We start from the raw sequence: 229591 nt of genomic DNA on the forward strand, positions 1-229591 counted from the left end.
AAGCAGTCACCGACACCGAACGAGCTTTGGTGGCAGTGCTCGCCGAGGTGTTGGCGGGTCCGGCGGGCTCCCCGAGTGCCGATGTGGCCGCCCTCGGGGTCGAGGCGGACCTGCGTGAGCTGGGTTTGGACAGCATCGTCGCACTGTCGCTGGTGCGCGCGGGGCGCCAGCGCGGACTGCCTTTGCGCCCGCGGGCCGTGTTGAGCTGCAACACGATCCGTGACTTGGCTGCGGTCTTGGACAACGAAATCGCCCAGGCCGCGCAAGTGTCGCAATCCGGCGGGCCGCTCGCGGACGACGGTCCGATCCCGCTGCTTCCCGCCGGACGCTGGCTTTACCAATACGGCAGTCCGCGCCGACTCGGGCAGGTCGAAGCGATCCGGCTGCCCGACGACACCGATCCGCAGCAGCTGCACTCGGCATTGGCCGCGGTCGTCGCCGCCCACCCGCTCCTGCACGCCCGACTCGATCTCGCCGAGCTGACGCTGCATCCGATCGAACCCACCGACATCCTGTGCGAGGTGGCCGTCGCAGTGGCCGATCAGTCGATGGTCACCGAGCACGGCACCCGACTCCTGCAGAGCCTGGATCCCGAGGCCGGAGCCATGCTGCGCGCCGTGTGGCTGCGCCCGCCGAGTGGGGCTGGGGTGCTGATCCTGGGCGCCCACGTGCTGGCGATGGACCCGGTGTCGTGGCAGGTGATCCTCGGTGAGCTGCATGCCGCTCTTGCCGGGACCGAGCCGCTGCCGGAGCACAGCGGCTACCGGCGATGGGCGGCCGCACTGCAGCAGCGCGCGCAGGACTTGGACACGGTGGACTTCTGGGCTGCACAGCTGGCGGGTGAGGACCCTGAGCTCGGTGCGCGCCGGGTGGACCCCCGCCACGATCACGCGGGTGATCTGACCGTGACGGTGACCGTCGCCGACCCCGGGGTGACCGCCGCACTGTTGGCCACCCAGGTTCCCCTGCACGACCTGTTGGTCGCGGCGACAGCAAGGATGGTCAGGGCGTGGCGGGCCCGCCGCGGACAGGTCGACGCGCCGCCATTGTTGGCTGTGGAGACCCATGGGCGTGCCGAGGAAGTGGTGACCGGGGTCGACACCACCGACATCGCCGGTCTGCTCTCGGCGATCTACCCACTTCGGGTGCCCCGGGCCGACCCGGCCGCAGTGGCGGATGCGCTCGCCGGAATTCCCGGCGGGGGAATCGATTACGGTCTTCTGGCCTACCTACGTGCCGATACCGCCGAGCAGCTGGCGGTTTTTCCTGGACCGCAGCTGTTGCTCAACTACCTGGGCAGGGTCGACCGGGTCGGCGCCGGACCGGCGGTGGCCCCCGACCTGATTGCCCGGCTGCCGTCGGTGCCCGAACCAGGCCAGGCGGTGCGCCACGAGCTGAGCATCTTCGCCGCAGTGGCCGACGTCGGGGCGGGGCCGGCGTTGATGGCGCAGTGGCGCACGCTGCCCGATATCCTCGGCGACGCCGAGATCGTGCAGCTGCAAGGGCTGTTCGCCGACAGTCTGAGCGAGCTGGTGGAGGAGCTGCGATGAGCACACTTGCGGTGGTGGGCGCCGGCGCCAAAGCCGTCGCGGTGGCCGCGAAGGCCGCTGTGTTGCGTGCGATGGGGGTCGACGCACCGGACGTGGTCGCGGTCGAACGCACCGAGGTCGCCGCCAACTGGCGTGCCTCGGGTGGCTGGACCGACGGCGCGCACCGGTTGGGTACCAGCCCGGAGAAGGACGTCGGCTTTCCGTACCGCTCGGCACTGGTCGCCGGCCGCAACGCCGAACTCGACGAGCGGATGACCCGCTACAGCTGGCAGTCCTATCTGATCGCCACCGGCCAATTCGCGCAGTGGGTGGATCGCGGCCGCCCGGCGCCGACTCACCTGCGGTGGAGTCAATACCTGCGCTGGGTGGCCGACGCGGTGCAGCTGACCGTGATCCCGGGGGAGGTGGAGCGACTCGGGGTGCAGGGCGACGGCTGGGTGCTGCACACCCGCGAGACGGAGGTCGCCGCCGACGCGGTGATGATCACCGGACCGGGTCAGGCGGAGAAGTCGATCCTGCCCGGCAACCCGCTGGTGCTCTCGATCGCCCAGTTCTGGCACCGGGCCGCCGCCGACCGGATCAGCGCCGAGCGGGTGGCGGTCATCGGCGGCGGCGAGACAGCCGCCTCGATGCTCAATGAGCTTTTCCGCCATCGTGTTTCGACCATTACGGTGATCTCGCCGCAGGTGACGCTGTTCACCCGGGGGGAGGGCTTCTTCGAGAATGCGTTGTTCTCCGATCCCATCGACTGGACCGCGCTGACCTTGGCGGAGCGGCGAGACGCGCTGGCCCGCACCGATCGCGGAGTGTTCTCGGCCCGGGTGCAGGATGCGCTGCTGGCCGACGACCGGATCCGCCACCTCCGGGGCCGGGTGGCCCACGCGGTGGCCCGCGACGGCCGAATCCGACTGACGTTGAGCACCAACCGGGGCGGCGAGAACTTCGAGACCGTTCACGGATTCGACCTGGTCATCGACGGCTCCGGCGCCGATCCGCTGTGGTTTGTGCCGCTTTTCGGCCAAGACACTCTGGACCTGCTGGAGTTGGGTCTGGGTGGGCCGCTGTCCGGGGAGCGGCTGGCCGAGGCGATCGGGCCCGATCTTGCCGTCAGTGAGGTCACCCCGAAGCTCTTCTTACCCAACTTGGCAGGACTCACCCAGGGTCCGGGCTTTCCCAACCTGAGCTGTCTAGGCCTGCTGTCTGACCGGGTGCTGGGCGCCCACCTTGCTCCTGCGCCACCAAAATCCCCCGCGCGTTCGCCGCTGATATCGAGGAGATCCGATGAGCACCAATCCCTTTGACGATGAGAATGGCAGCTTCTACGTGCTGGTCAACGACGAAGAGCAGTACAGCCTGTGGCCGACCTTCGCCAATGTTCCCGCCGGGTGGCGAGTGGTCTATGGAGGTGAACAGGGCGCCGCTCGTGCGGCCTGTTTGGAGTACGTCGAACAGCACTGGAACGACCTGCGGCCCAAGAGCCTTCGGGATGCCATGGCGGCCGAGCGGGGGTAGCCTGGCGCGGTAACCGTCGCTATTCGAGGGGGAACCGTGACTGGAAAACTGCTGCTCATCGGCGCTGCGGCGCTGACCGCAATCGGCGTCGCAACGGGGGGCGTCGCGTCCGCCGAGCCCGCCGCACCCCAGGACTCCGTGCTCGACGCACCGATTCCGCAGGAGCCCGCACCGCCGGCGCCGGCCGGTGCACCGCTGCCTACGACCGGCGAGGTCGCGGGCATGCTGACCAGGCTCAGCGATGCCGGTATCGGCTACAAGGAGAAGGCCGATCTGGTCGAGAACGGCATCACCCAGCACGAAGGACACGGGCTCGACAGTGAACTGCGCCGGGCCTACCGCGACGGGGAGCTGCCCTACAACTTCGACGTGCTCAACGTGGTGCAGACCGGTGAAGGGCATGGGCTGGCCAATGTGACGATCACCGGCCCCAAGATGCCTGCGCCGCAGACCGTGCCGTTACAGCTTGTCGATCAGGGCAGCTGGGTGCTCTCGCATGACTCGGCGACCCAGTTGATGCAGATCCTCGGCGCTCACTAGCGGGGGTCAAGGGGCGTCCGCGCACGCGGGCCGGGTCAGCGGTTGAGCCGCCCGAACATGCCTTTCTGGGTCTTGTAGAGCCCGGGGAACTCGGCGAAGAGCCGGTCGTAGACCTCGCGGTTACCGGCCACGGGTTCGAAGACGCCGTCGAGCGGAGTCAGCTGGCGCAGCTCCTCGGGATGCAGTTCACCCATCCCGATTCCTGCGAACAACGCTGCGCCGCGGAGCTGGGCGTTGAGCGGGTCCGCCACGCGTTCGTAGGTGCGGCCCGTCACGTCGGCCATGATCTGGCACCACAGGTCCGACCGCGCCCCGCCGCCGATGATCCGGATCGGCCCGGAATTGGGTGCGAACCGGTCCAGGTACTTCAGCAGCCAGCGACTGTTGTAAGCCACCCCTTCGAGCACCGCGCGCACCAGATCGGCCCGGGTGGTGGCCAGCGAGAGGTTGTGGAAACCGCCACGCGCCCGGCGGTCGTCGACGGGGGAGCGTTCGCCCTTGAGCCAGGGGGTGAAGATCACCCCGTTCGATCCGACCGGTGCACTGGCCGCCAGCTCCGTCAGTGCGTCGTAGTCGAGGCCGTCGAAGACGTTGTCGCGCAACCACTCCAATGCGCGCCCTGCGGTGTCCTGCATGTCGACCAAGAGGTAGGACGACGGGTCGAGGCCCGGAACCGTGGCAAGTTGATGAAACACGTCGGTTTTCTTCGATGGCATCGGGCAGCTGATCCACGAGGTGGTGGAAATGCTCAGGTGCAGCTCTCCCGACTGCACCGCACCCGAGCCCACGGCAGCGCAGTGCATGTCCGTGCTGCCGGTGACCACCTGCGCCGCAGCCGAAATCCCCAGCTCGGCAGCGACCTGCGGTGTCACCCGACCGATGATCGATCCGGTGGGCAACAGCGGTGGCAACTTCGTTCGGTCGACACCGGCCAGACGCACCAGCACGTCGTCGTAGTCCAGCAGGGCCAGGTTCCGATTGTCGGTGAGCCAGCTGCCCGTCATCGACGCCGGTGATGCTGCCGCCCGCCCGGTGAAGCACATGCTGAGGTAGTCCACCGGCTCCAGCAGCCAGCGGGTCTGTGCGAACACCTCCGGGTCGCCGTGCTGCAGGTGCAGCATGTGCCCGATCGGGTCGTCGCCGTTGGGGGACGGAACCCCGCCGTTGCGGCGCAACCAGTTGAGTACCACGCGTGGCCGGTAGCCGGCCAGCCAGCCGCCGAATGCCTTGCGGCTGTAGGGTTCGCCCCGACTGTCCATCCACATCACGCAGCGCCCCACTGGACGCCCTTGGGCGTCGACGGGCACGATGCTGGCCCACTGCCCGGTGATGGACACCCCGGTGACTCGCTCGCCGTCCACACCGCCTTCGGCCAGCCCGCGCCGGGTGGCGTCGCGGATGATCGTCCACCACAGTGCAGCGTCCTGGGTGGCTTCCCCGCCTGGGCCGTACTCGGTCGCGACCCCGATGTGGTCCGACCACAGCACGGTCCCGTCCAACGAGACGAAGCCGACTTTGGGGCCGCCGGTTCCCAGGTCGACGGCCAGGATGATGTGGTCGGAGCGGTTGCTCATTGCGGCGGCAGGGACTGCTGGGTGTCGAGGATGTGCTCCATGAACCCTTCGATGAAATGGGCTGCCTCTTCGGTCATCCCGCCGGGGACACCGCCGTATACCGCAGCGCTGATCGGCGCATCGCCGGCGGCGGTCTTCTTCTTGGCGTACTCGATCGCGTCGTCGAGGTCGGCGGTGAAGGCTTCGACCACGCCGGGCTGGGTCTGCGGCCGCGTCACGGCCATGTGGATGGCGTTGGGGTACTGCTGACCGTTGAACCGCCAGCCCTTGGGCTTCATGGCGTCGGCGACGTGGTAGATGTCGAACTCGTCGGACCGGAAGCTGAAGCAGAACGTGGGCGAACCGATGATCGTCAGCTCCGGGTGGCTGCGCACCGCGTCCTGCATCGCCGCCGCGGTCTCGAAAATCGCTTTGGCGTAGTTGCGATAGCCTTCTCGGCCCAGCTGGACCATGGAGGCCCACGCGGCGGCGATCAATCCGCCCGAACGTGAACCCTCGATGCCCGGAGACATGTACTTGCCGCCGGTCCAGTCCGGCAGGAAGAAGTACTGCGCGTTGCGGTAGGCCTTGTCGCGGAACAGCAGGGTCGAAGAGCCCTTCAACGCGTAGCCGTACTTGTGGTTGTCCGCCGAGATGCTGGTCACGCCGGGGACCCGGAAGTCGAAAACGGGGATGTCGTAGCCCAGTTCGTTGGCGAAGGGCAGCACGAAACCGCCCAGGCACCCATCGACGTGCAGGCCCACCCCGCGTTCGAGCGCCAACTGCCCCAGCTCAGGGATCGGGTCGACCGTGCCATAGCCGTAATTGCAGGCCGAACCCATGATCGCGATGGTGTTCTCGTCGATGTTCGCGGCGACCCAGTCGACGTCTACCTGCGCGGTCTGCGGGTCCACGGGCGCCTTGCGCAGCTCGATGCCGAACAGGTGACACCCTTTGTCGAAGGCTGGGTGTCCGGTTTCGGGCTTGATGAAATTCGGCCGGGTGATGCCCCGGTTCTTGGCGGCGTGCTCACGGTAGGCCAACAGCGCGTGGATGATGCTGCCGGTGCCCCCGGTGGTGACCATGCCCACCGGCTCGCCGTCGGTGACGGCCTCGGCATGCATGAGATCCAGTGCCATCGCGATGATCTCGCCCTCGAACTTGGTCGCCGACGGACAGATGTCGCGCTGCAGCACGTTCACGTGGGCGAACAGGCCGAAGGCCTCGTCGAGGAATCGGTAGTGCTCGTGGTCCCCGCAGTACATGGTTCCGGACACCTTGCCGGTCTCCCAGGTGGGGTCCTCGGCCTGCGCCATCTCGCGCAACTCGGCCAGTACCTCATCGCGCGGCCGGCCGTGTTCGGGCAGCGTGCGGTTGACGGTGAAGCGGTCCGTGTAGGGGAAGTCGGACATGGTGAAGCAGATCCTCCATCTTGAGAACCTCCCCAGGCCGGGCACCGGAGAGGGAGCATCGTGTTGTTGTTCGCACGCGCAATAGCAGAGCTAACCATGACCGACCCGCGCGCCGTCACATTACGTCGCGCCCACACCTTTGCATCACGCCGGGGCCCGTCGCGGCCGAGTGCGCCGAAAGTGCGAAATCATGATCTCCTGCACGACCACATGACCGCTGGGATTGGTCAGCCGAATTTGCCGTCGCATTTGTCAAATGGCCGCCGGGCAAGAATCTCAGATCGGCGCCGACAATTCCAACAGCGAAAATCGACGCGATTGACAGATTCTGGTTGTGAATCCGGCGGGAGCTGACGAACGCGCTCGTTGCTAGCCCAGTCCGAGGCAGTCCAACACCGCTGCCTGCAGCAGCGAGTTGCTGGCCACCGCACTGCCGCCGTGCGGACCTGCGGTGCCGCTCAGGTCGGTGAAAGTCCCACCCGCCTCGCGGACCAGGACATCGAGTGCCGCCAGGTCCCACAGTGAGACCGTGGGTTCGGCGACGACATCGAGTGCGCCCTCGGCGAGCAGGCAGTAGGCCCAGAAATCGCCGTAGCTGCGGGTTCGCCACACCGAGTCGGTCAGATCCAGGAAACGCTGTCGCAGTCCCAGTTGCGCCCACTGCTTGAGTCCGGCGAACGACATGCTCGCCGCACCCAGCTCGGCCACCGCGGACACCGCCAGGCGACGAGGCGCTGCGTCCCCGACCGCGGCAAATGCGCCCAGACCGTCACCGGCCCACCATCGTCTGCCCAGCGCCGGAGCACTGATCGCACCGATGCGCGGCACACCGTCTTCGAGCAGCGCGATCAAGGTGGCCCACACCGGCACCCCCCGGACGAAGTTCTTGGTTCCGTCGATCGGGTCGATGACCCACTGGCGGCCGGTGAACAGGGCGCTACCGCCGAACTCCTCGCCCAAGACGTCGTCGTCGGGCCGATCACGGGCCAGCGCGTCACGTAGTGCGACCTCGACTGCACGGTCGGCGTCGGTGACCGGAGTGAGATCGGGTTTTGTGTCCACCCGCAGGTCCAGTGCGCCGAACCGGTCCATAGTCATAGCGTCCGCGAGGTCGGCTAAGGCCAGGGCCAACGTCAGATCGTCATTGATGGATGCTGCTGCAATTCCCACAAGCGGGGGACAATACCATCCAATTGATGTTCTGCCCGGTTCGTCGGTCGAATAGTTCGAATTTGGGACCGCGCCGAACACATATGAATCCTGCCGCCCAGGGCGGTATTTCTGGCTCGCAGGGCATATCCACCTGTGCTGCCCGGTTCGAACCCTGCTCGGCCCGCCGCCGTTGACCTAGGATCGGGCTGCATAGACATCAACACGCGCAAGCTGCGCCACTTCGTGGTGGCCGCCGAGGAACTGCACTTCAGCCGGGCGGCGGCGCGGGTGTATCTGGCCCAACAGGCACTGAGCCGCCAGATCAAGGATCTTGAGGACGAACTCGGCGTCCGACTGTTCGAGCGAACCACCCGCAATGTAGCCCTGACGCCCGCCGGCGAGGTGTTTCTCGAGGGTGCCCGGGCAGTCTTGACCGCACTGGACGGCGCGGCCGCGGCTGCACAACAGACCGCCCGCGGGGTGGTGGGCACCCTGCGGTTGGGATATGTCCCCGGCGCTGCCCTCGAACTGACCGCGCCGATCATTGCCGAGTTCCGGGAACGTCATCCCGACGTCACCGTGCAGATGCGGGAATTCCCGGTCAGTGATCCCTCGGCCGGGCTGGCATCGGGCGCGGCCGACGTGGCCTTCCTGCGGTTGCCCCAGAACACGCCCAACCTGTCGGCCGAGATCCTGGCGGTCGATCCAGTCGTGGCGATGGTGTCGGCCTCGCACCGCCACGCTGGGCGAACCTCGGTGTCGGTGCGGGACCTCCTCGAGGACCCGATCACCCAATCCTCCAGTGTCGACGAGGCCCACCATGCGTTCTGGAGCCTGGCCGCGGCACGGACCGACGCCGCCAGGATCGACACCGTGCGTACCGACTCGATCACCGAGGAGGCGCAGGTGGTTGCGGCTGGGGCGGCCATCGCCGTCACCAGCGCGGCGGCCGCCCACTTCATGCCGGCGACCGGAGTCCGGTTCGTGACCATCGAGGACTGGCCCGGCTCGGCGATCGCGGTCGGCTGGACTGATGACGAGCCGTCACCGCTGGTGGCCCGCTTCGTCGATGTCGCCTGTTCGGTGCGTGACGCCGAGCCCGCGATCGTGGACGGTATCGAGCGCCGGCTGCTGGCGGAGTCACCGTAAAATCGAGAGCGGCCGTAACTGTTCGTTGCAGGAGGTGAGCACCCATGGGCGTGGCTGACGATCGCCGCTTGGAGGTATTGCGCGCCATCGTCGCGGACTTCGTTGCCACCAAGGAGCCCATCGGCTCCAAGGCTTTGGTCGAGCGGCACAACCTGGGGGTCTCGCCGGCCACCGTCCGCAATGACATGGCGGTGCTGGAGGCCGAGGGCTATATCGCCCAGCCGCACACCAGTTCCGGGCGGGTGCCCACCGAGAAGGGCTACCGGGAATTCGTCGACCGCATCGACGACGTCAAGCCGCTGTCGGCCGCCGAGCGCCGAGCGATCCTGTCGTTCCTGGACTCCGGTGTAGACCTCGACGACGTGTTGCGCCGCGCGGTGCGCACCCTGGCGCAACTGACCCGCCAGGTCGCCGTGGTGCAGTATCCGACCCTGTCGGTGTCCACGGTGCGCCACCTTGAGGTGATCGCGCTGACCCCGGCACGGCTGCTGCTGGTGGTGATCACCGATTCCGGCCGGGTCGATCAGCGCATCGTCGAGCTTGGCGATCCCATCGACGACCACCAACTCAGTCAGCTGCGGGAGTTGCTGGGCGCCGCGCTGGAGGGCAAGCGGATCTCGGCGGCCTCGACCGCGGTCGCCGAACTCGCCGGCCATCTGGACGGTCGCAGCGGGCTCTCATCCGGCTTGGCCAATGCGGTCGGTCGTTCGGCGACCGTGCTGCTGGAATCGCTGGTCGAACACCGCGAGGAGCGCTTGCTGCTGGGAGGTACCGCCAACCTCACCCGCAACGCCGCCGACTTCGGCAGCTCGCTGCGGTCGGTGCTGGAAGTGCTCGAGGAGCAGGTGGTGGTGCTGCGGCTGCTGGCTGTGCAGCAGGAAGCCGGTAAAGTCACGGTGCGTATCGGTCACGAGACCGAGGCGCAGGAGATGGCCGGGGCCTCGATGGTGTCCACCGCATACGGGTCACAGGGCACCGTGTTCGGGGGCATGGGGGTGTTGGGTCCCACTCGGATGGACTATCCGGGAACGATCGCCAGTGTTGCTGCGGTGGCGATGTACATCGGTGAAGTGCTCGGGGCTCGCTGATCTCCGGTCGGCAGAAGGTGGGAAGGGTCAGGCGTGGCACGCGACTATTACGGCTTGCTGGGCGTCGGTAAGGACGCCAGCGACACCGAGCTCAAGCGCGCCTACCGCAAGCTGGCGCGCACCTACCATCCCGATGTCAACCCCGACGAGGCCGCGCAGGCCAAGTTCAAGGAGATCAGCGCCGCCTACGAGGTGCTCTCCGACCCGGAGAAGCGCCGAATCGTCGACCTCGGCGGCGACCCCCTGGAAAGCGGCGCCGGTAATGGATTCGGTGGCTTCGGTGGTGGCTCGGGATTTGGTGGCCTCGGGGATGTGTTCGAGGCGTTCTTCGGCGGCGGTGCGGCGTCACGTGGCCCCATCGGCCGGGTCCGGCCGGGCTCGGATTCGCTGCTGCGCCTGCGCCTAGACCTCACCGAGTGCGCGACCGGCGTCACCAAGCGCGTGACGGTCGACACCGCGGTGCTGTGCGACCGCTGCCAGGGTCGTGGCACCCACGGGGACTCGCGTCCCATCGCCTGCGACACCTGCCACGGACGCGGCGAGGTGCAGAGCTTGCAGCGTTCGCTCCTAGGCCAGGTCATGACCTCGCGGCCATGCCCGACCTGCCGCGGGGTCGGCGAAGTGATCCCCGATCCCTGTCATCAGTGCGGCGGCGACGGACGGGTGCGTTCCCGCCGTGAGATCAGCGTGAAGATCCCGGCCGGAGTCGGCGACGGAATGCGTGTGCGGCTGGCCGCTCAGGGCGAGGTCGGGCCCGGTGGCGGACCGGCCGGCGACCTCTACGTCGAGGTGCATGAGCAGGCCCACGACATCTTCATCCGCGACGGCGACGACCTGCACTGCACCATCTCGGTGCCGATGGTCGACGCGGCCCTGGGCACCACCGTTGTGGTCGATGCCATCCTCGACGGCGCCACCGACATCACGATCCCGGCCGGTACCCAACCGGGCGCCACCATCGTCCTGCGCGGCCACGGCATGCCGCAGGTCCGCACCGGCGTGCGCGGCGATCTGCACGCCCACATCGAGGTGGTCGTTCCCGAGCGCCTCGACAGCCATGACACCGAGTTGCTGCGCAAGTTCAAAGAGCACCGGGATCGCGAGTCCGCCGAAGTCCGCTCGGCGCACACCCCGCCCAGCGGCGGACTGTTCAGTCGACTGCGCGAAACCTTCACCGGGCGCTGAGCCCGCCGTGGCCGGCCTGTTCTACGTCGATGCGCTGCCCGAGGTGGGTTCGGTGGCCCTCGTCGGTGGCGACGCCGGCTTCCACGCCGCGACGGTGCGCCGGATCCGGCCCGGTGAGCAGCTCACCCTCGGTGACGGTGCTGGTGTGGTGGCGCAGTGCGAAGTCGAGGAGACCGACCGCGCCGGATTGAGGGCGCGGGTTCTGGACCGCCGAATGATCGCGCCGCCGGCGCCGCCGGTGACCGTGGTGCAGGCACTGCCCAAATCCGAACGATCCGAGCTGGCGATCGAACTCGCGACCGAGGCCGGTGCCGACGCGTTCGTGGCCTGGCAGGCCGACCGGTGCGTGGCCCGCTGGGACGGCTCGCGTGCCGACAAGGGAGTACGGCGCTGGCAGGCGGTGGCCCGCGCAGCCGCCGGGCAGTCCCGCCGGGCCCACATTCCGCCCGTTGACGGGGTGCTGGCCGGCTCCGAGTTGGTGTCCTGGGTCCGCGAGCAGGTGGCCGTCGGCACCGGCGTGCTGGTCTTGCACGATGCGGCCGGCGTCGCACTGCCCGATGCGGTCGAGTCAGGCACGCCGGCACTGGCCCTGGTGGTCGGACCCGAAGGCGGGATCACCGAGGCGGAGCTGGCGGCGCTGACCGGGGCCGGGGCGGTCGCGGTTCGGCTGGGGCCGACGGTGTTGCGGACCTCGACTGCGGCGGCGGTCGCGCTGGGCGCGCTCGGGGTGTTGACCCCACGCTGGGGGAGTGAATAGCCAGTCGGCGCCGTCGCTGAGCATCAGCGACGGTTACGCCGTCTACCGCGGACCGGTGGGCGGCGGGCCGATTCACCGCCACGGCGCCTTCCAGATCGTGGTCGCCGGGCGTGACGAGGTGGCCATGGTCGACCCGGCCGGCACGCGGTATCAGGCTGCCGCGCTGGTCGTCTCGCCGATGGCGCCGCATCGCATCCTGGCCATCCGAGACCTGATCACCTACTACATCGAGCCGTACTGTCTGTTCGCCGACCGGCTGCGTCGGCGCTACGCCGGCGGCATCGCCGCGGCTCCCGAACTGGGAGAGCTGCGCGAACACGACGTCGCGGCCGCATGCCGCCGACCGTCGCAGGAGCTGGATCCGAGACTGGTGGCGGCGCTGGCCCTACTGGCCGACAGCGACCTCGCTATGCCGGCGCTGGCCGCGCAGATCGGACTGTCGCCCCAGCGGCTGCGCGCGTTGGCACGCCGCGAACTGGGGATGCCCCTGACCCGCTGGCGGGTCTGGTCGCGGTTGCACCGCGCGGTGGCAGCCCTGCAGGCGGGTCTGCCCTTGGCGGAAGCCGCGACCACCGCGGGCTTCGCCGATCAGGCCCACTTCACCCGGCAGATGCGCGAGATGATGGGCCTGACGCCTTCGGTGGTGCTGCGGGCGCTCGGGTGATCACCGCTTGCGGGCGGTATAGATCGAGATCGTCCCGTTGATGGTGGCCACCACCTCGGCCTCGCGGACATCGGTGAAGCCGGCGGCCGAAATCAACTCCGGGAGAACCCCATCGGCGTTGGGCTGGGTATCGGTCTTGCCGTCGGCGAACTGGACGAACCGAAACGCCAGGCGCATCAGCGGAGTCCGTTGCCAGCCGAAGTCGGCGATCACCAACCGCCCGCCCGACCTCAGCACCGTAAACATCGACGCCAAGATGGCGCGCTTGACGTCCATCGGGCATTGGTGCAGCACCAGGCTGGACATCACACCGTCCATCGACGCCGGCTCCACCGATGCCGCCAGGTCGTCGCCCATCCCGTTCAGCCAGCGGACTCGGCCATCAGCATCTTTCTCACGCGCCACGGCCAAGATCTCGGGATCGGGATCCAGCCCCACGATCGTCGCCCCGGGCTCCACCCGAGCCGCCAGCAGCGCCAGCGATCCGGTGCCGCACCCCACGTCGAGGATCGCGTCGTCGGGCCGCGGCGCCAGATGCATGACGGTCAGGCCTCGCCACAGCCGCTCCCGCGTCAACGCCACCACGTAGTCGAAGAACCGGGCCGGCGCCAAGCGGCCCAGGGCGGGGGTGAAGGCTTCGTCGCTCATATCCGGCAGTTTCGCCGGTGCGGTAGCGCCCCGTCTTGAACGAACCGCTCGCCGGAGATCGCAGGCGGTAGACTCGGGTGTCCGAATCATCGCCGTACCCACGGTGCAAATCCCCAGGAAGCAGGCATCGGAAGCCCCGTGACGCCCCGCGATACCCCCGCTGCCGGGCCGGCCTCGCAGGTTCGCAGTACCGTCGACATTCCACCCGACCTGGTCATGGGCCTGCTGGGCTCCGCAGATGAGAACTTGCGCGCCATCGAAGACCTGCTCACCGCTGACCTGCACGTGCGCGGCAACGCCGTGACCATCTCCGGTGCGCCCGCCGATGTCGCGCTGGCCGAGCGGGTGCTCGCCGAGCTGGTGGCCGTCGCGGCGGCCGGCCAGCCGCTCGCACCCGAAACGGTGCGACACAGCGTCGGCATGTTGGTGGGCACCGGAGCGAGCAGCGCATCACCCGCCGAGGTCCTCACCCTGGACATCTTGTCGCGACGCGGCAAGACCATCCGGCCCAAGACGCTCAACCAGAAGCGTTACGTCGACGCCATCGACGCGCACACCATCGTGTTCGGCATCGGCCCGGCCGGCACCGGCAAGACCTATCTGGCGATGGCCAAGGCGGTCAAGGCGCTGCAGACCAAGCAGGTGAGCCGCATCATCTTGACCCGTCCGGCCGTGGAAGCCGGCGAGCGGCTCGGGTTTCTGCCCGGCACGTTGAGCGAGAAGATCGACCCGTACCTGCGCCCGCTGTACGACGCGCTGCACGACATGATGGATCCCGAGCTGATTCCCAAGCTGATGAGCTCCGGGGTGATCGAGGTGGCTCCGCTGGCCTACATGCGCGGCCGGACTCTCAACGACGCGTTCATCATTCTTGACGAGGCGCAGAACACCACCGCCGAACAGATGAAGATGTTCCTCACCCGGCTGGGCTTCGGCGCCAAGATCGTGGTCACCGGCGACATCACCCAGATCGACCTGCCCGGCGGCGCCCGATCGGGACTGCGGGCCGCCGTCGACATCCTCGACGACGTCGGCGACATCTACGTCGCCGAGCTCACCAGCGTCGACGTCGTCCGGCACCGGCTGGTGTCGGAGATCGTCGACGCCTACGCACGCCACGAATCCGAACAGGTTCAGCCCGGGCTGGCCATGAACCGAGCGTCGCGGCGCGCATCACAAGGCAGGTCGAACCGATGAGTATTGAGGTCTCCAACGAGTCCGGTCTCGACGTCTCCGAAGTCGAGCTGGTCAGCGTCGCCAAGTTCGTGCTGGCCAAGATGGACGTCAATCCCGGTGCCGAGCTGTCGATGGTGCTGCTGGACACCGCCGCGATGGCCGACCTGCACATGCGCTGGATGGACCTACCCGGCCCCACCGACGTCATGAGTTTCCCAATGGACGAGCTGGAGCCCGGTGGCCGGCCGGACGCTCCCGAGCCAGGCCCGTCGATGCTCGGCGACATCGCATTGTGCCCGGAGTTCGCCGCTGAACAGGCCGCGGCGGCCGGGCATTCGCTGGGCCAGGAATTGGCGCTGCTCACCGTGCACGGCGTGCTGCACCTGCTGGGCTACGACCATGCCGAGCCGGACGAGGAAAAAGAGATGTTCGCCCTGCAGCGCCGTCTGCTCGAGGAGTGGGTAGCCGACCAGGTGGAGACCTATCGGACCCAGTCCCAAAGCGAGAAGGACCGACGGCTGCTGGACAAGTCCAGGTATTTCGACGAATCGTGACCGAGACACCGCTGCTTCTCGGCGTGATCGCGCTGATCGGTCTGGGTGGCCTGTTCTCGGCGATCGATGCCGCGGTCAACACGGTGTCGCCGGCGCGGGTCGAGGAACTGGTGCGGGCAAAACGGCCCGGTGCCGGCTGGCTGGTCAAGCTGATGGGCGAGCGTCCCCGCTATATCAACCTGGCCGTGTTGTTGCGCATCACCTGCGAGGTCACCGCCACGGCACTACTGGTGTACCTGCTCAATGCGGTGCTTGGCCTGGACTGGGGACTGTTCGCCGCGGCAGCGATCATGGTGGTGGTCAGCTTCGTGGTGATCGGGGTGGGGCCGCGGACCCTGGGCCGGCAGAACGCCTACTCGATCGCGCTGGCCTCAGCTCTGCCGCTGCACGTGATCTCGGTGTTGCTCGCCCCGATCAGCCGCGTACTGGTAGTGCTGGGCAATGCGCTGACACCGGGGCGCGGCTTCCGCAACGGGCCGTTCGCCTCCGAAGTCGAGTTGCGCGAAATCGTCGACATGGCACAGCAACGTGGGGTGGTGGCCGCTGACGAGCGCCGGATGATCCAGTCGGTGTTCGAACTGGCCGACACTCCGGCGCGTGAAGTCATGGTGCCGCGTACCGAGATGGTGTGGATCGAGCGCGACAAGACCGCTGGGCAAGCCACGTCGTTGGCGGTGCGCAGCGGTCACTCCCGGATCCCGGTGATCGGTGAGAACGTTGACGACATCCTCGGCGTTGTCTACCTCAAAGACCTTGTCCAACAAACGTATTACTCCACCAACGGGGGGCAGGACACCACGGTCGCGCAGGTGATGCGTCCGGCGGTGTTCATGCCCGACTCCAAGGCGCTCAATGCGCTGCTGGAAGACATGCAGCGCAGTCGCTATCACATGGCGCTGCTGGTCGACGAGTACGGCGCTATCGCGGGACTGGTGACCATCGAGGACGTGCTGGAGGAGATCGTCGGTGAGATCGCCGACGAGTACGACCAGGGTGAGGTGGCCCCGGTCCAGGAGTTGGGTGACAACAGGTTTCGGGTCTCGGCACGGCTGCCGATCGAAGACGTCGGCGAACTGTACGGAGTGCACTTCGACTCCGACCTGGATGTCGACACGGTCGGAGGACTGCTCGCACTGGAGCTCGGTCGAGTTCCGCTGCCTGGTGCCGAGGTAGTGTCACACGGTCTGCTCCTGCGGGCCGAGGGCAGCCGCGATGGCCGCGGGCGGGTGCGGGTCAGCACCGTTTTGGTCAGCCCGGCCGAACCCGCCGGCGAGGAGGCCGCAGTTGAACCGTGACGCCGTTGCGGTGTGCACGCCGAACGTGCACTCAATCCGAAAATCCACCCGAAATCTCGTGCTGAGAACACGTTCGGCGAAAGGCGGCTCGTGACTGGATCGGATTCCGGATTTCATTCCGGATTTGTCTGTTTCGTCGGCCGGCCCAACACGGGCAAGTCGACGCTCACCAATGCCCTGGTCGGCGCGAAGGTGGCGATCACCTCCAACCGCCCGCAGACCACGCGGCACACCATCCGGGGCATCGTGCACCGCGACGACTTCCAGATCATCTTGGTCGACACCCCTGGCCTGCATCGCCCCCGAACTCTGCTCGGCAAGCGACTGAACGAGTTGGTCAAGGAAACCTACTCACAGGTCGACATCATCGGCCTGTGCATTCCCGCGGATGAGCCGATCGGCCCGGGGGACCGCTGGATCGTCGAGCAGATCCGTGCGGTGGCGCCCAGGACCACCCTGGTCGTCATCGTCACCAAGATCGACAAGACCAGCCGCGACAAGGTGGCCGCGCAATTGGTGGCGGTGGGTGAGCTGGCACCGGAAGCCGAGATCGTCCCGGTGTCGGCGATCAGCGGCGAACAGGTCGACGTACTGATCGGCGTGCTGGCCGCGGCGCTGCCCGCCGGCCCCGCGTTCTACCCGGACGGCGAACTGACCGACGAGCCCGAAGAGACCCTGATGGCCGAGTTCATTCGGGAGGCCGCTTTGGAGGGGGTGCGTGACGAGCTGCCCCACTCGCTGGCCGTGGTGATCGAGGAGGTGCGCCCGCGCGAGGATCGTGACGACCTGATCGAGGTGTATGCGCTGCTTTACGTCGAACGCGACAGTCAGAAGGGGATCGTGATCGGCCGCGGCGGTGCCCGGCTGCGTGAGGTCGGCACGGTGGCCCGCACTCAGATCGAGAAGTTGTTGGGCACCAAGGTTTTTCTGGATCTACGCGTCAAGGTGGCCAAGAACTGGCAACGTGACCCCAAGCAACTCGGGCGGTTGGGTTTCTAGGCCGAGCGGGATCGCGGTCGGCCGTGAGCGCCACCGCCCGCGCCGGGGGAATCGGCATTGGTAGATTCCAGGGATGTCCGTACGCAAGTCGTTGGTTGTCTCCTCCGTCGGTCTCGTCCTGTGTGCGCAAGCACTGACGGGCTGTGGGGGATCCCAGAAGCCGCTTGACACCACCAAGCTGTTCAACGTCCAGTCGACCTTCGGCTCGGACTACAAGACCCAGACCAAGGGCCCCAGCGAGATCGACCCGAAGATCCTCGGGGAGCAGAAGATGCCGCCTGGCGTGACGTTTGATCCCGCCGACTGCGCCGACTACGCGGCCAACACGGGACGTCCGCCGAAGGGCGTCCAGGGCAAGATGTCGATGGTGTCGATCGTCGGCGGCGGCAACCAATTGGTCGTGATCGCCATGCAGACCGACCAGGAGCTGGCCTACAACGAGGCCGACGCCGAGAAGTGCAAGCACGTCTCGTTCAACGCCGGAAAGCTCACCGGCTACCTCGACGACGTGGAGGCTCCGCAGATCGACCACGCCAGGACGGTCGGTTCGCACTCCGAGATCGAGCTCACCGGTAAAGAAGGACAGACGCAGTCCCGCGAGTCCTACACCTTCACCGCCTACCTGGGGACCGCATTGGTGCAGGTCACCGCGAACCCGCAGGCTGTCAAGGGCCAGGCGCCGGCGATGGTCGACGCCGACCGGGCGCGGCAGCTGCTGGTCGACGCGGTATCCGCGCTGCGCGACTGACCGGTGCCCAGAAAGCCGTCGCTGGGCGGTGCCCGAGTTCTGATCACGGGCGGTGCCCGCGGCATCGGTGCGGCCACGGCCGCGCTGCTGGCGGCCCACGGCGCGCGGGTGTGGATCGGTGACGTCGATGAAGACGCCTGCCGGGACACCGCAGCCCAACTCGGTGTCAGTGGTGGCCGGCTTGACGTGACCAGCGCGGCGTCCTGGCGGGAGATGCTCGCGCGTATCGAAGCCGACACCGACTCTGGTGGCCCCCTCGACGTCTTGGTCAACAACGCCGGTGTGATGCCGCTGGGGGCCTTCGAGGCCGAGACCGAGCCGGTCCGGGATCTGATCCTGGACGTCAACGTCCGCGGCGTGCTCAACGGGATGCACGCGGTGCTGCCCGGCATGGCCCAACGGGGCCACGGACATGTCGTCAACGTCGCCTCGATGGCCGCCATGATCCCGGTACCGGGCATGGTCACCTACAACGCGAGCAAGTTCGCGGCCCTGGGTGCATCGCTGTCGGCGCGGCGCGAGTACGCCGGAACCGGGGTAGCGGTGTCGGCGGTGCTGCCGTCGGCGGTGCGGACCGAGCTGACCTCCGGTGCCCCGCTGGGCGGTGGTATGCCCACCGTCGATCCCGAGGACGTGGCTGCGGCCATCGTGGCGGTGCTGCGGTCACGCGCCGCTCGCCGGTCGGTGCCCCGTTGGGTGGCTCCGGCGTGGTCCGCCACGGCCTTCGTACCCGAGTGGCTGCAGAGCCTGGCCCGCCGGGTGCTGGACGATCGGAGGGCGCTGACCTCGATCGACACCGCGGCGCGCAGGTCCTACCTCGATCGGGTGGACCGGCAGGCGCGGGCTCATCGGGGCGAGTCGCCATCATGACCGAACGTGAGCCGCGGGTCATCATCATCGGTGCCGGCGTCGCCGGAATCACCACCGCGCACGTCCTGCGTGAGCGGGGCTTCACCGACATCACCGTGCTGGAGAAGGGCTCCGACGTAGGCGGGGTCTGGTATTGGAACCACTATCCCGGCCTGCGGTGTGACGTGCCCTCACAGATCTACCAGTTCGGGTTCGCGCCCAAAGCAGACTGGCGGCATGCCTGGGCGTCCGGCCCGGCCATCCAGCGGTATCACCGCGAGGTCGTCGAGCGGCTCGGACTGACCGAGCTCATCCGGCTCGACACCGAGGTCGTCGAGGCCCGCTGGGACGAGCGCAGCCGCTGGACTGTTACCACCGCTGCCGGTGGGGTGCTGGGCGCCGACTTCGTGATCTGTGCGACCGGGGTGCTGCATCATCCGTTCATTCCCGACATCCCGGGCCTCGCAGATTTCACCGGGCCGGTGGTGCACACCGCTCGCTGGGATGACGGCCTCGACACGGACGGACGGCGGATCGCGGTGATCGGCACCGGATCGACCGGAGTCCAGGTGGTGTCGGCACTGCAGCCCCACGCGGCGTCGGTGGACCACTACGTGCGTTCGGCACAGTGGATCCTATGGGCGCCTATGTCGCTGCGGCAGCTGCCCGGGGTCGCCACGGTGCTTGCGCGTTTCCCGAATCTGCATCGGAGGCTCCACCGGGTGATGGCCTTCGGTGGCTCCGCGGTGCTCACCGACGTCACCACTCGACCGTCGTGGCGGCGCCGGGCCGTGCAGGCCTATGCCCGGGCCTGCCTGCGCATCCAGGTGCGCGACAAAGATCTGCGGGCCAAACTCCAGCCCGACTACCAGCCGTTGTGTAAACGCCAGGTGATCTCGGGAAGCTACTACCGCGCTATCGGCGCCGACAATGCCGCGCTGATCACCGACGGTATCGCCGAAGTCACCGCGGACGGCATCCGGACCGCGGACGGCGCCTACCGGGACGCTGACGTGATCGTGCTGGCGACCGGCTTCCACGCGCACAACTACATGCGCCCGTTGCGACTGCACGGCCGAGACGGAATCAGCATCGACGATGCCTGGGCCAAGGGGCCACGTGCCTACCGGATGACCGCGATTCCGGGATTCCCGAATCTGTTCACGGTGTTGGGACCGAACTCGCCCACCGGTTCGATCTCATTGCAGTACACCGCGGAGCTGACCGCGACCTACATCGCGCAGTGGCTGGCGAAGTTCCGGGCCGGAGAGCTGAGCAGCGTCGAGGTCACCGATCAGGCCACCACCCGGTTCAACGACGACGTTGCCACCGCGATGGGGCCGACGGTGTGGAACACCGGATGCAACTCGTGGTACCTCACCGAAGGTGGCGCCGTGGACCTGTGGCCGTTCGATCGCGCGACGATGAAGGCGATGCTGAGCAGCCCCGATCCGGCCGACTTCCACCTCGGCTGAGCGGCACTCAGTCCGTGCCGCGCGCCACCGGACGCGACGCATCCGAACTCCACTGCGACCACGACCCCGGAAACAACGCCGCTGTACGGCCGACGGCGGCCAGCGCCGCGACGATCACCGTGGCGCTGATTCCCGAACCGCAGTAGGCCCCCACCGGGTCCTCGGGCCTGATACCGCGATCGGCCAGCAGCGCAGCGATCGCGTCGTCGGAAAGAAAGGTACCGTCGTCGGCCAACAGCTCGGTGAACTGCAGGTTCTTCGCGCCTGGGATGTGGCCGGCGACCGCGTCGAGTGGCTCCACCTCGCCGCGGAATCGCTCGGGGCCACGGGCGTCGAGCAGGGCCACCGTGCCACTGCTTGCGCTTTCGCCGGCGTCGTCGGCGGTCAGGGTGGGCCGCAGGCCCTCATAGAGGTCCTCGGGCAACAAGGTGACGTTGCCGGGCTCGGGGGAGACCTCGCCGCTGTGCAGCGCGCCCCCGGCGCGGGTCCAGGCCGGCAGGCCACCGTCGAGGATGCGGACATCCTGGACACCGGAGGTCGACAACAACCACCACAGCCGCCCTGAGGCAGCCCGGTTCCAGTCGTCGTAGACCACCACCGGCCGGTTGCGCCGCACCCCCCATCGACGGGCGGCTGCCTCGAGATTGCGTCCGGTCGGCAGCGGGTGCCGGCCCCGGTCGGGCACGGTGTGGTCGGACAACTCGTCTTCGAGTGAGACGTACACCGCTCCGGGAAGGTGGCCCTGGAGGTATGCCGGACGGCCGTCCGGTGCCTCCAGGCTCCAGCGCACGTCGAGAACGGTGACCGGGTCACCCGACCGCAGCAGCTCAGCGAGCTCCGTGGCGCTGATCAGGACCTTGCCGCGAGGACTCACGGCGGGGCCCCGATCAGTAGTTGTTGCAGGAGTTGGCGACCGAGGTGATGGTGCCGACGTACTGCTGGGCCTCAGGCATGCCCTGGACCATGCCGGCCAGCTGCTGGCGCTTGGCGGGCGGTGCGTTGAGGAACATCTGCAGCATGCCGGGGCCGTTCGGGCTGGCGTCGAACTCCGCGGCTGCGGCGGGGTTCTCCGCGACCAACGCCTGGTGCACCTGCGAGTAGGTGCAGGTGGTGTTGATGATGGGGCCGAGGTCGGGGCCGGCGGAGGCGAGCCCGGCTCCAGCGGTGAGCGACAAAGCCAGACTGCCAGCTGCGACGGTAAGCCTGGTCAAGGACAGAGAGGCCATTTTGCGGACGCCTTTCATCAGTGCACGTTTGCGAGGTATGAAGACCTGAAAGTCGAGACTGGCCAAGCTTAGCCGACCTCTGCCGAAGCCGCTGAAGTCGCAGCTAGCGACGTTTTGAGGAGTTCAGGAGCCGTGTCCGGGCTCGGTTCGCCACCACGGTGTGGGTTGCTTGGCCGCCCAGCCGTTGATGCCCTCCAGCTCCGCGGCCAGCGACACCAGCCGACCGTCGCTGTTGGCCGGCCCCATCAGCTGCACGCCGATCGGTAGCCCGTCAGCGGTGAACCCGGCGGGCACATTGATCGACGGCCACCCCAGCAGGTTCCACGGCCAGGTCACCGGACAGGCGGCGATGATCGCCCGGTCGGTGTCGAACGCGTTCAGGTCGTCGAAGGTATGCACCAGCGGCGGTGGTTGTGCGGTGGTCGGTGCCAACACCACGTCGACGATGCGGAAGATCGAGCCCACTCGCTGTTGATCCCTGGCCTCATGGGCGCGCGCTTTGCGCAGCACGGCCTGGGACAACAGTCGGCCGGTACGCATGTTGGCCAGGGTCCGTGGGTCGAAGGTGACATGGTCGAATCCCTGCCCGGCAGCCAGCACTCCCGCGGTGGAGCGGGACAGAAAGTTCCAGGACAACCGCAACCCGTAGTCCGGATTGCCCGGCACCACGATGTGCCCGAGCAGCCGCAGCTGTTCGGCGGTGCGCTCCAGAGCGGCCCTGATCTCCGGATGCAGCCGGGCAGGAAAACCGGTGTAGGGGAAACGCGTCGACAGCGCGATGCGAAGTTGGCCGGGCGCGGTCCGCACCGAGTCGGACACCGACAGGGGAGCGGGTTTGTGCAGGTCGCCCTCGACGTTGCCCGACACCGCGTCCAGCACCAGGGCTGCGTCCTCGACGGTGCGGGCCAGCACGCCATTGACGGTGAGCCCGTTGAACGCCTCGGGCAGCGGCCAGGTGGAGATGCGGCCGCGCTGAGGTTTGATGCCGACCAGATGTGTCCATGCGGCGGGGATACGCACGCTGCCCGCACCGTCGGATCCGATGGCGGCGGCTACCAGACCTGCGGACACTGCGGCGGCGCTGCCCCCGGACGACCCGCCGGGGGTGTGCCGGCGAGACCAGGGATTTCGGGTGTGGCCGAATCCCGGACCGCTGGTGAAGGGCCACTGCCCCAGCTCGCAGCTGTTGGTCTTGCCGACGATCACCGCACCGGCGGCCTTGAGCCTGCGCACCACTTCGGCGTCGCCGCCGGCGGGCTCGACGTATCCGGAGGTACCGAAGGAGGTGGGCACGCCGGCGATATCGGTGTCGTCTTTGACGGCGATCGGGATGCCCAGCAGCGGAGCGCGGTGGCCCGCGGCCCGGCGCCGGTCGGCTTGGGCCGCCTCGACCAGGGCCGATTCGGTGAACACCACCCGGAAGGCGTTCAGGGTGGACTGGCTGGCATCGATGGCGTGCAGTGCCCGACGCACCAGCTCGACCGAGGTCGCCTCACCGCTGGCCAGCTGGTAGAGCTGCTCGGTGACGGTGGGGAAGCGGGTGCCGGACGCCGCGGGTGGGTGGGTCATCGGTGAAGAGAGTATCGGCGTGCCACGCCGGTCCGCGTCCGTGAAACACCCCTAGGCGATGCGAAACTGTTGCGATGCGGCTGTACCGGGACCGGGCGGTGGTGCTGCGCCAGCACAAGCTCGGCGAAGCCGACCGGATCGTCACTTTGCTCACTCGCGACCACGGGCTGGTTCGCGCGGTGGCCAAGGGGGTTCGCCGTACCCGCAGCAAGTTCGGGGCCCGATTGGAGCCGTTCGCCCACATCGACGTCCAGCTGCATCCCGGCCGCAACCTCGACATCGTCACTCAGGTGGTATCGGTGGATGCGTTCGCCACCGACATCGTCAGCGACTACGGCCGATACACCTGCGCCTGCGTGATCTTGGAGACCGCGGAACGCCTGGCAGGCGCGGAGCGGGCTCCGGCCACGGCGCTGCACCGGCTCACCGTGGGCGCGCTGCGTGCGGTGGCTGACGGCCAGCGGCCCCGTGAGTTGGTACTGGACGCCTATCTGTTGCGTGCCATGTCGGTGGCCGGCTGGGCGCCGGCGTTGACCGAATGTGCCCGCTGCGCCACCCCGGGTCCGCATCGGGCATTTCACGTCGCGGCCGGCGGCAGCGTCTGCGGGCACTGCCGCCCGGCGGGGTCCACCACCCCGCCGATGGGTGTGCTGGATCTGATGTCGGCGTTGCACGACGGCGATTGGGAGGCCGCCGCGCTATCTACCCCGGCGCATCGCAGTCATGCCAGCGGATTGGTTGCCGCTCATCTGCAGTGGCACCTGGAGCGGCGGCTGCGGACCTTGCCGTTGGTGGAGCGGGTCCAGCACGGGCCGGCCGGGCGCGACACCGGGGCGTCGGCACAGCTTCAGTCCGGGGCCACCGGCAGCGAAGGCTGATCTGACGGCATTGACCTGGCGATTGTGTCCGTTTCGGTGGACTAATCGGGCGTCGGCGGTAGGCTGATGCGACTTCACGATCCCTAGGTTTAATCAGGAAGGCAGGTCGAATGTTTCACGACACCGGGTGGGGGCGCTGGGCGCACAGGACGACGCCGGTTTACGGAGCCGGTCTCGGTGCGGCGGCCGGAGCGCTACTCGTCGTGGGAATGATCCCTGCCATGACTTCCTGCGCGCGGGCTGCCGAACCCGGCCCGGCTACCGGGATTACGGCGCCGCTGTCTTCGAACGGCCCCGGCGCTGACGGTGCCGATGGCGCTGACGGCGCGGACGGCGCTCCGGGGGCGGACGGCGCCCCGGGTGCCGGTGGCCTCGGCGGCCAGGGTGGCAAGGGCGGCCAGGGTGGCAAGGGCGGTAAAGGCGGCGCGGGCGGTAAGGGCGGCGCGGGTGGCCGAGGCGGCGACGGCGGGCACGGCGGCGCCGGTGGCGCCGGTGGCGGTTCGGGGCCGGGCGGCCAGCCGGGCGAGGGTGGTGCCGGCGGCCTCGGCGGTGCACCTGGACCGGATGGGAAGCCGGGTCAGCCCGGTCAGCCCGGTCAGCCCGGAAGTGCCGGCTGACCCAAGCCGTCCATGATCAACCCGGTGCGTCGGGGGCTCCAGTCGGAGTCGCCCGGCGCATCGGTTAAAACAGGCCCCGCTAAAGTCTGAACCGATCCGGCGGGGGGTTAATTCGACAAGGAGCCACACAGAAGTGACCGACAATCCACGTGCAGACGTCGTCTCCCGGCAGTACGAGCGGTGGACCTACCCGCCGCCCATCAACGACCTGCAGGCATGGTCGGCCACAAACTGGGAGTGGTTCGACCCGAGCCACGCGCACCGGGTGCTGTGGCCGGATCGGGAATACCGCCCCGACCTCGACATTCTGATCGCGGGTTGTGGCACCAACCAGGCGGCGGTCTTCGCCTTCAACAACCCGCAGGCCAAGGTGGTGGCCGTCGACATCAGTGCGGCGTCGTTGGGGCACCAGCAGTACCTCAAGGACAAGCACGGTCTGTGGAACCTGGAGCTGCACCAGCTGCCCATCGAGGAGCTTTCCACGCTCGGCCGGGACTTCGACCTGGCGATCTCGACGGGCGTGCTGCACCACATGGCCGAGCCCGAGGTGGGCATGAAGGCGATCGCGGACCAGCTGCGGCCCGACGGCGTCGCCTGCATCATGCTCTACGCCCGCTACGGCCGGATCGGCATCGAGATCCTGGAGTCGGTCTTCCAGGACCTCGGGTTGGAGCAGAACGACGAGTCGATCCAGACCGTCCGTCAGGCCATCCGGTTGCTCTCACCGGACCACCCCGTCCAGCCGTACATCAAGATCGCCGGCGACCTGTTCGCGGATTCGGGCCTGGTGGACACGTTCTTGCACGGTCGGGCGAAGAGCTACGACGTCGACGGCTGCATCGATCTGGCCAAATCGGCCGGCCTGGACTTCCAGGGCTGGCTGCTCAAGGCGCCGTACTACGCGCACGATGTGGCGGTGCCGCACGGCGGCTTCTACGACAAGGTGAACGCCCTGCCGGAGGAGAAGATCTGGTCGGTGATGGAGCGCATCCACACCCTCAACGCGCGGCACTTCTTCATCGCCACTCGGCCCGAGCGGCCTAAGAGCAGCTACACGATCGATTTCTCCACCCCGGAGAGCCTCGACTACGTGCCGCTGTTCCGCTTCAAGTGTGGCTTGAACAACGACGAAATCTTCCGTTCGGGCTGGCGTATGCCGTTGAACCCGGCGCAGCTGCCGTTCGTTCAGAGCATCGACGGCCGTCGCAGCATCCGCCAGATCGCCGCGGACCTGGCGCAGGCTGCCGGCCCGGCACGTGGCAGCGCCGCAGACCTGGAGAAGTTCGGTCGCAAGCTGTTCCAGTCGCTGTGGCGTCTGGACTTCGTTGCGATCGATCTGAGTGCCCGTTCCTGATCAACGGCCTCAACAGTCGAATCCGATAAGCCGCCCGCGGCGACCGCACGGTCGCCGCGGGCGGTTCCGGACTGATCGGGCAGGATGGGGCGCATGGTGTTGAATCGGGCCGCGCGGAAGGTCGCCTTCCCCCAACTGCCTGCGGCACCTGACGACTATCCGGTGTTCCCGGACAAGTCCACGTGGCCAGTGGTCTTTCCGCAGCTGCCGTCGCCGCCGGGTGGGGGGCCGTGCCGTCCCCCGCAGCACACCTCCAAGGCCGTCGCCCCGCAGATTCCCGCCGAGGCGTTGCCCAATCACGTCGCCGTCGTCATGGACGGCAACGGCCGCTGGGCCACCCAGCGGGGCTTAGGTCGCACCGAGGGACACAAGATGGGCGAGGCGGTGCTCATCGACATCACCTGCGGGGCCATCGAACTCGGTATCAAGTGGCTGACCGTGTATGCGTTCTCCACCGAGAACTGGAAGCGTTCCGCGGAAGAGGTCCGCTTCCTGATGGGATTCAACCGCGAGGTGGTGCGCCGCCGCCGCGAGAACCTCAATGCGATGGGCGTACGGATGCGCTGGGTGGGTTCGCGGCCGAAGATGTGGCGCAGTGTGATCAAGGAATTCGAGATCGCCGAAGACATGACCGTCGGCAACGACGTCATCACCATCAATTACTGCGTCAACTACGGCGGGCGCACCGAGATCGCCGAGGCCGCGCAGGCCATCGCCCGGGAGGCGGTGGCGGGCAAGCTGAATCCGAACCGCATCACCGAGGCCACCATCGCGCGGCACCTGCACAGGCCTGACATGCCCGACGTGGACCTGCTGATCCGCACCTCCGGTGAACAACGCTCGTCCAACTTCATGCTGTGGCAGGCGGCCTACGCCGAGTACATCTTCCAGGAGAAGCTGTGGCCGGACTACGACCGCCGCGACCTGTGGGAGGCCTGCGAACAGTACGCCTCGCGGCAGCGCCGGTTTGGAACGGCATGACGGCGATGCTGGCCGATCGTCTCGCCGCGGCGCTCGCCGGCGTGTTGGCCGTTGACGCCGAGCCCGACGGTGCGCTGACCGTTCGGCATGACGGGACGCTGGCGTCTTTGCGGGTGGTGCCGATCGCCGAGGACCTTGAGCTGGTGTCACTCACTCAGATCCTGGGGTGGGACCTGCCGCTGACCACGACGCTGCGTCAGCGTGCCGCTGAGCAGGCGGGCCTGAGCCAACTCGGTACCGTCACGCTGGTCGAGAGAGACGCTGAGTTCGCAGATGCGATGTTGCGCTACAACTTTCCCGGTACCGGCCTGACCGACGATGCGCTGCGCACGCTGGTCCTGTTGGTGCTGACGAAAGGCGTCGACATTCGCGATGCCCTCACCGGCTAAGCGACGCCAGACCTACTTTCGGCAGTCGGCGCAGGTGCCGAAGATTTCGATGGTGTGGCCCACGTCGGAGTAGTCGTACTCCTTGGCGATGCGCGCCGCCCACTCCTCGACTTCGCGGTCGCCCACCTCTACCGTGGCTCCGCAACCTCTACACACCAGGTGATGGTGATGATGATCCGAACAACGCCGGTACACGGCCTCGCCGGTGTCGGCGCGCAGCGTATCGACCTGTCCGGCGGTGGCCATCGCCTGAAGCGTGCGGTAGACGGTGGTCAGACCGATGTTCTCGCCGCGCTCACGCAGGACGTCATGCAGTTCCTGTGCCGACCGGAAGTCGTCGACGGTGTCCAACAGGGCAGCGATCGCCGCCCGTTGCCGGGTGGAACGCACGCCGGGGGCGCTCAACGCTCTTCACCGGCGTGCGCCACTGCATCGATGGCGATATGGGCCAGGTGATGGTCGGCCAACCGATAGAGAACTTCCCTGCCGGAGCGTTCGCCGGCGACCACCCCGGCTGCTTTGAGGATCTTCAGGTGCTGACTGACCAGCGGTTGTGGCACGCCTAGAGCGTCGACCAGCTCGTGGACGCAGCGCTGCGATTCCTGCAGCTGCAGCACGATTGCGATGCGCACTGGGGCAGCGAGCGCACGCAGCAATTCCCCGGCGGCGTCGAGGATCTCCCTCGGCGGGGGCGCGGGAAACGCGGGACCACTGTGTTGGTGACCATCCACTAGACCTGAGGCTGAGGGGGCCATGCCACCACCTCCGCACACGTTGGAAACCGTTTTCAGCTGACGCCCACTGTTCCATGCGTGATGATGCATGTCAAAGAACGCTGGCGGTGTCGATACGATGACTGATGTTTTGCGTGCCGGCGTAGCCGGCGCGGTCCCGTCAAGACAGGAGAACACCCCCTCGTGGCGTCCATCATCGACACCGTTGCCAATCTGGCCAAGCGACGTGGCCTGGTCTTCCAGTCGGGCGAAATCTACGGCGGCACAAAGTCGGCGTGGGATTACGGTCCACTCGGGGTGGAGCTCAAGGAGAACATCAAGCGGCAGTGGTGGCGTTCGGTCGTGACCTCCCGCGACGACGTCGTCGGACTGGACAGCGCGATCATTCTGCCGCGTCAGGTGTGGGTGGCCTCCGGTCACGTCGCAGTGTTCAACGACCCCCTGGTGGAATGCCTCAACTGCCACAAGCGCCATCGGCAGGACCACATGCAGGAAGCGGTGGCGCTGAAGAAGAGCAGCGGCGGCACCGCCGTGGATCCAGACTCCGTGCCCATGAGCGATATCTCCTGCCCGGACTGCGGGACCAAGGGTGAGTGGACCGAGCCCCGTGACTTCAACATGATGCTCAAGACCTACCTCGGGCCGATCGAGTCCGAAGAGGGGCTGCACTACCTGCGGCCTGAGACCGCGCAGGGCATCTTCGTCAACTTCGCCAATGTGGTGACCACCGCGCGACGCAAGCCACCGTTCGGAATCGGCCAGATCGGCAAGAGCTTCCGCAACGAGATCACCCCCGGCAACTTCATCTTCCGGACTCGTGAGTTCGAGCAGATGGAGATGGAATTCTTCGTCGAGCCGTCCACGGCCAAGGAGTGGCACCAGTACTGGATCGACGCACGCCTGCAGTGGTACATCGACCTGGGCATCAAGGGCGAGAACCTGCGTCTCTACGAGCACCCGCTCGAGAAGCTGTCGCACTACTCCGCCGGCACCACCGACATCGAGTACAAATTCGGTTTCACCGGCAACCCGTGGGGTGAGCTGGAAGGAATCGCCAATCGCACCAACTTCGACCTGACCACCCACTCGGAGCATTCCGGCGTGGACCTGTCGTTCTATGACCAGGCCTCCGACACCCGCTACGTGCCCTACGTGATCGAACCGGCGGCCGGCCTGACCCGCTCACTGATGGCCTTCCTGGTCGACTCGTACCACGAGGACGAGGCCCCCAATGCCAAGGGCGGGGTGGACAAGCGCACCGTGCTGCGGCTGGATCCGCGGCTGGCACCGGTCAAGGCCGCGGTGTTGCCGCTGAGCCGCAACGCAGACCTGTCGCCGAAGGCCCGGGATCTGGCCGCGGAGCTGCGCAAGTCCTGGAACGTGGAATTCGACGACGCCGGAGCGGTCGGGCGGCGGTATCGGCGCCAGGACGAGATCGGCACACCGTTCTGCATCACGGTGGACTTCGACTCGCTCGAAGATCACGCCGTCACCGTGCGCGAGCGCGACTCGATGTCTCAGGAACGGGTCGCCATCGACGCGGTCTCGGACTATCTTGCCGTGCGCCTCAAGGGTTGCTGATCGCCGTCAGTCGCCGGCGATTTCCTCGTCGGCGACTTCGGGGGTTATCTGTCTGACGGGCTTGAACCAGTCGGTTCGAGCGCGCCAGGACAGCACGGATGCGTAGGTGAAGGCGGAGGTGCTGACCCCCGCGCAGATCCAGGTGGGCAGTGTGACCGCACTGTCGAGCAGCACGCTGGTCAACTGCGCGAGAATTGCCGCGGCTTTGAAGCCGACCCACACCAGGTAGTACTCGGCGGACGTTTTCGAGCGCGGATCGCTGCGCAGCGTCAGCAGTACCCGGCTGGTGAACCGGAACAGATACAGGGTCAGGGCGGCGACCAGCGTCCAATACACCCCAAACCCGGGGCCGCGGGGGGCGAAGACGTCCAGGTGCTCGGGTTGTCCCCGATCCGCGATGCAGAACACCATGACCACCAGCGGCAGGCCGATCTGCAGCGGCCTCGTGACATGGCGACGCCACAGTGACCTGGCCTGTTCGTCGTCATTCAGCCGCGTTACCAAGTGCGCGGACATCACCATCGACGCCGAGAACATGCACAGCACAGCGAGCAGGCCGGCGACGTTCCACAGCCCGCAAACGCGGTGGACAAGCGGGTCGAGATAGGTCGGTCCCACCGGCGACACAAGCAGTCCCGCGGCGCCGATGAGTATCAGGATGCGTGACGGGTTGGTGTCCCAGCGCGACCCCCAAGCATGGCGGCGGACCCACAGCGCGTAGCCGCAGGCCGCCAGTGCCGCCATCAAGGCGATGTTGATCAGTCCCAGCATGGATTCGCCTACGGCTAGAACCGGCCGCCGCCGCCGAAGAAACCTCCGCCCGAGGATGAGCCGCCGAACGAGGTCGGACTCCAACCGCCCCCGCTGCCCCCGCCGCCCCCAAAACCGCCGCCGCCCCCACTGAGGATGTTGCCGATGATGATGCCGCCCAACATGGCCCCGGTGTCGTTGCCGCCGGGGCCGCCTCCGTAGCGCCCGTAGTACTCCCGCTGCGCGTCCTGTACATCCGCTTTGGCCAGCGACTGCGCCGCGGCCGCCAGGGTGGCCGCGGAGTTGGCCTGCGTGAGCGCACCGGCGACATCGGTGGTGCGTTTGTCGTTGGCGGCGTCGAGACGTCGCCGTGCTTCGGCCAACCGGGTACGCGCTTCCGGGCCGACACTGCCGCGACGGGTGTCGATGTATTCCGAGACGGCGCGAATCCGCGATGACGCGGTGAACAGCGCCTGTTCCAGGGTGCGAGCCAGACGTTCGGCGGCGGCGCGCTCCTCGGCCACGGTGTCGAGCAGCTGATCCAGGCCGGCGTCGGCCTTGATCAGGGCGGTGAACGCCCCCAGCGGGTCACCGGAGCTTCGGGCCGTGGCGAGGGCCTCGGCTACGGCGTCGCGGGCGGTGGTCAGTTCCGACGCGTGGCTGCCCACCCCTCGCATCAGCTGTGTGGCTGCCGCCATGATGCCGGCCTCGGCGTCGGCGATGGTCTCCGGCAGCGAGGCCACCGCGTGACGGATATCGCTGGCGGCGTTGTCGACCGCGTCGAGCAGGGCTCGGCCCTGACCCAGTGCCGACTCGGCGGCCCGCACCGCGTCCACCAGATCGCTCTGGCCGCCGGTCACCGGGCGGTCGGCCAGGCTACGTGCCCGGGTGATGTTTCGTTCGGCGAACGACGCCCGGTCCTGTGCGGTCTTGACGTTGCCCGTCACCGAGCTGAGCGCGGCGACGTCGAATTCGCTGTGCAGGTCGACCAGGTGCTTCTCGGAGGCTGGGATGCGTCCGGTCAGCTCAACGAGTTGCTGGGTCAGCGCATCGAGACGGTCTCCGGCATTGAGCACGAGGTCGCGCAACTGCTCGAAAGACGCCCGCTGGGTCTCCAACTCGCGGTCGGCCTTCGAGGCCGTCACGATCACTCCGGTCAGCAGGTCGCGCTGCTGCGCTGGCGTCTCGGGGATGTCATCGTCGAGCTGTTGGCGGACCGTGAAGGCATGCTCCATGGCGGCTTTGGCGGAGGCAACGGCGCGGGCGAAGGAGCGGGTGCGTTCGTCGCCGAATTCGTCGACGGCCAGCTCCAGCTCGTTGGCGCTGGTGCGCACCGCATTGTCGACTTCGACGACCTTCTCGCGTGACAGGGCATCCAGCGCGAACACCGGGATGTCCGACAGCGCGTTGGGATCGGTGGGGTCCACCCGCCGGGCTGCCGCCAGTGCGGCCGCATGGCGCCTGCGTCGCAACTGACGGACCACCAGCACGAGCGCCAGACCGGCTGCGGCCACGGCGGCCAGAGCGATCAGGATCGGTGTCCAGCTCACTTCGGTGGGAGCGGCCGCGGCGTTGAGTCCGGTGGCGGCTGCCGTGGCCGCCGCGGCCCAGTCGCCGCGGTGCAGGGCCGGCTCGATCTGGTTGCGTCGCAGCGCGTCGACTTCGCTGCTGCTGATCTCAGAGATGCTGCTGGAAACCAGGAAGGAGTAGCTGCGGTCAGCGGTGGCCACGGCCAGCACGGCGTCGTTGCTGCCGAGGTCGCTGAGTCGTGCGGTGCTGCGGCCCCAATCTTCGGCGGTCTGCCCAGAGAACACATCGACATAGACCACCCACAGTCGAATGTGCTGATCGGCGTACAGCTTGTCGATGGCGTCCTGCACCCCGGCCCGCTCAGATTGCGACAACGCTCCGGCACTGTCGGTGATCGAGGTCGGCAGATGCATCGGAGGTTGTGCCGCGGCGAGTGGCGCTACCAGGAGCAGTGCGATGAGAAACGCCACGGCGGCGCCGGCCAGGCGGGTGATGCGCATGACGGTAAATCTATATGCGATCGGGCGCCGATCGACGGCAATTCTGCGACCGGTCGACCCGCGTTCGCAGCAGCCGCGGATCGAACTTCGGCCCGCCGTGTCGTCGGGTCAGATCAGTTCAAAATAGACTCGCGGCGGTGGCCACCAACTCCCGCGACAGCTACGACGCGCACGACTGCGAGCGCATCGTGGCGGAGTCGCCCAAAACCGCCGGCCTGCCCGGAACCGGCGGCCAGTACCGCACCGATTTTGCCCGTGATCGGGCCAGGGTGCTGCACAGCGCTGCGCTGCGGCGGCTGGCCGACAAGACACAAGTCGTCGGTCCTCGCGACGGCGACACCCCGCGCACCCGGCTGACCCACTCGTTGGAGGTGGCGCAGATAGGGCGGGGGATGGCGATTGGATTGGGCTGTGATCCTGACCTGGTGGACTTGGCCGGACTGGCCCATGACATCGGCCATCCGCCTTATGGCCACAACGGAGAGCAAGCGCTCAACGAAATTGCTTGGAATTATGGGGGATTCGAGGGAAACGCCCAGAACTTCCGGATCTTGACCAGTTTGGAGCCGAAGGTGCTGGGGCCCGATGACGCCAGCGCGGGGTTGAACCTGAGCCGCGCGGCGTTGGACGCCGTCACCAAGTATCCGTGGCGCCGAAACGCGGCCGACGGTTCGATCCGGACCAAATTCGGCTTCTACGACGATGACCTGGCCGCCGCCGAATGGATGCGCCTCGGGGCGCCCGAAGGACGGGTCTGCCTGGAGTCGCAGATCATGGACTGGGCCGACGACGTCGCCTACTCCGTGCACGACGTCGAAGACGGGGTCATCTCCGGCCGGATCGACCTGCGGGTGCTTGCTGACGCCCCGACGGTGGCCGAGTTGACGCGGTTGGGCGATCCCAAGGGAGTGCATGATCTGGCTGGTGCTGCGCGTCGCCTGACCGAATTGCCAGTGGTGGCAGCGGTGGGAGCCCACGGCGCCTTCCCGGGGACCGTGTCTGCGTTGGTGGCCCTCAAACGATTGACCAGCGAACTCGTCGGACGCTTCGCCTCCGCGGCGATCACCGCGACCCATGCCGCGGCGGGTCCGGGGCCGTTGACCCGCTATCAGGCGGATCTCGAAGTTCCCGAACTGGTTCGGGCTGAAGTGGCGGTACTGAAAACCCTTGCGGTGCAGTTCATCATCTCGTCTGACCAACATCGGAGGATTCAGGCGGCGCAGCGCGAACAGGTGCACGAGGTCGCGCACCGGTTGCTCGCGACGGCGCCGGAGAGCCTGGACCCGATCTTCGCCCCGGCTTTCAACGCGGCAGCCGATGACGGCGCTCGGCTGCGGGTGATCATCGATCAGATAGCGTCCTGCACCGAAGGGCGGCTGGAACGCCTCATCGCGGGTTGAGTGCGCTCAGCGCGACCTTGTCCATCATCGCCCGCACCACATCGGTGCTGCTGGTCTGGGGATCCCCGGAGCCACTGGCGTTCTCGGTTCCGGTGAAGGCGATCAGGACTCCGACGATGCAGTTGTCCTGTACGCCGATGGCCCGGGTGTCGGGCGCTTTGGGGCTCTTGTCCAGCACGATCGATGCCGCCAGGACGTCGTCGGTGATCCGTACGTCGGTGATGTGCATTTCGGTTCCGGGCAGGTGCGGCGAACCGTCGGCATCGGGGTTGGTGGCATTGACCGGATGCCCGTCGCAGCGCTTCCACTGCTCGGCGAACTTGGCAAAGAGCTGTTGTGCCTCCGCGGCGCTGGGCAGGGCCACGACCGCCTCTTTGACGAACATCACCCGGGTGTCCAGTGGGGTGAAGTCGCCGCGTTTGGGCTCGGAATCGATCCACGTCTCTCGTGCGTAGCTCTGGACGGGTGCCCCGGCGTACACGCTGCGCTGCGCCACATCCAAGACTCCGACACAGTCGCCGGGAGTCGCCGAGTCGTCCATCGCTTCTACGCCGCCGTAGGACGGCGGTCCAGTAACCGTGGTGAAGGGCTGATCGAGCATGGCGGTCAGCTCGGTGCCATCGAGCAGCACCTCATTGACAGCAGTTCCGGTGACGGCGGTCGCGCCTTGGGATCGGTCGGGCAGCACCACCCAGGTGGCCACCGCACCCGCGGCGAGCACGGCGACGGCGGCAAGACTCACAAACCAGACCCGCTTCGAGTTCATTCACGCCCCTGACGCCGCAGTTGACCCGTCATTAAAGCATGGGGTGCAACCCGCTTCGGGGCCCTCGTTGGATGGCGGCGACCCGCTTCGCCCGGCTCCGCCGCGCTCGCGATCGCCGCGGCGCGTAAGGGCGCACTCTAGACTGACCCGGTGCCAGGCCGTATCTCTGATCGCGACATCGCCGCCATCCGCGAGCGGGTCCGGATCGAGGACGTTGTCGGCGACTACGTGCAGCTCAGACGCGCCGGGGCCGACTCATTGAAGGGCCTATGTCCGTTTCACAATGAGAAGTCTCCGTCATTTCACGTCCGGCCCAACCACGGCCTGTTCCACTGTTTCGGTTGTGGGGAGGGTGGTGACGTCTACGCGTTCGTGCAGAAGATCGAGCACGCCAGCTTTGTCGAGGCGGTGGAGATGCTGGCCGACCGGGTCGGGCACACCATCACCTATACCGGGGCATCGGCCACCAACATTCAGCGTGAGCGTGGCGGCCGTAGCAGGCTGGTTGCCGCCAATGCGGCCGCCGCCGAGTTCTATGCCGCTGCCCTGAGTACCCCCGAGGCCGCGCCGGCGCGAAAGTATCTGACCGAGCGCAACTTCGATGCGGCGGCTGCCGAGCGGTTCGGCTGCGGTTTCGCCCCCTCGGGGTGGGACGGCCTGACCAAGCACCTGCTGCGTAAGGGCTTCGAGTTCAAGGAGTTGGAGGCGGCCGGCCTGTCCCGGGAGGGACGACGTGGCCCGATGGACCGGTTCCATCGCCGGCTGTTGTGGCCCATCCGATCGTCTGCGGGGGAGGTGATCGGGTTCGGCGCTCGTCGGCTGTTCGACGATGACCCGATGGAGGCCAAGTACGTCAACACCCCCGAGACCACGCTCTACAAGAAGTCCAACGTCCTGTTCGGCCTCGACCTGGCCAAGCGCGACATCGCCCGGGGGCATCAGGCGATAGTGGTCGAGGGCTACACCGATGTCATGGCGATGCACCTGGCCGGTGTGACGACGGCGGTCGCGTCCTGCGGGACAGCGTTCGGTGACGAGCACTTGGGCATGCTGCGCCGGCTGATGATGGACGACAAGTTCTTTCGGGGCGAGCTGATCTACGTCTTCGACGGGGATGCGGCGGGGCGCGCCGCAGCGGTCAAGGCGCTTGAGGGTGAACAGCAGCTGGCCGGGCAGTCTTTTGTGGCTGTTGCCGCCGACGGTATGGATCCCTGCGATCTGCGCTTGGCCCACGGCGACGAGGCGTTGCGCGATCTGGTCGCGCGTCGTACGCCGCTGTTCGAGTTCGCGGTGCGCACCGCTCTGACCGAGATGGACCTGGAGACGGCCGAAGGCCGGGTGGCCGCGCTGCGCCGCTGCGTGCCGATGGTCGCGGCGATCAAGGATCCGACGCTGCGTGACGAGTACGCGCGGCAGCTGGCGGGTTGGGTGGGCTGGGATGACGTCGCGCAGGTCATCGGCCGAGTGCGTGCGCAGGCCAAGAATGAGGCGAAGGGGGCAGGCCAGCTCAGGGAGCGTCCGGCGTCGCGGCCCACACCCGAGCCCGCCGAAGCGCCGGCGGTCGCTCGCCCCAATCCGGCTGATCCCACGTTGTGGCCGCAGCGTGAAGCGCTCAAGGCTGCTCTGCAGTTTCCGGCGTTGGCCGGGCCGGTTTTCGACACGCTCACGGTGGAGAGTTTCACCCACCCCGGTTATGCCGCCCTGCGTGCCGCGATCGATGCTGCCGGGGGAACTGCCGGGGTAGCGGGAGCCGGCGGCGCTCAGTGGGTCGAAATGGTCCGCGAGCAGACCTCCTCGACGCTGACGACCGCCCTGATCCACGAACTGAGCGTGGAGGCCATCCGCGTCGACGATGACAAACTGCCCCGTTACATCGGCGGGGTGCTGGCCCGGCTACAGGAGGTGTGGGTGGGCCGCCAGATCGCCGAGGTCAAGTCCAAGCTGCAGCGGATGTCGCCGGTGGAGCACAGCGACGAGTACCACGCGCTCTTCGGTGACCTGGTGGCGATGGAGGCCTACCGGCGCAGCCTGCTGGAGCAGGCCAGCGGCGATGATCTGACCGCCTGACCGCAAGCGCGGCCGGAGGTCGGGCGCGGCGGGTCAGGCGTCAAGGGACCGCCTGACCGCAAGCGCGGCCGGAGGTCGGGCGCGGCGGGTCAGGCGTCAAGGGACCGCCTGACCGCCCTCACCGCTGCGGTGTGTCGTCCGGGTCTTCCGGTCGAACCACCGTGATGCCGTCTTCGAGTTCGGTCAGCGTCACCATGGTCGGATCGGGATGGATCCGATTGGCGATGCTGCGCCGGCCCTTGTCGATCAATGCTTGAGCGACCGGGCTGCTCGTCATCGCGTGATAGGTGCCCACAATCTGCTCGTAGCGACGGCGGCCGGCCTTGGTGCCCATCACGTAGCCGACCCCCATCACCACGACGTACCCGATCAATGCGACCCCTTAAAACAGTCGATGCAGTGCTTCCATCCTGCCTCACTCGGCGACGAGACACCCGGGTGCGACCCCCGTTGCGCGACGCTGAATTCGGTATGCGCTAGAGTCTTGCAAGTCCGCGAGGACAGCAATCCCCTGTAGCTCAATTGGCAGAGCATTCGGCTGTTAACCGGAGGGTTGGTGGTTCGAGTCCACCCGGGGGAGCCACGTTTGAGACCGGCGTCAGTCAAGCCGGGGAATCACTGACGGCCCCGTCTGCGAAGGCGGCTGCTGCGGTGCGAACATCGACGGAGCCTGCTGCCCCTGCGGCCCCTGCTGCTTGGCGGCCCGGGCCTGGGCCAGCGCGTTGACGAGCGGGTTGTTGGCCATCATCTCGCGGCGCTCTTCCTCGCTCAGCTCGTAGATCGCCCACGCACCCCAGGCCGCCGGCCGCACATACACGTTGACGTGCTGGCGCCCGCTGTTGAAGACGGCGGGAACGGCCACGGCGCGGTCGCTGGCCGCGAAGGTGGCCATCTCCTCGATGATCCGCTCGATGTCCGCGGTTTCGTGCAGCTCATAGGTCGGCGCTTGCACACCTTTTGCGGGTGTGGCGTTGAGGGCGAGGAACCACGGCATGTTCAGGTACTCCTTTGTCGAGTCTGGGTCCAGACCAGCCTATAGAGATGGCTGCCCGCGGGGCACGGCGGCGGGCGGTACGGACAAGTGTTCTGGATGCAGCATTTCGGCGTACCGCAACTGCTCGGGAATGCCGAATCCGTCGATCAGGGTCTGGGCGTGCGGGCGCAGCTTGCGGCACCGGTCGTTGATACCGCGGGTGACGGCCTTGGCCCGGTCGGTCGACAGGTATCGGTGTTCGATGAACCAGGCCTTGTCGTCCTCGATGACGCTGAGTGCATAGAGGTCGCACACCAGCTCCAGCAGTTCGCGGGCATCGTCATCGGGGCAGGAGTCGATTCCGGCGACGAATGCCTCCAAAACCACGCGGTCGATGTGTGCGGTGGCCGCGTGCAGCACATGGTCCTGAACCGCGTTGAAGGCATCGAAATCGCTCATCTCCTCGGACTTGGCTCGCAGCCTGCGGGCCACCGAGGTGAGCAGATACTCCTCGCGGTCTTCGAACATGTGCACCTGGGTCCCGCGGTTGAACAGGCTGCCCTCTTCCTCGCTGTCCTGCCTTGCGTCCACGATGGTCTGAATGATCGTTTCCGCGGCAGTGCGTTTCAGAACGCGATCTCCCACCGTCTCGGCCGCGAACCGCACCCACCCCACCGGACTCATGTCGGCGATGTCATCGGCGTAGGCGGTCAGCAGCTGCTTGGCCACCAGTTGCGTCAGCACATGATTGTCGCCCTCGAAGGTGGTGAACACGTCGATGTCGGCACGCAGGGCGATCAGCCGGTTCTCGGCCATGTATCCGGCTCCGCCGCAGGCCTCTCGTGCCTCCTGAATGGCGCGCGAGGCGTGCCAGGTGTTGGCAGCCTTCAAACCAGCCGCCCGCGCCTCCAACTCACGCTGTTCCTCGGCGTCGGGGTCGTCTGCGGTCTGCAGATCATGGCAGCGGCTCACCAGCTCGTTCTGCGCGAACTGCAGCGCGTAGGAACGCGCGATCAGCGGTAACAAGCGACGCTGGTGGACCAGATAGTCCATGATCAGAACTTCGCCCTCGGTCCCGTCATCGCCTGGTGCGCTGAACTGCCTGCGCTGCAGCGCGTAACGCGTTGCGATGTCCAGTGCCACCCGCGCGGCCGCGCCGGCGCTGCCGCCCACCGAGACGCGCCCGCGGATCAGGGTGCCGATCATGGTGAAGAACCGCCGGCCGTCGCTTTCGATGGATGACTGGTAGCTGCCGTCGGGTTCGACGTCCGCGTAGCGGTTGAGCAGGTTCTCTCGGGGCACCCGGACGTTGTCGAACACGATGCGTCCGTTGTCCACGCCGGGCAGGCCGCCCTTGTAGTGACAGTCCGAGGTGGTGACACCGGGCAGATCGTTGCCCTGCGCATCGCGAATAGGTACCAGGAAGCAGTGCACCCCATGACTGGTTTCGCCGGTGATCAGCTGGGCGAAAACCGCGGCGATAGCGGCGGTTTCGGCCGCACCGCCGATGTAGTCCTTACGTGCTGAGCCGGTGGCGGAGTCGATCACGAATTCTTGGGTCACCGGATCATAAGTGGCGATGGTCTCCAGCGACTGCACGTCGCTGCCGTGACCGGTCTCGGTCATGGCAAAGCACCCGAGCAGGTCGAGGTCGATGATCTGCTCGACATAGGCACGGTGGTGGCGTTCGGTCCCCAGGTTCTCCACCGCCCCTCCGAACAGGCCCCATTGGACTCCGGCCTTGACCATCAGCGACAGGTCCGACATCGCCAGCATCTCGATCATGGTGACTGCGGCACCGACGTCGCCGGTACCGCCGTGTTCCTTGCGGAAGCTATCCGCAGCCACGCCGGAGCCCGCCATGATCTTGAGCTGTTCGGACACCTTGGCCCTGGCGATCGCCGTGTTCGGTGTGTAGTGCGGACGGAACTTTTCATCGCACAGGGTGGCCCGAACCTTGTCTTTCACCTCGCGCCAGCGGCCGTCCAACGTTGTGCGCAGAGCATCGGTAGTGGTCACCTCATGCACGGTATCCACCCGGGGCCCGCGCTAAACCGGGTTTACATTACGGATGTGGGTCGCAAGCTGAGCCGATTGCCGGCGCTGTGTGTTGTGCTGCTGGCCGGAGCGGCCACGATGACCGTGCCCGGTGATGCGCCGGCGGCCACGGCTGGGCTGCAATACCTGGGGCAGGCCGTCCTGGCGTCCCACGCCACGTTCGAGGGCACCGTGGTGGGCGGGTTGTCCGGGATCAGCTACGACGCCGGCCGGGACTGCTACTACGTGATCACCGACGACCGGTCGGCTCACGGGCCGGCCCGTTTCTACACGGTGCGCCTCCCGGTGTCCGAGCGCGGTGTCGGCGACCTGGCCATCAGCGCCGTCCACCCGCTGCTAGACGACGGTGGGCGTGCGTTTGAGCCGGCGAACCTTGAGGCCAACCCCACGGTGGTGCCACCCGATCCCGAGGGCATCGCGTTCGATGCCGGCCGGCAGCGGTTGTACTGGTCGTCGGAGGGAGAGCGGCTATCCGGCGGACCTCACGGGCCGGTCCTGGCGGACCCTTGGGTCCGGACCGCTGGGCTCGACGGAAGCTATCTCGGCCGGTTCACCATGCCGCCGCAGTTCACCATGTCCGAACAGGCCACCGGCCCGCGCCGCAACACCGCATTGGAGGGCCTGACGGTCACCGCCGACGGTCGAATGCTGTTCACCGCGATGGAAGGGCCGGGATTCGACGACGGCGCCGTGGCAGACCGGGCCCGCGGTGCGCTGACGCGTGTCACCGCCTACCGCCTCGACGCCGGCCCATTCGGAGCCGTACCGGCGGCCCAGTACGCCTACCCGCTGGAAGCGGCGGCCGGGCCGGCGGAGTCCAACGGCCTTACCGACCTGGTGGCGATCTCGGACGGCGTGTTTCTGGTGATCGAGCGCGCGTTCAGTGCACGGCCGACGGTGCGGCTGTTTCGCGCCGAGATCGCCGACGCGACTGACGTGCTGGGCATGCCCGCTTTGGCCGGCACCGCCGTGACTCCGATGACCAAGACTTTGCTGGCCGACTTGGCCGTGGCTCCCGGCCTGGACCGGGTCGACAACATCGAGGGGATCACCTTGGGTCCGCGTCTGCCCGATGGCCGCCAGACGGTAGTACTGGTCAGCGATGACAACTTCTCCCCGCAGCAGGTGACCCAGTTCCTCGCCTTCGCGATGCCCGCCGAGGGGCTCTAGCAGCCCGTCGTGGGTTCTGCCGAGCGTCCCGAGTAAGGGGCCTGAGCAGACCGAATGCAATCCGCCGCCGCAGAATTGGCATTTTCTGAATGTGATCGGGGGTGAATGGCCATTTCAGGTATAGAAACGAGTCACCTTCGGCATTAGACTGATAGCGTTACCGGGGTGGGGTACGACTGTCGGTTCGCGACGAAGCTGAGATCACGCGTTGGCTGATTCGACCGACCGGCGCGCCGACGCCACGCGCCAGCAGATCATCCGTGCCGCTGCGCATCAGTTCGCTCAGCGGCCGTTTCACGATGTCGGCCTTGACGACATTCTCTCCGAAGCGGAATTGACCAAGGGCGCGATGTATTTCCATTTCCGCTCTAAGCATGCGCTCGCATTGGCCGTCATCGATGAACAAATCGCGAGGTCCGGCACTGCGATCCGGTCTTTGGTGGACCGCAAGCTTTCCGGTCTGGAAACGCTGCTTGACGTGGGCTATCTGATGGCGGTCGAAGACCTCACCACCGACGGTGCCCGGGCCTTGTTGCATCTGCTGCCGGTGGTCGGACGTGCCGAGGGTTTGCAGGCGACGGTGCTCAACAATGCGATTCAGGCGTTGAGCGTGGTGGCCCAGCAGGCCATCGTCGAAGGCGATGTCGTCGACCGGGATCCCCACGATGTGGTGCGGATGATGGTTGCGCTGTACCTGGGATTGCGGCAGGCAGGCAATCTCGATGAACCCGAAGAGTTCCTGCGCGAGCTGGAGCGGATCTGGTCGGTGGTGCTCTCCAGCGTGGTGCCTGCCGATCGGATCGACTATTTCGTGCAGTTCGTTCGGCGCCGGACGGCGCTGGCCATCAAGACCACCTCGGCGCAGGCGCTCCCGGTGGTGCCCGAGGGTGAGGTCGGCTGATGGCCCGTCAGGTTCGGTCCGAGGCGACTCGGCGCAAGCTGCTCGATGCGGCCATCGATGTGTTCGGCGAGGCAGGCTATGTCGCGGCCGGGCGTACCGCGATCATCGAGCGGGCCGGGGTGACCAAGGGTGCGCTCTACCACCATTTCGATTCGATGGACTCCTTGGTGACGGCCATCATCGAGGGCGGCTTCACGACGGTCTTGACGACTTTCCGCAGCATGTGCCAGCCGTCCTCGCCGGCGCTGGAGGGAATGATCCACGGCATGTTCGCCGTCACCGAGGTGTTGTCGGTCGACAAGGAGGCGCGGGCAGCGGGGCACCTAGTCTTCGCGCTGGCCGAATCCAACGAATTAGGTGGCGAGGTCGGCGGTGAATGGGCGGCTGCGGTCACCGCCCAGACCCTGCGGGCGATTGCCGAGGGTGACCTGCGTGAGGAACTCGATGCTCGCCAGGTCTCCGAGTCGATCACCTCGGCGATGCTCGGAACGTGGCTGTTGACGCACTATGCAGGCGACAGCATCGGCCGGGTCACCCGGATGTGGGAGATGCTGCTGCCCGCGATCGTGGTTGAGGACTCGCTGCCGTATTTCCAGCAGTTCCTGGCGCGGGATGCGCAGCGGTTTCAGGGCAACGGACCCAACAGCGACGACGGGTCAGCGCCCGCCGGCTGAGGTGGTCAGCGCTCCTCGCTCCAGAGCTGCTCGGTGAGATCTTGGAACGTCGCCAGCGCAACCCGGTCATCGGCACGCTCAAGTGCAGACTTGCTCATCAGGGCGCGTACCGTCGAGCCGTCCCGATGCTCCAGGGAAACAACCAGATTCGCCAGTGAGTGCATGACCGACAGGGCTGACTCCTCGGCCGGTGGAACCTCGCCGAAGATCTGCCGGAACTCCCGTTCCAGGACCTCTTCCTGGGTGTAGCCCAGCATGGTGGCAAAACCGCTGTTGGCGAACAAGATGGTGCCGTCATCGGCGATCGCGAGCACCGGGACGGGGATCCTCTCCAATGCGACCAGGGCGGGCAGCTGCCGCAGCGTGTCCATCGGGGCCAGGGGGGTCTGCGTGTTCCGCCGTCGCTCCATGGGTCTGATTATGACGGGCACCGCGGACGGCGCGGGCGTTGTTCACCGCTGTCGGAGAGTCCTCTCGGTAGGGGTATCGCCAGCACCACCGGCGTGACCTGACGCACAGTCTCCTGAGGATTGAACATCATCCAAAAAGTATGTACTATTCCGGTTTATGCGAGGGACTGGTTTGCAAGGCGCGGGCGCGCTGCGGCGCGTGCGGTGGCTGGCGCCGGCGAGTTCCTCCCACAGCTTCGCCCGGGGCACCTTGAGGGGTCCGCATCGCCGCCTGCCGCCGTACGCCGAGCCGGGTTGGTGCACCGCACCGACCGCAGCGCTCGCCGGTGGGCAGCCGGGGGTGCGGTTGCGTGCCGCTTTCTACCGGGCGACTTACTTGTCAGATAACCAACGCCTGGCTGTCGGCCAGGAAAGGCATGGCCATCCAGCGCGACGCCAGCATTGATTCCGCTGCGGGACCCGGAACCGGACGCGAGAACAGGAATCCCTGCGCGCGGTGACAGCCGTGCCGCATCAAGGTGAGTGCGGCCGCTGAGGTCTCCACGCCCTCCGCGACGACTTGCAGGCCAAACGCCTCGGCGAGCGCGATGATCGCTCGGACGATCGCGAGGTCGCCGGCATTGACGCCCAGTTCGCGGACGAAGACGGTGTCGATCTTCAGGATGTCGACCGGAAGATCCTTGAGGTGGGACAACACCGCGTAGCCGGTGCCGAAGTCGTCGATGGCGATCTGCACCCCGGCTTCGCGTAGCTCCGCCAGCGTTCGGCGGGTCGTTTCGATGTTCTGCACCACGGCGCGTTCGGTGATCTCCAGGCACACCGAACTGGGGCGCAGGCCGAACTCGTTGATGGTGTCGACCACGTTCTGGACGAATCCGCGGGCGGCCAGCTGGACCGGCGAGACGTTGATGCGCAGGGTGGCGTTGGTTCGTACACCGTTGGCCTGCCACCCGCTGAATTCCGCGCACGCGCTGCGCATCACCCATCGGCCCAGATCGTCGGCCAGGTTGGCCGACTCGGCGATGCCGATGAACGAACCGGGCAGCAGCAGTCCGCGGGTGGGATGGCGCCAGCGGACCAGCGCCTCCACGGCGACGATTGCGCCGCTCCACAGGTCGACCTCGGGCTGGTAGTACAGCAGCAGCGACTCGTCGTCGATCTCGCCCTGCAGATGCAGTTCGATGTCCTTGCGGAACAGGCTCTTCAACGACATGTCGTCGGTCGAGCTGACGGTCTGGTTGCCGCCGCCGCGTTTCGCGGCCAGCACCGCCTCGTCGGCGCGGTGCAGCAGGCCGGCGCTGGTGTCCTCGCCGGGCAGTCCCACCGTCACACCCACACTGACTGTGCTGTTGACCGTGTGGCCCTGGATTTCCACCCGCTCACGCAGGGCGCCCTGCAGTCGGTCGGCGAAGGTCTCAGCGCTGGCCATCGACATGGGCCAGTCCGGGATGACGACGAATTCGTCACCGCCGATACGGGCGGTCATGGTTCGGTTCCCTGCGTAGGCGCGCAGCCGCCGGGCGAAGTCCTGGATGAACCAGTCGCCGGCGGCGTGACCGAGGTAGTCGTTGATCGGCTTGAGTCGGTCGAGGTCGATATAGAAGACGCCGACGGGGCCGGGCTTTCCGGGGATAAGGCGCTCGGAGAGATGGGCCACCAGGGCGCGCCGGTTGTGCAGGCCGGTCAGGTCATCGTGGTCGGCCAGGTAGCGCAGCCGTTCCTCGGCAGCGACACGGGCTTGCAGTTGGGCGAACAGCGAGGCGATCGCCTCGATGGTGTTGAGTTCTTCGGGCCGCCACTTGGGCCGGCGGAACTTGACCAGACCCAACATGCCGATGGTCACCGGCCCGGAGATCAGCGGCGCGGTGGCCACCGACAGCGATTCGATCGGGTGGTCTCGGTTCATCTGGCGCACATACCCGGATTCGTCCGGCTCCGGCCGGATGACCGCGACCCGCTTGCCGTGGGCGCAGGTGGTGAAAACGGGATCGGCGGTGGTGAACGACACCACGGCCAGCGGATCGGGGTTCGGTGGGTCGGTGCGCGGCGGCCATTCGGCCACCAGCTTGGAGGCCCTGATCTCGTGATCGTTGTGGCGCAAGAACCCGGCGTCGACGTTGAGTTGCTCGACCAGCGTCTGCAGCACGCGTTCGCTGACCGCGGCAGCCGTCGATGGTGTGGTGGCCATCAGCTGGGCGGCGATCGAGGTGACCAGCGCCAATCTATCCGCCACGATGTCCTTCCCCCGAAGACCGGCAGCCCGGTCGGCGAGCCGCGGGGCCCGCAGAAGGCCTGGGATCGGTTCGGGCCGATGCCGCTGTCGAGCATATTCGAAAAAGCGGCCAGGCTGGAGACATCTCAGCCGAATCTCGGCTGGCGGTGCGAGCGGCGATCAGCGCTGCTCCGGCCGCTTTAGCGAACCGGTCGGGTGGGGGCGGCCTCGGCCAGGAATCGGTGCAGCACGTCAACGGCCTCGGCCAGCGTGCGGCGGTCTTCGGGAGCCAGCCGGTCCAGTTCGGGATCGAGCGCCGCCGCCCGGTCCTGACGGACCCGAGCCATGGTGTCGACGCCCTTCTCGGTGATGCGGATCAGGACGGCGCGTGCGTCAAGTGGGTCGGTGGCACGGGTGGTCAGGCCGGCGTCTTCGAGTCGGCGTACCTGGGTGGTCATCGTTGGTTGGGAACAATGGTCCACGGCCGCCAGATCGGAGATCCGGGCAACATCCAAGTCCTCGATGGTGGCCAACAGCCGGGCCTGGGCGCCCGGGATCGGAAGCGCAACACGCTGGGTGGCGAGCCGGTTGAGCCGGGAGACAACGCTGAGCAGATCGGCGCCGAGGCTTGCATGGGCGGGGGCTACCATCGGGCAAGTATTTCACAAGCGTGAACGAAAGTGGACGACCTCGGTCCACGCAGCGGGGTCCGGTCGACACGGCTGGCAGAATCGACGGGTGACCAACACCGGCCAGCGCGCCAACCGAGTTCGGGCGCGGTCGATGCGGCCCGTCGAGATCGCGCAGGCTGCCGTGATGGCTGCACTCTGCGCAGCGACGGCCATCATCGCGGTCGTCGTGCCTTTCGCCGGCGGGTTGGCGCTGCTCGGAACGGTGCCCATGGGATTGCTGGCCTACCGGCACCGGATCCGCGTGTTGATCGCCGCGATGGTCGCCGGCGCGGCCATCGCCTTCCTGATTGCCGGCATGGGCGGCTTCATGACCGTGGTGAACAGCGCCTACATCGGCGGGTTGACCGGTGTCATCAAACGTCACCGCCGTGGCCTGCCCACCGTGATCGTGGCCTCTGCGGTAGCCGGTGTCCTGTTCGGCGCTGTGATGGTGCTGGCGCTCAACGTGTTGTCGCGCTTGCGGCACCTGATCTTCGAGGCGATCACCGCCAATGTGCACGGTGTGTCGGCGTTCATGGCACGTATCCCGCTGCCGGAGTTCCAACGGGTTGCCGAGGATCTGAACGGTTTTCTCGGCACGCTGCTGCGTTATTGGCAGTGGCTCATCCTGGCTCAGATGACGATCGGCGTCATGATGGTTTCGCTGCTGGGCTGGTGGGCACTATCTCGGGTGCTTCACCGCCTGCGCGGGGTACCCGACGTGCACAAACTGGACCTGGCAGTCGAGGACGGCCCGGTGGCGCCGGTTCCTGTCCGGATGGACGGGGTCCGTTTCCGCTATCCCCAGTCCGACCATGACGCGCTGGGACCGGTGAGCCTCGAAGTGGATGCCGGCGAGCATGTCGCGATCACCGGCGCCAACGGTTCGGGCAAGACCACGCTGATGCTGCTGCTGGCCGGGCGGGCCCCTACCGCAGGAACGGTCGAGCGCCCCGGCGCCGTAGGACTGGGAGCCCCCGGCGGAACCGCGGTGGTGATGCAGCATCCCGAGAGCCAGGTGCTGGGCACCCGGGTCGCCGACGACGTGGTGTGGGGCCTGCCTCCGGGGACCACCGTCGACGTCGAGCGAGTTCTCGGGGAGGTCGGTCTGGCCGGTTTCGCCGAGCGCGACACCGGCAGCCTGTCCGGCGGCGAACTACAGCGGTTGGCCGTCGCGGCGGCATTGGCCCGCGAACCCGCACTGCTGATCGCCGATGAGGTCACCAGCATGGTCGACCCCCAGGGCCGCGAGGTGCTGTTGGGGGTGCTGTCCAAGCTGGCCGGGTGCAGCGGTCAGCGCTGTACCTCCTTGGTGCACATCACCCATTACAACGACGAGGCGGGCACGGCCGACCGGACCATTGACCTGTCGGGTTCCCGCGACAACACCGCCATGGTGGAGACCGTCGAGGTTCCCACGGCATCGGCCGGCAGCGAACGGAGTGACGGTGCGCCGCCGGTGCTCGAGTTGTCCGGCGTGGGTCACGAATACGCCAGCGGTACGCCGTGGGCCAAGACCGCATTGCGTGACATCAGCTTCCACGTCGATGAGGGCGACGGACTGTTGATTCATGGCGGTAACGGCTCCGGCAAGTCCACCCTGGCCTGGATCATGGCGGGCCTGACGACTCCGACCACCGGCAGTTGTCTGCTCGGCGGCAGGCCCGTCGACCAGCAGGTGGGGGCCGTCGCGCTGTCATTCCAGGCGGCTCGCCTCCAGCTGATGCGCAGCTATGTGGGGCGCGAAGTGGCCTCGGCGGCGGGCTTCTCACCCCGTGACCACGCTCGAGTGAGTGCGGCGCTGGCCGCCGTCGGCCTGGATTCAGCGCTGGCCGGCCGGCGCATCGACCAGCTCAGCGGCGGCCAGATGCGCCGTCTGGTGCTGGCGGGCCTGCTGGCCCGATCTCCACGGGCGTTGATCCTCGACGAGCCGCTTGCCGGCCTTGACGCAGCCAGCCGCGACGGCCTGCTGCGCCTGCTCGAGGATCTGCGGCGGGAGCGAGGGCTGACGGTCGTGGTCATCTCGCACGACTTCGCCGGCCTCGATGCGTTGTGTCCGCGGACCCTGCATCTGCACAACGGTGAGCTGGTGCCGGCGCCGGCAGGTGCCGTGTGACGGGGCAGAGGCGCAGCACACCGCGGCCGGTGGTACTGCTGCGGCCGGTTCCCGGCGACACCGCCGTGCACCGAATGTGGGCTGGGACAAAGCTGATCGTGGTCTTCGGCATCTCGGTGCTGCTCACCTTCTATCCGGGCTGGGCGACCATCGGGGCGGTGGCGCTGTTGGTGTTCAGCGCGGCCGCGATCGCCCGCATCCCCCGCGGCGCACTGCCCACGGTGCCGCACTGGCTGTGGGTGCTCCTGGTGATCGGCGGCGGCACTGCGGCCATGTCGGGCGGTGACCCGGCCGGCTTCGGCGGACTGTTGTACTTCCTGCGGATCACCGCGCTGTCGTTCGTGCTGCTGGGACTGGGTGCGATGGTGTCGTGGACCACCAACGTGGCAGAGATCGCCCCGGCGGTCGCAGTCCTCGGGAAGCCTCTGCGGCTGGTGCGTATTCCGATCGATGACTGGGCGGTGGCGCTAGCTCTGGCGCTGCGGGCATTCCCGATGCTGATCGACGAGTTCCGAGTGCTCTACGCAGCGCGGCGCTTGCGGCCCCGCGCTCGGCCGCGCTCGCGGCGGCATCGCCGGCGTCTGTGGGCGCGCGAGGCCATCGACCTGATTACCGCCGCCATCACCGTCACCCTTCGCCGGGCGGATGAGATGGGGGATGCGATCACCGCTCGCGGCGGCGTCGGCCAGATCTCGGCGTCGCCGGCGCGGCCACGCCTGGCCGACCTGATCACCCTGGTGATCGTGGCGCTGACGTGCGGTGCGGCCGTGGCGCTGGAACTCACGGTGCTCACCACGTCCTGAAGCCGTGAAATCGTGGATTCCTAGGCGAGATTGAAGCCACGCAGGCATTTGCGTGGGTTTGCGTGCATGGTTGCAACCTCGGAGCATTGTCGGTCCTGAGCGGCATGCTCTCCTGCCATGAAGGCATTTCTGGGCCGTGAAGCCGTCGCGGCCGGTGTGGTCTCCAGGTACCGGCTTCAGCGGCGGTGCCCGCGGATATTCCCCGGCGTCTACCTTCCCGCTGACCAGACCGTGGCTTCGCTGCGAGACCGTATTGGCGGAGCTTGGCTGTGGTCAGGACGACGCGGAATCATTGCCGGCGTTGCCGCGTCGGCGCTGCACGGAGCCCGGTGGGTCGATGACGGGGTGATGGTCGAGATGCTGCTGCGCAACGGCCGTCCGCCGAACGGGGTAGTCGCGCGCAATGAGGTGGTGGCCTCCGACGATGAGCTGACTTTCGTCGGCCGCCTCCCAGTGACCACTCCGGCCCGCACCGCATTCGATCTGGGACGCCACCTGCCGCGCGGGCAGGCCCTGGCCCGGCTCGATGCGCTGATGCGCGCGACGCCCTTTGATGTTGAGCGCGTCGCCATGCTCGCGGATCGGTACCCGGGGGCAAGGGGTTTGCGGCAGTTGCGCGAGTTGCTGCCCCTGGTCGACGGTGGCGCGGCGTCCCCCAAGGAGACATGGTTGCGGCTGTTGCTCCTTGACGCCGGATTCCCCACCCCGACAACGCAGATTCCCTTGCACATCAACCTTCACCTGTTTGCCGTGCTCGACATGGGCTGGGAAGACTATCGTGTGGCCGCGGAATACGACGGCGACCAACACCGCACCGATCGTCGCGAATATGTCCGGGGCGAGCGTAGGCAGCGGAAGCTCCCGCAACTGGGCTGGATCAACATCAAGGTGATTGCCGAGGACCGCCCTGACGAGGTGATCGATCGGGTCTATCGGGCGCTCCAGTCGCGTGGATGGCGGGGAACTCTCAACCCGAGATTGCACTCACGCAGGTAATTTCAGCGAATTCTCTGCATGGCTGCAATCTCGCGGAGGTGACCCGGCAGCGCCCCTACCGGCGTGCGGCGATGTTGGCGGCGGCCTGCGCCTGACGCAGGGTGACGCCCACGTCCGAGCGGCCGAGGAACATCTTGTCGAAATACGGCTTGATGGCCTGGCTTCCGGCGGGGAATCCGACGCTGCCGCCCGGCGCCGGGATGCGTGGCCCGTGCAGCACCGCGAAGAAGGGGGTCACGTCGACCCCGCGCTGCGCCCAGTACTGGAAATAGACCTGTTGTGCGCTGAGCGCCGCAGGTATCGCCGCCCCGTGGCGCCCCACGTACTCGTTGCCCGCCCGGCTGCCGAGCCACGTCAGAACGGAGCGGACGGCGTCCGGGTGCCGCGAGGCGGCGTTGCCGGCAGCCGCGATCCCATTGGTGACACTGACGCGCCCGGCCGGCCCGATCGGCAGCATCGCCACCCCCCAGGGGAAGGTGGCCTGCTCGGCGATGGCCGCCAAGTTGTACGTGCCGGACTGCAACAGCGCCATCCTCCCGGCCAGGAACTGGTTGCGGGAGAAATCGCCGTTGGTGTTGGTATCCGAGGCCGGCGGTGCCACGTGATCGGCATTGATCAACCGCACCAAGTAGCGGAAGGCGGCGACCGCGGCGGGGTTGTCGAAGGCGAACTCGTCACCGCGCTGAAACACCCCGCCGGCCGAGCCGATGTAGTTCAGGTAGATGCCCTGCGGGTCGTTGGCGGCGTTGTAACCCCATTGTCGGATCCGGCGTTCGTCGAAGCCCGGGGAATCAGCACGGTGTCCGGCGCTGTCGCGGGTGAGCCGCGCCAGTAGCGGCCGCAGGGTGTCGTCGGTGCCGTGCGGATCCCAACGCAGCCGTTCCAACTGCGTGGCTGTCACGCCGGCGTTGGCCAGCAGATCCGCGTTGTAGTACACCGCTATTCCGGCATCGGTCAGTTGCGGCACCCCCCACAGCGTGCCGTTGCGGGTGAACTGGGTGACCACCGACGGTTCCCAATCCGAGCTCGTGTCATCGATCTTCATCAGCCGGCCGTTGTCGGCGTACCCGGCAAGGTAGGCATCGGAGAGCCAGAAGATGTCATCGGCACCGCCGCCGGCGACATCGGTGCGCAGCGTATCGAAGTAGGTTCCGTAGGCGACGACGTTGACGCGGACCTCGATGTCGGGGTGCTCCCGGTGGAACGCGTCGAACGACTGCCGGTAGGCCCGTGCGACCTGCTCGTCCCACAGCCGTACCGTCACCACCGTCGTGCCGGGGGGCGGTCGGGCGGCGGTGCTGTCGAGCAGCACCGCCGCGGCGGCCAACAGCACGGCCACCGCGACCACCGCCGCGGCGAACAACGTGGAGAACCGCGGCCGGCTCACTTGATCCCCGTGACCACGATCGATTGCACGATCCGCCGCTGGAACACCATGAACAGCACGATCAGCGGAACCATGGCCACCGTGGTCGCCGCCATCACCAGTGTCCACTGCGCGTTGTAGCGAGATTGCAGCGCCGCGGTCGCCACCGTCAAGACCCGCCACTTGTCACCGCTGGTGATCACCAAGGGCCACATGAAGTTGTTCCATTGCGAGACCACGGTGATCAAACCCAGGGTGACCAGGATCGGTCTGCTGGCGGGCAGCATCACGTGCACGATCACGTCCAGGGCGTTCGCGCCGTCGAGGCGCGCGGCATTGATCAAATCGGTGGGCACAGCACGAAAATGCTGTCGCAGCAAAAAGATCGCATACGGAGAGCCGAAGACAAACGGCAACACCAGGGCCCAGAACGTATTGCGCAGCCCCAGCTGCGCCATCATCAGGTAGAGCGGCACCACGGTCACGGTGGCCGGAACCATCAAAGTGGCCACATACACCCAGAACAACGTGTCGCGGCCCGGAAAATCCAGTCGCGCGAAGGCGTAGGCGGCCAGCACGGAGAAGCTGAGCTGCCCAATCAGGATCACCGCGGTCATCAACGTGGTCACCGCCGCGGCACGCCCGAATCCGGCACCGCCGAGATCGCCGTAGTTGTCCAGAGTCGGCGGATGTGGCCAGGACAGCGGGGTGCCGGTGGCGAACTGGCGTGCCGGGGTGAAGGACGTCAACAGTCCGAGCCCGAAGGGCGCCAGGGTGATCAGCGCGCCGACCGTCAGCAGCGCGTAGACGGCGGCGTTACGTGAGGTCATAGCTGACCCGCCGACCCAGCGAAAGCTGTTGTACCACCGTCACGCCGACCAGTACGGCGAACAGCACCAGCGCCATCACCGCGGCCCGGCCGATCGCCGCGGCGCCGAACGCCTCGTCATAGATGCGGTGCGCGATCAGGTCGGTGCGGCCGCTCGGTCCGCCGCCGGTCAGCGCATACACGGTGTCGAACACCTGCGCCGCGCTGACCACCCCGGTCACCAGCACAAAGAACAGGGTGGGCCGCAGCATCGGCAACGTGACCCGCCAGAATCGCTGCCACCCGTTCGCTCCGTCGATACGTGCCGCCGACAACACCTGGGTCGGGATGGCCAGGATGCCGGCCAGGAAGAACAATGCGACATAGCCGACGTTGGTCCACACCACCACGGCCGAGGTCACCGGCAGCGCCAGCCCGGGATCGGTCAGCCATTCGATGCGGTGTTGCAGCACCGTGCTCACCGCGCCGTCGGTGGGGCTCAGAATCCAGCGCCACAGCACGGCAATCGCCAACGGTGCGCAGATCCACGGCAGCACGTAGATGGTGCGGAACGCGCCGCTACCGGGCAACCCGCGGGCCAGCAGCACGGCGACAGCCAGCCCCAACAAGGTCTGTAGCGGCACCACAAGGGCCACGAAAAGCACGGTGACCACAAGAGAGTTCCCGAACACCGGATCGGTCAACACCGATCGCCAGTTCTCGGCGCCCACATAACTGATCGGACCCAGCAGATCCCAGCGGTGCAGACTCAGCCACACCACCACCAGCATCGGCAGCAGCAGGAACGCGACGACCCCGAACAGGCTGGGGGCCAGCAGTGCGTAGCCGAGCGCGCTGGAGCGGGGAGCGCGCGGCGAGTCTGCCATGCAGGTATTAAAGCCGGTCGATAACGTGGACGGGTGACAGTGAACCGGGAGATCGACGCCGAGTTTGTTGCCCTGCCTCGCCACGCGCTGGCCGACGCCGCGTTGTCGGCGGCTAAAGCCGCCGGTGCCGAGCACGCCGACCTGCGTATTCACCGCATCGCGACGGAGATCATCCGGCTGCGCGACGGCGAGTTGGAGACCGCCGTGATCAACCGTGAGCTCGGCTTCGCGGTCCGCGTGGTCGTCGACGGCACCTGGGGCTTCGCCTCGCATGCCGAGTTGGCGCCGGATGTCGCGGCCGACACGGCGCGGCGCGCCGTGCAGGTGGCCAAGACCCTGGCCGTGCTCAATGCCGAGCGGGTTGAGCTTGCCGCCGAACCGGTGTACCGCGATGCCAGCTGGGTATCGGACTATCTGATCGATCCCTTCGAGGTGGCCACCTCCGACAAGATCGACGTGTTGGAGGACTACTCGGGCCGGCTGTTGTCGGCAGACGGGGTGGACCATGTTTCGGCCTCGCTCACCGCTGTCAAGGAGCAGACCTTCTACGCCGACACGTTCGGCTCGGCGATCACCCAGCAGCGGGTGCGGCTGATGCCGGTCCTCGATGCGGTCACCGTAGGGCCGGACGGCTTCGACTCGATGCGCACTCTGGCGCCCCCGACTGCGCGGGGCTGGGAGGCGGTGGCCGACGACACCGTGTGGGACTGGTCGGACGAGTTGGCGCAGCTTCCGGTGCTGCTCGCGGAGAAGATGAAGGCCCACGGCGTGATCGCCGGGCCTACGGATCTGGTGATCGATCCGACGAATCTGTGGCTGACCATCCACGAATCCATCGGCCATGCAACCGAGTACGACCGAGCTATCGGCTATGAGGCGGCCTACGCCGGAACATCGTTCGCCACCCCCGACAAGCTGGGCACGCTGCGCTACGGCTCGCCGGTGATGAACGTGACCGCGGACCGCACGGTGCCCTACGGACTGGCCAGCATCGGCTATGACGACGAGGGTGTGGCCGCTCAGAGCTGGGACCTGGTGCGCGACGGACGATTCGTCGGCTACCAGCTGGACCGGGTGTTCGCGCCACGGTTGGGTCAGTCCCGCTCCAATGGCTGTTCCTATGCCGACTCGCCGCACCATGTTCCGATTCAGCGGATGGCCAACGTGTCGCTGCAGCCGGGCACCGACGACCTGTCCACCGCGGACCTGATCGCCCGGGTAGCCAACGGCATCTACATCGTGGGCGACCGATCATGGTCTATCGACATGCAGCGCTACAACTTCCAGTTCACCGGACAACGGTTCTTCCGGATTCGCGACGGCCGGCTCGATGGCCAACTCCGCGACGTGGCCTATCAGGCGACCACCACCGATTTCTGGAACGCCATGGAAGCGGTCGGTGGTGCCTCGACGTGGCGGTTGGGCGGGGCGTTCAACTGCGGCAAGGCTCAGCCCGGCCAGGTGGCCGCGGTCAGCCACGGCTGTCCGTCAGCGCTGTTCCGGGGGATCAACGTGCTCAACACGCGCAGCGAAGGGGGCCGGGAATGATAGGGCCGCAACAGGTCATCGAGACCGCGCTGACGGCCTCAAAGCGCGCCAACACCGAGACCATCGTGCTGGTCACCGACCGGACCGAGGCATCGCTTCGGTGGGCCGGTAACTCGATGACCACCAACGGGGTGTCCAACAGTCGGACCACCACCGTCGTCTCGATCGTCTTCGACGACGCCGGCGCACGGGTCGGTTCCCTGCGCTCGGCGGAGGTGGATCCGGCGCTGATCCCTGATCTGGTCGCGGCATCTGCAGAAGCGGCGGCAGGCGCGCCGGAGGCCCGTGATGTCGCGGAACTGCTGCGCGGCAACGGTATACCGGATGATTGGGATGAGCCTGTTCCGCAGACCGGCGCGGAGGTGTTCGCCGGGCTGGCCACGTCACTGAGTCGCGGATTTGCTGGGGAAGACCAGCTCTACGGGTTCGCCCGCCATGAGGTGCAGACCACGTTCTTGGCATCATCGACGGGGTTGAGGCGACGTTTCACTCAACCCACCGGGACGGTGGAGATCAACGCCAAGCGCAATGGCGCCAGTGCCTGGGCGGGGATCAGCACGCCAGATTTCGTTGACGTTCCCGGTGATGCACTGCTGGAGCAGCTGTCTACCCGGCTCGGGTGGGCGGCTCGGCGGGTGGATCTGCCCGCGGGTCGCTACGAGACATTGATGCCACCGTCCACGGTGGCCGACATGATGATCTACCTCGGCTGGACGATGAGCGGTCGCGGGGCTCAGGAGGGCCGGACGGCGTTGTCGGCACCCGGCGGCGGCACCCGGGTGGGGGAGCGGCTGTCCGAGCTGCCGTTGACGCTGTATTCCGACCCGCACGCGTACGGGCTCGAGTGTGCGCCGTTCGTGGCGACCGGCACCTCGTCGGAGACCGCATCGGTATTCGACAACGGCCTCGACATCGGTTGCGTGGACTGGATCCGGGGCGGGGTGATCAACGCGCTGGCCTACCCCCGGGCCGCCGCTGCCGAGTTCGGCGTCCCGGTCGCGCTGGCCGCCGACAACCTGTTGATGACGGGTGGTTCGGCCAGCATGGACGAGATGATCGCCTCGACCGAGCGTGGACTGCTGCTGACCACACTGTGGTACATCCGTGAAGTCGACCCCACCTCGCTGCTATTGACCGGTTTGACTCGCGATGGCGTCTACCTGGTCGAAGACGGCAAAGTGACCGCGGCGGTGAACAATTTCCGGTTCAACGAGAGCCCACTGGACCTGCTGCGCCGCGCCACCCAGGCCGGCATTGCCGAACCGACCCTGCCGCGGGAGTGGGGTGATTGGGCTACCCGGGCGGTGATGCCGTCACTGCGCATTCCGGACTTCCACATGTCGTCGGTGAGTCAGGCGCAATGACGTGGTAGGCCGCTGAGCTCGTCGAACCTGGTCCTGAAGAGGTCCCAAAACCCCCAGCTCCACGGCTTGAATGGTAGTCACGTGGTGATCGTTTGTGGGTCGATTCAACGCGCGGTAAAGATCCGGTAAAGGCCTCGATGTTGGGGCGTCACACCAATTCGGTGGCGTCGAATACCCACGACATGTCCTCGGTGCCGAAGCTGTCGAAATAGTTCGGCGGGATGAAAGCCAGCAGGCTGGAGTAGTCCCAGTAGTCTTTCCACGTCGCGATCTTTCCGTCGATCACGCGGTGCACCGTGGCGAACTTGAGGGTGCCCTGTTCGCCGGTGGGGAAGATCCAGGTTTCGGAGTGTTCGTACATGACATCTGCGCCGTTGGACACCAGCTGGCCACCGTGGTGCTGGTAGCCGGCCAACCGGTCGAACAATAACCTGAGCCGCGTGACGATGTCCTCGGGACCGCGTGCCCCCACCGCCGGCATCGGCATGTCGACGTAGAGGCAGTCCGCCGCCAAGAAGGTCTTCAGTGCGTCCCAGTCGTGTCGCGCCAGGGCCTGCCACATGGCCAGGACGACCTCACTTGCGGCGGTGGCTGAATCCGACGCGGCAGCGTCCATCATGATGGTCACTGAACCGGTTGGGCGAGCCGGTGTCAATCGTCGAGGAGGGAAGATCTCAATGAGCGCGAATGTGGAGCAGCTGGAGTTTCAGGCTGAGGCCCGTCAGCTGCTGGATTTGATGATTCATTCGGTCTACTCAAACAAGGACGCGTTCCTGCGGGAGCTGATCTCCAACGCCTCCGATGCACTGGACAAGCTGCGGCTTGAGGCTTTCCGTAACAAGGACCTCGAGGTAGACACCTCCGATCTGCACATCGAGATCGAGGTCGACACGTCGGCCCGCACGTTGACCGTTCGCGACAACGGCATCGGCATGTCGCGCGATGAGGTGGTGGACCTGATCGGCACCCTGGCGCGCTCCGGCACCGCCGAGCTGCGTCAGCAACTGCGTGAGGCCCAGAACGCCGAAGCGTCCGAAGAGCTGATCGGCCAGTTCGGGATCGGATTCTATTCGGTGTTCATGGTGGCCGACCGCGTCGAGATGGTCACCCACAAGGCGGGCCAGAGCGAAGGCATTCGTTGGGCGTCCAGTGGCGATGGCACCTACACCATCGAACCTGTCGACAGTGCCCCGCAGGGCACGTCGATCACCTTGCACCTCAAGCCCGAAGACGCCGAAGATGAGCTGCACGACTACACCGCGGAGTGGACCATTCGCGGCCTGGTCAAGAAGTACTCGGACTTCATCGCCTGGCCGATCCGGATGCAGGTCGAACGCCGAACGCCGCCCGAGCAAGAGGGCGGTGATGAGACGGTCACCGTCGAGACCCAGACGCTGAACTCGATGCAGGCGCTGTGGGCGCGTCCCAAAGAAGAAGTCTCGCAAGAGGAATACAGCGAGTTCTACAAGCACATCGCACACGCCTGGGATGAGCCGCTCGAAGTCATCGCGATGAAGGCCGAAGGTACCTTCGAATATCAGGCGCTGCTGTTCATCCCGTCGCACGCCCCGTTCGACCTGTTCAGCCGCGATGCTCAGGTGGGGGTCCAGCTCTACGTCAAACGGGTTTTCATCATGGGCGACTGTGACCAGCTGATGCCCGAGTACCTGCGCTTCATCAAGGGTGTCGTGGACGCCGCGGACATGTCACTGAACGTCTCGCGGGAGATCTTGCAGCAGGACCGCCAGATCAACGCTATACGCCGACGGCTGACCAAAAAGGTGCTGTCGACCATCAAAGAGCTTCAGTCCCAACGGCCTGAGGACTACCGCACCTTCTGGACGGAGTTCGGTCGCGTCGTCAAGGAAGGCCTGCTGTCCGACTTCGACAATCAGGACGCGTTGCTGGGGATCAGCTCATTCGCCTCGACACACAGCGACTCCGAGCCGACCACCCTGGCTCAGTACGTCGAACGCATGAAAGACGGCCAGGAGCAGATCTTCTACGCCACCGGTGAGTCACGCCAGCAGCTGCTCAGATCGCCGCACCTGGAGGCGTTCAAGGCCAAGGGTTACGAGGTGCTCCTGCTGACCGACCCGGTCGACGAGCTGTGGGTCAACACCGTCGCCGAGTTCGACGGCAAGCCCTTGCAGTCGACAGCCAAGGGTGAGGTGGACCTGGACTCCGAGGAAGACAAGACCGCGCACGAGGCGCAGCGCCAGGAACAGCAGAAGGAATTCGCGGACCTGATCGGCTGGCTCGAGCAGACCTTGACCGACCACGTCAAAGAGGTGCGGCTGTCGACTCGGTTGACGGAGTCACCGGCCTGCTTGATTACCGACACTTTTGAGATGACCCCGGCGTTGGCACGGATCTACCGCGCCAATGGTCAAGACGTGCCGGTGGGCAAGCGGATCCTCGAACTCAATCCAGACCATCCGCTGGTCACCGGTCTGCGTCAAGCCCACAGCGAGCGTGGCGAAGACGCCGACTTGGCCGAGACCGCAGAGCTGCTCTACGGGACTGCCCTGTTGGCCGAGGGCGGCGCGCTCGATGACCCGGCACGCTTCGCCGAACTGCTGGCGCAGCGACTGGCCCGTACCGTCTGAGCAGGTTTGATTCGCGCCCAACTATGACCTGACACCGGTTTCGGGCAGCGGGATTGATCTCGCCGTAGTCGGTGAGATCAGATGTGCGTACAGGTCGCCTCCTGCCGAGATTGGGGGTTAGAGCGCATAGCGATGGACCGGCTCAGCGCGGAAGCTGGTAGTCGGGCGCCAGGAGTTTTCTTCGCTGGATTGGGTGCACGTCGTCACCAGACGGCGAAGGAATGGCGCAACCGCCACCTATCCGGGCCGGCAGAGCAGCGTTGGGCTTTGAGCACTCCAGCCTCCGCCGCGCGGAGTGACCCCGCGCCGCTGCTCGCCGTTGCAACGGCAACGGCCATGAGAGGGGATTTGTGTGATGGTGGATTTCGGAGCGGCCCCGCCCGAGGTGACCTCGACGAAGATCTACTCCGGGCCCGGCTCGGGCCCTCTGCTGGCAGCCGCGGCGGCGTACGACTCGCTCGCTGCGCAACTGCAGGCCTTTGCCACCGGGTATTTTTCGGTGGTCGCCAACCTGCAGAGCGAAAGCTGGACCGGTAGGGCGTCTGCGGCGATGGCCGCTGCGGCAACACTGTACGCCGAGTGGGCGTTGGCAACGGCCGGCCAGGTGGAGCGTGCCGCCGGTCAGGCCCGTGCAGCGGCGGCCACCTACGAGAATGCCCGTACCGCGATTGTCCCGCCGGCACTGGTGACCGCCAACCGCGCCCGCCTGGCGAGCCTGGCCGCAACCAATGTTTTCGGTCAGAACACCCCCGCGATCGCGGCGACCGAATTCGACTATGCCGACATGTGGGCCCAAGACGCGCTGGCGATGTTTGGGTATGCCGCTTCGGCCTCGACGGCCGCCAAGCTGGCGCCGTTTCAACAGCCTCCGCAGACCACCAACCCTCTTGGTGGAGCTGGTCAGGCGGCCGCGGTCGCTGGTGCCGCCGGCTCCAGCACTGCCTCGGACACTCAAAGTCTGCTTTCGCCGCTTCTGGCCGAGCTGCCGCAGCAACTCGGCGGGCTCTCGACCGGGCAGGCTGCTGCGCTGCCCGCACAGGCGGATCCGTGGCTGCCGCTGGATCTGATCGCTGCCCTCAACATCGTGCTGGGACCGACCTCTTTTGCTTTGCAGACTGCCCGGACGATCTCGTCGGTGGGCTCCTTCGCGCTGGCCGGAAATGCTTATCTCGTCGCCCATGCCGAAACCGGCGCGGGCGCGGCGAACGATGAGAAGCCGGTCCAGGTGAGCGACGAGAAGCCGGCGGTGGATTCTGGATCCTCAGGTGGCCGAACGGTGCTGGCCCACATGGGCAGCGACGTCGCGCCGGTGGGACAGTTGTCGGTGCCGCCGGCGTGGGCCGATGCCACGCCGGTGGCATCGGTGTCTAAAGACCCGGTGTGGCTGTCTGAAGACGAGGTCGCGGTTGAAATGGCCGTGCCGGATGGTTCGACGGACATGTCCGGGGCTGCCCCGGCCATGGGAATGGGGCCGATGGCGGCCATGATGGGCGGCGCGGCGGCGACGGGACGTCAGACCGTGTCCAGTGCTTTGCGTGTCGCACCGGGGCGATTCACCATGCCCCGACCGTCCCTCGGCGGCTAACCGATGTTGATGCGCGGCGCGCGCTTCGGCGAGGCCTTGTGGGCACTCTGTTGCCCCAGCGACAGGATCATTGGTGTTTGATTTCGGCGCTCTACCCCCCGAAATCAATTCGGCCAGAATGTACTCCGGTCCGGGTTCGGGGCCGATGATGGCCGCGGCCACGGCCTGGGACGCTGTCGGAATTCACTTGGAGTCACTTGCAGCCGGCTACTCGGAGATGATGGCGAATCTCCAGGGCCAGGTGTGGGCGGGAGCTGCTAGCGACGCGATGGCCGTGGCCGCCGCGCGATACATCGCGTGGGCCTCGGCCACGGCGGTGCAAGCCGAGTCGACTGCAGCCCAGATTCGAGCGGTGGCCAGCGCGTACGAAACGGCCTTTGCGGCGACGGTGCCGCCGACAGCGGTAGCGGCCAACCGCGCCCAGTTGTTGATGCTGGTGGCCACGAACTTCTTTGGGCAGAACGGGCCGGCGATCGCCGCCACCGAGGCCAGCTACGCGCAGATGTGGGCCCAAGACGCCTCGGCCATGTACGGCTATGCCGGAGCCTCGGCGCAGGCATCCGCACTGAGCCCGTTTCAACGGCCGCCCGAGACCACCAACGCCGGCGGGCAATTCGCCCAATACGCCGCGTCGGCGCGCGCTAGCGCCGAGGTCGTCAGCGGGCAGACCCAACTACCGGTATCTGAGCTGTTTGCCCCCGCTGTGGAACAACCGCATGTCCTAGCCCCGGCACAACCGGCACAAGCCGGAGCTGTGGCGGCCTCGTCGCCGCAGACGTGGCCCATTGTCGCCGAGCTTGCCGTCTTGGGTCCCACGTTGGGGGTGTTGGGGATCGCTCAGCAGGTGGTCTTCACCACCGGATCGCAGGGCATCTTCGGTGTGGCACTTCTGAATGCACAGGAAAAGGCGGCCGCGGGAGGCGCAGTACCCAACCCGAGTATCCAGCCTGGGGTGCCTGGTTCGCCGCAGTTCCCCCACGCGGTGCTGGCCAGCGCTGGGCGGTCGGCGCCGGTGGGCAAGTTGACGGTGCCGCCGGGCTGGCTGACGGCAGCTCAGATGACCGACACCGTCGATCCTGGAGGGCGAGCAACCCGGCCAGCTGGTTCGTTCGGGGTCCCTGCTGAGGCACCCCAGGCGCTGCGGCCCGCTGCAAACAGCGCCCCGATGGGGGCGATGGGACCTATGGGGCGCTCGGGGCCCCGCAACGACGGTATTGCGGCATACCGGTTGCGTGACCGACGATTCCGGTTTCCCCGGCCGCCTGCCGGAGGGTAGGCAGGATCGTCCATCTCAGGACGGCTTCGGGGGTGGTTCACCGGCGTCATCCCAGGTGGCGGGCATCATCGGCACGATCGGGCCGTCCTCGAAGACCGCGTCATTCACGGTGGTCAAACCGCTAGCGTGCGAACTGGTATCCCGGCGATGCGTCCCGTCGAACCCCAGGCTTCCGGTGGCCCGCTGCGAGGCAATCGGCGACGTCGAGGATGCCGGCTGGACGCGATCGGTCGGTAGCTCAGAGTTCATGCTGACCCGGATGCCCGGATCCTTGGCGGCGGTTCGGCGCCGTCGCCGTGCCGATGCTGGCTTGCGTGAGGTGACCGCAGCACCAGCAGCCGGGGCCGACGACTTGTCGCCGTCGGTCAACGACGGCCCGACCGGCGTGTGGGGATCGCTTCCCCCGGTCGGCGGCGAGCGAAACGCCACCGCGGCGGAAATCGTCGCCGCTGCCGGGGCGGCCGCTGCGGGGCTGGGTGCGGGTGGGTTGGCGGCCGCCCCCGCGCCCGGCGCGGCCGGGTTTGCTGCCATAGCAGGCCATGCCGAGGCCCCGGCCGCCACCTGCGGTGCTCGTGGTAAGGGAGCCCCGACGGCCGCGCCTGCCGCGGCTGCGGCAGGCGGGCCGACAGCCAGCTCTTCAACCTCTGCCGCACCAAGGCTTCCGATCATCGCCGGGCTTGCCGCGATGCTGTAGATGATCCCCTGAATGATCCATTCGTCGAACAGGTCAGCAAATTGAAGAAGCGCCGGAAGGTAGTCGGCCAAGTTCGATCCGCCACCGTTGCCGGTGTCGGCGCCGTCGTCGCCCTCATCGAACGCCACGATCGCCGGAGCCGGTGCCGCCTGGGGAACTGACGCCAACGCGGCATCGGAGACCGCTTGATAGCCCTCCATGACGCCGGCCGCCTGGACCCACATCCGCGCATAGTCGGCTTCGTTCACGGCAATCGGAACAGTGTTGATACCAAAGAAGTTTGTCGCTACCAATGTGGCGTGTGCCGTGTGGTTGGCGGCCAGCTCGGCGAGGGTCGGCATGGTGGCCAAGGCGGCAGCGTAGGCCGCCGCACCTATTTCGTGCTGCATCGCCGTCGACACGGCTTCGCTACTGGATTTCTCCAACCACGCCAGATACGGCAGGTGCGACTCCGCGTAGCGTTCAGCGCTAGGACCACGCCATGACCCGGCCCGAACTAGATGCAGAGTGCTAATCAATTCGCTTGCTGCCGAGCTATATTCGTAGCTCAGCGAGTGCCAGACCTGCGCGGCGCCCAGTAGCGTGCCAGCACCTGGTCCGCTACTCAACAGGGTCGAATGTACTTCGGGTGGCGAAGCCAGCCACAGCGGCGCGCTCACGTTGCCCGCTCTGCGGGCAGGCTGTCAGTGGGGCTGCAAGGCATCGGATCTCCTCAATTGACCGACCCGAATTCGGCTTCAGATCACCGCGAAGAGCGCACCGGAAAGTGCCCCATGCCAATACATGCAGGGGCTCTAAAGCGTTGCGGTATAGATCGATTCAGAGATCAGAAGCAAAGCCGAGGAAGGTTCGAAACGAAACGGTCGGCGTTTCTCGGATAAGGACCGTCGCTAGGACTCAAATCGTTCTCACCTCCTTGACGCCAGGGCGCGCGGGGCGCCGGCAGAATGCCCGGTGAGGGGATGGGGACGCTGGGAATCGAACCTGGTCGCAGGCTACCCGCTCACTCAAGGTGCGTACCGAATCATCGTGGCATCGGTTTACCGGTGCGTCAAATCGTAGCGATGGTGACGAAAATGGTTGCGGTGCAAGGGAAAGAAACTCTCAGGAGTTTCTGTTCTGTTCGTGAGGAGCTGCGCGGTTCCAGGTGCGGGCCGTCCGATCGGCGAATTGGAGGTCATACCCCATTGCCGCGCAACACAAGCTGTGTCAGAGCGGGCTTGGCCTAGGGCACGAGTACCACTTTGCCGACATTCTCTCGCGCAGCCAGAATGCGGTGGGCTTCCGGGGCGTTCGCGAACGGTATCGCCGCATGCACGATCGGTGCTGCGATCCCACTGGACAGCGCTTCAGCCAGTGGGGTGATCCAGGGTCCGAGGGTGCCGCGGTCGTCCCACAGGCGCAGCATGTTCAACCCGATGACGGTCTTGGACTGCTCCATCTGGGTGATCAGACTGAAGCCGCGCAGCATCGCCAGTGCCTGGGGCGCGGCCCGCAGCAGTGATCGTTTCTCGCCCTGTTGCAGCGACGACAGGCCGTAGGCCGCAAGCCGCCCGCCGGGGCGCAGCAGCGCGAACGAGCGCCACACGGAGGTGCCGCCGAGCCCGTCGAGCACGAGGTCATAGGGCGGCAGGTCCTTCCACCAGTCTTTGCGGCGATAGTCGATGGCACGGTCGATGCCCAGCGCTTCGAGTTGAGCGTGTTTGCCGGGCGACGCGGTGCCGTGCACGACCGCACCTGCGGCTTTGGCCAGTTGGATCGCGGCGATGCCGACGCCGCCAGCCGCGGCGTGCACCAGGACGCGTTCGCCGGGCTGCAGTGAACCGTAGCCGTGCAGCGCAGCCCAGGCCGTCGCATAGTTCACCGGTATCGCGGCGCCCTCCTCGAAGCTCATTGACGGGGGCAGCGCGATGGTGTCGTCGGCGTTGGCGTTGACGATCTCGGCGTAGCCGCCGAACCGGGTGCCGGCCAAGACTCGTTCCCCGATACGCGCCGGATCGACACCGTCACCGACGGCCTCGATAGTCCCGGCCACCTCGTAGCCGACCACCGCCGGCAGCTTCGGCGCATCGGGGTAGAGCCCCACTCGGGCCAAGTGGTCGGCGAAGTTCACCCCCGCCGCACGCACCCCGATCCGCACCTGTCCGCCGGCGGGCGGTGGGGGTTCGGGGCGATCTTGCACCTGCAGTACCGAAGGTGGGCCATGTTTGGTGATGACGACGACGCGCATGGGTTCCAGCCTATTGCTCTGACGGGCCATAATCGGTCAGATGGACGTCCTCAATGAGCTGAACCGGCTGGTGGCCCTGTCGGGCGATGTGCCGGCGGACTCCGATCCCGCGGTGGCCGAGTTCGCCGAGCAGTTCGGCGTCGATGTCTCGGCGATCACCGAGGATCAGCGGGTCCGCCTGCGGGAGGCGCTGGGGGAGAAGACCTTCGGGGTGGTGATCCAGATGTTCGTCGCCGATTTCGCACCCCGGGTGTATGCCGGCCTCGACGCTCTCGGGGTGGCGTTCCCATCGCCCGTGGACGGGCCGGAGCACGCGGGCGAACTGGCCGACGCGCTGTTCAATCAGTTCATGCCAGCCGTGGCCCGACTGCGATCCCTGGACCCGGTGACCTCTGAGGTGGTTCGACTGCGTGGTGCAGCCCAGCACAACTGCCGGTTGTGCAAGTCGCTGCGTGAGACGACGGCCCTGCATGCCGGTGGTTCCGAGTCGATCTACGACGACATCGAGCTCTTCGAGGATTCAGCGCTGCTGACCGAGGCGCAGAAGGCGGCACTGCGTTATGTCGACGCGCTGATCTGGACCCCCGGACAGTTCGACGCCGACGTAATCGCCGGGGTGCGTCGGCACTTCAGTGACGAGCAGGCCGTCGAGTTGACGCTGGACGTGATGCGCAACGCCGGCAACAAGATTGCGGTGGCCCTGGCGGCGGACGCGCCCCGGGTCGCCGAGGGCACGGAGCGCTATCTGTTAGATGACGACGGCCAGACCGTGTTCGGCTGAGCTCAGCAGGAGTGGCGGTCCAAAAAGTCGAGGATGGCGTCGGCGAAGATGTCGTTACGGTCACCGGCGACCATGTGACCGGCCCCGGCGACATCGACGAATTCCACCCGCGGGAACCGGGTGAGAAACTCGTCGGCATTGGCGGCGCTGACCAAGTCGCTGAGCTGGCCGCGGACCAGCAGCATCGGCACTGCGCTGTCCAGGATGGTCTGCACTGCGGTGTTGAGCCGCTCTACATCGTGGATCTCCATCGGACCCTGGTGGTCGGGACCGCTGATGAACTGGGGGTCCCAATGCCAGTACCAGCGGTCGCCGCGCCGGCGCAGGTTGGCAGTCAGCCCGTTGAGGTCGGCCGGGCGGGGCCGGTGCGGGTTGTAGGCGGCGATCGCGTCGGCGACCTCGTCGAGCGAGTCGAAGCCGGACTCCATGTTCTCGGCCATGAACGCCTGCACTCGCTGTGCTCCAGACGGGTCCATGTTGGGCACGATGTCGACCAGCACCACCGCGCTGGCCGCACCGATTGCCAGTTCGCCGGCAAGCAGCATCGCGGTGCAGCCTCCCAATGAGGCTCCCACCAGCACCGGGTTCGGCGGCAGAGTGCGCAGCACCTCGTGGACGTCGGAGGCGAAACTGACCAATCGGTAGTCGCCTTCGGTCGCCCAGTCGGACTCGCCGTGGCCGCGCAGGTCCACGGTGACCGCCTGCCAGCCGCGCTCGGCCACGGCTGCGGCCGCCCGGCCCCAGGACCGGCGGGTCTGGCCACCGCCGTGCAGAAACACCACGGCACGTGCGTCGGGGTCGCCGTGCCGGTCGGCGATGATCCGGACGTCGCCGGGGGCGTGGGTGACGAAGGTTTCCGCGGTCATCCTGGGATAGTAAGCCGAGCTTGATAATGGCCGATCACTTGGCCGTCGAAAGCTATGGTGACCTGCAGGTAAGCGGGTCTACGATGGCGGGGTCGGCATTTTCGGGAGGCCGCTCGGGAGGGTTCGATGGCCCGTCATCTCGCCCTGGCCTACGGGGCACTCAACTATCTTTGCTTCCTCGCGGTGTTCGTGTACCTGGTCGGCTTCCTCGGCAATTTCGTGGTGCCGCGCAGCGTCGATCACGGCCCGCCCGCGCCTGTCGGGCTGGCGGCCGCGATCGATGTCTTGCTGGTGACGCTGTTCGCGGTGCAGCACAGTGTGATGGCGCGTCCGGGTTTCAAGCGATGGCTGGTCCGCGTGATACCCGCGAACATCGAGCGCAGCACCTATGTGCTGGCGTCGAATCTGGTTCTGGTCCTGTTGTATTGGCAGTGGCGCCCGATCCCGGCGATCATGTGGAACGCAACGTTGCCCGCGGAGCGGGCGGTGTTGTGGGGCCTGTTCTGGATCGGCTGGGCCATAGCCCTGGTATCGACGTTCCTGGTCAGTCACGTCGATCTGTTCGGGCTGCGCCAGGTGTATCTCGCGTGGCGAGCGCAGCCCTACACCCATGTCGGCTTTCACGCGCGAGCGCTCTATCGGGTAGTGCGCCACCCGCTGATGCTGGGGTTCGTGATCGCGTTCTGGGCCACACCCACCATGACTGCGGGTCACCTGCTGTTCGCGCTCGCGGCCACCGGCTACATCCTGGTCGCGATGCGACTGGAGGAACGCGACCTGATCGCCGCCCTCGGCGACGAATACCGGCACTACCGTCACCGGGTGCCGATGTTGGTGCCGGTGCGACGGCGCAGCAGGTGACCGGGCTCAGCGTCGGGCGGGGGACTTCGATGCTCGAGCCCCCGGGAGCGTCACCGTTGACGCGTCATCGCCCGGTCCAGGGGTAGGCGCTAGTGTCGTAGCCGCCAGTTAGTGCCAGGGGCGGTAGCTCAGTTGGTTAGAGCCGTGGACTCATAATCCATTGGTCGCGGGTTCGAGCCCCGCCCGCCCTACTCCGTACTTGTGAATGACTTCGGGTCACACCCCGAAGAACGTGTTCACCAGTGCCTGCCACAGCTCGCTGCTGTCGAGCATCGGGATCTCGTTGTAGGTGGTCATGCCGTCGACCACCGATGTGGCCGAGTCGATCTGCTCTGGCGTCAAGCCGAGGTAGACCTGATGAAGTGCCAATCCGTAAAAGATCTCCTGCCAACCCGTGTTGGTGAAAAGGAGTTCCCACCAGTTTCTGCCCAGGGTGTCCGCATAGATGTCACCTTGGATGTTGAACACTTCCGTGGGGTACAGGTCATTAGGGACCACGGCGGGGTTGGCGCCCAGCATCACGAAACGTAAAGCGTCGGTGGGGACGCCGGCCTCGACGAGTTGCTCCTGGGCGTAGGACGCGATGAGGCTGCTTTGCGAATAGGTGAAGATCGTCATTGGGTCACTGCATACGCCGTAGGCGTCGCAGCCCATCTCGCCGGCGTTGAAGTCGGCGACGATCGAGTCGACGAGGATGGCTTGGCCTTGCGGGACGCTCTGAAAGAAGTCCCAGCTGTTGGGCAGAGTCAGCGGCAGTGTCGACGCGGAGTTGCCCTCGTAGCCCAGCGGCCCGAGATACAGATCGATCCCGTTGCTGATATATCCGGCGCCCGGCGTCGAGATGCCCGTTGGACCCAGGACCAACGCATCGGTTGACCCGTAGAGAAAGTCGTACTGCCTGTCGTTGGCGGCGTTGGCCGCTCCGGCGAACGCTAACGCGGCGCCACACAGTGCGGCGCCGAAGATGAGTTGCTTCATCGATCCCCCTAGTTCGCAGCGTTCATAGGTGACGTCGCCAAGCCGATTGCACGACAAGAAATTACGTCGACCGACATGCCCCCTACAGATGTCGGTCGTACGCCGTGCCGTCAGTCAGCAACTCACAGGATTGTGGCAACTGGCGTCAATACCCGTCGTGGGATTGGAAATATTCTCTGAAGAAATCCGTCTGCGCCCGGGCTGTTGATGTGTTATAGGAGTCGCCGGGCCAGGATAAGCAGACTTAGGTCCGTTCTTGAGGACTCAACAAGGGGAAGCTCCGGCCGCTAGGGAGCCGCTCATCGGTAGCCGTCCGGCGGCAAACCGCCCCACTGCGGCGCTCCACCGGCGGCCTGGCTCGCAGGGGACATCCGAAAAACGCCGGTTTTCGCGGCTGGCCGGCGTGCCTAGAGTTACCGTAGTGGCTCCAGTCATGAAATGAGTGTTGTGGGATCAGCCAGTCATACCCGGACCGCCGTCGGCATCGCGGTGCTGGCCGCGGGTGCGCTCCTTGCGACGCCGACAGCGGCGCCGCCGCCCGAGGTCGTCCTGCACGCGGTCGCGCTGTCGGCCAATCCCTTGGATCCGTATGTGGACCTGATCACCAACACCGTCAACAACCTGGGGACCCTTGGTGCCCACTGGCTGGAAGATCCACTGCCCACGGTGGTCCAGCTGGCCACCAATTGGTTCGACTACGCCCAGACGACGGTGGATCTGATCGGCGATACAGCCCGGTCCTTTGTCGACGGGGTGATCAATCTGCCCGGCCAACTCGAAACGTTCTTCGATGCCGTCTCGGCCAGTGATTTCACGGCCATATTGGGGCAGGGCATCATCATTGTGCTGAGTATCTTCCCGGTTGCGGGACTGGTGGATCGCCTGATGTCCATCCCCTTCGAGATCGTCGGCAACGTCGTGAATGCGGGCATGGCGACCTTGCACGCACTGCAGGTGCCGGTCGGCCTTGCCGCTCTGAGCTCGGTGCAGGCTGCCGTCGCCGAGATCGGCACGCTGGCCCGCGATTTCATCGACGACCTGGCGTCCGGGGATATCGGCGGGGCGCTGGCCGGGCTGATTGGAGCACCGGCCCAATTCCTCGACGCCTATTTGAACGGCGACAGCCCGGGTATGGCAGGTCTGCTCACGCCGTTTGAGGATCTGTACCAGACGGGCTTCGTGGATGCCCTGGTGAACTTCCTGCCCCGAGCGGTCGCCGAGTCGATCGGCGCCGCCTATTCGCCGATCGACGGATCGCTGCCGCCGGACCCTGGGTTCTTTGACCTGAGCGGCTCGGTTGATCCGAGCGTTCTCCTGCCTGACTTCTGATCCGCCCGGCGTGTACGCCGCGCCCTGGGGGAATTTCCGGCGTGAGCAGACGCCAAGTTAATCAGAAGAATTCATTGAGCTCGATCTGTGATCGTGTCGTGTTACCGGTGTGATTCTTAATGCCCATTGTTACGGAAGTTGTCTGAGTGATTCGTGAGCGAGTCGGCGTCGTTGCCGAATGAGGAGTTGGTCCGTGGTTTATGGGGCGGCCTTTAAGCGTTCTCGGCGCCACGTCGGGTGGACGGCCACGGTAGGGATCGCGACTCGCCGACTTCGTTGGACCGCGGTGGCCGCCGTCTTGTCGGTACTCGTCGCCTGGGCCGGGGCTGCGGTGGGATTGCCCGGGCTCGCCTCGGCGGCGAGCGCCGAGCCGCAGAACGTGGTGGCCGTGACCACCACCGCCACTCCGGTCAGCGCCGGATTGGTTGCGGTTCCGGCCAACCCGGCCACCCAGTTCGCGATCGTCACCCCACCCGCGAACGGCACGGCCACGGTCACCGGCGCTACCTTCACCTACACCCCGGCCAACGGCTATGTCGGCACCGACGCCTTCAGCTACGCCACGACCGACGGTGTGACGGTCTCGACGCCGGCCACCGTCGGCATCACGGTGATGTCACCGGCTTCCGCGCCACCCTCGCTGGCGACCGCCTGTACCGACTTGGGGCCGGCCTTCGCCCCGGTCTGTACGGCCATCGGTGACGTGACCAACCCAGTGGTGAACGCCTGCAGCACGGTTGGATCCGTCGCGGCGTGCAGCTGGTTCGGTGGCAACAAGCACGGACTGATCAGCGCGTGCTTCAATGTCGCCACCGGTCAGCTGGAATCGGCGTGTAAAACGCTCGACGCGGCGGCACAGTTGGTGGCCAGCCAATGCCGGGTGATCAACGGCCCGATCGACTATTGCGCCCTGCGTAACGGCAGTCCCATCGGCAATCGCTCCGTGCAGACGTACTTGGCCGGCCCGGTGCACCGGGCGCTGGCGCAGCAGTACCGGCTGAACATGACTCTGCCGCTGGGGCAGACCCAGCTCCCTGCCACCCACAACTCGTTCAACTACACCAACGCCAACGTTCCGCCGACCTTGTCGGGCATGGATCCCGACCAGCTGTACTCGTTGGTCGATCAACTCGACTTGGACATGCGCTTCATCGAGCTCGACCTGCACTGGTATCCCAGCCTGGGCGCTCCCGGCGGCTATCAACCGATCTTGTGTCACGGCTTCGACAACCACCTGGGCTGCACCTTCGAAGGACCTGCCAGCAAGGGCCTGCAGGAGATCCGGGGCTGGTTGGACGCCCACCCCGATCAGGTGATCGTCCTCTACATCGAGAACCGGCTCGACGACCCGGTCGATGACGTCACCAAGTCGCTGCCGGCCGGAGCTGCGGTCATCGAGAGCACCTTGGGCAATACCTCCGCACGCGACCTGCTGTTCCGCCCCTCGCAGGTGCAACCCGGCTCCACCTGCGACACCCAGCCGATCCCCCTGGGCGTGACCATGGCCCAGATTCTCGCCAGCGGAAAGCAGGTGCTGATGTATACCAACAGCGGCTGCGGCCAGAACGCGGCGTGGGACGCCCTCGGCTTTAACGACAGCAATGTGGCGGAGAAGGGCAGGCCGGTCACCGTCGCGTACCCCGACTGCTACTTCAGCAGGGCGCAGTACGAGAGCTCCTACACCCGGTTCTTCGACTCCAGCACGCTGGTTGACGTGCTCGCCGGTGGCGGCAATGCCCAGCCGATGACCTCGGCCGACATCCACGAGATGATGAAATGCGGTGCCAACGCACCAGGACCGAACTTCCTGGACCCCCAGGCCGACCAGCTGGCGGGCTTCTCCTGGAGCTGGTCCTACGGTCAGCCGGTGTCCAGCCCCACCCAACAGTGCGCCGTACACAGCGGTGACGGTCGCTTCCAGGCAGAGGCTTGCGGCCAGTTCCTGAACTACGCCTGCCAAGCCCCGGACGGTTGGCATATCAGTTCCGGCGCCGGCCAGTTCGCCGGTGGGTCCCTGGGATGCGCGGGTCAGGGCGCCTTCGCAGTACCTCGCACCGGGTATCAGAACGAACTGCTCAAGACGGCCAAAGCCCAGGCCGGTGTCGACCGGGTCTGGCTGGCCTACACCGCCGGCAATGACGGGAACTGGAGCATGGGATCAACGCCGCCGCCGGCGCCGTCTGCCCAAATGCGACCGGTGACGCCGAGCCTGCCGCCGTACCCGGTAGAGATGCCCGATATGCCCTTCCCGATCACGGTGTCCTGACGCCGGGGGACTGGCCGGCCAAACCTCTACACCGCCTATCGTGCCATTGACAAATGGCAGAATTGCTGGTGTTGTGTGTGCCGTGACCGAACCCCAGGGCTCGCCCCTGCCTGAAGTTCCCACCCGTGCCCCGATGCGTGCAGTGGTTGGGGGTACCGCCGCTCGATGGACGCTGCACGTCCTCAACACGATGATTCCGATGAATCCGCTGGGTATCGCGTTTGCCCGCGGACTGATCGCCACCATCATGGGAACGCTCGGATCGATGCCCGCCGGAACCAGGGTCATCCCGGTACACGAAGCAGGTGTTCGTGGCGAGTGGGTGCTGGCCCCCGGCGTCGAGTTCGGCAGGCGGGCCGGGTATTACGTGCATGGCAGCGGGTACGTCCTGTGCTCGACGCGGACCCACCGCAAGTTGGTCGCGCGGCTGTCGGAGGCCACCGGATTGCCGATGTTCGCCGTCGACTATCGACTGGCTCCCGAGCACCCGTTCCCGACGGCCGCCGATGACGTCGAAGCCGGCTATCGCTGGCTGTTAAGCCAGGGCTATGCCGCCCGTGACGTCGTGATCGGTGCAGACTCCGCCGGCGGCCACCTGACCTGCGACATGTTGCTCGCCTATGCCGATGAGCCGGAGTTTCAGCCGGCCGGCGTGGTGCTGTTCTCGCCGTTGGTCGACCTCACGCTGACCCTGGCCGAACAGCAGGAGAAGTTGCGGCGAGACCCCGCGGCATCGGCAGCCTCGGCGCGGCGCCTGGTTCAGCTCTACGTGCAGGGCCAAGACCCCGACAACGTCCGGCTTCGGCTCGACTTCGGTCGGTCTGCGCAGTTGCCGCCGGTCTTCACCCAGGTGGGGGGCTTCGAGATGCTCAGCGCGGACGCGCGTCACCTGGACGCCGAGCTGCGCCGCAACGGGGGAACCAGCACTCTTGAGGTCTGGCCGGGCATGGTGCATGTTTTCCAGGCACTGCCCCGGCTGGCCCCGGAGGCCAAGCCCGCATTGCGCCGGGTGGCGGCCTTCATCGCCGGTGTCTATGCCGATCAGCGAACCGACGATGTCGAGGCAGCGCGCTGATGTTCGGAATCGACACGGTGCTGTCCCTGCTGCGCACCGACCGGCGGACCGCCAACGCAAAGGCGGTCGTGACCGGCGCCGGCAGCGGCATCGGGCGTTCGTTCGCCCTGGAGCTGGCACGCCGCGGCGGCGACGTCGTCTGCGCCGACATCAACGCGGAGCGGGCGGCTGAAACGGTGGCGCTGATCGAGCAGTTGCGCATCGGTTCAGCGCATGCGGTGCAGTGTGACGTGTCCGATCGCGGTGAGATCGAAGCGCTGGCTACGCGTGCTCAGGAGATCTTTGGTGGCCCACCAACTCTGGTGATCAACAACGCCGGTGTGGGCATCGGCGGAAAGCCGGTCGGCGACATCGGCTTCGAGGACTGGGACTGGGCTCTCGGCATCAATCTGTGGGGCGTGGTCTACGGCTGTGAGGTCTTCACTCCGCTGCTTCGGGAGGCCGGACGCGGCGGAATCATCAATGTGGCGTCGGCGGCGGGATTCGCCGCGGCACCGGCGATGGCGGCCTACAACGTGTCGAAAGCCGGCGTCCTTTCGCTGTCGGAGACGCTGGCCGCCGAACTGGACGGCACCGGAATCGCGGTCACCGTGCTGTGCCCGACCTTCGTCAAGACCAACGTCTTCACCGACGGCCGGATCACGCCTGCGTCGATGAACCTGACTCAGCAGCTGGCCCGCTGGACCGGCCTTTCCGCGGACAACGTCGCGGTGCGCACCTTGGACGCACACGACAGCGGGCGGCTCTATGTAGTGCCGCAACTCGACGCCACCCTCATCTGGCACCTCAAGCGGCACTTTCCAGAAATCTACGTCCGTGGCACCGGGCTGCTCGCCCGTCTGCTTCCCCAGGGCTGAACTGACGAACAGCCTTCTCGCGAAAGGAAAGAACTGACCATGGCGATGAACCTCGACGACATGTTGCAGAAGATCAAGGACAAGCAGTGGGCCTTGGTCGACATCGACTGGGACGCCCCCGGAGCGGAGCTCATCGAGCCGGACCTGTGGGCCAAGCTCAAGCCGTTCATGACTGACCTGATGTGGATCGAGAACGTCGGCGCCCGCGGGTTCGCGGCCCTGGCCAAGAAGGCGCCGACCCCGACGCTGAAGAGCATCTACGAGCACTTCCATGCCGAAGAGCAGAAGCACGCGAACGCCGAGCTCGCGCTGATGCGCCGGTGGGGCATGTTGGACGCCGACGAGATTCCCCCGCCGAGCGTCAACGTGCAGCTGGTCATCACCTGGCTCGACAAGTTCTCCGACAGCATGTCGCTGTCCATCTTGGGCACCGTCATTCCCATGCTGGAAGTGGCCCTGGACGGCGCGCTGATCAAGTTCATCACCGAAGAAGTCAAGGACCCGGTGGCCCAAGAGGTCTTCAAACGGATCAACTCCGACGAGTCGCGACATCTGGCGGTCGACTTCGAGGTGATGGACATCCTGGGTCATGCCGACTTGCGGAAACTGGCGGTCGAACTGGTCGGAAGCTGGATGAACCCCGCACTGCTGATCGGCACGCTGAGCTACTTCCCGCTGCTGAACAAGATGCGGGACAACATCGTGGCGATGGGCGTCAACGAAGAGCGTCTTTACCAGGCCATGCGCCGGTTCCAAAGTGTCGGCGAGCGAAGCTCTTTCGCTCGCCGGGTACCGATGTACCGGTTGATCTCCTGGCATGGCAAGAAGGTGATCGACCGTAGCTCGAAGTACCACTGGCTGGCCGACTCGCTGGTCAAGATCACCGGGGTCATCCCGCCGTCCCTGGTGCACAACACCCCGACCTGGTCACAGGAGCTGACCTACGAGCCGGTCGCGTGAAGGAGCAGCACATGACGATCTCGGTAGCGATCATCGGCGCCGGATTCGCGGGCATCGGTGCCGCCATCCGCCTCAAGGACCAGGGCATCACCGACTTCGTGATCCTGGAGAGGGGCTCACGGGTCGGCGGAACCTGGCGTGACAACACCTATCCCGGCGCCGCGTGCGACATCCCGTCACGGCTGTACTCCTACAGCTTCGCGCCCAACCCGGATTGGTCGCACACCTACTCCGGCAGCGGCGAGATCCTGTCCTACATCGACACCATGGTCTCCTCGTTCGGGATCGCACCGCATATCCGGTTCGACCACAACGTCGCGGGGATCACCTATGACGCCGAAGCCGGAGAGTGGACCATCGAACTCCAGGGCCGGGAAGCGGTGCGCGCCCGGACCGTCGTGGTGGCCTCCGGCCCGCTGGCCAATGCCAGCTTTCCCGACATTCAGGGGATCGACACCTACGAAGGCCGCAAGATCCACAGCGCCCGATGGGATCATGACTACGACTTCGCTGGAAAGAAAGTGGCTGTCGTCGGCACCGGCGCCAGCGGCGTGCAGATCATTCCCGAATTGGTCAAGGTGGCGGAGTCGGTCAAGGTGTTCCAGCGCACCCCGGGGTGGGTGCTGCCGCGGCTCAACACGAGCACAAGCGGTTGGCTGAAGAGGATCTATAAGGATGTGCCGCTGGCCGAGAAGCTGATGCGGACGGCATGGTTCTGGGGCCACGAGTCGGTGGCGGTCGGTGTGGTGTGGGACAGCCCGTTCACCCGGCTGGTCGAGGCCCTGAGTCTGGCGAACCTGCGCGCCCAGGTGAAGGACCCGTGGCTGCGGCGCCAGCTGACACCGGACTTCTCGGCCGGTTGTAAGCGGCTGCTGATGACCAGCGACTACTACCCGGCGCTGCAGAAGGACAACTGCAAGCTGGTGACCTGGCCGATGGCGCGCTTGTCACCCAAGGGAATTCGGACCGTGGAAGGTATCGAGCACCAGGTCGACGCCATCGTGTTCGCCACCGGTTTCGAAGTGTCCAAAGCCGGAACGCCGATTCCGATCACCGGAGTCGATGGCCGTGACCTGGGCTCGGAGTGGAGCAGAGGTGCCTACGCCTACCGCAGTGTTGCGGTGTCGGGCTACCCGAACCTCTTCTTTACCTTCGGGCCTAACTCTGGGCCAGGCCACAGCTCGGCTCTGGTCTACATGGAGGCGCAGATCGATTACATCGTGGATGCCATTGCGAAACTGCTCCAGTACAAATGGAAGTCGATCGACGTACGTCCCGAGATCCAAGATCGGTACAACCAGGACATCCAGCGGCGGCTGCGGGCCACCACATGGAACTCCGGATGCCAGAGCTGGTATCTGACCGAAGATGGCTTCAACGCCACCATGTTTCCCGGGTTCGCCACACAGTTCGTCAATCAACTCAAGACGCTGAACCTGGAAGACTTCAAGATCACCGCGGCGACGACAAGCGGTGAGCCGGTCCTAACTGCCTAGGATGCGAAGGTGACCGAGTACCGGATCGACGATCTTGCCAGACAGGCGGGGACCACCACTCGCAATGTCCGGGTGTATCAGGAGAACGGTCTGCTACCCCGGCCGCAGCGCCGGGGCCGGGTCGCGATCTACACCGATCGGCACCTGCGGCAGTTGCAGGCGATCATTCGGTTGCTCGGCGAGGGATTCACCGTCAAGCACATCCTGAAGTTCCTGACCGGGCTCCAGCGTGGCGACGGTCTGGTCGAGGTCCTAGACCTCGCCGACCTGGGCGAGTTGGTGACGGCACCCTGGTCGCACCCGGTGACGAAAACCATGACCCACGAGCAGTTAGAGGCACGGCTCGGCCGGCTGGATGGGCCGTTGCTGCAGCGCCTGATCACCAGTGCAGTCATCGAGACCACGGACGTCAGCGACGTCTACCGGGTCACCGACACCGATCAGATCGAGGACCTGGCCACATTGTTTTCGCGAGGCATGCCACTGACCGCGATGCTGCAGACCGTTACCGCGGTGGACAAGAAGCTGGACGAAGCGGCCGGACTGCTGACCCGCAGCGGCCACGCCGAGGTGGTGCGCCAGCGTGGACCTGGCTGGTTGCCGGCCAAGGACGACGAGTTCGCCTGGGCCGCCGACCTGGTCGACGCCATGCGCAGGGTGGCCAGGCGTTCGGCGCATGCCAGCCTGGACCGGGCACTTGATGCGGCGGTGCGTGCCGAACTGCGGCAGTATCGACAGCGAAGTGACGAGCACGAGGCCGTCTCCACCCACCCGGAGTAGCGGCCGCGATAGGTCCACAACTTCTCCAGGGGGCAGGCATCAACCTGCGCGATCCGCGTTACTGGCCGAAAGTCGTCCGCGTGCTGCGCGGTCTGTTGCGCATGTCGGGCGCGCCCGACCCCAGCCTCATCCACACCCTGCCGTCGCCGCCCGCCGAGCATTGACGGACCGGACTACAGTGTCGAGTTGATGGCTATTCGGCGCGCGGTACTCGTCATCGCCGACATCGGCGGATACACCGCTTACATGAACTGGAACCGGACACATCTGGTGCATGCCCAGATGGCGGTGGCGGCACTGCTGGAGTCGGTCATCGATGCCGCCAAGGGAATGAAGCTGGCGAAGCTGGAAGGCGACGCCGCGTTCTTCTGGGCTCCCGGCGGCGATGCCCAGGTCTTGGTCAGCGAGCGGTTGGCGCGCATGCACCAGGCATTCCTGGATCGTCGAGCCCGCATCGAGAGCGGCCGCCTCTGCGCCTGCGAGAGCTGCGCGCAGTTGATGAACCTCTCGCTGAAGTTCGTCGCGCACGAGGGCGAAGTTGCCGAGCAGAAGGTTAAGCGGCACACCGAGCTCGCCGGCGTCGACGTCATCCTGGTGCATCGGATGTTGAAGAACCAGGTGCCGTTGCCCGAATACGTGTTGATGACCGATGCTGTCGCGCGGCGGCTGGATGAACCGGTCCGCGCGGTGTGCACACCGCTGGTGCACGACTTCGAGGGCCTGGGCCAGACCTCGACGTACTACCTGGACCTGGCGCACTCGGCGGTGCAACCGTCGGTCAAAGCGATGGGATGGGCAGGCAGGTTGCGGTTCCGCCTGGGGGCACTGCCGTTCCGGTTGGGCACCAAGGAGCCTTGCGAGGGCTTTCGCAGCCTGGGCCGCGACGCCCCCGAAGCCTAGATCCGTCCGGCGACGAAGTCAGCAGCCTGGTTGACCATTCCTGACGAGATGTAAGCGCTGGCCAGGTGTTGCGGCCAGTTCTCCTCCCAGGTGTTGGGGTCGGCGGGGTTGCAGATCGGGTCGGCACCGTGGCACTGCTCGATGGTCCGATCGTTGTAGACCGGGCTGAAGTTCGTGATGGGGCCCACCCATTGACTGCCGTTGCCGAACAGCGCTACCGCGGCGATGTGCTCGTCGGCACCCGGGGGCAGCGGATTGCTGAAGCCGAATGCGGAGAAGGGGACGGCAAGCACCACGTCGGTCACCGCCGCGCCGAGCGAGTAGCCGCCCGGCACGATGCGGGTGTTCGGACATCCGTTGATCGTGTTCTGAATATGGGCGCTCATGTCGTTGGCGCCCTGGTCGATCTGATTGTCTGCGGGGTAGTTCACCGCGTACAGGCTCACGTACTTGGAGGTCTTGGCGCGCAGCGCACTGACGAACGCGTTGCCGATCGCGCCGGCCCCGGGCGATTCGAGGCGTCCGCGGGCGAACACTACCTCCACGTCGGGGCAGGCCGCGCTCGCAGGGGCAACAGCACCCGGGGACCCGGCGGGAATCACGACGGGAGCGGCCACCAAGGCTGCCGCCAGCACCGTGCCCGAGGCGGTGAGTCGCAATCGCCGTACCAAGGAATCGCTCACGATGGGGATAGTAGTGCGCCGTTGTTACCGCGTCGTCACCGACTGGGGGCGCTATTCGGCCTCGGACGGCCCCAACAGGCGCATCTCCTCCAAATCCATCTCGGCCTGCACCTCACGCAAGACGATGTCGTCGATCCGATTTCGGTCGCGCAGTTCGGTGACGGCACCGCGCTGGTATTCCAGGACCCCCAGCTGCACCCGCCGCACCACGTGATCACGCTCGGCTGTGTCGCTGCTCCGATCGGCCACGGCTACCAGTGCAGCCTGATCCTGGTACTCCGTGCGCAACTGGTCCAGGAGTGGTGCGCTGACGCCCAGCTCCTCGGCCACCCGCGGCAACGCTTCCAAGGCGGCTTCGGCGGCCCGGGTCCGTGCCAGATGCAGTTCCTCGGCGTGCGCGGTGTCCTCGGGCATCCGCGCCCAGCGCACCACCGCGGGCAACGTGCTGCCCTGAACCAAAACGGTCACCAGGATCACGACGGACACCACGTAGATGATCAGGTTGCGATCCGGAAAAGGTGTGCCCGCGTGGGTGGTCAACGGCACGGCTAACGCCGCGGCCAGGGAGACCGCGCCACGGAATCCCGCCCAACTCGAGACCGCGCGCTGCCGCCAATCCACCCGGCGCTCGCGCTGCGCCGGGCGCCGATCCAGGACACGCAGCAACAGCGTGGTGATCTCCGACCATGCGATCCGGGTCACGACAACGACAGTGGTGACCGCGAGGGCCAGCACTGTGGCGTGCGCCAAGCCCTCACCGACATTGACGATCCCGTGCACCGCGCCCGGGATCTGTACACCGACGAACACCCACAGTGATCCGTTGATCAGAAAAGTCGTCATGTCCCAGAACGCGAAGGCCTGCAACCGCGAACGAGCGCCGATGACCCGTGGGCCGACGTAACTGAGAACCAGGGCCGACACCAGAACTGCGACGACGCCGCTGCAATGAAATGTCTGAGCCAGCAGGAACGCCGCGAACGGCGTCAAGACGCTCAACGCTGCCTCCTCCAGCGGCGAGTCAATGCGGCGGCGCAGCAGCGTGACCGCCACGCCGACCAGGAGCCCCGCCGCAATGCCGCCGAGGTACGAGCCGACGAAACGGCCCACCAGATCGATGGGGCCGATAGCCGGGCTGCCGACCGCCACCGCGACGGTCACGGCGAACAGCACCAGGGCCGTCCCGTCATTGATGATGCTTTCGGCGCGCAATACCGTCAGCGGCCGACGAGGCAGGTGTTTCGCCAACCCGGCCACCGCAGCGGCGTCGGTGGGAGACAGCACGGCGCCCAGAACCGATGCGGCGTGGGGATCCATCCCCAGCGACCGCGCGGTCCACGACACCGCCAACGCCGTCGCGATCACCAGCCCCACACTGATCAGCACGATCACACGCAGGTTCGCTCGAATCTCGCGAAAGCTGGTGTTCATGCTTTCCCAATAGAGGATGGCCGGCAGGAACAGCAGCAACACGATCTCGCCGTCGAGCTGCGTCTCGCCGAATCGGGGGATCAGGCCCAGCGCACCGCCGAGCAGGATGAGCAGCACGGGCGGCCCGACGCGATACCGCTTGCCCAGGAGCGTGCCCCCGACAACGGTGGCGACGAGCGTGACAACGACGACGAGGCCAAACACCCTCACATCTTTGCGTGGGTGTCCGACTTTCGCAGCCGCTCAGCCGATTCGCGACTGATCCAGATACGCCGCCAGTGCGTTGGTCAGGCCGCGTCGGGCCTCATCGAGATCGGCATAGGAACCCAGTTGGCGTTCGGAGACCAGCCCGCGCATCGCGCCGGGGATGAGGGCGGCCACCTCGCGCACCCGCTGGGGGTCGACACCGAGGCCGGCGAAGGCGGCATGACATGTGGTCAGCCAGCTCTTGCCCCACGAGTACAGCTCTGCCGCGGTGCGCGGATAGAGCCGTTCCAGTTCATGGTGGTCGCGGGGGAGCGCGGCCCGCAGATTCTCTATTGCGCGTGAGTCCGGCGATGCCAGTCCGTCATAGAGCGTGTCGATGATCGCCGCTACTCTTTCCCGCAGTGGCGCTTCGGATTTCACGCTACCGAATGCCGCGATCGCTGCATCGCGACGTTCTGCGGTGCGGTGCAGTACCGCGGCCCAGAAGCCGTCGACGTCGCCGAATTGATACTGCACCGCGCCCCAGGTGGCGCCGCTCTCCTTGGCAATCCTGCTTGCCGACACCGCTCCGGGGTCGCCGGTGGCCAGGGATCGCACCGCGGCGTCCAGCATCGCTTCGCGGGTGGCCTGCCCCCGCTTGTTGGTACGTCGTGTCTCTGCCTGAGCCATCGCGCGAATACTACCAAAATTTACATAGCGACCACTATGATTCTGCTTCTGAGCGAACTATGCTGCGACAGTCGACCCGGTCGGAGACCACAGAGAGGACACGTGGACATGGCCAAACCGCCGTTGTCGATGAACCCGACAGGCTGGTTTCAAGTCGCTTGGTCCGACGAGATCGGCATCGGTGATGTCCACTCCATGAAGTACTTCGGCCGCGAGATGGTCGCCTGGCGTGCCGAGTCCGGTCAGCTCACCGTGATGAACGCCTACTGCGAGCACCTGGGTGCACACCTGGGCTTCGGCGGAACGGTCTGCGGTGAGGTGCTGCAGTGCCCCTTCCACGGCTGGCAGTGGAATTCCCAGGGGCGCAATGTCTGTATTCCCTACCAGGACAAGCCCAACCGCGGGCGGCGCATCACCACCTATCCCGTCATCGAACGCAATGAGTCGGTCTACATCTGGAATGACGCGCAGGGGCGTGAGCCCTATTTCGACGCGCCGGATGTATTCGCCGGCTTCGACGAGCGACGCGCCGCCGACTACTACCCGCAGCAACGCCTGTTTCGTCAGGGGCTGGAGATGCACCCGCAGTACGTGCTGGAGAACGGCGTGGACTTCGCCCACTTCAAGTACGTACACCAGACCCCGATCGTGCCGGTCTTCACCCGCCACGACTTCGACGAACCGGTGTCCTACGTCGACTTCACCATCACCTTCGAAGGCGATGACGGCCAGAGGATCGAGGACGTCAACAGCGGCGTAGAGGCCATCAACGGCGGCTTGGGCATCGCGGTGACCAAGAGCTGGGGGATGATCGACAACCGCACCATCTCGGCGATCACGCCGGTCGACGACTCCACCTCGGACATCCGCTTCATGGTCTACATCGGCCGGACACCGGGCGCCGATCCCGCGCGCGCCGAGGCCAGAGCCGGCGACTTCGGCCGCGAAGTGATCCGGCAGTTCGAGCAGGACATCCACATCTGGTCGCATCAACGCTATTCGGACCCGCCGGCTCTGGCGACCGCCGAATACGAGGGCTTCACCGCAATTCGGCAGTGGGCCAAACAGTTCTATCCCGACGGCATCGGTGGCAGTGCCGCTGAAGTCGCTGAACTCACCGCGCAGAGAGGTTTCACCGCATGAATGCAGCCGCCACACCCATCCGGGTCTTCCAGGTCGCCACCGGAAACGTCGGAACCGAGATGATCCGGCGTTTCGCTGCCCGCGATGACCTCGAATTGGTAGGCGTGCACTGCTATTCGCCGGACAAGATCGGCAAAGACGCCGGCGAACTGGCCGGGATCGCGCCCAACGGGGTGATCGCGACGGGCAGTGTCGAGGAGATCATCGCCGCCACACCCGATGTCCTGACCTTCCACGGGGTGTTCCCCGACGAGGACCTCTATGTCGCGATCCTGGAGGCGGGCATCAACATCGTCACCACCGCCGACTGGATCACCGGCTGGCACCGCGATACCAACCACCCCCATCCATCGGGCAAACCGGTGACTGCGCTGTTGGCCGAAGCCTGCGAAAAGGGTGGTGCGACCTTCTACGGCACCGGGATGAACCCGGGTGTCAATCAGATTCTGGGCGTGGTGTGTTCGGCCGATGTCGCCGAGATCGAGAACATCACCACCATCGAGTCGGTGGACGTGTCCTGTCACCATTCCAAAGACACCTGGATCGAGGTGGGCTACGGCCAACCGGTGGATGACCCCGAGATCCCGGCCAAGTTGGAGAAGTTCACCCGGGTGTTCGCCGACAGTGTGCTGATGATGGCCGACTGCTTCGACCTGACCCTCGATGAAGTCGCGTTCAGCTACGAACTGGGTGCCTGCACGCGGGACGTCGACCTGGGCTGGTACACCCTGCCCAAGGGATCGCTGGGCGGCAACTACATCAAGTATCAGGGCATGGTCGATGGTGTGCCGCGAGTGGAGACGCACCTGGAGTGGCAGATGACCCCGTTCACCGAACCGAACTGGAACATCAAGGGCTGCTACATCACACGGGTCACCGGTGACCCGTGTGTCTACAACAAGCACATGATCTTTCCCAAGCCCGGCGTGGACCTGTCCAACCCGGACAACTTCGCCTCGATCGGCATGACGGTCACCGGACTGCCCGCACTCAACGCGATCAAATCGGTGGTCGCGGCCCCGCCCGGCCTGCTGACCAGTGCCGACCTGCCGTTGCGCGGATTCGCCGGGCGCTTCAAGCCCTAGGCGTCACAGGCGTCCCCCGCGCCCTCTCGGCTAGGGGGTCCCGGCGGGAAGTGGTGTCCCGGAACTACCTTCGGTCAGGGGGGTTCCGGAACTGCTGGGCGGGGGCGCGGCCGGTGCAGGGGTCGCGGGGCGTGCCGGAGCGACACGCGCAGGCGCGGGCGGCGGGGCTCGATGGGTGCCGCCGCTCGCCGGGAGCTGGGAGCCACTCGAGGAAGCCGGGGGCTGCGGCGCCGGCACCACCCATTGGATCAGGTCGTTGCCGCCGGTCTGATAAACCATGCTGTTCGGGGCGTCACCGGTGACGTCGAAGTAGACCTTGCCGCTGGTCTTCTGGCCCTGGGTGAGTCCGGTCGGAACGATGCCCTGGGGGGTGGGCACGGTGAACAGGGCCTGATAGTTCTGGCCGCTGGCCGAACGAGCACTGAAGTTGGAGACGATCGGGAACACAGTGCCCTGGATCGCCTCGTCGGTGGCGGTGGCCTCCCACAAGGCGCCGCGCGGCTGGTAGGGGATCGCGTCGGAACTGGGCCGCAGATCAACCACCGTCCAGCCGTGGACGCCGGGGCCTTCGGTCAAGGTGCCCTGGGTGCCGATCGCCTGGGTGTTCGGCGCCGGGGCCGGGTCGGGGTCGGCGCCAGCGATCCCGGTGCCGAGGGCGCCCGCGGCTGCCAGGGCTCCCACGGCCAGGGCGGTCGAGATGGACTTCATGGGTCTCACTCCTCAAATCGGCTGTATCCCGACGAACGTGATCTTGGAATTATCTCGATCGTAACCGGCGACGGATCAGGCTACCCAGAAACGAGCCCGGACTACGGTCAGGAGTGCGAACTCCACCACGTGTAGAACTGCTCCAGGGTCGGAGTGTTGCGTTCGGTCCGCAACGATCCGATCACCAGGTTGGCGTCGTTGGTCCACACCAGCACCGGTGACCCCTGACGCGTACCGCACAGCAAGGTTCCGGCCGTCTTGTCCGGGGTGGCGGTGCGGTGCCAGGCGCCCGGCGACTGGATTCGGCCCGGACAGGTGACGACGTTGGTGGCGTCGACGGTGTCGCCGAAGCTCTGGCGCAGCGCTGCGGTATCGGGAAAGAGTGTGTAGGTGGCCGTCGGCGGTCCGTCGACGTCGACGTTGCGACCACAGGTCACTTCCGCGATCGCTCCACCCGAAGGCGTGGCCGGGGTGCAGGTGCCCGGCGGATAGCCCGACGGCAGCAGTTTGAGCAGCCTCGCCTGCGCCTCGGCCGGTGAGACCGTGGTGGTGGGTTCGCTGGCGCCGGCGGCAGACCTGGTGGTGTCGGTGCCCGAGTCGTCGGAGCCCGATCGGTTGGTCATCCAGGTGATCAATCCGATGACTAGAAGCAACGCCGCCCCGATCCGCAGCAGCCGCTTGCGTTTGTCGGGGTCATGTTGCAGACCCGCCCGGGGTGGCGGCGTCTCGGTGGCTTCCGGTGTCGGCGCAACAGGTGCCTCGGTCGGCTGGGGTGGTTCCGCGGGCATCGGCTCGGCCGTCGCCGCGGGCGTGCCCGGCTGTACCTGCTCGATCAGCGGCGGGGTGGACTGCTGACTGGCCTCGTAGATCTGCAGGGTCCGGTGCTGATCGGGTGCGCTCAACGCCTGGTAGGCGGCGGTCGCCAGCTCTGCGGCGCTGCTATAGCGTTCCCGCGGATCCTTGGCCATCCCGGTGGCGACCACTTCGTCGAAGGCGGCGGGAATGGTGGTCCCGGCAAGGCTGGGCCGCGGAATCGGCTTGGTCTGGTGCGCGTTGGACAACATCGTGAAGCTGTCGGCGCGGTAGGGCGGTGAACCCGTCAAACACTGGTAAAGCACGCATGCCAGGGCATAGACATCGACGGCCGGGCCGAAGTCGTCGCCGGAGAACAGCTCCGGTGCGGCGTACTTCCAACGGGCACCGGCGTTCTCGGCGTCGGCCGCGTCTGCCCCGGGGGCACCTGCGAGCCCGAAATCCACCAGGTAGACGAAGTCGTCACTGGTCAGCAGAATGTTGCGCGGCTTGACGCCTCGATGGATGACGCCAGCGCTGTGCGCGGCATCCAGGGCTGAGGCCGCCTGCCAGATGACGTTCACCGCGCGTGATGGGGGCAGTACGCCGGTGCGCTTCAATATCGCGGCCAAGTCGCTGCCCGCGACCAGGGGCATGTCCATGAACACCTGGCCGTCGAGTTCGCCGTAGTCACGGATCGGGACCACATGCGGCTCCTGCACCCGCCCGACGACCAGCGCCTCCCGCTGCAGCCAGTCGCGGAACGCGGGATTGCCGCCCAACCCCGGTGCCAGCAGTTTGAGTGCGGCGGTGCGGTCCTTGTGAGTGTCGAACGCCTCGTAGACCTCACCGGTGGTGCCGTGGCCCAGCAGTCGCTTGAGAAGGTAACGGCCCACCCGTGACCCAGCCCGCGAACCCGACGCGGTCTCGTTCATCACCGACTCCTCACGGCTAACCCCAGGAAACCCGGCCACCGAACTGCGTGCCCGACGGCATTGCCGGTAATGATTTCATCATCGAACCCGGTGGCGGGTCAGCGCCCGGTGAGGTTGCTGATCGTCATGATCTCCATATTGCGATACGCGCGACCGGTGGGCTGCACCAGATCGTGGAACCACACCTGCGGCTCTGCGGTGTAGGGATGGTCCCAGGAGTCCCACGGCAGGTAGGTCTGTGTCCGCCCGGCGACGAAGCCCCAGTTGTAGGCCCCCACGTTGTGGCGCTTCATGATGGGCAGAATCCCGTCGATGGTGTTGCCACGGGTGCGGGCCAGGTACTCGGTGCACATCATCGGCCTGCCCAGCGGCGCCAGTTCGGCGATGCGTTCACTGAACGTCGCCGGCTTGTCGTAGGAGTGGAAGGTGATGACGTCGGAGCTGTAGAGCTGGGTGTTGACGATCGTGCTGCCCTGACGTGAGCCCTCCCATATGCCGCTGGTCAAGGGCTGGCGGGCGTCCACGGACCGCGCCCAGGTGAACACCTGGGGCAGCAGATCGCTGATGAGATCCAGTTTGTCCGACCGCTCGACGGCGCTGTACTCGCGTGCCATGTTGTCCGGCTCGTTCCACAGATCCCAGGCCAGGATCCGCTCGTCGTAGCGGAACTGGGACATCACCCCGGTGACGTAGTCATACAACGTGCGGTAGTAGTTGCGATCGCCCAGCCGGTCGGCGCCGGGGCTCTGCACCCAGCGTGAGTTGTGGATCCCCACCCGGGGTGCGGGCTGCGCGCCGGCCTTGGGATGCGGGTCCCAGCAGGAATCGAACAGCACAAACATCGGCTTGATGCGGTGGCGAGCGGCGACGGAGACGAACTGGCCCAGCCGGTACTGGAAGCCCCTCTGATCGGCGGCCCACAGTTGGTCGTGCAGGAAGACCCGGACGGTGTTGAATCCCGCTGACTGGGCCCAGCCGAGCTCGGCGTCGATCCGGCGCAGATCGAAGGTGGCCGGCTGGAACATCTCCAGCTGATTGACCGCCGTGGAGGTGATGTAGTTGGAGCCGACCGGCCAACCCTGCGCCTGATACCAGCGATTCACCCGTTCGATGGACCACCGGCCCGGGTCCGCGCCGGCGCGCGGGAGCCGGCTCAATGTGGGACCCGCCGCCAGCAGAAGGGGGAGCCCCAGTGCCGTTCGACGCTTCACGAAGTAAACATAACGTCCGGATGTGTTACCGGGCGCTCGAACGCGCCGCCTGTCGCCGAGCAAATCGGGCGGCCGTAACAGGTGCGGCGTTGGCCACCTAAACTGGCCGACTATGTCGCAGCACTTGCAGGGCAAGGTCGTCGTCATCACCGGTGCCGGCGGTGGATTCGGCAAACTGATCGCCGAGAAATGCGCCGCCGCCGGGGCCCACGTCGTCGGCGTCGACATCGGCGCCGAAGGCCTGGCTGAGGTCTTCGAGGGGATCCGCGAGGCCGGCCTGTCTGGCACCTATCAGGTGGCCGACGTCACTGACATCGAGCAGATGCAAGCCGCGGTGCAGCACGCGGTGCACACCTTCGGCGCGGTCGACGTGATCGTCAACAATGCGGGCGTGATGCCGCTCGCCTACTTCGCCGATCACGAGAAGGCGTGGCCGCATTGGCACCGGGCGATCGACATCAACATCAAGGGCGTGGTCAACGGGATCTCTGCCGTCTATGACCAGATGATCGCCCAGGGCCGCGGTCACGTCGTCAACATCTCGTCGATCTACGGCAATGCCGGTATCGCCGGGTCGGGGGTGTACAGCGCGACCAAGGCGGCGGTCGCCGTGTTGTCGGATTCGCTGCGCAGCGAGGCCAAGGGAAAGATCAAGGTGACCACGGTCAAGCCGACCGGAGTCCTGGGAACCAATCTGGGCAAGGGTGTGGTCAACGGCTCGGCGATCCTGGGCATCGTCGGTTCCCGCGGCCAGGGTTACATGGAATCGGTGACGGCGTTCGCCAAGGGAACCCTGGCCCCGGAACAGACTGACGTCGACTCGGTGAAGTACTGGCTGATCACCCCCGAAGACCTCGCCGAGGCGGTGGTCCACGTGATCGACCAGCCCTGGGGCATCAGTATCAGCGACATCACCGTCCGGGCCAGCGGCGAAGACTACATCTACTGACCATCGAGTGACCGAAGGCGGTACGCGACGATGTCTCCCGAGATCGACTGGGAATCGCCTGCATACACCGCCGCCGAGGTCGCCCACTACCACGCCGTCGGCTGGTGGTCGCAGCGCACACTGTCAGACGCGGTACGCCACAACGCAAGACACTTCCCCGACCGGGACGCCTACGTCGACTACCCCGGCGCGGGGTTGACCTGGCCGCAATTCGACTCCGCGGCGGACGCGCTCGCGGCACGACTGGCCGCTGCGGGCGTAGGACCCGGCAATCGCATCGCTGTGTGGCACGGTGACTCTGCCGCCATCCACGTGCTGTTCGTGGCGATCGAGCGCTGCGGCGCGGTGGTCGTGGGCATCGGTGCACGGGCTGGAACCCGTGAGGTCGGCGCGATTCTGGCCGCCTCCCAGGCTCAACTGCTCATCACCGACCACCAGCGTCTCGACACCGCGGCCGGGCTGGGGATCGCGACCGTGAGCATCGAGGCACTCAAGGCCGCGACTGACATCGGTGCGCCGGGTCAGCCGCTGGGGGCAGACGACGTCTTCCTGATCAACTCGACCTCGGGGACCACCGGGCTGCCCAAGTGTGTGGTGCACACCCAGAACCGTTGGTACTACTTTCACCAGCTGGCTGTCGCCAACGGCCAACTGAGCTCCGACGATGTCTTCCTGCCCATCATCCCGACCCCGTTCGGCTTCGGAATCTGGACCAGTCACGTGACGCCGATACACCTGGGCGCCACCGCCATCCTGCTGGACCGCTTCAGCGCGGCCGCCACCTGCGCCGCCATAGAGCGGCACCGGGTGACCGTATTGTGCTGCGTCAGCACCCAATTGACCATGATCATGGCCGACGCAGCCAGCCGTGAGTTCGATCTGAGTTCGCTGCGGGTGGTCTACACCGGGGGAGAGGCGTTGCCCTACCGGCCGGCCGCAGAATTCGAGGCGCTGACCGGGGCAAAGATCTTGCAGTTCTACGGCTCCAACGAGACCGGGGTGCTCAGCGCAACCACGCTCAAGGACCCCTTGGAGCGGCGGTTGCGGACCGGCGGGCGGATCGTCGCTGAGATGGCTGTTCGGCTGTTCGGGGGTGAGGACGGCAATACCGACGTGACCGACACCGGTAGCGGCCAGCCCGCGTGCCGGGGACCTGCCACCAGTTTGGGGTATCTGAACGGCGTTGATCACGACAAATTGTTCACCGCCGACGGCTGGATGCGCATGGGAGACATCTGCGAGATCGACGCCGACGGCTACCTGCGCGTCACCGGCCGAACATCGGACTTCATCCTGCGCGGCGGCAAGAACATCAGCGCCGCCCAAGTGGAGGATGCCGTCATGACGCATCCGGCGATTGCGGTGGCGGCGGCCGTGCCGATGCGTGACGAGGTGTTCGGCGAAAAGGTCTGCGTGTATATCGAGCTTGCCGATGCTGAACTCACGGGCGCACGCAGCCTGGAGCTGGCTGAGCTCGTCGAGCATTTGCTGGAGCTCGGGGTGTCCAAAGAGCTTCTGCCCGAACGGCTTGTCGTCATTGATCACTTGCCGCGCTCGTCCGGGGGCAAGATCGCCAAGGGGCAGCTGCGTCAGATTAGTGGCCATTCGTAGCCCCGATAACCCTGCGATGCCCGCGGCTATGGATCTGGGTCGGAATTCAGGAGCTCCTCTGGATGGTGCAGATGGTTGATCTGCGGGGGAGCAGTGCCGTCAGTCCAGGCCAGCCGGCCTTGTTTGGTGACCACGGTCAGTAGGTCGCCACGGGTTGCGCCGCCGTGATCGGGTCCGCAGCCAAAGTAGAGCTCGTCGGCGTTGGTCTTCCCGTCCCGGGCCCAGGCGGTCGAATGATGGACTTCGCAGCGGTATCCGGGTTCCGAACAGTTCGGTCGGGTGCAACCGCGGTCGCGGGCGTGGCAGATGATCCGGTGATCCAATGTCGCGATTCGCTTGCTGCGGCCCAGGTACAGCGGCCGTTCGGAGTGGTTATCGAAGACCGCCAAGTAGTGAATCGAGTTAGCTGCCATGCGGATCAGGTCACGCATCGGCAGGCGGCTTCCGCCGCCGGTGCGGGCAGGGCCTGGCATCGGGACACCCGGGTCGGCCATGGCGCGGGCTGCCTGGTCGAGGTCGGCGAGCTTAGTGGTGACGATGACGGTCACGGGGATACCGCGGTGGGTGCCGATGGCGCCGGACTCGATGCCGTGGCGCAGAGCCAGTGTGAGTGCGTCATGACAGCGTTGCCCCGACGATCGAGTATCGCGGTCGGCGGAGTCGTCGGGTTGGCGGTGGCCGGGGCGAACCGCAGCGATGACGGCTTCGAGGTAGGCGCGGGCTTCGGGGTCGATGCAACCGGTGAGCCGGCTCATCCCGTCGTGGCCCTGGCGGCCCAGGACAAGGTTGCGCCGCCGTGCCCGGTCCTCGTCGGTGAAGTTGCCGTCGGGGTTCAGGACGTCGGCGATGGCGTACCCCAGGGCGGTTACGAAGGCGGCGTCGTGTTTGCCGGCATGACGCACCAGGGTGCGTTCGGCGGCCTGGCGATCGGCGGTTGCGACGCTGGCGGGCAGCTGGTCGAGGGCGGTGATGACGGACTTGATGTGGTCATCACCGATACGGCCGTCCTCGACAGCAGCGGCGACTTCGGGAAGGTCCGGCGGGGCCGGGGGGCCGGTCAGGTTGCGCCGCGGCCGTATTCGGGCCGCGATGCGGAACCGGCGCCGAACCTCCGTCCGAGCGATGCGCAGGCGCGACCACAGTAGGTCGGCGACCTTGGTGTCGGCGGGCAGTCGCGGGTCGTCGGGGCCATCGGCCGGATCGGCGATCTCGCCGAAGATGCGGTAGGACAGGCCACGGTTGACTCGGTGCTGGTCTCAAGATGTTCGGCGATCTCGACGCGAAACGCGTTGCCCACCACGTCTGTGTCGGCGCCCCGCAGCCGGTTCTGGGCGCCGTCGATCAGTGCCAGGTCCGCACGGATCGCTGCACGCGCAGCCGCGGCCGGGGCAAGGACCTGAGCGGGATTCGACACGTCCTCAATCTATCGAACAAATGTTCTACAGCCAGTGGTCGAATGGTGGTTTGTGGATGAACCGGGCAACTGTGGATAGATCCGGTCGGCACGCCTAGACGCCGACGTGGGCGGCATCGTAGACACCCTGCGTACGGTCAAAAGTCACGCCGTGCCGCACACGGGAACTGTCAGCGCCGTTCGGTAGGGTCCGTCGGCGTGAGCGCGAACGTGACCCTCAAACCGGTGAATACCCGTATTGCAGACGAACTGGCGGTGGCCGAGCGGCAGGTGGCGGCAGCCGTCGCGCTTCTCGATGAGGGGGCGACGGTGCCGTTCATCGCCCGCTACCGCAAAGAGGTGACCGGCAGCCTTGACGATGGCCAGTTGCGCACCCTGGAGGAGCGGCTGCGCTACCTGCGCGAACTTGACGACCGTCGAGCTGCGGTCCTGTCGTCGATCGAAGAACAGGGCAAGCTCACCGACGATCTGCGCAACGCGCTGCTGTCAGCCGACACCAAGGCCCGCGTCGAGGACATCTACCTGCCCTACAAGCCCAAACGACGCACCAAGGCGCAGATCGCCCGCGAGGCCGGCTTGGAGCCGCTGGCCGACCGACTGCTCGCCGATCCCACACTGGACCCCCAGCAGCTCGCCGCGGAATACACCGGCGAGGAGGTCGCCGACGCCGCGGCAGCCCTGGAAGGCGCCCGGGCGATCCTGGTCGAGCGGGCCGCCGAGGATGCCGAGCTGGTGGGAGCGGTCCGCGAGAAGTTCTGGTCGGCCGGAACACTGCGGACCATGCCGCGCTCCGAAGATGCTGCCAAGAGTGCTGCAGCACAGAAATTCCGCGACTACTTCGAGTTCAGTGAAGCGCTCGAGACCATGCCGTCGCATCGGGTCTTGGCGGTGTTGCGCGGCGAGAAGGAGGACGCCCTGGCGCTGGCCTTCGACGGCGGCGACAACCTGCCGTACCACGCGATGGTGGCCTCGTCGCTGGGCGTGGACATGACCGCGCCCGGCCAGGCCACGGCCTGGCTGGCCGACACCGTGCGGTGGGCGTGGGACACCCGGTTGGCTTTCTCGGCGGCCGTCGACGCCCGAATGCGCTTGCGGCAACGTGCCGAGCAGGACGCAGTGGCAGTGTTCGCCAAGAACCTCAAGGACCTGCTGTTGGCGGCGCCGGCGGGCAACCGCACCACGCTTGGCCTTGACCCGGGCTTTCGGACCGGAGTGAAGGTCGCCGTCGTCGACGGCACCGGCAAGGTCGTCGATACCTGCGCGATCTTCCCGCACCAACCGCAGCGGCAGTGGGATCAGGCCAAGGCGGCACTGGCCGCCCTGGTGGCCCGCCATGGTGTCGATCTGATCGCCGTCGGCAACGGCACCGCGTCGCGGGAGACCGACGCCCTGGCCGCCGAGCTGATCGCCGACCTTCAGTCGGCCGGTGCCCCTGCACCGGTCAAGGCGATGGTGAGCGAGGCCGGCGCTTCGGTGTATTCGGCGTCGGCATACGCCGCGCACGAGCTTCCCGGCCTCGACGTCACCCTGCGTGGGGCGGTCTCGATCGCTCGACGGCTGCAGGACCCGCTGGCCGAGCTGGTCAAGATCGAGCCCAAGTCGATCGGCGTCGGCCAATATCAGCATGACGTGACACCGGGGACCCTGGCGCGCAGCCTCGATGCGGTGGTCGAAGACGCGGTGAACGCCGTGGGCGTAGACCTCAACACCGCCTCGGCTCCGTTGCTGGCCAAGGTGTCGGGGGTGTCGGAGTCCTTGGCTGAGGCCATCGTGGCCCACCGCGACCAGACCGGCCCATTCCGCAGTAGGGGCGCCTTGCTCGACGTGCCACGGCTGGGGCCCAAGGCATTCGAACAGTGTGCCGGGTTCCTGCGGATCCGCGACGGAGATGACCCGCTGGATTCCTCGGGGGTGCACCCGGAGGCCTATCCGGTGGTCCGGCGCATCCTGGACCGCTCGGGCGTGTCCCTGGCTGAGATCATCGGTGATGAAAGAACATTGCGATCGCTGCAACCCGGCGACTTTGCCGACGAGCGGTTCGGGGTTCCCACCGTCACCGATATCCTGGCCGAGCTCGAGAAGCCCGGACGCGACCCGCGGCCGGCTTTCTCCACGGCGACGTTCGCGGCGGGAGTGGAGAAGGTGGGCGACCTCAAAGTCGGCATGGTGCTGGAGGGGGTGGTGACCAATGTCGCCGCCTTCGGGGCCTTTGTCGACGTCGGGGTGCACCAGGACGGCCTGGTGCATGTCTCGGCCATGGCAGACCGCTTCGTCTCCGATCCGCATGAGGTGGTCCGATCTGGCCAGGTGGTGAAGGTCAAAGTCGTCGACGTCGACGTCGACCGCCAGCGCATCGGGCTGACGCTGAGGCTGGGAGACAAGTCGGCCGACAAGCCTGCCCGCGGCCCGGCGGCCAAACCGGCTGCGCGAGTCGACACCGCCAAGCAGAATCGTGGGCGGCGTCCCGGCAACAGTGCTGGGCGCCGGGACGCGGCACCGGCGGGCGGGTCGATGGCTCAGGCGCTTCGTGACGCCGGATTCGGAAAGTAGGGACGCCATGGGCACGGTAGACGCCGACGCCACGCGCAGGTTCGCCGACATTGTCGGAGCAGCGGGACTTCTGACCGGTGAGCAGATCGGTCCCGATTACGGCCACGACGAGGCGCTCGTCGGGGCCCCGGTGCTGCCGCGCTATGTCGCTCGTCCCCAGACCGCCGAGCAGGTGGCGGCGCTGTTGGCCGCGGCGACCGAGGCCAAGGTGCCGGTGACCGCCCGCGGTTCGGGCACCGGCATGTCGGCCGGGGCGCGACCGTGCCCCGAGGGCCTGCTGATCTCCTTCGAGCGGATGAACGCGATCCTGGAGATCGACACCGACAATCAGGTCGCCGTGGTGCAGCCCGGGGTCACGCTGGCAGACCTCGATATCGCGACGGCCCAGGCGGGGCTGATGTACACCGTCTTCCCCGGCGAGCTGTCGGCCAGCATCGGCGGAAACGTCGGTACCAACGCCGGCGGCATGCGCGCGGTCAAGTACGGGGTGACCCGCAACAATGTGCTTGGGCTGCAGGCAGCGCTGCCGACCGGCGAGCTGATCCGTACCGGCGGGCGAATCACCAAGTTGTCCACCGGTTATGACCTGACTCAGCTGATCATCGGTTCGGAGGGTACGTGTGCCCTGGCCACTGAGGTCACCGTGCGGCTCTATCCCCGCCTCGGGCACTCTGCCACGCTGCTGGCGCCGTTCAGCGATCTGCCGGCGGTGATGCGAGCGGTTCCGGAAGTCGTGCGCAGCGGAGTGGATCCGGTGATCCTCGAATACGTCGACAAACTCACCCTGGCGGCGATCAGTTACTCGCAGAGTCTGAACCTGGGTATCCCAGACACGGTGCGTGAGACCGCGGAGGCGTACCTCGTTGTGGGAGTGGAGAACCGCGATCGCGAACGTCTCGATGACGATGTCGCCATGCTGGGTGAACTTCTGGCCTCGCTCGGTGCCGTTGATGTCTATGTGCTTGAGGGCAATTCGGCGCATGCGCTGATCGAGGCCCGGGAGAAGGCGTTCTGGACGGCAAAGGCGGCCGGCGCCCACGACGTCATCGACGTGGTGGTCCCGCGGGCGATGATGCACCAGTTCCTCACCAAGGCACAGGGATTCGCGCAAGCCGCAGGGGCCGGTGTGGTCGGCTGTGGACATGCCGGCGACGGTAACGTCCATCTGGCGGTGTTCTGCGCCGATGACGAGATCCGGCACGGACTGCTGCACGACATCTTCGCGGCCGCCATGGCCCTCGGCGGAGCCATCTCCGGAGAGCACGGTTTGGGCAGGGTCAAGACGCAGCATTTCCTGGAGCTGGAGGACCCGGTGAAGATCGCCCTCATGCGCCGGATCAAGGACGCCTTCGACCCCGCCGGGATCTTGAACCCCGGCGTGCTTCTATAGGCAGCAGATCGCGAGCGTTCCTCTTACCCCGGTGCCCGGCAAGAAAGGCAGCCACATGACAAACGGAGCCCAGGCCCTGATCGCCACTCTGGTCGACAGCGGGGTGCAGGTCTGCTTCGCCAATCCCGGAACCTCGGAGATGCACTTCGTGGCCGCCTTGGACTCGGTGCCGCAGATGCGCGGGGTGTTGTGCCTCTTCGAAGGTGTGGTGACCGGGGCCGCGGACGGGTATGCCCGGGTGGCGGAGAAACCGGCTGCCACCCTGTTGCACCTGGGACCAGGGTTGGGCAATGGCCTGGCCAACCTGCACAACGCGCGACGTGCGCACGTGCCGATGGTCAACGTGATCGGTGATCACGCCACCTATCACAAGAAGTACGACGCGCCGCTGGAGTCCGACATCGAGCCGCTGACCGACTGGACTCACGGCTGGTCGCGGCGCACCGGTGCCGGTGGTGACGTGGGGCGCGATGCCGCAGAGGCGGTCGCGGCGTCGATGGCCAGTCCGGCGCTGGTGGCCAACCTGATCCTGCCTGCCGACATCTCCTGGGAAGACGGGGCGCAGGCGGCCGGACCGGTGGAACCGGTACCCGCAGCTGCCCCCGACCCACAGGCCGTCGCCGAAGTCGCCGCTGTCCTGGGCAGCGGCGAGCCCGTGGCCATCCTGATCGGCGGGCCCGCCGTCTCCGACATCCGAGCCCTGGAAGCCGCCGACCGGATCGCCGCCGCGACCGGGGTGCGCGCACTGATCGAGACCTTCCCGGCGCGGCTCGTCCGCGGCGCGGGGGTGCCGGCGATCGACCGGCTCGGCTATCTGGCCGAGCAGGCGGCCTTCCAGCTGGACGGCGTCAAACATCTGGTGGTGGCCGGCACTCGCTCGCCGGTGTCGTTCTTCGCCTACCCGGGCAAGCCGAGTGACCTGGTTCCCGAGGGCTGCGTCGTGCACAATCTGGCTGGCCTGGAGACCGACGTGGTAGCCGCCCTGGAGCAGTTGGCCGAAGCGGTGGCACCCGGGGTGCAGCCGCGGCCCGCGCCCGCCGCCGTCCCCGAACTGCCGGCCGGGCCGCTCACCCCGCAGAACTGGGTGCAGGTGATCGGGGCGCTGCTGCCCGACAACGCGATCATCTCCGACGAATCCAACACCTCGGGCCTGATGCTGCCTGCCGCCACCGCAGGTGCACCGCGTCACGACGTCCTCACTCTCACCGGCGGGGCTATCGGTCAGGGTCTGCCGGTCGCGCTGGGTGCGGCTGTGGCTGCCCCGGACCGGCCGGTGATCGCGCTGCAGGCCGACGGCAGCGCGGCCTACACCATCTCCGCACTGTGGACCATGGCGCGCGAGAACCTGAATATCACCACGGTGCTGATCAACAACAGCGCCTACGCGATCCTGCGCTTGGAACTGGCCCGGGTCGGCGCCGAAGGTGGCGGGCCCAAAGCAAACGACCTGCTTGACCTGTCGCGGCCCAACATGGACTTCGCCAAGATCGCCGAGGGATTCGGTGTACCGGCGACGGTCGCCACCACCTGTGAGGAACTCGCCGAGCAGTTCAGCCGGGCCGTCGCCGAGCCGGGGCCGCATCTGATCGATGCGCGGATTCCGACCCTGTTCTGACCGGAGCGCTGTCCAAACAACCGTGGCTGGGGCGGTTCCCGACCGACAGCTCTAGCTGCCGGTCTGCGCCGCGGTGACGCGATTCGCCACGAAAGTCGCCGCCTCGATGGCCTTACCGTCCTGCACGTACATCAGGTGGGGGACGACACTGCCACTGTCTTCGCAGTAGATATCGCCTGCCAGGCAGAAGTCGATGCTCTTCGGTTGGTAGGACGAGGCCAGGACGGGCAGCGGGCCGCCCCACAGTGAGGTGGAGTACGGGCTGGACGGCGGGCCGAAAAGTGCCACCGCGACCACGTGGTTGGCCACCGGAGTCGGAAGCGCATTGCTCGACATCGCGATGACACTTGCGCCCTGCGAGTAACCGCCGAGCACCAGTTTGGTGTTGGGGCAGTTGGCGACGGTGCCCTGGATGTGGGCAGTGGCGTCGCTCTCGCCGAGCACGGCGCTGTTGTGATAGTCGGTGCTCGCCGGGTATTCGACTGCGTAAACGCTGACGTTGCGTTCCGGCAGCTGCTCCTTGAGGGAGGTGACGAACGCGTCGCCGACGTCCCCGAGGCCGACCGGCTGCCCGGAGCCTCGGGCGAAAACCACCTCGGCGTCCGGGCAGGGCTCTGCGGCAGCTGACGGGACGCCCAGCGGTGCTGCCACCAGGGTTCCCGTCAGCATCACCGAAGCAGCGAAGATGCGAACCGAGTTAGGCAGATTCATCCTTGAATGCTGACATGTCCGGGTCGCTGTGGTGGCCCGCGGGTGGGGGATGAGCAAATCGCGATGACGGTCGAGTGGGTCGAACACCGTGGTTAGAGCCTGTTTGCTGCATAGGACGCGCCTTCGTCGGCGATCCCGTTGTAGGCACCGGGTGCGTGCGCGGAAAAATTCAGCCCCTCGGAGCAGACCGGGTCTTCAGGCATGCACAGCTGGATGGTCTTGGGGGCGTAGGCCGGGCCGATCACCAGCGGCGGCTGACCGAGGAAGTTCATCGCCCGCTCATTCGGAGTTCCGAAGAGCACGACGGCGGCGACGTGGTCTGCCACCTCTGGGGGCATTGGCCGCGGTATATCGACGCCTTCCACCCCGTCCGGTATGGCGTTGGCGGTGGAGAAGCCCATGACCGCCGCACCCTGCGAGAAACCACTCAGCACCATCTTGGTTTCCGGGCAGTTCGCCGCGGTGGCCTCGATGTGGCTGGTGGCGTCGCGGATGCCCTGAATGCCTGTCGGCCAGTCGTTGGTGGCGGGGTAATCGATCGCGTAGACGTCCAACGGCCGCTCGGGCAAGCGGGTCCGTAGCGAGTCGACGAATGCTTGCCCGGTCGCACCGAGGCCGGGTTCCTCGGTGGTACCTCTAGCAAACAAAACCTGGACATCAGGACACGGGTCCGCATAGGCGGCGGGAGGGGTGACGGCGGTGCTGTGCAGCAGCCAGGTCAGGGCCAGAACAACACCGAGGGAACGAAGTATCCGACGTGGGTTCACCGCTCTATGGTGGCATATGCAGCGCCTCGTACGCAGCAGACACCCCTGGCAGTGAACATATTCGGCGATTTCTGACCACTCCCGGACACGACACTGAGTAGCCCCTGGCGAAGATCTGAGGCGCAACTGAGCCTAGCGTCGAATCAGCTTCCGGTTACCGGGGGGTGTCTGCGGTGTATCGGTCAGATGACCGCCGCCGAGAGGCTTCCCGAGCAAACTTCCCGCGGGTCCGTGGACGCTGTCGTGACACCCGGTTCGGTCGGGTTTTCCAGGGGGATGACGTGGGCCGCTGTCGGCGGCGGCGCCCACCCCGCAATGGCGTCCGGCGCGAGTTCTCCGGCGCACCAACGGTGCTGCAATGCGGGGTTTATCGGAGATTCACCGATAAAATTGCGCCGATCGGCGCTCTTTGACCGCCGGAGGACACCGTGGATGGGACGGCATGGCGCAAGAGACTGGCCCCGCGTTGGGTATGTCCGTCGGGGCGACCACACTGGCGGCCGTCACCGCCGATCGTGCGATCACCCGTCGGCCAGTACTGACGCTGTTTCGGGATCGGCCGTCGCAGATCGGCATGCCCTCGGAGAACTCCGCGGTCAATTCCGACCTGCATGACCGGGGACTCGCGGTGAGCGACTTCGTGGACCGCGTTGGTGGCGGTGGTCCGGTGGTGGCGAGCGACGGGTCCACTCACCGCGCCGAGCAGCTGCTTGCTGATGGGTTGCATGCGCTGGCTTATGCGGTCACCGAGGGCCGTCCGATACCGCCGGCGGTGGCGGTCAGCTATCCCGCGCACTGGTCGCGCGAGGCCGTCGGCGCGCTTCGCACCGCGCTGGGCCGCGTGTCGGAGTGGGCGCAACACCCGGTGTCGCTGATCTCCGATACCCAGGCGGTGCTGACCGCATTGCAGGCCAATCCTGGTCTGCCGGGTGACGGGGTCATCGCGGTGTGCGACTTCGGGGGCAGCGGAACCAACGTCACCTTCGTCGATGCCGGCCGTGGTTTCGAACCGCTCGGTGCCACCCGACGCAGCACCGTCTTTTCCGGGGACGTGATCGATCAGGCATTGCTCGATCACGTGGTGGCCGATCTGGGTGGAAACACCGACGGGCCTGCCACGGTGGGTTCGCTGACCAGACTGCGCAGTCAGTGCCGCGACGCCAAGGAACAGCTTTCCTCGGAGACGGTGGCCGAACTCGCCGGCTTCCACGGTGGGGCATGGCTCACCCGGGTCGAACTCGACGAGGCCCTGCGGCAGCCTCTCGAAGGTTTTTTCGCGGTCCTGCACCAAGACTTGGAGCAGAGCCGCCTCCTTCCCAACGGACTGTCGGCGATCGTCTCGGTAGGCGGTGGGGCGAACATGCCCACGGTTACGACGGGCCTGTCGCAGCGTTTTGGAGTCCCTGTCATCAGCTCGCCGCGGCCCCAGTTGACCGCGGCGATCGGTGCGGCGCTGAGCGTGGCAGGCAACGTGGCAGCCGTCCCGAAGAAAGCACCACCGCCCGAGGAGCCCACACCGTTCCCCGAGCCGGTGGCGCCGCCGGAGCAGGCGTCGCCCGATGCAGCCGAGTTCGGTCCGGACGCGGGGTTGCAGCCCTTGGTGACACCACCACCGTGGCCGGCGCCCGTCCCGCTGACTCAGCCGGCGCCGCCGGACCCGGAGATGCTCGGCGAGCGGGGCGGCGCGGCATGGTATCGACGACCGGTGCCCGTGGTGCTGTTGGCCGCGCTGCTTGCGCTGTTGCTGGGCACGGTTGCAGTGCTGGTGTTGCGTCGCGCCGCAGACACCGGAACGGACTCCAGCGTTCGTACCACGGTGTCGATCACCACCACGTTCTCCCCGTCGCCGACCTTCGAACCGCCGCCCGCGTTCACGCCCAGCCCCGAGCCTGTGGTGCCGCCCCCCGCAGAGTTCCCGGAGAATCCGGCCCCAGAGTCCACCGAAGCCCCGGCAGGCGAGATCCCGGTCGGCTAGCGCTGCTTGGTCAAGACGACCAGCGCCAGTGGAATCTGTACCTGACGCGGATTACTTGTTAGCCGGGCGGCTACGCCGGCCTCCAGGTGACGTTGGAAATCGGTCGCGCGCGGGTCATCTGCCCCGCCCGCCAGGGCGCCCGCCAGCGTCGGAAGCACGGCGGTGCTGATGAAGGATGCCCAGTGCGCACCCAGCGCGCCCGCATTGCCGTCGAGCAGGTAGCGATCCCAGAACCGATCTTCGGCATCGAATACCTCGAGGCGCTCGATCGTCAGAGACTCGAACCGTCCTGCCGGGGCGAACGGAGCACGAAGCTCCTTCTCGGTGCGGCCCAGTGCCGGAATGGTCATGCGCGCAACTTCATCGCGGGTGAGCCGACCCTCGCGCACCTGCTCGTCGAGCACCGAGACGATGGCGTCGAGCAACGGCTGGTAGCCCGATCGGCCGGCGGCGTCGACGGCCGCGGTCAACACCAGAAGTTTCCCGCCGGGGCTCAGTTCCCGACCGCGGAACGCCACGAAGTCATGCCAGTCCTGGGCGGCTCGACGGGCGTAGGCGCGCCGCGCGGCGTCATCGCCACTGTGGTCGACATGGACGTGCCCGGAGAAGTCCGGCAGCCCGTCAGCGGGCCTGCGCAGCCACATCGTCGCCCAGGAGGTCCAGCCGAGGGTGACGCTCTGCGACGGCAGAATCTGCTGGTAGAAGGAGCGGCCTATCGCCGACGGGAAGGCGGCCGGGTCCTTGCGGGTATAGCTGTCGGGATCCTCAGCCAGCGTGGTGAACAGCGCGGTGAAGTCGTTGTCCGGCAGGTCGGTGTGGGCGACCAACACCGGATGGTCGGCCCGGGTCCGACGACGAAACGCCGCTATGGCGGCGCCGATCGGAAGCATGGAGTTGTAGCCGGTGGCGGCGCCGTAGTCGGCGACGACGATCGGCTGCGGCGCGGCGGGCAGCGGAACGGTTGCCGCGAGCTGCTCGAAGACTCCGGTGGCGTGGGCCAGCCCGGCCGCCTGCAATCTCTTCGAGGGAGTGCCGCCGGGCTCGGGGCGGACGACGATGCTCGACTCGGGCATGGGCACCTCCGACCGTGACGAACCTTCATCGATATCACCACAGACGTTAGCGCCACGGGCAATCCATGGCACACTTCCGTAAGTGAGCGCGCGGCAGGCGATCCGACGCATTCCGGTTGCCATGGCGGCCGTCTTGATGGCCATCGGGGTGATCGGCTTCGTGGTTGCCCTGATACTCAACGTCTTTGTGCTTGACCGGTACGACGCCTATGGCGAGGTGCCGATTCCGGGAGTGGGCACCGTGCACCTGCCGGCGGGTGAGGTCACGGTCAATTTGCACACCAGGGTCATTTCAAGTCCCTCCGGGGGCGGGCTGCCGGTGCCACCGATCAGCGTGGCAGTGACGCCACCGACCGGGGTGCCCGAACCGGAGTTCCAGGAGAGCATCGGGATGACCACCACCGTCAACAACGACTCTCGGCGGCGGTTGTGGCGGGTGCGGGTGGCCGAAGCCGGTGACTACCAGATCACCACCGACGGGGAAGTGGGCGCCTACATCGCTCCCCGACTGGCGTTCGGAAAGCCCTCCGGTCACTGGGCTTTCGTCTGGGTGTTTCCGGCGGTCTTCGTCCTCGGCCTGCTGGATCTGTTTGCAGCGAGGTTGTTTCGCGCGCGCCGAGGCAGCCCGATGGGCGCGGCGATCGGCCCGGAGACGGATCTCAACGAGGACCGATTCATTCCCCAGGGGGAAGGAATCCGCATTGAGCAGCTCAAGACGATTACGGCCCTGCGTGATTCCGGGGCATTGACCGAGAAGGAGTTCGCGGAGGAGAAACGGCGAATCCTGCGCGGGCACTGAGGTTCAGGGGCCGGGCCCCTCGCGCCGCGTCGTCAGTGGCCGGCCTGGAGGGCCGCTTCCTTCACGTCGCTCGTTCCTCGCGCCGTGTCGTCAGTGGCCGCGGGCCACCCACTCGTCGTAATGAACCAGCTCGTCGCCGATACGGGTGCTGTCGCCGTGCCCGGTGTACACCACGGTGTCGGCCGGCAGTTGGCCGAGTCGCTCCGATATCGACGCCAAAATGGTCGGGAAGTCCGAGAACGACCGGCCTGTCGCACCTGGACCGCCGCAGAACAGCGTGTCGCCGCTGAACACCGCCCCCAGATCGGGCGCATGCCAGCAGACCGACCCCGGTGAGTGTCCGGGGGTGTGCAGCGCCCGCAGTTCCAGGCCGCCGACGGTGAGGGTGTCCCCGTCGGCGATCGCACGAAAGTCACTGTCCGGGTGCGTCATCTGCCACAGCATGTCGTCGCCAGGGTGCAGCAGTACCGGTGCGTCGAGCCGGCGACCCAGCTCCGGCGCCACGGTGATGTGGTCATTGTGGCCGTGGGTACACACCACCGCCACCACATTGCGTCCGCCGACGGCTTCCACGATCGCCTCCGCATCGTGTGCGGCATCGAAGACCACTACGTCAGATTCGTCACCGACGACCCAGATGTTGTTGTCGACTTCCCAACTGCCGCCATCGAGTTCGAAGGCGCCGTGGGTGACGACGCGCTGGATCGGTTGGGCGGTCACAGCACCACGACCGACCGCAGCACTTCGCCGTCGTGCATCCGGCCGAACGCCTTCTCGACGTCGTTCAGTCCGATGCGCTCGGAGACGAAACGCTCCAGCGGTAGCCGGCCCTGAAGGTAGAGGCTGATCAGGGTGGGGAAGTCGCGCTCGGGAAGGCAGTCGCCGTACCACGACGACTTCAATGACCCACCGCGGGAGAAGAAGTCGATCAGCGGCATCTCCAGACGCATATCGGGAGTCGGAACACCCACCAGCACAACGGTTCCAGCCAGATCGCGGGCGTAGAACGCCTGCTTCCAGGTCTCCGGACGGCCGACCGCGTCGATCACCACATCCGCACCGAAGCCGTCGGTGAGCTCCTGGATGGTCTCGACCGGGTCCTGGTTGCGGGCGTTGATCGTGTCGGTCGCACCGAAGTCGCGGGCCCAGCTCAGCTTGGTGTCATCGGTGTCGACGGCGATGATCCGCCGGGCGCCCACCAGGGCAGCGCCGGCGATCGCCGCGTCGCCCACGCCACCGCAGCCGATCACCGCGACGGTGTCGTCGCGGGTGACGCCGCCGGTGTTGATCGCGGCACCCAGGCCGGCCATCACACCGCATCCCAGCAGGCCCGCCACCGCGGGGTCGGCGCTGGGATCGACCTTGGTGCACTGGCCTTCGTGGACCAGTGTCTTGTCGGCGAACGCTCCGATGCCCAGTGCGGGGGTGAGCTCGGTCCCGTCGGTCAGCGTCATTGGAACCGAGGCGTTAAACGTGTCGAAGCACAGGTGCGGACGGCCACGCTTGCACGCTCGGCATTGCCCGCACACCGCCCGCCAGTTCAGGATCACGAAGTCACCGGGCGCAACCGCGGTGACCGCCGATCCCACCGACTCGACGGTGCCGGAGGCCTCGTGTCCCAACAGGAACGGGTAGCTGTCGTTGATTCCACCGTCGCGGTAGGTCAGGTCGGTGTGGCACACCCCGCAGGCGGTGATGGCGACGACGACGTCGTTGGCACCGGGGTCGGGAATCACGATGTCGGTCACCTCGACCGGCTTGCCCTTCTCACGGGAGATCACTCCGCGCACTGTCTGACTCATGGGGTCAACCTTATGTTGCCGCTGTGGCGCCAGGTGCCGTGGCTTGTGCTGCTTGCGCCGCGACCGCCGACGTGCGGGTGTCGGCGCGCAGAAAACTTCCGGTGCGCTGCGAACCGAGCAGACCGGTCGGTTGACCGTCGAGGACCACCGCCCGCCCGGATATGAACACCGCGGGCACCGCTTGGTCATTGCGGTTGACCATGCGCGACAGTCCGCCATACGCGGCGAAGGCCTCTTCGGCGTAGCTGTCCAAGGTGTCGTCGAGGTGGGCGGGGTCGACCACCACGATGTCGGCGCGGTCGCCGACGCGAAGGTGGCCGGCATCGACTCGGTACCAGTCCGCCAGCTCACCGGTCAGCCGGTGTACCGCCTGCTCGACCGACATGAAGCCCCGGCCGGCCTGCTCGGCATCCATCACGTGGCGTAGCAATCGCAGGCCCATGTTGTAGAACGCCATGTTGCGGAGATGCGCGCCCGCGTCCGAGAAGCCCATCTGGATGCCGGGTTCGGCGGCAAGCTTCTTCAGCACCTCGGGGCGGTGATTGGAGATCGTGGTGTGCCAGCGCAGCGCTGTTCCGTGCTCGACCACGAGATCGAGAAAGGCGTCCACGGGGTGAACCCCGCCTCGGTCAATCCCTACCTGCCCGAAGGACTTTCCGATGACTGAGGCGTCGGGGCAGTCGACAATCTCGGCGTCGAAGAAGTCGCGATGCCATACCCGCGGGCCGTACTTGTTCTCGTAGTCCTTGCGGAAGCGGCGCCGGTAGCCCTGGTCGCGCATCAATTCGTTGCGTTCGACGGACTCCCGCAGGTGCAGTGCCTCGGCGCCCGAGCCGAATTCCTCGAAGATCACCAGGTCGATTCCGTCGGCGTACACCTCGAACGGCACCGGGAGATGCTGCCAGCGGAAATTAGCGCCGAGCCGGCTCAGCATGCGCGACGACTTGATGATGGTCGGAATCGCCAGTCGGTTGCTCTTGACGTCGGCGGCGGCCAGCAGCGTGGACTTGAGCGGTCGCCGGATGATGCCCAGGGCCTGCGCCAGTTGCGAAACCACGTCAAGCGGATTCTTGATATCCGGACCGGCCTGCAGAATCCGTCCGCTGCGGCGCAGCTTCGACTTGAGCCGGCGCAGTTCCTTGGGCTTGGCGTACGTTGAGGGCAGCGTGCGGGAGCGGCAGACTTCACCGTCCATCTTGTCGAAAAGTAGCTGCTGGGAAGACATTCCGACGAAGCCGGCCGCCAATGCCTCGTCGAGCATCTGCTCCATCCGGGCCTGCTCGGCTGCGGTGGGTCGATCATCGGAGCGAGTCGCCCGGTCCAGGCCCATGATCGCGGCCCGCATATCGGAGTGTCCGATGAACGCCGTCACATTGGGGCCCAGCGGCAGCTTTTCCAGGCTCGCTATGTATTCCTCGCACGTTGACCAGGTCTTCTTCGCGTCGATCGTGTCGACCACGTACTGGCGTGGGATGGCTTCCACCCGACCGAACAGGTCGCCGGCATCCTGGCCGTCGACATGGATGGTGGACAGCGAGCATGAGCCCACCAACACCGTGGTGACGCCGTGGCGCACCGACTCCGAGAGTCCGGGGGCGACAAGGATCTCGACGTCGTAGTGGGTGTGGATGTCGAGCAGGCCGGGCATCACCCATTTGCCGGCGGCCTCGATCACCTGGTCGCAGCCCGTCACGTCGAGCGGTTCGGCGGAGATCGCGGCGACGTGACCGTCGCGGATACCGATGTCGCGGATCAGGGACGGTGCGCCGGTGCCGTCGAACCACCGGCCACCACGAATCACGGTGTCAAAACTCACGGATGTTCCTTTCCGCCGGATGCCGTTCCCAGCATGTCCCGCAATGCCGATGAAGTCTTGACATCTGCGGACATTTCTTTGATATTTGCGGACATGTCGGTCGTGCGTGGGACTGCACTGTCCGGTTACCCCGACCTGGTCACCGAGCTCGGCGGAGACCCGGCGGCCCTACTGCGCGCAGCGGGCGTGCCCGAGCGGGCCGTGGGCACCCACGACGTGTTCGTGCCGTACCTCGCCGTCATCCTGGCCGTCGAGAGTGCGGCCGCGGCAACTGCCTGCTCGGATTTCGGGCGCCGACTGGCGTTGCGTCAAGACATCGGGAACTTTGGGCCGCTAGGGGTGGCGGCACGGACCGCGGCCACTGTCGGTGGCGGGTTTTCGATCGTGGAGCGATTCCTGTCCGCCTACAGCCCAGCGATCTCGGCGCGGATCATCCCCGGGGCCGAGGCGGGCGAATCGTTCTATGCCTTCGAGGTGCTCATTGAGCGATCGCCGCCGCACCCGCAGACCACCGAACTGTCCCTCGGGGTCTCGCTCGGCATCATGCGCATGATGTTCGACGCTCCCTATGCGCCGCTGTCGGTGCATCTTCCGCACGAAGCGCTGACCCCGGTGCGCGACTACGTTGCCTACTTCGGCTGTCGCCCATACTTCGCGCAACCCATCGCCGGCTTTACCTTCCGCAGCGTCGACCTGGACCGGCCGCTGCACCGCGACGACCAAGCGCACCAGGCCATGGTGCGCTACCTGCAGGGCGTCACCGCTGAGACGCCGGGCATCTCTGGCTCGGTGCGCGCGATCGCCCGCCAGCTTCTTCCTACCGGCACCGTCAGTCTGGAGCTGGTGGCCGGCCAGTTGGGTCTACATCCCAAGGCGCTGCATCGGCGGCTGGCTGTCGAGGAGACCACCTTCGCCGCTCTGGTCGACGGGGTTCGCCGCGACGCCGCGCACCGCTACCTCCGCGACACCGACATCAGCCTGGCGCACCTGACCCGTGAATTGGGCTACGCAGAGCAGAGTGTGCTCAGCCGGTCCTGCCAGCGCTGGTTTGGTTGCAGCGCGAGCAGTCACCGCAAGGCGATCCGTGATGCGCTGCGCGCGCAGCCGCCGGCCTGAGGGCAGTCTCGCCGCCGGTGAGCCGCCTCGCCGTTAGGCTGGCTGCCGATGTGCGCCGCTGAAGCCCTGGCCCCCCTTGCCGTCCTCGACGATTGGCCGGTCGATCATGCGGCCGCCGCCGTCATAGGCCCGCGGGGAGCGCTGGCCACCCACGGTGACGTCGCGCGGCCGTACTACCTGGCGTCGGTGACCAAACCCTTGGTGGCGCGGGCCGTGCAGGTAGCGGTGGAGGAGGGGGCCATCGAATTGGACACCCCAGCCGGGCCGCCGGGCGCCACGGTGCGCCATCTGCTCGCCCACGCCTCCGGGCTCTCGCCCGACTCCGACCGCATCCTGGCCAAGCCGGGTACCCGCCGGGTGTACTCCAACCACGGTTTCGCAGTGCTCGCCGAGGCAGTGCAACGGGCAGCCGAAATCGAGTTCGGGCGCTATCTGACCGAGGCGGTGTTCGAGCCGCTGGGCATGACAGCGAGCCGGCTCGACGGGGGAGCCGCCGCGGCCGGTTTCGGGGGCATCTCGACCCTCGCCGACCTGGTCGCCTTCGCCGGCGACCTGCTCGCACCCGCCACCGTGTCTGCGCAGCTGCATGCCGAGGCGACCAGTGTGCAGTTCCCAGGTCTGGACGGCGTGCTGCCCGGGTATGGGCCGCAGCGCCCGAATGACTGGGGCCTGGGGTTTGAGATACGGGATGGCAAATCGCCGCATTGGACAGGTGCGACGAACTCGGTGCGCACCTTCGGTCATTTTGGCCAGTCAGGCACTCTGATCTGGGCTGATCCGGCTATTGGGCGGGCGTTGGTGGTGCTCACCGACCGCGACTTCGGGGACTGGGCCCTCGACCTGTGGCCGGCCCTGTCGGACGCCGTGGTGGCAGCCTACGGCCGGGACTAGCCAACAGGCGTCACACAAGGCACAATAAACACATACAACACTAAATACTCAGCTGCATCACCGTTCAGTTCGGTACCGCCAGGTCGTTGGGGAAGACGTCCCTCGTGGAGCCGAAGGAGCAACTGATGCGCGCGACGAATCAATTCGCCGACGTGACCAGCGGCGTGGTGTACATCCACGCTTCGCCGGCGGCGGTGTGCCCGCATGTCGAGTGGGCTCTGACCTCGGCTCTGGGTGCCCGCAACGGCCAGGCGAAGCTCAACTGGACCCCGCAACCGGCCATGCCGGGGCAGCTGCGGGCCGTGGTCAATTGGGTCGGTCCAGTGGGCACCGGCGCCCAATTGGCCAGTGCGCTGCGCTCGTGGTCGGTGCTGCGGTTCGAGGTCACCGAAGACCCCAGCGCCGGGGTGGACGGCCAGCGATTCAGTCACACACCGCAGTTGGGCCTGTGGAGCGGGACGATGAGTGCCAACGGTGACGTGATGGTCGGCGAGAACCGCCTGCGTACTTTGATGGCGGCCGGCGCCGATGCGTTGGCGGCCGAGCTGGAGACCGTGCTGGGCACCGCGTGGGACGACGCGCTGGAGGCCTACCGCGACGGCGGTGAAGGCGCGGAAGTGTCCTGGCTCAGCCGGGGCGTGGGATAACTCACAGACGCGCAGAGCTGCTGGTACCTGATTCTTAGGGTAGGTTAACCCGAGCGCTTCCCCCGGCGTTCGTTCCGTTCGAATTGTCTTGCGCTGTAATCATTGTCGCGTGTCTTGACGCGCGCTGTCCTCAGCGTCAAGGAGTGGATCATGCATGCCCTGAGGTGGCCGGCTGCTGTCGTCGCTGTGATGTCGACGGCTGCTGGTCTGGCCGCCGTCAGTCCAGCCCTACCCGAGGTCGCCCCCGCCCGGGTCGCTGTTCAGCTGACTGCCGATGGTGACCTGGCCAATGTTCCGCTGAATCTGCTGTACACCCTGATCAACATCCCGGCCAACGCGCTGCGGGCCGTCGATGCGTTCTCCTACTCGCAGTTCTTCAGCGGGCCATGGTTCGTCCCGAGCGAGACGAACATCTGGGGTATCGATCTCGGGGACCCGCCGCGAATCCAGGCACTGGTCGACATGTTGATTCCGATTCCGGCGTTCTCGAAGCCGCTCGGTGAGCAAGTGATTGGTTTTCTGCAGGCGCAACTGCCCACCAACACCGCGTGTGACTCCATGTTCTGCAGTTTCGACGGCTGGGTTGCGCTGCTGCAGGGCTACGGTCAGGTACCGATCTCGGAGCTGCGCAGCGGCTACACCTTCCCGACGGAGGGCCCCACCATCACCGACCCGCACGGCGCGGTCGAGGGTGCGTTCGGGTTCCCCGGTACCAGCATCGGTTCGGACGGCTCAGACGTCTACCCCTGGGCCGGCACCACGTTCACCTTGGATTTCGGCAAGCCGTGGGCGGATTTGTGGGCCAGCTTGACGGCCGACCCCTCCGCGGACCCGCTGGTACCGCTGCCGCACGTCGTCCAGGTGCTGATCGACTTCGCGGCATCGTGGTACGTGATGCTGAATCCGTTTCTGCCCGGCGGTACCTACATCCCGATATTCCCCTGGCTGGACACGGAGGGACCGGCACCGGCCGACTTCAGCGGCGCGTTCGACGCGTTGGTCGATCAGCTCGGCGACTTGTGGACCTCGCTGATCTCGTAAGACCGATCAGGGTGTGCGCAGGATCTGCAATGCGCCCGGAACCGCCGACACCGTCACCGGCAGCGGACCCACGTAGTCGCCGTCGGCGTAGGCATTGATACCGGGACACTCGACCCGAATTGACCTGGCCCGACGGGTGGTCACCTCGTCCAGCAAGACGTGGGTGCCCTTGAACACGGTGGGGAACAACCGGATCAGCTTCGTCCGTGAGCCCGAGTGCACCATGGTGACATCCAACAGACCGTCAGCGTGGTCGGCGCCCGGGCAGATCAACATGCCACCGCCGTAACTGCGGGTGTTTCCGAACGCCGCCAGGGTCAGTTCGATGTCCACCGGCTCGTCGTCGTCGAAGGTCAGCCGGAAGGGAAGCAGGCGCAGCTTCGACATCTCTGCCACCATCGCCACGTTGTAGCGCATCCGGCCATGCGGCCACCGCATCCGGTTGACCCGGTCGCTCACCAGCGAGTCGAATCCTGCCGCCATCACGGTGCCGAACCAGGAGACGGTGCCGCCGTCCTCGGCGATGCGGCCCAGATCGATGGTCTCGGTCCAGCCCTCGGCGACCACGTCGGCGGCGGCCGCCGGATCACCGACGGGCAGCCGATATTCGCGAGCGTGGTCGTTGCCGGTGCCGGCCGGAATGATCCCGAGTGGAACGTCCCCGAGGGCCAGCGATTGCAGCGCCAGGGAGATGACGCCGTCGCCGCCGGCGATCACCACGGCATCGGTGCCGGCCCCGAGTGCTTCATCGAGCAATTGCCGCGCGTGGCGCGCGTCAGAGCCCACGATGTGGTTGACGTTGATGCCGCGTTGTTGGAAACGCGCCAGGGCGCGTTCGGCGGCATGCCGGGCGTTGCCATGGCCGGCCGCCGGATTGGTCAGCAGCGTGATCCTGCTGATCTCTCGCTTCGTCATGGAATCAGTTTGCCGGGGTTGAGGATTCCGGCGGGGTCCAGCGTGGCCTTGACCGCGCGCAGAACCTGCACCCCGAGGTCACCCACCTCGGTGGCCATCCAGGGCCGATGATCGGCGCCTACGGCGTGGTGATGGGTGATGGTGCCGCCGGCACGCATGATCGCTTCGCTGGCCGCTGCTTTCGCGGCGTGCCATTGTTCAACGGGATTGCCGCGCTGGCCGGCGACCACGGTGAAGTAGAGCGACGCGCCGGTCGGGTAGACGTGCGAGATGTGGCACAGCACCAGGGCAGGAGTGCCACTGTCGGCCAGCGCGGTGGTCAACGCATCGGTGACCGCCGCCTTGAGCGCCGGGACGCCCGCCCAGTCGGTGGCGGTCTCCAGGGTCTCGCACAGTGCCCCGGCCGCCAGCAGGGAATCACGCAGATAGGGCGCCGAGAATCGGCCGTGCTCCCAGGCGCGAGCCGGCTCCTCGCCCAGGGGGGTACCTCCGTTCGCGGCCATGACCGCACGGGTTTCGGCGTGTCGGCTCTCGGTGTGCTCCGCGGTGCCCTCGAACACGGTGATCGCCAGGCAGCCACCGGTGATCTGCTGCTCGCCGATCTGTTCGGTGGTGGCCAGGTTCACGCCCGTCTCGGCTTCGTCGGACAGTCGGATGACGGTCGGGCCGGCGCCGGTCTGGGTGACCGCGCGCAGCGCCGCGGCTCCGGTGGCGAAGTCGGGGAAGGACCACGCCTCATAGCGGGTGGTCGCCGGGACCGCATGGACTCGCACCCGGACCCGGGTGATGATTCCGAAGACGCCCTCGGAGCCCAGCACCAGTTGGCGCAGATCGGGGCCGGCTGCCGAGGCCGGAGCGCGGCCCAGATCCAGCACGCCGGCCGGGGTGATCATTCGCAGGCCGCGGACCATGTCGTCGAAACGGCCGTAGCCGGCCGAATCCTGACCCGATGACCGGGTGGCGGCGAATCCGCCCAAGGTGGCGAACTGAAAGCTCTGCGGGAAGTGGCCCAGCGAGAAGCCCCGTTCACCGAGCAGCCGTTCGGCCTCGGGGCCGGTGACCCCGGCGCCGAACTCGGCCTCGCCGGAGATCTCGTCGAGGTTCAGCAGTTGATCGAACCGGCGCAGGTCCAGTGACACGACGGCGTTCAAGGCTGCGCCGCGGATCGGGTCGAGCCCGCCCACAACGCTGGTTCCGCCGCCGAAGGGAACCACCGCGATCGCGTGCCGGCTGCAGTAGTCGAGGATGGCGGCGATCTCGTTCTCGCCATTGGGGCCGCCGGGAAGCAGCACCGCGTCGGGTGCATCCTGGGTTTCGGAACCATTGCGCCGCAGCAGATCCAGGGTCGACTTGCCGCCCGAGCGGAGCAGCCGCGCGGTGTGATCGGTTCGGCAGAAGCCTTCTCCGACGATTCCCGTCAAGGCGGAGAGGTCGGCGGCGGACAATGCCGACGTGGTCAGAGACACCTGGTCGGGATCGGGTTCCGGGCTGCTCAGGCCGTCCACGCCCAACGCTGCCTTGAGCAGTTGGCGGATGCCGTCGCTCAAGGGTTTGGCCGCTGAGGGATCGCCCCAGGCGTTCCACTTCATCGGAGGGTTCAGGGCGTCCTGTGCATCAGCCTGCGTCATGCGTTACAGTATTACATATGCTGTCAACTGGTAATGATGAGCAGGTCGAGGTGGGGGAGCGGATCCTCGATGCCGCCGCCAGCTGCCTAGTGGCCATGGGGATGGAGCGGGTGACCTTGGCGGCGATCGCGCGTCGCGCCGGGGTCAGTCGACCGACGGTGTATCGCCGCTGGCCGGACAGTCGCTCCGTGATCGCCGCGCTGCTGACCGAGCGGATCACCGCAGCCTGGATGGCGCTGTCCCAACCCGGAACCGGACGCGAAGCATTGGTCGAGCGGATCGTCGCGGTCGCCGCGCGGATACGCCACGACGAGGTGGTGATGCAGGTGCTGCACCATGCTCCCGACCTGGCGATGGTCTATATCTCCCAGCGGATGGGTGCCAGCCAACGACGGCTGGTGGACCTGGTGGCCGCTGAACTCGCCGGCGCCCAGGCCTCCGGGAGCGTGCGAGCGGGCGATCCTCGCCAACTCGCCGCGATGTGTCTGCTGATCACCCAGTCGGCGATCCAGTCTGCACAGGTCGTCGCACCGATCCTCGACGAAGACGACCTCTCCACTGAACTGGCCTACAACCTGAACAGGTACCTCTCGTGATGCCCCATACCGCTGCCCTCAACGCCGCCCGCCGTACCGCCGAACTGAGCGCCCTGGCCGAACACCCGAATGTTGATGTCGTCGTGATCGGCGGTGGCATCACCGGGGTCGGCATCGCGTTGGACGCAGCCAGCCGCGGACTGCGGGTGGTGTGTGTGGACAAGAACGATCTGGCCTTCGGGACCAGTCGCTGGAGCTCCAAACTGGTGCACGGTGGCCTTCGCTATCTGGCGACCGGCAACATCGGCATCGCCCGGCGCAGCGCCATTGAGCGGGGAATCCTGATGACCCGCACCGCGCCTCACCTGGTGCACGCGATGCCGCAGCTGGTGCCGTTGCTGGGTTCCATGCCCAGGCGGGACCGGGCGCTGGTGCGCACCGGATTCCTGGCCGGTGACGGACTGCGCCGACTGGCCGGCACGCCGGCCGCCGTGTTGCCGCGCTCGAAACGGGTCTCCCGGGACAGAGCGGTGGAGCTGGCGCCGACGGTGCGCCGAGACGGCCTCGACGGTGGGTTGCTGGCCTACGACGGGCAACTGATCGACGACGCCCGGCTGGTCACGGCCGTGGCCAGGACCGCGGCCCAGCACGGCGCGACGATCCTGACCTATGTGGCTGCGTCGCACGCCGCCGGCGACGCGGTGCGTCTGACCGACCAGTTCTCCGGGGAGTCCTTCGACGTCCGCGCGCGGGCAGTGATCAACGCGACCGGAGTGTGGGCCGCCGACCTCGACCCGGGACTGCGCCTGCGGCCCAGCCGGGGAACACACCTGGTGTTTGACGCGGCGGCCTTTGGCAATCCGACTGCCGCGCTGACCGTGCCGATCCCCGGCGAACTCAACCGGTTTGTATTCGCCATGCCCGAGCAGCTCGGCCGGGTGTATCTGGGCCTGACCGACGAGGAGGCGCCCGGACCGGTTCCCGATGTGCCGCAACCCACTTCCACCGAGACCTCATTCCTGTTGGACACCGTGAACACGGCGCTGGGCACCGCGTTGAGCACGGCGGACGTCCGCGGTGCCTATGCCGGGCTGCGGCCGCTGATCGACACCGGTCAGGGGCGCACCGCCGACGTGTCACGCAACCATGCGGTCGTCGAGTCGGAGTCCGGTGTGTTCAGTGTGATCGGGGGCAAGCTGACCGAATACCGGCACATGGCCCAAGACGTGCTGGACCGGGCTGTGCGTCTACGAGCACTGTCCGCTGCGGCCTGCCGCACCCGGGAGCTGCCGCTGATCGGCGCACCCACCAATCCCGGGCCGCACGCCGCGTCCACGGTCGCGCTGCCGGCGTCGCTGGTAGCGCGCTACGGAGCGGAATCGGCCCACGTGCTGGCCTCTGCCACCTGCGAGCGGCCCGGGGAGGCCGTGGCCGAGGGGATCGACGTCACGCGTGCCGAGTTCCAGTACGCGGTCAGCCACGAGGGCGCGCTGACCATTGAGGACATCGTGGATCGCCGGACCCGGATCGGACTGGTGGCCGCCGACCGGGAGCGGGTGTTGGCCACGGCTCGGGAGTTCGTCGACGCGGCCGACTGAGGCCAGTCCCAGCGGGTCACGTTCGGCGGCGCAGGATGAGATTCCTGACCGCCGAACTGGTATGGGGCTGCCACAGTGCCTGTATCGGTACCAGGAGTGGCTCATCGAGGTCGACAACGGCAACGGTGCCGTCGAGGGCCGGGCCGGCCGGTGCGGTGACGAACGCGACGGCGTTCTCGGTCAAGGCCGCTACCTCAGGCGGGCAGCCCTGTACCCGACTGACCCGGTACTGCGGCTCGAACCCGGCACGTCGGCAGGCGTTGACCAGGAAGTCGCTGTAGTAGGAAGCCCCCGGCGGCGCCCACAGCGCGATCAGTTCGTCGGCCAGATCGGCGATGCGAATACGCGAGCGCGCGGCCAGTGGGTGATCGGCCGGTACGGCAACCCGCAGTGGGTCGTAGCCGATCACCGCGCCGGCCAGGAGTTCCTGGGGCACAACGGCACGGCGCAGCCCCAACTGCACGGCGCCGTCGCGCACTCCGGCAGTCAGCCGGTCGGGAAACAGCTGCACGATCGTGAAGGACGTGTCCGGCGAGGCGGCGATCGCCGCCTCGATCAGGGCGTAGACGGCATGATTGCTGATCGCAGGCGAGTGGCCGATGACGAATTCATCCCGTTGGGCGCTGGCCGCGGCTCGCGTGTGCGCAGTCAGGGTTCGAGCGGCCGCCAGCACGGCGCGGCCCTCCTCCAGCAGTGTCGCACCGGCCGCGGTCAAGGTGACTCGGCGGCCGGAGCGCACTAGCAGCGTCACGCCGATCTCCTTCTCCAGCTGCTGAACCGAATGCGACAACGCCTGCTGCGACAGATGCAGTTGCGTGGCGGCACTGGTGAAGCCGGCGGACTCGGCGACGGCGATGAAGTGGGTCAGGCGACGCAGGTCCGGGACCGGAAGCATCGGCCCATGCTATCCACAAATAACTCTTGTCGATTACGCGTATAACTCTGTTTCCCATTTGTGTAGAACGCAGTTAGTTTCGTCTCCACAAACCGAAGGGGACTTTCATGAGCGATCTGGGCGGGAAATCGGCAGTGGTGGCCGCAGGGGCCAAGAACTTGGGCGGGCTGATCAGCACCACGCTGGCCTCGCACGGCGTCAACGTCGCGGTGCACTACAACAGCGACAGCTCCGAGCTCGACGCCGACAAAACCGTAGCCGCGGTACAGGACGCCGGCGCCAAGGCAATCAAGGTGCAGGGCGATCTGACCGTACCGGCCAACGTGACCGCCCTGTTCGACGCCGCGGTGGACGCATTCGGCGGCGTGGACTTCGCCGTCAACACTGTCGGAAAGGTGCTGCGGAAGCCGATGTTGGAGACCACCGAAGCCGAGTACGACTCGATGTTCGACATCAACGCCAAGTCCGCGTATTTCTTTCTGCAGGAAGCCGGCAAGCGCCTCAACGCCAACGGTTCGGTGGTGACGATTGTGACCGCGCTGCTGGGCGCGTTCACCGATGGCTACTCCACCTACGCGGGCTCCAAGAGTCCGGTGGAGCACTTCACCCGGGCCGCGGCCAAGGAGTTTGGGGCCCGGGGAATCAATGTCAACAGTGTTGCGCCCGGGCCGATGGACACCCCGTTCTTCTACCCGCAGGAGACCCCGGAGCGCGTCGAGTTCCACAAGTCGCAGGGGATGGGCAACCGGTTGACCCGGATCGAGGACATCGCGCCGCTGGTGGTGTTTCTGCTCGACGGTGGTCACTGGATCACCGGGCAGACCGTCTTCGCCAACGGCGGCTACACCACGCGGTGATCCCGATCAGTCGCGAGCGAAGGCCGCCGCGGCTTCTCGCTCCAGATCGATGAATGCCTCATTGCTGACGTCGATGACGACGGCCGCAATGCTGCCGCCGGTAAAGGTCCCCGGATTCTGGTATTGGCCGCAGACGTTGTCGCCGCTGTCGTATCCGATGCACAGACCGTCGCCGGCGAGGGTGAATTTGCCGATCTGGGCGCGCATGGGTCCCGTATCGACCGCCTTTCCATCGACATAAAGCGTTGTCGTGCCCAGTGATTCACCGTATTTACCGGCGCCTTTGCGGGCGAACTCCATACCGAGGGTGTGCTTGCCGGGCGTCAGCGGCCGCGAGACGAACTCCTGCTCGGGCTTGATGCCCAGGAAGTTGTACACGTAGTGCAGCTTGCCGTCCTTGATGAACAGCACATGCCCGCCGAACCGGGACCCGTGAGCGAAGAGCACACCTTGGGCGTCGCGGGCCAGATCGACGGTCGCGACGATCTTGTACGACCGCCCGCGGATGTTGGCTGCCACGCCTTCCGGGACGGGTGCCGTATCCGGGTAATAGGTGTAGCGATCCCGCGGTGGCTCGAACTGCGGGCGGCTGATGGCGATCATTTCGGTCGCGGTGCGGTCGTCCAGCGGCAGGACGTAGTTGTCCTTGGCTTCGACGAACCAGGCGTCGGTCAGCGCCCTGAGCTTGTCGGGATGCTTGTCGGCGAGGTTCGTGGATTCGGAGCGATCCTCATCGACGTGGTACAGCTCCCAGCGGTCCTGATCGAAGTGGCCTTTGCCGCTGATCGGTGCGTGCAGCGCTGACGCCTTCCAGCCGTCCTCCCAGATCCCGCGGGTGCCCAGCATGGCGTAGTACTGCCGCTTCTTGGTGGTATGCGCATCGGGGGAGTCGAAGCTGTAGCGCATCGACACCCCGTTGAGCGGGTACTGCTTCACGCCGCGGTACTCCTGCGGCATCGCGATACCAGCCGCGTCCAGGATGGTCGGCATGATGTCAGTAGCGTGGTGATACTGTTGGCGCACTTGACCTTTGGCTTTGATGCCTGCTGGCCAGTGGATCACCATGGGGTCGCAGGTGCCGCCGGAGAACTGAGAGTAGCGCTTGAACATCTGAAACGGCGTGGAGAACGCGGCCGCCCAGCCGGTCGGATAGTGGTTGTAGGTCTCGGGCGTCCCCAACACGTCGAGGTAGCGCATATTCTCGGACAGCTCGTCGGGGTAGCCGTTGAAGAATTTGTTCTCGTTGACCGAGCCGTTGGGGGAGCCTTCGCCGGAGGCCCCGTTGTCCGCACAGTAGAAGATCAGCGTGTTGTCCAACTGGCCTGTCTGCTCGAGGTAATCGACGATCCTGCCCACTTGTGCATCGGTGTATTCGGAGAAGCCGGCGAATACCTCGGCCATCCGGGCGAAAAGGCGCTTCTCGTCGGAGTTGAGCGAGTCCCATGGGCGCACCGCATCAGCGGGCAACGCGACGTCGTCGGGAAGGGGATTCAGCGGCGTCAGCTGGGTGCCCTTGGGCATGATGCCCTTATCGACCATCCGGGCCAGCACCCACTCCCGGTACGCCTCGTAGCCCTTGTCGAACTTGCCGCGGTATTTCTCGGCGTACTCGGTCGGGCTGTGGTGCGGGGCATGATTGGCTCCCGGGCAGAACCACATGTACCAGGGTTTGGACGGATTGCTGGACCTTTGGTTGCGCAGCATGCGAAGCGCGTTGTCGGCGAGGTCTTTCGACAGGTGGTAGCCATCTTCGGGGCTGTAGGGCTGCTCGATGAATCGGTTGTCCTCCAACAGATCCGGATACCACTGGTTGGTCTCACCGCCGAGAAAACCGTAGAAGCGATCAAAGCCCTTCTGCAGCGGCCACTCCGATTTGCTGCCCCCGCTGGACACGTCCTCCTCGGGCACATTGTGGTTCTTGCCCACCCAGAACGTGCTGTACCCGTTGTCCTGGAGCACTTGTCCGATCGTCGCGCATTGCGCGGGTAGCCGGGCCGCCGCGCCGGGAAATCCGTCGGAGCCCTCGGTGATCGAGGCGAAACGGTTCACGTGGTGGTTGCGGCCCGTCAAGACGCAGGACCGGGTCGGTGAGCACAACGCGGTGGTGTGCCACTGCGAGTAGGTCAGCCCATTGTCGGCAAGACGCTGCATGACGGGCATGTCGATCGCACCGCCATAGGGCGACCACGCCGCCATCCCCGTGTCGTCATAGAGCACCACCAACACATTGGGGGCGCCCTGGGGTGCATGCTTGAGCTCGAACGGACCCCAGTCCGGCTCCGAATCGCGCACGTCGAGTTCGATCTTTCCATCGAACCCGTCGTTGATCCCGGTCCCGTAACCCGGGGCGCCCGCAGTGTCAGCGTCGCTGCCTTTGGCTTCGCAACCGGCAGCCAGCGCCGAAACGCCGACGCCGCCCAACGCCGCCAGACCGCCTAATACCTGGCGCCGTCGCAGCATGGCGCGCGCCGGAGTGTTGTCGGTCTCGGATTCACCGGGCGCGCCCTGCGATGCCTCATCGAATGACTCCATGGGAATGGAGTATTCGCCAGACATCGGCCGATGGATGGTGATTCGGGCTCATCCGCCGGCCGAGCGGAACAGTGCCCCTACAGCGGGATGTTCTTGTGGCGGCCGCGCCGGGCTGGCGCCTCCGCGAGGGCCTGGGTGATCTTGCCGCGGGTGTGTGACGGGTCGATCTTCTCGTCGACGACGCCGATGTCGATGGCGCTGTCGACCCCGCCGGCGATCCGCTCATGCTCGGCGGCCAGCTCTTCGTGCAGGGCCTCCCGCTCGTGCTCGGGTGCCGCGGCCAGCTTCTTCTTGTGCAGGATGCCGACCGCGGCCTTGGCGCCCATCACGGCGACCTCGGCGTCGGGCCAGGCGAACACCTTGGTGGCGCCCAGGGAACGGGAGTTCATCGCGATGTAGGCCCCGCCGTAGGTCTTGCGGGTCACCAGCGTCACCCGGGGCACGGTGGCCTCGCCGAACGCGTGCAGCAACTTGGCGCCGCGGCGAACCACGCCGCCCCATTCCTGGCCGACGCCGGGCAGGTAGCCCGGAACGTCGACGATCACGATCAGGGGAATCCCGAACGCGTCGCACAGGCGCACAAAACGGGCCGCCTTCTCGGCGCTCTCGGAGTTCAGGCAGCCGCCGAGCCGCAGCGGATTGTTGGCCAGCACGCCGACGGTCCGACCCGACAACCGGCCCAACCCGACCACCATCGACGGCGCCCACTTGGCCTGGAACTCTTCAAAGGGCGCGTCCGCATCCAGCAGGGCATGCACCAGCGGGTGCACGTCGTAGGCCCGTCGGGCCGACTCCGGCAGCAGTGCGTGCAGGTCGATCTCGCCGGCCTCCGCCTTGTTGCGGTCGAAGTGCCCCTGCTGGCAGAACAACCCGACCAGGCGACGGCCTCGCGCGTAGGCGTCGAGCTCGTCGTCGGCGACGATGTGGCACACACCGGACTTCTTGTGGTGGGTGTCGGGCCCGCCGAGCGCCGCCATGTCGACGTCCTCACCGGTGACGCTGCGCACCACATCGGGCCCGGTGACGAACACTCGGCCCTCCGGTGCCATCACGATGACGTCGGTCAGCGCCGGGCCGTAGGCGGCGCCGCCGGCCGCGAAGCCGACCACCACCGAGATCTGCGGGACGAACCCAGAGGCTCGGATCATCGCTTCGAAGACCAGCCCGACCGCGTGCAGGGCCTTAACACCTTCGGCCAACCGGGCGCCGCCCGAATGCCACAGCCCCACGATCGGGCTCTGTTCGGCGATCGCGGTGTCGTAGGCGTTGACGATGTGATCGCAGCCCTCGATGCCCATGGCGCCGCCCATGACGGTGCCGTCGGTGCAGAACGCGATGGTGCGCACGCCGTTGACGGTTCCGCCTGCGGCCAGCACACCGGAGCGGTCACGCTCGTGCAGCAACTCGACGGTGCCGTCGTCGAAGAACGTCGACAGACGCAGCAGGGGATCGCGCGGGTCGAGAGATTCGCCCACCGTTTCGGGAGCCATAGTCGTCATCGCGCCTCTCCTTGGTCTGAATTCTTGATCGCGGGTCCCGCTTCTGGTCCGGCTAGGGCGTTCAGTGCCGACCGAAGACGAGGGCGACGTTGTGTCCGCCGAACCCGAATGAGTTGTTGATCGCGTACTCGTAGTTGCCCGGGCGTGGCTCGCCGGCCACCACATCCAGGTCGATCTCGGGGTCGAGATTCGCCAGGTTCCGGGTCGGCGGGATGAGCTGCTCGCGCAGCGCCATCACCGTCAGGATGGATTCGACCGCACCCACCGCGCCGACCGAGTGACCCAGCGCCGCTTTGGGCGCGTAAACGGCGGCGTTGCCGCCGTGCGGCCCCAAAGCCAGGTTGATGGCGTGGCCTTCGGCGACGTCACCCACCGAGGTTCCGGTGGCGTGGGCATTGACGTGGTCGATATCGCCAGGCGTCAGGCCGGCGATCTGGATCGCCCGGGTCATTGCCCGGCCCGCGCTCTGGCCGTCGGGGTCCGGCGCCACGATGTGGTAGCCGTCGGAGGTGATGGACGCACCCAGGATCCGGGCAAGAATGTTGGCCCCCCGCGCCTTCGCGTGCTCCTCGGTCTCGATCACCATCAGCGCACCGCCCTCACCGAACACGAACCCGCTACGGTCGCGGTCGAACGGGCGGCAGGCGCCCTCCGGGTCGTCGTTGTTGGTGGACAGCACGATGCGCATCTGGGCGAACCCGGCGATGGGCACCGCTTCGATCCGGGTCTCCACCCCACCGCAGATCGCGATGTCGGCCTCGCCGAGCACGATCTGCTGCCAGGCGTGGGCGATGGCTTCGGAGCCGGACGCACATGCCGAGATCGGGGTGATCACCCCGGCCCTGGCGTGGCGGTCCAGTCCGACGGCCGCAGCAGCACCGTTGGGCATGTACTTCTGCACGACCAACGGCGAGACCGCCTTGAGTCCACGGTCACGCATACCGTCGTAGGCCCAGACGAGCTCCTCACTGGAGCCCATTCCGGTACCGATCGACACCATCAGGCGTCGGGTATCGACTTCGGGTGAGCCGGCGTGCCCCCAGGCACGCCGGCTCAGCACCAAAGCCATCTTCTGGAGATAGGAAAGCCGACGCAGCTCGGTCCGGCTCAGCCCTTCGTCAAAACACTCCGGAGTCTCGACGAGGTGCCCGCCGATACGAACCGGCAGGTCATACTCCTCGACGAACGAGTCGGTGAGCGTGCGTATACCGCTCTGGCCGTCTAGCAGCTTCTTCCAGGTGTTCTCCCCGTCCGCGGCCAATGCCGTCGTCATGGCGTAGCCGGTGACGACGACGTTGGGGAGACCCTTTCCCGTTGCCAACGTTGACATGGCTGTTGCGAACTTCCCTCTCTCGAAATCCGGTGTCAGTACCGCCCAAAGGCGAGCGCGACGTTGTGCCCACCGAAGCCGAATGAATTGTTGATCGCGTACTTGTAGTCGCCGTAGCGGGGTTCGCCCGCGACGACGTCCAAGTCGATCTCGGGATCCGGCGTCTCGTAGTTCAGCGTGGGGGGGATGACCCCGTCACGCAGCGAGAGCACCGTCAACACCGACTCCAGCGCACCGACCGCCCCGATGGAGTGGCCCAGCGCCGACTTAGGCGCATACACCGCGGCGTGCTGGCAACCGGCTTCCCGGATCGCGTTCGCCTCGGCGGTGTCACCGATCGGAGTGGCCGTTCCGTGCGCGTTGATGTGGTCGACGTCCTTGGCGGACAGGCCCGCCAACTCCAGCGACCGGCTCATCGCACGGCCCGCCCGCTTGCCATCGGGTCCGGGAGCCACCATGTGGAAGGCGTCGGATGTGATACCCGCACCCATCAGCCGGGCCAGCGGCTTGGCGCCGCGTGCCTTGGCGTGCTCTTCGGTCTCGATGATCATCAGCGCGCCGGCCTCACCGAACACGAAGCCGTCCCGGTCCTTGTCGAACGGCCGCGACGCACCCTCGGGGTCGTCATTGCGAGTCGACATCGCGCGCATCATCGAGAACGTCGCGATCGGCAACGCCTCGATACCGCCCTCGACACCGCCGCACACCGCGAAGTCCGCGTCGCCCATGACGATCTGACGCCACGCGTGGGCGATCGCCTCCGAACCCGAGGAGCAGGCCGAGACCGGCGTGATGACCCCGGCGCGAGCGCCGAGCTGCAGGCCGACCACGGCGGCCGCACCGTTGGGCATGATCATCTGAACAGCCAGCGGCGACACCTTGCGGGGGCCGCCTTCGTTCATCAGGTCATAGGTCTCGACGATCTTCTCGCCGCCGCCGAGCCCGGTACCGACGACGACCGTAAACCGGTCGGGGTCGACCTCGGGCGATCCGGCGTTCTCCCACAACCGCCCGGCGAGCAGTTTGGCCATGCGCTGGACGTAGGACATCCGTCGCAGGTCCAGTCGGCCCATGTGGTCGTCGACCGGGTCCTTGAGGTGTCCGCCGATCTTGACCGGCAGATCCCACTTGGAGACGAAGTCGTCCTCCAGCACGTGGATGCCGCTTTCACCGGCGAGCAGGCCCTTCCACGTGCTCTCGATGTCGGCGCCAATTGAAGTGGTGGCCTCAACGGCGGTTACCACAACATTCGGGTAACCGCCGTTGGCCGTAGAAGGCTGCGAAGACACGATTAGCTCTCGGAACCGAACTTCTCGAGCAGCGCGGCGGCGGCCTCGGGGTTCTCGGCCTCGAGCTTCTGGATGTAGCCCACCACGTCACCGACGGTGCGCAGACCCGCGAGGTCTTCGTCGGGGATCTTCACGCCGTACTTGTCTTCGGTCTGAACGGCGATCTCCACCATCGACAGCGAGTCGATGTCCAGGTCGTCGACGAACGACTTCTCGAGGGTGACCTCGCTCGGCTCGATACCGGTCACCTCTTCGATGATCTCGGCGAGACCGGCGATGATTTGGTCCTGGCTGGCAGCCACTGTGTTTCCCTTCGGTTGGATCCGCACGGGGTGTGCGGCTTGATTACTGCTTATCTGGTTGTGCAGGTCTGGAAGCGGGCGTTAGAACTCGGGCAGCCCGTCCAGATCTGCGGGGGACTTGACGGCGTGCGTCGGGGTCCCCCGAAGTTCGCGCTTGGCGATACCGGCCAGGGTGCCGGCCGGTGGAAACTCCACGATCGCCGTGACCTCGCGGTCGCGCAATGTCTCGGTGCACAGATCCCAGCGCACCGGGCGGGTCAGCTGAGCGACCAGGTGCTCGAGCGCCTGTGCCGCTGACGTCACCGGCTGCCCGTCGCGGTTGGACAACAGGGTAGCGGTGGGCTCCGAAGTACTCACCTGACCGGCAGCGGCGGCGTACGCCTCCAGCGCCGGCGCCATGTACTGGGTGTGGAATGCCCCGGCGGTGGCCAGCTTGCGGACCCGGGCCTTGGCGGGCGGGTCTTCGGCGAGCTTGTCCAGCGCGGGCAGTGGCCCGGCCGCCACGATCTGCCCGACGGCGTTGCGGTTGGCCGGGGTGAGGTCGAGTTGTTCGAGGCGGGTCAGCACCTCGGCCTCGTCGCCGCCGAGCACTGCGGCCATGCCGGTGGGCTCAAGGGCGCAGGCCTTGGCCATCTCGCGGCCCCGGGTGGCGGCGAGCATCACCGCGTCGTCGGGGGAGATAACGCCGGCGATCGCGTAGGCGGCGATCTCACCGACAGAGTGGCCGGCGACGATCACGCCACTGCCGCTCACCGGGCCGTTGCGACGCTTGGTCAGCTCGGCGTAGGCCAACAGGGTGGCCGCCACCACCAGCGGCTGGGTGACCGCGGTGTCGGTGATCTCCTCGGCCGTCGCGGTGGTGCCCAGCGCGATGAGGTCGAGGCCGCTCACCGCCGACCAGGCGGTCAACTGCTCGCGCGCGGCATCGGCGCCGGGCGAGTCCAGCCACGGCGACAGCATGCCTGGGGTCTGCGATCCCTGTCCGGGAGCGAGCAACGCAATCACGTCTTTAAGAGAACATTGTGAAGAGCGATTTGCAGGATGTCCTAGATTATGAACATTGTCTTATGTTTTTGTGGAGACCCTACAAAGCTGCCGTTTCATGCGACGTGTTCGATACCGAACCGCGACAACTGTCCGCCGCAGCGGCCCGTCAGCAGGCGCGGCAACGCCCTGCTGGGCGGGTCATGTTTTCGGGCCGAGCTGCGGCTCGGCGGGTCCGGCGCCGGTCACCAGCGGTGTCGCGTAGGGCCGCTCGGTATTGCTGAAACTGGCCTGCTGCGCCTGATTGGCCAGGCGTCCGACCGTGGAGGCGACCCGCAGGACATAGGCGTCGCGCGGCACCGCCGGGTCCCGCCCGGTGAAATCAGCGATCCGCTTGAGCCGGTAACGGACGGTGTTTGGATGAACGAACAACTTGCGGGCGCAGGCCTCGATAGCGCCGCCGCAGTCCAAATAGGCGTCCAGCGTCTCGGTGAGCGTCGGCCCGGCCTCAGCCAGCGGGCGCATCACGTCGGTGTGCAAGGCCGCTATCGCCGAGGTATCCCCGATCAGTGCCCGCTCCGGTAGCAGCTCGCGGGCCAGTACGGGCCGCGGCGCCCCGGTCCATCCCACTACCGCGTTCATCCCTGAGATCGCCTCGCTGGCACTGTGATAGGCCGCCGTCAAGGTCGGCGCTGTCGGCCCGATCACCACCGGACCGTCGGAGAAGGCCCCGAGCAGGTCCGCGAAGAATTTCTGGGTAGGTGCCAGCGGTCCGGACACAATGGCCACCAGCCAGGTGCCGTGCACGTCGGTCAGCGCCGCACGGCCGTGGCGTTCGGCGACATCGCGGACGTCTTGGCTGGCCTTCTGGCCGGCGAGGGCGTCCGGGCCCGGCGGCGCGGTGCCCACCACCACCGTGGCCGGTGCCGTGGTGTCCCAGTTCAATGCGGCCGCGCGGCTCAACAACTCCGGACCGGTGTCGCCGCGGACCACCGCGTCCACCACGCTGGCCTCCATCCGGGAATCCCAGGTGCCGCGGGCCTCGGCGGCGTCGGCGTAGGCCGACGCGGCGGTGAAGGCCAGATCGCGGCTGTACTTGAGAATGCCGACCGTCAGCGCCGTCACCTGCTCCTCGGAGCGCGCCAACAGCGGCACCACCTCCTCGAAGAACTCCATGGTGACCCGCACCATGTCCACGGTGTGCCGCAGCGCGATGTGACGGGTCAGGTCCTGGGGAACCAGCTCGAAGGCCTGCGCGGTGTGACTGACATTGCCGTGCGGATCGTGCATCCACTCGGCGAAGTTGACCACGGCGGTCTGCACCACCAGCGCCACACTCGCGCGCTGAGAGGCTTCGAGTTCGGCGAAGAACGGCAGTCGGTCGCCCATCATCGACACCGCTTCGGTCGCCAGCCGGCCCGAATAATGCTTGAGCCGTCGCAGCAGGGTGTCTGGGACGGTGCTCAGCAGGTCCAGCGTGGAGCGCGGCAGGACCGGGCTCGCCGGGCTGTTGTCGACCATGCCTAAAAGCTACGCCCTTTTACTGGTGACAATCGACAACACACCCGTCCGGCTTTTAGGTCAGGCCACCCCGGGATCCGAGGTCTGCTCGGGAGCGGCCAGTACGTCGTCGATCTGGTAGCGGGTCGCCGCGGTGACTGCGACGGACGCGTCGATGGCCCCCTCGCGGGCCAGCGCGGCCAGCACGGCGACCACCACCGACTCGGCGTCGGTGTTGAAGTAGCGCCGCGCGGCCGGACGGGTGTCGGAGAATCCGAATCCGTCGGTGCCCAGGGTGACGTAGGTGCCGGGCACCCAGGGGCGGATCTGCTCGGGTACCGACCGCATCCAGTCCGACACCGCGATGACCGGACCGGTGGCGTCCGCCAGTGCCTGCGTCACGTAGGGAACCTGGGCCGGGACCTCGGGGTGACGCAGCCGCTCGCGTTCGATCGCCACACCGTCCCGATTCAGCTCACCCCAGCTGGTTACCGACCAGACGTCGGCGGCCACATCCCAGTCGGCGGCCAACATGTCGGCGGCTCGCAGCGCCTCGGGCACCGCCACACCCGAGGCCAGGATCTGCGCGGTGTTGCTGCGCGCCTCTCCGGCCTGGCGGAATCGGTAGATACCGCGCAGCAGGCCCTCGGGGTCAAAACCTTCGGGCTCGGCCGGCTGCACGTAGGGCTCGTTGTAGAGCGTGACGTAGAAGTACACGTTCTCCGGGTTCGGGCCGTACATCCGGGCCAGGCCGCTTTCGATGATGTGGGCGACCTCGTAGGCGAACGCGGGGTCGTAAGCCACCGCGGCGGGGTTGGTGCTGGCCAACAGCAGGGAATGGCCGTCGGCGTGTTGCAGGCCTTCACCGGTCAGCGTGGTGCGTCCCGCGGTGGCGCCCAGCACGAAGCCGCGGGCCATCTGGTCGGCCGCCGCCCACAGGCCGTCGCCGGTGCGCTGGAAGCCGAACATCGAATAGAAGATGTAGATGGGGACCATCGGTTCGTCGTGGGTGGCATATGACGTGCCCACGGCGGTGAACGAGGCCGTCGAGCCGGCTTCGTTGATGCCCTCATGAAGGATCTGGCCGATTTCACTTTCCTTGTAGGCCAGCATTAGGTCGGCATCCACGGAGGTGTAGAGCTGTCCGTTGCGGTTGTAGATCTTCAGCGACGGGAACCACGAGTCCATCCCGAACGTGCGGGCCTCGTCGGGAATGATCGGCACCAGGCGCGGACCTAACTGCTTGTCCCGCAACAACTCCTTGAACACGCGGACAGTCGCCATGGTGGTGGCGACTTCCTGGGTTCCCGAGCCCTTCTTGACCGCCGCATAGGGCGCGGAGCCGGGCAGCTGCAACGTTTTGGCCTGGGTGCGGCGTTGTGGCACGAAACCGCCCAGGGCGCGCCGCCGGTCCAGCAGGTAGCGGATCTCGGGTGCCTGCTCGCCCGGGTGGTAGTACGGCGGCAGATACGGGTTCTCTTCGAGTGCGGCATCCGCGATCGGAATCCGCATCTCGTCGCGGAAGTCCTTGAGGTCTTGCAGCCGGAACTTCTTCATCTGGTGGGTGGCGTTACGGCCGGCGAAGTAGCTGCCCAGGCTGTAGCCCTTAATGGTCTTGGCCAGGATCACCGTGGGCTGGCCCTTGTGCTCGACTGCGGCACGGTAGGCGGCGTGCACCTTGCGATAGTCGTGTCCGCCGCGCTTGAGGTGCCAGATGTCCTGGTCGGACAGATTCGCCACCAGCGCCTTGGTGCGCGGGTCGCGGCCGAAGAAGTGCTCCCGCACGTAGCCGCCGTCGTTGGCCTTGTAGGTCTGGTAATCGCCGTCGGGGGTGACGTTCATCAGGTTGACCAGGGCGCCGTCCCGGTCGGCGTGCAGCAGGGCATCCCACTCACGGCCCCACACCACCTTGATGACGTTCCAGCCCGCGCCGCGGAAGAACGATTCGAGCTCCTGAATGATCTTGCCATTGCCCCGCACCGGGCCATCCAGGCGCTGCAGGTTGCAGTTGACCACGAACGTCAGGTTGTCCAGGCCCTCGAGCGCGCCGACGTGCAGCAGCCCCCGACTCTCCGGCTCGTCCATCTCGCCGTCGCCCAAAAAGCACCAGACGTGCTGATCGGAGGTGTCCTTGATGCCCCGATCGTGCAGGTAGTGGTTGAACCGGGCCTGGTAGATGGCGTTCATCGGGCCCAGGCCCATGGACACCGTCGGGAACTCCCAGAAGTCGGGCATCAGTCGCGGGTGCGGGTAGGACGGCAGGCCACCGCCCGGGTGGCTGTGTTCCTGACGGAAGCCGTCGAGCTCGTGGGTGCTCAACCGGCCTTCCAGGAAGGCGCGCGCGTAAATGCCGGGGGAGGCGTGGCCCTGGATGAACACCTGATCGCCGCCGCCGGGGTGGTCCTTGCCGCGGAAGAAGTGATTGAAGCCGACCTCATACAGCGTCGACGACGACGCATAGGTCGAGATATGCCCACCGACGCCCACACCGGGCCGCTGCGCGCGGTGCACCATCACCGCGGCGTTCCAGCGGATCCAGCTGCGGTAGCGGCGCTCGGTCTCCTCGTCGCCGGGGAACCACGGTTCCAGCTCGGTCGGGATGGTGTTGACGTAGTCGGTGGAGGTGAGTGCTGGGATCGCGACGCGTTGCTCCCCGGCGCGTTCGAGCAGCCGCAGCATCAGGTAGCGGGCGCGGGCCGGACCGGAGCGGGCCAGCAATTCGTCGAAGGACTCCAGCCATTCGGTTGTCTCGTCGGAGTCGATGTCGGGCAGGTAGGACGCCACTCCCTCGCGGATCACCCGAACCCGGTCGGATTCTCCTGTGCTGCTGGGTCTTTTGGCCAGATCCTGGTTTACGGCCTCAGTGGTCAAAGCGTTGCTCCTTGGTTCGGAGGTCAAAAAGTGCCTCCCGGCTTGTGGCCAGGACGACACCGGACCGATCGATTCGTCGGTCTGGTCTTTTCTATCCTGCCCCACCGGGCACTCGACCGGCGGTGGGCGAGTGTCGGGTGGGGTGGGTGGGCTGATCTCGGCCTGACGGCGGGTACGCGGTAACGTTTGGCCTTGTGCTGACCCGATGGCGGACCGCCTCGCGCGCCCAGACGCGGCGACACGCCCGGGTCGGGGCGTCAGTAGCCGGTGGTGTGGCGGCGTTGGTCATGGGCGTCGTCGGCTGTACCAGCATCGTCGGGGGCACTCCCGAGGCGGACACCTCCGAAGCCCCGGCCTACCGCTCCTCGGTGTCGGCATCGGTGTCGGCGTCCGAGGCCACCTCGAGCATTCGTGAGACCCAGCGCCAGCAGTCGATGACCACCCAGGCGGTGCGCGGCGCGTGTGGCCGGTTCGCCTCCAGCAGCAGCGACGCCGTCGACGTGGTGAACAAGTACGTGGAGGCCTTCAACAACGGTGGGGACATCTCCGGAACCGCCGGGCCTGCGGTGGAGGCCCTCAACCACAGTGCCGACGAGGTCGTGGCGGCCATCAACGACAAGCTCTCGCCGGACCTGACCGACGCGTTCAACACCTATGCGCAGGCCGCGCGAGGTGTGGCGACCGCGATTTCCGCCAAGTCGCCGGTGTCGGTCTACAACGCCCGCAAGGATGAACTCAACAGGGCCCGGGACAAGGGAATGCAGCTGTGCAAAGCGTTCTGAGCCCGCTCACCCTGTCAAGCACAGCGAGCTGTGCAACGATGATTCACATCACACTCATCGCTCAAGATCGAAGGAGGTCGCACGTTGGTCGCGGCGGATAACGCCCCGAGCTTGGCCCGCAAACTGGGCATCGAGAGCAAACAGTTGGTCCAGGAGTTCGGCTGGGACGAGGACGTCGACGACGACATCCGTGTCGACGTCGAAGAAGCCGCCGGCAGCGAACTGCTCGACGAAGACACCGATGAGGTGGTGGACGTCGTGCTGCTGTGGTGGCGCGACGGCGATGGTGACCTGGTGGACACCCTCATGGACGCGATCACCGCGTTGGCCGACGACGGGGTGGTCTGGGTGTTGACACCCAAGACTGGCCGTAGCGGTCATGTGCAGCCCGCCGAGATCGCCGAAGCGGCGCCGACTGCCGGTCTGATGCCGACGTCTTCGGTCAACCTGGGGGACTGGAGCGCCAGCCGTCTGGTGCAGCCCAAGTCTCGCGCGGGGAAGCGTTGATGCTGGAAGTCGGCGCGCAGGCTCCTGACTTCACCCTCAAGGACCAGAACCAGCAGTCAGTGACGCTGAGCAGCTTTCAGGGCGACAAGAACGTTCTGATGGTGTTCTTCCCGCTGGCCTTCACCGGCATCTGCCAGGGTGAGCTGGATCAGTTGCGTGATCACCTGCCCAGCTACGTCAATGACGACAGTGTGGCGCTGGCGATCTCAGTCGGCCCACCGCCCACCCACAAGATCTGGGCGACCGAGAGCGGGTTCCTGTTTCCGGTGCTGTCGGATTTTTGGCCGCACGGCGCCGTCAGCGAGGCCTACGGGGTGTTCAACTCCGACACCGGCTTTCCCAACCGCGGCACGTTCGTCATCGATAAGTCCGGCATCATCCGGTTCGCCGAGATGAAGCAGCCCGGCGAGGCGCGCGATCAGCAGCTGTGGCTCGACGCGTTGGGCGCGCTCAAGGGCTAGTCTCGTTGCCCCGAGATTGTACTGACGCAGCGTTTTTCCGACTTGTGGCTGCGTCAGCGCAATCTCGCGGTTTTGGACGCCCGGCACCGGCCGGGTAACCTGCCCGAGGCAGGGGCGCGTAGCTCAGTGGTAGAGCTCTGGTTTTACACACCAGCGGTCGGCGGTTCGATACCGTCCGCGCCCACCAGTGTTGCGCTCAGTGCGAATGCGCGTGACCAGCATGCTCTAATCCCACCTGATGCACGTGCCGATGGCTGTGCACGGTCCCGTCCTCGTGGGTGTGCTCATGCTCGTGCTCGAGGTGGGCGTGCTCGTGAGCGTCGTGCACGTGGTTGTGCGTCAGCTCGCCATGGGTGTGCTCATGTACGTGCGGGGCATCGTGGGCGTGTTCTTGGTCGTGGACATGGTGCGACATGGGTGACTCACCTTCCTTGTTCGATGGCGCGCTGCCGCAATTCGGGCAGCGCCTCTCCGGCAGCGGCCGGGAGTTTCGGGGTGACACGGTGATGCGGCGGCACCCCCGGCCCGGCATGCTCGGCGTTGAAGACGGCGTCGGTGACCAACTGACAGACGTGCTCGTTCTCCATGCTGTAGAAGATCGTGGTGCCCTCACGGCGGGTGCGCACCAGGCGCGCCATCCGCAGTTTCGCCAGGTGCTGTGAGACCGACGGGGCCGGCTTGCCGACGTGCTCGGCGAGCTCGTTGACCGACATCTCCCGGCTGGTCAGCGCCCACAAGACCTGCACCCGGGTGGCGTCGGCCAGCATCCGGAAGACCTCGACGATCAGCCCCACCTGATCCTCCGGAAGCCGGTCCGCCGGGCCATTATCTGCATGCATACGCAAATAATAAGTCTTGGGGCTGTCGGGCTGTCAACCCTCGGCACCTCCCAGGGGAGGATGGGGCAGTCGGTAATGTCCAGCGGGCAAGCTTTCAGCGCTCTAGCGGAGGTAACTCGATGTCGACGCAGTCACTGCGCCAGCCCATTCACTCCGGGCATCTGACCGTGGGCGCACTCAAGCGCAACAAGAACAAGCCGGTGCTGTTCCTCGGTGACACCACCTTGACCGGTGGTCAGCTCGCCGAGCGCATCAGCCAGTACATCCAGGCCTTCGACGCACTCGGTGCCGACGCGACCGGCCTGTTGTCGCTGAATCGCCCCGAGGTGCTGATGATCATCGGTGCCGGGCAGATCCGGGGATATCGGCGCACCGCGCTGCATCCGCTGGGCTCGCTGGACGACCACGCCTACGTGCTGGCCGACGCCGAGGTAACCACGCTCATCATCGATCCCACACCGGCGTTCGTGCAGCGCGCCCTGGGGCTGCTGGAGAAGGTGCCCACCCTGCGGCAGGTGCTGACCATCGGCCCGGTGCCCGCCGAGCTCGAGGGCAAGGCGATCGACCTGGCGGCCGAAGCGGCCACCTACGAGCCGCAGCCGCTGGTGCCCGCCGACCTGCCCGCCGACCACATTGGCGGTCTGACCTACACCGGCGGCACCACCGGCAAGCCCAAGGGCGTCATGGGCACGGTGTCGTCCATCACCGCGATGACCACCACGCAGCTCGCCGAGTGGGAATGGCCCGAGCACCCCAAGTTCCTGATGTGCACCCCGCTCTCGCACGCCGGTGCAGCATTCTTCGTGCCGACGATCATCAAGGGCGGCGAGCTGGTGGTGCTCACCAAGTTCGACCCGGCCGAGGTATTGCGGGTGATCGAGGAGCAGAAGATCACCGCCACCATGCTGGTGCCGTCGATGATCTACGCCCTGATGGATCACCCGGACTCGCACACCCGCGACCTGTCGTCGCTGGAAACGGTGTACTACGGCGCCTCGGCCATGAACCCTGTCCGGCTCCAGGAGGCGATCGACCGGTTCGGCCCGATCTTCGCCCAGTACTACGGCCAGTCCGAGGCCCCCATGGTGATCACCTATCTGGCCAAGGGCGACCACGACCAGAAGCGCCTGACCTCCTGCGGACGCCCGACACTGTTCGCTCGGGTGGCGCTGTTGGGTGACGACGGCGAGCCCGTGCAACAGGGCGAGGTCGGCGAGATCTGCGTGTCCGGGCCGCTGCTGTCTGGCGGCTACTGGAAGCTTCCGGAGGCCACCGCCGACACCTTCAAGGACGGCTGGATGCACACCGGCGACCTGGCCCGTGAAGACGAAGACGGCTTCTACTTCATCGTCGACCGCACCAAGGACATGATCGTCACCGGCGGATTCAACGTGTTCCCCCGCGAGGTCGAGGACGTGATCGCCGAGCACCCGTCGGTGGCCCAGGTGTGCGTGATCGGCACCCCCGACGAGAAGTGGGGCGAGGCCGTGACCGCGGTGGTGGTGCTGCGTCCGGGCGCGGACAGCGACGCCGATGCCGTGGCCACCATGACCGCCGAGATTCAATCCGCGGTCAAGGAACGCAAGGGCTCGGTGCAATCGCCCAAGCAGGTCGTCGTCGTCGACTCAGTGCCGGTGACCGCACTGGGCAAGCCGGACAAGAAGGCGGTCCGGGCCCAGTTCTGGTCCGGCGAGGCACGTTCGGTCGGCTGAGGTCAGCGCAGCGCTGCGGCCAGCTGCCGCCACTGCTCCCGTGGAAACGCCCGCGGGTCGGTGTCGAGCAGCTGGACGCAGACGTGGTCGGCTCCGGCGGCCCGGTGCTCGCCAACCCGAGCGATCACGTCTTCCGGGGTTCCCCAGGCGATGATCGCGTCGAACAGCCGATCGCTGACCTCGGCGATGTCGTCTTCGGAGAATCCCGACCGCAGCAGGTTGTTGGCGTAGTTGGGCAGCCCCAGATAGGAGCGCAGCCACGGGACGCCGAGCTCGCGGGCCTCGTCGCGGCTGGAGCACAAGATCCCGGTCTGCTCGGGCGCCAGTAGCGGTCCTGAGCCGAGCTGCTCGCGGGCGAACCGGGTGTGGTCGACGGTGCTCAGGTAGGGGTGGGCCCCGCGGCTGCGGGTGGCGGCCACGTCCAGCATCTTCGGGCCGAGCGCGGCCAGCACCCGGGAATCGACCGGCACCGGGGTCTCGGCGGCGTCGAGCCCGTCGAGAAACTCGGTCATGGCCCGTAGCGGGCGGCGGTACCGTCCGGGGTCGCCGGCGTCGATCAGCGGGGCGTGGCTGACGCCGATACCCAGCAGGAACCGGTCACCGTGCGCCGCGGTGAGCGACGCGTGCGACGCCGCGACGTCGGCCGGTGTGTGCATCCACAGGTTCAAGATGCCGGTCGCGATCACCGTGCGCCGGGTGGCCGCCAGCAGGTTGGCCACCGAGTCGAGCACCGGGCCGCCGACGTCGGGGATCCACAGCGCACCGAAACCCAGTTCCTCCAGTTCCGCAGCCGCGTCGGCGGCCTCGCCCTGGTCGCCGTAGCGCAGCGGAGCACTCCAGATACCGACACCCTCGATGTTGACCATCAGCCCAGAATGGCACAGCGGTTCTGCTGGCTTATCTGCGGCGGCCGTATCTGTCGGCGAGCTTCTGCTCGACAGTTTTGGGCGGTGCAGGTTCACCCGAGCCGTCCTCGCCGGCATGGTCCTGCGCTTCAGCGCGCTCCGCGCGGCGAGCGCGCAGCTCGGAAAAAGCGAAGTACCCCAAACCTATTGGCGCCAAAATCCCGAAAGCGATCCACTGGATCCCGTAGGACAGAAAGGGGCCGTTGTCGCGGCGCGGCAGGGCGATCACACCGAGGCCGCCGGGCTGGTCGTCCACCAGCTGCAGGTAGGGCCCGGTCAGTGGCACGCCGGTGACCTGGGCGACCTGTTCGGTACTGATCGAGTACACCTGCCGAAAACCGTTCTCGGTGAACGGATTCTTGCCCGCAACGGTGCCCTGCGAGTCACGCAGGCGCGCGGTGATCGTCACTTGCGCGTCCGGCGGTGGCGGGATCTCCGGCAGCCGCGCGCCACCATCGTCGGTGCGCACATACCCACGATTCACCAGCACCGTCGGGCCGTCGTCGACCGCGAACGGGGTGAGAACCTCCACGGCCGGAACGCCGTCGATCACCCGCAGCCGCACCAGCACCTGCGCCGTGGCCAGGTAGTGCCCGGTGGCCGTCACCGGCCGCCACTGGTCGTCGGGAGCCGACGAATCCTGATGCGGCAGCAGCGTCGTCACCGGCACCGGCTCGGCGGTCAGCGCATGCTCGAGTTGGCTGTTCGCCCGCGAGGTCGTGGTGTTCTTGCCCAGTTGCCACGGCGCCAGCACGGTAAAGCACAGATAGGCGAAGCCCAGCACCACCGCCGCCAGAGCCAGCCAGCTCGGGCGTAGCAGGAAGGCCAGGCGTCGCATCAGCCGTTCTCGCCCGGCGTCAGCTGTCCGTCGACCCAGGCGTGCAGGCCCGGCAGCGCGGCCTCGATAACGGTGAACGCCCGCACGAAGTCGTCATGGTCGCCGTAGTAGGGATCGTCGACGTCGGGCACGGCGGCGCCCGAGCGCGGATCGAAGGACCGCAGCATCCGGATCCGCTCGGCCGGAATGCCCAGCCCCTGCAGGAGTCCGACGTGATTGCGCCCCAGAGCTATCACCAGGTCGGCCGCCTCGTGGTCGGGGCCGACCTGGGCGGCGCAGTGTTCCACCGGGTAGCCGTTGTCGCGCAGCACCCGGTTGGTGCGTTCGTCGGCGCCCTTGCCGACATGCCAGCCGGCGGTGCCGGCGCTGGTCACCCGCACGGTCTCGCCGAGTCCGCGTTGCGCGAGCTGGTGGGCGAACATTTTCTCGGCCATCGGCGAGCGGCAGATGTTGCCGGTGCAGACGAACGTGACATGCAGTGCCGCCTCAGACACCGAGCACCTCCCGGAGTTCGGGGACGGTCTGCACCCGGGCGACAGGACCGTCGGATTCATTGACCTCGTCGCTGTAGTCGGCCCGGCCGTAGCCCCATCCGACCAGCACGGTGTCGATGCCGTGGGCGGCCGCACCGTCCACATCGTGGCGCCGGTCGCCCACCATCAACACCCGCTCCGGCAACGGCGCCAGTTGCCCCAGGGCATGGGCCACCACGTCGGATTTCTCGGCTCGGGTGCCGTCGACGCTGGCCCCGGCGACCACCTCGAAATATCCGTCGAGCCCGAAGTGCGCGAGGATCTTGCGTGCCGTCGGCTCGACCTTGGAAGTGGCCACGGCCAACCGGACCCCGGCGGCGCGCAGGTCGGCCAATAGTGCGGCGACACCGTCGAACGGCGTGTTCATCTGCCACCCGCGGCTGGTGTAGTCGGCGCGGTAGGCGGCGACGGCCGCCGCGGTCTGCTCACCGAGGCCCATCGCTGCCAGCGTGTGATGCATCGGCGGGCCGACGAGTTGCGCGGCCAGATCACCCTCGGGAATCGGCGCGCCGATGTGCTCCAGCGCGTGCCGGAAGCTGGCGACAATCCCGTCCGCGGAGTCGGTCAAGGTGCCGTCCAGGTCGAAGATCACCAATTCGGCGGCGGCGGTGTTCGTACGCGTCACGTTTCTATTGTCCCCGATGTGCGCGGAGTGCTCGCCGGGTGGCGCACTACTGTTGCACGCGTGACTGCCCGGCTTGCTGACGTCATCGACGTACTGGATGCGGCCTACCCGCCCGGGCTGGCTCATTCCTGGGATTCGGTGGGGCTGGTCTGCGGCGATCCCGACGACGTGGTGAGCTCGGTGACCATCGCGGTCGACGCGACGGCCGACGTGGTCGACGAGGTTCCCGAAGGTGGCCTGTTGCTGGCCCACCATCCGCTGTTGCTGCGCGGTGTGGACACCGTGGCGGCCAGCACCCCCAAGGGCTCGCTGATACACCGCCTGATCCGCACCGGCCGTGCCTTATTCACCGCGCACACCAATGCCGATGCGGCCTCGCCGGGAGTCTCCGACGCGCTCGCGGCAGCGGTGGGGCTGACCGTGGAGTCGGTGCTGGAGCCCGCCGGTCCGCGCGTCGACACCGACAAGTGGGTGATCTACACCCCGCCCGAGCACGCCGAGGCGGTGCGCGCCGCGGTGTTCGCCGCCGGGGCCGGACACATCGGCGACTACACGCAGTGCAGCTGGAGCGTCGGTGGGATCGGCCAGTTCCTGCCGGGCGACGGTGCGACGCCGGCTATCGGGCAGCTGGGCGCGGTCGAGCATGTCGCCGAAGATCGCGTCGAAGTGGTGGCACCGGCGCGTGCACGCGCGGCCGTGCACGCCGCGCTGCTGGCCGCCCATCCCTACGAGGAGCCGGCGTTCGACATCGTCGCGTTGCAGCCGTTGCCTGCGGGGGTGGGGATCGGACGCGTGGGCAGTCTGGCCGTCCCCGAGCCTTTGAGCGCGTTCGTCGCCCGCGTCGCCGCCGGGCTGCCGGCCACCTCCTGGGGGGTACGGGCCTCCGGTGACCCCGATCTGGAGGTCTCGCGAGTGGCGGTGTGCGGCGGCGCCGGCGACTCCCTGCTGGATGCGGCGGCCGCCGCCGACGCCCAGGTCTACGTCACCGCGGACCTGCGCCACCACCCCGCCGACGAACATTCTCGCCGGTCTACGGTGGCGCTGGTCGATGTGGCGCACTGGGCCAGTGAATACCCTTGGTGCGCCCAAGCAGCCGAGGTACTGCGCTCGCACTTCGGTGCGACGCTGCCGGTGGCTGTCAGCACGCGACGCACCGACCCCTGGAATCTCGCGCTCGAAGGAGACCGGTCATGAAGGCTAAAGAAGCACAGCAACGTTCACTGCTGGAACTGTCGGAACTCGACGCCGAACTGGCCCGGATGGCGCACCGCGTCGGGCATCTGCCCGAGCAGCAGGAGCGCGAGCGGATCCAGGCCGAACACACCGCCGCCGCAGACCGGTTGGCCGCGCTGGAGCTGGCCCTGGAGGACTTGGACGCTCAAGCCGGGCGCTTGGAATCGGAGATCGACGCCGTGCGCCAGCGGGAGGACCGAGACCGCGCGTTGCTGGATTCCGGTCAGGTCAATTCCAAGCAGGTGACCGATCTGCAGCACGAGGTGGAGACCCTGCAGAAGAGGCAATCGAGTCTGGAGGACTCACTGCTGGAGCTGATGGAGCAGCGTGAGCAATTGCAGACCCAGGCTAGCGCCGAAGCGAACGTGCTGGAGGGCCTGGCTGCCGACCTCGCCCGGGTGCAGGAGTCGATCGATACCGCATTAGAGGAGATCGAGACCACCCGCGGACAGCGTTCGGGCAGCCGTGAACGACTGGCCGCCGAGATCGACGCCGAGCTGTTGGCGCTCTATGAGCGGCAGCGTGCCTCGGCGGGAGTAGGCGCCGGGCTGTTGCGGGGCGGTCAATGTGGGGCCTGCCGCATCGAGATCGACCGCGGCCAGCTGGCGAAGATCTCGGCGGCCGAGCCCGAAGAGGTCCTGCGGTGCCCGGAATGCAACACGATCCTGCTGCGGGTCAAGAACTTCGGTTAGTGGGCCGGCCGGTGAGGGTAGTGGGATGAAGGTCGTAGTCGAAGCTGACGGCGGCTCGCGGGGGAACCCCGGCCCCGCCGGCTACGGGGCGGTGGTGTGGTCGGCCGATCGAACCTCATTGCTGGGCGAGGTGAACGAGGCAATCGGAATTGCCACCAACAACGTTGCCGAATACCGCGGCCTGATAGCGGGATTGACCGAGGCGGGGCGCTTGGGTGCTGCCGAGGTCGGGGTCTTCATGGATTCCAAACTGGTGGTCGAACAGGTGGCGGGCCGCTGGAAGGTCAAGCACCCGGACCTGATTCCGCTGCACCGCCAGGCCCGGGAGCTGGCCGCGCAGTTCGACCACGTGCGCTACACCTGGATCCCGCGGGAGAAGAACTCCCACGCGGACCGGCTGGCCAACCAGGCGATGGACGCTGCCGCCGGCATCGAGAAGCCCGCGCAGGACCGGGATGAGAAAGCTTCGGTATCTGCGGCCCCCGCCGCTCCCGGATGGACCGGTGCGACCGGCACGGCTACCCAGCTGCTGCTGCTGAGGCACGGGCAGACCGAACTGTCGGTGAATCGGCGCTACTCCGGACGCGGCAATCCGCCGCTGACCGACACCGGCCGCCAGCAGGCCGATGCGGCGGCGCGCTACTTGGCCCAGCGTGGCGGTATCTCGGCGGTCATCAGTTCGCCGCTGCAGCGCTGCCGCGACACCGCCGGGGCGGCGGCCAGGCTGCTGGGCTTGGACGTCACCGTCGATGAGGATCTGACCGAGACCGACTTCGGCGCCTGGGAGGGCCTGACTTTCACCGAGGCGGCCGAGCGTGACCCCGAACTGCACCGTCGCTGGCTGAAGGACACCGCAATTCAGCCCCCGGACGGGGAGAGCTTCGATGCCGTGCAGCAGCGGGTGCGCCGCGCCCGCGATCGGATCGTCGCCGACCACAGCGGCAGCACGGTGCTGGTGGTGTCGCACGTGACGCCGATCAAGACCTTGCTGCGGCTGGCGTTGGATGCCGGTCCGACCATCCTGTACCGGTTGCACCTGGACCTGGCGTCGCTCAGCATCGCCGAGTTTTACGGCGACGGTCCGGCAGCGGTGCGCCTGGTGAACCAGACGGCATACCTGTAGGCGTTCGTTCGCGCGTCAGTCGTGCAGGTGCACCCGTTCACCGTGGGCGCCGAAGATCGTGATCGCCTCGACGGGACCGTCCAGGGCGCCGAACCAATGCGGGGTCCAGGTGGAGAACTCGACGGCCTCACCCGGTTCGATCACGAAATCGTCCTCGCCCAAAACCAATTGGAGCCGTCCGGACAACACATACAGCCACTCGTGGCCTTCGTGGACCGGTAACTCGGCCGGACGGCGGCGGCGCATGCTGACCCGGATCTTGAAGGCATGTAGGCCCCCGGCCGGCCCGTTGCGGGTCAGCGGCCAGAAGGTGATGCCGTTGTGGCTGTGCGAGGTACCGCGGACCCGGGGGTCGACATGCTGCGGAGCGCGCAGCAACTCGTCGGTGCTGACCGACAACGCCTCGGCCAGCCGGGGGAGATGATCCAGCGCCAGGCGGCGTTTGCCCGATTCCAGCCGGCTCAACGTCGAGACGTCGATGCGGGCGCGGGTGGCCACATCCTCCAACGTCAGCCCCTGCTGGGTGCGCAGTTCTCGGAGGCGACGCCGCACCCGCAGATCTACGCCGCCGTCGTCTGGGTTTGCCTGCATGGCAAATAAGCTTGCCAGTATCTGGCACCGCTCGGCAAGCTCGGTGCATGAGCGAAATCTGGGACTGCATCGTGGTGGGCGGCGGCGCCGCCGGACTCAGCGCCGGCTTGGTCTTGGGCCGGGCCCGCCGCAGAACACTGCTGATCGACGCGGCGCAACAGAGCAATCGCAGCGCGCACGGCATCGGCGGGCTACTGGGCCACGACGGCCGCCCACCTGCCGAGCTGTACGCCCTGGGCCGTGACGAACTGGCCTCCTATGGGGTGCAGATCCGGACCGGCGAGGTGACAGACATCCAGGGCACAGAAGGCGATTTCGTCGTGCGGGGTGACGGCGGGGCCACCGAGCGGACCCGGCGGGTGCTGTTGGCCACCGGGATGACCTACCTGCCTCCGGAGCTTCCTGGCCTGGCCGAACTATGGGGCCGTTCGGTGTTCCACTGCCCGTTCTGCCACGGCTGGGAAGTGCGGGACCTGCCGCTGGCGGTGCTGGCCGACGGCGAGCGAGCAGTGCACCTGGCACTGTTGTTGCGCTGTTGGAGTGACGACATCGTGGTTCTCACCGGCGGTGCGGCCGACCTCGGCGCAGACGATCGCCGCCGACTGTCCAGTGCCGGCGTCCGGGTAGACGAGCGGCCGGTGGTGGCGCTGGACGCACATGAGGGCGAGCTGTCGGCAGTGGTCTTCGCCGACGGGCAGCGGTTGCCGCGGCGCGGACTTCTGGTGGCCACAGCACTGCGGCAACGCGATCGGCTGGCCGAAAGGCTGGGCGTGGGGGTCGCGCCCCCCGGACCGGTGGCGCTGGACCCCGTCGGCGTCGATCCTTTGTGCCGCACTTCGATTCCCGGGGTGTTTGCCGCCGGGGACCTGACCGGGGAGATGCCGCAGGTGGCTGCCGCCATCGCGGCGGGCTCGCGTGCCGCAGCGGCGGTGGTACAGAGCTTGGCAGCAGACGACTACGGATTGGTGATGCCGCCCGGCGTCGCGATGACCGAAAGGAAAGCAGACCAATGACGGACGCACTGCGCGACGCGCGCGAATTCTGGGACGAGTTCTACAGCGGCGACCACTCGGTGTGGAGTGGGCGTGCCAATGCGCACCTGGCCGAGATCACCGGCGGCCTGTCCCCGGGCCGGGCGCTCGATCTGGGCTGCGGTGAGGGCGGCGACGCCCTCTGGCTGGCCGAAAACGGCTGGCAGGTGGTGGCGGTCGACATCTCGAACAACGCACTGGCGCGGGCGGCTACCGCCGCTCAGCAGGCAGGCGTGACCGCGCAGATTCGCTTCGAGCGTCATGATCTGTCCACCAGCTTCCCTGCCGGACGCTTCGACCTGGTGTCGGCGCAGTTCCTGCACTCACCGGTGCAACTGGACCGCGAACCGTTGCTGCGCCGTGCCGCCGAGGCCGTGGCGGCCGATGGCCGACTGCTGATCGTGGACCACGGTGCCGCGCCGCCCTGGGCCGGCGAACACGCACGCGAGCACCACTTCGCCACCGCCGACGAGGTTCTGGCAGTGCTGAGTATCGACGAGGCGGAATGGGAGCTGGTGCGCATCGAGGCGGTGCAGCGCGCTGCCACCGGACCCGACGGGCAACCGGGCACCCTGCTCGACAACATCATCCTGCTGCACCGCAGGGCACAGAGCCCTCACGCGGCGTTGTGAAAGATCAGACCCAGTGTGTAGCGCTGCCCGGAGCGGATCGGCGAGACCCCATGGCGCACCGGCGCCGTCGACCAGCCCCGAGCAGAACGGATCGGCCGATCTCGGGTGGTGAAGACATACCCGTGGCCCTGCGGCAACTGCACGGCGGTGCCTCGTGACTGGGCCCGCGGGCGCTGCTCGACGAGCAGGAACTCACCCCCGGTGTAGTCGGTGGCCGGGTCGCTCAGATTGATCACCACCTGTAGGGGAAACACCAACTCGCCGTAGAGGTCCCGGTGCAAAGCATTCCAGTCGCCGGGGCCGTAACGCAGCATCAGCGCGGTCGGCTTGTGCTGGCCGGCCCGGTGGCAGTGGCCCAGCCATTCCTCGAAGTCGTCCGGCCACGGCGCTTCCCGGCCAAGCCTGTCAGCCCATTCCCGGGCGATCGGCAGCAAGCGCGGATACAGCGCCCGCTTGAGTGCATCGACCGGATCGGGCGCCGGCGCCGTGAAGTACCGGTATTGCCCGGAACCGTAGCGGTGACGCTGCATGTCGACGGTGGCGCGGAAACGTTCGTCGTCGCCGTAGCAGCGGCGCAGCCGCGCGGCCTCGGTGTCCGTCAGAAGCCGGGGTAGCAGCGCCCCACCGTATTCGTCGAGATCGGCTGCGATGGTTCCCCAGTCGCCGGCATCCACCCGTCGTTGCCAGCGCGTCACCGTGGTCGCCATCACCGGGTTTCCTTCCGATCGGGTCTCGTCGAGTGTGCGCCACCGGGCGCAGACCCGGGGGAGTACTCGGGATCGGCGCCGTCGTTGCGGTCGGCTCGATTAAATCGCCGTGCGCCAAATCGCCTGTGCTTGGCAACCAGCATCTTCCGTGAACAGCGCGGTAGTAGGCCTTTTGGGCGCGTTGACAGCTAACTCGTGCACTCCTACTGTTCGGCCAACTGATGGAGGGGACGACGAATGCGCGGGAGATCGGCACGGACATGCGTACCGGGCGGGGAAGTGGCGGGGCCGTCCTCGGCGGGACGGCTCGTACGTGCACGAACGGGGTGAGACGTTGGCGCACATCGTAGGCAGGCAGCGATGAGCGCGCCCTCCTGGTCCAAGCCTGCCGTCGCGGTCGGCGACTTCGTCGTGCTCGCCGGCGAGACCTTCGCGGCAATGGTGCGACCGCCGTGGGCCTGGCGCGAGCTGATCGACCAGATCTGGTTCGTCGCGCGGGTGTCGATAGTCCCGACGATCATGCTGTCGATTCCCTACACCGTGCTCATCGTCTTCACGCTCAACATCGTGCTGTTGGAGATCGGCGCCGCCGACCTGTCCGGTGCCGGCGCCGCCTTGGCCGCGGTCACCCAGGTGGGGCCTGTGGTGACCGCCATCGTGGTGTCGGGGGCGGGTGCCACCGCAATGTGCGCCGACCTGGGAGCGCGCACGATCCGCGAGGAGATCGATGCCATGAAGGTGATCGGGGTCAATCCGATCCGAGCCCTCGTGGTTCCGCGCGTGATCGCGGCGACCTTCGTCGCGGTGATGCTCTACTCCGTGGTCGCGGTCGTGGGGCTGACCGGAAGCTACGCGTTCGTGGTGTTCGTGCAGCATGTGACGCCCGGTGCCTTCGTCTCCGGGATGACGCTGCTGACCGGGCTGCCGCAGGTGGTGGTCTCGCTGATCAAGGCGCTGCTGTTCGGGCTGTCAGCCGGACTGATCGCCTGCTACAAAGGCCTGTCGGTGGGCGGCGGCCCGACCGCGGTGGGCAACGCGGTCAACGAGACCGTCGTATTCGCCTTCATGGCACTGTTTCTGATCAACATCCTGGCCACCGCCTTCGGTGTGAAGGTGGCACCGTGACGGCCGCAGACACCGCCCGGCGGCTCGGCGAACAGACCGCCTTCTACGGCAACGCGCTGATCGCCGTCGGGGACGCGATCCGGCGTTACCCCGGTGAGGTCCTGCGCCTGATCGCGGTCATGGGCATGGGAGCCGGGGCGTTGGCCGTCATCGGTGGAACGGTGGTGATCGTCGGCTTCCTCACCCTGTCCACGGGAGCACTGATCGCGGTCCAGGGCTACAACACCTTGTCCAACGTCGGAATCGAGGCACTGACCGGCTTCCTGGGCGCGTTCCTCAACGTCCGATTCATCGCCCCCGCCACCGCCGGGGTGGCGTTGGCCGCAACCATCGGCGCCGGTGCGACCGCCCAGATCGGCTCGATGCGGATCAACGAAGAGATCGACGCGCTGGAGGCCATGGGGATCAGGCCGATCACCTACCTGGCCGCCACCCGGATCGTCGCCGGAGTGTTAGTGGTGATCCCGCTCTACACCGTCGCCGTGCTGATGGCGTTCCTGGCGACTCGCTTCGGCACCACGGTGATCTACGGTCAGTCGCGCGGCGTCTACGACCACTACTTCTCCACATTCTTGGAACCCACCGATCTGCTGTGGTCGTTTCTGGCCGCGCTGTCGATGGCCACCGCGGTGATGGTGGTGCACACCTACTACGGATTCACCGCGACCGGTGGTCCCGCCGGTGTCGGCGAGGCCGTGGGCCGCGCCGTGCGCACCTCGGTCACCGCGACGGTGTTCGTGTTGTTGACCATCACACTGTCGGTGTACGGACAGTCCGGCAACTTTCATCTGTCGGGGTGATGTCAATGAACCTCGCCAGCCGCAACACATCTCGCCGCACCGCCATCGATCCGATCTGGTGGTCACCGGTCCTGGTCGTGGTGGTTGCTGCCCTGTGCGCCATGACCGCCCTGTTGTTCTCGGGAGCGTTTCGGGGCTACGTCCCGCTCACAGTGGTCTCGGATCGCGCCGGACTCGTCATGGAGAACGGGGCCAAGGTCAAACTGCGCGGCATCCAAGTCGGCGAGGTGCGGTCCATCGGCACCCAGCCGGGTGCCGACGACACGCGACTGGCCACCCTGGAGCTCACCATGTATCCGGGGCCTTTCCGCTACCTGCCGAGCAACGTCGAAGCCGAGATCAAGTCCACCACGGCGTTCGGTTCCAAGTACGTCGATCTCGTCATCCCCGAGAACGGGCCCAGCGACCAGCGCCTCAAGGCCGGCGCGATGCTGCGCTCCCGCAATGTGACGGTGGAAGTCAACACGGTCTTCGAGAACCTGCAGGCGGTGGTGCACGCCGTCGACCCGGCCAAGCTCAATGCCGTGCTGTCGGCGGTGGCCGAATCGGTACGCGGCAGGGGAGATGTTCTGGGCCGGGCGATCACCGGAGCCAACACCGTGCTGACGGCGGTGAACCCACGCATGCCGACCGTGCAGCGCGACTGGCAGCTGTTCGGCCAGACCACGCAGGTGTATTCGGTCGCCGCACAGAACATTCTGAACGTGCTGGACGCTACGTCCACCACCAGCACGACGGTGAGCGCACAGTCCGGGGAACTCAACGCGCTGCTGCTCGCCGCGGTGGGCTTCTCCGCGACCGGGGTGGACACCCTGGGCTCCAACCAGCCCGCACTGGTTCAGGCGCTCAACCTGATGGCCCCGACCACCGATCTGCTCCAGGAGTATTCGCCCACCTACACCTGCCTGTTCCAGGGCGCCCAGTGGTTCCTGGAGAACGGTGGTCGAGATGCCATGGGCGGCAACGGCAGATCGGTCATCATGGATGCCGCGATGCTGGCCGGCGACGACCCGTACCGGTATCCGGACAACCTGCCGCTGGTCAACGCCCGAGGCGGGCCGGGCGGGCACCCCAGCTGCGGCTCGCTGCCCGACGTGAGCAAGAACTTCCCGGTGAAGTATCTGGTCACCGACACCGGATTCGGCACCGGCCTGGACGTTCGGCCCAACCCCGGCATCGGGTTCCCGGGCTTCGCCAACTACTTCCCGGTGACCAAGCCCGATCCAGAGCCACCCCGGATCCGTTATCCCGGGCCGCCCGCGCCAGGACCGGCACCATGACCGGCAACATCGGCAGGACCCTGACCTGGGTCGTACTGTTCACGGTCACCTGCTTGGCATTCATCTTCGTTCTGGTGACCGTCTTCGGCCAGTTCCGGTTCGACTCCCGGGTCGGCTACCGGGCCGAGTTCACCAACGTGTCAGGCCTCAAGGGCGGCAACTTCGTGCGGATCGCCGGTGTCGAGATCGGCAAGGTCACGAAGATGACGCTGCGGCCCGACGGCACCGTCACGGTGGATTTCTCCATCGATCGCGGCCTCACGCTCACTGAGGGCACCCGCGCGGCGGTGCGCTACGAGAACCTCATCGGCGACCGCTACCTGTCACTGGAGCAGGGGCCCGGATCGGTACGCACACTGCAAGCCGGTCACACCATTCCGCTGACCCGAACCGAACCCGCCCTCGACGTCGACGCCCTGATCGGAGGCTTCCGGCCCCTGTTCCGCGCCCTGGATCCCGACCAGGTCAACGCGCTGAGCGGTGAACTGCTCCGGGTGTTTCAGGGTCAGGGCGGCACCATCGCCTCGGTGCTGTCGCAGACCTCAGCATTGACCACCACGCTGGCCGGGCGCGATGAACTGATCGGTCAGGTGATCACCAATCTCAACACGGTGCTGGGCACCTTCAGCGCACGTGATCACGAGTTCGGTCGGGGGCTGGATTCGCTGGCCAACCTGGTTCAGGGGCTGGCAGATCGCCGAACCGACCTCACTACCGGGGTGGCCTATATCAACGCCGCGGCCGGATCGGTCGCCGACCTGTTGACCGTCGCCCGCGAACCCATCCGCGAGGCTGTGGTGCAGACCGATCGGGTCTCCGGTCAGGTGCTGGCAGACCGCGACTATGTCGACGATCTGGTGGCGACACTGCCCGACGCCTACCAGGTGCTGGCCCGCAACGGACTCTACGGCGACTACTTCGGCTTCTACATGTGTGACCTGGTGATCAAGGTGAATGGCAAAGGCGGACAACCGCTCTACTCCAAGATCATGAACCAGACGACCGGACGGTGCGCCCCGAAATGACGAGACCGAAACTGCCGCGGCTCAACGTCACACCGCTGGCCGACCGCAGCCGGCCCGCGGTCGGCCTGACCGGCATCCTCGTACTGATCGCACTGGTGGTGGCGGTGTTCAGCTACGACAGGCTGCCGTTCATCAAGGGCACCTCCGACTATGCCGCCTACTTCACCGAGGCCGGTGGCATCAAACCCCATGCCGACGTGCGGGTCTCGGGACTCGATGTGGGCCGGGTGGCGGGCCTTGCCCTGGAGGGCAATCGAGTTCTGGTCAGGTTCACCGTCCGCAAGGGAGTCGTCCTGGGGGACAGGACCGAAGCGGCTATCAAAACCGAAACCGTTCTGGGAAACAAATTCCTGGAGCTCACCCCGCGCGGCGAAGGCCACCTCACCGGCCCGATACCGGCCGAACGGACGACCTCTCCCTATGACCTGCCCGATGCTCTGGGTGACCTGACCGCCGTCGTCAGCGGCCTGGACACCACCCAGCTCTCGGCTGCCCTGAGCACCCTGGCGGAGACGTTCAAAGACACCCCGCCGGACCTCAAGGCAGCTCTGCAGGGAGTGGCCCGATTCTCCGATACTCTCGACAAGCGCGACGCCACGCTGCGTCAGCTGCTGTCCAACGCCAACACCGTGACCGGGGTGCTGGCCCAGCGCAGTGAACAGATCGCCGGGCTGGTGGCCAACAGCAACGCCCTGCTGAGCGAGCTTTTGTCGCAACGCAATTCCGTCGACGCGCTGATGACCAACCTGACCGCGGTGTCACGACAGGTGTCGGCCCTGGTCGAGGAGAACCACCAGCAGTTGAAGCCTGCGGTGGACAAGCTCAACGGGGTGTTGGAGATCCTCGACAACCGCCGGGCTGAGCTGCAACGCACCCTCTACCTGTTTCGCCGCTACGCCATGTCCTTCGGTGAGGTGCTGGGCTCCGGACCGTTCTTCAAAGCCTCAGTGGTGAACCTGATTCCGGGCCAGCTGGCTCAGCCGGCCATTGAGGCGGCCTTCTCTGATCTGGGCCTGGACCCCAATGTGCTGTTGCCGTCGGAGTTGAACGATCCCGCGGTCGGCCAGCCGGGCACACCGCCACTGCCGATGCCGTTTCCCCGTACCGGGCAGGGCGGCGAGCCGAACCTGACCCTGCCGGACGCCATCACCGGGAAGCCCGGCGACCCGCGCTATCCCTACCGGGAGCCGCTGCCGGCACCACCACCGGGCGGGCCCCCTCCTGGGCCACCTGCGCTCGGCCCGGCAGCCAACGGGGGGAACTGACGTGGGCGTCCACTCTGTCGCGGGTGGGAACCTGTCCGCCGAACGGTTGCGGCTGCTGCGCCTGGCGACCGCAGCCGTGCTGGTGTCGACCCTGGCCACCGCACTGTTCTTGGTCGCCGGCCCACCCTGGGCGCAGCTGCGCAAGCACGTCTACACGGCTTACTTCACCAACACCAACGGCCTCTACACCGGCGACGAGATCCGGATCCTGGGGGTCGCCGTCGGGACCGTCAACCGCATCGAACCGCTGCCCGATGCCGCCAGGGTGACCTTCTCCGTCGGTGCCCAGTACCGGATTCCCGCGGATGCGCGCGCGGCGATCCTGTCGCCATCACTGGTCAGCGCGCGGGCGATCCAGCTGGTGCCGGCCTACTCCGGCGGCCCCGAACTGGCCGACGGTGCCAGCATCGGCCAGGAGCGCACCGCGGTTCCCGTCGAGTGGGACGACTTCCGTGAGCAGTTGGAGAAGCTCACCGACTCGCTGCAGCCGGCCGATGAGACCGGCCGCAGCGCGGTCGGCGACTTCGTCGCCACCGCGGCGGCCAACCTGCGCGGGCAGGGTGACACGGCACGCGAGACCGTGATCAAACTGTCGCAGGCCATGTCGGCGCTCGGTGACCACAGCACCGACATCTTCAGCACGGTCCGCAACATGCAACTGCTGGTGTCGGCCTTGACCTCCAGCAGTGATCTGCTGGCGGCATTCAACGTCAACCTCGCCGATATCACCACCGTGCTGAGCAATTCGCCCCGCGAGTTCGCCGACGCAATGACCAGCCTCGACAGTGCGGTCAAGGACCTGCGCGGCTTCATCGGCGAAAACCGCGAGGGCTTCGGCGTCACCGCTGATCATCTGGCCGCGATCACCACCGCACTCAACGAGAGCCGTGGTGACCTCAAGCAGGTGCTGCACATTGCCCCCTCGGTGTTCCAGAACTTCGTGAACATCTACCAGCCGGCCCAGAGCGCGATCACCGGGGTGATGGCACTCGGGAACTTCGCCAACACCGTCCAATTCATCTGCGGCGGAATCGAGGCGCTCGCACGGGCGAATTCGCTGCAGGCATCGAAGCTGTGCGTGCAGTACCTGGCGCCGATCATCAAGAACCGCCAGTACAACTTCCTGCCCATCGGCGGCAACCCGTTCGTCGGCACGGCCGCCCGACCCAACGAGATCACCTACAGCGAGGACCGGCTCAGGCCGGCAGCGGCACAACAACCGCCCGAGCCCGCCCCGCAGCCCGTCGACCCCGAGCTGGGTCTGCCCGGTCTGCTGTTGCCGGCGCCGCCGCCCGAGGGCAACCCGTGAAGCGCCTGATCGGTGTCGCGGTGAGCATCGCGGTGGCCTTCGGGGCCACCGGCTGCCAGTGGCGCGGCCTGAACTCACTGAGCCTGCCCGGTACCGCAAGCACCGGCGGCACCTACACGATCTCAGCGGAGTTACCCGATGTCGTGGTCATTCAGCAGAACTCCCGGGTTCGGGTCGCTGACGTCACCGTGGGCAACGTGACCAAGATCGAGGTCCAGGACTGGCATGCCCTGGTCACTATGCGCATCGACAACAGCGTGCACCTGCCGGCGAACAGCACCGCCACCGTCGGGCAGACCAGCCTGCTCGGTTCGATGCACATCGAGTTGGCGCCACCGACCGACGAGCCGCCGCGCGGCGAACTCAGCGACGGCGCGGTCATCCCGCTGTCGCGGGCGGCCACCTATCCGACCACCGAGCAGACCCTGGCCTCGGTTTCGCTGCTGCTCAACGGTGGCGGGCTGGCTCAGCTGCAGGAGATCAACCAAAGCTTCGCTCGCGCCCTGGCGGGACGCGAGAGCGATATGCGCAGTCTGCTCACGCAACTGGACACCTTCATCGCCGCGCTCAACGATCAGACCGATGACATCATCTCGGCCACCGAGAAACTCAATGGCCTCGTCGGCCAGTTCGCCCAGCAGAACCGGACCGTCGATCGGGCACTGACCACGATCCCGCAGGCGCTGACGGTGCTCGCCGAGCAACGCGCCCAGATCGCCGACGCCGCCGACGCATTCGGCAAGTTCAGTGCCATCGCCGTCTCCACCGTCCAACAGAGCAGGGAGGCGCTGGTGGCCAACCTGCGCAACATCGCACCGGTGCTGCGCTCGCTGGCCGACGCCGGTCCGGCGCTGACACAGGGCCTCGACTTCCTGTCCACCTACCCCTGGGTCAAGAGCAACATTCCCAATTGGTTCCGCGGCGACTTCGCCAACATCAGCCTGGTCGTCGACCTGACGCTGAGCCGGATCGACAGCGGCATCTTCACCGGCACACGCTGGGAAGGCAACCTCACCGAGCTGGAAATGCAGTGGGGGAGAACCGTCGGCCAGATGCCCAGCCCCTACACCGCAGGCAATCCACTGGTGGCCCCCTACCACTTCGGGGGGTACTGACGTGTTCAGGCTCTCGCGCACCGTCTGGACCCAGCTGGCGATCCTGGCCACCGTCACCCTGGTGGCCGGTGGGGTCATGGCGTTCGGATTCGTCAAGGTGCCGGCACTTTTCGGCATCGGCCGCTACACCGTCACCGTCGAACTGCCGGCCTCCGGCGGGCTGTACCCGACATCGGTGGTGACCTACCGCGGCACCGAGATCGGCCGGGTCAGCTCCATCGGCGTCGATGCCGACGGGGTGCGAGCGGTGCTCAAGCTGAACTCGTCGATCAAGGTGCCCGCCCCGGTGACAGCCGCGGTGCACAGCCGCTCGGCGATCGGTGAACAGTTTCTCGAACTGACCCCGGTCGCCGGGACCGGCGACCACCGCACGCTGCGTGCCGGAGATGTGATCCCGGTGGATAGAGTTCAGATTCCCGCCGATATCGCCCACCTGCTGGACGCCACCAACCTTGCACTGCAGGCAATTCCGCACGACGACCTACGGACCGTCGTCGATGAGGCGAACAAAGCCGTGGGCGGCCTCGGGGCCGAGCTGTCGCGGATCGTCGTCGGATCGACATCGCTGGCCATCGAGGGAGGGCAGGCCGCGCAACCGCTGGCACAGTTGATCGACGAAACCCCGCCGGTGCTGAACTCGCAAGTCCAAACGGCGGATTCGGTGGTGACCTGGGCGCAGCGGCTGGCATCGATCACCGGCCAGCTCGCCGCCGAGGACCGAGCCTTCGCCGGCCTGCTCAGCCTGGGTGCCCCGGCACTCGACGAGGCCAACGCGCTGCTGGGCCGGGTGGCGCCGGCCCTGCCGGTTTTGCTGGCCAACATGGTCAGTCTGGGGCAGATCGCGGTGACGTTCCGTCAGGGAATCGAGCAACTGCTGGTGCTCTTCCCGCAGGGCACCGCGGTGATGTCGGCCATCACCCTTGCCGATTCGGGCCTCAACACCCCGTATCGCGGCATCTATCTCGACTTCAACCTCAACATGAACTACCCGCCGCCGTGCAACACCGGATTCCTTCCAGCCCGCCAGCAGCGGGTCCCGGCCTCCGTCGACTACCCCGATCGGCCCGCCGGTGAGCTGTACTGCCGGGTGCCACAGGACTCCGACCTCAATGTGCGTGGTGCCCGCAACATTCCGTGTGAGAACAACCCCGCCAAGCGCGCCCCCACGGTCGAGATGTGCGAGAGCGACGAATGGTACGTGCCACTCAACGATGGCTACAACTGGAAGGGCGACCCCAACGCCACGGCGTCCGGTCAGGCCGTGCCGCAGGATCCGCCGGTCGCCTTCGTTCCCTATGACCCGGCCACCGGCAGCTACGTCGGACCCGATGGCCAACGGCACATCCAGGCAGACCTGGCCCCGCAGCAGAAGGAGCAGACATGGCAGACGATGCTGATGCCCCCCAACCCGTGACGCCGACCGATACACCGGCGCGACGTGGCGGGGCGACCCGCCGGGTGGTCGCGGTCGCCGTCGTGGGCTTGGCGGTGCTGGTGCTCACCGGTGCTCTGGGCTGGTTGGGCTACCGCATCCAGGCGAACCAGCAGGCCCAGCAGCAGCGCGAACAGTTCGTTCAGGTGGCGCGCCAAGCAGCGGTCAACCTGACCACGATCAGCTACGCCCAGGCCGATGCCGACGTGCAGCGCATCATCGAGGCGACCACGGGGGAGTTCCGCAACGACTTCACCCTGCGGTCCCGGCCGTTCGTCGACGTTGTCCAGCAGGCGCATTCGGAGTCCGAGGGCACCGTCACCGAGGCGGGGCTCGAATCGGTGGACGGCGACCGGGCCGAGGTGCTGCTGGCGGTCGCGGTGCGCACCACGATGGCCGGAAATGTCGTGCCGGAGCCGCGCCGCTGGCGCATGCGGATCAGCCTGCAACGCACCGACGACGGCCCCAAGGTCTCCAACATCGTCTTCATCCCGTGAACGGAGGTGGCCATGTCCATTGCGCCCACAACTGATGCACCCACCGTCGACGACGCCGTCGCCGAGGCGGTTGATCTAGGAGTAGCAGCGGTGGAACCGGACCGCCGGCCGACGCTGCTGCGTCTGGTGTTCGTGTGCCTGCTGTCTGCACTGGTTGCGGTCCTGGGGGCGGCGGCCGGTTACCTGCGCTGGCAGGACATCTCGGCGCAGGTGAGGCAGCAGGCGGCAGCCGAGTCCGTGCAGGCCGCGACCGAGGCCGCGATCGCGATGCTGACCTACCGGCCCGACAACGTCGACACCGCGTTGGCGGCCGCCGCCGACGCCATGACGGGCTCCTTTCGCGACGAGTACACCCACCTGGTCGGCAGCGTCGTGGCCCCCGGCGCCAAACAGCAGCAGATCTCGACGGTGGTCAGGGTGCCGGCGGCGGCGTCGGTGAGCGCGAACAGCCGCCACGCCGTGGTGCTGCTGTTCGTCGATCAGGCGACCACCTCGGGCAAGGGGCCGGCCACCGATACGGCCTCGAGCGTGCGGGTCAGCCTGGATAAGGTCGGCGGCCGGTGGCTGGTCTCGCAGTTCGACCCGGTGTAGGGCAGATGAGATTCGGTGTCCGCCGCGCGGTGGTGCTGCTGATCGTGATGGCGGGTGCCGTGTCGGTGCCGGTGGCCGGTGCCGACAACTCGCGCCTCAACGACAGCGTGGTGACCAACGTCTACACCATTCATCATCAGGCCGGCTGTGCGGAGAGAGTGATGGCGGATCCGCGGCTGGTGCTCGCCGCGGAGTGGCACGCCAAAGATGTTCTTGGACATCGCGATCTGGACGGCGAACTCGGCTCGGACGGCTCCACGCCGCAGACCCGCGCGCAGGCCGCCGGGTTCCCGGGGCCGGTGGCTCAGACCGTCGCGATCAACCCCGCGGTGGCCATCAGCGGCATCGAGATCCTCAACCGCTGGTACTACAACCCGACCGATTTCGCGATCATGTCGGACTGCGCCAACACCGCGATCGGGGTGTGGTCGGAGAACAGCCCGGACCGCTCGGTGGTGGTCGCCGTTTACGGTGCGGCTTCTCGGGGTTCGGCGTAGTACGGTGATCAGCGCGGACGAGTTGGCCGGGCGGCCGCGGCTCGCTTGTGGCGGGTCGAGGAAAGTCCGGACTTCACAGAGCAGGGTGATTGCTAACAGCAATCCGAGGTGACTCGCGGGACAGTGCCACAGAAAACAGACCGCCACCGCAAGGTGGTAAGGGTGAAACGGTGCGGTAAGAGCGCACCAGCGTTCCGGGTGACCGGAACGGCTTGGTAAACCCCACCCGAAGCAAGGCCAAGAAGGCCGCATTCCGGTGCGGTCGCGCAGGTGTTTGAGGGCTGCTCGCCCGAATCTGCGGGTAGGCCGCTTGAGGTACCCGGCAACGGTGTGCCCAGATGGATGGTCGCCGCCGCACCGCGCAAGTGGTGCGGAACAGAATCCGGCTTACAGGCCAACTCGTCCGCCTCGCAACGGTGACCCGTGCCCCTTCGGAGCTGTCTCGAACGGCATCGGAGTTCCCAGGCCGTTACCAGGTCCTCACACTGTCACCCAGGACTGCGCGAGGTGGGGATTACGGGTTAACTTGTCGTCCATGGCGAGCGAAGAACAGCTCCGGCAGATCGCCCGGGACGTATTCCCGGATTGGTCGCGTCCGCCGAGGATCGTGGTCGAGCAGATCGGCGAGCTGGTGAGGCGCTGGCCGGTTGAAGGTTTCGCTCGCGAGGCGCTGCCAGATCGGCAGTGCCGCCTTGTCTGGATCGACAGGCACGTGATCGGACAGCTGGATTACCTTGCGGATGCCGCGGAGGAGCAGAGTCTCGATGCGCTGATCCGGCCGCTGAATCAGGTCACTGGGGTCGATGTCAGTGCCTGCGGATCGATGGACGCTTTCGGGGAGCGAACGTACCGGCGCGCCATCCGGGTGCGCTTCGCATCGGGGAATCCGATTGTGGTCGACACGACCCAACACACGAACGACGGCCTTCGCGGCAATGCCGACCGGTTCATCGATCGGGTACTTGACGCACTGGCGGGCGCAGCCCCAGGGGACAAGGCGCCTTCGCCGGCTAATGGCAGCACGCCGCCCAGCGCCCGCAGTACGGCGCCGTCATCGAGCCTTAGTGAACAGCCCCGGCCCATGGGGCGGTTCTGAGTATCGGCTCTCCAACGTCGAGCCTTACCGAACCGCCCGGTCGAGCTTGCGCAGTGCCGGCCGCAATTCCGCCCGGCACCGCGCGGCAAGGTCGGCCTCGCGGGCATACAGCAACCCGTAGGTGAAGGTGTCCTCCCCGGCGGCCGTCGCGGCATTGGCCTGGGTAAGCAGGTGCGCCCGGCTGACCACGCTGTCCTGGTGATCGCCCAGCAACGTCTGAATCGCTTTGGCTCGCCGGGCGACCTTCGTCTTGTTCGCCGCCGACGCGGCGTAACGCAGTCGCTTGGCAGCCTTACGAATCCGGTGCAGGGCGGCGTCGCGGTCGGCGGCCTTCTTGGCGGCCTTCACCGCCTTCCGTAACCGCCGATAGGCGCTGCCCACGGGCGCCGACCGCTCGGAATCCGGCGCGCTGATCAGCTCATCGAGACCGTCGAGCAGGCGGAAGTACCGCGGTGAGCGCATCGCGGCCAGGCTGCGCCGGCGCCCGGTGTCATAGCGGCGCAGCGAACCGTCGACCAGCCGTTCGCGCACCGGCCCGCGGACCAGCTCGGGCGCCAGCTCATCGAGCGCCTGCTGATAACGCTGGGCCAAGACCTCGGCGTCGCGTGCCACACCCAGCACTGCACCCAATTCCTTCAGCTCACCCAGCAGTGCGGCGTGCGCGGCTTCTTCACCGTGCAACAGGCTGCGGAGCCGGCGGATGGTCACCCGCATCTGGTGAACCGCGTCGTCGGCGTCGGCGCGCACCGCGCGGTCCCAGACCAGCAGTTGCTCGATCTGGTCGGCCACCGCACGATGCAGGCGGTCGGTGGGGTGGGTGGCCAGCTGCGGTGTGCCGAGCACCTTGGCCAGTTTGGAGCCGTGGCCGGCCGGCGTGGCGCCGGTGTCGACCAGTCGGTTGCCCAGCCGGTCCAGCAGCTTGAGGTCCCCGCAGCCCAGTTCCAGTTCCCATTCCCGCCAGCGCTGTTCGGCTGGTGTGGGCGCGGCGCCTTCGGCCGACGCGGTGACCTGGTCGTCGCAGAATTCGGCCAACACCTCGCCGTGACCGTCGCGCAGCACCACCACCTCGCGGGCGGTGCGGATCTGGGCGACGGGTGCCAGCGCCCGATCGCGCACGATCGCCATGACCACGTCGAGAAGTTCGCCCGGAATATCTGGGCCCAGGGGAGCGCGTACCTCGGTGCGGGTGTCCGGTCCGGCAGGCAGCTTCAGGTGCCAGCCGGCATCGGGACCTCCCGTGCGCCGACGCAAGGTGATCTTGTGGGCCGCCAGGTCATGGCCCGCAGTGTCGAAGTACACCGCCGCCAGGTCCTGTGCCGGCAATCGTTCGACTCGAGCGACCCCGGCGATGCCGTCGAAGGACGGCGAGATCGCCGATGCGTCAACGTCGAACTTGCGCTCCACCTCGCGATACCGCGAGGCTTTCGGGCTGGCTGCGGACACGGTGTCCAGCTTTTCACATCCGGGCCGCCCGGACATGGCGTTCTAGAAGCAGTGCTCCTCGGCCGGGAAGGTTCCCGACGCTACCTCGTCGGCGTACTGTGTTGCCGCGCGGCGCAATTCAGCACCCACCTCGCCGAAGCGCTTGACGAACCGGGCGGTCTTACCGGTGGTCATTCCGGCCATGTCCTGCCACACCAGAACTTGCGCGTCGCAGTTGGGTCCGGCGCCGATCCCGACGGTGGGGATGGTCAGCTTGCCGGTGATCTGGGTCGCCAGCTCCGCGGGAACCATCTCCATCACCACCGCGAAAGCACCGGCTTCGGCCACCGCGATCGCGTCGTGAATGGTCTGCTCGGCGGCGTCGCCGCGTCCCTGCACCCGGAAACCGCCCAGGGTGTTCACGCTCTGCGGGGTGAACCCGATGTGTGCCATCACTGGGATTCCGGCCGCCGACAGCGTGGCGATCTGGTCGGCCACCCGCTCGCCGCCTTCCAACTTGACCGCGTGCGCGCCGCCCTCCTTCATAAACCGCGTGGCCGTCGCCAGTGCCGCGGCCGGCCCACCCTCATAGGAGCCGAACGGCAGGTCGGCCACCACCAGCGCATGCGGGGCGCCGCGTACCACCGCGCGGACCAGCGGGATCAGCTCGTCGATCGTGATCGGAACGGTGCTGTCATAGCCGTAGACCACATTGGCCGCGGAGTCCCCGACCAACAGCACCGGGATGCCGGCGTCGTCGAAGATGCGTGCGGAGGAGTAGTCGTAGGCCGTCAGCATTCCCCACTTGCGGCCTTCGCTCTTCATCTGCTGCAGATGATGGACGCGGGTCTGCGGTGCAATGCGGACTGGGTCAGGAGAAGCGCCATAAACGTGCTCAGACATCGTTGTCCCTCGATGTGGTCGGGTCGATCCTCGAAGCCCTTAACCGGGTCCCCGGGTCGTCTGACCCAATCAGTCTGCCACTTGCCACGGCGCAGCTGAACCAGAAGGTGGAGTGGATTTCCTCACACCGTCAACGCGCTGAGCGCACCGGGTGCCCGGGCTTGCTCGGGCGTGCATGGCAGCATGTGGTGTCATGAGCTCGCCGACCCGCCGCGACAGGACCACACGCACCGCCCTGACCTGCCTCGCGATCGCCATGGTGTCGCTCTCCGTCGGCAGCTGTACCCGAATGACCCCTGGTCAGCCGGTGATGGCCGTGCCGCAACTCGGTCAGCCGGTCCAATGGGACAAGTGCCGATTCACCGCCGACACCAACATCAAGGTGCCCGCCGACGCCCAGTGCGGCTTCATCGGCGTACCGGTCGACTACGCCAAACCGCAGGGCGACCTGGCCCGGCTGGCCATGATCCGATTCCCGGCGACCAAGAACAAGATCGGTTCGCTGGTGATCAACCCGGGCGGCCCGGGCGAATCCGGGATCGAGACCGCGGTGGGTCTGGTCAGCTCGCTGCCGCGGCAGGTGCGCGAGCAGTTCGACCTGGTCGGATTCGACCCGCGTGGGGTGGCCTCGTCAAGGCCCGCGGTGTGGTGCAACTCCGACGAGGAGAACGACCGGCTGCGGGCCCTCGACCAGGTCGACTACAGCCCCGCAGGTGTGGAACGCATCGAGAACGAGACCAAGGAGTACGTCGAGCGCTGCCTGGACAAGACCGGCAAGGAGTTTCTGGCCAACGTCGGCACCGTCAACGTGGCCCGCGACCTCGACGCGATCCGCGAGGGGCTCGGCGACGACAAGCTGACCTACCTCGGCTACTCCTACGGCACCCGGATCGGCTCGGCCTACGCCGAGGCCTACCCGCAGAACGTGCGCGCGATGATCCTCGACGGCGCCGTGGACCCCGACGCCGACCCGATCGAGGAGGACCTGCGGCAGGCCGAGGCCTTCCAGGGTGCCTTCGACGACTTCGCCGCGGACTGTGCCAAAGATGCCGACTGCCCGCTGGGCACCGACCCGGCCAAGGCCGTCGACACCTACCACAGCCTGGTCGATCCGTTGGTGGGCAAGCCTGCCAAGACCAAGGATCCGCGGGGCCTGAGCTATAGCGACGCGATCGTCGGCACCATCATGGCGCTGTACTCGCCGACGTTCTGGACGCATCTCAACGACGGGCTGTCCGATCTGGCCGCCGGCCGCGGCGACATCATGCTGAGTCTGGCCGACCTCTACATGCGCCGTGACTCCAGCGGCCACTACACCAACGCCACCGACGCGCGCGTCGCGGTGAACTGCGTCGATCAGCCGCCGATCACCGACCGCGCCAAGGTGATCGAGGAAGACAAGCGCTCACGCGAGGTGGCGCCGTTCATGAGCTACGGCAAGTTCACCGGCGACGCCCCCCTGGGCACCTGCGCCTTCTGGCCGGTCCCCCCGACCAGCGAGCCCCACGCCATCTCGGTTCCGGACCTGCCGCCGACGCTGGTGGTCTCCACCACCCGTGACCCGGCCACCCCGTATCAGGCCGGTGTGGACCTGGCCAAGCAGCTCGGCGGCGGGTTGCTGACCTTCAACGGAACCCAGCACACAGTGGTATTCCAGGGCAACGAATGCGTGGATCGGATCGCCGCGCGGTACCTGGTCGACGGCACGCTGCCGCCAACCGCTGCGAAGTGCTGAGCGCTGATACGCTTCGCGGTATGGACCGTCAGAAGGAGTTTGTGCTCCGCACGCTGGAGGAACGCGACATCCGTTTCGTCCGGCTCTGGTTCACCGACGTACTCGGTTATCTGAAGTCGGTGGCGATCGCCCCGGCCGAACTCGAGGGCGCCTTCGATGAGGGCGTCGGCTTCGATGGTTCGGCCATTGAGGGCTTTGCCCGGGTCTTCGAATCCGACATGGTCGCCCATCCCGATCCCTCCACGTTCCAGCTGCTGCCGTGGACCTCGGACTCGGGCCGGCAGTACTCCGCGCGGATGTTCTGCGACATCACCATGCCGGACGGATCCCCGGCATGGGCGTCCTCGCGCCACGTGTTGCGCCGGCAGCTGGGCAAGGCCGCGGAGATGGGTTTCGCCTGCTACGTGCACCCGGAGATCGAGTTCTTCCTGCTCGAACCCGGTCCTTACGACGGCAGCACCCCGGTTCCCGCGGACGACGCGGGCTACTTTGACCAGTCGATCCACGGCTCGGCCGCCAACTTCCGCCGGCACGCGATCGACGCGCTGGAGTCGATGGGCATCTCGGTGGAATACAGCCACCACGAGAACGCCCCGGGCCAGCAGGAGATCGACCTGCGCTACGCCGACGCGCTGTCGATGGCCGACAACGTGATGACGTTCCGCTACTTGATCAAAGAGATCGCCCTCAAAGAAGGCGTCCGGGCGTCGTTCATGCCCAAGCCGTTCCGTGAGCACGCCGGTTCGGCCATGCACACCCATCTGAGCTTGTTCGAGGGCGAGGTCAACGCTTTCCACAGCCCGGATGACCCGCTGCAGCTGTCGGACACCGCCAAGTCGTTCATCGCCGGAATTCTTGAGCACGCCAACGAGATCAGCGCCGTCACCAACCAGTGGGTCAACTCCTACAAGCGCCTGATCCACGGTGGGGAAGCTCCCACCGCGGCCTCGTGGGGTGCCTCCAACCGCTCCGCACTGGTGCGGGTGCCGATGTACAGTCCGCACAAGACCTCCTCGCGGCGCATCGAGGTGCGCAGCCCGGACTCGGCGTGCAATCCCTACCTGGCCTTCGCGGTGCTGTTGGCGGCCGGGCTGCGCGGGATCGAGCAGGGCTACGAGCTGGGCCCGGAGGCCGAGGACAATGTCTGGGCGCTGACTCCCGAAGAGCGCAGGGCGATGGGCTACAAGGAGCTGCCAGGCACCCTGGAGCGCGCCCTGAGCGAGATGGAGAACTCCGAGCTGGTCGCGGAGGCGTTGGGGGAGGAGGTCTTCGACTTCTTCCTGCGCAACAAGCGCCAGGAGTGGGCGAACTACCGCAGCCACGTGACCCCTTACGAACTGCAGAACTACCTGGCGCTGTAGGCCCTATTTCGTGTCGTATCCCGGATCTCAGCGCCGAAAGCTGCCCAGCGTAGGGCGCCTCGGTCTGGTAGACCGGTACGCCGAAGCGGATTTGACCGCACTGGGCTGGTACAGCGCCTACACCCAACCGCACGTCGACGTGCTCTGGGCACTGTCGCGGGCTCCCGACGCCGACGCGGCACTGCGCACGCTGGTTCGGCTTTCCGAAGCCCCGGGCATCGACTGGCCTGAGCTGAGCGCGGCACTCATGGCCGACCGGGGCCTGCGAGGGCGCCTGTTCGCGACACTGGGATCCTCTCTGGCACTGGGAGATCACCTGATCGCCCACCCGGAATCCTGGAAGCTGTTGGCCAGTCCGAAGGACTCCGGGGACTACACGATCGCGCTGCCCTCGGCAGCGGAGTTGCGTGCGATCCTCGCCGACGGCGTCGCCGCCGTCACCGACGGCGCCTACGTGGAGCGCCTGCGGTCGCTGTACCGCGATCGGCTGCTGGTGCTGGCGTCGATCGACCTGGCGCCGACCGTCGAGAACCTGCCGGTACTGCCTTTCGTGGCGGTTGGTGAGCACCTGGCGGACCTGGCTGACGCCGCGCTGGCGGCCGCTCTGCGAGTCGCCGAAATCCGGGTGTGTGGCAGCGATGCCACCCCGCCCCGGATCGCCGTGATCGCCATGGGCAAATGCGGTGCGCGCGAACTCAACTACGTCAGCGACGTCGACGTCATCTTCGTGGCCGAAGAAGCCGACGCGGTGAGCACCCGGGTAGCCGGTGAGCTGATGCGGGTGGCCGGTGAGGCCTTCTTCGAAGTCGATGCGGGGTTGCGGCCCGAAGGTCGGCACGGTGCGCTGGTGCGGTCGTTGGAATCGCACATCGTCTACTACCAGCGGTGGGCCAAGACGTGGGAATTCCAGGCCCTGTTGAAGGCGCGCGCGGCGGTGGGAGACGCCGAGTTGGGCCGGGCGTATATCGACGCGATGTTGCCGATGGTCTGGACCGCTTGCGAGCGTGAGGACTTCGTCGTCGATGTGCAGGCGATGCGTCGCCGCGTCGCGCAATTGGTACCCGCCGACATCCGATCCCGCGAGCTCAAGCTCGGCTCGGGAGGACTGCGCGATGTGGAGTTCGCCGTGCAGCTGCTCCAGTTGGTGCACGGCCGCGGCGACGAGACGTTGCACGTGGCATCCACCGTCGATGCGCTGGCGGCCTTGGGAGCCGGCGGCTACGTAGGCCGTGATGATGCGGCCAACCTGACCGCCTCCTACGAGTTCCTGCGGCTGTTGGAACACCGGCTGCAGCTGCAGCGGCTCAAGCGCACCCACATGCTGCCGCCCCCCTACGACGACGAGGCGCTGCGCTGGCTGGCTCGCGCCGCTCACGTCCGGCCCGACGGCCGCCATGACGCCCTGGGCGTGCTTCGTGAAGAGCTCAAGGCACAGAACAGGCGGGTGTCGCGCCTGCACGCCAAGCTCTTCTATCAGCCGCTGCTGGAGGCGGTCGGTCCGGCGGGACTGGAGATGGCCGGCGGGCTCACCCCGGGTGCCGCGGAGCGGCAGCTGGCGGCACTGGGTTACGAGGCGCCGCACAACGCCCTGACGCACCTGGGGGCGTTGACCAACCAAAGTGGGCGCCGCGGCCGGGTGCAGGCGGTGCTGTTGCCCAAGCTGCTGTACTGGTTGTCGGGCACGCCCAACCCCGACGCGGGTCTGTTGGCCTATCGGCGGCTCAGTGAATCGATGGCCCAAAATCGCTGGTATCTCAGCACTCTGCGTGACAGCAGCGCGGTGGCCAAGCGGTTGATGCGGGTGCTGGGTACCTCGGCCTATATCCCGGAACTGCTGATGCGTTCACCGGATGTCATCCAGGCCTACGGCGACGGACCGTCTGGTCCAAAGTTGCTCGACACCGGACCGGAGGCGGTGTCGCGGGCGCTGATCTCCTCGGCGGGCCGTCATCCCGATCCGGTGCGTGCGATCGCGTCGGCCCGCAGCCTGCGTCGCCACGAGCTGGCCCGCATTGCCTCGGCCGACCTGCTGGGCATGCTGGACGTGACCGATGTCTGCCGGGCGCTGACCGCGGTGTGGGTGGCGGTGCTGCAGGCCGCCCTGGAGGCGATCATTCGGGTCAACCTGGCCGGCGACGAGGTGAAGGAACCCCCGGCGCGGATCGCGGTGATCGGCATGGGCCGGCTGGGCGGACGGGAATTGGGCTACGGCTCGGACGCCGACGTGATGTTCGTGTGCGAGGTCAACGAGAAGGCGGCCGGGGTCAGCGATGCCGACGCGGTGCGCTGGGCCACGTCGATCGCCGAGCAGGTCCGGGCGCTGCTGGGGACCGCCAGCAACGACCCTCCGTTGCAGGTCGACATCAACCTGCGCCCCGAGGGCCGCAACGGCCCGCCGGTGCGCACGCTGGCGTCTTACGAGGCCTACTACGCCCAGTGGGCGCAGCCCTGGGAGATCCAGGCGTTGCTGCGGGCGCACAGCGTGGCCGGCGATCCCGAATTGGGCGAACGGTTCCTGCGGATGGTCGACGCCACCCGCTATCCACCCGGCGGGGTGTCCGCTGATGCGGTCCGGGAGATCCGCCGAATCAAGGCACGCGTCGACGCCGAGCGGTTGCCGCGCGGCGCCGATCCCAATACCCACACCAAGCTGGGACGCGGTGGGCTGGCCGACGTCGAATGGACCGTGCAGCTGCTGCAGTTGCGTCACGCCCACGAGGTTCCCGAGCTGCACAACACCTCGACGCTGGAAACCCTGGACGCCATCGCCGCCGCCGGACTGCTCGCGCACGACGACGTGGACCGGCTCAGGCAGGCCTGGCTGCTGGCCACCCGCGCTCGTAATGCACTGGTGCTGGTCCGCGGCAAGCCCACCGACCAGCTGCCCGGGCCGGGGCGCGCACTCAATGCGGTCGCGGTGGCCGCCGGCTGGCCCGGCGGCGATGGCGGGGAGTTCCTGGACAACTACCTGCGTGTGACACGACGCGCAAAAATCGTGACACGCAAGGTATTCGGAGACTGAAGGAGAGACACGGTGGTGGATTTCAGGGCCCGCTCGGACGTGCCGACGATCAGCGTCGACGAGAGTGGGCGGCTGTTGGAGCGTTACGGGCCGTTGGCACAAGCGGTGCGCGACCTGATCGACGCCACCATCCGCACCCAGGCTGACGACGACACGGCCCGGGAGGTCACCGCGCAGGTGCAGGCATTGACCGCCCGGCTCAGTGCCGACGACCTCAGTGACTCGCCGGGCCTGCGCTATGTGGTCGACGGTAGGCCGCTGGCGTGGGGCAACGCCGTGGTGGGACTGCGTAACCCGGTAGCCCCGCCGCTGGTGATCCAGCACGGGGAGAACGGGCATTGCTGGAGCGATTTTCACCTGGGCGCGGCGTACGAGGGCCCGCCGTCACTGGTACACGGCGGGGTCAGCGCGCTGGTCCTCGACCATGTACTCGGTGAGGCGGCCAGCGACGGCCTGACCAAGCCGCTCTACACCGGCACGATCACGGTGAAGTACCTGCGCGGAACGCCCCTGGGACCGTTGCGGGCCGAGGCCACGATCTACCGCAAAGAAGGCGTCAAAACCTATGTCCGCGGACATATCTCGGACGCCTCGGGAGTCACCGTCGAGGCCGACGGGGTGTTCATCACTCCGTCGTGGGCGCGCGACGAGCTGGAGTGACGAACAGTCGCCCCGCCGCTACAGCGACATCAGGGCCGACAGCACGCTCAGCGCGCCGATCCCGATCCCGGCGGTAACGAGCCCCGTGTCGGCGGCCAGCGGCATCATGAGCGCGCCGAGCGGGTCACCGGAGGCGAGCTCCTGCGCGAACAGGCTGACGTTGTAGGCCGGCAGGGTGGTGAGCATGGCGTTGACCAGGTCGGTGATCGGCAGCAACGTCGAGTACAGGGTGGACAGGTCCGCGGAGAACGCGTTCACCCCGTTGGACAAGGTGTCCAGCACGGCTGCGCTGTTCGCCAGAGCCTCGGGCAGGCTGGGCAGTGAACCCAGATCGTTGATGAAGTCGTTCCAGCCCTGCTCGACGCCATTGCCCAACGCCGTAAGGACGTCGCCCAGATCGATGTTCGTCGGGAACAGCCCGAAGGGCGTGGACAGGTCGGCCGGTCCCGGATCCCAACCATTCTCGATACTGCCGTAGCCCAGGTTGATCAGCACACGCAACGCCGGCTGCATCAGGTCCGCCAGCGGGTCACCGAGGAAGGGAACGGCCCGCAACAACTCCAACAGCGGCAGGTTCTCGGTCGGAATCATGAAGTAGTCGGTGTTTCCGGCGTAGCCGTCCGAGACCGGCAGCAGAACAGACTGGGCGATCTGTTCGTCGGTGAGGTAGGGGATTGTGCCGTGCACAAAGGCGATACCCAAGACCGCGTTGAGATCGGCGAGGAAGTTGAGCGGGTAGCGGGGGAAGTCCGAAAATCCGTCGTACTCCATGTTGTAGATGGCCGTGTCCCACGGCGTTTCTGACGGGGTGGCTCCGCTGAAGGTGACCCCGATGCTCGGAATGCTCAGTTCCGGCAGGCTGGGGTCGCCGAAACGCGAGAGCAGACCACCGTTGGGGTTGCTGGGGTCGACCAACAGGACGAACGACAGCTGATCGGACGTGGGGATCTGGTCTGCTGGGAGTGCCAGCAGGTTACGCATTTCCAGGGAGGCGATCGTGGAACTCTGGGAGCCGCCCACCACCACCAGGTCACGGCCCAGCGCGAGCCGCTCCTTGATGGTGTGGTCCAGGATTTGTACGCCTTGGGCCAGGGACTGGTCCAATACCAGCGACTTGACGCCGGTCAGCGGGTACAGGCCTTCCGGGGTGAACAGGGGATGCACCGAGTCGACCGGGAAGATCGGCTGGCCGGGGAACAGCGGCGACGCCGGCATGATGTAGCGCTCGCCGATGGCGTCGATGAGCGCCTGGGAGGGGATCGGGGTGCCGCTGCCGCCCATGCCCCAACCCTCGGTGTCGAGCAGGACCACCTGTGCGGAGACCGACTTCGGCGCCTGCGCCACAACACTTGCGGGCGGGACGAGACCGGCGATCAACAGTGGCGCGAAGGCTAAGGGGAGCAACCTGCGGTCAGTCATGGCCGGTCCTTTCCTCACGGGATCCCAGCCCTTTATTCGCTGGATTTTGCTGATCTGGCGATAAATTACATCGATTAGTTTTTAAGGTCAATCACATGTTTGACGCTTTGGTAATCGCCGTTACCAGCGGGCTGCATGGGGGCCGCGACGGGAATCCGGTGAACAACTATCGAACCAATCGAGGTGTCGTCTTCGCGCCGGTTGACAGGCTTCTACGTGGCCTTAAGTCGACATCAGATGGTATGTCCCGGATATGTTTTCAGCCTTCATTGCTGCGATACGCGCGGTCTGGATCGTGCTGGCAACCACTGCCTGATTTGTGTGCCCGGAGCCCTTAGGCGCTTACAGCAAATTCAAAGCAAATACGCAGATTTTGGCCTGCAAACGGGGCGCATCAGGCGCCAGTCCCGTCGGGCGGGTCGGTGCCGCCGCGCAGGAGTTCTTCGGGATGGTGGGCGTGGTTGATTCGGGGTGGGCCGGTTCCGTCGGTCCAGCTGAGGCGTCCTGACGTGACGGTGGTGTGTTGGCGGCCTTGGGTGACGTCGGTGTGGTGGGGGCTGCAGGCGAAGTAGAGGTTGTCTGTGTTGGTGCGGCCGCGGGGGCTCCAAGGTTGGGCGTGGTGGACTTCGCAGTGATAGCCGGGGGCGCGGCAGTGGGGGTGCGTGCAGCCGCGATCCCGCGCGTAGCAGATGAGGCGCTGATCGGCGGTCGCCACGCGTTTTTGCCGGCCGAGGAAGAGGGGGCGGGCGGTGTGGTCGTCGAAGACGGCCAGGTAGTGAATTGACTGGGCGGCGAGGGAAATCAGGTCACGCATCGGCAGTCGCGATCCACCCCCGGTCAGCGCCGGCGGTGGCATGGCGATGTTCGGGTCGTTCGCGGCGTGGGCAGCTTGGTTGAGTTCGGTAAGGCTGGTGGTGACCACCACGGTGACGGGATGTCCTCGATGTGTCCCGAGTTTGCCGGAGGCGATCGCGGTGGACAACGCCAGACGCAGCGCGTCGTGACAGCGTTGTGCCGGGGTGCGGGAGTCAGCGGCGGGACCCTTGTCGGTGTCGGGCAGGTGGCGGCCGGGGCGTACTGCTGCGGTGATCGCTTCGAAATACGCGCGGGTACCAGGGTCGAGGAGCCCGGTGAGTTTCGACATGCCGTCCGGGCCTTGGCGGCCCAGAGTCAGGGTCCGTCGCCGGGCCCGGTCGCGGTCGCTGAACAGCCCGTCGGGGTTGAGGTGATCGGCGATGCGTTGTCCGATCTTGGAAAGCACCCCGGCGTCGACTCCGGTGGCATGGGAGACCAGGGCCGCTTCCGCGGCGGCGATCTGAGCCGGCGGCACCGAAGCAGGCAGGACATCGACGGCCTGGCAGATCGCGCGAATGTGGTCGTCCCCAATCGATCCGGCTTCGATCGCGGTGGCCAAGACCGGTAGCTCGGGTGGGATCGTGGCGCCGGTCAGGGACCGTTGGGTCCGGATGCGGGCGGCCAGGCGGCAGCGGCGGGTGATCTCGCGTGGGGTGATCCGCAACCGTGTCCACACCGCAGCCCGGACCGCGGCGATCGAACCGGAACCGTCCGGCGGGTCGGCGAGTTCGCCGAAGATCCGGTACATCAGGCCGCGATTGATGCGCTCCTGGGCTTCCAGCCGATCGGCAATGTCGACCCGAAAGTCATTGCCCACCAGATCCGTCGAGGTCGCCCGTATCAGCGCATGGGCGGCATCAATGGCATCCAGAGCAGCCCAAACCTGCTCCCGTGCCGCAGCGGCGCCGACCGGTGTTGCCATACCCCGAAACTAGAAACCGGCACCGACAACACCACCGAAGCCAGCCCCAACTACCGACTCACCTGTGGATCAACCCACAACTGGGGATAACGACGCCCGGAGCCCCGGGCGGCCAAGCCTCAGCAGTCGTAGTAGAGCGCGAACTCGTAAGGATGGGGGCGCAGGTTGATCGGGGTGATCTCGTTATCCCGCTTGAACCGGATCCAGTTCTCGATGACGTCGGGGGTGAATACCCCGCCTTCGGTGAGGTATTCATGATCGGCCTCGAGGTTGTCCATCACCTCGGACAAGGACGTGGGTGCCTGGGCGATCTGGGCGGCCTCGTCGGGCGGCAGTTCGTAGAGGTCCTTGTCGACGGGAGCCGCGGGTTCGATCTTGTTCTTGATGCCGTCAACACACGCCATCAACAATGCCGAGAACGCCAGGTAGGGGTTGCCGGAGGAATCGGGGCAGCGGAACTCCAGGCGCTTGGCTTTGGGGTTGGTGCCGGTGATGGGGATGCGCACGCAGGCGGAGCGGTTGCGCTGGCTGTAGACCAGGTTGATGGGGGCTTCGTAGCCAGGCACCAGCCGCTTGTAGGAGTTGATGGTGGGGTTGGTGAACGCCAGCAGTGACGGTGCGTGGTGCAGGATGCCACCGATGCAATACCGGGCGATATCGGACAGTCCCGCGTAGCCGGCCTCGTCATAGAACAGCGGCGAGCCCTCCTTCCACAACGACAGGTGCACATGCATGCCCGAGCCGTTGTCACCGAACAGCGGTTTGGGCATGAAGGTGACGGTCTTGCCGTGCTCCCAGGCGGTGTTCTTGATGAGGTACTTGAACAACATCACGTCGTCGGCGGAGTGCAGCAGGGTGTTGAATTTGTAGTTGATTTCGGTTTGGCCGCCGGTGCCGACTTCGTGGTGGCCGCGTTCGACGGTGAAGCCGGCGTTGGTGAGGTTGGTGGACATGACGTCGCGCAGGTCGACGTATTGGTCGTTGGGGGCGACGGGGAAGTAGCCGCCTTTGGGGCGGACTTTGTAGCCGAGGTTGGGGCCGCCGTCGGGCTCAGTGCTGCGCCCGGTGTTCCACCAGCCTGAGGCGGCGTCGACTTTGTGGAAGGTGCCGTTGATTTGGGAGTCGAAGCTGACGGAGTCGAAGATGTAGAACTCGGCTTCGGCGCCGAAGTAGGCGGTGTCGGCGATGCCGGTGCTGGCCAGGTAGTTCTCGGCTTTGCGGGCGATGTTGCGGGGGTCGCGTGAGTAGGGCTCGCGGGTGAAGGGGTCGTGGACGAAGAAGTTGAGGTTCAGCGTCTTGGCCGCCCGGAACGGGTCGATCTGCGCGGTGGCGTAGTCGGGGAGCAGCATCATGTCGGACTCGTGGATGGACTGGAATCCACGGATCGATGAGCCATCGAAAGCCAGTCCATCCTCGAACACGCTCGCGTCCAGGCCCGCCGCCGGAATCGACAGATGCTGCATCTGACCTGGCAAGTCGCAGAACCTGATGTCGACGTACTCGACATTCTCATCGGCGATCAGCTTGAGAACGTCGTCAGCAGTCTTGTCGGTCACAGAGATTCGCTCCTCAGTCGGTCGCCTCGGTCTCGGGCCCTGGGTTGCCGACGCTGACGTTACGCAACGGCGGCCGGACCGGTTGACGCCGGGTCGAGTTGGCCGTCCGCCTATCGTAGGGACCATGAGCCGCACGTTCTCCTCGTGGCTGTCCGGGCCGGAATCGGCCGGACCACGCCTTTCCGACAGCGCACCAGGGCAAAGGCTGGGCCTGCCGGCAAGCGGCCCCGGTTCCCTGGCCCCGATGGGCCGCCGTCTGGCTGCCCTGGCTCTGGACTGGATGGTGGGCTACGGCCTCGCCGGCCTGGGCGTGGCCGCGGGTGTGGTGACCCCGGAATACCTGGCGACCGTGGTGTTGGGTGTCTGGCTGGTACTCGGCGTCGCCGCTGTGCGACTGTTCGGCTTCACTCCAGGCCAGTACGCCTGTGGGCTGCGGGTGGTACCGGTGGACGGCCCCGGCCTGGGCGTCGGGTTGGGCCGCGCTACGGTGCGCGGACTGATGATCGCGCTGGTGGTCCCGGCGTTGTTCGCCGACGCTGACGGCCGTGGCCTGCAGGATCGGGCCACCGCCACCGCTGTGGTGCGCAGTCGCTGAGTCCTAAGGTCGCGGCTCGTCGCTGCGCCGCCGGCGGCTAACGGCGGCGAACCGCGCGCTGCACGCCGCGCACCTTCGCTCCGCCCGGCAACGGACCCTTGGGCATGGCCGCGGTCCCAGTCCGCGACGTCAAGGCGGCCAGCTTCGACTCCAGCGAGTCCATCTGCTTCGTGGTGATGTTTGCGGGCAGCTTGGTCAGGAAGCGCTCCAGCTTGCTCAGCGGAACCTCGCCCTCACCGTTGCCCACCACCACGTCGTAGATCGGCACGTCACCGATCAGTCGGGCGGTGCGCTTCTTCTCCTGGGCAAGCAGCGGCTTGAGCCGGTTGGCGGAACCTTCGGCGACGAAGATGATGCCGGGGCGGCCGATCACTCGATGCACGGCGTCGAGCTGCCCGGTGGCGGACACCCCGGGGGTCACGCGCCATTTGCCGCGGAGGTTGTCCAGGGCCCACGCTGCAGCCCCGGCTTGCCCCTCCGCCTTGCGGTAGACCGATCGCTGCGCCCGCCGCCCGAAGATCACGAACGCCACCAGTGCGCCCAGCACCAGGCCCAGCGGGATCATCGTGGCCTTGGCGAACGTGCCGCCGTTGAGTGCCAACGCCGTGGTCACCCCGGCGACCAGCACGAATGCGCCGGCCATGTACGGCACCAGCCGCGTGTCTTCTTTGCGTTGCAGCTGAAAGGCCTGCCACAGCTGAGCACGGCGTTGCCTGCTGGCGGTCTTGCGGGCGGCTTTCGCTTCCGCCCGGGCAGCCTTGTTTTCGGCGGTGTTACGCAGTCTGGGCATAGCTACCAAGGATACCCAGCCGGACTCACCGGCACCCGGGGCGTCAGCCGTGGACGGGGGTGGGGCACTCGCCGCGCCGCGCCCGATTCTCCAGCGCCTGTTGGTAGAGCCGTCCGGCCCGATACGACGAGCGCACCAACGGCCCGGACATCACCCCGGCGAAACCCAGCTCCTCGGCGTAGCGGGCATGCTCGACGAACTCCTCGGGCTTGACCCATCGATCGATCGGGTGATGCCGCTCGGTGGGGCGCAGGTACTGGGTGATGGTGACCAGCTCGGCTCCCGCGTTGTACAGGTCCACCAGCGCCGCCCGGATCTCTTCGGGGGTCTCGCCCATGCCGAGGATGAGGTTGCTCTTGGCCACCAGTCCGGCATCGCGGGCCTGGGTCAACACGTCGAGGCTGCGTTCGTAGGTGAATCCCGGCCGGATCAGCCGGAAGATGCGCGGCACGGTTTCGACGTTGTGGGCCAACACTTCCGGACGGGAGTCGAAAACCTCGCCCAACAGGTCGGGGCGTCCGCCGAAGTCGGGGATCAACAGCTCCACGCCCGTCGACGGGTTGAGGGCCTTGATGGCACGCACCGTCTCGGCATAGAGCCAGGCGCCCTGATCGGGCAGGTCGTCACGAGCCACCCCGGTCACGGTCGAGTACCGCAGTCCCATCGATTGCACGCTTTCGGCGACCCGGCGCGGCTCGTCGCGGTCCAACTCAGGCGGCTTGCCCGACTTGATCAGGCAGAACGAGCAATTGCGGGTACAGACCTCGCCGCCGATCAGGAAGGTGGCTTCCCGGTCCTCCCAACATTCGTAGATGTTGGGGCAACCCGCCTCTTCGCAGACCGTGTGGAGCTTCTCGCTCTTCACCAAGACCTTGAGCTCGGTGTAGCTCGGCCCCATGCGTGCGCGGGTCTTGATCCACGGCGGTTTGCGTTCGATCGGCGTCTCGGCGTTGCGTGCTTCGGCACGTCGCAATCTACGGCCGTCTCCGAGGGCGCTCACGGGGTCGATGGTACGCGCGGCTCGGAATGCTCGCGCACCGGTAGCACGCCGTCGAGAGCGTCAACGGCGGCTCTGGCGACCGCCTCCCGCACATCGTCGACACCGGTCGCAAAGCCCAATTCCGAGGACAGTGAGGTCACACCCGCATCGGTGATCCCGCACGGGACTATCGAGCCGTACGCACTGAGATCGCAATCACAATTGAGTGAGAATCCGTGCAGCGTGGTCGCGCGGGCCACCCGCACACCGATCGCGGCGATCTTGCGGGCCGGTCGGCCCGCTCCCGGCGGGAGCCACACGCCCGACCTGCCGTCAATCCGAACAGTGTTGAGGCCCAGTGTGTTACACACCTCAATGAGTGATTCCTCAAGGCGTCGAACATAATTCACGACATCGAGTGGTTCGGCCAGTCCGATGACCGGATAGCCCACGAGCTGGCCCGGGCCGTGCCAGGTGATCTTTCCACCGCGGTCGGTGTCGACCACCGGGGTGCCGTCCATAGGACGCTCGTGTGGTTCGGTGCGGCGACCGGCGGTATAGACCGGTGGATGCTCCAGCAGCAGCAGTGTGTCGGGCCCGCCTGCTGACCTGGCCTCGGCCAGCTCACGCTGGAGCTGCCAGGCGGACTCGTAATCGACCGTGCCCAGCTGACGCACATCGATGGGTGCACCGCTGGATCGGATAGACACCATGCTGGCAGGTTACTCGGTGTGCCGGGTCTAGACCGGGGTCGGCCGCGCGGTGGCATAGGCGAGGGCCTCGCCGATGGTGTTGTGCCGGAACTGGAAGCCCGCCCGTTCCAACGCGTCGGGGATCGCACGTTGCCCGCCCAGAAGGCTGTCGGCCAACTCTCCCAGCCCGGCACGCACCGCGAATCCGGGCAGCAGCATCGGGGTGGGGCGGTTGAGGGTGCGGCCCAGCACGGTGGTGAACTCGGCGTTGGTCACCGGTGCAGGCCCGGTCAGGTTGACCGGTCCCGACAAGGTGTCCTGCGAGATCGCGAACATCAGTGCGCGAACCTCGTCCTCCATGCTGATCCAGGACATGTACTGACGGCCATTGCCGATCCGGGCTCCAAGGCCCAACCAGAACAGCGGCCGCAACCGGCCCAGGGCACCGCCCGACGCTGACAGCACGATGCCGGTACGGGCCAGAACGACGCGGGCGCCGGCATCCTGGGCGGACGCGGTGGCGCCTTCCCAATCCTGGGCGAGCTGCGCCAGGAAATCTGTTCCTACGGAGGCGGACTCGTCGACGATACGATCGCGGCTATCGCCGTAGTAGCCCACTCCACTGGCATTGATCAGTACCGGAACGCCGGCGTCGGCCACGGCCGCCGACAGCACCTCGGTCGGGGTGATCCGGCTGTCGCGCAGACTCTGCTTGAACGCCCCCGACCAGCGCCGGTCGCCGATTCCCACGCCACACAGATTGACCACCGCGTCGACACCGGCCAGTGCGCCGACGTCGATCTCACCGGCGTCGGGGTCCCATTGCAGCTCGCCGGTGCCCGTCGGTGCCCGCCGCACGATCCGCAACACCTGGTAGCCGGCGGCGCGCAACGCCGAAACCAGAGCCGAGCCGATCAGGCCGGACGAACCGGCAATCGCAACCACCGGCTGGCTCACCGCTGAATCCTCTTGTCGCACATCCCAAGCCCCCCGGGCCGTCAGAGACCCAGGTCGGCCTCGAACGCACCTTCTTCGAGCCGGTTCTTGATCGTGGTCACAAAACGTCCGGCGTCGGCACCGTCGATCAGACGGTGGTCGTAGGTCAGCGGCAGGTAGCTGACCGAGCGCACCCCGATCGACTCATTGCCGGCCTCGTCGATGATGACCCGCGGTCGCTTCACGATTGCCCCGGTGCCCAGCATGGCGGCCTGCGGCGGAACCAGAATCGGGGTGTCGAAGAGAGCGCCCTGACTGCCGATGTTGGTGATCGTGAAAGTGCCCCCGGACAGCTCGTCCGGCTTGAGGTTGCCCGAACGCGCCCGCGCCGCGATGTCGGCGATGGCCCGCGCAAGACCGCCCAGGGAGAGATCCCCGGCATTGTGAATCACCGGCGACAGCAGACCCTGCTCGGTGTCCACCGCGAAGCCCAAGTGCTCGGCGTCGTAGTAGGTGATCTCCCCGGCGTCCTCGTTGTAGCTGGCATTGACGTTGGGGTGCGCCTTGAGGGCGTCGATCACCGCACGGGCGATGAACGGCAGATAGGTCAGATTGACGCCTTCACGCTCGGCGAACCCAGCCTTCGCCCTGGCCCGCAACGCCACGATCTTGGTCATGTCGACCTCGTGAGTCTGGGTGAGCTGCGCAGTGGCCTGCAGGGACTCGCGGGTCTTCTTGGCGGTGATCTGACGAATCCGGTTGGCCTTGGCGGTGGTGCCGCGCAGGTGGGCCAGCGCCGAGCTGGGGGCCGCAGCCGCCGGGCGCTGGGCTGCCGCCGCCGGGGCAGCGGGCGCCTTCTGCTGATCGGCCTGCTGCGCGGCGAAGGCCAGCACGTCCTGCTTGCGGATCCGCCCGCCGACGCCGGTTCCGGTCACCCGGGCCAGGTCGACGTTGTTGTCCGCGGCGAGCTTGCGCACCAGCGGGGTCACATAGCGGGCGCCGTCGCCGTCGGACGCCGCGGATGCGGCGGGCTGTGCCGGGGCCGGTGCGGGCGCCGGGGCAGCGGCGGGCGCCGGCGCCGGGGTGGGCTCGGGCTGGGCCTGCGGAGCCGGAGCCGGAGCAGCGGGCTTGGGTGCGGGCTCGGCCGCGGGCGGTGCAGGCGCGGGCGCCGACTCGGCGGCCGGGGCGGGGGACCCCGTTCCGATTCGGGCCAGCTCGCCGCCGACCTCGACGGTGGCGTCCTCGCCGGCTGTGATCGAGAGCAAGGTGCCGGCCACCGGCGAGGGAATCTCGGTGTCGACCTTGTCGGTGGAGACCTCCACCAGGGGCTCATCGACCTCGACGGAGTCACCGACCTGCTTGAGCCAGCGTGTCACCGTGCCCTCGGTGACCGACTCACCCAACTCGGGCATCAGCACCGGTGTGCCGTCTCCGGCGGAGGACTCTGCGGCGGCCGCCGGGGCAGCAGCCGGAGCCTCAGCGGCGGGAGCCGGTTCCGCGGGTGCGGCTTCGGCCGGTGCCGCCTCGGGCTCGGCCGCCGGGGGGCTGGCGGACTCGCTGCTCTCGCCGGCCTCGCCGATCAAGGCCAGTTCGCCGCCGACCTCGACGGTGGTGTCCTCGCCGGCGATGATCTTGGTCAGCACGCCGGCCACCGGGGAAGGGATCTCGGTGTCGACCTTGTCGGTGGACACCTCCAACAGCGGCTCGTCGACCTCGACGGTGTCGCCTTCCTGCTTGAGCCAGCGGGTGACCGTTCCTTCGGTGACACTCTCACCGAGGGCGGGCATCTGGACTGAGAAGGCCATCGTTGTTGACTCCTCGCTCGATCGGTCGCTGCACGTCGTCCCCTGGATACCACAGAGTGGCGGGGCGAGGGGGGCGCCCAGGTGGACTGCTGAAAACCATCCTGTCATTGCGGGGTAATGGGCACACATCGAGGTGGCGGTCGGGCCTTCACCGAGGCAGTGGGGTAATGAGCGCCGGCTCGTCCGCAAAAGCACCGTTGCGGCCTGCGCTGCGTCACTAATGTCTCGCGGATGCCCTTTGAGCAGATCGCCGGAGCCTGTGAGATGTGGACCGGTTTCGACATATCCATCGTCGCCCGCAATTACGCCCAACTGGCTGGTTTGCTGGCTGGTTTCGCGTTCGTCGTCATCAATCTGGTGCTCGACCGTGCCTACCGTCGCCGCAGTGAGGGGCCACCGGACCGGCGTGAGGTAGCGCATGAAACCCTCACCGGGATCGCGCTGATGAACGCGTTCCTCGGGTTGTTTCTGACAGCGGTGCAATACAGCCTGTTGGCCGGTGAGCAGGGCTGCGCGGTGACCGGCGGACGAGCGACATCCGCAGAACTGTTGGGCGGCATATCGTTTGTGGCGTCGCTCTACGTCTTGCTGTACGCCATCGTGCAGTTCGTATCCGGAGCCGTGGGCGCACTGATTCGGCACTGCGTGTTCATCGTCGCCGTCCTGGTCCCGCCGATCGCGGTGTTCTTCGTCGAAGCGACGCTGACCGACCTCGCCCTGACACTCGGTGACCCGCAGACTCATCAACCGTTGCAGCCACTGTGGGACGACGCCAACCGGTGGTCGCTGCCCATCACGGTCGCTATCGCGCTGGCCTGCGCCCTCGCGTGGTTCGGCGGGCGCCGTCGACGGCGCAGCGACATCTCGATCGGCCCCCTGGCCGCGCGCATCCGGACGGTGTTCCCGTACTTGAGCACCGCGGTCATCATCGCGGCGATCATGCGGTCCATGTCGGCGTTGCCGAAAACCGATATGGCCTCGCACCTCAGCCCGACAGAAGCCTGGCTTTGGGTGGCCGTCTTCGCTGCACTGATGCTGGTTCAAAGCTCGGCACTGTCGTTTCAGCAGGGCGTGGAGAGCCCGTACCGACCCGCGCCGAACACCGAGGGTGCCGAGAACGCCTGACCTGTGGCCCTGCGCTACCCGTTCGCGGCGATGTCTTCCAGGACCGCGAACATGGTGCGCGTCGGCACCCCGGTACCGCCCTTGCCGGTGTATCCCCAAGCTCCGCCGGAGTTGTAGGCCGGGCCCGCCACGTCGATATGCACCCAGTCCACTCCATCGGCCACGAATTCGCGCAGGTAGACACCGGCTACCAGCATGCCGGCGAAACGCTGTCCGCTGACGTTGGCCAGGTCGGCCACCGTCGACTTCAGGTCTTCCTTGAGCTCGTCGGGCAGCGGCATCGGCCAGCCGTTCTCGCCGACGGCCTGCGAGAGCGACGCCACCCGGTCGCGGAACGCGTCGGAACCCATCACTCCCGGGATGCGGGCACCCAGCGCCACCGTCTGCGCACCCGTCAGTGTCGAGGTCTCGATGAGGTAGTCCGGATCGTCCTCACAGGCGCGAACAATGGCGTCGGCCAGGATCAGCCGGCCCTCGGCGTCGGTGTTGAGCACCTCGACAGTGGTTCCGCCGTACTGGGTCAGGACATCGCCGGGACGCTGCGCAGTCGACGAAGGCATGTTCTCGGCCATCGGCACGGTGGCGGTAACGTCGATCGGCAGGCCCCGGCGGGCGGCCAGCACGACAGTCGCGATCACCGCAGCTGCCCCGCCCATGTCGGAGGTCATGTGGTGCATCGAAGCGGCCGGCTTGATCGAGATACCACCGGTGTCGAAGGTGATGCCCTTGCCCACCAGCGCCACCTTCTTCGCGGTGTTGGGGTCATCGCTCAGGCGCGAGCCGCGATGGATCAGCCGCACCAGACGGGGCGGGCGCGAGGAGCCCTGGCCCACCCCGATCACCCCGCCGTAGCCGGCTTCGGCGAGCGCCTGCTCGTCGAGCACCTCGACATCCAGACCTGCGGCTTCGCCCAGCGCCTTGGCGCGATCGGCGAACTCGGCCGGGAACAGGTGACTCGGCGGGGTGTTGACGAAGTCGCGGGCGGTGGCCACCGCGGCGGCGATGTCGGCGCCGCGGGCGGCCTGTGCCTCGGCGTCGTCCGCCGTGGACAGCACGGTTACCGCCTGCAGGCCCGGTTCCTTGGGGGCGGTCTTTTCGCTGCGGTACGCGGTGAATCGGTAGCCGCCCAGCAGCAGTCCCTCGACTCCGGCGGCGAGCACTCCATCACCGGGCAGCCCACCCAGCGCGCTGATCGCCGTCGCGGTGCCGTTGAGTGCCCGCGCCGCATTCCCGGCGGCCCGGCGCACCGTGTCGGCCGGCCAGGACTCGCGTGGCTTGCCCAGCCCCACGGTGATCACGCTGGCCACGGGCAGCGAGGCCACCACCAGCCGGTTGACCTGCTCGGCGCCGCCTTTGGCCCCCAGCGCACGCAGTCCGGCCTCGATCTCAGCGACCGCGTCGGCCGGCAGCGCCGGCTCGGTCGCGGCAACCGCTGGACCTTCGGACTCGGAGTCGTCGTCAGCGGCGACGACGCCCACGATCAGCACGGCCTCATCGGCATCGCTCGGCAGCGCATCGGCGACGGTGACGGAGGGGGCAGGGTATCCGGGATCGGTGCTCACAAGCACCCACCCTAACGATCGGCGACCGAATGCAGTTCGTACGCTGGGACAGGTTTGTCGAAACCCTTGAGCGTCAACGGTTCCTGAAGGGTGGCCGGCCAGTTGGAGAGCTGATCGCGGACGCAGCTGGAGGCCAGCACCTGTTTGGGCGCGGCCGCGTCCACCAAACGCGCGGCCAGGTTGACCGGGGTGCCGAAGTAGTCGCCATTGATGGCGATCATCTCGCCGTAGGCCACGCCGGCGCGTACCCGCAGGCCGGTTTCGCGGGCTTTGGGGTGGTTGACCAGATCCACCGCCGCTTTGGCCAGCAGCTCGCCGGTCGCGCTCACCCACATCACCGCGTCGCCGATGAACTTGACCACCCGACCTCCGTCGCAGTGCACCACGTCGGCGACAGTGCCGGCAAAGTCGGTCAGCAGCGTGGCCAGCTCCGCCGACGTCAGGACTTGGGTCAGTGCGGTGAATCCGGTCAGGTCGGCGAACCCCACGCCGCACACGATGCTCGCCGACGGCCCCCCGGCCAGTCCCTCGAGGAACGTTCGGTGACTGACCTGGTGTTGACGATGGACGGCGTCGATCATCGCGCCGATGCGAGGGATGTACTGCGCAACCATGCGCCAGGCCCGGGCGGTGGTGAGTTCGTCGCCGGTATGGCCCAGCCACATGTCGGGCTGGGTGAGCCGGATCATCGACGACTCGGCTTCGGCCAGCCGCGCCATGGTGGCGCCCAGGACCCGCAGGAATCCGTCGACCGGTTCCCCCAGATAGGACCGCATCTGCAGCCAGGTGGCCAGCCCGTCCACGTCGGCCTGGCTCAGCGCGGGCGTGTCGTGGCTGGGAACACTGAGCCCGAGCATCCGCCAGGCCTGGGCGACCTCGCCGACCGGCACGCCCAAGGCGTCTGCGGCGCTGTGCAACGTGTAGTCCGGCGGTCCGGACTGGCCCACCGTGTCACCGGCCAGGCCGAACAGCCGGCCCCGGCGCTCGGCGTCGATCATCTGCTCGGCGGTGAAACCGAGGCTGTCGAGGTATTCGACCAGGCCCGCGCGGCCCCTCGCGTCAGCGATACCGCCGGCTTCGAGCGCATCCCAATCCACCATTTAGACAAGTGTGCCGATTAGGGTGGCTCGTCGTGAGCGAACTGCAACACGGACCCTTGGAAGACCGCCACCGCGCCCTGGGCGCCAGCTTCGCCGAGTTCGGCGGCTGGCTCATGCCGGTGTCCTATGCCGGCACCGTCGCCGAGCACAATGCCACCCGCGACACGGTGGGGCTGTTCGATGTCAGCCACCTGGGCAAGGCGACCGTTCGCGGTCCGGGCGCGGCGGCCTTCATCAACGCCACGCTCACCAACGACCTGGCCAGGATCGCCCCAGGCCAGGCTCAATACACGTTGTGCTGTAACGAGAGCGGCGGCGTCATCGATGACCTGATCGCCTACTACGTAGCCGACGACGAGATTTTTCTGGTGCCCAATGCCGCCAACACCGCCGACGTGGTGGCCGCCCTGCGCGAGGTCGCGCCGGCCGGGGTGACGATCACCGACGAACATCGGTCACGCGCGGTGCTTGCGGTGCAAGGACCCCGATCGACCGAGGTGCTTGCGGGGCTGGGGCTGCCCACCGAGATGGACTACATGGCGTTCGCCGACGCGGACTACGCCGGGGTGCCGGTTCGGGTCTGCCGCTCCGGCTACACCGGTGAGCACGGCTACGAGCTGCTGCCTGCCTGGGACTCGGCGCCGGTGGTGTTCGACGCGCTGGTGGCAGCGGTCGGGCAGATCGGGGGAGAGTTGGCCGGTCTGGGCGCCCGCGACACGCTGCGCACCGAGATGGGCTACGCGTTGCACGGGCACGAACTGTCCCCGGAGATCTCGCCGCTGCAGGCTCGTTGTGGTTGGGCGATCGGCTGGAAGAAGGACTCGTTCTTCGGCCGTGACGCGCTGCTGGCGGAGAAGGCCGCCGGACCTACCCGTCTGCTGCGCGGGCTGCGGGCCACCGGGCGGGGCGTGTTGCGGGCGGAGTTGGCTGTGCTCGACGGCGACCGCCGCGTCGGGGTCACCACCTCGGGGACGTTCTCGCCGACCCTCAAGGCCGGGATCGCGCTGGCGCTGATCGACACCGATGCCGGGATCGAAGACGGCGCGCGACTCACCGTCGACGTGCGGGGCCGCGCTGTCGAATGCGAAGTGGTGACGCCGCCGTTCGTGACGGCAAAAACCCGCTAGCGCACCGGTTATACAATCGCTGCATGACAAGTAGCGTCCTCGAGTTCCACGTGTCGGTCAACGCGAATCCGACGCCCGCCGAGGTACGTGAATCCATTTTGGCGGAACCGGGTTTCGGTAAGTACCACACCGACCACATGGTGTCGATCGACTACACCGTCGACGCGGGCTGGCACAACGCGCGGGTCATTCCCTATGGGCCTATCGAGTTGGACCCCTCGGCCATCGTCTTGCACTACGCGCAAGAGGTATTCGAAGGGCTCAAGGCCTACCGCTGGACCGACGGGTCGATCGTCTCGTTCCGGCCGGAGGCCAATGCCGCGCGGATGCGCGCCTCGTCGCGGCGGCTGGCCATTCCGGAGCTCCCCGACGACCTGTTCATCGAGTCCCTGCGGCAGCTGATCGCGGTGGACGGATCATGGGTTCCGGCGCCGGGCGGCGAGGAGTCGCTGTACCTGCGTCCGTTCGTCTTCGCCACCGAGCCCGGGTTGGGGGTGCGCCCGGCCAATGAGTACCGCTGCCTGGTGATGGGCTCCCCGGCCGGGGCCTACTTCAAGGGCGGCATCAAGCCGGTCAGCGTGTGGCTGTCCACGGAGTATGTCCGGGCATGCCCCGGTGGGACCGGCGCCGCCAAGTTCGGCGGCAATTACGCCGCTTCGCTGGTCGCCCAGGCGCAGGCCGCCGAGAACGGCTGCGACCAAGTGGTGTGGCTGGATGCCGCCGAACGGCGCTACGTCGAAGAGATGGGCGGGATGAACCTGTTCTTCGTTTTCGGCACCGGGGGATCGGCGCGCCTGGTCACTCCGGAGCTGTCCGGCTCACTGCTGCCCGGTATCACTCGGGATTCATTGCTGCAGTTGGCCACCGACGCCGGGTTCGCCGTCGAAGAACGCAAGCTCGATGTCACCGAATGGCAGGAGAAGGCCGCCTCCGGTGAGATCACCGAAGTCTTCGCCTGCGGAACGGCCGCCGTCATCACCCCGGTGTCGGTGGTCAAGTCCGCCGAAGGCGAGTTCACCATCGCTGACGGTCAGCCCGGGGAGGTCACGATGGCGCTGCGGGACACCCTGACCGGAATCCAGCGCGGCACCTTCGCCGACACGCACGGCTGGATGGCCCGACTGGACTGAGCCGAAGCTCAGCCCCGCGCGCTCAACCAGGCGTGCCTGGAGTGCCCGGCGATCCGTCGGCGCCGCCCGGGCCACCGGGACCGCCACTGGCGCCGAAGCCGTCGGTGGCGTCGGCCCCGGCTCCTCCCACCCCGCCGACACCACTGGCGCCGGGGTGCGCCACTCCGCCGGCTCCGCCGGTCCCACCCCAACCGCCGGTGGCGGTGCCCGCCGTGGCGGTGGTCGCGTCGCCGCCGGCACCGCCCACGCCTCCCGCACCGCCGGTGACGTCGTTGTAGCCGTCGGCTCCCGCGTCGACAGATCCGTCCGCGGTGCCGCCGGTTCCGCCGACGCCGCCGCCACCGCCGAGTGCCCCCTGACCGAGAACGACCGAGCTTCCTCCGGTGCCGTCACCCCCGGTGCCCCCGGCGCCGCCGACGCCGCCCGTGCCCCCGGCGAAGGCCATGCCCCCCGCCCCGCCGTCTCCGCCGCGTCCGCCGCCGCCGTAGCCGCCGCCGATGCCGCCGACTCCGGTGCCGGTGCCGCCGGTTCCGCCGGCCCCGCCGGTTCCGCCGGTACTGCCGACGCCGACGCCGCGCCCGCCTTCGCCGCCGGTCCCACCGCTACCGCCCACTCCGGTGACCAGCCCGGTGATATCGAGGCCACCGCCTTGTCCGCCGGTCCCGCCGGCGCCGCCCGCGCCGCCGGTGCCGCCGGCACTCCCGACGCCGCCGCCTCCGCCGCCACCTCCACCCCCACCGGAGGTGGTGCTTCCCGGGGAGGGTGCGGCCGCCCCGATGCCGCCCACTCCTCCCACTCCGCCGCCGTCAGCGCCGCCGTGGCCACCGTTGCCGCCGGTACCGGTGCCGACGAGTCCGAATCCCGACCACCCGCCGTGGCCACCTACGGCGCCGGTCGCGCCCCCGCTGCCGTCGCCGCCGGCACCGCCGTCGCCGCCCGCCCCGCCTATCGCGCCGGCGCCGCCACCGCCACCGCCGTTGCCGCGCCCCGCGCTGTGGCCGTCCCCGCTGGCGTTTCCGCCGTCACCGCCTTGACCGCCCGCACCGCCGACCCCGGACAACCTCTCGAAGAGGTTGCTCCCGCTGCTGCCGCCAAACCAGCCCACACCGCCGCTGCCGCCGTTGCCGGAGGTGGTTCCCCCATTGCCGCCGTGGCCGCCGTTTCCACCAGCTCCGCCGCTGCCGCCCACACCCGTGACCGCGGCGCCGCCGTCGCCGCCGAGTCCGCCGTAGCCACCGTCGCCGCCATCACCGACTGTGCCCGCCGAGCCGCCGTTGCCGGCGTTGCCGCCGGCTCCGCCGTTTCCGCCGTCACCGAACAGTGCGAGGGTCCTGCCGCCGTCGCCGCCGTACCAGCCGTCGCCGCCCACCACGCCCGCCGCGCCGTTGCCGCCGTCCCCGCCGTGCCCGCCGGCTCCGCCGTTGCCGAACAGCCAGGCCACCGCGTTGCCACCGTCGCCGCCATAGGCACCGTTCCAGCCGGCGGCCGCGTCTCCGCCGTCTCCGCCCGCGCCGCCATGGCCCATGAACGTGCCACCGCTGCCGCCGTCTCCGCCGTCGCCGGGGTAGTCGCCGGAGCCGAAACCGCCGCCGTGGCCGCCGTCGCCGCCGTTGCCGAAGAGCCCGGCGTTGCCGCCGTTGCCGCCCCAGCCGCCGAATGCGGTGCCGCCGTCGCCGCCGTCACCGAACCACAGTCCGCCCGCTCCGCCCATGGCCTGTTCGTTGGTGCCGCCGTCGATGCCGTCGGCGCCGTTGCCGATGAGCAGCTGACCGTTGCCGAAAGTGGTGTTGATCCAGCCGCTGATCTCCATGCCCGACTGGGTGGCCAGCCAGTCTTGGCCGGCGTCGTGGATCGGGGCATAGATCCAGGTGTCGAACAATTCGGCCGTGGTGGGGGCGGTGGCTGCCGCAGTGTTCGACAGTGTGACCTCGGTCCCGGCTGAGCCGCTGAGAACAGACAGGAACGTAGTCCAGTCGGCTGTGTCCAGGCTTGGGCTGTCGGTGGCACCCAGCCACGACCAGCTCGCCGGATCGAAGAGGTCCGCCGTCCAGTCGAACGGATCGGCCTGGGCGGGCGCGGTAGCCAGGGGGCTCAGACCCCATGCCAGGAGGGCGCCGGCAGCGCTGCCCAGACCTATCATTCGGCGGCGGCGGAGGGTTTCTTGGGCGTGTCGACGAACAGGCATGATCCACTCCCTCACCGAGAATTCCCATCACCGATCAGCGCCGACCCTACGGTCGCTGCACGGCAGGGGATGCAGTAGTCGACTACTGCACTTGTCGGTTAATGCCGCGCCGTGGAGGACGCGGAGGGGAGTGCAGCGGCGCGCCGCCGTCGTCGGGGGCGTGCGGCCATTCGTCGCCCCCGCGTTCGGCGCGGTCGGGATAGTCCACATCGGCAGCGGGGCCGTTGGCCATGGCCTTACGCGACTCGCGACTTCGCTTGCTGTACCTCTGATGACGCGCCATCGACGCCCTCTCCTGCGGACCGGAAAGTTAATGTCGACCCATCTTTACAGACCTATTTCTAAGATAAGAAATGGGGTAGAGAAATCTGTATAGATCCCGAGAATCGGCAAGGGGTCCCGCGCGATCAGAACGCCGCCAGCGACACCGCCGTCAGCGTTGTCGTCCACTCGATAGCCGCGCCCAGCACGTCACCGGTGACCCCACCCAGCCGGCGCACGCAGTGTCTGACCAGCACAAGGCCGCCGATCAGCGCCAGCGTCACAGCAACCGGCCCGTGCCACGGCGCCGACCCGGTCGGCACGGACGCCGCCACCAGGACCAACACCCACGCGGCAGCCACCGGCAGCGGCTGAGTTCCGGCCACCGTGGCACCCAGCATGCTGCCCGCGGCGGCTGGCACCGAACGTCGGCAGGCCAGCACCGCAGCCACCCTGCCCGCGCACACCGCGACCACCAGCTGCCCGCCGTTCAGCAGCGGAAAGGTCGTCGCCTGCAGCCCCATCACCAGCACCACCGCGACCACACCGAACGGGCCCGTCGAACCCTCGCGCATCACCTGGAGCGCCTGCGGGGCCGGCCGGTAACACCCGAGACCGTCGGCGGTGTCGGCAACTCCGTCGATATGCAGGCCGCGGGTCGCCGCCAGCAGGGCCGCCACGGCCAGCAGTCCCGTCACGGGACTGCCCGGGCCGAACGCGAACCCGCCGCCCCACACCACGACCGCGGCCAGCGCGCCGAGACCGGCGCCGACCAGCGGAAGTGCCGTCATCGTTCCGCGTCCCGGTGCCCCGGCGACACCACCGGGCAACCGCAGGGCGGTTCCGAACGCGACCGCAGCGGCCAGCGATCGGATCACCCGCCGGCCTCACCCGTCGGACCCGATACCCCCGCCTCGGCGAAGGTAGCCATGGACGACAACGTCGCCACCGCCGCGCGCAGCACCGGCAGGGCCACGGCCGCGCCGGTGCCCTCGCCCAATCGCATCTGCAGGTCGAGGATCGGCTCCAGCCCCAGTGCGGCGCAGGCCAGCGCGTGCGCCGGCTCCGGCGAGCGGTGACCGGCCTGCCACCAGGCTCGGGCCCCGGGGGCCAACCGGTCGGCCACCAGGGCCGCAGCCGTCGAGGCCAGGCCGTCGAGTAACACCGGGGTGCGCCGCACCGCGGCCTGAGCGCAGAAACCCGCCAGCGCCGCCAGATCGGCGCCTCCGCAGCAACGCAGCAGCGCGAGGGGATCGGTGTGGTGCGGCCGCGACCGGAACAGCGCGTCGCGTACCGCCGCGGTCTTACGCGACCAACCGCCGTCATCGATCCCCGTCCCGGGGCCGACCACGTCGGAGGGCTCGGCGCCGGTCAGCGCCGCGATCACGGTGGCACCGACGGTGGTGTTTCCGATCCCCATATCGCCGGGGATGAGCAAATCTGCCCCGCCGTCGACTTCCTCGTCGGCGATACGCCGGCCTGCCTCGACCGCGGCGATGGTCTCCTCGGCGGTCAGGGCGTCCTCGCGGGTGATATCACCGCTGCCGCGGCGCACCTTGTAGGCGCCCAGCGCGTCCCCGGGCAGTTCCGTGGCGACCGCCATGTCCACCACCCGCACCCCGGCCCCGGCAACGGCGGCCAGGGCGTTGATGGCGGCTCCGCCTCGGTCGATATTGGCGACCATCTGCGCGGTGACCTCCGCCGGATAGGCCGACACCCGTCCCCGCGTCACGCCGTGATCGCCGGCGAACACCACGACGCGGACGCGCTCGAACGGCCTTGGCGGGCAGTGGCCTTGGCACGACGCGGCCCACACGGAGAGGCTCTCCAACCGGCCCAGCGAACCCACCGGTTTGGTCAGAAGGTCCTGCCGGGCGCGGGCGGCGGCCGCGACGGCTGGATCGGGCGGGCGGACCGGAGGGAAATCCATCGCTGGCGGCGAAGAATGCGAACTCAGCCGAGCTGCTCGCCGCGCCGCACCTGCGGGCGCGGTGCCCGCATGCGGCGCAGCGTCGACGCCCGGCTGGCGGCATAAAGCCCCAACTTCCACCGGCTCTCGACATTCTCGGGGAATTTGGCGTCGACCATCCGGCTCACCTTGCGGGCCACCAGCACACCGTCGACCGCCATCGAGACCATCAGCAGCATCATCGCCGGGGAGATGTAGTACTGGATCTGCGGGGCCGCCATCATGATGAACATCAGGCCCAGCGCCACCGGCATGAACAGGCCCAGCAGGTTATGGCGGGCATCGACGATGTCGCGGACATAGCGGCGCACCGGGCCACGGTCGCGCTCCAGCAATGCCGACTCGTCGCCGGCGAGCATCCGTTCGCGCCGGTCGGACATCCGCTCTCGACGCTCCGCCTTGGCGGTTCGACGCTCCTCTTTGGACAGCTTCGGGCCGGCCAGCGACTTGCGGCGGGCCCGGGCCTCCGCGGAGGTCATCGGAGCCGGTGCCACCGGGCCACGCCGCTTGGCCGCGGCGTTGCGTTTGGGGGTGGGGCGCCCTTTGGGGGCAGTGCCGAGGGCACGAGCGGACTCCGCGGACCCGGCGCCGTCGACAACGACGGCGGAGGCCACGGACTCAGTGGACTGAGTCTCGTCTTTTCTGCGCCCGGGCAACTTCACGCCCGCCAGATTACTTGCCCCGTCCGCCCGGCCTGCGTTGCCGTCTACGCGGCTCGATACCCTGCAGGTATGGCCTACAACCCGGGTGCTGGCGGTTTCGCTGGCCCAGGGGCGCGGGCGCTTCGGGTCCTGATCGCGCCCGACTGCTTCGGTGAGAGTCTGACCGCGGTACAGGCCGCCGCCGCGATATCGACGGGCTGGCATCGCAGCCGGCCCCACGACCGGCTCAAGATCGCCCCGCAGTCCGACGGCGGCCCGGGTTTCGTCGCGGTGCTGGCCGCTGAGCTGGGCACCGTCGTCCGCTCACGGGTCAGCGGGCCGTTGGCGGATGCGGTGGACGCCGAATGGGTGTGGGACGACACCAGCAAGACGGCCTATCTGGAATGTGCGCAGGCGTGCGGTCTGGGACTGCTCGGCGAAGCACCGTCGCCGCAGACAGCGTTGTCGGCCCACAGCAGGGGAGTGGGTCAGCTGGTCGTCGCGGCGTTGGAGGCCGGAGCGCAGCGGATCGTCGTGGGACTCGGGGGCAGTTCCTGTACCGACGGGGGCCGCGGCATGGTCGATGTACTCGGCGGCCTGGCCACCGGCCAGCGGCGGCTCGCGGGTATCGAACTGGTCGCGGCCTGCGACGTCGAACACCCGCTGCTGGGTCCCTGGGGCGCAGCCCGCGTATTCGGGCCACAGAAGGGCGCTGACGCGGCCACCGTGGCCGTGCTCGAGAGCCGCCTGGCCGCCTGGGCCAACGAGCTCGACGCCGCCGCGGGTTGGGACGCCAGTGCCGCCTCAGGTGCCGGCGCGGCCGGCGGGATCGCGGCGGCGGTGCTGGCCTTGGGTGGCGCCATCGAGTCCGGTGCGCAGATTGTGGCGCGCCACACCGGTTTGCAGGAAGCGCTGGCCGACACCGACGTCCTGGTGACCGGCGAGGGCCGATTCGATCAGCAGTCGCTGCACGGAAAGGTGATCGGGTCCCTCGCCGCGGCGGCCCGGGGCCGTGACATTCCGCTGTTGGTGTTCGCCGGGCAGATCGACCTGGATGAACCGGCACTGCGAGCTGCCGGGGTGCTGGCCGCCCGGGCGATCGCCGACTATGCGGGCTCGGTGCGGCTGGCTCTGATCGATGCCGCCAACCAGCTGATCGGCCTGAGCAGCGTCACGGCGTCCCAGATCAGTGGTCGCCCCGCGCAGACGCCCGATTCGCCACGTCAGTAGGGAACACCCAGGTGCAGGGTATCGTTGTTGCGGTGGGCCAAGAAGCCGCGCAACGTGGCGGGCTCACCCCATAATCAACCGCAATAGGGAGACGCAATGACTGTTCAGGATCAGTCGACCACCGAGTCTCACGGCGTGGTCTTGACCGACGAAGCCGCGGCCAAGGTGAAGACGCTGCTGGAACAAGAGGGCCGTGACGACCTGACCCTGCGGATCTCGGTCCAGCCGGGTGGCTGCGCGGGCCTGCGCTACAACCTGTTCTTCGACGACCGCAGCCTCGACGGTGACGTGGTCGCGGAGTTCAACGGCGTGACGCTCACCGTCGACCGCATGAGCGCCCCGTATCTGCAGGGCGCCGAGATCGGCTACGCCGACCAGATCGACAAGCAGGGCTTCACCATCGAGAACCCCAACGCCGGCGGCTCCTGCTCGTGCGGCGACTCGTTCAACTGAGCGCCTAGCCGCGATCGCCAACGCGGCGCAACCCGGGCGCTACCTGCTGCCCGGCGGCGAGCCGGCCGCGCCGGGCCGCTACCGTGGATACCCACATCCAGGCCCATGGTGACGAAAAGTAGGGGGATAGTTCTGTGACGATTGCGGTGACCGGTTCGATCGCGACCGACCATCTGATGCGCTTTCCGGGTCGGTTCTCCGAACAGCTGCTGGCCGATCACCTGCAGAAGGTTTCGCTGAGCTTCCTTGTCGATGACTTGGTGGTGCACCGCGGCGGGGTGGCGGGCAACATCGCCTTCGCCATCGGTGTGCTCGGTGGCGACACCGCGCTGGTCGGCGCCGCCGGTGCCGACTTCGCCGACTACCGGCAGTGGCTGGTGTCCCACGGTGTCAACTGTGATCACGTCCTGACCTCGACGACCGCGCACACGGCCCGCTTCGTGTGCACCACGGACCAGGACATGGCGCAGATCGCGTCGTTCTACCCGGGAGCTATGTCGGAAGCCCGCAACATCTCGCTGGCCAAACTCGTCGAGGCCGCCGGCAAGCCGGAGCTGGTGATCGTCGGCGCCAACGACCCCGAGGCGATGTTCTTGCACACCGAGGAGTGCCGCAAGCTCGGTCTCGCGTTCGCCGCCGACCCATCGCAGCAATTGGCCCGGTTGACCGGTGATGAGATCCGCAAGCTCATCGACGGTGCCACCTACCTGTTCACCAATGACTACGAGTGGGACCTGCTGCTGTCCAAGACCGGATGGACCGAAGACGAGGTCATGAAGCAGGTCGGGCTGCGGGTGACCACCCTGGGCGGCGACGGCGTGGACATCGTTTCCCCCGACGGCTCCCGGATTCACGTCGGCGTGGTCCCGGAGAAGTCGCAGACCGACCCGACCGGGGTCGGCGACGCATTCCGCGCCGGATTCCTCACCGGACGCAGCGCCGGCCTGAGCCTGGAGCGCTCGGCCCAGCTCGGTTCGCTGGTGGCCGTGCTGGTGCTGGAGTCCACCGGAACCCAGGAGTGGGCGTGGGACCGCGACGCCGCGGTGAGCCGCCTGGCCGACGCCTACGGTGAGGCCGCCGCGGACGAGATCGGCGCCGCACTCAACTAATCGACGTTGACTCTGCGGCTACGGTGCGAAAGTGCGAGTAGGCCGCGCCGTAGGCGCAGAGTGAACGGCTCATAGCCGCACGGGGTAGTCCGGCTCCCGGATGGCGGGAACCACACTGCGCTCGATGAAGATCGCGTGCCAGAGCATGAAGATCAGCACGGTCCACAGCCGGCGGCTGTGATCAGCGGCGCCGGTACGGTGCTCGTCGAGCATGGAACGCACCGCGGCCACATCGATGAGGTGACCCGCACCGGTGGCGTCCACCATGCCGTAGGCCCACTCCAACAGCTCACCCGCACGCAGCCAGTGCCGCAGCGGCACCGGGAAGCCGAGCTTGGGCCGATGCAACACATGCGCGGGAATGATCGGCTCCAGCGCACGGCGCAGCGCGTACTTGGTCGTGGTGCGGGTGATCTTGGCCGACACCGGAAGGCGCGAGGCCACAGCGAACACCTCGGGGTCCAGGAACGGCACCCGCAGCTCCAGCGAATTGGCCATCGTCATCTTGTCGGCCTTGACCAAGATGTCGCCTCGCAGCCAGGTGAACAGGTCGATGTGCTGCATCCGGGCCACCGGATCCCAGCCGGCCGATTCTGCATACAGCGGCGCGGTGACATCGGTGTGAGTCCAGTCGGGGGAGAAGCCGGGCAGTACCGCGCGCAGTTGTTCGTCGGAGAAGCTGCGCGCGTTGCCGTAGTAGCGCTCTTGCAACGTCAGCGATCCGCGGTGCAGCAGGCTCTTGCCGCGCATTCCCTCGGGCAACGGCCGCGAGGCCTTGCCGAGCGATCGGCGCACCGGAGTGGGCAGGTAGTCGAACGGGCGCAGCGACAGCGGCTCGCGGTAGATCGTGTAGCCGCCGAACAACTCGTCGGCGCCTTCGCCTGAGAGCACCACCTTGACGTGCTTGCGGGCCTCTGCGGCGATGAAGTACAGCGGCACCAGAGCCGGGTCGGCGACCGGGTCGTCGAGGTACCACACGATCTCGGGGAGTGCAGCGACGAATTCGGCCGGGCTCACCACTTTGACCACGTGCCGGGCCCCGATGGCCTCGGCGGACGCAGCGGCGACGTCCACCTCGGAGAAACCCTCACGCTCGAACCCGGTGGTAAAGGTGATCAGCTTGGGGTTGTGGCGCATCGCCAGCGCGGCGATCGCGGTGGAGTCGATGCCGCCGGACAGAAACGCCCCGACCGTGACGTCGGCCCGCATGTGCTTGGCGACCGAATCCTCGAGCACCGCGGTGATCTCGTCATAGCGAGCCTGCTCGCTGTCGCGGGTGATCGGAGTGGCATCGAAGCGTGGCCGGAAATAACGGGTGGTCTCCGGCGCAGCGCCGGGACGAATCCGGGCGTAACAGCCCGATTCCAGCCGCCGTATGCCCCGGTGCAGCGTCTCCGGCTCGGGCACATATTGCAGCACCGTGTAGTGCTGCAGCGCGCGGGTGTCGATGCCTGAAGCGCCAGCGTCGAAACCCACGACCTCAGCGAGGTCCAGCAGGCACTTCTTCTCGCTGCCGACCACCGTGCCACCGGGACCGGTGGCCATGAACAGCGGTTTGATCCCGAACGGGTCGCGGGCGCAGAACAGCTCCTCGGCCACGGTGTCCCAGACGGCGAAGGCGAACATGCCGCGCAGTCGCTTCAGCACGTCAACGCCCCAGTAGTGATATCCCGCGACGATCGCCTCGCCATCGCCGTCCGTCGCGAACAGCGCACCGTGCTCTGCGGCAAGTTGCGCCCGCAGCTCCAGGTAGTTGTAGATCTCGCCGTTGAAGACCAGTTCGTAGCGCTCGGGGGCCTCCGGCGGGCCCCACCGCATCGGCTGGTGGGAGTGGGCGATGTCGATGAAGGACAGTCGGTTGAACCCGAACACCACGCGATCGCCGGCCCAGATGCCACCTGGCTCGTCGGGTCCGCGGTGGCGCATCAGGTGGGTCGCACGCGAAACCGCGCCGGCGACTGTCTCGATATCCGCGGCCGACCGCGGACCAGCGGTGTCGGTGCCGGCCGGGGCACACACGAAAGCCAGCAGTCCACACATCGGGTCCCAGTATGCCGCACCGGTATCGGCTCGTGCCTGCGCAGGGCCGGTGCGTACGGGCTAGTCCGATGTTGTGGTCAACACACCGGGGCCGCCAACCGGCAGGTACGTCGAACCTTGATGATGCGGGTGGTCTACGCTGCGTAGTATTCGACTGCTCCGCCGGGTCAGTCGGCCCGTTCTGTGACTCGAGGAGGCACCAACGTGACACGTCGCGGGCAGGGCGTTGCACATCGCCGTCTGCTTCGACCGCTGACCGCGGTCAGCGTGCTCGGACTGCTGGCGGTGACGCTCAGCGGTTGCAGCGTCGACTGGACCGACATCGTCGGTTTCGGCTGGCCCAAGGGCATCACGCCCGAGGCTGAGGCCAACTACCAGCTGTGGATCGGCATGGTCATCGCTTCGGTGGTGATCGGCGGGCTCGTGTGGGGAATGATCTTCTGGTCGATGATCTTCCACCGCAAGAAGGCGACCGACACCGAACTGCCGCGCCAGTTCGGCTACAACATGCCGCTGGAACTGGGACTCACCGTCCTGCCGTTCCTGGCCGTCGCGGTCATCTTCTACTTCACCGTCGTGGTCCAGGAGAAGATGCTGCACCAGGAGCCCGACCCCGAGGTGGTCGTCGACGTCACCGCGTTCCAGTGGAACTGGAAGTTCGGCTACCAGAAGATCGACTTCCATGACCACACGCTCAGCTATGACGGCGTGGACCAGGTCCGCAAGGATGCGATGACCTCCAAGCCCGAGGGCGTGGATGCCCACGGCGAAGAGCTCGTCGGGCCGGTCCAGGGCCTCAACACCGAGGACCGCACCTACCTGAACTTCGACAAGATCGAGACGGTGGGCACCACCGACGAGATCCCGGTGCTGGTCCTGCCCAGCGGTAAGCGCATCGAGTTCGTGCTCAACTCGGCCGACGTGATCCACGCTTTCTGGGTTCCCGAGTTCCTGTTCAAACGCGACGTCATCGCCTGGCCCGAGCGCAACAACCAGGTGAACACCTTCCAGGTCACCGAGATCGCCAAGGAGGGCGCGTTCGTCGGTCACTGCGCTGAGATGTGCGGCACCTACCACGCGATGATGAACTTCGAGGTCCGGGTGGTTTCGCCCAATGACTTCAAGGCCTACATGGATCAGCGCATCGCCGGCAAGACCAACGCCGAGGCGCTCGAGGCGATCAAGCAGGAACCGTTGGCCACCACGACGTTCCCGTTCGAGAGCCGCCGTGGCCTGCTAGCCCCCCAAGCCAGCAACAAGTAGGGACAACCTCCAATGCGCATCGAATCCAGGCTGTTCGAGTTCGTCGCGGTATTCTTCCTGGCCGTCGGCGTGATCTACGCGGTGATGACCGCGCAGTACGCCACCGGCGGCGTGGAATGGGCCGGAACCACCGCACTGTTCCTCACCGGCATGATGGCCATGATCGTGGGCACCTTCTTCCGGTTTGTCGCACGTCGACTGGACACCCGGCCCGAGGACTACGAGGCGGCCGAAGTCAGCGACGGCGCCGGCGAGTTGGGCTTCTTCAGCCCGCACAGCTGGTGGCCGATCCTGATCGCGCTGTCCGGTTCGGTAGCCGCAGTCGGGATCGGCTTCTGGCTCCCGTGGCTGATCGCCGCCGGAGTGGTGTTCGTGTTGTCGAGCGTCGCCGGGCTGGTCTTCGAGTACTACGTCGGCCCCGAGAAACACTGACCACATCTGCTCCGCAGGCCGCCGTGTCGACCCCGCTTGGGTAGGGTTGCCCATGCACAATGACCATCGGTGGTTGATCTGGGCCGGAGGCGGAGTGGCGCCGCAGGCGCGGCGGTTTGAACAGGATAGGCGGGAATGAGCGGGCCGAATCCCCCGGAGGCGGGCTCTGGAGACGAGGACTCCGGCAACGTTCAGCCGGGTCCTGACGCGGCCGCAGGCGGCGACATCCAGCCGATCGACGACGTCGCTGCCGCACCCTCTGCGGCGACGCCGGACAACACCGCCTATTCGCAGGCGTACTCGGCTCCTGAATCCGAGCAGTTCCTGAGTGCCCCTTACGTTCCGGTGGACCCGCGGCTCTACGACTACGACAGCTACGACGCGCCCGAGGAACCCGACCCGGACTCCAAGACGCCACGTTGGCCGTGGGTTGTCGGCGTCACCGTGATCCTGGCCGCTGTCTCCCTGGTGGTGTCGGTGGCCCTGCTGTTCGCCCGCACCGAGACCCGCGATCTGGCCACACCGGCCACCTCCAGCAGCACCGTCTCGGTGCCTCCGGTGCAGGACGAGCTGCCCCGATCCAGCACCACGAACCCACCACCCCCGCCGGCAACCCCGAGCTCCACCGAGGAGCCGCCGCCCCCGCCGCCCCCGACCGAGGAGCCGCCGCCCCCGCCGCCCCCGAGCGAGGAGCCCGCACCCGAACCGTCGACCACGACGCAGGAGCCCACCACGACCACCCAGGCCAAGCCGCTGCAGGTCACCTATTCGGTCACCGGCACCAAGGCGCCATTCGACCAGATCACGATCACTTACGTGGATGCCTCCGGGCAGCGTCGGACACAGCGCAACGCCTACATCCCATGGTCTTTGACGCTCACCCCGATCTCCCAGTCGGAGATCGGCTCGGTGGAGGCAACCAGCATGCTGCGGCTGAGCAAACTCAACTGCTCCATCACCAGCAGTGACGGTAGGGTGTTGTTCTCCAACAGCAACGACGCACCGGCGACGAACTGCGGATGACCGGCGGAGACATGGTAGATCGATTCATTGGGCCGGGACAGTCCCCGGAGCTCATCGACCGCATCTTGCTGGGTGTGTGTGCCGCGATCTGGCTGACATGGCTGGGCATGAGTGTGGCCGCCACGGTGGCGCTGGTGGACCTGGGGCGCGGGTTCCACCAGCCGTCCGAGAGTTCGCACAGCGGCCTGCTCTACATCGTCATCGGGGTGTCCGCGTTGGTCATCCTGGCGGCGATCCCGGTGCTGCTCCGGGCACGCCAGCCCAGCCCGCCGCGGCCCCCCGGATTTCCCCCTCAAGCGCCGGCCAAGCCCCTGCGCCAGGACACCCCGCTGCCGCAACGCGGATTCGACGCGCCGGGTCGGCGGGCGGCCGCCACACGCCAGGCAGCACCCAACCAGGCCCAGGTGGACCGGGTGCTGCTGCGTGGCGCCACCCTACTGACGGCCGCGCTCGGCGGTGCGTTGGCCGCGGCGGCCTTGGCCACCTATCTGATGGCCATCGGAAAGGACACCGGCTCGTGGGTCTGCTACGGACTGGCCGGAGTCACCACGCTCGCCATGCCGGTGATCCCGTGGCTGTACCTTCGTCGGCTCGGTGAAGTTCTGGAACTGCCGTCCCGATTCGGCTGAACCTGCGGGACGTCGGCCGCTACGGCCAGAGCAACGTCGTTGACCAGCGGTCACCGTCTCGTTCATAGCGGAGCCTGCGATGCCGGCGCTCCGCATCGGACTGCCAGAACTCGACGGAGTCCGCACGCACCGCATACGAAGTCCATTCGACCGGAACCAGACTGGGGGAGTGCTCCAACTCCAGGTGTGCCTTTGCCAGGGCCTCACTGATCTCGTCCGGATCGGAATACGGCTCACTCTGACGTCCGGTGAGCACCATCGCCCTGGCTCCCTCGGAGCGGGCCAGGAAGTCTTCTGCGGTCACCGGCGGCGGGTCAGCAACCGCAATCCCGTCGACCCTGACCTGACGGCCCAGCGCGGGCCAATAAAACGTCAGCGCGACAGCCGGGTTGCGGGCCAGATCGGCGCCCTTGCGACTGGCCGAACTGATCCCGAAGTGCCAACCGAGAGCATCTACGTCTTTGAGGATCAGCACCCGTGCCGAAGGCCGCGGTCCGGCCACCCCGGCGGCGGTGCCGACCGTCGACAACGTCATCGCATGGGGCTCGGTGACGCCGAACTCGACCGCATACAGCAGCCACTGGACGAACAGTTCGACCGGATCGTCGGGCGCATGATCCGGATCGAACTCCGGAGCCGCACCAACCAAAACGGGCAGCCCACGCAGCAGAGTGCGCAGGCTGCCCGATGGTTCGGACCCGGTAGGCCTAATGGTGGCCGTTGGTGTTCCCACCTTGGTGCTCGGCCAGGGCGGTCAGCGCGCGGTGCTCGCTGGCGTGTGCGGCCTCGGTGAGCGCCGCGTCCTCGGAGGCCGGGTCTGCGGTCAAGAAGCTGCCATGACCGGTGGCGCCGCCCGAACCCAGCTTGTTCATCTTCTTGGGCAGCGGGGCGCCGGCGTACTCCAGCGGAATCGGGTGGCCGTGGTCGTCGACCGGGCCCAGCGGCTGGTGCAGCTCGATGTAGGCACCGTGCGGCAGCCGCTTGATGATCCCGGTCTCGATGCCGTGCTCAAGCACGTCACGGTCACTGCGCTGCAGGCCGATGCACCACCGGTAGGTGACGAAGAAGACCAGCGGCGGCAGCACCACCATCCCGATACGGCCGATCCAGGTGGTCGCATTCAGGGAGATGTGGAACTTCCACGCGATGATGTCGTTCATCGCCGCCAGGGTCAGCACCATGTAGAAGCTGATCGCCATGGCACCGATCGCCGTACGGACCGGAGCGTCCCGGGGACGCTGCAGCAGGTTGTGGTGCGCGTAGTCGCCGGTGAACTTCTTCTCCAGGAACGGGTAGACGATCAGCAGGCCGAAGACCGCGCCCATGGCCAACGCCACGCCGACGACCGCGGGAATGGTGTGGCCAAAGGGGTAGAACTCCCACGCGGGCCACAACCGGGCGAAACCTTCCGTCCACATCATGTAGAAGTCCGGCTGGCTTCCCGCCGACACCTGCGACGGCCGGTAGGGGCCCAGGTTCCAGATCGCGTTGATCTGGAAAAGTCCGCCCATCAGGCCCAGGACTCCGGTGATCATCGCGAAGAACGCACCGGACTTGATCGCGAACACCGGCAGCACCCGCACGCCGACCACGTTGGTCTCGGTGCGGCCCGGTCCGGGGAACTGGGTGTGCTTCTGGAACCACACCAGCGCCATGTGCACGCCGATCAGAGCCAGGATGATGCCTGGGATCAGCAGGATGTGCAGGGCATACAGGCGGGGGATCAAGATGGTGCCCGGGAAGTCGCCGCCGAACAGCGCCCAGTGCAGCCAGGTGCCGATCACCGGCATACCCAACGTGATCGAGGACAGCGCCGCGCGCAGGCCGATACCGGAGAGCAGATCGTCGGGCAGCGAATACCCGAAGTAGCCCTCGAACATGGCCAGGATCAGCAGCAGCGAACCGATCACCCAGTTCGCCTCACGCGGCCGGCGGAATGCACCGGTGAAGAAGATGCGGGCCAGGTGGACCATGATCGACGCCGAGAACATCAGCGCCGCCCAGTGGTGCAACTGACGGACGAACAGACCGCCGCGGACCTCGAACGAGATGTCCAACGCCGACTCGTAGGCCCGTGACATCTGCACGCCGTTGAGCGGCTGGTAGACGCCGTGGTAGATGACCTCGGCCATCGACGGGTCGAAGAACAGGGTCAGGTAGACACCGGACAGCAACAGGATGATGAAGCTGTACAGCGCGATCTCACCGAGCAGGAACGACCAGTGCGTCGGGAAGACCTTGTTGAACTGGCGGCGCAGAGCGGCCGCGGGGTGGTAGCGGGTGTCGATGTCGTCCGCTTGGCGGGCGAGCAGGTCGCCGATTGCAGGGCTCATGAGGTGCGCTCCCAGAAGGCCGGTCCGACAGGTTCGACGAAGTCGCCGTTGGCGACCAGATGTCCATTGGCATCAATGGTGATCGGCAGCTGTGCCAGGGCACGCGCCGCCGGACCGAAGACCGGCTTGGCGAAGTGCAACGCGTCGAACTGCGACTGGTGGCACGGGCACAGGATGCGGTACGTCTGCTGCTCGAACAGCGAGGACGGGCAACCCAGGTGCGAGCAGATCTTCGTGTAGGCGAAGAAGTCGCCGTAGTTGAAGCTCTCCTGGCCTTTGCGCTTGACCACCTTGGCCATGTCATCGGGCCGGATGCGGATCAGCATCACCGGGTTGCGGACGCCCATCATGATCTCGGTGAGCTTCTCCTGCGATTCCGGCGTGGTGCCGTCGCCGTCGGACTCCCGCCACGGGAACACCGTCTCCATACCGCCGGCGTCCAAGTCCTCGGGACGCATCTTGACGAATGGCGAGTTGGTGCTCAGACCGGTCGAGCGGGCCAGGTAGATGGTCTCGCCGTGGTAGCGCGGCGTCCACCCGGAGGTCCAGAGTTCGGCCTTCTTGCCCTCGGCGGTCTCAACGACCGGCTTCCAAGGGTTCTTGATGAGGCCGCCGGCGAAGGCCACCAGGGTGCCCAGTCCGAATGCGCCGAACCCGACGCCCAAGGACGCACCGAGCAGCTTGCGACGCCCGATGGTCGAGCCCTCGAATGCGTCGGTCAGCTGAGCGCCCACAGTCTTGCGGTCCAGCTCGGAAGAGCTGCCGTCGTGCCGCTCCTGGATGGTGATCTCTTCGGGGATGAACTTCTTGACGAACATCACCGCGCCGACCGCGATACACAACACAGAGAGCCCGAAGGTCAGCCCGTACAGCGGCGTCGCGAACGAGTAGGCCAGCCCGTCGGGGGACTCCAGCGGCGCGTACTGCCACGGCCAGAACAGGAAGATCAGCAGCAGTGCCAGGCCGAAGCCGCCCGCCGCCAGGAACCAGGCCGCGACACGGCGCTCAGCGCGCTTCTCCGCCCGAGTTCCCTCGACCGGCCAGCGGGATTCCTTGAAGACGATGTCGACACCGTCGATGCGTCCACCGAGAGCCAGCAGCTCCTCGGTGGTCATCGTCGCCAGTGCGGCGTCGTCCGGGATGTCAGTCTTGTCGTTGCTGCTCATGAGCGTGCCCCGATCCACATTGCCGCGGCGATGGCTGCGACCATGCCGATGATCCACATCACCATGCCCTCTGGGGCAGGTCCGAACCCGCCGAGTCCCATGCCACCGGGATCACGTTCCTCGGTAACGGATTTCACGTAGGCGATGATGTCTTTCTTCTCTTCCATCGAGACCTGCCGGTCGGAGAAGCGCGGCATGTTCTGCGGTCCGGTCAGCATGGCTGTGAGGATCTGCTGCTCGTTGGCCGGGCCCAGGTCGGGTGCGTACTTGCCCGACGACAGGGCGCCGCCCTTGCCGGTGAAGTTGTGGCAGGACGCGCAGTTGAGCCGGAACAGGTCGCCACCGCGGCCCAGGTCGTCGCCTCGCAGCGAAGCCTGCGCGATGCTGCCGTCGGCGTTGCGGACCACGGTGGGGCCGCCGCCATTGGCCTGGACGTAGGCGCCCAGGGCATCGATCTGGTACTCGTCGAAGATCGGATCCTTGCGGGCCGCCTGCGCCTCGCCGCGCATCGCCGGCATCCGTCCACTGGAGACTTGGAAGTAAACAGCGGCCTCGCCGACGCCGAGCAGGCTCGGGCCGCGGCCGGACTCACCCTGCAGGTTGGCGCCGTGGCAGGTGATGCACGAGGTGTCGAAGAGCTGCTTGCCGGTGCGCAGCAGGGCCGAGTTCGATTCGTCGGCGACGGCGACCTGCGGGGTCGGGGTCAGCAGCGTGGCCATGCCGCCGGCCATGGCCAGGGCGACCAGCAGCAGCAGTCCGCCGGAGATCCGACGGCGCAGGCGACGGCCAGCGACGCTCTGGTTGTTGCCAGGTCGGCCCCACTTCTTCAGTGTCTTCAACCGGACACTCCTGTTCATCGGGCGGTTGCTCATCGGATGAAGTAGATCGTGGCGAACAGGGCGATCCACACGATGTCGACGAAGTGCCAGTAGTAGGACACGACGATCGATGCGGTGGCCTGAGCCGGGGTGAACTTGCTCATCGTGGTGCGCAGCATCAGGAAGATGAAGGCGACCAAACCGCCGATGACGTGCAAGCCGTGGAAGCCGGTGGTCAGGTAGAACACGGTGCCGTAGGCGCTCGACGGGATGGTGGTGCCGTGCGCGACCAGGTGCGAGTACTCGTAGGCCTGACCACACACGAAGAACAGCCCCATGAGGAACGTCACCAGGTACCAACGGCGAAGCCCGAACACGTCGCCGCGCTCGGCGGCGAACACACCCATCTGGCAGGTGAACGAGGACGCGATCAGCACCAGTGTCACCGGGACCGCCAGGGCCAGGTTCAACTCGGTTGGTGGTGGCGGCCAGGCGCCTCCGGATTGCGCACGCGCTGTGAAGTACATCGCGAACAGGCCGGCAAAGAACATCAACTCACTGGACAGCCACACAATGGTGCCAACGCTGACCATGTTGGGCCGGTTCAGCGAATGCACACGAGAAGTAATGGCAGTACCCGAGGACCCCACAGCGCTCGTCACCCCGCAAGTATGACGCTACGTAGTTGTAGATATCCACCCGGGGCACACATTTCCTCTTCAGTCTTAGTCGTGTACGTCGTCGCCGCAGTTCCCTGCTGGCTTTGGTGGCCTGGACCTGGCCGTGCGACGATCGGCGCGTGGTCGAGCCAGGTGGTCAGGCGCAGCCGAAAGCGCAGATGGGGCAGTGGCGTCAGGTACTGGGTGCCTTGACGTCGGGGACGGATCTGGCGCGAGGCCAGGCGGCCTGGGCGATGGAGCAGATCATGGCCGGTGCCGCCACGTCAGCCCAGATTGCAGCGTTCGGGGTGGCGTTGCAGATGAAGGGCCCGACCGCCGCCGAGGTCGGTGAGCTGGCCGACGTCATGCTGTCCCACGGGCGCAAGGTTCCCACCGAGGCGATCGGTACCAACACCGTGGATGTGGTGGGCACCGGTGGTGACGGTGCGAACACGGTGAACCTCTCCACGATGGCGTCGATCGTGGTGGCTGCCGCCGGAGTTCCGGTGGTCAAACACGGCAATCGGTCGGCGAGCTCGTTGTCCGGGGGCGCCGACACGCTTGAGGCGCTGGGCGTACGCATCGACTTGGGGCCTGACGACGTGGCGCGCAGCGTTGCCGAGGTCGGCATCGGGTTCTGCTTCGCCCCGCAGTTCCAGCCGTCCTATCGGCACGCCTCGGTGGCCCGGCGCGAGATCGGCGTTCCGACGGTGTTCAACCTGCTGGGGCCGCTGACCAACCCGGCGCGTCCACGGGCTGGGCTGATCGGATGCGCGTTCGGCGAGCTGGCGGAGGTGATGGCCGGTGTGTTCGCAGCGCGCGGGTCCAGCGTTTTGGTGGTGCACGGTGACGACGGCCTCGACGAGCTGACGACCACCACGACCAGCACGATCTGGCGGGTGCAGGCGGGCACCATCGAGCGGCTGACATTTGACCCGGCCGGGTTCGGTTTCGCCCGGGCCGAGGTGGCCGAGCTGATCGGTGGGGACGCACAAGCAAACGCCGAGGAGGCGCGCTCGGTGCTCGCGGGAACCAAGGGTGCGGTGCGCGACGCCGTGGTGCTCAACGCCGCCGGGGCGATCGTCGCCCACGCGGGGTTATCCAGCAGCGCTGAGTGGGTGCCGGCCTGGGAGGACGGGTTGGAGCGCGCGGTCGAGGCTATTGACAGTGGCGCGGCCGAACAGTTGCTGGCCCGTTGGGTCCGCTTCGGCGCCCAGCTCTGAGACCAGACGCGCCGAACGGGCCAACGCTGCCCACGACATCCACGGCCCGGCGGAGGCCAGGGGAGAAGCCCAGCCATGGTCCTGGGCAGACGCCGCCGGGGGTGCGACTCGCACCAGGCGTACCCCGGGAGCTGCCAGCCATCGGGCGATCAGCTGGGTCTCTTCGAACAGCGCTCCGGCCAACGGCGCCGGCTCGGGCAGAACGGTCTCGGCTCCCAGGGTGATCGCATCGAGGACGGGCATTGGCGGGACTCCGCGCGCCGCGCACCCCGCCGCGGCCAGCCGGCCGTGGCGGATCACCGCCAGCTGCCAGCCGCCGCTGCCGTCGGGGGCGGCGGCCACCAGCTCCGGCAGTGCCGCGAGTGCGCGGGCGCGCTGGCTGCGCCACAGTACGTCGATGGCGGCCGCGGTCTGGTCGCGCAGCCGGGCGGCACTCTCGTAGTGGCCGCGATCGGCCAGCTTTGTCACCTGGTGAACCGCAGCACCCAGTGCGCCGTTGTCGGTGCCGTCGAGCAGTGCCGTTGCACGTCGGACTGTTACGGCGTACTCGGACGCAGTGCTGTTGGCCGCCGCCGGACAGGGACCGACTTCTACCGGTGGGCAGGAGTGTCGTCCGGTGTGGCTCAATCGCACTGTGCAGGTGCGGATTCCGATGAAGCGCGCTACAAGTAGGGCGGTATCGGCGGCATCTGCTCGCGAGCGGAACGGGCCGATCACACGGTCGTGCCGGGGGGCCCGAACCACGATGAAGCGGGGAAAAGCCTCTTCGGACAGCGTGATCCACCACCATCGTCGGGGGAATTTCGATCGGCGGTTATACGGCGGGGCGTGGGTAGCCAGCAGGCGCAGCTCGCGCACCCCGGCCTCCAGCGGATGCGCGCACTCGACGTGGTCGACCCGGGTGGCCAGCGCCACCATTTCGGCGATGCGCCGCCGGCGTTCGGAGCCGTTGAAGTATTGCGCGACGCGGCGGCGCAGATTGGTGGAAGTGCCGATGTAGAGGACTTCATCAGACGGGCCCCGGAACAGGTATACCCCCGGGCGGTGCGGTAGTCCGACCGCTAGACCGCGCTTGCGGCGCTGCGCCGGCGTCGCGTGCGACAGATAGGCGCGCAGGTCGACGAAAGTGTGGACTCGCTGGTTGCCGAGGCGTTCGAGCAGTGCATGCAGCACATCGACCGTGGCGCGTGCGTCGTCGAGTGCCCGGTGGGTGGGTGTGGTGCTGACCGCGAACAGCCGGGACAGTTCGGCGAGCCGGACGCTGGGCGCCTCGTCGCGGCTGAGCACCCGGCGTGCCAGCCGAACGGTGCACAGCACGGGTGGCCGTGGCCATGCCAGGTCGCACCGGCGCGCGGCGGCAGTGAGGAACCCGACGTCGAACCCGGCGTTGTGAGCGACCAGCACTGACCCGCGGTCGAACCCGGCGAATTCGAGGAAGGAGGGGAGTACGGCATCGATGGTGGGCGCCTCGTACACCATGGCGGTGGTGATGCCGGTGAGTTGAACGATCTGCGGCGGAATCCCGCGCTGGGGGTTGATCAAGGTGGCGAACTCGCCCTCGACGACTCCGCCCCGGACTCTGACTGCGCCGATCTCGGTGATCGCGTCCGCGGCGTCGTCCCCACTGGGCGAGGCCCGGCCGCCGGTGGTCTCCAGATCCACCACCACGAACGTGGTGTCGCGCAGGCTGGCCGGGTTCGCGTCGAGGTCGGCTTCGAACTGGGCTCCGAGTTGGGGGAAGCTCAGCTGCCATGCGTCAGAGCCGGAGGTCATGTGCGCAACCGTAGGCGGGCGCACCGACACCTCAGGGCGTAGCGAGGCTGGGCCGGCCGCTGCGGGACCGGGTTGTCGGTGGCCGCAGTTAGCGTGCGGGCAACCGATGGAGAGGAATCGTCATGGGACACATCTCGGGGCATCCGGACGGCTGCGGCGCGCGCCGGGCAGAGCCGGAGCCGATGGTGATCGACTGCGATGACTGTGCGGTGCGCGGACCGGCTTGCCGTGACTGTGTGGTCAGTGTGCTGCTGGGTGTGCCCAACGAGCTGCTCGAAGATGAACGGGCCGCGCTGGACGTGCTTGCCGAAGCCGGAATGGCACCGCGGTTGCGGCTGGTTCCGATCCGCGGCGAGCGCGGCGCGACACCCCGTTCGGGCGTGGCCTGACCAGGGGCGAATCCCCCGCGGGCGGCCTTAGAGCTTTCACAATTCTGGCTGTTAGTGTGGGCAACTCGTGATGGACAACGGCGTTGCCATTTCGTAACCTATTCGAGACCTTACGTACTAACGGTGGCGGCACTACCCCCGTGCCGCCCTGGGCAGTGTTAAGGATGCAATCTTGGAGTTCGAACGTATGCGGTGGAGTCTGCGTGCTCTGAGGCGCCCCGCCCTCGGCGCCGCAGCCGGCCTAGTGGCTGGTATCACAACTCTGAGCTGCGTTTTGGTCGGAAATGTGCACGCTGATCCCGCGGATGACGCGTTGGCCAAGCTCAGCGAATTGTCCCGTCAGGCCGAACAGACCACCGAGGCCATGCACACCGCGCAGCTCAATTTCGAGGAGAAGCTTGCCGCGCAGCAGGCCGCAGACAATACCCACGCGGCCGACCAGGCGGCGCTGGACGCGGCCAGAGAGCAGCTGACCACCTATCGAGCGGCCGTCAACCGATTCGCCGCCACCACGTATATGGGTGGCCGGGTCGGGGGCGCTGATGCCATCTTGACCGCGGAGTCGCCGCAGCAACTGATCGACAAGCTCGGGGTGCAGCGCGTCGTTGCCGGCGACATGTCGGTGCAGCTGGACCGCTTCCGCGCCGCCAACGAGCAGGCCGACCAGGCCGAGCAGGCCTCCGCGAAGTCGGCTGACGACGCCCGGACGGCAGCCGAGCAGGCTGCCGCGGTGCGCGCCGAGCTGCAGGCCCGCCAGAGCCGGCTGCAGTTGCAGATCTCGGTAGTGAAGTCCCAGTACTACGCGCTCACCCCCGAGCAGCGCACCGCGATGGCCGGACCTGGCCCCGCGCCCGCGCCCGCGCCCGAAGCCGAGCCGGGGGCTCCTGCCCCCGAAGGCGCGCCGCCGGCTCCCGGGTTCCCGATGCCGTGGGCCGCTGCGCCGTCGCCGATGGAGGGCGGGGGCGGCGGGGCCGCCGCGACCGCCGTCCAGGCGGCCCTGACCCAGGTCGGTTCACCGTATGTCTGGGGCGGTGCCGCTCCGGGTGGCTTCGACTGCTCCGGACTGGTGATGTGGGCGTTCCACCAGGCTGGGGTCAACCTGCCGCATTCCAGCCAGGCGCAGGCAAACGGCGGACAAGCGGTGTCGCTGTCGGATCTGCAGCCCGGTGACGTGCTGACCTTCTACTCGGACGCCTCGCACTCGGGCATCTACGTCGGCGACGGCATGATGATCCACTCGTCCACCTACGGTCAGCCGGTCCGGGTGGTGCCGATGAACTCGTCCGGCCCGATCCACAACGCCCGTCGTTACTGAGCGCCGACGAGCCCGCCGCCTGGTGGCGGCGCTGCTGACGGTCCAGCTGATCAGCGCTGCAGTCCTGCTGGGCCTGCCGGACCGCCACAGCGCGGCGCCGCTGATCGTGGGGGATGACCGCACGGTGGTCCTGGACAATCTCGGTGGCCGATCCGGTGAGGAACTGCTGGCGCGAGTGGCGGCCCAGATCGGATCAGCGGTCGAGGCCGTCGAAGCGTTCTGGGGCACCGATTGGACCCACCGCATTCAGGTGACCGCCACCGGCACCGAGCGGCAATTCGTGGAGCTCGCCGGCGATGACACCGCCGATGTCGCCCAGTGGTCTGACGTCGCCGCGGTCGCCGTCGCCGAACGGGTGGATCCGGAGCGTCGCACCGCCGAGGGTCAGCGGATCGTCCTGGCGCCAGGTGCCGCCGCAATGACTACGCCGGCACTGCGAATCGTGTTGACCCACGAGCTGTTTCACTACGCCGCTCGAACCGATACCGCGCTCGATGCGCCGCGCTGGCTCACCGAGGGAGTGGCCGACTTCGTCGCGCGGCCGGCCCCGGACCGGTTCGGCGCCCTGGCCGGACCGGTGGCGCTTCCCTCCGATGCGGACTTGGATGCTCCTGGGCCACGGCGTGTGCAGGCCTACGACCGGGCGTGGCAGTTCGCCCTGTTCGTGGCCCACCGATACGGGACCGCCAAGCTCCGGGAGCTCTACCTGTCTGCCTGCGGTCCGGCTCATGTTGCTCCGGCGGTGGCCGTGCCCTTGGTTCTCGGCGTCGACCTGCCCAGGCTGCTCGCCGCGTGGGGCGCTTGGCTAGCATCCCTGCAGTGAGCCGGGTCCTGCTGGTAACCAACGATTTTCCGCCGCGTCCCGGCGGCATTCAGTGCTACCTGGAAGAGCTGGTGCGCCGCATCGCCGGTTCCGGTCGCCATGACATCACGGTGTATGCGCCGCAGTGGAAGGGCGCAGACGCCTTCGACGACGCCGCGAAGTCCTCCGGCTACCAGGTGGTGCGCCACCCGGGCACGCTGATGCTGCCCGGTCCCGCCGTCGACTCGCGGATGCGCAGGCTCGTCGCCGAACAGGGCGCTCAGACCGTCTGGTTCGGTGCGGCCGCCCCACTGGCACTGTTGGCGCAGCGTGCGCGCACCGCGGGAGTCACCCGGGTGCTCGCCAGCACGCACGGCCACGAGGTGGGCTGGTCGATGCTGCCGGGAGCCCGTTCGGTGCTGCGCCGTATCGGCGAATCCTGCGACACCGTCACGTTCGTCAGCCACTACACCCGCGGCCGGTTCGCCGCGGCGTTCGGCCCCGACGCCGCGCTGGAGCATCTACCGCCGGGGGTGGACACCGACCGCTTCCGGCCCGATCCCAGTGCCCGCGCCGAGCTGCGGGCCCGGCATGGGCTCGGCGAGCGCCCCACCGTGGTCTGCGTATCGCGGTTGGTGCCCCGTAAGGGCCAGGACATGCTGATTAGGGCTCTTCCGGCGATCCGGCAACGGGTGAATGGTGCCGCGTTGGTGATCGTGGGCGGCGGACCCTACGCCGAGAGGCTGCACCAGCTGGCCCAGGAATGCGGGGTGGCCGATGCGGTGACCTTCACCGGCGGTGTTCCTGCCGCCGAGCTGCCGGCCTATTACACGCTCGGTGACGTCTTCGCGATGCCGTGCCGCACCCGCGGCGCGGGGCTCGACGTAGAAGGCCTGGGCATCGTGTTCCTGGAGGCGTCGGCAGCGGGGGTTCCGGTGGTTGCCGGCAACTCAGGCGGGGCGCCCGAGACGGTATTGCATGACCAGACCGGGCTGGTGGTCGACGGCCGGGCCGTGGACCAGATCGCTGACGCCGTCGCCGGATTGCTCGCCGACCCCGACCGTGCCGCGGCGATGGGTGCCGCAGGCCGGCAATGGGCGACCGGGCACTGGCGCTGGGACACGCTGGCCGGGCGCATGGCAGACCTTCTGCAGGCCTGAACCGGTCAGCCCTTGGCGTAAATCGCCTCGATCGCGTCGGCGAACTTCTCCGCCACCACGTTGCGCTTGACCTTCATGGTCGGGGTCAGCTCGCCGGTGGCCTCGGTGAAGTCGACCGGCAGGATCTGGAACTTCCGGATCGACTCGGCATGCGAGACCGCAAGATTGGCGTGCTTGACAGCCGAATCCACCTCGGCGATCAGGTCCGGGTCGGTCGCCAGATCCGCCGGTGTGGCGCCGCTGGCCTTGCCGTGGCGTTCCTTCCAGCCCTCGATGGCCTCGGGGTCGATGGTGATCAGCGCCCCGATGAACGGCTTGGCGTCCCCGACGACCATCGCCTGGCTGATCAACGGGTGAGACCGCAGCTGGTCTTCGAGAACCGCAGGTGCGACGTTCTTGCCGCCGGCGGTGACGATGATCTCCTTCTTGCGCCCCGTGATCTTCAGGTAGCCCTCGTCGTCGATGGCGGCCAGGTCGCCGGTGCGGAACCAGCCGTCGGTGAACGCCTCGGCGGTGGCCTGCTCGTTGCGCCAGTAGCCGTGGAACACCACGCCGCCGCGCACCAGCAACTCGCCATCCTCGGCGATACGCATGCTGTTGCCGGGCACCAGCGTTCCGACGGTGCCGACTTTCATGCCGCCGACGGGGTTGACGGTGATGGCCGCGGTGGTCTCGGTCAGCCCGTAGCCCTCATAGATCGACAGGCCGACGCCGCGGTAGAAGTGGCCCAGCCGTTCGCCCAGCGGCGCGCCGCCAGACACCGAGGCGCGGCAGTTGCCGCCCAACGCCGTGCGCAGCTTGTGATAGACCAGCTTGTCGAACAGGGCGTGCTTGGCGCGCAGCAACAGGCCTGGACCGCCGCGGTCGGTGGCCTCGCTCCAGTCCACGGCGGTCTGGGCCGCAATCTCGAAGATGCGCCCCTTGCCGTCGTTGGCGGCATTCTGGGCGGCGGTGTTGTAAACCTTCTCGAACACCCGCGGCACCGACACCACCACGGTCGGCTTGAACACCGACAACATCGGCACCAGGTTCTTGATATCGCTGGTGAACCCCACCGTCACCTTGTTGGCGAAGCCCGCGATGCTCAGCGCACGGGCCAGGACGTGTGCCAACGGCAGGAACACCAGCAGTCGCTGGCCGGAGGTCATCAGCGTGGGCAGGGCGGCCTGGGTGCCGCGAACCTCGTGGATCAGGTTGGAGTGGGTGAGCTGGCAGCCCTTGGGACGGCCGGTGGTGCCCGAGGTGTAGATCAGCGTCGCCGGATCGGTGGACCGTAATGCGGCAAGGCGCGCAGTGAGTTCTGCGGGGTCGTGGCCGGCGCCGGCCTCCGTCAGCTCATCGAGGGCCGGGGCGTCCGAACCGTCGATGGTCAGCACCCGCCGCAGTGCGGGCAGGTCTCCGGCGAGTTCGTTGACGATCTGGGCGTGAGCGTCGGTCTCGGCGAAGGCCACTACCGCGCTGGAGTCCTGCATCACCCAGCGGACCTGCTCGGCCGAAGACGTCTCGTAGATCGGCACGGTCACCGCGCCGATGGACAGGATGGCGTAGTCGAGAATGGCCCACTCGTAGCGCGTAGCCGAGAAGATGACCACGCGGTCGCCGGCCTCCACGCCCAGTCCGATCAGGCCCAGCGCCGCCGACCGGATCTGTGCGGCCGCGGTGGCGCAGGTGACGTCTGTCCAGGCGCCGTCGATCAGCCGCTGGTAGATGACGAAGTCGGGACTGTTGCGTTCGTGTTCGAAGACAGCCGCGGCGACGTTGTCGTGCTCCTCGACGGTGAACGGCGCGGGAACACTGAACTCACGCATTGCGATGACCTCTCTTGCCAGCCTGGGTGTCGATCCGCACAGCCTAGTCGGCTCCTGGGGACGACCGTGACGAGGTTCACTCTGCGTCCCTGCCGGAAGCTCCCCGCGAATGCGCCGCCGGGCCCTTGGCCCGGAAAAAGTGTTCGATACGCTTGCGGGCCATGAACAGTATCCAGGTTGCCGACGAGACGTTCGTCGCCGCTTCCGGCGAGCAGGTGGGCATGGCTGTCGCCGATCGGTCGAATTGGCAGCGGTGGTGGCCCGATCTGCAGCTTGAGGTGGTCGAAGACCGCGCTGACAAGGGCATTCGGTGGACAGTGGGCGGGCCGCTGACCGGCACCATGGAGATCTGGCTGGAGCCGATGCTCGACGGTGTGCTGCTCCACTATTTCCTGCACGCCGAACCCACCGGCGTGACCGGCCGGCAGCTGGCGCGGCTGAACCTGGCCAAGCTCAACCACCGCCGCCGGGTGGCGGGCAAGCGGATGGCCTTCGAGGTCAAGCACCGCTTGGAGCGATCTCGGCCGGTGGGGGTCGCGCCGATCGCCGTGAGTTGACCCGGCCCGGCCGAAGACGGCGAGGTAGCGTCTGTGCCGAGGGCCGGTGGCAGGCGCGAGCGAGTTAGGGAAGTAACCACGTGGCGGACAAGACAGCTCAGACGATCTTCATCGCGGCCGATCCGGACACGGTGATGAAGGTGATCGCCGATATCGGCGCCTACCCCGACTGGGTCTCGGAGTACACCGAGGCCGAGGTGCTCGAGACCGATGCCGACGGCTATCCGAAGGTGGCCCGGTTGGTGCTCGACGCAGCCGTGCTCAAGGACACCATGGTGTTGAACTACGACTGGTCGCCGGATCGCCGGGCGGTGCGGTGGTCCCTGGCGTCGAGTTCGCTGCTCAAAGCGCTGGACGGCGAATATCGCCTGACGCCGAAGGGATCTGGGACCGAGGTCGTCTACGAGTTGTCGGTGGATCTGATGATTCCGATGATCGGACTGCTCAAGCGCAAAGCGGAGCGTCGGCTGACCGACACCGCACTGAAGGATTTGAAGAAGCGAGCAGAGGCTGAGTGAGGCCGCCTGAACCGGCGCCGGCGACAGCGCTTTCCGTGGCTGCCATCAGTTTGTTCGTGGGCAAAGGCGGCGTGGGCAAGTCCACGTGCGCCGCGGCGACGGCCGTCGCGCAGGCGTGCGCTGGCGATCGGGTTCTGCTGATCTCCACCGACCAGGCTCACTCGGTCGGGGACGTACTCGGTGTACAGGTGGCGCCCAGCGCTGCCCGCGACCCCCTCCGGGTGGTCCTCGACGGTGCGTCGGCCGGCGGCCAACTGGATGTACTGGCGCTGGACACCGTGGCACTGCTGGAGCGGTATTGGACCGACGTGGTCGAGGTTCTGGCCGACCGCTTCCCGGAATCGGACCTGGGTGGTGTTGCCCCCGAGGAACTTTCGGCGCTGCCCGGGGTGCAGGAAGTGCTGGGACTGCACGAGGTGGGCGAACTGGCGGACAGCGGGCGGTGGGACCGGGTGGTGGTCGATTGTGCATCCACCGCCGACGCCATGCGCATGCTGACCCTGCCCGCGACGGTGGCGCTCTACGTCGAACGGTCGTGGCCGCGGCACCGCCGGCTCAGCGGCACCGAGGATCCTCGATCGAGTGCCCTCGTCGAGCTGGTCGAGCGGATCGCCCTAACCGCCGAACGGCTTGCCGAGCGACTGACCGATGAGGCATCGGTGGCGGCACACGTGGTGTTGACCGCGGAGCGTGTGGTGGCCGCCGAAGCCGTGCGTACCTTGGGTGCGTTGTCGCTGACGGGTGTGCGGGTGGCTGAGCTGATCGTCAATCAGATTTTGTTGCAGGACGATTCGTACGTCTACACCAACCTTCCCGCCCATCCGGCGTTCGACTGGTACGCCGAGCGAATCGGTGAGCAGCGCAGTGTTCTGGAGGAGATCGACCACGCCATCGGTGATGTGGCGATGGTCCTGGTCCCGCACCTGGCGGGTGAACCCATCGGCCCCAAAGCCCTGGGCGATCTGCTGGCGAACAGTCGTCGCCGCGACGGGGCAGCGCCTCCGGCCCCGGTGCGGCCGGTGGTCGACCGGGAGTCCGGTTCCGGGCTGGGGGCCGTCTACCGGCTCCGGCTAGAGTTACCCCAGGTCGATTCCGGTGCGCTGAGCCTGGGGCGATCCGGAGACGATCTGATCATCGGTGCGGGCGGCACCAGACGTCGGGTTCGGTTGGCGTCGGTGTTGCGTCGGTGCACGGTCGTGGACGCAACGTTGCGTGGCAGCGAACTGACGGTGCGCTTCCAGCCGGATCCGCAACTGTGGCCGGCGAGTGGCGATGAGGAGGTGCGGCGTTGACCGATGGCGCGCACCCCGACCTGGGTGAGCTCGGGCCCGAGTTGCGCAAGCTCGCCCAGGCGATCCTGGATCGCCTTGACCCGGCCGTGCGCGCCGCCGCGTTGCTGGCGGCTTCCGCCGACAGCCCGGGAAAGTGTCAACAGGTGTGGTGCCCGGTCTGCGCGTTGGCGGCCCTGGTCTCCGGCGAGGAGCACCCCCTGCTCACCATCGTCGCCGAGCACAGCGTCGCGCTCTACGAGGTGATCCGCGCGGTGGTCGGAGAGGCCGCCGAGGCCGGTGGGGTGCCGCGCCCGCCCGAGCCGGCTCCGCCGGGCGGCGACGGCGAGGGCGACCGGTCGTCGGCACGCCCCAGCTATCAGCACATTCCCGTGCGCGTCGAGGACGACAAGCACGAAAGCTGAGGAATTCCGCGGAATTCCCGATGTGACGAATCACCGTGTGGCTCTTGACACGCTCGGTCGGTAAAGTTGGCGCGAACACGGCCGCCTAGCGGGGGCAGGAGGGAGGGGCCATGTGGTACTGGCTGGTCAAGTACGTCTTCTTCGGGCCCCTGCTGGCCCTGATCGGGCGGCCGAAAGTCGAGGGTCTGGAGAACATCCCCGACGACGGCGCGGCGATTCTGGCCAGTAATCACCTGGCCGTCATGGACAGCTTCTACCTGCCCCTGGTGGTCCGTCGTCGGATCACGTTCCTGGCCAAGTCGGAATACTTCACCGGTACCGGGATCAAGGGCTGGCTCACTCGGTCGTTCTACACCGCGGTGGGACAGGTGCCCATCGACCGCAACAACGCTGACGCCGCGCAGGCGGCCCTGACCACCGCCCAGCGGATTCTGGCGCAGGGCAAGCTGCTCGGCATCTATCCCGAGGGCACTCGCTCGCCCGATGGTCGGCTCTATAAGGGCAAGACCGGTCTGGCGCGCCTGGCGCTGCACACCGGCGTCCCGGTGATCCCCGTCGTGATGGTCGGCACCGACGTCGTCAACCCGCCGGGAACCAAGATGCTGCGGTTCGGCCGCGTCACGGTCCGATTCGGCGAGCCGATGGACTTCTCACGGTTCGAGGGAATGGCCGAGAACCGATTCATCGAGCGTGCCGTCACCGACGAGGTGATCTACGAGCTGATGCGGTTGTCGGGCCAGGAATACGTCGACATCTACGCAGCCAGCGTCAAAAACGGTGCCGCGCAACAGGACGGAGCCTCCGGTCAGCCGGTCGCCCGGTTTCCGGAGACCGCAGCGGGCTGATCCGGATTCGGCCGAGGGTGCGGCCGAACGGCAAGACCAGCCGTGACGATCACGGCCAACGCCCACCACACGTAGGACATCCCGGCCAGCTGGCGCCACCACGCGGCACCGGACTCATGATGCTCGGGCAGCAGCTCGATCGGGCTGCGCAGCATCAGTGCCACGCCTGCGGCGCTGAGCGCGCCGAGCGCCATCGTGCGATGCCGGTAGGCCACCACCGCGGTCACCACCACGGTGGGAAGCATCCACACCCAGTGGTGCGACCAGGACACCGGTGACACCACCAAACCGAACAGGGCCACACAGACCAGCGCCAGAATGGGCTCGCCGGCAGCCAGCACCCGGCGGGCCGCCCACACCAATGCCGCCAGCACCAGCAGGCTGCCTGCCACCCACAACAGGGACCGAAGGTTCTCGCTCAGCGGTAGCCGGGCCAGCGCGCCGGCGAGATTCTGGTTGGTGTTGAGGGTCGCTCCACCGATGCGGTCGGTGTCGGTGACGGTGTGTGTCCAGTACTGCCAGGAGTCGCTCCAGGCCATCGCGAAGCCCACCAGGGTCGCCGCCAGGAAAGATGCCGCCGTGGTGACTGCCGCGCGGGTATCGCGTCGCAGCAGGAAATAGAGCAGGAACACCGCGGGCGTCAGCTTCAATGCCACCGCGACACCCAGCAGTGCGCCGCGCGGCCAGTACGTGCGCCGCGGCACGCAGTCTGCGATCACCAGGGTCATGAGCACCGCATTGACTTGGCCGAAGTCGAAATTGGCCCAGATCGGTTCGGCATCCAATCCGATGGCCGCCGCGACGATCGCCACCGCCAGGACCCCGCGGTGCCACCATTGCGGGCCGCTTCCGGAGTCGGCGCCGAGGCGCACCCCCAGGCCGCTGAGCATGATGGTGATCGAGACCACCAGCAGCAGGGTGGAGATGATGGTGAGCGCGGCGGTGGCCGTCCCCAGCGACACCCAGGTCAACGGGGCGAACAACACCGCGGCGATCGGGGGATAGGTGAACGGCAGGACGGTTCCGTCGATCTGGGTGGCGAACCAGTCCTCGCCGTAGAGCGGGCGGCCGTCGCGCCAGGCCCGTGCCGCCATCCGGTAGACGTCGACGTCGATGTGGTACGGCGTGCTGCCCAGCGCCCGCCACGTCGTGTAGCCCAGGGCTGCAATCGCCAGCATCGTGAAGATCCACCAAACGGCCCAACCGCTGATGCCCCCGTGCCGACGGCCCGGGTCGGGCGGCCGCGATGTAGTCATGTCGTGGCACAGCCTATCGGGTGGCGACGTTGCGGCGAGGCATACCGGTGGCGTTCCGGGCGTGGTGTGGCCCGGGGGCGTACGTTCCATTAGGTGCTCGACTGGTTCCGCGACGACATCATCGGACGCGGCAGACTGCCGCTGCTGGGCTGCCTGTTGGCTTTCTTGGCGACGTTTCTGGTGACCCGGTTCGTGGTGCGCTACATCCGCAGTCAGGCCGGCAAGCCTGGCACGCCTCGGTGGTGGCAGCCGCGCAACCTGCACTTCGGCTCCAAGCACATCCACCATGTGGTGTTCGGTGTCGTATTGGTGTTGGCCTCGGGGGTGGCGCTGGTGGCGATGGGGGCCGGTGCGCGTGAACCGGCGTTCAGCCTGGCCGCGATCGCGTTCGGGATCGGAGCGGCTCTGGTCCTCGACGAGTACGCGCTGATCCTGCACCTGTCCGACGTGTACTGGGAGGAGGACGGCAGGGCGTCGGTCGACGCCGTGTTCGCCGCCACCGCGGTCACCGGATTGTTGGTGCTGGGCTTTCATCCGCTGACGTTTCTGGTGGGGACGTGGCACGATACGTCGTCCCTGCTGATTCGGGTGGGGGTGTTCGTGGGCCTGGTTACGGCGCTGCCGTTGGGCGTGATGGTGTTGCTGAAAGGCAAGGTGTGGACCGGATTGATCGGGATGTTCTTCTTTCCGCTGCTGGTGGTGGGCGCGGTACGACTGTCTCGGCCGCACGCGCCGTGGGCTCGGTGGCGCTATCTGCCCGATCAGCAGCGGCTGTCGCGCGCGCTGGAGCGGGAGCGTCGGCTGCGCCGCCCGGTGATCGCGGCCAAACTCTGGTTGCAGGACGCGATCGCGGGTCGGCCCCAGGTGCCTGACGAGGAGGCCGTCGACGCCGAACTCGACCGCGAGGTGCGGGCCGCATCGGCTCCCACGGTGCAGTTCATGGTTCCCCGCCAGCAGGTGCCGATCGGCAGGCCACCTGCCTCCCCGACGACCGACCGACCCCCTGTCGGGTCGGGACCCAATCGAGCGGTCTCGGAGGCGTCGGCGCCCACCATGCCGGTCTCGATCCCGCGCATCCACCGCCCGGGCGGGCCGTGGCGGTGAGATATTTCTACGACACGGAATTCATCGAGGACGGCCGCACCATCGAGTTGATCTCGATCGGGGTGGTCGCTGAGGACGGCCGCGAGTACTACGCGGTCTCCACCGAATTCGACCCCGACCGCGCTGGGTCCTGGGTGCGCGCCAATGTATTGCCCAAGCTGCCGTCGCCGGCGTCGCAGGTCTGGCGGAGTCGACGCCGGATCCGCGAAGACCTCGAGGAGTTCTTCGGCGTCGATCGCGGTGAGCAGATCGAACTGTGGGCGTGGGTGGGGGCTTATGACCACGTGGTGCTCTGCCAGTTGTGGGGCACCATGCCGGATCTGCCGACCCCGATCCCGCGTTTCACCCACGAGCTTCGGCAGTTGTGGGAGGACCGGGACCGACCGCGCCTACCGCCGAGGTCGGCGGGCAGCCACGATGCGCTGGTGGACGCCCGCGACCAGCTGCGCCGCTTCCAGGTCATCACGGCCGACGACCACACGGGTCGCGCAACCGACCGTTAAGGAGTTGGCCCGTCGGCACGGCCAGCGAACTGGCCTGATCAGGACGGGTCGGTCCCCGGCTACCATGGTCGGGTGAACTGGACCGTTGACGTACCCATCGACCAGCTGCCGGCGTTGCCGCCGCTGCCCGCGGATCTGCGCGAGCGCCTCGACGCCGCGCTGGCCCGGCCGGCCGTCCAGCAGCCGAGCTGGCCCGCTGACCAGGCCAAGGCGATGCGCACCGTGTTAGAGAGCGTCCCGCCGATCACCGTGGCGTCCGAGATCGAGCGCCTCAAGGAGCAGCTGGCACAGGTGGCCCGCGGGGAAGCGTTCTTACTGCAGGGCGGCGACTGCGCCGAGACCTTCACCGACAACACCGAGCCGCACATCAAGGGCAATATCCGCACCTTGCTGCAGATGGCCGTGGTGCTGACCTACGGCGCCAGCATGCCGGTGGTCAAGATGGCCCGCATCGCCGGTCAGTACGCCAAGCCGCGGTCGGCCGACATCGACTCGCTGGGCCTGAAGTCCTACCGCGGGGACATGATCAACGGGCTGGCCGCGGATGCCGAAGCGCGCCAACACGACCCGTCCCGGCTGGTGCGGGCCTACGCCAACGCCAGTGCCGCGATGAATCTGGTGCGGGCACTGACGTCGTCGGGCCTGGCATCTCTGGAGCTGGTGCACGACTGGAACCGGGAGTTCGTTCGCACCTCGCCGGCCGGGGCGCGCTATGAGGCACTGGCCGGGGAGATCGACCGCGGCCTGAAGTTCATGAGCGCCTGCGGGGTCGCCGATCGCGAGCTGCAGACCGCCGAGATCTACGCCAGCCATGAGGCGCTGGTGCTCGACTACGAGCGGGCCATGCTCCGGATGGCAGACGTTGCCGGGACACCGCAGCTCTACGATCTGTCGGCGCACTACGTGTGGATCGGCGAGCGGACCCGTCAGCTCGATCACGCGCACATCGCGCTCGCCGAGGTGATCGCCAACCCGATCGGGGTCAAGCTCGGTCCCACCACCACACCGGACCAGGCAGTCGAGTACGTGGAACGTCTTGACCCGCACAATGTTCCGGGTCGACTGACGCTGATCAGCCGAATGGGCAACGCCAAGGTGCGCGACCTGCTGCCGGGAATCATCGAGAAGGTTCAGGCCACCGGCCACCAGGTGATCTGGCAGTGCGACCCGATGCATGGCAACACCCACGAGGCCTCCACCGGGCACAAGACCCGGCACTTCGACCGGATCGTCGATGAGGTGCAGGGATTCTTCGAGGTGCATCACGCACTGGGCACACACCCCGGCGGCATCCATCTGGAGTTCACCGGGGAGAACGTCACCGAGTGCCTCGGTGGGGCCCAAGACATCTCAGACGCCGACCTTGGCGGCCGCTATGAGACGGCGTGCGACCCGCGGCTCAACACCCAACAGTCGCTCGAGCTGGCTTTCCTCGTCGCGGAGATGCTGCGCGGCTGAGGCCGCCACCTGGCACGCGATGCTGAAATTGCGTCCGTGGTCGTGACTGCACCGGCGCCACGACCATGGACGCAATCTCAACGTTTGCTCCGCCGAAAGGCGCCTACAGCAGTGCGCCGAGATTGTTGCCCAAGGTCCAAGCCAGCGCCGCCAGCACGGTGGTGAAGGCGAAGAGCACGGCCAGCCAGATCACCACCATGCGACGTGCGTGCTGGCGCTCGAGAACAAACCGACTCAGCTCGACGCCGCCGAATTGGCCTGTCACCAGGTCATAGTGGGTATCGGTGTCGTCCACCCAGTCCTGCGGTCCGCGGGTCATGTGCAGCGTCTGGCGTGGCGGCGCAGGGTGCTCGGGTCCCCGCGACGGCGCCGCGACATGCTGGGCGGAGTTACGGGGCGCGGGCACCCGGAATGCCGGAAGTGCCAGCGCTTCGGTGATCGCGTCGACGGCGTGGGCCATGTCCAGGCCGTCGACGAAGCGGGCCTGCGGGTCCTGCGCGGTCGCACGGGCAATCAAGTCGTCGAACGCGGCAGGAACTCCCTCGATGGCGGCGCTGGGTGGCGGGACATCGTGATCCAGCCGCTGGTAGGCCACCGTCAACGCCGAATCGCCGGAGAACGGTGTGTGGCCGGTCAACAGTTCATAGGCGAGTACGCCGACGCTGTAGACATCGCTGGCGGGGCCGGCGTTGCCGTCGCGGACCTGCTCGGGGGACAGGTAGGCCGCGGTGCCCAAGATGACGTTGGTCGAGGTGATTCCCGCCGCCGCGATGGCCCGCACCAGCCCGAAGTCGACCACCTTCACGTCGCCGTCGTCGGAGATCAGGATGTTCTCCGGTTTGATGTCGCGGTGCACCAGTCCGGCACGATGCGCGATTCCCAGTGCTCCCAGCACTGGACGTAGCACCGCGGCCACCGCGTGCGGCGGCATGGGGCCGCGCTCGTTGAGCAACTCCCGCAGCGTCCCGCCCTCGACCAGTTCCATCACCAGAAACGGCTGTCCGGGGTCCCGCGGGGTGCCGAATCCCTGGTCGTACACCGCCACCAGCCCGGGATCCTTGAGCCGCGCGACAGCCCTGGCCTCGAGCTGAAAACGGGTCAGGAACTGCTGGTCACCGGCGTAGCGCAGGTCCATCACCTTCACCGCGACGGGCCGGTCCAGGCGCTCATCGACGCCGCGGTACACCGTCGAGGTGCCCCCAGTGGCGATCCGGGTCCCCACCCGGTATCGGCCGTCGAGCAGCGCGCCCTGCACGCCGTCGCCGTCCCACATGGAAGTCACGTGGTCATGGTAGGTGTGCGGAGGGCCGGTCCGGCGGTTCTAAACTTGTGTCGTGAGTAGCATTCCGGCCTCTGAAGACGTGCTTGAACCCGACGAACCCACTTTCGACCTGCCCCGGGTCGCCGAGATGCTGGCGGTGCCCGTCACCAAAGTGCATCAGTACCTGCGCGACAATCATCTGATCGCGGTGCGGCGGGCGGGGGCGCTGAGGGTTCCGCGGAACTTTTTCACCGAAGAGGGGGACATCCTCAAGAGCCTGCCTGGACTGCTGGCTGTGCTGCGCGACGGCGGTTATCAGGAGACCGACATCGTGCGATGGCTGTTCACCCCGGATGCGTCGCTGACTTTGACCCGCGACGGCACCCGCGAGGCTATTTCCGACGCCCGCCCGATCGATGCGCTGCATGCGCACCAGGCGCGAGAGGTGATGCGCCGGGCGCAGGCCATGGCGTACTGACTTTCACGCGGCGTCTTTCACGCGGCGTCTTTCAAGCGGCGTCGGCCGTCGGCAACGGCTGCGCCCTCGACAGCCGGTACCAGGCGTACACCGCGCACCCCGTTGCGCCGATCACATGCACCCAGGTGTACATGCCGTGGGAGCCATCGGGTTTGAAGATCACCATGATCCATGTCGAGGCCGCGGCGATCGCGGCGATCGCGGTCGGTGAACGCACAACGGTGGCTGCCACCGCCAGCGGCCAGGTGTAATACCAGGGCAAGGCGGCGGGGACGAACAACACCACCACCAGCATCGCCCAGGCGATTCCGGCCACCGCGTCACGATCGTTGTGCCGCGACCGCCACCACAACACCGGCAGCAGCAGCGCGATCATCGTGACTCCGCCGATCCGGGTGACGTGCAGGACGGCGTAGAAATTGACCTGCGTGAACAGCCCGACGACGGCGTGGATCAGATTGGCGGCCGCGGTCGGCACGGTCAGCCAGTTGATGATCTTGACGTTGCCTGCCAGCAGCGCGGTCAACCAGCCCAGGCCCACCCCGGCCAGCGCCGAGAGCACCGCGAACACCGCGACGACGATTCCCGTCGACGCTGCCGCGGCGATCAAGAAAGCCACCACCGCCGGATAGCCACGTCGCCCATACCGCGGTTCCAGTGTTGGCTCTCCTTCGTCGAGCCTCGCTGAACCGCGGGGCTCATGCCGCGGTTCCAGTGTTGGCTCTCCTTCGTCGAGCCTCGCTGAACCGCGGGGCTCGCGCAGGCGGCGCATCCACACCCACACCAGGAACGGCAGGGCGATCACCGCCGTGGCCTTGACCGCCGCCGCGAGCGCCACCAAGACGATTCCGGCCAGCTGCCGCCGTTCCAGGGTCAGCGCGATTCCGGCGATCACCAGGCCGACCATCAGCATTTCGTTGTGCACGCCACCCATCAGATGGATGATCACCAGCGGATTGAGCACGGCCAGGTACAGCGCCGCGGGGGCGCTGCCGCCGACTCGGGCGGCCACTCGCGGTGCGGCCCAGATCAACAGCGCAAGACCGGGCAGCATGCACAGGCGCAGCACCATGGTGCCGGCCACCACGTTGTTGCCCACCAGCATCGTGACGAGTTTGGCGACCAGGATGAACGCCGGCCCGTAGGGCGCTGTCGTCGCCGCCCAGATCGGGCTGACGTCGTCGAGCAACGTATTGGGGTTGTCGACCGGGCCGACGTGGTAGGGGTCGAACCCATCGCGCAATAGGGCGCCCTGAGCCAGGTAGGAGTACGTGTCGCGGCTGAACACCGGCACCGACAGCAGCAGGGGAGTCAGCCAGAAGCCGGTGGTCGCGATCAAGGTGTAGGTGCTCACGGTGCCCTCGATCACCCGCCGGCCTAGGCCGAGCCAGGCCAGCAGCATCACCGCGACACCGGCCCACAGCAGCACCGAGGACAGCACCAGCCCGTGGCCGAAGCGCAACCACGACAGGTGCAGGGAATCCAGTACCGGATCTTGGATGCGAGTGCTGCCTGCGCCCAACCCGCCCAGGGTGATCAATAACGCGCCGAGGCAGCCGAGCCATGCGGCGTCGGCCTGATCTCCTGCCGCGAACTGCCGCAGTCGGGCGAGGGCGCCTGGGCTGCCGTCGGAGACGTCGGGGGCCGGTGTGGTGCTGCTGGGGTTCGACATGGGGGCTCGGGACTCCTCAGGCCGACCGGTCGGCGAGCCGGCGGGCCAGGTCGGTCAGCCCGGCTTTGGCGACCTCATCGATGGGGGCGGCCTCCAAGGCGGCCATGGCGCGGCGGGTCAGCAGGTCGATGCGGTCTTCGACAGCCGCCAGCGCGCCCACCGATTCGATCGTCGCGCATAGTTCGCGGACCTGATCCTCGGTGAGGTCGGTGCCGATCGCGGTGCGCAGCCGGTCGGCCGCCACCGGGTCCGACTTGTCGGCCAGCTCGACGGCTTCGGCCAGCAGCACGGTGCGTTTGCCGGAGCGCAGGTCGTCGCCGGAGGGCTTGCCGGTCACCGCGGGATCGCCGAACACCCCCAGCACGTCGTCGCGCAGCTGGAACGCCACACCCAAGTCGGTGCCCAATTCGTAGAACAGCGCCTCGATATCGGGCCGGTCGGCCGCGGCCGCGACACCCAGCTGCAGCGGGCGCACCACGGTGTAGGACGCGGTCTTATAGGTGTTGACCCGCATCGCCGAGGCGATCGAGTCCACGCCGCACGATTCGGCGACGATGTCGAGATATTGACCGCCCAGCACCTCGGTGCGGATGTCTGACCACACCCGGCGCACCCGGCGCTGTGCGTCGGCGGGCAGATCGGCGCTGGCGACGATGTCGTCGGCCCACACCAGCGACAGGTCGCCGAGCAGGATTGCCGCCGACATCCCGAACTGATCGGCAGAGCCCCGCCACCCGCGGGAACGGTGCAGTTCGGCGAACTTGCGGTGCGTGGTGGGGTTGCCGCGGCGGGTCGCCGAGGCGTCGATCACGTCGTCGTGGATGAGCGCACAGGCATGCAGCAGTTCCAGGGCGGCGAACAGTAACAACTCACCGTCGTCGGCGTCCCGGCCGGTGATGGCGCGCCAGCCCCAGTAGGCGAACGCCGGCCGCAGCCGTTTGCCGCCCACCAGCACGAATTCTTCGAGGCCGGTGATCAACGCCTCGTAGTCGTCGCCGATGTAGGCGGTCTCGGTGCGGCGGGTGCGCAGGTAGTAGCGCAGCTGTTCGGTCACGGCGGCGGCCAGTTCGGCGGCCGACGGTGTAGTAGCTGCTGTTGCCTTGAAACTCAGCTCGGCGCCCCTTTCTGTGCTGCCCGGCCGGGGACCCCCAGCGTGGGTCCAGCGTAGAGTGTGCCACCACGACCGGGGGGACTCAGGCCGGTGACGGCCGGGCGGCCGCCGGAGCTTGGCCGCCGCATCCCGCGGCACCGTCGGCCTTCTGCCGACCGTCTTGCATGAGGAGCTGGTACGTGACCTTGAACACCGTCGCACTCGAGCTTGTCCCACCGAATGTGGAACGCGGTCCCGAGCACACCATCGAGGAGGCGCACAAGGTTGTGCGGTTCGCTGCCGAGGCCGGCATCGAAGGGCAGATCCGCCACATCCTGATGCCGAGCATGATCGCCGAGGATGACGACCGGCCGATCGAGATGAAGCCCAAGCTCGACGTGCTGGACTTCTGGAACGCGATTCGGCCCGAGCTGCCGGGCGTGGCCGGCTTGTGTACCCAGGTGACCTCGTTCTCCGACGAGGCGGCGCTGCGGGGCCGGCTGGGCGATCTGACCGGTGCGGGGATCGAGGGCGTGGTCTTCGTCGGCGTGCCGCGCACCATGGCCGACGGCGAGGGCTCGGGCATCCCGCCCACCGACGCATTGGCGACCTTCCGTGCCGACGTGGCCAACCGCGGCGTCATCCTGATTCCCACCCGGGCCGACGAGATCGGCCGGTTCAACTTCAAATGCGACAGCGGCGCGACCTTCGCCCTGACCCAGCTGCTGTACTCCGACGCGATCGTGCCGTTCTTGACCGAGTTCGCCAAGCACAGTGATGCGCGCCCGGAGATCTTGCTGTCGTTCGGCTTCGTTCCGACGTTCGAGAACCGGACCGGCCTGATCAACTGGCTGATCCAGGATCCGGGCAATGCATCGGTGGCTGCCGAACAGGACTTCGTCAAGACGCTCGCCGACAGCGAACCCGACCAGCGGCGCAAGCTGATGGTCGACCTGTACAAGCGGGTGATCGACGGAGTCGCGGACCTGGGCTTTCCGCTGAGCATCCACTTCGAGGCCACCTACGGGGTTTCTGCGGCCGCGTTTCGGACGTTCGCGCAGATGCTCGACTACTGGTCGCCGCGGGCGCGCTGAATCGCGCGCTCAGCCGGCGTTGTCGTCGGGCGTGCTGAACCGCGGTGAGCGGTCCCGGCCGTACCAGGCCAGCGCCGCGACCGCTCCGGCCGCGGCGAACGTCGACAGGATCAGCCACAGGGCCGCGTGGGCGAAGGCGCGCGTGCTGGGGTCGGTGTAGCGGGCCTGGGCGTTCATGGTGCTCACCACGCCGGGCTTCAGCCGCCACCGGACCGTGTCGGCGCCAATGCGTTCACCGTTGGTGGAGGTCACCTCGCCGGGGAACGACACACTCAACTCGACATCGGACTCCGGGTCGTTGAGCGTGGTGAGATCGACCCGGCCTTCCAGGATCACCAGGTTGCCGGCACGGCGCAGCGACAGGTCCACGCCGGCTGCGTCGCGATGCATTTCGGCCAGTTGCGGCAGTTCGGCGAAGGTCAGGTCGGAGAACACCGCCTGGGAGCCCACGTAGCCGTCTCTGCTGTAGTTCGAGACCGCGACTTTTTGGGGAAAAGGTAGGTCGGCGCTGAGCTTGGGCCCGGTGTCGTTGTCGTTGCGCGGTTTGGCCGCCACGATGACCTGGCCGGAGACCTGATCGTTAGGGGAGACGGTGATGGTGGCCCGGATGCGCACGCACCCGGCCAACGGTGCCGTGACGAGAAGCAGTGCGAGTACCGCCACCATGCGGCGGTAGCCGTGCAAGCGGCCGACTCGTCGGGAAACGGGCTCCGCTACGGGCCCCCGAGCGAGTCCCCGAACGGGCCAAAGCGAACGCCGAAGATGCACGACGTCATCGTGCCAGACCCGGCGGCCGCAGCGACGACGACGCGGCGCTTGGCGGCTACAACGGCAGTGGTCGGCCCAGGATGGCGAAGGGGCGGGGATCGCCGGCGAAGTGATGACCGCGGATGACGTCGATGAAACCCAGTCGCCGGTACAACCGCCAGGCGCGGTTTCCTTCGCCGTTGGTCTCCGGGGTGGACAGCAACACGCCTGCCTCCGGGCGGCCTGCCAGCAGCCGTCGCGCCAACGCCTCCCCGACGCCGCTGCCCTGTGCATGCGGCGCCACATGCAGTTCGGTGAGCTCGAAGTAGCTGTTCGTCGCCCGTGCGATGTCTGCAGGGGGCATACCGCGCCGCTGCATGCCCAACACCACCTGCTGTTGCCACCACTGGTCGGGGCCGCCGCTGTAGCCATAGGCCACCCCGAGCAGTCCGGCGTTGCCCACTTCCGCAGGACTCGTGGTCTGCTCGACGATCTCGCCGATGCCGCCGGCATCGCCATTCCCGAAGGCGGCCACCGCACGCCAGCCGTTGCGGCGGGTGTGATCGAGCCACATGGCGGCGCGCTGACTCTCGGTCCCCGGGGGATAGCCCATCGCGGTGACGTAGACACGCAGCGCCTCACCCAAGTGGTCTGCCATCTCTCGTGGCGACAGATCGCGGAGGAAGGTCACCAACGTGCGGGTTCCTTTCCAAAGAAGTGTGGCGTTGCCCGAGTGTCTGCCGGTCCATTATCCGGGTCCGGCCTGCGGCGTCGGCCGTTGTTGATCCACATTGCCCGACCGCCGCTACAATCGGCTGGTGAAGCCTGTGGTACGGCGCAGGCCCACCTCGTATTATCAATGTGAGTTGCCCGCAACAGTCCGTATACCGCCGTGGGCAGTGATGATGAGCGGCCGTCGGCAAGGAGGGACGAATGCCACTCTCCGATCATGAACAGCGCATGCTCGACGAGATCGAGAGCGCGCTTTACGCCGAGGACCCCAAGTTCGCGTCCAGCGTTCGGGGTGGCGCACTGCGTACCCCCACCACCCGTCGGCGGGTGCAGGGAATGACCCTGTTCGTGTCCGGTCTCGTGATGCTGGTCTCCGGCATCCCGTTCTACGCGACCACCAGTAATCCCGGATTCCTGATCCTGAGCGTGCTCGGCTTTGTGGTGATGTTCGGCGGGGTGGTGTTCGCCATCACCGGCAACCATGTCCCCGCCGGTAAAGACGGTGCGGCCAAGCAGGGCGGGAACGCGCAGCGCCGCGTCAAGGGCGGCAGCGGTACCTTCTCCAGTCGCATGGAGGACCGATTCCGTCGCCGGTTCGAGCCTTAGGCCGAGTCGACGGCACGTGTGATGTGAAAGGGCAGCCCACGGGCTGCCCTTTTTCGTGCGCGCGACACGGTCGGTGACAGGGCCTGACTCTGCGTGTCGGGCCGCGGAGCGCACCGTGCTCGCGTGTGCCCCCACCTCTCCCCACTTCGCCGCTACCGGCTGTGAACTGCTGTTTTAGCCTCCCTCTGGTGGGTTGCCGCCCTGCGTAGACGGCAAAAACGGGTCGATGGTGGGGCATAGGGGTGGAACCGGCCTAAGAAATGGTGCGTAGTGGGGGATTGTGGGGTATCGTGGGCTGACGACGTCGAGAGTGTGGGAGGTAGCCGATGTTCCTCGGCACCTACACGCCCAAGCTCGACGACAAGGGGCGGCTGACACTGCCCGCCAAGTTTCGGGATGCACTGGCAGGAGGGTTGATGGTCACCAAGAGTCAGGACCACAGCCTGGCCGTGTATCCCCGGGCGGAGTTCGAGCAGTTGGCCCGCCGGGCGGCCAAGGCTTCGCGTAGCAACCCGGACGCGCGAGCATTCCTGCGCAACCTGGCTGCGGCCACCGACGAACAGCACCCCGACGCCCAGGGCCGGATCACCTTGTCGCCCGATCACCGTCGCTACGCCAACCTCTCCAAGGAGTGCGTGGTCATCGGCTCGGTCGACTACCTGGAGATCTGGGACGCACAGGCCTGGAGCGACTACCAGCAGACGCACGAAGAGAACTTCTCCGCGGCCAGCGATGAAGCACTCAGCGACATCATCTGAGGCGCACGCCCGTGCCTCGTGGCCTCTGTCCGAACCGACCCTGACGTACTTCCCCAACGTCAGGTTCGCGCCGTCGGGCAGGGACCTCGAGGCAAGGGTCTGCGGGCGAGCCGCTCGCCGACAGTCCGGCCGATCGAGCCGGATGCAGGCCGCGTCTCATGCAATTCACTGGCCGCAACAGGGAGGTGTTGCTGTGGCCGAGCAGGGCGAATTCGGACATGTACCGGTTCTGCTGGACCGCTGTGTGGAGCTGTTGGCCCCGGCGCTGACTCGGCGATCGCCCGACGGACGAGGCGCCACGCTGGTCGATGCCACCCTGGGCGCCGGTGGCCACACCGAGCGGTTCCTCACCGAGTTCCCCGGTCTGCGCGTCATCGGCTTGGATCGTGACACCACTGCACTGGACATCGCCGGCACCCGGTTGGCCCGGTTCGGTGATCGACTGCACCCGGTGCGAACCCGCTATGACGGCATCACCGCGGCGCTGGCCGAATCAGGCTTGGGCGCAACCGGATCGGTCGACGGCGTGTTGTTCGACCTGGGCGTGTCGTCGATGCAGCTCGACCGGGTCGAACGCGGATTCTCCTATGCCCAGGACGCGCCGCTGGATATGCGGATGGACCCGCAGGCCGAGCTGACGGCTGCAGAAATCGTGAACACCTACGACGCAGCGGCACTGACCGACATCCTGCGCCGCTTCGGTGAGGAGCGTTTCGCGTCACGGATCGCCTCCTACATCGTGCGCCGCCGGGCGCAGACGCCGTTCACCTCGACCGGAGAACTGACGGAGCTGCTCTACCAGGCGATTCCGGCGCCGGCGCGGCGCACCGGAGGCCACCCGGCCAAGCGCACGTTTCAGGCGCTGCGGATCGCGGTCAACGGTGAGCTGGATTCGTTGCGGGCTGCTTTGCCTGCGGCACTGGACGCCGTGTCGGTGGGCGGACGTGTGGTGGTGATGGCCTACCAGTCGTTGGAGGACCGGATCGTCAAGCAGCTGTTCGCTGCCGCGACCGCGTCGCGTACGCCGGTCGGGCTGCCAGTCGAATTGCCCGGCGACGAAGCGAAGTTCACGACCCTGACTCGGGGGGCTGAGCGGGCCGAGGCGGATGAGGTCGAGCGCAATCCGCGGGCGGGTTCGGTCCGGCTGCGTGCCGTCGAGCGTGTTCATGCTGGGGCGATCGTGGCATCGAGGGGGAAGTGATGGCGACCAAGCGCACACCCGCGGCGGGGCAGGGCGACCGCCGTCGCAGCCCCGACGGCACAACGCGCACCAGCCCGCGGCGTGCCAACGAGACGGCACAGGCCCGGGGCTCTCGGCGACAGCGGGGCAGCACACCCACCCCGGGGCGCGAGTCTCGGCCGCGGTCTGGCCCGTTGAAGACGGCACCGCTTCGCCCCGATGCCCGGCCGGTGCCGGCTAAGAGCACCAAACAGGCCAAGGCTCGCGCCAAGGCGCGGAAAGCCAAGGCTCCAAAAGTTGTACGTGTTCCCCTGCGCGAACGCCTGATCGCCAAGCTGGCTTCGGTCGACCTGCGTCCGCGCACGCTGGCGGCCAAGGTTCCGTTTGTGGTGCTGATCATCGGTGCATTGGCCGTAGGGCTGGGAATCACGTTGTGGCTGTCGACCGATGCCGCTGAGCGGTCATATCAGTTGGGCGGCATCAGGGAGCGCAACCGCGTCCTTCTCCAGCAGAAGGAAGCACTTGAGCGGGACGTGCTTACCGCAGAGTCCGCGCCCGCGCTGGCCGAGGCGGCCCGCGAACTGGGCATGATTCCGAGCCGGGACACCGCGCATCTGGTTCAGGACCCGGTCGGCAACTGGGTTGTCGTCGGGGTGCCCAAGCCGGCCGAGGGAATGCCGCCGCCGCCGCTGAACACCAAATTGCCCGACGATGCGGCACCTCCGGCTGAGGTTCCGGTGCGCCTGCCGCCGACCGCGCCCAAACTGGACACCCGGCATCTGCCCGCCGCGGTTCCACCGGCTCCGGCAGTGCCCGGCGCGCCGCTGGTCCTGCCGGGCCAGCCCGGCGCTCCCGGTATACCGATGGCCGGACCATTGCCTGGCCCCAGCGCGCAGGACATCCCCCTGCTGGCACCGCATCCTGGAGGCATCCCGCCCGCCGCAGTGCCGCCCGGGCTGGTAGTGCCACCGGAGACAGTTCCCGCCCCTGAGGGATCCGGACTGCCGGCGACCGTCTTGCCGCCGGCCGCGGTGGTGCCGCCGGCGGTGGTGCCGCCCGAGACCGTGCTGCGGCCGCAACTCCTGTTGCCACCGGACGCCGCGGGCGCCCCGACGGTTCCCGGGGCCGCGCGATGACACGGACCGAGCGGGGAACCGGACCGGCACGTCGCGCCGACAGTTCGGCCACGGCCGACAGGCGAAAGACCCGCCGCGCTGCCACCCCGCCGGCCAAAATGGCCAAAAAGACCAAGGCCGCCAAGCCTGGAAAAACCCCGAAAGTGACTCCGGAAGAAGGGCATTCGGCCCGCGATCGCCGTACCCGGCAGGCCACCGAGATGGGCCTGCGCAGCGCCTCATTCGTCTTCCGGCATCGCACCGGCAATGCGGTCATCTTCCTGGTGCTGGCCTTGTCGGCGGCGCAGCTCTTCTACCTCCAGGTCCCTCGGGCATCCGGGCTGCGGGCCGAGGCCGCCGGACAACTCAAGGTCACCGACATCCAGCAGGCCATGCGCGGCGACATCATCGACCGCACCGGGGACAAGCTCGCCTTCACCATCGAGGCCCGAGCGCTGTCCTTCCAGCCGGTCAAGATCGGCAAGCAGCTCGCCGACGCCAAGAAGAAGGACCCGTCGGCCCCCGATCCGCAGCTGCGGCTGCAGGAGATCGCCAAAGAGATCTCCACGCGGCTCGGCAATAAGCCGGACTCCGCTGCTCTGCTGAAGAAGTTGCGCAGCAACGAGACGTTCGTCTATCTCGCTCGTGCCGTGGACCCCGCGGTGGCGGAGCAGATCATCGAGAAATGCCCGGAGGTCGGCAGCGAGCGTCAAGACCTGCGGCAATATCCGGGCGGCTCCTTGGCCGCCAACATCATCGGTGGCATCGACTGGGACGGCCACGGCCTGCTGGGCCTGGAGGACTCGATGGACGCGGTGCTGGCCGGAACGGACGGCTCGGTCACCTACGACCGCGGCTCGGACGGCGTGGTGATCCCGGGCAGCTATCGCAACCGCCACAAGGCCGTCAACGGATCGACCATCCAGCTCACCCTCGACGACGACATTCAGTTCTACGTGCAGCAGCAGGTGCAGCAGGCCAAGAACGTCACCGGCGCACACGACGTCACCGCCGTGGTGCTGGACGCGCACAGCGGTGAGGTGCTCGCGATGGCCGGCGACAACACCTTCGACCCCTCCCAGGACGTCGGACGCCAGGAGGACCGCCAGCTCGGCAACCTGGCGGTGTCCTCTCCGTTCGAACCGGGCTCAGTGAACAAGATCATCACCGCCGCCTCGGTCATCGAATACGGCCTGGGCCACCCCGACGAGGTTCTGCAGGTGCCCGGCTCGATCAATATCGCCGACGTCACCGTCGGCGACGCCTGGGAGCACGGTGTCGCGCCCTACACCATGACCGGCGTCTTCGGTAAGTCCTCCAACGTCGGGACCCTCATGCTGGCACAGCGGGTAGGACCCGAGCGCTGGTTCGACATGGCAGAGAAGTTCGGGCTCGGCCAGCGCACCGGCGTGGCACTTCCCGGTGAGAGCGCCGGTCTGCTTCCGCCGGTGGACCAATGGTCCGGCAGCTCCTTCGCCAACTTGCCTATCGGCCAGGGCCTTTCGATGACACTGCTGCAGATGACGGGGATGTATCAGGCCATCGCCAACGACGGTTTGCGAGTTCCGCCGCGGATCATCAAAGCGACCGTCGCCGCCGACGGCAGCCGCACCGAGGAGCCTCGCCCCGAAGGCGTTCGGGTGGTCTCGGAGCAGACCGCGGCGACCGTGCGCAACATGCTGCGTTCAGTGGTGCAGCGTGATCCGACCGGTGTTCAGCAGGGCACCGGCTGGCAGGCCGCCGTCGACGGCTACCAGGTCGCCGGAAAGACCGGCACGGCACAGCAGATCAACCCGGCCTGCGGTTGCTATTACAACGACGTCTACTGGATCACCTTTGCCGGGATAGCGCCGGCGGACAATCCGCGCTACGTCATCGGCCTGATGATGAATAACCCGCACCGCGCTGCCGACGGCTCGCCCGGTACCTCGGCGGCTCCGCTCTTCCACAACATCGCCGGATGGTTGTTGCAACGTCACAACGTGCCGTTGTCGCCCGACCCCGGGCCGCCGCTGGTGCTGCAGGCGATGTAGCCGAAAACCGGTGCTCGCGGACTCACCCGTGCGTTTGTATCCGCAGATAAAGGCGTGAATTCGCCATTTCCGCGGTCGTCGGGTGGTTATCGTTCGGACAACGCCGCGACATAGGGGATCACGGCGCCGAAAAGAAAGGGTCGATCATGGCCCGAACAACAATTGCGATGCGTTACACAATTCCGGCGTACCTGGCCCTGATGGCGGGGATCCTCGCTGGTGGGCTGGTTGCGATGCCCACTGCGAGTGACCTTCATGCCAGCGGCTGTTTCATGACAAAAGACGGCAACTGCGAGGACGTTCCGGACCCGACCCAATATGGTTGCCCGCCCGGGGATTTCCAATGCATGTTTGACGCGAAGCTCGGCAAGAGGCCGCCCGGCTCTGAGAGCTGAGCGCGCGGGTCGGGCGTCATGGGCGAGAGGCGATCCACCGCATCGCCCCGCTCCGACCGCCGCTGCGGCTGTGACGCGCCGTCGGCCAAGCCCGATCGCCTGCGCCGCGGTCACCGTCCGCCTAGGTAGTCTCAGGGCCGATCTTGACGACCCGGCCGCAGCGGATGGAGGTGATGGCGGTGCCTGCTGCTCTGCGCCCCGATGTCGGCACGGGTACCCCGCTGCGTACCTTGGCGGGCCAGATCGGCGCGGTCGCCGTCACCGGCGACGTGGTGCCGGAACTGCCGATCATCGGCCTGACCCTACGTGCCCAGGATGTGCGGCCCGGCGACCTGTTCGCGGCGCTCCCCGGCGCCACCACCCACGGCGCACGGTTCGTCGGCGATGCCATCGCCCGGGGTGCAGCGGCAGTGCTGTCCGACGGTGCGGGTGTTGCCGAGATCGGCGACAGCGCAGCCGTGTCCGGTACTCCCGTGCTGGTTCACCCGGATCCGCGGTCCGTGCTCGGCGGACTGGCGGCCCAGATCTACGGACATCCCAGCGATCGGCTCACTGTTATCGGCATCACCGGGACGTCCGGCAAGACCACCACCACGTACCTGGTCGAGGCGGGACTGCGGTCGGCGGGCCGCTCCGTCGGCCTGATCGGCACGGTCGGCGTACGCATTGACGGTGTCGACCTGCCCAGCGCACTGACCACCCCGGAGGCGCCGGCCCTGCAGGCACTGCTGGCGGTGATGGCGCAGCGGGGCGTGGACACCGTGGTGATGGAGGTGTCGAGCCACGCCCTGACGTTGGGGCGCGTCGACGGCATTCGGTTTGCCGTGGGTGCCTTCACCAACTTGTCCCGCGATCATCTGGACTTCCACCCCACGATGGCCGACTATTTCGAGGCTAAGGCCCGGTTGTTCGACCCGGCCTCGCCGCTGCATGCCGCGCGGTCGGTGATCTGTGTGGATGACGACGCCGGCGCGGCAATGGCGGCGCGGGCGGCGGAACCGATCACTGTGAGTGCTTCGCGCCGTCCGGCCGACTGGGCTCTGGAACAGTCCAGCGCGGGGGACTCTGGCGGGCGGGAATTCTTGGCCGTCGACCCCGCAGGGGTGCATCACCCGGTCGGAATAGCCCTTCCGGGTGACTACAATGTTGCGAATTGTCTTGTTGCACTGGCTATTTTAGACAGCGTCGGCGTTTCCCCCGAGCAGGCGGCGCCTGGTCTGCGTCAGGCGCGAGTGCCGGGACGGATGGAACCGATCGAGCGTGGCCAAGGGTTTCTGGCCTTGGTCGACTACGCGCACAAGCCGGGGGCGCTGGCAGCGGTGCTGGCGACCCTGCGCCAGGAGTTGCGCGACACTCCAGGGCGTCTGGCCGTGGTGTTCGGTGCCGGCGGTGACCGCGACCACGGTAAACGTGAGCCCATGGGGCGGATCGCCGCCGACGCGGCCGACCTGGTCGTGGTGACCGACGACAATCCGCGAGGCGAAGACCCCGCCGACATTCGCCGGGCCGTCCTGGCCGGCGCCGCGGCCGGTAGCGCGCAGGTGGTCGAGATCGGTGACCGGCGGGCGGCGATCGAGCACGCGGTTCGCTGGGCTCGGCCCGGTGATGTGGTGCTGATCGCGGGCAAGGGGCACGAGTCCGGCCAAACCGCAGCGGGCCACACCCACCCGTTCGACGACCGGGTGGAGTTGGCCCAAGCCCTGGAAGCGCGCGAGGAGCACCGATGATTGCGCTGAGCGTCGCGCAGGTCGCCGAGATCGTCGGTGGCCGGCTTGCCGACATCACCCCGGAGCAGGCCGAGAACAGCTTGATCACGGGCACAGTGGAATTCGACTCGCGCCAGATCGGCCCCGGTTCGTTGTTTCTGGCGCTGCCCGGTGCTCGGGCCGACGGCCATGATCACGCGGCATCGGCGGTGGCCGCTGGGGCGGTGGCGGTGCTGGCCGCTCGCCCGGTGGGAGTCCCGGCGATCGTCGTAAGCCCAGCCGATCCGGTCTTGTCCGACAGCCGCACCGGTGCCCTGGAACATGATGACGCGGTCGGCTCGGGCGCCGCCGTGCTCGCCGCGCTGGCCAAACTCGCCGCCGCGGTGTCGGCGGCGCTGGTCGCCAAGGGACTGACGATCGTCGGCGTCACCGGGTCGTCGGGGAAGACCTCCACGAAGGACCTGATCGCCACGGTGCTGGCGCCGCTGGGCGAGGTGGTGGCACCGCCCGGGTCGTTCAACAACGAACTGGGCCACCCGTGGACGGTGCTGCGGGCCGACGAGAACACCGACTATCTGGTGCTGGAGCTGTCGGCACGGCATCGCGGCAACATCGCCGCGCTGGCAGCCATCGCCCGCCCTCAGATCGCGGTGGTACTCAACGTCGGTACGGCGCACCTGGGAGAGTTCGGCTCCCACGAGGCTATCGCCGAGACCAAAGCCGAGCTAGCACAAGCGGTTCCGGAATCCGGTGTGGTGATCCTCAACGCCGACGACGCGGCGGTGGCCGCGATGGCAACCAAGACTGTTGCTCGGGTGGTGCGAGTCAGCCGCGCAACGTCCGCCGACGTGTGGGCCGGGCCGGTGGCGCTCGACGAGCTGGCTCGTCCGCGGTTCACCCTGCACGCGGGCACCGGCGAATCCGAGGTGCGCCTCGGGGTCTCCGGTGACCACCAGGTGGGTAACGCGCTGTGCGCCGCCGCGGTGGCACTGGAATGCGGCGCCACGCCCCAACAGGTGGCTGACGCCCTGGCCGGGACCGGACCGGCTTCGCGACACCGGATGCAAGTCAGCACCCGGGCCGACGGGGTGACCGTGATCGATGACTCCTACAACGCCAACCCGGACTCGATGCGGGCGGCGCTGCAGGCGCTGGCCTGGATCGCGCGCGGCGAGAATCCGGGGGCCAAACGGCGCAGTTGGGCGGTGCTGGGGGAGATGGCCGAGTTGGGGGAGGACGCGATATCTGAGCATGACCGCATCGGACGGCTCGCAGTGCGCTTAGATGTCTCTCGTCTCATTGTCGTCGGAGTAGGGAGATCGATGGGCGCGATGCTGCATGGCGCGGTCATGGAGGGATCCTGGGGTTCCGAAGCCACCGCGGTACCCGACGTCGACGCTGCCCTGGACCTGTTGCGCGCCGAACTGGAGTCCGGCGACGTGGTTTTGGTCAAGGCATCGAACTCCGCCGGGCTGACCGCGTTGGCGCAGGCGCTGAACAGCGAAGAGCCAGGAGATCGCCGATGATAATGATCCTCATCGCGGCCGGTGTCGCTCTGCTGGTCGCGATCCTGCTGACCCCGGTGCTGATCCGGGTGTTCACCAAACAGGGATTCGGGCAAGAGATCCGCGAGGACGGCCCGGCCAGCCACCAGCGCAAGCGCGGTACTCCGTCGATGGGTGGAGTGGCCATTGTGGCCGGCATCTGGGCGGGATACCTGACCGCCGAACTGGCCGGCCTGGTGTTCTACGGAACCGGGCCGACGGCGTCGGGCCTGCTGGTCCTGGGTCTGGCCACCGCGCTGGGCGGTGTGGGCTTCGTCGATGACCTGATCAAGATCCGCCGGTCACGCAACCTCGGTCTGAACAAGACTGCCAAGACCATCGGCCAAGTCACCGCGGCGACTTTGTTCGGTCTGCTGGTGCTGTGTTTCCGCAACGGGTCCGGGCTGACCCCCGGCAGCCTGCAGTTGTCCTACGTGCGGGACATCGCCACTGTCACGCTGCCCGCGGCGGTTTTCGTGCTGTTCGTGATCGTGATCGTCAGCGCGTGGTCCAACGCGGTCAACTTCACTGACGGCTTGGACGGCCTGGCCGCCGGATCCATGGCGATGGTCAGTGCCGCCTATGTGCTGATCACCGTGATGCAGCACCGCAACGCCTGTGCGATCGCACCGGGCCTGGGCTGCTACAACGTGCGCGACCCGCTGGACCTGGCGCTGATCGCCGCCGCGACCGCGGGCGCCTGCATCGGGT

The 229591-nt window shown here is 67.3% G+C and carries 205 protein-coding genes, 3 tRNA genes, 1 other RNA gene and 3 pseudogenes (2 of these 212 only partly in view); 124 read left to right on the plus strand and 88 right to left on the minus strand.

Annotated features, from left to right (window positions below; all coding sequences use genetic code 11):
* The 4 genes in view from G6N09_RS15585 to G6N09_RS15600 are tightly spaced (at most 36 nt apart) and all read left to right on the plus strand, a layout consistent with a single transcriptional unit that may run on beyond the window.
* Window positions 1-1550, plus strand: partial view of a non-ribosomal peptide synthetase gene (locus G6N09_RS15585; protein WP_083022349.1) — the end only. 2866 nt of this gene lie to the left of the window's left edge; the window shows 1550 of its 4416 coding nt (coding positions 2867-4416); its start codon lies off the left edge, out of view; its stop codon occupies window positions 1548-1550.
* Window positions 1547-2851, plus strand: a complete 1305-nt coding sequence (gene mbtG / locus G6N09_RS15590) for an NADPH-dependent L-lysine N(6)-monooxygenase MbtG (RefSeq protein WP_083022350.1) — start codon at window positions 1547-1549, stop codon at window positions 2849-2851. The genes G6N09_RS15585 and mbtG overlap by 4 nt, the downstream gene beginning before the upstream one ends.
* Window positions 2832-3062 (plus strand): MbtH family protein, encoded by a 231-nt coding sequence (locus G6N09_RS15595; RefSeq protein WP_083022351.1) that lies wholly within the window; start codon window positions 2832-2834, stop codon window positions 3060-3062. Before mbtG ends, G6N09_RS15595 begins: the two co-directional genes overlap by 20 nt.
* A 36-nt stretch (window positions 3063-3098) precedes the next feature.
* Window positions 3099-3602, plus strand: a complete 504-nt coding sequence (locus tag G6N09_RS15600) for an MTB12 family secreted protein (protein ID WP_083022352.1) — start codon at window positions 3099-3101, stop codon at window positions 3600-3602.
* A gap of 35 nt (window positions 3603-3637) precedes the next feature.
* Here the strand turns inward: G6N09_RS15600 and G6N09_RS15605 are convergent, their stop codons facing one another.
* From G6N09_RS15605 to G6N09_RS15615, 3 genes are all read right to left on the minus strand, one after another.
* Window positions 3638-5176: a xylulokinase gene (locus G6N09_RS15605; protein ID WP_083022353.1), complete on the minus strand. Its 1539-nt coding sequence runs from the start codon at window positions 5174-5176 to the stop codon at window positions 3638-3640.
* Complete coding sequence (locus G6N09_RS15610; protein ID WP_083022354.1) at window positions 5173-6567, minus strand: pyridoxal phosphate-dependent decarboxylase family protein; 1395 nt, start codon at window positions 6565-6567, stop codon at window positions 5173-5175. The genes G6N09_RS15605 and G6N09_RS15610 overlap by 4 nt, the downstream gene beginning before the upstream one ends.
* 369 nt (window positions 6568-6936) lie before the next feature.
* Window positions 6937-7665 (minus strand): inositol monophosphatase family protein, encoded by a 729-nt coding sequence (locus G6N09_RS15615; RefSeq protein ID WP_083022494.1) that lies wholly within the window; start codon window positions 7663-7665, stop codon window positions 6937-6939.
* 297 nt (window positions 7666-7962) lie between these two features.
* On the opposite strand from G6N09_RS15615, the gene G6N09_RS15620 reads away from it, so the two are divergent.
* Genes G6N09_RS15620 through G6N09_RS15640 form a run of 5 tightly spaced genes read left to right on the plus strand, consistent with a single transcriptional unit; the run spans window position 7963 to window position 12562 of the window.
* Window positions 7963-8868, plus strand: a complete 906-nt coding sequence (locus tag G6N09_RS15620; protein WP_133053062.1) for a LysR family transcriptional regulator — start codon at window positions 7963-7965, stop codon at window positions 8866-8868.
* A gap of 44 nt (window positions 8869-8912) precedes the next feature.
* Window positions 8913-9956 carry a heat-inducible transcriptional repressor HrcA gene (hrcA, locus tag G6N09_RS15625; RefSeq protein WP_083022356.1) on the plus strand — a complete coding sequence of 348 codons (1044 nt, stop codon included), beginning with the start codon at window positions 8913-8915 and terminating at the stop codon, window positions 9954-9956.
* A 33-nt stretch (window positions 9957-9989) separates the two neighbouring features.
* Complete coding sequence (gene dnaJ / locus G6N09_RS15630; RefSeq protein ID WP_083022357.1) at window positions 9990-11141, plus strand: molecular chaperone DnaJ; 1152 nt, start codon at window positions 9990-9992, stop codon at window positions 11139-11141.
* 7 nt (window positions 11142-11148) lie between these two features.
* Window positions 11149-11898 (plus strand): 16S rRNA (uracil(1498)-N(3))-methyltransferase, encoded by a 750-nt coding sequence (locus G6N09_RS15635; RefSeq protein WP_083022358.1) that lies wholly within the window; start codon window positions 11149-11151, stop codon window positions 11896-11898.
* A complete protein-coding gene (locus G6N09_RS15640) occupies window positions 11891-12562 on the plus strand; it encodes an AraC family transcriptional regulator (protein ID WP_234806861.1) in 672 nt (223 codons plus the stop codon). The genes G6N09_RS15635 and G6N09_RS15640 overlap by 8 nt, the downstream gene beginning before the upstream one ends.
* Here the strand turns inward: G6N09_RS15640 and G6N09_RS15645 are convergent, their stop codons facing one another.
* Window positions 12563-13210 (minus strand): class I SAM-dependent methyltransferase, encoded by a 648-nt coding sequence (locus tag G6N09_RS15645; protein ID WP_083022359.1) that lies wholly within the window; start codon window positions 13208-13210, stop codon window positions 12563-12565.
* A gap of 138 nt (window positions 13211-13348) precedes the next feature.
* Here G6N09_RS15645 and G6N09_RS15650 point away from each other — a divergent pair, with 138 nt between their 5' ends.
* The 7 genes from G6N09_RS15650 (at window position 13349) to G6N09_RS15680 (ending at window position 20306) form a co-directional block, all read left to right on the plus strand.
* Window positions 13349-14407 carry a PhoH family protein gene (locus G6N09_RS15650; RefSeq protein WP_083022360.1) on the plus strand — a complete coding sequence of 353 codons (1059 nt, stop codon included), beginning with the start codon at window positions 13349-13351 and terminating at the stop codon, window positions 14405-14407.
* The gene (ybeY, locus tag G6N09_RS15655; RefSeq protein ID WP_083022361.1) at window positions 14404-14940 is read left to right on the plus strand and encodes an rRNA maturation RNase YbeY; all 537 of its coding nucleotides are present in this window, start codon (window positions 14404-14406) and stop codon (window positions 14938-14940) included. Before G6N09_RS15650 ends, ybeY begins: the two co-directional genes overlap by 4 nt.
* Window positions 14937-16235 (plus strand): hemolysin family protein, encoded by a 1299-nt coding sequence (locus G6N09_RS15660; RefSeq protein ID WP_083022362.1) that lies wholly within the window; start codon window positions 14937-14939, stop codon window positions 16233-16235. The genes ybeY and G6N09_RS15660 overlap by 4 nt, the downstream gene beginning before the upstream one ends.
* Window positions 16236-16325: 90 nt before the next feature.
* On the plus strand, window positions 16326-17234 hold the full coding sequence (gene era, locus G6N09_RS15665) for a GTPase Era (protein WP_083022363.1): 909 nt from the start codon (window positions 16326-16328) through the stop codon (window positions 17232-17234).
* A gap of 73 nt (window positions 17235-17307) precedes the next feature.
* Entirely contained in the window at window positions 17308-17982 is a 675-nt protein-coding gene (locus tag G6N09_RS15670; protein ID WP_083022364.1) for a DUF5642 family protein, read from the plus strand.
* Window positions 17983-17985: 3 nt separating this feature from the next.
* Complete coding sequence (locus G6N09_RS15675) at window positions 17986-18852, plus strand: SDR family oxidoreductase (RefSeq protein ID WP_083022365.1); 867 nt, start codon at window positions 17986-17988, stop codon at window positions 18850-18852.
* A complete protein-coding gene (locus G6N09_RS15680; RefSeq protein ID WP_083022366.1) occupies window positions 18849-20306 on the plus strand; it encodes a flavin-containing monooxygenase in 1458 nt (485 codons plus the stop codon). Before G6N09_RS15675 ends, G6N09_RS15680 begins: the two co-directional genes overlap by 4 nt.
* 7 nt (window positions 20307-20313) lie before the next feature.
* Here the strand turns inward: G6N09_RS15680 and G6N09_RS15685 are convergent, their stop codons facing one another.
* From G6N09_RS15685 to G6N09_RS15695, 3 genes are all read right to left on the minus strand, one after another.
* A complete protein-coding gene (locus tag G6N09_RS15685) occupies window positions 20314-21180 on the minus strand; it encodes a sulfurtransferase (RefSeq protein WP_083022367.1) in 867 nt (288 codons plus the stop codon).
* 13 nt (window positions 21181-21193) lie between these two features.
* Window positions 21194-21532 carry a hemophore-related protein gene (locus G6N09_RS15690; RefSeq protein WP_083022368.1) on the minus strand — a complete coding sequence of 113 codons (339 nt, stop codon included), beginning with the start codon at window positions 21530-21532 and terminating at the stop codon, window positions 21194-21196.
* 123 nt (window positions 21533-21655) lie between these two features.
* Window positions 21656-23101 carry an amidase gene (locus G6N09_RS15695; RefSeq protein ID WP_109558754.1) on the minus strand — a complete coding sequence of 482 codons (1446 nt, stop codon included), beginning with the start codon at window positions 23099-23101 and terminating at the stop codon, window positions 21656-21658.
* A gap of 74 nt (window positions 23102-23175) precedes the next feature.
* On the opposite strand from G6N09_RS15695, the gene recO reads away from it, so the two are divergent.
* From recO to G6N09_RS15720, 5 genes are all read left to right on the plus strand, one after another.
* Window positions 23176-23979: a DNA repair protein RecO gene (gene recO, locus G6N09_RS15700; protein ID WP_083022370.1), complete on the plus strand. Its 804-nt coding sequence runs from the start codon at window positions 23176-23178 to the stop codon at window positions 23977-23979.
* 221 nt (window positions 23980-24200) lie between these two features.
* Window positions 24201-24596 (plus strand): hypothetical protein, encoded by a 396-nt coding sequence (locus tag G6N09_RS15705; protein ID WP_179959844.1) that lies wholly within the window; start codon window positions 24201-24203, stop codon window positions 24594-24596.
* A gap of 133 nt (window positions 24597-24729) precedes the next feature.
* On the plus strand, window positions 24730-25950 hold the full coding sequence (locus tag G6N09_RS15710) for a class I SAM-dependent methyltransferase (RefSeq protein ID WP_083022371.1): 1221 nt from the start codon (window positions 24730-24732) through the stop codon (window positions 25948-25950).
* A gap of 93 nt (window positions 25951-26043) precedes the next feature.
* Complete coding sequence (locus tag G6N09_RS15715) at window positions 26044-26931, plus strand: decaprenyl diphosphate synthase (protein WP_083022372.1); 888 nt, start codon at window positions 26044-26046, stop codon at window positions 26929-26931.
* On the plus strand, window positions 26928-27320 hold the full coding sequence (locus tag G6N09_RS15720; protein WP_083022373.1) for a hypothetical protein: 393 nt from the start codon (window positions 26928-26930) through the stop codon (window positions 27318-27320). The genes G6N09_RS15715 and G6N09_RS15720 overlap by 4 nt, the downstream gene beginning before the upstream one ends.
* Before the next feature lie 12 nt (window positions 27321-27332).
* On the opposite strand, the gene G6N09_RS15725 is transcribed toward G6N09_RS15720, so the two are convergent.
* Together G6N09_RS15725 and G6N09_RS15730 are read right to left on the minus strand one after the other, a co-directional pair.
* Window positions 27333-27725 (minus strand): Fur family transcriptional regulator, encoded by a 393-nt coding sequence (locus tag G6N09_RS15725; RefSeq protein WP_083022374.1) that lies wholly within the window; start codon window positions 27723-27725, stop codon window positions 27333-27335.
* Window positions 27722-28075, minus strand: coding sequence for an ArsR/SmtB family transcription factor (locus G6N09_RS15730; RefSeq protein WP_083022496.1), 354 nt, complete (start codon window positions 28073-28075; stop codon window positions 27722-27724). The genes G6N09_RS15725 and G6N09_RS15730 overlap by 4 nt, the downstream gene beginning before the upstream one ends.
* A gap of 162 nt (window positions 28076-28237) precedes the next feature.
* On the opposite strand from G6N09_RS15730, the gene G6N09_RS15735 reads away from it, so the two are divergent.
* Window positions 28238-29635 (plus strand): glycine--tRNA ligase, encoded by a 1398-nt coding sequence (locus tag G6N09_RS15735; protein ID WP_083022375.1) that lies wholly within the window; start codon window positions 28238-28240, stop codon window positions 29633-29635.
* A 6-nt stretch (window positions 29636-29641) separates the two neighbouring features.
* On the opposite strand, the gene G6N09_RS15740 is transcribed toward G6N09_RS15735, so the two are convergent.
* Both G6N09_RS15740 and G6N09_RS15745 read right to left on the minus strand, forming a co-directional pair.
* On the minus strand, window positions 29642-30406 hold the full coding sequence (locus G6N09_RS15740) for a hypothetical protein (RefSeq protein WP_083022376.1): 765 nt from the start codon (window positions 30404-30406) through the stop codon (window positions 29642-29644).
* 14 nt (window positions 30407-30420) lie between these two features.
* Window positions 30421-32415, minus strand: a complete 1995-nt coding sequence (locus tag G6N09_RS15745; protein WP_163752828.1) for a TPM domain-containing protein — start codon at window positions 32413-32415, stop codon at window positions 30421-30423.
* A 137-nt stretch (window positions 32416-32552) separates the two neighbouring features.
* Here G6N09_RS15745 and G6N09_RS15750 point away from each other — a divergent pair, with 137 nt between their 5' ends.
* Window positions 32553-33815 carry a deoxyguanosinetriphosphate triphosphohydrolase gene (locus G6N09_RS15750; RefSeq protein WP_234806862.1) on the plus strand — a complete coding sequence of 421 codons (1263 nt, stop codon included), beginning with the start codon at window positions 32553-32555 and terminating at the stop codon, window positions 33813-33815.
* Here G6N09_RS15750 and G6N09_RS15755 read toward each other — a convergent pair.
* Window positions 33802-34581: a sensor domain-containing protein gene (locus tag G6N09_RS15755; RefSeq protein WP_109558755.1), complete on the minus strand. Its 780-nt coding sequence runs from the start codon at window positions 34579-34581 to the stop codon at window positions 33802-33804. The genes G6N09_RS15750 and G6N09_RS15755 overlap by 14 nt on opposite strands.
* Window positions 34582-34731: 150 nt before the next feature.
* On the opposite strand from G6N09_RS15755, the gene dnaG reads away from it, so the two are divergent.
* Window positions 34732-36648, plus strand: coding sequence for a DNA primase (gene dnaG / locus G6N09_RS15760; protein WP_083022378.1), 1917 nt, complete (start codon window positions 34732-34734; stop codon window positions 36646-36648).
* 118 nt (window positions 36649-36766) lie between these two features.
* Here the strand turns inward: dnaG and G6N09_RS15765 are convergent, their stop codons facing one another.
* Window positions 36767-37021, minus strand: a complete 255-nt coding sequence (locus G6N09_RS15765; protein WP_083022379.1) for a hypothetical protein — start codon at window positions 37019-37021, stop codon at window positions 36767-36769.
* A gap of 134 nt (window positions 37022-37155) precedes the next feature.
* Here G6N09_RS15765 and G6N09_RS15770 point away from each other — a divergent pair.
* Window positions 37156-37231 (plus strand) — tRNA-Asn (locus G6N09_RS15770).
* A gap of 15 nt (window positions 37232-37246) precedes the next feature.
* Here the strand turns inward: G6N09_RS15770 and G6N09_RS15775 are convergent.
* Both G6N09_RS15775 and G6N09_RS15780 read right to left on the minus strand, forming a co-directional pair.
* Window positions 37247-37642 (minus strand): hypothetical protein, encoded by a 396-nt coding sequence (locus G6N09_RS15775; protein ID WP_083022380.1) that lies wholly within the window; start codon window positions 37640-37642, stop codon window positions 37247-37249.
* Window positions 37643-37681: 39 nt separating this feature from the next.
* A complete protein-coding gene (locus G6N09_RS15780; protein ID WP_407662619.1) occupies window positions 37682-39640 on the minus strand; it encodes an acyl-CoA dehydrogenase family protein in 1959 nt (652 codons plus the stop codon).
* Between the two features lie 117 nt (window positions 39641-39757).
* Between G6N09_RS15780 and G6N09_RS15785 the strand changes: the two genes are divergently transcribed.
* The 3 genes from G6N09_RS15785 to G6N09_RS15795 all read left to right on the plus strand — a co-directional run bounded on the left by G6N09_RS15785 (window position 39758) and on the right by G6N09_RS15795 (window position 42424).
* Window positions 39758-40849, plus strand: coding sequence for an esterase-like activity of phytase family protein (locus G6N09_RS15785; protein ID WP_275985482.1), 1092 nt, complete (start codon window positions 39758-39760; stop codon window positions 40847-40849).
* 208 nt (window positions 40850-41057) lie between these two features.
* Window positions 41058-41750, plus strand: coding sequence for a TetR family transcriptional regulator (locus tag G6N09_RS15790; protein WP_083022383.1), 693 nt, complete (start codon window positions 41058-41060; stop codon window positions 41748-41750).
* Complete coding sequence (locus G6N09_RS15795) at window positions 41750-42424, plus strand: TetR family transcriptional regulator (RefSeq protein ID WP_083022384.1); 675 nt, start codon at window positions 41750-41752, stop codon at window positions 42422-42424. Before G6N09_RS15790 ends, G6N09_RS15795 begins: the two co-directional genes overlap by 1 nt.
* 5 nt (window positions 42425-42429) lie before the next feature.
* On the opposite strand, the gene G6N09_RS15800 is transcribed toward G6N09_RS15795, so the two are convergent.
* The 3 genes from G6N09_RS15800 to G6N09_RS15810 form a co-directional block, all read right to left on the minus strand.
* A complete protein-coding gene (locus G6N09_RS15800; RefSeq protein ID WP_109558768.1) occupies window positions 42430-42795 on the minus strand; it encodes a PAS domain-containing protein in 366 nt (121 codons plus the stop codon).
* A gap of 418 nt (window positions 42796-43213) precedes the next feature.
* On the minus strand, window positions 43214-45022 hold the full coding sequence (locus G6N09_RS15805; protein ID WP_083022498.1) for a putative bifunctional diguanylate cyclase/phosphodiesterase: 1809 nt from the start codon (window positions 45020-45022) through the stop codon (window positions 43214-43216).
* 224 nt (window positions 45023-45246) lie between these two features.
* Entirely contained in the window at window positions 45247-45696 is a 450-nt protein-coding gene (locus G6N09_RS15810; RefSeq protein ID WP_083022386.1) for a MarR family winged helix-turn-helix transcriptional regulator, read from the minus strand.
* An 88-nt stretch (window positions 45697-45784) separates the two neighbouring features.
* On the opposite strand from G6N09_RS15810, the gene G6N09_RS15815 reads away from it, so the two are divergent.
* The 3 genes from G6N09_RS15815 (at window position 45785) to G6N09_RS15825 (ending at window position 49632) form a co-directional block, all read left to right on the plus strand.
* The gene (locus tag G6N09_RS15815; RefSeq protein WP_407662620.1) at window positions 45785-47833 is read left to right on the plus strand and encodes an ATP-binding cassette domain-containing protein; all 2049 of its coding nucleotides are present in this window, start codon (window positions 45785-45787) and stop codon (window positions 47831-47833) included.
* The gene (locus G6N09_RS15820) at window positions 47830-48636 is read left to right on the plus strand and encodes a CbiQ family ECF transporter T component (protein WP_264074346.1); all 807 of its coding nucleotides are present in this window, start codon (window positions 47830-47832) and stop codon (window positions 48634-48636) included. The genes G6N09_RS15815 and G6N09_RS15820 overlap by 4 nt, the downstream gene beginning before the upstream one ends.
* Window positions 48637-48753: 117 nt before the next feature.
* Window positions 48754-49632: a type IV toxin-antitoxin system AbiEi family antitoxin gene (locus G6N09_RS15825; RefSeq protein ID WP_083022388.1), complete on the plus strand. Its 879-nt coding sequence runs from the start codon at window positions 48754-48756 to the stop codon at window positions 49630-49632.
* Window positions 49633-49687: 55 nt separating this feature from the next.
* Here G6N09_RS15825 and G6N09_RS15830 read toward each other — a convergent pair whose 3' ends face one another.
* Genes G6N09_RS15830 through G6N09_RS15840 form a run of 3 tightly spaced genes read right to left on the minus strand, consistent with a single transcriptional unit; the run spans window position 49688 to window position 52693 of the window.
* Window positions 49688-51019 carry an ABC transporter substrate-binding protein gene (locus G6N09_RS15830; RefSeq protein WP_083022389.1) on the minus strand — a complete coding sequence of 444 codons (1332 nt, stop codon included), beginning with the start codon at window positions 51017-51019 and terminating at the stop codon, window positions 49688-49690.
* Window positions 51016-51828, minus strand: coding sequence for a carbohydrate ABC transporter permease (locus G6N09_RS15835; RefSeq protein WP_083022390.1), 813 nt, complete (start codon window positions 51826-51828; stop codon window positions 51016-51018). The genes G6N09_RS15830 and G6N09_RS15835 overlap by 4 nt, the downstream gene beginning before the upstream one ends.
* The gene (locus G6N09_RS15840; protein ID WP_083022391.1) at window positions 51815-52693 is read right to left on the minus strand and encodes a carbohydrate ABC transporter permease; all 879 of its coding nucleotides are present in this window, start codon (window positions 52691-52693) and stop codon (window positions 51815-51817) included. The genes G6N09_RS15835 and G6N09_RS15840 overlap by 14 nt, the downstream gene beginning before the upstream one ends.
* 33 nt (window positions 52694-52726) lie before the next feature.
* On the opposite strand from G6N09_RS15840, the gene G6N09_RS15845 reads away from it, so the two are divergent.
* Both G6N09_RS15845 and G6N09_RS15850 read left to right on the plus strand, forming a co-directional pair.
* Window positions 52727-54241 carry a TldD/PmbA family protein gene (locus G6N09_RS15845; protein ID WP_083022392.1) on the plus strand — a complete coding sequence of 505 codons (1515 nt, stop codon included), beginning with the start codon at window positions 52727-52729 and terminating at the stop codon, window positions 54239-54241.
* A complete protein-coding gene (locus tag G6N09_RS15850; RefSeq protein WP_083022393.1) occupies window positions 54238-55605 on the plus strand; it encodes a metallopeptidase TldD-related protein in 1368 nt (455 codons plus the stop codon). The genes G6N09_RS15845 and G6N09_RS15850 overlap by 4 nt, the downstream gene beginning before the upstream one ends.
* 148 nt (window positions 55606-55753) lie before the next feature.
* Here the strand turns inward: G6N09_RS15850 and G6N09_RS15855 are convergent, their stop codons facing one another.
* On the minus strand, window positions 55754-56224 hold the full coding sequence (locus G6N09_RS15855; protein ID WP_407662621.1) for a nuclear transport factor 2 family protein: 471 nt from the start codon (window positions 56222-56224) through the stop codon (window positions 55754-55756).
* A 58-nt stretch (window positions 56225-56282) separates the two neighbouring features.
* On the opposite strand from G6N09_RS15855, the gene htpG reads away from it, so the two are divergent.
* From htpG to G6N09_RS15870, 3 genes are all read left to right on the plus strand, one after another.
* Entirely contained in the window at window positions 56283-58214 is a 1932-nt protein-coding gene (gene htpG, locus G6N09_RS15860) for a molecular chaperone HtpG (RefSeq protein ID WP_083022394.1), read from the plus strand.
* A 355-nt stretch (window positions 58215-58569) separates the two neighbouring features.
* Window positions 58570-59799 (plus strand): PPE family protein, encoded by a 1230-nt coding sequence (locus tag G6N09_RS15865; protein WP_083022395.1) that lies wholly within the window; start codon window positions 58570-58572, stop codon window positions 59797-59799.
* A gap of 73 nt (window positions 59800-59872) precedes the next feature.
* Window positions 59873-61075 carry a PPE family protein gene (locus G6N09_RS15870; protein WP_165756557.1) on the plus strand — a complete coding sequence of 401 codons (1203 nt, stop codon included), beginning with the start codon at window positions 59873-59875 and terminating at the stop codon, window positions 61073-61075.
* 15 nt (window positions 61076-61090) lie between these two features.
* Here G6N09_RS15870 and G6N09_RS20360 read toward each other — a convergent pair whose 3' ends face one another.
* Together G6N09_RS20360 and G6N09_RS15880 are read right to left on the minus strand one after the other, a co-directional pair.
* Complete coding sequence (locus G6N09_RS20360; RefSeq protein WP_083022396.1) at window positions 61091-62428, minus strand: PPE family protein; 1338 nt, start codon at window positions 62426-62428, stop codon at window positions 61091-61093.
* A 566-nt stretch (window positions 62429-62994) separates the two neighbouring features.
* Entirely contained in the window at window positions 62995-63999 is a 1005-nt protein-coding gene (locus tag G6N09_RS15880; protein ID WP_083022397.1) for a zinc-binding dehydrogenase, read from the minus strand.
* Window positions 64000-64039: 40 nt separating this feature from the next.
* On the opposite strand from G6N09_RS15880, the gene G6N09_RS15885 reads away from it, so the two are divergent.
* Window positions 64040-64780 (plus strand): carboxymuconolactone decarboxylase family protein, encoded by a 741-nt coding sequence (locus G6N09_RS15885; protein ID WP_083022398.1) that lies wholly within the window; start codon window positions 64040-64042, stop codon window positions 64778-64780.
* 2 nt (window positions 64781-64782) lie between these two features.
* Here G6N09_RS15885 and G6N09_RS15890 read toward each other — a convergent pair whose 3' ends face one another.
* Window positions 64783-65646, minus strand: coding sequence for an alpha/beta fold hydrolase (locus G6N09_RS15890; RefSeq protein ID WP_083022399.1), 864 nt, complete (start codon window positions 65644-65646; stop codon window positions 64783-64785).
* A 126-nt stretch (window positions 65647-65772) separates the two neighbouring features.
* On the opposite strand from G6N09_RS15890, the gene mddA reads away from it, so the two are divergent.
* Together mddA and G6N09_RS15900 are read left to right on the plus strand one after the other, a co-directional pair.
* Window positions 65773-66507, plus strand: a complete 735-nt coding sequence (gene mddA, locus G6N09_RS15895) for a methanethiol S-methyltransferase (RefSeq protein ID WP_083022400.1) — start codon at window positions 65773-65775, stop codon at window positions 66505-66507.
* Window positions 66508-66624: 117 nt separating this feature from the next.
* A tRNA-Ile gene (locus tag G6N09_RS15900) sits at window positions 66625-66698 on the plus strand.
* A gap of 25 nt (window positions 66699-66723) precedes the next feature.
* On the opposite strand, the gene G6N09_RS15905 is transcribed toward G6N09_RS15900, so the two are convergent.
* Window positions 66724-67485 (minus strand): PE-PPE domain-containing protein, encoded by a 762-nt coding sequence (locus tag G6N09_RS15905; RefSeq protein WP_083022401.1) that lies wholly within the window; start codon window positions 67483-67485, stop codon window positions 66724-66726.
* A 438-nt stretch (window positions 67486-67923) separates the two neighbouring features.
* On the opposite strand from G6N09_RS15905, the gene G6N09_RS15910 reads away from it, so the two are divergent.
* From G6N09_RS15910 to G6N09_RS15945, 8 genes are all read left to right on the plus strand, one after another.
* Window positions 67924-68814, plus strand: a complete 891-nt coding sequence (locus tag G6N09_RS15910; RefSeq protein ID WP_133053063.1) for a hypothetical protein — start codon at window positions 67924-67926, stop codon at window positions 68812-68814.
* Window positions 68815-69100: 286 nt separating this feature from the next.
* Complete coding sequence (locus G6N09_RS15915) at window positions 69101-71080, plus strand: phosphoinositide-specific phospholipase C-related protein (RefSeq protein ID WP_083022403.1); 1980 nt, start codon at window positions 69101-69103, stop codon at window positions 71078-71080.
* Between the two features lie 133 nt (window positions 71081-71213).
* Window positions 71214-72155, plus strand: a complete 942-nt coding sequence (locus G6N09_RS15920) for an alpha/beta hydrolase (RefSeq protein ID WP_083022501.1) — start codon at window positions 71214-71216, stop codon at window positions 72153-72155.
* A complete protein-coding gene (locus G6N09_RS15925; RefSeq protein ID WP_083022404.1) occupies window positions 72155-73012 on the plus strand; it encodes an SDR family NAD(P)-dependent oxidoreductase in 858 nt (285 codons plus the stop codon). Before G6N09_RS15920 ends, G6N09_RS15925 begins: the two co-directional genes overlap by 1 nt.
* 39 nt (window positions 73013-73051) lie before the next feature.
* Complete coding sequence (locus tag G6N09_RS15930) at window positions 73052-73972, plus strand: reductase (protein ID WP_083022405.1); 921 nt, start codon at window positions 73052-73054, stop codon at window positions 73970-73972.
* A gap of 11 nt (window positions 73973-73983) precedes the next feature.
* A complete protein-coding gene (locus G6N09_RS15935; RefSeq protein WP_083022502.1) occupies window positions 73984-75468 on the plus strand; it encodes a flavin-containing monooxygenase in 1485 nt (494 codons plus the stop codon).
* 9 nt (window positions 75469-75477) lie between these two features.
* Window positions 75478-76248, plus strand: a complete 771-nt coding sequence (locus G6N09_RS15940; protein WP_083022406.1) for a MerR family transcriptional regulator — start codon at window positions 75478-75480, stop codon at window positions 76246-76248.
* Window positions 76249-76437: 189 nt separating this feature from the next.
* Entirely contained in the window at window positions 76438-77148 is a 711-nt protein-coding gene (locus tag G6N09_RS15945; protein WP_083022407.1) for a DUF2652 domain-containing protein, read from the plus strand.
* Here the strand turns inward: G6N09_RS15945 and G6N09_RS15950 are convergent.
* The 3 genes from G6N09_RS15950 to G6N09_RS15960 are packed head-to-tail and all read right to left on the minus strand — an operon-like array spanning window position 77145 to window position 80138.
* Window positions 77145-77831: a cutinase family protein gene (locus G6N09_RS15950; protein ID WP_083022408.1), complete on the minus strand. Its 687-nt coding sequence runs from the start codon at window positions 77829-77831 to the stop codon at window positions 77145-77147. The two genes, G6N09_RS15945 and G6N09_RS15950, sit on opposite strands and share 4 nt — an antisense overlap.
* A gap of 51 nt (window positions 77832-77882) precedes the next feature.
* A complete protein-coding gene (locus tag G6N09_RS15955) occupies window positions 77883-79466 on the minus strand; it encodes a Na+/H+ antiporter (RefSeq protein WP_083022409.1) in 1584 nt (527 codons plus the stop codon).
* A 39-nt stretch (window positions 79467-79505) separates the two neighbouring features.
* Window positions 79506-80138 (minus strand): TetR/AcrR family transcriptional regulator, encoded by a 633-nt coding sequence (locus G6N09_RS15960; RefSeq protein ID WP_083022410.1) that lies wholly within the window; start codon window positions 80136-80138, stop codon window positions 79506-79508.
* A 108-nt stretch (window positions 80139-80246) separates the two neighbouring features.
* Here G6N09_RS15960 and G6N09_RS15965 point away from each other — a divergent pair, with 108 nt between their 5' ends.
* Window positions 80247-81281 carry an aromatic ring-hydroxylating dioxygenase subunit alpha gene (locus tag G6N09_RS15965; protein ID WP_083022503.1) on the plus strand — a complete coding sequence of 345 codons (1035 nt, stop codon included), beginning with the start codon at window positions 80247-80249 and terminating at the stop codon, window positions 81279-81281.
* On the plus strand, window positions 81278-82366 hold the full coding sequence (locus G6N09_RS15970; RefSeq protein ID WP_083022411.1) for an NAD(P)H-dependent amine dehydrogenase family protein: 1089 nt from the start codon (window positions 81278-81280) through the stop codon (window positions 82364-82366). Before G6N09_RS15965 ends, G6N09_RS15970 begins: the two co-directional genes overlap by 4 nt.
* Before the next feature lie 30 nt (window positions 82367-82396).
* Here the strand turns inward: G6N09_RS15970 and G6N09_RS15975 are convergent, their stop codons facing one another.
* The 3 genes from G6N09_RS15975 to G6N09_RS15985 all read right to left on the minus strand — a co-directional run bounded on the left by G6N09_RS15975 (window position 82397) and on the right by G6N09_RS15985 (window position 86012).
* On the minus strand, window positions 82397-83074 hold the full coding sequence (locus tag G6N09_RS15975) for an MPT63 family protein (RefSeq protein ID WP_083022412.1): 678 nt from the start codon (window positions 83072-83074) through the stop codon (window positions 82397-82399).
* Window positions 83075-83181: 107 nt separating this feature from the next.
* The gene (locus G6N09_RS15980; protein ID WP_083022413.1) at window positions 83182-84801 is read right to left on the minus strand and encodes a serine/threonine protein kinase; all 1620 of its coding nucleotides are present in this window, start codon (window positions 84799-84801) and stop codon (window positions 83182-83184) included.
* A gap of 98 nt (window positions 84802-84899) precedes the next feature.
* A complete protein-coding gene (locus G6N09_RS15985) occupies window positions 84900-86012 on the minus strand; it encodes a glycoside hydrolase 5 family protein (protein ID WP_083022414.1) in 1113 nt (370 codons plus the stop codon).
* A 112-nt stretch (window positions 86013-86124) separates the two neighbouring features.
* Between G6N09_RS15985 and G6N09_RS15990 the strand changes: the two genes are divergently transcribed.
* Both G6N09_RS15990 and G6N09_RS15995 read left to right on the plus strand, forming a co-directional pair.
* Window positions 86125-86961, plus strand: coding sequence for an SDR family oxidoreductase (locus tag G6N09_RS15990; protein ID WP_083022415.1), 837 nt, complete (start codon window positions 86125-86127; stop codon window positions 86959-86961).
* Window positions 86962-86991: 30 nt separating this feature from the next.
* On the plus strand, window positions 86992-88572 hold the full coding sequence (locus tag G6N09_RS15995; protein ID WP_083022416.1) for a class I adenylate-forming enzyme family protein: 1581 nt from the start codon (window positions 86992-86994) through the stop codon (window positions 88570-88572).
* Between the two features lie 26 nt (window positions 88573-88598).
* Here the strand turns inward: G6N09_RS15995 and G6N09_RS16000 are convergent.
* A pseudogene (locus tag G6N09_RS16000) lies at window positions 88599-89986 on the minus strand (HNH endonuclease signature motif containing protein).
* A 198-nt stretch (window positions 89987-90184) separates the two neighbouring features.
* Here G6N09_RS16000 and G6N09_RS16005 point away from each other — a divergent pair.
* From G6N09_RS16005 to G6N09_RS16015, 3 genes are read left to right on the plus strand one after another with little or no spacing between them, the layout of a single operon-like run.
* The gene (locus G6N09_RS16005) at window positions 90185-92536 is read left to right on the plus strand and encodes a Tex family protein (protein ID WP_083022417.1); all 2352 of its coding nucleotides are present in this window, start codon (window positions 90185-90187) and stop codon (window positions 92534-92536) included.
* Between the two features lie 7 nt (window positions 92537-92543).
* A complete protein-coding gene (locus G6N09_RS16010; protein WP_083022418.1) occupies window positions 92544-93926 on the plus strand; it encodes an FAD-binding oxidoreductase in 1383 nt (460 codons plus the stop codon).
* Window positions 93927-93981: 55 nt separating this feature from the next.
* Window positions 93982-95541, plus strand: coding sequence for an acetolactate synthase large subunit (locus tag G6N09_RS16015; RefSeq protein ID WP_083022504.1), 1560 nt, complete (start codon window positions 93982-93984; stop codon window positions 95539-95541).
* Window positions 95542-95592: 51 nt separating this feature from the next.
* On the opposite strand, the gene G6N09_RS16020 is transcribed toward G6N09_RS16015, so the two are convergent.
* Together G6N09_RS16020 and G6N09_RS16025 are read right to left on the minus strand one after the other, a co-directional pair.
* Window positions 95593-96252 carry a cutinase family protein gene (locus G6N09_RS16020; protein ID WP_109558756.1) on the minus strand — a complete coding sequence of 220 codons (660 nt, stop codon included), beginning with the start codon at window positions 96250-96252 and terminating at the stop codon, window positions 95593-95595.
* Window positions 96253-96344: 92 nt separating this feature from the next.
* The gene (locus G6N09_RS16025; protein ID WP_109558757.1) at window positions 96345-97019 is read right to left on the minus strand and encodes a cutinase family protein; all 675 of its coding nucleotides are present in this window, start codon (window positions 97017-97019) and stop codon (window positions 96345-96347) included.
* Window positions 97020-97461: 442 nt separating this feature from the next.
* On the opposite strand from G6N09_RS16025, the gene G6N09_RS20365 reads away from it, so the two are divergent.
* A complete protein-coding gene (locus tag G6N09_RS20365) occupies window positions 97462-98994 on the plus strand; it encodes an Hsp70 family protein (protein ID WP_083022419.1) in 1533 nt (510 codons plus the stop codon).
* On the opposite strand, the gene G6N09_RS16035 is transcribed toward G6N09_RS20365, so the two are convergent.
* Window positions 98991-100067, minus strand: coding sequence for a class I SAM-dependent methyltransferase (locus G6N09_RS16035; RefSeq protein WP_083022420.1), 1077 nt, complete (start codon window positions 100065-100067; stop codon window positions 98991-98993). The two genes, G6N09_RS20365 and G6N09_RS16035, sit on opposite strands and share 4 nt — an antisense overlap.
* A 121-nt stretch (window positions 100068-100188) precedes the next feature.
* On the opposite strand from G6N09_RS16035, the gene G6N09_RS16040 reads away from it, so the two are divergent.
* Window positions 100189-100866 carry an SHOCT domain-containing protein gene (locus G6N09_RS16040; RefSeq protein WP_083022421.1) on the plus strand — a complete coding sequence of 226 codons (678 nt, stop codon included), beginning with the start codon at window positions 100189-100191 and terminating at the stop codon, window positions 100864-100866.
* 90 nt (window positions 100867-100956) lie between these two features.
* On the opposite strand, the gene G6N09_RS16045 is transcribed toward G6N09_RS16040, so the two are convergent.
* Genes G6N09_RS16045 through G6N09_RS16055 form a run of 3 tightly spaced genes read right to left on the minus strand, consistent with a single transcriptional unit; the run spans window position 100957 to window position 104484 of the window.
* Entirely contained in the window at window positions 100957-101586 is a 630-nt protein-coding gene (locus G6N09_RS16045) for an MBL fold metallo-hydrolase (protein WP_083022422.1), read from the minus strand.
* Window positions 101583-102668, minus strand: a complete 1086-nt coding sequence (locus G6N09_RS16050) for an S-(hydroxymethyl)mycothiol dehydrogenase (protein WP_083022423.1) — start codon at window positions 102666-102668, stop codon at window positions 101583-101585. Before G6N09_RS16050 ends, G6N09_RS16045 begins: the two co-directional genes overlap by 4 nt.
* Window positions 102669-102678: 10 nt before the next feature.
* Window positions 102679-104484, minus strand: a complete 1806-nt coding sequence (locus tag G6N09_RS16055) for an N-acyl-D-amino-acid deacylase family protein (protein ID WP_083022424.1) — start codon at window positions 104482-104484, stop codon at window positions 102679-102681.
* A 93-nt stretch (window positions 104485-104577) separates the two neighbouring features.
* Between G6N09_RS16055 and G6N09_RS16060 the strand changes: the two genes are divergently transcribed.
* From G6N09_RS16060 to G6N09_RS16075, 4 genes are all read left to right on the plus strand, one after another.
* Window positions 104578-105600: an AraC family transcriptional regulator gene (locus G6N09_RS16060; RefSeq protein WP_083022425.1), complete on the plus strand. Its 1023-nt coding sequence runs from the start codon at window positions 104578-104580 to the stop codon at window positions 105598-105600.
* A gap of 66 nt (window positions 105601-105666) precedes the next feature.
* Window positions 105667-106491, plus strand: coding sequence for a serine hydrolase domain-containing protein (locus tag G6N09_RS16065; protein ID WP_083022507.1), 825 nt, complete (start codon window positions 105667-105669; stop codon window positions 106489-106491).
* 125 nt (window positions 106492-106616) lie between these two features.
* The gene (locus G6N09_RS16070; RefSeq protein WP_046188341.1) at window positions 106617-107138 is read left to right on the plus strand and encodes a DUF3145 domain-containing protein; all 522 of its coding nucleotides are present in this window, start codon (window positions 106617-106619) and stop codon (window positions 107136-107138) included.
* A 114-nt stretch (window positions 107139-107252) separates the two neighbouring features.
* Complete coding sequence (locus G6N09_RS16075) at window positions 107253-108179, plus strand: hypothetical protein (RefSeq protein WP_133053064.1); 927 nt, start codon at window positions 107253-107255, stop codon at window positions 108177-108179.
* A 6-nt stretch (window positions 108180-108185) separates the two neighbouring features.
* Here G6N09_RS16075 and G6N09_RS16080 read toward each other — a convergent pair whose 3' ends face one another.
* Both G6N09_RS16080 and G6N09_RS16085 read right to left on the minus strand, forming a co-directional pair.
* The gene (locus tag G6N09_RS16080; RefSeq protein ID WP_083022427.1) at window positions 108186-109094 is read right to left on the minus strand and encodes a diacylglycerol kinase; all 909 of its coding nucleotides are present in this window, start codon (window positions 109092-109094) and stop codon (window positions 108186-108188) included.
* Window positions 109091-110683 (minus strand): FAD-binding oxidoreductase, encoded by a 1593-nt coding sequence (locus G6N09_RS16085; RefSeq protein WP_109558771.1) that lies wholly within the window; start codon window positions 110681-110683, stop codon window positions 109091-109093. Before G6N09_RS16085 ends, G6N09_RS16080 begins: the two co-directional genes overlap by 4 nt.
* Before the next feature lie 56 nt (window positions 110684-110739).
* On the opposite strand from G6N09_RS16085, the gene G6N09_RS16090 reads away from it, so the two are divergent.
* Together G6N09_RS16090 and G6N09_RS16095 are read left to right on the plus strand one after the other, a co-directional pair.
* Window positions 110740-111318, plus strand: coding sequence for a TetR/AcrR family transcriptional regulator (locus tag G6N09_RS16090; protein WP_083022429.1), 579 nt, complete (start codon window positions 110740-110742; stop codon window positions 111316-111318).
* Complete coding sequence (locus G6N09_RS16095; protein ID WP_109558758.1) at window positions 111318-112856, plus strand: glycerol-3-phosphate dehydrogenase/oxidase; 1539 nt, start codon at window positions 111318-111320, stop codon at window positions 112854-112856. The genes G6N09_RS16090 and G6N09_RS16095 overlap by 1 nt, the downstream gene beginning before the upstream one ends.
* 16 nt (window positions 112857-112872) lie before the next feature.
* On the opposite strand, the gene G6N09_RS16100 is transcribed toward G6N09_RS16095, so the two are convergent.
* Window positions 112873-113751 (minus strand): LysR family transcriptional regulator, encoded by an 879-nt coding sequence (locus tag G6N09_RS16100; RefSeq protein ID WP_083022431.1) that lies wholly within the window; start codon window positions 113749-113751, stop codon window positions 112873-112875.
* Between the two features lie 107 nt (window positions 113752-113858).
* Here G6N09_RS16100 and G6N09_RS16105 point away from each other — a divergent pair, with 107 nt between their 5' ends.
* On the plus strand, window positions 113859-114608 hold the full coding sequence (locus tag G6N09_RS16105) for an SDR family oxidoreductase (RefSeq protein WP_083022432.1): 750 nt from the start codon (window positions 113859-113861) through the stop codon (window positions 114606-114608).
* Window positions 114609-114614: 6 nt separating this feature from the next.
* Here the strand turns inward: G6N09_RS16105 and G6N09_RS16110 are convergent, their stop codons facing one another.
* From G6N09_RS16110 to aceE, 8 genes are all read right to left on the minus strand, one after another.
* On the minus strand, window positions 114615-117068 hold the full coding sequence (locus G6N09_RS16110) for an arylsulfatase (RefSeq protein WP_109558772.1): 2454 nt from the start codon (window positions 117066-117068) through the stop codon (window positions 114615-114617).
* 149 nt (window positions 117069-117217) lie between these two features.
* Window positions 117218-118639, minus strand: coding sequence for an acyl-CoA carboxylase subunit beta (locus G6N09_RS16115; RefSeq protein WP_083022434.1), 1422 nt, complete (start codon window positions 118637-118639; stop codon window positions 117218-117220).
* 61 nt (window positions 118640-118700) lie between these two features.
* Window positions 118701-119969, minus strand: coding sequence for a 3-oxoacyl-ACP synthase KasB (kasB, locus tag G6N09_RS16120; RefSeq protein ID WP_083022435.1), 1269 nt, complete (start codon window positions 119967-119969; stop codon window positions 118701-118703).
* Window positions 119970-120004: 35 nt separating this feature from the next.
* Complete coding sequence (gene kasA, locus G6N09_RS16125; protein WP_083022436.1) at window positions 120005-121258, minus strand: 3-oxoacyl-ACP synthase KasA; 1254 nt, start codon at window positions 121256-121258, stop codon at window positions 120005-120007.
* Between the two features lie 2 nt (window positions 121259-121260).
* Complete coding sequence (gene acpM, locus G6N09_RS16130; protein WP_083022437.1) at window positions 121261-121560, minus strand: meromycolate extension acyl carrier protein AcpM; 300 nt, start codon at window positions 121558-121560, stop codon at window positions 121261-121263.
* Window positions 121561-121641: 81 nt separating this feature from the next.
* Complete coding sequence (locus G6N09_RS16135; RefSeq protein WP_083022438.1) at window positions 121642-122565, minus strand: ACP S-malonyltransferase; 924 nt, start codon at window positions 122563-122565, stop codon at window positions 121642-121644.
* 180 nt (window positions 122566-122745) lie between these two features.
* The gene (locus G6N09_RS16140; RefSeq protein ID WP_083022439.1) at window positions 122746-124065 is read right to left on the minus strand and encodes a PucR family transcriptional regulator; all 1320 of its coding nucleotides are present in this window, start codon (window positions 124063-124065) and stop codon (window positions 122746-122748) included.
* Between the two features lie 60 nt (window positions 124066-124125).
* The gene (gene aceE / locus G6N09_RS16145) at window positions 124126-126915 is read right to left on the minus strand and encodes a pyruvate dehydrogenase (acetyl-transferring), homodimeric type (protein WP_083022440.1); all 2790 of its coding nucleotides are present in this window, start codon (window positions 126913-126915) and stop codon (window positions 124126-124128) included.
* 194 nt (window positions 126916-127109) lie between these two features.
* On the opposite strand from aceE, the gene G6N09_RS16150 reads away from it, so the two are divergent.
* The 4 genes from G6N09_RS16150 (at window position 127110) to G6N09_RS16165 (ending at window position 128852) form a co-directional block, all read left to right on the plus strand.
* On the plus strand, window positions 127110-127697 hold the full coding sequence (locus G6N09_RS16150) for an Rv2240c family protein (RefSeq protein ID WP_165756558.1): 588 nt from the start codon (window positions 127110-127112) through the stop codon (window positions 127695-127697).
* Between the two features lie 84 nt (window positions 127698-127781).
* Window positions 127782-128204, plus strand: a complete 423-nt coding sequence (locus tag G6N09_RS16155) for a DUF3052 domain-containing protein (protein WP_083022441.1) — start codon at window positions 127782-127784, stop codon at window positions 128202-128204.
* A complete protein-coding gene (locus G6N09_RS16160) occupies window positions 128204-128665 on the plus strand; it encodes a peroxiredoxin (protein WP_083022442.1) in 462 nt (153 codons plus the stop codon). Before G6N09_RS16155 ends, G6N09_RS16160 begins: the two co-directional genes overlap by 1 nt.
* A 112-nt stretch (window positions 128666-128777) precedes the next feature.
* Window positions 128778-128852: transfer RNA gene (locus tag G6N09_RS16165), tRNA-Val, on the plus strand.
* Window positions 128853-128861: 9 nt separating this feature from the next.
* Here G6N09_RS16165 and G6N09_RS16170 read toward each other — a convergent pair.
* Both G6N09_RS16170 and G6N09_RS16175 read right to left on the minus strand, forming a co-directional pair.
* Window positions 128862-129080 (minus strand): zinc transporter Slc39a7, encoded by a 219-nt coding sequence (locus G6N09_RS16170; protein WP_083022443.1) that lies wholly within the window; start codon window positions 129078-129080, stop codon window positions 128862-128864.
* 7 nt (window positions 129081-129087) lie between these two features.
* Window positions 129088-129504, minus strand: coding sequence for an ArsR/SmtB family transcription factor (locus G6N09_RS16175; RefSeq protein ID WP_083022444.1), 417 nt, complete (start codon window positions 129502-129504; stop codon window positions 129088-129090).
* Window positions 129505-129623: 119 nt separating this feature from the next.
* Between G6N09_RS16175 and fadD8 the strand changes: the two genes are divergently transcribed.
* The gene (gene fadD8, locus G6N09_RS16180) at window positions 129624-131216 is read left to right on the plus strand and encodes a fatty-acid--CoA ligase FadD8 (protein ID WP_083022445.1); all 1593 of its coding nucleotides are present in this window, start codon (window positions 129624-129626) and stop codon (window positions 131214-131216) included.
* Between the two features lie 2 nt (window positions 131217-131218).
* On the opposite strand, the gene G6N09_RS16185 is transcribed toward fadD8, so the two are convergent.
* The 4 genes from G6N09_RS16185 to G6N09_RS16200 are packed head-to-tail and all read right to left on the minus strand — an operon-like array spanning window position 131219 to window position 134117.
* Window positions 131219-132082, minus strand: coding sequence for an LLM class F420-dependent oxidoreductase (locus tag G6N09_RS16185; RefSeq protein WP_083022446.1), 864 nt, complete (start codon window positions 132080-132082; stop codon window positions 131219-131221).
* Window positions 132083-132113: 31 nt separating this feature from the next.
* Window positions 132114-132959 carry an SURF1 family cytochrome oxidase biogenesis protein gene (locus G6N09_RS16190; protein WP_179959846.1) on the minus strand — a complete coding sequence of 282 codons (846 nt, stop codon included), beginning with the start codon at window positions 132957-132959 and terminating at the stop codon, window positions 132114-132116.
* Window positions 132959-133453: a low molecular weight protein-tyrosine-phosphatase gene (locus G6N09_RS16195; RefSeq protein ID WP_083022448.1), complete on the minus strand. Its 495-nt coding sequence runs from the start codon at window positions 133451-133453 to the stop codon at window positions 132959-132961. Before G6N09_RS16195 ends, G6N09_RS16190 begins: the two co-directional genes overlap by 1 nt.
* Window positions 133446-134117: an HAD-IA family hydrolase gene (locus G6N09_RS16200; protein WP_234806865.1), complete on the minus strand. Its 672-nt coding sequence runs from the start codon at window positions 134115-134117 to the stop codon at window positions 133446-133448. The genes G6N09_RS16195 and G6N09_RS16200 overlap by 8 nt, the downstream gene beginning before the upstream one ends.
* 60 nt (window positions 134118-134177) lie before the next feature.
* Between G6N09_RS16200 and G6N09_RS16205 the strand changes: the two genes are divergently transcribed.
* The 3 genes from G6N09_RS16205 to G6N09_RS16215 are packed head-to-tail and all read left to right on the plus strand — an operon-like array spanning window position 134178 to window position 137165.
* Complete coding sequence (locus G6N09_RS16205; RefSeq protein WP_083022510.1) at window positions 134178-135311, plus strand: Nif3-like dinuclear metal center hexameric protein; 1134 nt, start codon at window positions 134178-134180, stop codon at window positions 135309-135311.
* The gene (locus G6N09_RS16210; protein ID WP_083022449.1) at window positions 135308-136042 is read left to right on the plus strand and encodes a zinc ribbon domain-containing protein; all 735 of its coding nucleotides are present in this window, start codon (window positions 135308-135310) and stop codon (window positions 136040-136042) included. The genes G6N09_RS16205 and G6N09_RS16210 overlap by 4 nt, the downstream gene beginning before the upstream one ends.
* Before the next feature lie 25 nt (window positions 136043-136067).
* Window positions 136068-137165: a bifunctional RNase H/acid phosphatase gene (locus tag G6N09_RS16215; protein ID WP_083022450.1), complete on the plus strand. Its 1098-nt coding sequence runs from the start codon at window positions 136068-136070 to the stop codon at window positions 137163-137165.
* Between the two features lie 15 nt (window positions 137166-137180).
* On the opposite strand, the gene G6N09_RS16220 is transcribed toward G6N09_RS16215, so the two are convergent.
* Window positions 137181-137756 carry a type II toxin-antitoxin system RelB family anti-toxin gene (locus G6N09_RS16220; RefSeq protein ID WP_083022451.1) on the minus strand — a complete coding sequence of 192 codons (576 nt, stop codon included), beginning with the start codon at window positions 137754-137756 and terminating at the stop codon, window positions 137181-137183.
* 47 nt (window positions 137757-137803) lie between these two features.
* On the opposite strand from G6N09_RS16220, the gene G6N09_RS16225 reads away from it, so the two are divergent.
* Complete coding sequence (locus G6N09_RS16225) at window positions 137804-138769, plus strand: NAD(P)/FAD-dependent oxidoreductase (protein ID WP_083022452.1); 966 nt, start codon at window positions 137804-137806, stop codon at window positions 138767-138769.
* Window positions 138766-139419 (plus strand): SAM-dependent methyltransferase, encoded by a 654-nt coding sequence (locus tag G6N09_RS16230; RefSeq protein WP_179959848.1) that lies wholly within the window; start codon window positions 138766-138768, stop codon window positions 139417-139419. The genes G6N09_RS16225 and G6N09_RS16230 overlap by 4 nt, the downstream gene beginning before the upstream one ends.
* Here the strand turns inward: G6N09_RS16230 and G6N09_RS16235 are convergent.
* Window positions 139404-140126: a 2OG-Fe(II) oxygenase gene (locus tag G6N09_RS16235; protein WP_109558760.1), complete on the minus strand. Its 723-nt coding sequence runs from the start codon at window positions 140124-140126 to the stop codon at window positions 139404-139406. The two genes, G6N09_RS16230 and G6N09_RS16235, sit on opposite strands and share 16 nt — an antisense overlap.
* A 360-nt stretch (window positions 140127-140486) precedes the next feature.
* Between G6N09_RS16235 and G6N09_RS16240 the strand changes: the two genes are divergently transcribed.
* From G6N09_RS16240 to G6N09_RS16300, 13 genes and pseudogenes are all read left to right on the plus strand, one after another.
* On the plus strand, window positions 140487-141251 hold the full coding sequence (locus tag G6N09_RS16240) for an MlaE family ABC transporter permease (protein ID WP_083022453.1): 765 nt from the start codon (window positions 140487-140489) through the stop codon (window positions 141249-141251).
* Complete coding sequence (locus tag G6N09_RS16245) at window positions 141248-142051, plus strand: ABC transporter permease (RefSeq protein WP_083022454.1); 804 nt, start codon at window positions 141248-141250, stop codon at window positions 142049-142051. The genes G6N09_RS16240 and G6N09_RS16245 overlap by 4 nt, the downstream gene beginning before the upstream one ends.
* A 5-nt stretch (window positions 142052-142056) precedes the next feature.
* Complete coding sequence (locus G6N09_RS16250; RefSeq protein ID WP_407662622.1) at window positions 142057-143331, plus strand: MCE family protein; 1275 nt, start codon at window positions 142057-142059, stop codon at window positions 143329-143331.
* Window positions 143328-144356 carry an MCE family protein gene (locus G6N09_RS16255; protein ID WP_083022455.1) on the plus strand — a complete coding sequence of 343 codons (1029 nt, stop codon included), beginning with the start codon at window positions 143328-143330 and terminating at the stop codon, window positions 144354-144356. The genes G6N09_RS16250 and G6N09_RS16255 overlap by 4 nt, the downstream gene beginning before the upstream one ends.
* On the plus strand, window positions 144353-145621 hold the full coding sequence (locus G6N09_RS16260) for an MCE family protein (RefSeq protein ID WP_083022456.1): 1269 nt from the start codon (window positions 144353-144355) through the stop codon (window positions 145619-145621). The genes G6N09_RS16255 and G6N09_RS16260 overlap by 4 nt, the downstream gene beginning before the upstream one ends.
* A 1-nt stretch (window position 145622) precedes the next feature.
* Window positions 145623-146930 carry an MCE family protein gene (locus G6N09_RS16265; RefSeq protein ID WP_234806866.1) on the plus strand — a complete coding sequence of 436 codons (1308 nt, stop codon included), beginning with the start codon at window positions 145623-145625 and terminating at the stop codon, window positions 146928-146930.
* The gene (locus tag G6N09_RS16270; protein ID WP_083022457.1) at window positions 146927-148045 is read left to right on the plus strand and encodes a virulence factor Mce family protein; all 1119 of its coding nucleotides are present in this window, start codon (window positions 146927-146929) and stop codon (window positions 148043-148045) included. Before G6N09_RS16265 ends, G6N09_RS16270 begins: the two co-directional genes overlap by 4 nt.
* Before the next feature lies 1 nt (window position 148046).
* Window positions 148047-149459 (plus strand): MCE family protein, encoded by a 1413-nt coding sequence (locus G6N09_RS16275; protein ID WP_083022458.1) that lies wholly within the window; start codon window positions 148047-148049, stop codon window positions 149457-149459.
* Window positions 149426-149974, plus strand: coding sequence for an Rv1363c family protein (locus tag G6N09_RS16280; RefSeq protein ID WP_083022515.1), 549 nt, complete (start codon window positions 149426-149428; stop codon window positions 149972-149974). The genes G6N09_RS16275 and G6N09_RS16280 overlap by 34 nt, the downstream gene beginning before the upstream one ends.
* Window positions 149975-149986: 12 nt before the next feature.
* Window positions 149987-150565, plus strand: coding sequence for an Rv1363c family protein (locus tag G6N09_RS16285; protein ID WP_083022459.1), 579 nt, complete (start codon window positions 149987-149989; stop codon window positions 150563-150565).
* Window positions 150566-150612: 47 nt separating this feature from the next.
* A pseudogene (locus G6N09_RS16290) lies at window positions 150613-151059 on the plus strand (CAP domain-containing protein); the annotation flags it as partial.
* Between the two features lie 21 nt (window positions 151060-151080).
* An RNA gene (gene rnpB, locus G6N09_RS16295) (RNase P RNA component class A) lies at window positions 151081-151468 on the plus strand.
* A 129-nt stretch (window positions 151469-151597) separates the two neighbouring features.
* On the plus strand, window positions 151598-152158 hold the full coding sequence (locus G6N09_RS16300) for a hypothetical protein (protein WP_234806868.1): 561 nt from the start codon (window positions 151598-151600) through the stop codon (window positions 152156-152158).
* A 24-nt stretch (window positions 152159-152182) separates the two neighbouring features.
* Here G6N09_RS16300 and G6N09_RS16305 read toward each other — a convergent pair whose 3' ends face one another.
* Both G6N09_RS16305 and panB read right to left on the minus strand, forming a co-directional pair.
* Window positions 152183-153637 (minus strand): CYTH and CHAD domain-containing protein, encoded by a 1455-nt coding sequence (locus G6N09_RS16305; protein ID WP_275985424.1) that lies wholly within the window; start codon window positions 153635-153637, stop codon window positions 152183-152185.
* Between the two features lie 6 nt (window positions 153638-153643).
* A complete protein-coding gene (panB, locus tag G6N09_RS16310) occupies window positions 153644-154483 on the minus strand; it encodes a 3-methyl-2-oxobutanoate hydroxymethyltransferase (protein ID WP_083022461.1) in 840 nt (279 codons plus the stop codon).
* Window positions 154484-154676: 193 nt separating this feature from the next.
* Here panB and G6N09_RS16315 point away from each other — a divergent pair, with 193 nt between their 5' ends.
* The 4 genes from G6N09_RS16315 to G6N09_RS16330 are packed head-to-tail and all read left to right on the plus strand — an operon-like array spanning window position 154677 to window position 161261.
* Entirely contained in the window at window positions 154677-156218 is a 1542-nt protein-coding gene (locus G6N09_RS16315) for an alpha/beta hydrolase (protein WP_083022462.1), read from the plus strand.
* A gap of 20 nt (window positions 156219-156238) precedes the next feature.
* Window positions 156239-157579, plus strand: a complete 1341-nt coding sequence (glnA, locus tag G6N09_RS16320; protein ID WP_046189880.1) for a type I glutamate--ammonia ligase — start codon at window positions 156239-156241, stop codon at window positions 157577-157579.
* A 10-nt stretch (window positions 157580-157589) separates the two neighbouring features.
* Window positions 157590-160601, plus strand: a complete 3012-nt coding sequence (locus G6N09_RS16325) for a bifunctional [glutamine synthetase] adenylyltransferase/[glutamine synthetase]-adenylyl-L-tyrosine phosphorylase (RefSeq protein WP_083022463.1) — start codon at window positions 157590-157592, stop codon at window positions 160599-160601.
* A 12-nt stretch (window positions 160602-160613) separates the two neighbouring features.
* Window positions 160614-161261: a PaaI family thioesterase gene (locus G6N09_RS16330; RefSeq protein WP_083022464.1), complete on the plus strand. Its 648-nt coding sequence runs from the start codon at window positions 160614-160616 to the stop codon at window positions 161259-161261.
* Window positions 161262-161279: 18 nt separating this feature from the next.
* Here G6N09_RS16330 and G6N09_RS16335 read toward each other — a convergent pair whose 3' ends face one another.
* The 3 genes from G6N09_RS16335 to glnA (G6N09_RS16345) form a co-directional block, all read right to left on the minus strand.
* Window positions 161280-162680 carry a PE-PPE domain-containing protein gene (locus G6N09_RS16335; protein ID WP_083022465.1) on the minus strand — a complete coding sequence of 467 codons (1401 nt, stop codon included), beginning with the start codon at window positions 162678-162680 and terminating at the stop codon, window positions 161280-161282.
* Between the two features lie 394 nt (window positions 162681-163074).
* Entirely contained in the window at window positions 163075-164457 is a 1383-nt protein-coding gene (locus G6N09_RS16340; RefSeq protein ID WP_083022466.1) for an HNH endonuclease signature motif containing protein, read from the minus strand.
* 119 nt (window positions 164458-164576) lie between these two features.
* Window positions 164577-166013: a type I glutamate--ammonia ligase gene (glnA, locus tag G6N09_RS16345; protein WP_083022467.1), complete on the minus strand. Its 1437-nt coding sequence runs from the start codon at window positions 166011-166013 to the stop codon at window positions 164577-164579.
* A gap of 124 nt (window positions 166014-166137) precedes the next feature.
* Here glnA (G6N09_RS16345) and G6N09_RS16350 point away from each other — a divergent pair, with 124 nt between their 5' ends.
* Window positions 166138-166608: an RDD family protein gene (locus G6N09_RS16350; RefSeq protein ID WP_083022468.1), complete on the plus strand. Its 471-nt coding sequence runs from the start codon at window positions 166138-166140 to the stop codon at window positions 166606-166608.
* 37 nt (window positions 166609-166645) lie between these two features.
* Here G6N09_RS16350 and G6N09_RS16355 read toward each other — a convergent pair whose 3' ends face one another.
* Genes G6N09_RS16355 through sucB form a run of 5 tightly spaced genes read right to left on the minus strand, consistent with a single transcriptional unit; the run spans window position 166646 to window position 171810 of the window.
* Complete coding sequence (locus tag G6N09_RS16355; protein WP_083022469.1) at window positions 166646-167398, minus strand: DUF4191 domain-containing protein; 753 nt, start codon at window positions 167396-167398, stop codon at window positions 166646-166648.
* A 43-nt stretch (window positions 167399-167441) separates the two neighbouring features.
* Window positions 167442-168398 carry a lipoyl synthase gene (locus G6N09_RS16360; protein ID WP_083022470.1) on the minus strand — a complete coding sequence of 319 codons (957 nt, stop codon included), beginning with the start codon at window positions 168396-168398 and terminating at the stop codon, window positions 167442-167444.
* Window positions 168395-169090, minus strand: a complete 696-nt coding sequence (lipB, locus tag G6N09_RS16365; RefSeq protein ID WP_083022471.1) for a lipoyl(octanoyl) transferase LipB — start codon at window positions 169088-169090, stop codon at window positions 168395-168397. The genes G6N09_RS16360 and lipB overlap by 4 nt, the downstream gene beginning before the upstream one ends.
* Before the next feature lie 27 nt (window positions 169091-169117).
* Entirely contained in the window at window positions 169118-170026 is a 909-nt protein-coding gene (locus G6N09_RS16370) for a TIGR01777 family oxidoreductase (RefSeq protein ID WP_083022472.1), read from the minus strand.
* 41 nt (window positions 170027-170067) lie between these two features.
* On the minus strand, window positions 170068-171810 hold the full coding sequence (gene sucB / locus G6N09_RS16375; protein WP_083022473.1) for a 2-oxoglutarate dehydrogenase, E2 component, dihydrolipoamide succinyltransferase: 1743 nt from the start codon (window positions 171808-171810) through the stop codon (window positions 170068-170070).
* A 231-nt stretch (window positions 171811-172041) separates the two neighbouring features.
* On the opposite strand from sucB, the gene G6N09_RS16380 reads away from it, so the two are divergent.
* Entirely contained in the window at window positions 172042-172935 is an 894-nt protein-coding gene (locus tag G6N09_RS16380) for a hypothetical protein (protein ID WP_083022474.1), read from the plus strand.
* A gap of 14 nt (window positions 172936-172949) precedes the next feature.
* On the opposite strand, the gene G6N09_RS16385 is transcribed toward G6N09_RS16380, so the two are convergent.
* Window positions 172950-174497 carry a leucyl aminopeptidase gene (locus G6N09_RS16385; RefSeq protein WP_083022475.1) on the minus strand — a complete coding sequence of 516 codons (1548 nt, stop codon included), beginning with the start codon at window positions 174495-174497 and terminating at the stop codon, window positions 172950-172952.
* An 11-nt stretch (window positions 174498-174508) separates the two neighbouring features.
* On the minus strand, window positions 174509-175597 hold the full coding sequence (locus G6N09_RS16390; protein WP_083022476.1) for an adenylate/guanylate cyclase domain-containing protein: 1089 nt from the start codon (window positions 175595-175597) through the stop codon (window positions 174509-174511).
* Window positions 175598-175629: 32 nt separating this feature from the next.
* On the opposite strand from G6N09_RS16390, the gene gcvT reads away from it, so the two are divergent.
* Together gcvT and G6N09_RS16400 are read left to right on the plus strand one after the other, a co-directional pair.
* Entirely contained in the window at window positions 175630-176724 is a 1095-nt protein-coding gene (gene gcvT, locus G6N09_RS16395; RefSeq protein ID WP_083022477.1) for a glycine cleavage system aminomethyltransferase GcvT, read from the plus strand.
* Window positions 176725-176747: 23 nt separating this feature from the next.
* Complete coding sequence (locus G6N09_RS16400) at window positions 176748-177854, plus strand: branched-chain amino acid aminotransferase (protein ID WP_083022478.1); 1107 nt, start codon at window positions 176748-176750, stop codon at window positions 177852-177854.
* Window positions 177855-177876: 22 nt separating this feature from the next.
* Here the strand turns inward: G6N09_RS16400 and G6N09_RS16405 are convergent, their stop codons facing one another.
* The 4 genes from G6N09_RS16405 to G6N09_RS16420 form a co-directional block, all read right to left on the minus strand.
* A complete protein-coding gene (locus G6N09_RS16405) occupies window positions 177877-179994 on the minus strand; it encodes a PE family protein (RefSeq protein ID WP_163752832.1) in 2118 nt (705 codons plus the stop codon).
* Window positions 179995-180446: 452 nt separating this feature from the next.
* Entirely contained in the window at window positions 180447-181178 is a 732-nt protein-coding gene (locus G6N09_RS16410; RefSeq protein WP_083028005.1) for an adenosylcobinamide-GDP ribazoletransferase, read from the minus strand.
* The gene (gene cobT, locus G6N09_RS16415; RefSeq protein ID WP_083028006.1) at window positions 181175-182230 is read right to left on the minus strand and encodes a nicotinate-nucleotide--dimethylbenzimidazole phosphoribosyltransferase; all 1056 of its coding nucleotides are present in this window, start codon (window positions 182228-182230) and stop codon (window positions 181175-181177) included. The genes G6N09_RS16410 and cobT overlap by 4 nt, the downstream gene beginning before the upstream one ends.
* Window positions 182231-182253: 23 nt before the next feature.
* Window positions 182254-182931 carry a DUF3043 domain-containing protein gene (locus G6N09_RS16420; RefSeq protein ID WP_083028007.1) on the minus strand — a complete coding sequence of 226 codons (678 nt, stop codon included), beginning with the start codon at window positions 182929-182931 and terminating at the stop codon, window positions 182254-182256.
* Window positions 182932-183000: 69 nt separating this feature from the next.
* On the opposite strand from G6N09_RS16420, the gene G6N09_RS16425 reads away from it, so the two are divergent.
* From G6N09_RS16425 to G6N09_RS16435, 3 genes are all read left to right on the plus strand, one after another.
* Window positions 183001-184140 carry a glycerate kinase family protein gene (locus tag G6N09_RS16425; RefSeq protein WP_083028008.1) on the plus strand — a complete coding sequence of 380 codons (1140 nt, stop codon included), beginning with the start codon at window positions 183001-183003 and terminating at the stop codon, window positions 184138-184140.
* A gap of 96 nt (window positions 184141-184236) precedes the next feature.
* Entirely contained in the window at window positions 184237-184593 is a 357-nt protein-coding gene (locus tag G6N09_RS16430; protein ID WP_083028009.1) for a HesB/IscA family protein, read from the plus strand.
* 134 nt (window positions 184594-184727) lie between these two features.
* Window positions 184728-185702, plus strand: coding sequence for a carbohydrate kinase family protein (locus G6N09_RS16435; protein ID WP_083028010.1), 975 nt, complete (start codon window positions 184728-184730; stop codon window positions 185700-185702).
* Between the two features lie 69 nt (window positions 185703-185771).
* On the opposite strand, the gene asnB is transcribed toward G6N09_RS16435, so the two are convergent.
* The gene (gene asnB, locus G6N09_RS16440) at window positions 185772-187742 is read right to left on the minus strand and encodes an asparagine synthase (glutamine-hydrolyzing) (RefSeq protein ID WP_083028011.1); all 1971 of its coding nucleotides are present in this window, start codon (window positions 187740-187742) and stop codon (window positions 185772-185774) included.
* A gap of 183 nt (window positions 187743-187925) precedes the next feature.
* On the opposite strand from asnB, the gene ctaC reads away from it, so the two are divergent.
* The 4 genes from ctaC (at window position 187926) to G6N09_RS16460 (ending at window position 191089) form a co-directional block, all read left to right on the plus strand.
* Window positions 187926-189005 (plus strand): aa3-type cytochrome oxidase subunit II, encoded by a 1080-nt coding sequence (ctaC, locus tag G6N09_RS16445; protein WP_083028012.1) that lies wholly within the window; start codon window positions 187926-187928, stop codon window positions 189003-189005.
* A 12-nt stretch (window positions 189006-189017) separates the two neighbouring features.
* Window positions 189018-189437, plus strand: coding sequence for a cytochrome c oxidase subunit 4 (locus G6N09_RS16450; RefSeq protein ID WP_083028013.1), 420 nt, complete (start codon window positions 189018-189020; stop codon window positions 189435-189437).
* A gap of 135 nt (window positions 189438-189572) precedes the next feature.
* A complete protein-coding gene (locus G6N09_RS16455; RefSeq protein WP_163752834.1) occupies window positions 189573-190460 on the plus strand; it encodes an MmpS family transport accessory protein in 888 nt (295 codons plus the stop codon).
* Window positions 190461-190471: 11 nt separating this feature from the next.
* Entirely contained in the window at window positions 190472-191089 is a 618-nt protein-coding gene (locus G6N09_RS16460; protein WP_083025330.1) for a DUF2561 family protein, read from the plus strand.
* A 19-nt stretch (window positions 191090-191108) separates the two neighbouring features.
* Here G6N09_RS16460 and G6N09_RS16465 read toward each other — a convergent pair whose 3' ends face one another.
* Genes G6N09_RS16465 through ctaE form a run of 5 tightly spaced genes read right to left on the minus strand, consistent with a single transcriptional unit; the run spans window position 191109 to window position 196068 of the window.
* On the minus strand, window positions 191109-191822 hold the full coding sequence (locus tag G6N09_RS16465) for a pyridoxine/pyridoxamine 5'-phosphate oxidase (protein WP_244959509.1): 714 nt from the start codon (window positions 191820-191822) through the stop codon (window positions 191109-191111).
* Window positions 191797-193422: a cytochrome bc1 complex cytochrome b subunit gene (gene qcrB, locus G6N09_RS16470; protein WP_083025252.1), complete on the minus strand. Its 1626-nt coding sequence runs from the start codon at window positions 193420-193422 to the stop codon at window positions 191797-191799. Before qcrB ends, G6N09_RS16465 begins: the two co-directional genes overlap by 26 nt.
* Window positions 193419-194588, minus strand: coding sequence for a cytochrome bc1 complex Rieske iron-sulfur subunit (gene qcrA, locus G6N09_RS16475; protein ID WP_083025250.1), 1170 nt, complete (start codon window positions 194586-194588; stop codon window positions 193419-193421). The genes qcrB and qcrA overlap by 4 nt, the downstream gene beginning before the upstream one ends.
* On the minus strand, window positions 194585-195460 hold the full coding sequence (qcrC, locus tag G6N09_RS16480) for a cytochrome bc1 complex diheme cytochrome c subunit (protein ID WP_083025248.1): 876 nt from the start codon (window positions 195458-195460) through the stop codon (window positions 194585-194587). Before qcrC ends, qcrA begins: the two co-directional genes overlap by 4 nt.
* Window positions 195457-196068 (minus strand): aa3-type cytochrome oxidase subunit III, encoded by a 612-nt coding sequence (ctaE, locus tag G6N09_RS16485; RefSeq protein WP_083025246.1) that lies wholly within the window; start codon window positions 196066-196068, stop codon window positions 195457-195459. The genes qcrC and ctaE overlap by 4 nt, the downstream gene beginning before the upstream one ends.
* 176 nt (window positions 196069-196244) lie before the next feature.
* Between ctaE and trpD the strand changes: the two genes are divergently transcribed.
* Window positions 196245-197288 carry an anthranilate phosphoribosyltransferase gene (gene trpD / locus G6N09_RS16490; protein ID WP_234806988.1) on the plus strand — a complete coding sequence of 348 codons (1044 nt, stop codon included), beginning with the start codon at window positions 196245-196247 and terminating at the stop codon, window positions 197286-197288.
* Here the strand turns inward: trpD and G6N09_RS16495 are convergent.
* A pseudogene (locus tag G6N09_RS16495) lies at window positions 197226-199061 on the minus strand (DEDD exonuclease domain-containing protein); the annotation flags it as partial. The gene trpD and the pseudogene G6N09_RS16495 sit on opposite strands and share 63 nt — an antisense overlap.
* Window positions 199062-199183: 122 nt before the next feature.
* On the opposite strand from G6N09_RS16495, the gene G6N09_RS16500 reads away from it, so the two are divergent.
* The 4 genes from G6N09_RS16500 to G6N09_RS16515 all read left to right on the plus strand — a co-directional run bounded on the left by G6N09_RS16500 (window position 199184) and on the right by G6N09_RS16515 (window position 202727).
* Entirely contained in the window at window positions 199184-199450 is a 267-nt protein-coding gene (locus G6N09_RS16500; RefSeq protein ID WP_234806979.1) for a hypothetical protein, read from the plus strand.
* A gap of 187 nt (window positions 199451-199637) precedes the next feature.
* On the plus strand, window positions 199638-200765 hold the full coding sequence (gene ripC, locus G6N09_RS16505; RefSeq protein WP_083025233.1) for a peptidoglycan hydrolase RipC: 1128 nt from the start codon (window positions 199638-199640) through the stop codon (window positions 200763-200765).
* A gap of 19 nt (window positions 200766-200784) precedes the next feature.
* On the plus strand, window positions 200785-201588 hold the full coding sequence (locus G6N09_RS16510) for a hypothetical protein (RefSeq protein WP_083025230.1): 804 nt from the start codon (window positions 200785-200787) through the stop codon (window positions 201586-201588).
* Complete coding sequence (locus tag G6N09_RS16515; protein ID WP_083025228.1) at window positions 201585-202727, plus strand: glycosyltransferase family 4 protein; 1143 nt, start codon at window positions 201585-201587, stop codon at window positions 202725-202727. The genes G6N09_RS16510 and G6N09_RS16515 overlap by 4 nt, the downstream gene beginning before the upstream one ends.
* A 5-nt stretch (window positions 202728-202732) precedes the next feature.
* Here the strand turns inward: G6N09_RS16515 and G6N09_RS16520 are convergent, their stop codons facing one another.
* The gene (locus G6N09_RS16520; RefSeq protein WP_083025226.1) at window positions 202733-204535 is read right to left on the minus strand and encodes an AMP-dependent synthetase/ligase; all 1803 of its coding nucleotides are present in this window, start codon (window positions 204533-204535) and stop codon (window positions 202733-202735) included.
* A gap of 161 nt (window positions 204536-204696) precedes the next feature.
* Between G6N09_RS16520 and G6N09_RS16525 the strand changes: the two genes are divergently transcribed.
* The 5 genes from G6N09_RS16525 (at window position 204697) to G6N09_RS16545 (ending at window position 208148) form a co-directional block, all read left to right on the plus strand.
* Window positions 204697-205092 carry a polyketide cyclase / dehydrase and lipid transport gene (locus tag G6N09_RS16525; RefSeq protein ID WP_083025224.1) on the plus strand — a complete coding sequence of 132 codons (396 nt, stop codon included), beginning with the start codon at window positions 204697-204699 and terminating at the stop codon, window positions 205090-205092.
* Window positions 205093-205172: 80 nt separating this feature from the next.
* Window positions 205173-205610 carry an SRPBCC family protein gene (locus tag G6N09_RS16530; RefSeq protein ID WP_083025221.1) on the plus strand — a complete coding sequence of 146 codons (438 nt, stop codon included), beginning with the start codon at window positions 205173-205175 and terminating at the stop codon, window positions 205608-205610.
* On the plus strand, window positions 205607-206902 hold the full coding sequence (locus tag G6N09_RS16535) for an ArsA family ATPase (protein ID WP_083025218.1): 1296 nt from the start codon (window positions 205607-205609) through the stop codon (window positions 206900-206902). The genes G6N09_RS16530 and G6N09_RS16535 overlap by 4 nt, the downstream gene beginning before the upstream one ends.
* Window positions 206899-207303 (plus strand): hypothetical protein, encoded by a 405-nt coding sequence (locus tag G6N09_RS16540; RefSeq protein WP_083025216.1) that lies wholly within the window; start codon window positions 206899-206901, stop codon window positions 207301-207303. Before G6N09_RS16535 ends, G6N09_RS16540 begins: the two co-directional genes overlap by 4 nt.
* Before the next feature lie 110 nt (window positions 207304-207413).
* A complete protein-coding gene (locus tag G6N09_RS16545) occupies window positions 207414-208148 on the plus strand; it encodes a lysophospholipid acyltransferase family protein (protein WP_083025213.1) in 735 nt (244 codons plus the stop codon).
* On the opposite strand, the gene G6N09_RS16550 is transcribed toward G6N09_RS16545, so the two are convergent.
* Complete coding sequence (locus tag G6N09_RS16550; protein WP_083025211.1) at window positions 208109-209404, minus strand: glycosyltransferase 87 family protein; 1296 nt, start codon at window positions 209402-209404, stop codon at window positions 208109-208111. The genes G6N09_RS16545 and G6N09_RS16550 overlap by 40 nt on opposite strands.
* A 93-nt stretch (window positions 209405-209497) precedes the next feature.
* Between G6N09_RS16550 and G6N09_RS16555 the strand changes: the two genes are divergently transcribed.
* The 3 genes from G6N09_RS16555 to G6N09_RS16565 all read left to right on the plus strand — a co-directional run bounded on the left by G6N09_RS16555 (window position 209498) and on the right by G6N09_RS16565 (window position 212469).
* Window positions 209498-210508, plus strand: coding sequence for a hypothetical protein (locus G6N09_RS16555; protein WP_083025209.1), 1011 nt, complete (start codon window positions 209498-209500; stop codon window positions 210506-210508).
* A complete protein-coding gene (locus tag G6N09_RS16560; RefSeq protein WP_083025328.1) occupies window positions 210505-211011 on the plus strand; it encodes a polyadenylate-specific 3'-exoribonuclease AS in 507 nt (168 codons plus the stop codon). Before G6N09_RS16555 ends, G6N09_RS16560 begins: the two co-directional genes overlap by 4 nt.
* A 72-nt stretch (window positions 211012-211083) precedes the next feature.
* Entirely contained in the window at window positions 211084-212469 is a 1386-nt protein-coding gene (locus tag G6N09_RS16565) for a class II 3-deoxy-7-phosphoheptulonate synthase (protein ID WP_083025207.1), read from the plus strand.
* 103 nt (window positions 212470-212572) lie between these two features.
* Here the strand turns inward: G6N09_RS16565 and G6N09_RS16570 are convergent, their stop codons facing one another.
* Window positions 212573-213742 carry a protein kinase domain-containing protein gene (locus tag G6N09_RS16570; protein WP_083025204.1) on the minus strand — a complete coding sequence of 390 codons (1170 nt, stop codon included), beginning with the start codon at window positions 213740-213742 and terminating at the stop codon, window positions 212573-212575.
* 61 nt (window positions 213743-213803) lie between these two features.
* Here G6N09_RS16570 and G6N09_RS16575 point away from each other — a divergent pair, with 61 nt between their 5' ends.
* Window positions 213804-214208, plus strand: coding sequence for an Rv2175c family DNA-binding protein (locus tag G6N09_RS16575; protein WP_083025202.1), 405 nt, complete (start codon window positions 213804-213806; stop codon window positions 214206-214208).
* A gap of 31 nt (window positions 214209-214239) precedes the next feature.
* Here G6N09_RS16575 and G6N09_RS16580 read toward each other — a convergent pair whose 3' ends face one another.
* Window positions 214240-215880 carry an alpha-(1->6)-mannopyranosyltransferase A gene (locus G6N09_RS16580; protein WP_083025200.1) on the minus strand — a complete coding sequence of 547 codons (1641 nt, stop codon included), beginning with the start codon at window positions 215878-215880 and terminating at the stop codon, window positions 214240-214242.
* 16 nt (window positions 215881-215896) lie between these two features.
* The gene (gene idsA2, locus G6N09_RS16585; protein ID WP_083025327.1) at window positions 215897-216991 is read right to left on the minus strand and encodes a bifunctional (2E,6E)-farnesyl/geranyl diphosphate synthase; all 1095 of its coding nucleotides are present in this window, start codon (window positions 216989-216991) and stop codon (window positions 215897-215899) included.
* Between the two features lie 179 nt (window positions 216992-217170).
* On the opposite strand from idsA2, the gene G6N09_RS16590 reads away from it, so the two are divergent.
* Window positions 217171-218064: a mycobacterial-type methylenetetrahydrofolate reductase gene (locus tag G6N09_RS16590; RefSeq protein ID WP_083025198.1), complete on the plus strand. Its 894-nt coding sequence runs from the start codon at window positions 217171-217173 to the stop codon at window positions 218062-218064.
* Window positions 218065-218073: 9 nt separating this feature from the next.
* Here the strand turns inward: G6N09_RS16590 and G6N09_RS16595 are convergent, their stop codons facing one another.
* Both G6N09_RS16595 and G6N09_RS16600 read right to left on the minus strand, forming a co-directional pair.
* Window positions 218074-218730, minus strand: coding sequence for an LppM family (lipo)protein (locus G6N09_RS16595; RefSeq protein WP_165756577.1), 657 nt, complete (start codon window positions 218728-218730; stop codon window positions 218074-218076).
* Between the two features lie 157 nt (window positions 218731-218887).
* A complete protein-coding gene (locus G6N09_RS16600; protein WP_163752840.1) occupies window positions 218888-219505 on the minus strand; it encodes a GNAT family N-acetyltransferase in 618 nt (205 codons plus the stop codon).
* A 239-nt stretch (window positions 219506-219744) separates the two neighbouring features.
* Here G6N09_RS16600 and G6N09_RS16605 point away from each other — a divergent pair, with 239 nt between their 5' ends.
* The 8 genes from G6N09_RS16605 to mraY all read left to right on the plus strand — a co-directional run.
* A complete protein-coding gene (locus tag G6N09_RS16605) occupies window positions 219745-220149 on the plus strand; it encodes an SCO2097 family morphological protein (protein WP_083025193.1) in 405 nt (134 codons plus the stop codon).
* Between the two features lie 326 nt (window positions 220150-220475).
* Window positions 220476-220907 (plus strand): division/cell wall cluster transcriptional repressor MraZ, encoded by a 432-nt coding sequence (gene mraZ / locus G6N09_RS16610; protein ID WP_024440488.1) that lies wholly within the window; start codon window positions 220476-220478, stop codon window positions 220905-220907.
* Window positions 220882-222108, plus strand: coding sequence for a 16S rRNA (cytosine(1402)-N(4))-methyltransferase RsmH (rsmH, locus tag G6N09_RS16615; RefSeq protein WP_083025191.1), 1227 nt, complete (start codon window positions 220882-220884; stop codon window positions 222106-222108). Before mraZ ends, rsmH begins: the two co-directional genes overlap by 26 nt.
* Complete coding sequence (locus tag G6N09_RS16620; protein ID WP_407662623.1) at window positions 222105-223223, plus strand: cell division protein FtsL; 1119 nt, start codon at window positions 222105-222107, stop codon at window positions 223221-223223. The genes rsmH and G6N09_RS16620 overlap by 4 nt, the downstream gene beginning before the upstream one ends.
* Window positions 223220-225235 carry a peptidoglycan D,D-transpeptidase FtsI family protein gene (locus G6N09_RS16625; protein WP_083025187.1) on the plus strand — a complete coding sequence of 672 codons (2016 nt, stop codon included), beginning with the start codon at window positions 223220-223222 and terminating at the stop codon, window positions 225233-225235. The genes G6N09_RS16620 and G6N09_RS16625 overlap by 4 nt, the downstream gene beginning before the upstream one ends.
* Window positions 225236-225803: 568 nt before the next feature.
* The gene (locus tag G6N09_RS16630) at window positions 225804-227357 is read left to right on the plus strand and encodes a UDP-N-acetylmuramoyl-L-alanyl-D-glutamate--2,6-diaminopimelate ligase (protein WP_083025325.1); all 1554 of its coding nucleotides are present in this window, start codon (window positions 225804-225806) and stop codon (window positions 227355-227357) included.
* Window positions 227354-228862, plus strand: coding sequence for a UDP-N-acetylmuramoyl-tripeptide--D-alanyl-D-alanine ligase (locus G6N09_RS16635; RefSeq protein ID WP_083025178.1), 1509 nt, complete (start codon window positions 227354-227356; stop codon window positions 228860-228862). The genes G6N09_RS16630 and G6N09_RS16635 overlap by 4 nt, the downstream gene beginning before the upstream one ends.
* Window positions 228859-229591, plus strand: the 5' portion of a protein-coding gene (mraY, locus tag G6N09_RS16640; RefSeq protein WP_083025176.1) for a phospho-N-acetylmuramoyl-pentapeptide-transferase. The gene runs 347 nt beyond the window's last position; only the first 733 of its 1080 coding nucleotides appear in the window; it begins with the start codon at window positions 228859-228861; its stop codon lies off the right edge, out of view. Before G6N09_RS16635 ends, mraY begins: the two co-directional genes overlap by 4 nt.

It is taken from the genome of Mycolicibacter minnesotensis (assembly GCF_010731755.1).
GTDB lineage: Bacteria > Actinomycetota > Actinomycetes > Mycobacteriales > Mycobacteriaceae > Mycobacterium > Mycobacterium minnesotense.

Coding starts and splice junctions, on each gene's coding strand:
- mbtG (WP_083022350.1), top strand. CDS start 1,547: ATGAGCACACTTGCGGTGGTGGGCGCCGGCGCCAAAGCCGTCGCGGTG.
- G6N09_RS15690 (WP_083022368.1), bottom strand. CDS start 21,532: ATGGCCTCTCTGTCCTTGACCAGGCTTACCGTCGCAGCTGGCAGTCTG.
- G6N09_RS16050 (WP_083022423.1), bottom strand. CDS start 102,668: ATGAGTCAGACAGTGCGCGGAGTGATCTCCCGTGAGAAGGGCAAGCCG.
- G6N09_RS16090 (WP_083022429.1), top strand. CDS start 110,740: ATGCTGTCAACTGGTAATGATGAGCAGGTCGAGGTGGGGGAGCGGATC.
- G6N09_RS16525 (WP_083025224.1), top strand. CDS start 204,697: ATGAACAGTATCCAGGTTGCCGACGAGACGTTCGTCGCCGCTTCCGGC.
- G6N09_RS16080 (WP_083022427.1), bottom strand. CDS start 109,094: ATGACGAAGCGAGAGATCAGCAGGATCACGCTGCTGACCAATCCGGCG.
- G6N09_RS16335 (WP_083022465.1), bottom strand. CDS start 162,680: ATGACTGACCGCAGGTTGCTCCCCTTAGCCTTCGCGCCACTGTTGATC.
- G6N09_RS16340 (WP_083022466.1), bottom strand. CDS start 164,457: ATGGCAACACCGGTCGGCGCCGCTGCGGCACGGGAGCAGGTTTGGGCT.
- lipB (WP_083022471.1), bottom strand. CDS start 169,090: ATGGTGTCTATCCGATCCAGCGGTGCACCCATCGATGTGCGTCAGCTG.
- panB (WP_083022461.1), bottom strand. CDS start 154,483: ATGTCTGAGCACGTTTATGGCGCTTCTCCTGACCCAGTCCGCATTGCA.
- G6N09_RS15945 (WP_083022407.1), top strand. CDS start 76,438: ATGGCTATTCGGCGCGCGGTACTCGTCATCGCCGACATCGGCGGATAC.
- fadD8 (WP_083022445.1), top strand. CDS start 129,624: ATGTCGACGCAGTCACTGCGCCAGCCCATTCACTCCGGGCATCTGACC.
- G6N09_RS16095 (WP_109558758.1), top strand. CDS start 111,318: ATGCCCCATACCGCTGCCCTCAACGCCGCCCGCCGTACCGCCGAACTG.
- G6N09_RS16405 (WP_163752832.1), bottom strand. CDS start 179,994: ATGATAGGTCTGGGCAGCGCTGCCGGCGCCCTCCTGGCATGGGGTCTG.
- G6N09_RS16400 (WP_083022478.1), top strand. CDS start 176,748: ATGACAAGTAGCGTCCTCGAGTTCCACGTGTCGGTCAACGCGAATCCG.
- G6N09_RS15595 (WP_083022351.1), top strand. CDS start 2,832: ATGAGCACCAATCCCTTTGACGATGAGAATGGCAGCTTCTACGTGCTG.
- G6N09_RS16210 (WP_083022449.1), top strand. CDS start 135,308: ATGAAGGCTAAAGAAGCACAGCAACGTTCACTGCTGGAACTGTCGGAA.
- G6N09_RS16545 (WP_083025213.1), top strand. CDS start 207,414: ATGTGGTACTGGCTGGTCAAGTACGTCTTCTTCGGGCCCCTGCTGGCC.
- G6N09_RS16225 (WP_083022452.1), top strand. CDS start 137,804: ATGAGCGAAATCTGGGACTGCATCGTGGTGGGCGGCGGCGCCGCCGGA.
- G6N09_RS15855 (WP_407662621.1), bottom strand. CDS start 56,224: ATGATGGACGCTGCCGCGTCGGATTCAGCCACCGCCGCAAGTGAGGTC.
- glnA (WP_046189880.1), top strand. CDS start 156,239: ATGGACCGTCAGAAGGAGTTTGTGCTCCGCACGCTGGAGGAACGCGAC.
- G6N09_RS16390 (WP_083022476.1), bottom strand. CDS start 175,597: ATGGTGGATTGGGATGCGCTCGAAGCCGGCGGTATCGCTGACGCGAGG.
- recO (WP_083022370.1), top strand. CDS start 23,176: ATGCGGCTGTACCGGGACCGGGCGGTGGTGCTGCGCCAGCACAAGCTC.
- G6N09_RS15925 (WP_083022404.1), top strand. CDS start 72,155: ATGTTCGGAATCGACACGGTGCTGTCCCTGCTGCGCACCGACCGGCGG.
- G6N09_RS16115 (WP_083022434.1), bottom strand. CDS start 118,639: ATGACGACTATGGCTCCCGAAACGGTGGGCGAATCTCTCGACCCGCGC.
- G6N09_RS15695 (WP_109558754.1), bottom strand. CDS start 23,101: ATGACCCACCCACCCGCGGCGTCCGGCACCCGCTTCCCCACCGTCACC.
- qcrB (WP_083025252.1), bottom strand. CDS start 193,422: ATGAGCCCTGCAATCGGCGACCTGCTCGCCCGCCAAGCGGACGACATC.
- G6N09_RS15680 (WP_083022366.1), top strand. CDS start 18,849: ATGACCGAACGTGAGCCGCGGGTCATCATCATCGGTGCCGGCGTCGCC.
- G6N09_RS16035 (WP_083022420.1), bottom strand. CDS start 100,067: ATGCCCGAGTCGAGCATCGTCGTCCGCCCCGAGCCCGGCGGCACTCCC.
- htpG (WP_083022394.1), top strand. CDS start 56,283: ATGAGCGCGAATGTGGAGCAGCTGGAGTTTCAGGCTGAGGCCCGTCAG.
- G6N09_RS15745 (WP_163752828.1), bottom strand. CDS start 32,415: ATGCGCATCACCCGCCTGGCCGGCGCCGCCGTGGCGTTTCTCATCGCA.
- G6N09_RS15980 (WP_083022413.1), bottom strand. CDS start 84,801: ATGAACGAGACCGCGTCGGGTTCGCGGGCTGGGTCACGGGTGGGCCGT.
- G6N09_RS15800 (WP_109558768.1), bottom strand. CDS start 42,795: ATGGACACGCTGCGGCAGCTGCCCGCCCTGGTCGCATTGGAGAGGATC.
- G6N09_RS16240 (WP_083022453.1), top strand. CDS start 140,487: ATGAGCGCGCCCTCCTGGTCCAAGCCTGCCGTCGCGGTCGGCGACTTC.
- G6N09_RS16300 (WP_234806868.1), top strand. CDS start 151,598: ATGGCGAGCGAAGAACAGCTCCGGCAGATCGCCCGGGACGTATTCCCG.
- G6N09_RS16040 (WP_083022421.1), top strand. CDS start 100,189: ATGGCGGCCGTCTTGATGGCCATCGGGGTGATCGGCTTCGTGGTTGCC.
- G6N09_RS15805 (WP_083022498.1), bottom strand. CDS start 45,022: ATGGCCACCACACCATCGACGGCTGCCGCGGTCAGCGAACGCGTGCTG.
- ripC (WP_083025233.1), top strand. CDS start 199,638: ATGCGGTGGAGTCTGCGTGCTCTGAGGCGCCCCGCCCTCGGCGCCGCA.
- G6N09_RS15670 (WP_083022364.1), top strand. CDS start 17,308: ATGTCCGTACGCAAGTCGTTGGTTGTCTCCTCCGTCGGTCTCGTCCTG.
- G6N09_RS15920 (WP_083022501.1), top strand. CDS start 71,214: ATGCGTGCAGTGGTTGGGGGTACCGCCGCTCGATGGACGCTGCACGTC.
- G6N09_RS15990 (WP_083022415.1), top strand. CDS start 86,125: ATGTCGCAGCACTTGCAGGGCAAGGTCGTCGTCATCACCGGTGCCGGC.
- G6N09_RS15645 (WP_083022359.1), bottom strand. CDS start 13,210: ATGAGCGACGAAGCCTTCACCCCCGCCCTGGGCCGCTTGGCGCCGGCC.
- G6N09_RS16175 (WP_083022444.1), bottom strand. CDS start 129,504: ATGCATGCAGATAATGGCCCGGCGGACCGGCTTCCGGAGGATCAGGTG.
- asnB (WP_083028011.1), bottom strand. CDS start 187,742: ATGTGTGGACTGCTGGCTTTCGTGTGTGCCCCGGCCGGCACCGACACC.
- G6N09_RS15890 (WP_083022399.1), bottom strand. CDS start 65,646: ATGACCGCGGAAACCTTCGTCACCCACGCCCCCGGCGACGTCCGGATC.
- G6N09_RS16015 (WP_083022504.1), top strand. CDS start 93,982: ATGACAAACGGAGCCCAGGCCCTGATCGCCACTCTGGTCGACAGCGGG.
- G6N09_RS16305 (WP_275985424.1), bottom strand. CDS start 153,637: ATGTCCGGGCGGCCCGGATGTGAAAAGCTGGACACCGTGTCCGCAGCC.
- G6N09_RS15785 (WP_275985482.1), top strand. CDS start 39,758: ATGACCGTGCCCGGTGATGCGCCGGCGGCCACGGCTGGGCTGCAATAC.
- G6N09_RS15910 (WP_133053063.1), top strand. CDS start 67,924: ATGAGTGTTGTGGGATCAGCCAGTCATACCCGGACCGCCGTCGGCATC.
- G6N09_RS15995 (WP_083022416.1), top strand. CDS start 86,992: ATGTCTCCCGAGATCGACTGGGAATCGCCTGCATACACCGCCGCCGAG.
- G6N09_RS16380 (WP_083022474.1), top strand. CDS start 172,042: ATGCCCTTTGAGCAGATCGCCGGAGCCTGTGAGATGTGGACCGGTTTC.
- G6N09_RS16020 (WP_109558756.1), bottom strand. CDS start 96,252: ATGAATCTGCCTAACTCGGTTCGCATCTTCGCTGCTTCGGTGATGCTG.
- ybeY (WP_083022361.1), top strand. CDS start 14,404: ATGAGTATTGAGGTCTCCAACGAGTCCGGTCTCGACGTCTCCGAAGTC.
- G6N09_RS15755 (WP_109558755.1), bottom strand. CDS start 34,581: ATGAACTCGAAGCGGGTCTGGTTTGTGAGTCTTGCCGCCGTCGCCGTG.
- G6N09_RS16105 (WP_083022432.1), top strand. CDS start 113,859: ATGAGCGATCTGGGCGGGAAATCGGCAGTGGTGGCCGCAGGGGCCAAG.
- qcrA (WP_083025250.1), bottom strand. CDS start 194,588: ATGAGCAGCAACGACAAGACTGACATCCCGGACGACGCCGCACTGGCG.
- G6N09_RS16500 (WP_234806979.1), top strand. CDS start 199,184: ATGGGACACATCTCGGGGCATCCGGACGGCTGCGGCGCGCGCCGGGCA.
- G6N09_RS15880 (WP_083022397.1), bottom strand. CDS start 63,999: ATGCGCGTCGTCGTCATCACCAAACATGGCCCACCTTCGGTACTGCAG.
- rsmH (WP_083025191.1), top strand. CDS start 220,882: ATGAAGCACTCAGCGACATCATCTGAGGCGCACGCCCGTGCCTCGTGG.
- G6N09_RS16140 (WP_083022439.1), bottom strand. CDS start 124,065: ATGGTCGACAACAGCCCGGCGAGCCCGGTCCTGCCGCGCTCCACGCTG.
- G6N09_RS16235 (WP_109558760.1), bottom strand. CDS start 140,126: ATGGCGACCACGGTGACGCGCTGGCAACGACGGGTGGATGCCGGCGAC.
- G6N09_RS20365 (WP_083022419.1), top strand. CDS start 97,462: ATGGCGCAAGAGACTGGCCCCGCGTTGGGTATGTCCGTCGGGGCGACC.
- G6N09_RS16185 (WP_083022446.1), bottom strand. CDS start 132,082: ATGGTCAACATCGAGGGTGTCGGTATCTGGAGTGCTCCGCTGCGCTAC.
- G6N09_RS15835 (WP_083022390.1), bottom strand. CDS start 51,828: ATGACCTCACGTAACGCCGCCGTCTACGCGCTGCTGACGGTCGGCGCG.
- sucB (WP_083022473.1), bottom strand. CDS start 171,810: ATGGCCTTCTCAGTCCAGATGCCCGCCCTCGGTGAGAGTGTCACCGAA.
- G6N09_RS16285 (WP_083022459.1), top strand. CDS start 149,987: ATGTCCATTGCGCCCACAACTGATGCACCCACCGTCGACGACGCCGTC.
- hrcA (WP_083022356.1), top strand. CDS start 8,913: ATGGGCGTGGCTGACGATCGCCGCTTGGAGGTATTGCGCGCCATCGTC.
- trpD (WP_234806988.1), top strand. CDS start 196,245: ATGGGGCAGTGGCGTCAGGTACTGGGTGCCTTGACGTCGGGGACGGAT.
- G6N09_RS16425 (WP_083028008.1), top strand. CDS start 183,001: ATGGCCTACAACCCGGGTGCTGGCGGTTTCGCTGGCCCAGGGGCGCGG.
- G6N09_RS16460 (WP_083025330.1), top strand. CDS start 190,472: ATGGTAGATCGATTCATTGGGCCGGGACAGTCCCCGGAGCTCATCGAC.
- G6N09_RS15905 (WP_083022401.1), bottom strand. CDS start 67,485: ATGAAGCAACTCATCTTCGGCGCCGCACTGTGTGGCGCCGCGTTAGCG.
- G6N09_RS16350 (WP_083022468.1), top strand. CDS start 166,138: ATGAGCCGCACGTTCTCCTCGTGGCTGTCCGGGCCGGAATCGGCCGGA.
- G6N09_RS16250 (WP_407662622.1), top strand. CDS start 142,057: ATGAACCTCGCCAGCCGCAACACATCTCGCCGCACCGCCATCGATCCG.
- G6N09_RS16110 (WP_109558772.1), bottom strand. CDS start 117,068: ATGCTGCGACGGCGCCAGGTATTAGGCGGTCTGGCGGCGTTGGGCGGC.
- G6N09_RS16625 (WP_083025187.1), top strand. CDS start 223,220: ATGACACGGACCGAGCGGGGAACCGGACCGGCACGTCGCGCCGACAGT.
- G6N09_RS16230 (WP_179959848.1), top strand. CDS start 138,766: ATGACGGACGCACTGCGCGACGCGCGCGAATTCTGGGACGAGTTCTAC.
- G6N09_RS15840 (WP_083022391.1), bottom strand. CDS start 52,693: ATGGCAGACTCGCCGCGCGCTCCCCGCTCCAGCGCGCTCGGCTACGCA.
- G6N09_RS16570 (WP_083025204.1), bottom strand. CDS start 213,742: ATGTGGGACGGCGACGGCGTGCAGGGCGCGCTGCTCGACGGCCGATAC.
- kasB (WP_083022435.1), bottom strand. CDS start 119,969: ATGTCAACGTTGGCAACGGGAAAGGGTCTCCCCAACGTCGTCGTCACC.
- G6N09_RS16280 (WP_083022515.1), top strand. CDS start 149,426: ATGGCAGACGATGCTGATGCCCCCCAACCCGTGACGCCGACCGATACA.
- G6N09_RS15810 (WP_083022386.1), bottom strand. CDS start 45,696: ATGGTAGCCCCCGCCCATGCAAGCCTCGGCGCCGATCTGCTCAGCGTT.
- G6N09_RS15850 (WP_083022393.1), top strand. CDS start 54,238: ATGATAGGGCCGCAACAGGTCATCGAGACCGCGCTGACGGCCTCAAAG.
- G6N09_RS16635 (WP_083025178.1), top strand. CDS start 227,354: ATGATTGCGCTGAGCGTCGCGCAGGTCGCCGAGATCGTCGGTGGCCGG.
- G6N09_RS16520 (WP_083025226.1), bottom strand. CDS start 204,535: ATGCGTGAGTTCAGTGTTCCCGCGCCGTTCACCGTCGAGGAGCACGAC.
- G6N09_RS16170 (WP_083022443.1), bottom strand. CDS start 129,080: ATGTCGCACCATGTCCACGACCAAGAACACGCCCACGATGCCCCGCAC.
- mraZ (WP_024440488.1), top strand. CDS start 220,476: ATGTTCCTCGGCACCTACACGCCCAAGCTCGACGACAAGGGGCGGCTG.
- G6N09_RS16160 (WP_083022442.1), top strand. CDS start 128,204: ATGCTGGAAGTCGGCGCGCAGGCTCCTGACTTCACCCTCAAGGACCAG.
- G6N09_RS15730 (WP_083022496.1), bottom strand. CDS start 28,075: ATGGCCCCCTCAGCCTCAGGTCTAGTGGATGGTCACCAACACAGTGGT.
- G6N09_RS16070 (WP_046188341.1), top strand. CDS start 106,617: ATGCGCGCGACGAATCAATTCGCCGACGTGACCAGCGGCGTGGTGTAC.
- G6N09_RS16190 (WP_179959846.1), bottom strand. CDS start 132,959: ATGCGACGCCTGGCCTTCCTGCTACGCCCGAGCTGGCTGGCTCTGGCG.
- G6N09_RS16580 (WP_083025200.1), bottom strand. CDS start 215,880: ATGTCGAACCCCAGCAGCACCACACCGGCCCCCGACGTCTCCGACGGC.
- G6N09_RS15605 (WP_083022353.1), bottom strand. CDS start 5,176: ATGAGCAACCGCTCCGACCACATCATCCTGGCCGTCGACCTGGGAACC.
- G6N09_RS15795 (WP_083022384.1), top strand. CDS start 41,750: ATGGCCCGTCAGGTTCGGTCCGAGGCGACTCGGCGCAAGCTGCTCGAT.
- G6N09_RS15715 (WP_083022372.1), top strand. CDS start 26,044: ATGGTGTTGAATCGGGCCGCGCGGAAGGTCGCCTTCCCCCAACTGCCT.
- cobT (WP_083028006.1), bottom strand. CDS start 182,230: ATGGATTTCCCTCCGGTCCGCCCGCCCGATCCAGCCGTCGCGGCCGCC.
- G6N09_RS16215 (WP_083022450.1), top strand. CDS start 136,068: ATGAAGGTCGTAGTCGAAGCTGACGGCGGCTCGCGGGGGAACCCCGGC.
- G6N09_RS15825 (WP_083022388.1), top strand. CDS start 48,754: ATGAAGGCATTTCTGGGCCGTGAAGCCGTCGCGGCCGGTGTGGTCTCC.
- G6N09_RS16430 (WP_083028009.1), top strand. CDS start 184,237: ATGACTGTTCAGGATCAGTCGACCACCGAGTCTCACGGCGTGGTCTTG.
- G6N09_RS15775 (WP_083022380.1), bottom strand. CDS start 37,642: ATGCCGTGGTTCCTCGCCCTCAACGCCACACCCGCAAAAGGTGTGCAA.
- G6N09_RS16605 (WP_083025193.1), top strand. CDS start 219,745: ATGCCACTCTCCGATCATGAACAGCGCATGCTCGACGAGATCGAGAGC.
- qcrC (WP_083025248.1), bottom strand. CDS start 195,460: ATGAGCAACCGCCCGATGAACAGGAGTGTCCGGTTGAAGACACTGAAG.
- G6N09_RS16355 (WP_083022469.1), bottom strand. CDS start 167,398: ATGCCCAGACTGCGTAACACCGCCGAAAACAAGGCTGCCCGGGCGGAA.
- G6N09_RS16100 (WP_083022431.1), bottom strand. CDS start 113,751: ATGCTTCCGGTCCCGGACCTGCGTCGCCTGACCCACTTCATCGCCGTC.
- G6N09_RS15615 (WP_083022494.1), bottom strand. CDS start 7,665: ATGACTATGGACCGGTTCGGCGCACTGGACCTGCGGGTGGACACAAAA.
- G6N09_RS15740 (WP_083022376.1), bottom strand. CDS start 30,406: ATGCTGGGACTGATCAACATCGCCTTGATGGCGGCACTGGCGGCCTGC.
- G6N09_RS16060 (WP_083022425.1), top strand. CDS start 104,578: ATGTCGGTCGTGCGTGGGACTGCACTGTCCGGTTACCCCGACCTGGTC.
- G6N09_RS15865 (WP_083022395.1), top strand. CDS start 58,570: ATGGTGGATTTCGGAGCGGCCCCGCCCGAGGTGACCTCGACGAAGATC.
- G6N09_RS16085 (WP_109558771.1), bottom strand. CDS start 110,683: ATGAAGTGGAACGCCTGGGGCGATCCCTCAGCGGCCAAACCCTTGAGC.
- G6N09_RS15610 (WP_083022354.1), bottom strand. CDS start 6,567: ATGTCCGACTTCCCCTACACGGACCGCTTCACCGTCAACCGCACGCTG.
- mddA (WP_083022400.1), top strand. CDS start 65,773: ATGGCCCGTCATCTCGCCCTGGCCTACGGGGCACTCAACTATCTTTGC.
- G6N09_RS16630 (WP_083025325.1), top strand. CDS start 225,804: ATGGCGGTGCCTGCTGCTCTGCGCCCCGATGTCGGCACGGGTACCCCG.
- G6N09_RS16455 (WP_163752834.1), top strand. CDS start 189,573: ATGAGCGGGCCGAATCCCCCGGAGGCGGGCTCTGGAGACGAGGACTCC.
- G6N09_RS16010 (WP_083022418.1), top strand. CDS start 92,544: ATGGGCACGGTAGACGCCGACGCCACGCGCAGGTTCGCCGACATTGTC.
- G6N09_RS15720 (WP_083022373.1), top strand. CDS start 26,928: ATGACGGCGATGCTGGCCGATCGTCTCGCCGCGGCGCTCGCCGGCGTG.
- G6N09_RS16255 (WP_083022455.1), top strand. CDS start 143,328: ATGACCGGCAACATCGGCAGGACCCTGACCTGGGTCGTACTGTTCACG.
- G6N09_RS15960 (WP_083022410.1), bottom strand. CDS start 80,138: ATGGCTCAGGCAGAGACACGACGTACCAACAAGCGGGGGCAGGCCACC.
- G6N09_RS16260 (WP_083022456.1), top strand. CDS start 144,353: ATGACGAGACCGAAACTGCCGCGGCTCAACGTCACACCGCTGGCCGAC.
- G6N09_RS15970 (WP_083022411.1), top strand. CDS start 81,278: ATGAATGCAGCCGCCACACCCATCCGGGTCTTCCAGGTCGCCACCGGA.
- G6N09_RS15965 (WP_083022503.1), top strand. CDS start 80,247: ATGGCCAAACCGCCGTTGTCGATGAACCCGACAGGCTGGTTTCAAGTC.
- G6N09_RS15975 (WP_083022412.1), bottom strand. CDS start 83,074: ATGAAGTCCATCTCGACCGCCCTGGCCGTGGGAGCCCTGGCAGCCGCG.
- G6N09_RS16595 (WP_165756577.1), bottom strand. CDS start 218,730: ATGGTGGCGGTACTCGCACTGCTTCTCGTCACGGCACCGTTGGCCGGG.
- G6N09_RS15935 (WP_083022502.1), top strand. CDS start 73,984: ATGACGATCTCGGTAGCGATCATCGGCGCCGGATTCGCGGGCATCGGT.
- G6N09_RS16220 (WP_083022451.1), bottom strand. CDS start 137,756: ATGCAGGCAAACCCAGACGACGGCGGCGTAGATCTGCGGGTGCGGCGT.
- G6N09_RS15930 (WP_083022405.1), top strand. CDS start 73,052: ATGGCGATGAACCTCGACGACATGTTGCAGAAGATCAAGGACAAGCAG.
- G6N09_RS16450 (WP_083028013.1), top strand. CDS start 189,018: ATGCGCATCGAATCCAGGCTGTTCGAGTTCGTCGCGGTATTCTTCCTG.
- G6N09_RS16550 (WP_083025211.1), bottom strand. CDS start 209,404: ATGACTACATCGCGGCCGCCCGACCCGGGCCGTCGGCACGGGGGCATC.
- G6N09_RS16315 (WP_083022462.1), top strand. CDS start 154,677: ATGAGCTCGCCGACCCGCCGCGACAGGACCACACGCACCGCCCTGACC.
- G6N09_RS15705 (WP_179959844.1), top strand. CDS start 24,201: ATGACTTCCTGCGCGCGGGCTGCCGAACCCGGCCCGGCTACCGGGATT.
- G6N09_RS15885 (WP_083022398.1), top strand. CDS start 64,040: ATGGACGTCCTCAATGAGCTGAACCGGCTGGTGGCCCTGTCGGGCGAT.